This is a genomic window from Thalassoroseus pseudoceratinae, assembly GCF_011634775.1.
GTDB classification, from domain to species: domain Bacteria; phylum Planctomycetota; class Planctomycetia; order Planctomycetales; family Planctomycetaceae; genus Thalassoroseus; species Thalassoroseus pseudoceratinae.
In genome coordinates this window covers 115,344-346,029 of record NZ_JAALXT010000003.1, presented here as the reverse complement: position 1 = coordinate 346,029, position 230,686 = coordinate 115,344, and the positions used below count along the sequence as shown (strand labels likewise).

Sequence of the window (230,686 nt, the reverse complement as noted above, 5' to 3'; positions counted from 1 at the left end):
ATCTCACCGTTAGGCAACTCTCGTTCAGCTTCGGCGACCTGATGTCCGCTATGGCTCCGCCATCGCAAGTGACGGGCATCAACATTCAGGACATGATCGGCAGTGATGATGCTCTCGACGAGATCATTCTCTCCAACCAAGGTGCGATGACGGTTCTGCGACCGGTCATCAATCAAAACGGGGGAGCGATCACCTTGGTGGCCTTCGACGATCAAATCGGAACCGAACCCGATCAACTGACGATTTCCGCAGATGTTCAAATCCAGACCGCAACTGGCGACAGCGTTTCGCAAATTGCGTTGGCAGGCCAGGGTGTGACCGTCACCCCAGGTGCATTTGATCCTGCCCCTGTCGTAAGAACCGAGAATGGGCAAATCACGATTGACGCGGTCCTCACGCCAGTCGATCCGATGTTGCAACCGAACGGTGATCCGTCGGGCCGATTCACAATGGAAGCGGGCACCGCCCTAGAGACTGTGAACCAAAACATCATCATCTCTGCGGACCGTGCCAGTTTGCGAGGACGGATCACGGCCGGTGGTGATGACCGCTTCATTCTTATCGCTCCCGACACGGGCACGGTGAATATCAATTTGGGTGGTGCCGCTGATACGGCAAGCGATGCGAACTCCCTTGAGCTAATTGAAAGCGAACTCAACACGCTTCAAGCCGAGGTCGTTCGCATCGGAAACGCTCCGATCGTACGCAACAGCATGGAAGAAATCCTCGTCAGCCAAACGAGTCCGACCTCGAACGTCGTTGGCATGAATGCGACGCTGGACGGTGCCGCCATGCGTGACATCAACACGCTTCCGCAACCGTTCAACGGGGATACCACGGGAACCATCACATTCGCGGGCAACTTCACCGCAACCAACACGTTTGCAACCGAACTGCTCCAACTGCGAACTCGTGACGTGTCGAACAATGCGGCGTCCATGGACGACGTGCGGATCGAAGCCAACGTGAACCTTGTGGCCAATGGTGGCGGGCACTTCGAGGTCTTTGCGGGACGCGACATCATCCAGATGAACGGCTTAGTGCAGACTGGTTCGATTGCCGATGACCGCGATGTGGCCAACCAAATGGTTCTCGATGGTGACGTCTTCTACTCTGCCGAACGTTCGATTGAACTCACCGGCACGAACTCGGTGTTGATTGAGACGGTTAATGGTGAAATTCGCTTGCTCGCCAACGATCCGGAACAGAGCACAGCGATGGCTGTCCCAACCGGCGGTACGTTCACGGGTATCACGGTGACTGACGGCGAAATTCGAACCGGTGCCGCCAACATTCGTGGTGGAGATATCGTTCTCGACGGTCAAGGTGGCGATACCGGTGACGACAATGATGGGGTCGTGATGACAAACTCCATTGTCCGATCGAATGGAACCATCGCTGATGCGGGAACCATTAGCATCGTTGGAATTGCCGGACGTGCGAATGGACCAACCGCGAACAATGGCAATCAGGGCGTGCGAGTGACCGGAGCCGCCTCCCTCATTTCCTCCGTCAATGGCGATATTAACGTGAACGGCTCGAGTTTCGGGACCGGCGACAACAATGAAGGTGTCGAGATTTCCAGTTCCGCTCGCGTTCAATCGGAAGGCTCCGCGAACGTAACTGTCACCGGCACTGCTGGCCAATCCACCGGTTCGACGCCTACCAACGAGAGCGAAGGCGTGCTGATCACGTCCTCTGCACAGATCGTGACCGAGGCGACTGGGAACGTTTCGATCATTGGGCGGTCGTTCGCCACTGGGGACAATAACCAAGGCGTGGACCTCTCCAATTCCGCCCGGCTAGAATCCCTTGCGTCCGGCACGATCACGGTGCAAGGTTTCGCCGGAGCAGAGACCGGCTCCACACCAACGAACGAAAGTGAGGGCGTTCGCGTCACCTCATCGGCGTCAATCATTTCCACAGGAGCTGGAAACGTTGCCATCGATGGTCGATCGTTTGGCAACGGCGACAACAACGAGGGTGTTGAAATCTCAAACGGTGCCCAATTGATGGGGACGACCACAGCTGCGTTTGCTATCAACGGAACCGCTGGAACGCTCAATCGTCGAGGCGTCAATGACAATGAAGGGATTTTGATCACCGGAGCAGGCACAGCGGTGCAAACCAATTCCGGTAATCTCGCCATTGATGGTGTCAGCTTCGGAAGCGGCGATCGCAACGAGGGTGTTGACGTCGGTGGCACACTTGCCAGCACAGCGATGGCGGCAATCGGGAATGTGCAAATTCGGTCGAACAGTGGAGACCTCACAATTAACGGGACCGCAGGGAACGGCCAACGCGACAACCGAGGTGTACGATTCCAAGGCAGCGGGACTCTGGTAGCGACGGGCAGTGGATCGCTGGCCGTGACCGGGAACGGTGGTTCCAACGGCACCGCTGGTAGTACCGACAACGACGGTGTAGCGATTGATTCCAACGCACAAATCGGCGATGCCACGCAGAACGGCAACATCACGATTACCGGAACTGGCGGGGCGGGGAACGACCGCAACCGTGGTGTTCGAATGGACGACGGTGACATCGTCTCCCAGAACGGGAACGTCCAAATCACCGGCGATGCAAGTTCGAATGGACTCGGGGGCTTGGACAACGAAGGTGTACGGATCGAAAATGCCGCAAGACTTCGGTCATTGGGTTCCGGTTCGGTCACAATAACCGGTCTTGGCACCGGCGGGTCGGACGCCGAAGGCGTTATTGTGACCGGCAACAACACGGAAGTTTCGACACTTACAAGCGACTTGCTCATCCAAGGGAGTAGCAATGCGAACAGCGTCGGTCATAGCGTCGCGAATGGGAATGCTGGTGTCGAGTTGAGTAATTCCGCCCTCGTTTCCGTCGGCAGCATGGGCAAGGTGACGATCATCGGTGAAGACGACGGCGCTGGTGCCGCGGCCACAAACGATGACAACGTCCTCATCGACGGTCCTGGAACGATACTGCAATCCGAAAACGGTCGAATCAACGTGGTCGGGGTCAACACAGACGTCCGACTCGAGAACGCCGAATCCACAAATGCGGTCCCCGACAATGGCGGACAAATCCGCACCGCGAACGGGACCGTTACGATCACGGCAGCCGACGATATTCACTTGGGTGTCATCAACATGAATAGTGATGGCAACACAACAAACGGTGTCGGCTATTTCCTTGCTGATCATGGATTCGCTTCCACAAATGCGGCCCGGATGACTTTTGACGGCAACCCTGATCTGTCCACGATACGGTCGGCGGCGGTTACTCCCGATGGTCTTGGCCAAATCACCGATAATCGTGCCGGCGATGGTGCCGTGAGTGGCCCAAGCCGTGTCAATGTCTTAGGCGGTCCGATCACGATGATCGCGGGCAGTGGAATCGGAATTGGCGACGGCACGATGGCCCGGGCAGGATCGCGAACTGTCGTCGCTGGAAACGAAGCTGACATCGACGTCAATGTACCAAACTTAGAAGCGTTGACCGCAACCGGCGGAATCAGTCTTGATAGCTTTGCCTCAACATTGACGATCGGTGACGTACCGGACAGCAACTTAACCGATGCCCAGGGGCGGAATGTCGGACTTACGGTCGGTAACGGTAATTCGGGAATCAACGACGGTGATATCACGGTCGAAGTGGTTGGTCTCGTTGTCAGCGAAACCGTGTCCAATACAGGTGCTGGAAATGTATCGTTAATCCGTCTACCGGGTACGACGGGCGATATCACGATTAACGCCCTCGTGGACGTGGCCATTGGAACTGCCACGGTTGATGCCGGTGGAGCGTTGCAAACGAATGGCGACGGCTCGATTGTTGCCGGCAACAATGTGGGATTGAATTCTGAAACCAGTAGCTCCGAATTCAATGCCAGCGTGAGCTCACGAAGTGGCTCCATCACGTCGACATCCGCGACCTCCACCACAACCAATGCAGCCTTCCAAGCGGCCAACAACATCGCAGTAACCGCGCAAACTTCGGTTCTCGTCAACGGGACCATGAACGCCGGTGGAAATCTCCAAATCGACGCGGTAACGAGCACGTTAGTCACCACCGCGAGTGGTCAACTAACTGCTGACAATATCACATTGGAGTCGAACGCCGCCTCTTCATTCAGTGGCAACGTGTTCGCACGCGGAAACATTAATTCGGTTTCTCACGTTTCCAACATTCTGGTGGCCGCCGCGTTCGACTCCCTCGGGAACATGCGATTTGAAGCCGCCGTCAACTTTGACAATACCGGCCCCATGAATGCCTTAACGGGCGGCAACATTATCATTGGAGCGGGTGGCAACATCCTTGTCTCTGGCAACATCACGGTTGTTGGAGATGGCCAAGTCAATGGAACGGCGGGCGGAACCTCGGAAATTCGAAACGCGACAGTTGTTCGCTTCCAAGAAGCTGGCAGCGGTGCGGTCGCGGGACGTGTCCGTGAAATCGAACCGAACATTTCCGACATTCGTGTTTCAGACGTCAGCTCGTTGGGTGAAGTCTCGGTCACATTCAACATTGGAACGGGCGACGAACTCAACTTCACCTACATCATCGACTGGGGTGATGGCACGATCAGTATTGAGGGGATTGGTGGCAGTCAACTCAACCAGATTTTTGAGCGGCCTGCAGACGGCATCAACGACGAGATCGTTCGAGCCCGTGAGGTCGGTCCAACGACCCAGGTGAATGCGGGTGAGCAAGTTGCAACGCATACCTACACAACCGCTCCTGATCCGAACAATCCGTCAGCGCCCATTCGAGTGTTGTTGGTGGCCCTCAATGATCCGAACATCAATTTCGTCGGAAACGTTTCTGGGCCGCTCGATCCGACGTCGAACAATTTGGCCGCTGGAGTTGATGCGACCGCAGAAGGCGGACCAGATGCTCTGCCGACATTCAACGAAACGCTGGCGGCGTTGGTCCGCGGTGATCTGTTCAATGAGTTCGCGACGAACGGAAGTGTGCAATTCGCTCCACGCAGCGTCAGCGTCAACACGGTTGTTCCCAGTTTCATCAACCCGGGAACCGGGTTCGGGACGGTGGTCTTCGATTTGTCGGTGACTCCGCCGCCTCTGTTCAGCGAAGACGGCGATGCCAACGATCTCGTCGCGTTGGACAACACAACACCGGTTCAACAGAGTCAAAACCAAAGTTTCACCGGGAATTCGCAGGATCAGTCGGGTTCAGAAGAGAAGAAGTATTTGCTGCGAGTGCTCTCGCCGCGTGGTGAAGTCCTAGCGGAATTCCAATTGACCACCGAAGAGATCAACAACTTAACAGCACTTTGGCAACGCTTCTCCGAAGCGGATGGACGATACCAAGTTGTCGTGGTTGAAGGTGAAAGTGAGATCGTTTATCGGGATGTCACACTCAAGCAAGGGCGAGTGGTTCAAGAACGGGAACGGACCCCAGAAGACACCGGACGCCCACAAGTCGCCGATGAAAACGAGGAGACGCAGGAACCGTCTGTCGGTGAGGGTGCGGAAGACGGTGCCGCCGCTGCAAATGATGATTCCATGCCGACCGACCAACCGACGGATGGTGAATCGGCCGTTCAATTCGAGACAATCGGTTCACCGGATGACTCGTGGGTGGATTGGCGACCGACCTCGACAGGGCGGAAACTAACGCAGAAAATCGGAAATCAATCCAACGACACCTCGAAAGAGATCGCCGCCTCGGCAGGCGTGATGGCATTGGGAGCCGTGGTCAGTCGACGTACCCAGCAGAAAACTCGGGATGAAGCCATCGCCGACTTCGCGCGGAAACCGAAGTCGAGTCGTCGTCAACGGCGACGTCCTCGATAATGATTTATTGACTCCCCTTGATCGACATTCGTCCCAAGCGAATGTCGATCAACACCTCACCATCACGGTAAGATCAAATCATGTAGTCGGTTTCTCGCCCGAGAACTCGATCAATCGTGTCTTGGGGGAGATCAATTGCTGGTGCATTGGGTCCGCCGGCGCGATCGGTGGGATTAATTCCACAATAGACAGCCCATGGCCCGAGATGCCGCCAACGTCCAGCACGTTTGGGTTCGTTGTCTAAGACAGGTGTTGTGCAGCGATTGCAACCGATGGTCGAATACCCTTGGAAGTGGAGCGGGTTGATGATCACCGCGTGCTCTGCGATATACTTTTCGACTTGATGATTGCTGAAATTCACGAGGACATTGACCCGGAGACAGTTCATCTCTGTATCAATCGCCAAGATCGGTGTGCGTTCCCGCTGACCGCCGTCACTCCGCCGCAAACTGCCGACTAGGGCGTCGTATCGTCCCTTGGCTTTCAAAAGCGGTTCGGTCTTCCGCATATGGCAGCACTGAGCTTGCCCTTCGGGAGTGAGGTACAGCACCCCCAATTGATCCGTCTGTTCTTCCATTGTCCGATCTGGCTCGAGCGTCACGACATCCAAGCCATATTCCTTGATGAACCGATCACGGGTTTGCAGTGTTTCTTGGAATAGCACACCTGTATCGACGAACAGAACCGGAATTGGCAGTTGCAACTCCTTAATCATATGACAGACAACACTACCGTTGCGTTGCATCGAAGATAGGGCCGCAAGCCGATCACCAAAGATATCCGCAGCCCAGCGGATCAACTCCTGAGGCGTTCGTTCCTCGAAGGTGGTGTTCAGGTCGTTCAAATCAGCTTGCGTCAGGCGGGCCATGATTCACGCGGTTTCAAAGAGTAAGAAGTGCAGTCGATGCCCGTCATTTTAGTGGCTCGCAAGCGGGAATCAATCATCCCCCTCTGTCGCCACTTTTCCCTGACGGCTTGCGAATCTTGTTAGAAGGCCGTGAAGCTCCCAATTCCCACTGAACCGGACACCGGCAACAAGCCATAGAAACCACGGGTGAAGTACTGTTGAATCAGGTCGCCTGTCCATTGGATGTGCGTCTTGGGAAGAATCACAACGTCCCCATCACGCAACCAGACTTCGCCCGGTGGGCACGGTTGCCGACCGAAGAATGCATCATGAAGATTGAGTCGGGTCGCGAGAATCTTCCAATTTTCATCTCGACGGAGAATGACGACTTCTTCAAGTTTCGCCCCCGGATTCCAACCGCCAGCAAGCGTAATTCCCTGCATGGCTGTGGTTGGGCCGACCAACTCATAGCGACCAGGCGTGCGAACTTCCCCGACCACATACACATAACGCGGAGCCCGTTGAACCAAAATCGGCGTGAGTTCGATTCCCTGGACCAATGCTGCATACCGCTGCTCGATTTCCTGTTTCACTTCTGTGAGATTCAAGCCTTGCACAAAAACGGAACCAATCGCCGGCAGTTGGATCGTGCCTTCGGGAGTGACGGTGACTTGGCGACTTTGGCCGCCGCTACCAGAACGACTGTCAACGGTATTGCGAAGTTCTTCCAGAGTGGTATTCACTTTGGTCGGCGTGACGGTGATACCAGGATTGAGCACACCACCGAGTCGAAACCGTGTATTCAGATCGTTGCGGAGTTCTTCAACCGTACGACCAGCGGCACTAATCTGACCGAATTGTGGAACAGTGATGGTTCCATCGGGTTGGACGATTAACTCTCGATCAAACTCCGACGCCGTCAACGATTCAATCCGCAATAAGTCGCCTCGGTTGAAACGGTATGGCTGTGACATCGTCTCGCCGGTCAAACGATAAACGAATTCCAGGGTGTCATCGACCCGAAGCCGATACTCTGGGACGTGCGCCGTTCTCGCTGGTCCGACGTATTCGCCTGGCCCATAAGTCTCCCACGGGATGAGATGAGCGCGACTCCAATCCATTTGGCAGCAACCATTCTCACATTGCACGCCGCAGCGAAATTGTGTGGGTTCGCAAGCGGCAGCACTTGGAGCAAACTGCGAAGACGATGTCTGTGGCGTGACATTGCCGACAAAATTCGTCGGTGGGTTATGATACGGCGCGTTGTGTAGTTGCCCCCCGGAAACATCTTGCCTGGTTGGGTACGATTGCACGGGTGCAGGTGCTGCAATTGGGGTCTGGACGGGAGTGGGCGAAACCGCGTACGCCGAATCGTACCGATACGAAGTTTGGCCCGCCGCAGCCAAGGCAATCCGACCATTATCATGGTTTCGATCGGAACGGTAGCTCGGTGAAAAATTCGACGCACACCCCACGCAAACCATCATCATTAAACCGATGGTCGGCACTAGTGGCTTCGTCAGTCGAGATGGCTTGATCGCTGTGTTGTTATTCATCGTCGACGCTTCCTCACGAATTCTGATCGACTAACAGACACTGTTTGGCTTGCACGCAGATGGAAAGGGCTAGTCATTGGTCATTCCGTCTGTCTCGGTGCCGTCTGCAGACGAGTCGCATTCTGCACTGTGAGCGGTTGATTCCGTTGGCGGAATGCCGATGGTTCGACCCACCGAATCGCCGATTGAACGGCCATCTCTGTGGGAACCGGCGAGGAAGACATTGTCATATCGCGTCGATTGTGTGGTTGCAGTCGAAGCTGTTGAGTCTTCTGAAGGTTTCGCAAAACCTCTGGCTGAGGCGTGATCGCATAGCTTTGACGGAAAGCTTGCTCCGCGGCATTCAAGTCGCCAAGACGGGCCAGCAAGACCCCGATTTCATTCGCCGCCCGATTGTTTTGCTGCCAAACACGGATTGCAGCCCGATAGTAGGCCAACATTTTTGCATCGAGAATCGGATTCGCCGCGCGATCCTCGGCTCCTAAGAATGGTTGCAAACGACCTAGACCGTAAATGGCATAGGAGGCCACAGGCTCATTCGCCCCAGCAACCGAGAGACGGTCACGTGCATAGAAATAGTATTCCTGCATCGCCGTCAATGGATTGATTGTGCTCAAATCACTTGCTGAAGTGAACACGGGAGTCTGATGCCCGGCGACAATCCGTCTCATCGTTTGAGCGACATTTGCACCGCCACTCAGCATGAGAAACTCATCGGCCTCGCTCAGTGCTTCCAATCCTTCGGTCAAGGCCGTGATATGTCGCTGACTGCGAGTCCGAACATCAGCGGCCGATGCAACAAGGTGAAGTGCTTGACGAAACTCCGACGCAGCTGAATGAACCGCACCGCGGTCTGCCAAATCCATACCGCGATTGAGATGCTGCTCGGCCTGCCGCAATGGGACACGCGCCGTCGCTCCCAACCGATCAAAGCCATGTTCAGCCAAAGTGACTGAAGGCAGACAACTGACCATTATGATGCATGATTGCAAAATCGTACTCTTCATGCGTGTCCGGACTTTCGACGGTTGATTCGTTCGGCAGGGTTCAGAGAAAGATCGCAGCAACCGAACCCCTTGGAATATCCATCCTCATCTGTATCGTCTTCATGCTCCTCGTCTTTGATCGATACGTTGCAACCGTCACGACCAGAGCGGCAATTCCTCCGTTGAAACCGCACAACCGCCTGCATCACCCCATCCACTTCATTTGCCCCAAACCATTTGATCGGTAGACCTTCACAGTATTTGCCCGGTTGGCAGGCGAACTTCTCGCAGTTTCCGGAAGAAAACGGCTGCGCAGACCGCGTAGGCGTTGTTCGTAACCTATGTTCTATACATTGAACCTTTTACGCGGTTCCTGCTCCCTCGAATGAGTCACTACTCACCAAGCGGCACAAACGGATGACAGATCAAGAACGATCGACAAACTTGCGTGATGCCGGGCGAATTCTCTTCCGGCACAAGAAGAAGGTGCTGGCATTCTTCGTGACCGTCGTCACGCTTGTGACGCTCGTAACCCTGCTGACACCGAAGGTGTACCGCTCGCAAGGCAAACTCCTTGTCAAATTGGGACGGGAAAACGTCGGCATCGATCCCACGGTCACGCTCGGTCAGTCAAACACCGTCTCCCCGCCACTCAGCCGTGAAGACGAGATCAACTCACTTGTCGAGATCCTTCGAAGCCGCGCCGTCATTGAAGGTGTGGTCAAGACTCTCACCCCCGAGAAAATTCTCAAGCATGAGACGTCCACAAGTTCACGAAGCCCGCACGAACGCGCAGTGCTCTTACTTCAGGATGATCTCGGAATCGGTTCCGCCAGAAATTCCAATGTGCTTGACGTGACATTCGACCATGAGGATCGGGAATTTTCCCGACTCGTCGTCGACACGGTCATGGATGTTTTCATCCGCGAGCATGTTCGCCTCAACCGAACTCCCAAATCGCAGACGTTTCTCGATGAACAGATGAAGGCCACGCGAGACAAACTTCTTCAAGCCGAGGACAAGCTCCGCCAGTTTGAAAACAACGCCGGCCTCATTTCGCCAGAGATCCGGGAACGGCTTTTGGTCGAGCAAATCGCGACCCTCAAGGCTGACCTGCAACGTGTCAAAACTCAACAGGTGGCTGTCCAAGCAGAAATCGAACAACTCCAAAGTTTGTTTGAACGTGGACCAGACCAGTCGCTGGCCGCAGCATCACAAGGCATCGCAAACGATGCACTCGATGATAGCCGCAAGCAACTCTACAAACTGCAAGCCCGTGAGAAACAACTGCTGACGGTGTACGACGCGGACTATGTTCTCGTTCGGCAAGTTCGAGATCAAATCCGCCAGACGACCGAACTCTTAGAGAACGAGACAAAAAAACAACGCACGAATTTGTGGCCACAACGAACCTATGAAGAAGCTCAAATTGCCTTGACAACCAAACGGCCTCTGTTGGCATCGCTACAGGTTCAGTCAACGGAAATGACTAAACAATTGGCCCAGCTTCAAGCAGAGCAAAAGACGATTCATGATCGCTCAGCCGACATCAAACAACAACGCCGGCAAGTTGCATTACTCGAACAATCCTACCGGAAGTACACGGAAGGGCTCGAACAAGCTCGCGTGGACCAGGCACTTCAAGATGAGCAAATTTCGAATCTCAGTATTGTCCAACCAGCACTCACGCAGATCAAGCATGTGAAGCCGCGAACGTTGATCAACCTCGTTCTTGGTCTGCTGTTCGGGTTTGTTGGAGGAATTGCACTCGCGGTTGCTGCGGAGTATCTCGACCACTCACTCAAAACTAATGATGACGTCGAGAAACATCTTGGGCTTCCCGTACTCACGTCGGTTCCGGAACTCAAGCATCCCGAACGCGACTCGCGACGCATCGCTTGGTAAGAGAAGAACGGCATCGAACTCAAGATGCTATCACTTGCAGGTCGCCTCATAAAACTTGACGGCAATAAATCGCCAGTCAGAAGTACTGAAGAAACAAAACGTGAGTCAGGAGAACGACGATGATCGCCCCAGTGCGGCAAGCATCCAAGCAACGGCAAGTTGATCTTCCACGAGAACCCGGTCGCATCGTTAAAGCCGACCCCCTCGCGGAATCCTGCCGGACACTCCTTCGACGACTGCCTTGGAAAGGGAACGACTCGCAAAACCCAGTGACGACCATTGGGCTAACAAGTTGTCATTTGGGCGAGGGTGTGACCACAATTGCCAACGAACTTGCGTTAAATGCGGCCGCTTCGGGCGAACGCAAAATCCTGCAAGTCGATTTCAATATTGAGAATTCTGGTTCACCTGCCCAAGGAGAACCGGCTTCCGCACTCGGTGTTGCGGATGTGTTAGTCGACGAGACACCGTGGCATGACGCTGTGACCGAAACCAATGTCCAAGGTCTCTCATTCATGCCACCAGGCAGTACACATAACCAATCTAACGATGCAATTGATACACGATATCTCCCCCAATTCATCGGGGAATTGAAATCAAATTATGATCTCGTCATTGCAGATCTGCCACCCGCAGGCGAAGTAAGTTCGGTCTTGCGAATCGGACGTTATCTCGACGGTTTACTTATTGTCGTCGAGTCCGAGCGAACTAGGAGAGAAGTCGTCGGCCGCCTAAAATCGCAGCTCGAATGCACTGGATCGCGTCTTCTTGGAGTGGTCCTCAATCGGCGACATCAACATCTCCCAAATTGGCTCTACGAACTCTTTTAAAACCGCTTTGCTACATACTAATCGCAAATTAAAAACTCGGAACACTCTCATGTTGACTTCCAGTTGGCAACGATTTTTCAATCGTCGGCAAACAGACATCTGTACCGTTCCCGGTATCCTATCAACCACCGAGTTCAAGCAAGCACTCAGCGAAGAACGCGTAAGAACAGAACGCACGAAGATCGGGTTCTGTCTACTAGCATTTAAGTCCAAAACGCATGACTCCCCGTCGAAGTCACTTTTCGATCTGCAAATCAAATCAAAAGAACGTCTAAGAATCCTCGACAAAGTTGGCTGGCTCGACCGAGACACGCTTGGCGTCCTCATGCCAATCACGAAAAGTCATGATGCGATTCGAGTAGCCAAGGAAATCTGTGAAAGTCTTCGCAAGAGTTCAAAACCAGTACCAGACTTCGAGATCTTCTCGTACCCACTCTCTGACACGGAGATGGAAGATCAGGATACTACCAAACCCAATGACTCCGACATTGGACAGAAGATTCTCGCCGACTGCGACGAATTACAGAAGATACTGAGCGAAGAAATCGATAAGTCTTGCCAATCCTCAGAACAAACTAAGGCAATGGTCGCCGACGAAGAGACGGAAGAGCGAGACTGCACAATTCACTCGATGGACCGACTATTTCTCAAACCAATGCCTATCTGGAAGCGGAGCCTGGACATTGTTGGAGCTTCAATCGGATTGGTTCTAACATCGCCAATCTTGTTGGCGTCGATGATTGCTATTCGGGCGACTTCACCGGGACCTGCGATCTTTAGTCAGTACCGGACCGGTTTAGCCGGACGACGTTTCAAGATCTACAAATTGCGGAGTATGGTCACAGACGCCGAAGCACGAAAAAAAGACCTGATGGCGTTGAACGAGCAAGACGGTCCGGCATTCAAAATTGCAAGTGACCCCCGGGTAACAACGGTTGGCCGAATTATACGGGCAACCAGCATCGACGAACTGCCGCAACTTTGGAACGTGCTTAAGGGAGACATGTCGCTGGTTGGTCCTCGTCCGCTTCCCTGTAACGAGACCGAATCATGTCATGGGTGGTTGCGACGCAGGCTTGATGTCACGCCCGGTTTGACATGTGGTTGGCAAACTCAACCGCAACGAAATCAAATTACATTTGACGACTGGACACGAATGGACGTCCAATACATCCAGGAGCGTTCCATTCTCACGGACCTGAAACATGTCTGGCGAACCTTTGGTGTCGTCCTTGGCCGCCGGAGTGTCTAGGATGACAACTGTCTCGGGCTCAACAGCGCAGACACCAAACAAGCTCAGCATCGCATATTTCCGCACAGCCATTCGAAAACTTGTCTCCTCCGAGTCAATTTCGAAGGGGGCCTGTGCGATCATGGATCAAGCGGTTACCAGCGCCGGGCGATTCATTTCCACGATTCTCGTCGGACGTGCCTGCGGAGTCGAGGGCCTTGGTCTCTATTCGCTTGGAATCTCCGTCGCAATGATTACGCTTGCCGCTCAGCATTCGTTAATCACGGCCCCGTATACGGTGTACCTCCACAAACGTAGTAGCCAACGGGAACGATCAAGCTATGCTGGCAGCATGTTGATCGCATGGCTCACTCTAGCCTGCGTCATCGGAACGCTATTTCTAACTACCTCTGCTACGATCCCTCATCTCCACGCAGATAGCACATATACCAAACTATTTGCTGTTTTAGCACTCGGTGTTCCTGCATTGTTGTTGCGTGAATTCGCAAGGCAGCTCACTTTTGCAAACTCGCAGTTCAAAACAGCCTTGCTATTTGACTCGGTAACGGCGTTCCTTCAAGTCATTGCGCTGCTCATTCTGACCACAACGAACCGACTGTCACCAATTGGCGCCTGGTGGGCGATCATTTCGGTGTACTCGCTCACATCCGCAGTGTGGCTATTGCACAGGCGTGGCTCAATTAACCTGCGTTACAGTGAGTTCTGGTCAGACCTAAAGCAGAACTGGTCGATCGGACGATGGGACTTGGCCAGCAACGTTTTCATGACAAGCCAACTGTACCTCATGCATTGGTGCTTGGCATGGTCAGTGGGTGTGCAAGAAACCGGTGTCTACGCCGCGTGTGCGACAGTATTGCTGTTCGCCAATCCTCTCGTCATGGGGATTAGCAACTTCATCATGCCAATGATCTCACGCACACTATGCAACGACGGTCTTCAGGCAATGACGCGTGTCGTCTTGAGAGCGACACTTGTTCTAGGGACCATCATGCTGTCGTTCTCGGCGGTAGCTATTCTCATGGGTCCCATGATCCTTCAAATCCTCTTTCAAATCGATTCCAACAACACGCATCGTATTGTGATTGCGTTGCTAGCTGCCAACGCAACGATCGGAGCATTTGGAATTGCGCCCGAATGGGCATTGCTGGCATTAGAGAAACCGCAAGTCACGTTCCGAGCCGCCTGCATCGGTTTGGCCACTACAGGCCTGGCGGCCGTTACAATGATTCAAGCTTGGGGTGTCGTCGGTGCCGCTCTTGGATTACTACTTGGCACTCTGCTATCCGTGAGCTACATTTGGATGGCATATCGTCTTGTCCTCCAGGACGATAGAGAATCGCGAGGTCATTCCTAGCCGATCACTGAGACCAAATGGATCTCCATAGGGTTGCGTTTAGCATCAAGGTCTGCGTTGCCATCAACTTAGACATCTGTACTAACTTTCGTTTCAGAAAAGCATCGCCGTGGACCAATCAGGATGAAACTGACCAAAGTCTCCCACAGCGAAGAAAAGAGCAGCCGTACGGACCTTTATGTCCTTGCAATCGCGTGCTGGTTGTTGACGACCGCAACGTTCTCGTTGCCTGAACGCGAAGACCACTTGGCTGCTGGTGGCCTTGATAGCATTGGACTGTTGAAACTGGCAATTCGCGGGTTCGTCACCATGATACTAATGTGGCGAATCAAACGGATCGTCGGAGACAGCGGGTTCTCAGACATCCGAGCGCGCCTCCTTCCGCCCATCCTGTTTCTCGTCTGGGCGGTACTATCAGTTGCATGGTCGCCTTTAAGATCGGTTTCATTTGCCCAGGCCTCAAGTCTGGGAACGCTAATGCTAGTGTCGGTACTCGCTGCACATTTGTGTCAACGACAGGGAGTGACCGAATTCCTTTTGAAGCAACTTTCGTTGATACTTTCGGCCGTGACCTGCCTCATCCTGTTTTGTTACTTCTTGACACCGAGTGTCGGAAGTATGACGAGAGAAGGCACCGGACTTTTTCATGCAACAAATACCGCTGCCACGGCGTCGTTGGGTTTGGTTAGCCTAGTATCAATCTGGCTAATATGGGGTTTCAGTTGGACACGGTGGCTGATTTGGATGGTCGTACCGCACACCATGGTGCTAGTCCTTTCTGCCAACCGGCTGTGTTTCCTCGTCAATGCGATCACTTTGTTAACAGTCTTTTACTTCTATGGTAGTCGGCTTCTCACATCAATCTCACTTGCGACGCTGTGTATCCTAGGTACCTCATATCTTCTGATTGATCCATACTTCTCACTCTTTGAATCTCTCGGCAGCAATGTCGTTAGTTATGCAAGCCGGGGCCAGGACGTTTCTCAGCTCTCGGCATTGTCCGGTCGCGAAGAAATGTGGACGGCCCAATGGAAGTCGTTCCTAGAGTCACCAGTCATCGGACACGGGTACTTCGTCACCTCCAAAGAAGGGCAAATGTACGTTTGGTACAACTGGGCCAACTACACTGCACACAACCTCGTCCTACAGGTCGCAGTCACAACCGGCGTAGTTGGATTGACGTTATTCCTCCTTGGACTCGTTCGATCATATTTGAAGGCGACTTATCAACTTCGCCACAAACCAAACTATCGGCGGCTGGGCGACTTCTTAGGACTTATTGGAATGTGGTACCTCGGTTGGTCAACGATGAACGAATCAATCATGGGGCCAGTTCAACCAGAGTCCGTCTTCTTCTTCGTCATGCTCGGTATTGCGATTGGTAATGCGACCTCGTCCGACCGGAATCCCGTCGACTCGAAGACTGATTTGGACCGGCTACACTCACCTACGAGTCGGTTACAACGGAACGCATCGAACACGACAGTTCTTACAGCTTAGGGGAAACGTTATGGTCACGCTAATCGAAGAATCGCCCAGCACTGCCTCGCAAAGTCTCAACTCTGGATCACAGTTTAAAGCCTGTTGGCCAGAAAAACGAACGATCTTCGGGGTCCAGATTTCCGAAACCACCTACGATGACGCTGTGCGAGCCACGATCCATGCAGCCCAACACCATATCCCATCGGTTGTGTCATGTCATGCCGTTCACGCTTTAATGACATTCTCGAACGATCCGGAACTTCGCGAAATTGCGAATTCGTTCGATATGATCACACCGGACGGACAGCCAGTTCGGTGGGCACTAAACCTTCTGCACGGAGCCGGGCTGAAAGATCGTGTCTATGGCCCCGAGCTCACTTTGCGACTTTGCGAAGCGGCTGCCGAACACAAAGTCCTCGTTTACCTATATGGTGGAAGTCCGGACGTGGCCGCTAAGCTTCCTGAGCGATTGAAGGCTTTGTTCCCCGAGCTTGAAATCGCCGGATACGAGTCCCCGCCTTACCGTGAGCTTACCGACGCAGAACTAGAAGACGTTGCCGAGCGTATCAACGCGTCAAAGGCGGGTCTAGTGTTTATCGGACTCGGCTGTCCGAAGCAGGATATTTTCGCACATCGGATTCGCAAGCATCTCAACGCAGTGCAAGTCTGTGTCGGGGCAGCGTTCGACTTTCACGCAGGTGTGAAGGAGACCGCACCGTCTTGGATGCAGAAGCTTGGTCTCGAGTGGTTGTTTCGACTTGTCAAGGAACCTAAGCGGCTTTGGCGACGTTACTTGGTTACGAACACACAATACCTGGCAAAGCTAGCGTTGTCCCTAGCCAACATTCCGAGAGTCCTTCGTCAACGTGCAAGAAAGCAATAAGCCTAAAACACTCGGCATTGCTAGATTGGAATCAAAGCGATGAGCGTTAGCCTCCCCAAAGTTAGCATCGGTTTACCCGTCTACAATGGTGAGCGGTACCTCCGTGAGTGCCTAGATTGCCTCCTCAATCAAACATTTCGCGACTTCGAGATTGTCATTTCCGACAACGCATCGACGGACAAAACTCAGTCGATCTGCCAACACTATGCAAGTCTTGACGAGCGAATCCACTACCATCAACAAAAGGTCAATCGAGGAGCCAATTGGAATTTCAACCAAGTCTTTCACTTGAGTCGTGGGGAATACTTCAAGTGGGCTGCGGTCGATGATCTTTGTTCGCCGACATATTTGGACCGGATGACAGAGACACTTGAGACTCACCCGGATTGCGTCTGGTGTCACTCCCTCACTGTTCACATTGACGAAGCCGGAAACAAGCTGGACGAGGCACACCACTCCAACGAGCCGTACTCTCAAAACGCTCATAGCTTGGTTGCAACGGGTTCACGACTTTCCATCAACGACGTTTGCTCTGCCTCTGCTCCCAGCCGATTCGCGGCGGTACTGTTGGGAACGACGTGGTGTTCAGACTCGTTCGGATTAATCCGAAGTGATGTCCTCGCGGAAACGGCCTTGGAAGGTCCTTTCTACGGGGCAGAAAAGGTCTTAATGTCGGAGTTGGCCATTCGCGGTCAGTTCATCGAAATTCCCGAAGTCATGTTCTTTCAACGCATCCATCCGGACGCTTCGGGCTCGATGGCGTCGGGCAACGACCGCGACGAGTTCACTTTTGGTGTCGATGGCAGTGCTCCTCACTCTACGTCATTTGCGATTCTCCGCGGTTATCACGAGGCGATTCAGAGAGCCGATCTCAGTCGAACGGACCGATTGCGTTGCTATGGTCACCTCATGCGGTACGTCTTCCAACTCCGCAAACTAACGCGGAAAATCGTGAGATCAGCATCGCGTTACACTCCGTCGATGAAGACACCAATCTTCGGCCACAGCCGATAAGCAATTTCGCAACTGCGATCTGCTCCCGCGGAGGTTTGCGTGCTTCGGAACACGTCTAAACACTGGTTCTTTTCGTGACTATCAAAGTTAACTCCACATCAGCCTGTCGCTCAATGAACTCGAGCCACCGCGAGTGTTCCGTAGTCGAAACGCGTTCAATGCCGCAGTGGTTTTTTAGAAATCTCGATGTTTCTCAGAATATACATACAGCTGCCGACCATTCGTAACCTATGTTTTTCTAGTTCCCCTTCGCAACAAACCACGCATTGATTCACTGGGATGAAATCTCATGGAAATGCCATTCGACGGCGTATTCAACGGTCGTAAAGTCTTCGTGACAGGTCACACCGGATTCAAAGGATCATGGCTCTGTCTGTGGTTGAATCGACTCGGGGCCGAAGTTGTTGGATACGCGCTCGCCCCTCCAACGAATCCAAGTCACTACCATGTAGCCAATGTGTATGATGTGCTCGTCAAGAACTACGAAGCCGACATTCGCGATTTTGAAACGCTCAACAATGCGATGCAGGAAACGCAACCAGACATTGTGTTGCATCTTGCGGCTCAAACCGTAGTTCGCGAAAGCTATCGGATTCCACGTGAGACTTTCGATATCAATGCAGTTGGTACCGCAAGTGTTCTCGATGCGGTGCGAGAGCTAAAGCGTCCATGTGTTGCTCTCTGCATTACGAGTGACAAATGCTACGAGAATGTGGAGCAGCTCTGGGGGTATCGTGAGACCGACGCCTTCGGAGACCACGATCCCTACGGTGGCAGCAAAGGAGCCGCTGAAATTGTGGTGCGATCGTATCGTCACTCATTCTTTGCTCCCGAACGCTTGAATCAACACGGCGTCAAGCTCGCTTCCGCTCGTGCCGGCAACGTGATCGGCGGTGGCGATTGGACAAGTGATGCACTAATTGTTGACCTCGTGAAGTCTCTGGAAAACTCACAACCTGTCGAGCTTCGCAATCCGCATGCATATCGCCCCTGGCAACATGTGCTGCAAGCCTTGAGCGGCTATTTGACGCTGGTCCAGCGACTGCTCCAAACAAACGACACAACTCTATGCGACGGCTGGAACATCGGCCCACTTCCTGGAAATGAGTTGAGCGTCCGCGGTGTTGTTGAAACATTTCTGGAAGAATGGGGAACCGGCTCTTGGCGTGACGTGAGTCATCCTGATCAATTGCGAGAGGCGACCTTGCTACACCTTGCAATCGACAAAGCGATGTGGCGTTTGCCGTGGAAACCATGTTGGACCGTCCAGGAAACTTTGCAGAAAACCGCACAGTGGTACAAAGCTTGGTTCGAAGGTCCATCCAGCATGCGAGACGTTAGCCTCGCGCAAATCGAAGAATACGAGCAAGCGTTTGTCGCATCCCAAGGACGGCTGCTCGAAGAACGTGGCATCAAGGCCCGAAAGCAGCACGATAGCACCCCACTCGTAGATGCAAAGGCTACGATTTAAGTTACGAACCATGCGATCAGATGTCGATCCCCTCGGGCATGAGTTTGAAAAGCGCTAGTCGACCTTGAGTACTAGGAACATTGCTGTGTCACAACTTCAAGACCAATCACTTCGAACGAATTTTGAGCTTTCGAAGCAATTGCAACAGAGAAGTCACCAGCTAGTGCCTGGTGGCGCTCACACCTACGCAAAAGGTGACGATCAGTTCCCCACGCTATCACCGGGATTCATCTCGCATGGCCAAGGCTGTCATGTCTTTGACCTCGATGGCAACGAATACATCGAATATGGCATGGGATGTCGAGCGGTCACCTTGGGGCATGCGTTTCCGAAGGTCGTCGATGCTGCACGTGCCGAACTCGAACGCGGGTGCAACTTCAGTCGACCGTCACCTCTCGAATTCGAGGTGGCTGAGGAATTGTTAAGCGTCATCACGGGCGCAGACATGGTGAAGTTCGCGAAGGACGGATCGGATGTCACGTCCGCGGCCCTGAAACTCGCTAGAGCCCACACCGGGCGAAGTCACATCGCCTATTGTTCCGACCATCCGTTCTTTGCGACAAACGATTGGTTCATCGGCCAAACACCGATGGATGCCGGCATCCCCGCAGAGCACCAGGAGTTGTCGTTAAGTTTTCGGTACAACGATCTTGAAAGCGTTCGGCAACTCTTCGCGAACCACCAAGACCAGATCGCTGCTGTTATCCTTGAGCCAGCGAAGTACGAAGATCCCCAGGATGCGTTTCTTCATCAGGTTCAGGAACTCTGTGTGGAAAATGGAACAGTGTTCATTCTTGATGAGATGATCACCGGGTTCCGCTGGAACATCGGCGGTGGTCAGCGAGAGTATCAGATCATTCCTGATCTTAGTTGTTGGGGCAAAGCGTTAGCGAATGGATTCTCAGTATCAGCCTTGACTGGGAAACGCGAGCTCATGGAACTGGGCGGATTGCATCATGATCGAGAGCGAGTTTTCTTGTTGTCGACCACTCATGGAGCGGAAACGCACGCCTTAGCCGCTGCACTAGCAACGATTCAGACCTACCGAACGGAACCTGTTATTGAAACGTTGTACGAACAAGGTCGAAAGCTCAAGGAAGGACTCGACAACGTCATTCGTGACTTTGGTCTATCCAAGTACGTGCAAATTCATGGACGACCATGTGCGTTGGTCTATCACACGCTGGACTCGCAACAACGCCCTAGCCAATGGTTCCGGGCATTATTTATGCAAGAGATCATCAAGCGTGGGATTCTTGGGCCATCGTTCATCATCAGTTACTCGCATTCCGATTCCGACGTTCAGCGAACAATCGATGCCGTCGAGGGGGCTCTCCCAATCTATCGCGAAGCTCTTGAAAACGGCGTTGAAAACTATGTCGATCGCCCGACAGCGTCTGTGTACCGGAAGTATAACTAGCAGTCGTTTATCCACCTATCCCGAACGTCCGTTCCAGCACCACAATTTCAGAAATCCGAATTCGCCACCAACCTGGGTTTGCATACTATGATTCAAGCTGTCTGTAATCTGAACGATGTTAAGAACTCCGCTAGCAACGACGCGGCATGTGCGAACCTACCGGCGGCTCCGGCACATCATTGTCGATTCTGTCGGCACCCGCTGACACAATCTGTTGTCGACCTAGGAATGTCTCCTCTTTGCGAAACGTTTCTGACCGCGGACCAACTTAACGCCGCTGAATCATTCTACCCGTTGCACGCATTCGTCTGTGACAAATGTCTGTTGGTCCAGGTCGAAGCATACGTCAGCGGCGAAGAGATTTTTGGCCAAGAGTATGCCTATTTCTCATCGTATTCGGATTCCTGGCTCAAACATGCCACAGCCTACACGGATATGATTGTCCCCCGACTTGGGTTGACGCGGGATAGTCTCGTGGTCGAACTCGCCAGCAACGATGGTTACCTCTTACGGAACTTCGTCGAACGACACATTCCTTGTCTCGGTATCGAACCCGCTCCGAATGTGGCGGCCGTTGCCGAGGAACGGGGAATTCCAACACGGGTCGAGTATTTCGGTGTTGAAGTCGCTCGCCAGTTTGCGAAGGAGGGAATCCGGCCCGATCTTCTTCTAGGGAACAATGTGCTAGCACATGTCCCGGATATCAACGACTTCGTTGGCGGTATGAAGATTATCCTCAGCGAACGTGGCACGATTACGATGGAGTTTCCGCATCTGGTAAACATCATCGAACAGAATCACTTTGATGGATTCTATCAGGAACACTATTCCTACTTGTCGTTTCATGTCGTCCGCAAGATTTTTGCCCATCACGGACTAGCATTGTACGACGTCGAAGAACTTCCGTCACACGGCGGTTCGATTCGAATCTATGCTCGCCACACCGAGGATAGTACCAAGCCGATCTCACCGGCTGTTGAGCGAATGCTGCAATACGAAGATGAACGAGGTTTTACCGACCTAAAGACGTACACCTCGTACTCGCAACGGGTCGAGAAAACCAAGCATGATCTCTTGGACCTTCTGATTCGCCTGAAACGTGAAGGCAAGCAGATCGCGGGCTACGGTGCGCCAGGTAAAGGCAACACGCTCCTCAACTACTGCGGAATTCGGGAAGACTTCTTGGACTACGTGGTCGATCGCAACCCATACAAGCATGGGCGATTTCTACCAGGGTCGCACATTCCGATCTTTGACATCGATCGAATCGAACAGACACGACCAGATTATATCTTCATTCTGCCTTGGAACCTACGAGCGGAAATCACTTCTCAACTCGATTATACACGAGAGTGGGGAGCGAAGTTCATTGTGGCAATTCCTGAGTTGGAAGTCTTTTAGACTCAGGATTCCGCAGTGTACAGACATCAAAGGTTCGCCGGCTTCAATCAGACCTCGTTTGTAGTCGGCAGAACAGAATCGCTCTGGACTTGGTCTTCAAACTTTCGTTGACCGAGGTGAACCGACCGACTATCCCCTAGTTTCACAACGGAGAGAATATTCATGAAAGTCGTATTGTTTTGCGGCGGATTCGGAATGCGACTTCGCGAGTACTCAGAGTCTGTGCCGAAGCCTATGGTGCCGATCGGTTATCGTCCGATTCTGTGGCACATCATGAAATACTATGCTCATTTCGGCCATAAGGATTTTATCCTTTGCTTGGGTTGGAAAGCGGATGTCATCAAGAAGTACTTCTTGAACTATGACGAGTGCGTTTCCAATGACTTTGTACTCTCCGGTGGTGGCCAAGTTGATCTGCTGGCGAGCGACACGCATGACTGGACAATCACCTTTGTCGATACGGGAACGCAGGCCAACATTGGTGAGCGACTCCGTGCGGTTCGTCCTTATCTTGATGGGGAAGACACGTTCCTAGCCAACTACGCGGATGGCCTTTCCGATGCCCCCCTGCCTGAATTGATTGACTTGCATCACCAACAGAACGCGTTGGCAACATGCCTGGCGATCAAGCCGATGCAGAGCTTTCACACGATTCAATGTCAGCAAGATTCCTGCGTGACTTCGATTGAAAGCATGACGGCTGGAAATTCATGGATCAACGCAGGATTCTTCGTGCTACAACACGAGATCTTCGACTATCTCCATGAAGGTGAGGAACTCGTCTCGGAGCCATTCCAACGGCTGATCGCAGATCGAAAACTATTCGCCAAACAATACGAAGGTTTCTTTGGCTGTATGGATACATTCAAAGAGAAACAGCAATTGGATGATATGTACGCATCCGGCGAAGCTCCTTGGGAAGTCTGGAAGCGGTCCGATCGTGGAGCAAACCCAGGAAACCAAGTGGTGCCGATTGATGTCGAGAGTCGATTGATGTCCGATGTTGAGGGAATCAGCCGGGAAATCATGGGTTCTCAGACGGAGCCTGTGCACAGTTCTAGCAACGATCAAGTTCACACGGGAGAGGACTCATGATTCCGTTGCAGCTTCGGAACCTCAAGACAGTCTTATGTCTCGGGGCACACTCCGACGACATCGAAATCGGTTGCGGTGGCACGCTGCTGAAGTTGATCGCGGAAAACCCGGGTCTCAAAGTCTGTTGGGTGGTGTTTAGCGGCGAACAAACTCGCGTCGACGAAGCGACTGCCTCGGCCAATGATTTCCTGGAAGGGTGTCACGAACGGGAAGTGATCGTGAAGGGCTTTCGCGACAGTTACTTCCCCTACGAAGGCGAAGCAATCAAGGATTTCTTTCACTCGTTGTCGAAAGTAATTCAGCCGGATGTTGTGTTTACCCATCGAAAGGAAGATGCGCACCAAGATCATCGCGTGCTAGCAGACCTTACGTGGTGCACCTTTCGGAACCACGCCATTCTCGAGTACGAAATTCCCAAATTTGAAGGCGACTTGGGGCATCCGAATATGTATGTTCCGTTGGAAGCAGATGTTTGCCAGCGGAAGGTTGATCTTCTGATGCATCATTTCGCGACGCAGCGGAGCAAGAACTGGTTTACGCGGGAAACCTTTGACGCCGTCCATCGACTACGTGGGCTAGAATGTGTCAGCAACTACGCCGAAGCATTCACAGCGCGGAAGCTCACACTCAACTAGCGATCGCAAGTTCGACACGTATCGCAAATCGCGTGTTGTCATCGCGCAGGTGCGAACGCCTTGAGTCGGTAGCAGAGACGGTGCTTAAGACTAAGGAGTTCCCATCGCTTCGAACATCTCGTCGAGTTCGGGCTTGAAGACATTTCCGATCAAAATGTCCACAACCGCCGAGTGATATTCCGGATGCTGTTTCAGGAAGGAACCGAAACTAAATTCGGTTGAGTAGAACGCGTATACCAACTTCCGGAAACGGCTGACTCCCGCACGATACTCAGGGACCCAGCTCCCTAATGTCGTCTCAGAGAAGTCGTTAGTTTTAAACGCTGCAGCGATCGCGTCGGCGGCCATCCACCCCGACTTCAATGCCAGAAAAACGCCCGACGAATATACAGGATCAATAAAACCACCAGCGTCGCCGACAAGCAACCACCCCGATCCCGCGGATTTGCTAGTCGTGTAAGAAAAGTCTTTGGTGGTGAAGTGGTCGGCGACACGTTGAGCGGGTTCCAGTCGACGTTGCAATGCCGGACACCGTTTGAGTTCCCGCTCGTAGACATCGGCAGCAGGAAGTTTGTCGCCAAACATGTAATCCAACGTTCCCGTGCAACCAATGCTCACAATGTTGTCGGGCAGGGGAATATACCAGAACCAAGATTTCTTGCCCGGTGTCTGCAAAATGAGCGTGGCCCCCTCGTCTTTCCCCTTGCCACGGATCGCGTTCTCGTAGTAGGTCCAGATGGTGGCCATTCGCAACTTGGGATCGGGCACTCGCAAGTTCAAACGGGAGGCCAGAAACGCCGACTGCCCCGAAGCGTCAATCACGACTTGGCATGCGATGTCGCGGGTTCCATCCTCGGTTTTCACACGCACACCTTTGGCGCGGTCTTCGGTGAACATGACATCCAAAACCTGGGCGTCGGTCCGGCAACTCGCGCCGAGTTCAACGGCTCTGTCAATCAGCATTTCGTCGAAGATTCCGCGTTCGACCTGCCAAGTCACCGACGACTCATGCGGATTGTGCTCATCGAAATAGAACGGGGCAGATTCCTTGTGACCTTCGCTGACGAACTGAACACTAAACTTCTTGGGGAATGCACTCTCCCGCATTCGATCCAGCAATCCCAACCGTTCCAACGGCCAGTAGGTTTCGGGAATCAGTGACTCACCGACGTGAAATCGCGGCACCGCGGTGCGTTCCAATAGCAGCACTGATCGGCCTTGTTCGGCAACCAACGCGGCCACGGTAGAACCGGCGGGGCCCCCACCGATCACCACGACGTCGTAGGAATTTTCCAAGTTCGGCTGCGGACGAGTCTTCGTCGTGGGTGTGGTTTGAATCATTTTTGTGTCTGGCTGGAGAGTCGGGGGCGGGCGTCTAACGGCAAGATGCTACAACGATGATTTCTAGGCGAGCGGTGCGGAAATTTCCAACAAATCTACGGCTGGCTGCTGATTGCAGAAGATCGTTGCAAGCCGTCCGTAGGTGATTTGATCCGTAGAGGTTGACATCAACCTCGCCAATTCGGGTCCGGGTGTGATCCGGAGAACGGCTCCTAAATCGATATGGCGGAGCACGTTATGATTGATCAACGCTCGTCCGAGCGGTATCTCTCCAGAGAGAATCTCATCTCGCACCGCGTCAGTGACGTATTGGAAATCGAATCGCACGATTCCGAACTGAACGACTTTGTCCGTCCCGGTTTTCAACAACAAAATCTTGCGAACGTAGATGTCTTCGATAAAGCGTTGCTCCAACACCTTCACATCAACTTCCGATTGGTGATGCCGCTCCATGCTGACGGTCATGTGAGAATTGTGCACCAACAACTGCTGATACGGTTCTGGCACCAATGCTCCCGCCACGTGCTCCGCTTTGGCGATCAATGGTTCTTCGCTAGGGAATAGAGCCGTAAGTTGATTGAGTTCATCAAGCGGATTCACCAAGCCACCTCAAGCGAGTCAAAGAGAAAACCAACATATCTGGCGGGGACGGTATTTCGATCAGGTGTAGCGAACCGAACGGTGTTGCGGTTCAAAATACTCGGTCAGGAGGCTGTCAACTTGCAGCAGCCCCTTGCGAGTCAAGGTGACCCGATCATCTTCAACCTTGAGATATCCTGCGGATTGTTGGTTCGAGAGAGCGTCTGAAAACTCCGCGCGAATATCGACTCCAAACTTTTCTTGCAAAGGCGGCAAAGACACTTTGCCTTCTTTCATTTGTAGCACAAATTCCCGGATGAGGCGTTGATGATCCGTCGGGACAAGCGCCCGATTCACTGGCAAGACACCGGTTGCAATCGTGTCCATATACTCATCGATCTTATCCAGGTTCTGGTAATGGACGCCCTGGAAATGGCCGAACGATGAGACACCGGTGGCTAGGATATCCGACCCTCGAAAGAGATTGTCGCGGTAGATGAACCGATCGGTTTCAGGGTTGCGAATCAGTTCGTTTCCGCTCGACGCGTGATACCCATATTCGGCGAGATAGTTCATCGCCTCATCGACCCAGCGTCGTTTCGTTTCCCAATTGGCGATCGGGGACGTCACACCGAGTTCCTTCATCTCTTGCGAGATGATTGTGTTGTGCGGCAGTTCCATCTGATAAATGGTGATGTTGTCCGGCTGCATCTCGGCAGCTTTTTCATAACATTCCCGCCAGTTCTCATCGGTTTCGCCAATCATGCCGGCGATCAGGTCGATATTCACCTGCGGAAAACCGGCATTCTGAATCCAGTCATAGGCTTTGAGAACCTCGGGGGATAAGTGGGCTCGCCCGTTTGCTTCCAGAATGGTGTCGTTGAAATTCTCGACGCCGAGGGAAACTCGCGTGACGCCAATCTCTTTGAGTGTTTTGACCTTGTCCTCATTCAAGGTTCCCGGTTCGCACTCAAAAGTGACTTCTCGTGCGGTTTCCCAGGAGAGGTGTTCCGTTAGCCGGTCCCGTAGGGATCGAAGCTGTTTCGAACTCAAGTACGACGGCGTTCCCCCACCGAAGTAGGCGAAGTCCAAATCACGACCGCGGACACCGGGTTTATCCGCGAGAATTGCAAATTCCCGTTCCAACGACTGCACATACTTTTCGATCGTTTTCGCGTTTTGCTGCGTGTAGACGCGGAAGTAACAGAACTTGCAGCGTTTACGACAAAACGGAATGTGCATATACAAACCAAGAGGAATGCTAGCATCTGGTTCTTGGTTCAATGCTTCCAGAGCACTGGGCACATAGTCGTTTTTCCACTGCGAAAATGGTGGGTAGTTGGAAATGAAGTAGCTACCCACTTCAGTCGTGGCGGAGGTGTCGGTTGTCATAAGTTGGATTTTCTATCTACTGAATCGCGAGTAAAACTCTGTCTCAAGGCTTCATCTTTTTGCCGAGACAGATAATGGGTTCGTTCGATCCTTCCGCAGCAATGATGAGGCAATTCTGCCCAATCGCGGGAGAGGCGGTGACTTCCCGGCCGATTTTGTATCGCTGAAGCTCCTGACCCGTTTTTCGGTTGAGTTCGTACAGAAAACCGTCGCTCGAACCGCAGAAGACTCGATCTCCCGCGACAACCGGCGAACTATCGACGCGTTTCCGTGTGCCGAACGTCCAGATCCCGCGTCCGGTCTTACGATCGATTGCGTGAATCTGTTTGTCACGTCCTCCGATAATCACCATATCATCGGTCACAGCAGCGGACGAGTGATAGGGGAACTCTCTGTCTTCATCCCTGTACGACCACAACGTCTTTTTCGTTTTCCAGTCGATTGCGACCACGCTGCTCGCATAGGTTCCCACATAAAGAATGCCATCACGCAGGGCTGGGGAGGCAATCAGATACGAGCCCAAAGGCATATCGATTTCTTCTTCCCCGGTTTCGAGATTGATGACCCGCAAATGCTCGTCGCATCCGGTCACAAAGGTGTGTTCTGTGGAGATTGCAGGGGAACAGTTGACGTAGCCGTCCGTTTCAAAGGACCACAGCTTCTCTCCAGTCTTGCGATTGAGACAATACAGGCTGTTGTCGTACGAACCAAAGATGACTTTCTCGCCCACGATACTGGCAGAACTGATGATTTCCCCGTTGGTTTTGAACTGCCATTTCCGTTTGCCGGTTTCAGCATCGATGGCGTGAAACATTCCATCTTCGTCACCCAAGTAGATCACGCCTTCCCAGACGGTCGGCGACGATTTGAAACCCGGTGCGAAGGCGGCGGGATCGGGATCGTCGATGGAGCGGGTCTTCCATAGCGTCTTGCCGGTTCGCAATTCAACGCAGAGGACCTCACCTCCGAGTGTGGGCACGTAGACGCGATCGCCAACGATTGCTGCCGTCGAAGTCACCCCAAACTCTGTAGGAATCGTCCAGAGAACTTCCAATTTCTCTGGCAATCTCGCGTTTGTCGTGCCGAGCAGTTGGAACCCGTTGCGATAGCTTTCCCAGTTGTTGGCTTTTTCAGCGTTCTTGTCCTGCGCGAACGCCACTGTCGAAGTGCCCACGCACATCGCCAGAACAACCAGCAGGGTGGTGGCTTTGCAATGAGATCGAGTCGGCTTCAAGTGGGTGCGAGTGCGCATCGGTAAAGCTCCTCGAGGTTGGTGGCATCGACAGGACGCGGATTGAAGTTGCCCGTCCACTGTTGAGCCGCTTCACGGGCCATGACTGGAATCAAATCGGCGGACACTCCACAGGCTTTGAGGTCTGTCGGTTGCCCGGATGAGGCGATAATTTCGGTCAAAAAATCAGCGAGTGATTCGGCGGGATTGCGGTTGTCCAGCCCGGCGTCCTTCGCCAGGTCCGCGTACAAGTTTCCGACAACGACCCCGTTGAACCGCACGACATGCGGTAGCATTACACCGATGGCAACACCGTGGGCCAAGTCGTAATGAGCCGTCAACGGGTTCGCGAGAGCGTGGGTTGCACCGAGCATGGAATTCTCGATCGCCGCTCCTGCGAAGTGGGCTCCGAGTAACATCGCACCACGGGCTTCGAGATCCTGGCCATCGTGGAGAACTCGGGGAAATCCGGTCGAAAGCAACCGCCACGACTTTCGGCTAAAGAGGCTAGAGACACCATTGCGAGGCTTCGTCACGTAGGTCTCGACGGCATGACTGATGGCATCGACACCGGTAGCTGCTGTGATTTTGACCGGCATACTGAGCGTGAGTTCCGGATCGAGAACTGCCACTCGACAGGCGGCTTTTTTATCGCCACACGCCATTTTCATGTGGGATTCCGCTTGCGCGATCAAAGCGAACGATTGAGCCTCGCTACCGGTCCCGGCGGTCGTGGGAACGGCAACCATGGGCAGCATGGGTTTCGTCGCCTTACCGACGCCCCAGTAATCCTCCATCTTCCCGCCGTTGGTCAGCAGAAAGTTCACGCCTTTGGCACAGTCCATACTGCTGCCGCCACCGAGCCCGACAATCACATTGATCTCAGCCTGTTTAGCGACATCCAATGCCGCCGCCACGTCTTTGGTGGTCGGGTTTGGATGAACCTCATCAAAGAATGTCACCGCGAGGCCAGCGTCATCAAGACACTTCTTGGCCCGTTCGACGTGTCCCGCGTCCCGTAACCCTGCATCGGTGACGACCAACACCCGATCACCCAGTGACTTTGTGAACTCCCCCAGCCGGTTCAGCGTGCCGGAACCGAAGACGACCCGTGTGCGTGGGTCGAAATCAAAACTCTCTAACTCGGAAGTCAGGGAATTCGAGATTCGATCCGAAGCAGGAATCGGACGGGAATTCCTGGCGTGTCCGGTCGAATTGACGGCTGCGGTTGAATCTGCAGGCATGAAGGCAAGTCCGGGCGGATCGGCGGGCGGGTCATGGCAGGGCCAAAAAGTCAGCGATCGGGTCTCGCAATGATCGCATTGGCGAACCCCGATCGCTTTAAGTGTAAACAGCTTGAAACAGAAAGGCAATTTGGGATTTAGGAATCTTGCTTCGGATCACGAGCGGTCACCGGGGCAGCTTCCGTCGCTTTTGCATCCTGTCGCCGTTTCGCCAACTTCCATAGCTGCTGAAGTGTCTGCTCGATCTCGCGGTGAATCGGTTTTGATTGGTAGACGATAACCCCGCCAGGAACGGGCTCGATCGCCCCTTTGCTCAACTGAAGTTCACGGGACTTGGTCGCAGCTTGCGTCGGTGATCGGTGATTCGCCACGAAATTGGCCCGCTGGCCCGGCATGTCTGTCGAACCATGGAGTGCCCAAGAGCCGGGAGCGACAGTTTTTCGCAGGACTGATGACATATCGTCAATCGGATACCCCAAGTCGGCAAATGCCTTGAGATCATAAACAACGGTTTCGAATCGAGTTGCCGCGACCTGCTCTGGAACAATTTTTAGGAAGCTGTCTTCGACGATGAAATCAACCGAGACTGTTTTGCAAAGTATTCGAAGAACATCTTCCAGCCTGCCTTCACCCATCTCCAACGTGATCCGCGTTCCGTCAATGTCATTTTCGAACTCATCGAGCGATTCCGGATAGATCTTGATGTCAGAGACATCCGCGAGATATTGCAACAATTCACGGACGTTATTGTCCTGAAAAACTACTGGGCCCGGAAAAATTTCACGGAGTTTGGTTCGGATCTTCTGCTCCGTTTTTGTACTGTCTCGCACACCAAACATGGGTGCAGGCGCGTCCTTCTCGGCTGCCGTCCCCAGTGACGATGTGAGGAACGAAAACACGGACACCATGATCAGCAATCGCAGCAATTTCATAAGGGGACTCCCTGGAAGTTGGTGACCGACAAAGGAGGTCAGTCTGAGGAAAATTCGCTCACAGAGAACTGTTCTTGCTTTCACCATACCAAACCAGATTTTGGGTTCCAGGAAAATTCGATCGACAAATTTTTGACAACCCGATTTCTCGACCTATCTTTCCGTTGTCGCAGCTGACCGGCCGTTGGTGAGCAACATAACCAACACGCTGTGGTCGCTAGACAACTTAGATTCGGTGCGGCAAGGAAAGCTGGGAGCTTTGAGGGGACCTTGCCGCACCGTTTTTCCTTCGCCTCCCAACCAATTTCGCGAATCTCGCATGTTTGGGTGGAGTCTGCTGGCGAAGCGAATCTGTTTTTGCCGATTCTGTCAGGGAAGTCCTTTTTTCCTCATTGCGAGCGTTCGCATGACAATCGGTATGAATCACCAATCTGGCGAAGCCTTCCGGGATCGCGTATTGGATTCACGACGAGTTCGCTGGACGCTGTTGCTGGTGGGAATCGTGCTTTGGATTCCTCCGATTTGGCGTCGCGTTGCTAGCGGGGCGGGTTCTCAAGAGACTTCCGCGGTTCTCGAAATGGCATCCAAGACAGGGGACAATCACTGATGGCGAATTTGCGGATTGCTCAGTATGCCCTCACGCTTGGTCTGTTGATGCTGGGCGTGGCGGCGATGATTCCCAAGCCGAATCCCTCGGCCGCTTGGATCGCCGCGAGAAACGGCTCTCCGGCTCACCCGCTGACTGCCCCAAATCCGGCAGCGGAAACGATGATCGCGGAGCGGACTGACGACGATGCCCGCTATCGCACAAGTCCTGGCGAAGATGATCAACAGCCACCAAGCATGCAAATCGCCATCCGACCGGAACGCGTGGAAGTGGAAAGCCCCAAGGTTCCACTGAACGGGACAGAAGCCGCAGTACCAATGCCAATCGACTTGCCACCGCGCCAACCGTGATCGCGGGCACCGATTCTCACAGCATCGCCCGACCGAACATCACTTGTGGTCGTCGCTGCTTACGAGCACAGCCGAAATTGTTGCCGGAGAATGTTCGTGTGGACCGATTCGATTTCGGTTCGTGGATGCGAAAGAAGCTTGGCGATCTCCTCGAACGTAAGTTCTTCGTAGTGGCGAAGAATCAGAATCAAGCGTTCGATACGGGAGAATCCGCTGTGTGCTGGTTTCATGCTTGGTGTTCGTCTCAAGGCAATGTTGATCCGTCGATCGAATTGCCTCGACCGCGGACACGGAAGATTGCGTTTCGATTTACAGTTTGAAGTGAAATGTCTCTTGAACACTTCGCCAAACCCATTCGGCTGCGGTTTGCTCCGCGATGGTGATGCGAGCGCGGCCCCGCATTCCTGGTCGTGTCGCGAATGGCGGTGTTGGCATGGCGAGTGTGGCTCGATACGCCGAGCGGGTCAGCACTTCGTCATTCTTTTCGTTGGAAATCGTTGCGAGTGGACCACCGAATTTGTTCGATAACGCTGGTGGGACCGTCTTCACATCCGCCGGGGCGAGTTCCGTGATTGCGGTCGAAACAGTTTGACCGGGCATGCCATCGAAAAGGATCTTCACGGCCGCGCCACGAATCACGCGGTTCCGGTCGGATTGATCGATTAACAAAACGGCTTCGGTTTCCTTGGTGGGAGCTAAACTCAGCAAATGTGTTCGGGATGGCAACCAACACCCGCGATTCTCATCTGCCAACGGCGAGCCTCCCCAAGTTGGCAGCGAATCCTCGTTGGCGGAATTCTGCCGAACCGTCGGCGGGGCAATGACGACACCGTCGCACGGCGCGACAATTTCCAACCGAGTGAGCTTCTGCTTCGCCTCGGCCAACCGATCTCGGGTCGTTTGCAAAGTGGCGTCAGCGAGTTCTTTCGACGGATGATCCCGAAGAATCTCGTGCATACGCACTTCGACTTCCTGTGTCTCTAGCGTCATCTCCAAATGCCGGACCCGTTGTTCTTGCTCGAAATTCTGGCATCGCGCGAGGACTTGCCCACTCACGACCCGTTCTCCCGGTTCCACAAGAACTTCGGTGAGTGTTCCCGGTGTCGACGTGTAAACATGGCGAACACGTTCGGGTTCCAAGGTGAGTGGAGCTTCGACGCGAATTGGCAGCGGAACAAACCACGCCGCCGCTCCCACACCTGCGAGCACTGCCAACGTAGCAAACACGCGAAGGGGTTGAATTCGTTGTTTTCGAGGCATGGTTACGATCCGAACGACAGACATCACAAGGCCAACCAAGATTCCGACAATCGATAGCAAGCCAAGCAGCAAACCAAGATTCTGCAAACCATACGGCTTCAGCCATTGGTACAACGTGAAGACAATCGTGAAGGCGATGAACCAGCGATATCCAGCAGCGGCAATCGAATAGGCAATGAATCGGCAGCGGCCGCGATCCGGAAGGAACGGATCACGCGGCAAATGAATTCCGAAGCATGTCCGAGCCAAGGCATTCCGCAACAAACGATCGGCTTTGCCACGCAGGTTGGGAATTTCCAACCAATCGCTGAGGATGTAGTAGCCATCGAATTTCAGTAGCGGATTCGCGTTGAAAATTACGGTGGTGATTGTTGTCACCAGAAAGACATTCAACGCCAGATAATGCAGCAAACCGGGTTCGGTGTGCCACCAAATGATGATCGCAATCGCGGAGACGGCAACCTCGGCAAACATCCCCGCAGCGGCAATTCCAATCCGTTGCCATTTGCTGGGGAGAATCCACGAGTCGGTGACGTCACAGTACAGACACGGGCTAAACACCAGAAACGCGACGCCGATTTCATGACTTTCCCGCCCGGCATGTCGACATGCCAAACCGTGAGCAATTTCGTGGAACAGCTTCGCGAAGCCGATCGTTAACCATAGGTAAGCCAAGTTCGGCCAACTGAAGAACTGTTGGAATTCCGGCAGACGTCGCTCGAACTCGCCGAAGTTGATCAGCAGGAAAACCCAAGTGATCGCCACGCCCAACCCAACTGCGACCAAGCAAACGGGGTGGAACAACCATTTGACGAACGGATAGAGAACCGAAAGCAAACCTTGCGGGTCCCAGCCGGGCACTTTGATGTAGAAGACATTTTTACAAGCCGAGAAAAAGCGGCGTTTGGTTTCCTCGCGTTGCCAATCTCGCAACGTCTGCCCCTGCCCATGCCGCTCGCTAACGACCAATCCTTTTTTGTGGAGGTCGTGAACCAAACGGTGTATGTCGGGCAATGTCGGACGGAGCGTCGGAAACTCTTTTTGCAGCTCACGCCGAATGTCCTCGGGACTTCGCTTGCCATCGAGCAATTCCAGCACGCGAAACTGTTCGCTGCGAAGACGGTAGTACTCCAGCGACACCGGATCCTTGACGACGAAGTCTTCAAAGTCCTGATAGGCGATTGTTTCAATCGACAAGTCCGACCGCATCCGAATCGGAATGGGACGTTTGACCGTATCGATCAAATAGCTGGGTGCTTGGCTCATCCGTGAGCGGAACTGTTGACGGTTTTGAATGGACTGATGGAAGGCGGGATTTACCATTTCCCGCCAATCGTGGCAAGATGTTCCGTCAATCGACCGTTGCAAGCGTCTCAGCATTGACCTTCGCGGGATCATTCGCTTCTCTCGTGAACCACCATCCATATGCGAAGAACAAGACCGCGAACAATCCCCAGCCAATGGCGACACCGAATGCCCGATATACGCGGCCAGCGTCCGGGGTCGGTTGGAAAATGAACAGGAAATCTAAGCTGTTGCCGGAAATCTGGTAGGCGTGCATGAGCCCAAGAACCGTGAACAAACACGCCACGAGCGACCAAACCGCAGCGGTGAAGAATTTTTTGTCGATCAAGTTGGCAGAAATGGCAGCGAGAATCATGCCGGTAAAGATGTAACCCCGTTCCATCACAAGCAATCCATGGGCCAAGAATCCGTTGAGCAAACCTTGCGGATCATTCGCCAAGAATTGCTCCAACGAGATTCCGCCTTCCCCAGCCAATGCCACAGCGATAAACGCTCCCTGGGCAATCGTGGCTCCCCACGCTGCGATCGCAGGGAACAAGCCAATCGCCACCGCTGGTGCGTGCTCTCGGGGTGTTTCCTGAAAACTCTGAGATGTGATGATCACGCCAATCCACAATAAAATCCCGATCCCGGCTTCGAGCGGAATGAGATTGCTGATGGCCGTCACGGTGCCGGTGAGGCAAATGATCGTGACGACCAGTCCGTTCAATGTGGAGTACCCAGCCCGTGCGCCCATTCCTTTCCATCCGGGGTGCCCGATGTAAATCGTCGTCGGAAAGCAACTTCCAAAGAATGCCGCAGCGATCGTGCCCACACCGTTAGCGGCCAATGAACTGCGGGTGTCGAACTCATCCCCAGAAGCCGCCGCCGACTCGATGTTCTGCAAACTTCCGACCAGATTGAACAGCCCCATCGGCACAATCACCGAGAGATACCCCAGCCAAACTTCCGAATCACTCAGAACTTCCCAGATTGCATCTCCGGCAAATTGCGGCAGATAAAACCCCGCGGTTTCCGTCGATTTGGTGAATCCGCTCCAACTCATTGCGGGACCAGTCAGCGATTCTGGCAAGACAAATGGAGCGAACCAACCGACGCCGGCTCCCAGTAAGACCGCGACAAATCCGCCCGGCAGACTCAGTGGAAAGCCGACTCGCGAGAAGTAAGTCAACAAGACGACTGCTAATGCGAGCATGGAAACCAACGGCCGTTGGAACATGTCCAACGTGAACTTCATCGAGATAAAGCCGATCGCGATTCCCGCGAGCGTCGAGAGCAATGCCGCTCTGGGTGTGCGTCGTCGAATATATCCGGCAATAAATGCACCGCCGAATTCAATCACACCGCTCCCTAGGCAGGCGATCAAACCCATCTGCCACGCGAATCGAGCCGGATCTTCTAGCCCCGCTTCCGACGCTTTGCCAAACGCCGGCAACATGACAAAGTAAACGTAAACCAACAGCGACGGCGTGTTGATGCCATAGGGCAAGGCGGTGATGTCGTTTTGGTTTGTGCGTTTGGCCAAACGTCGAGCTTGCCACGCGTAGAAGACATTCCCCAACAGCAAACTGACTGCCACACCGGGAAAAATTGCTTCGAGCAGCAACGGCGAGTCGGCCGGAATGCCGCAAATGTTACAGAGTGCGACAATCAGGAGCAGTTGAACAAGGTTGTCGATAAACAGGCCAAAAAAACCGTCCAAATCGCCTTTAACGAAGAGCGGATATCGGTGGTTGGTCATCGGGTGTCAGTCTGGAAGTGGAGTGTCTCAGGAGCGCAAGCGGTTCAAGGGAGTCTTCACGTCAATACAAGTGTCAATCGTTGGCTTCATCTTCCGAAATCGACTGAATAGCGGCCGCCGCAGCGCGACGAACGAACTTGTTGCGTTCACGCATGGCTGCGGTCAGTTCCGGCAGTGCAGTTGCTGCCGATCTACCCGCGGCTCCCAAACCACGGGCCGCCGCCCGGCGAACTTGCCATTCCTCATCGTTTAGCAAACTGAGTAACACCGGCAACGCACGTTCGGCAAGATCCGCTTTGTGATTGATCAAACGGCCCAGCGCGATGGCAGTTCCTCGACGAAGTTCGCTCGATTCCGCCACGGCGGCTTTCGCGAGTTCCGACAGCGATTCCTGTGGGGCTTTCGTGAGGGTTTCGGAGATTGCAGCCACGACATCGGTGTCCGAAGTTGCCAATGCCGCCACGAGAGCTGGAACGTGAGACGAAACGGTTCCATCGAGCGACCGAAACGCGATCGCGGCGTTCTCACGAACTTGGGAATTCTCGTCCTTCAATGCTTCTGCCAATGCGTCCGCCGTGTCCCGCGACTTCGGTGCCACTCGCGCGACCGAAAGCACGGCCACTTGGCGAACATATTCGTCATCGTCTTGGACGCTTGCAATCAAACTCTCCAGTTGATCGGCTGCCGATGCTCCGATTCGACCAAGTGCGCGAACGGATTGTCGACGGACACGGGGGCTCTCATCACGAGTGGCTTCCGCCAATGCTTTGGCGGCGGGTTCGGCAGATGGCCCCAATTCGGCCAACGCATCCGCTGCGGATGAACGAATCACCGTCTCCGAGTGTGACAGCAACGAAGCAAGCTTCTCGACAGCCGCCTTGGCATCGGGCTTTACTTGGGCTAACCCGAGCGCTGCGGCCAGTTGGACGTCCGGTGTTTTCGCATTCATTGCCTTTGTGAGAACGTCTTCCGAGTCCGCGGCCGCCGGTCCGATCTGGCCGAAAGTCCGAGCAATCACCGCCTGCCGTTCTGCGTCGGATCGCTCGAAGACTCGAATCAATTCCGGGACAGCGGGCTTCGCAGCCGCACCAAACCGACCGAGCGAAACCGCAGCGGTATGCCGAACGAACGCACTTTTGTCGTCGAGTTTCGTGACCAACGCGGGAACAATTTCTTTTTGGATGGGCCCGATCTCCGCAAGAGCCTCCACACATGCAGCCCGAGTCGGTTCATCAGAATCGTCCAAATGCTTGATCAAACTGGGGACCGCAGATTTCGCTTCGGCACCGAGTTGGAACAGAGACCGTGCCGCCGCGTAACGATTGATGGGGTTGGAATCGTTGAGTTGCTCGACAATGGCCTGGACATCCGCTGACGTGGTCGCAGCGTTCTGTGCCAAAAGAGCCCGTGAAGCCAAAACACACACGGTCATCCACAACCAACCAGCTCGCCGAAAGCGGTTTTGAGCAATCATCAAACGCCATCCCTGATGAGAATGAAAGACGAAGCCAACACGGCCCCATCATAACAGCGGCTGGGCGACGTTGCAGCCTACGCATCCCAGTGAAAAAGCCCACCAATCGCAATTGGTGGGCTTTTCGAGTCTGAGTGAAACTGTTTTGGCGTTGATCAAGCTTACTCTTCGTCGCAGAAGCTCAGTGACATCAACGCGTAGGCTGTGGCGAGGTTCGGATCGCCTTCATACCAACGGGGTGCCGTGTTGACCCAACTACCATTCTCTTTTTGCAGTTCGACGAGCATGGTCGTCAAGTCGGCTTTCCAATCGTGGGTTTTCCCATCGGCGTCCTCAAGTTTTGGTTGTCCCAATGTGGAAAGAGTTTTTGCGAACGTGTGGTAATAGTAGTACCGCCCTTGCTGACCGAGTCCGGGATTTTCGTTCAAGGTGTAGTTTTTTTGAATCCACGAGAATGCCGCTTTTACACGCGGATCTTTTTGCGTGAGCCCGGCATAGATCATGCTCTTGAGACCGGCGTAGGTCATGGAACCGTAAGACCGCAGACCACCGTTTTCCGTTTCGCCGGCTTGTGACGTTCCCCCGGCTGCCGGGGTGTAATAGAAACCACCGTCTTCAACCTTCGAGGCAAATTGGGTTGTGTTGTGTTCGGTTTCCAGGTTCTGTGTGCGAGAAACAAAGATCAACGCTTTCTTGATTGCTGGGTCGTCGGGTCCCGCACCGGAGGCTTTCAACGCTTCTAACAAGTACTGAGTGTTGGACAGGTCGGGACGCGAGTGCCCACCATAACCGGCCCCACCGTAGAAGGTGTCGGAACTTTCGATTCCTTCGCCTTCGTCCCACTGCAAACCACGCAGAAACTTCGCACCGTCTTTGATGACATCGTCGTATTTCTTGGCGTCAGTATTGCTGAGTGCCAGCATTGAGATTGCTGTCTCGTAATTCCGATGATTGCTCTTGGGATGATAAATCCCGCCGTCTTTTTGAATGTGCTTTTGCAGATACTTGATCGCGTTCTGAACCGTCTCATCACTCTCCGGAACGCCACTTTGGACCAATGCGTTCAGACAGAGCGCGGTGATGCCGGGGGATTTGTCGGTTGTCCAGTAGCCTTCTTCGTTCTGCGTGACTTTCAGAAACTCGACACCTTTGTCGACTGCCTCTTGCCGAGCCTCCGACAAGTTCGCGGAGTCTGCGGCGGTGGCGACTGAAGTCCACAATGCCAATGTCGTGAGTAGTGCAATTTTCCGAACTGGGTGCATATGCTGCTCCTGCTGAAAGTGCGAATCGATAGCGGAGATTAATAATCGGACGGAACGACTTCGCCGCCACTCCTCGTGCCAAGTCCACGCCAAACGACAAGGTCGATGGACTCGCTGACTGACCGGACCGATCCATCCATCAACACAGCGTTGACGATTCCTGAATGGTAACTTCGCGAGGTGATTGCCGCATAGGTTGGGCTCCCCGCGTTGCCGTTCCGTCCCTCCTGCCAGGAATTGTAATCGGCGTCGATCTCAGTTCCTCCCTGATTATACGGGACGAACGTGTTTGGTGTGAGTGTTGTGGTGATCCCCGTGTGATGAACTCGCCCGTCGGGCCATTCCGTGTGACCGGTGTACTTCTCATCGGGACCGGATGCAACTTGAGTTGCAACGTCCGCTGCGGTAGCCGGAATGGTGGTGCTCGCCGGTCCGCCGTTGCGGGTGTAGAACTGCCAAGCTTTCACCTCGGCTGCGAGAAGCGTGTTGGTGGTGCCGTCAGTGAACGCGGCCAATCGGAGTTTCGCGTTGGGATAAAACGCCCCATTCCCCCCACGATTGGTGGCCGGATCGTACACAAACCAAGGACCGAAGTTGAATCCGTAGTTGGTCGGGTACAGAGTCGGTCGCCCGTCGGTGAAAGTCCGGGCTTCGTCAGAACGGGGATCACTTGGGCACGAGAACGGAGGAATCTTGATGCCATCAATGGCGGACTGCGAATCCCAAGCGGCCACGAGATCGACTTGGTCAAACAGATTGCCTTGTTCAAGATGCGGCAAAATTCGACCGTGTACCCCCCAAGAACCATTGTTGCCCGTCGAGGAAACACTCAAATCGACAATCGCACTCGGTGGGAGCACGTTGCTCGTCGAAATGTAATTGTGAATCGCGATTCCAATTTGCTTCAGATTGTTCTTGCACTGCGTTCGGCGAGCTGCCTCACGAGCTTGCTGAACCGCCGGAAGTAACAACGCGATCAAAATGGCGATGATCGCAATAACCACCAACAACTCGATTAATGTAAACGCTTTTCGCCTGACTCGTTGTAGTGGAATGCTCTTCATGCGAATTCTCATTGGTGAAAAGTGAATGTCACTCTGACTTGGTATTCTGACGGTTCAACTTTCGATTTCTAACCGCCGACATCAGCGGAAAGAATCTGAATCGTGTCTGCTTCGGTGATGGTTTCTTGGGTACCTTGCACGAATCGGTTGCCGTTCACGCTGGCGATGTAGCCAGGCTGCAAAGCGTCGCCCGTCAAACACGCGGCGGCAAATGGAGGGAGTTCCTTCGCAAGCGATTCGTACACGCTGGCGATTGTCGATTCATCGGGAACTTGGACCGTATGCTCAGCAACGCCGGCACGGAGTCGCGGGATGCCAAAGAATTCCACTCGAATTCTCATACCAATCCCTGAAAGCTGGCGACTCCGATTTCTTCGCGGCTGGCAAACGGCTCGGCATACGCGGTTCCAATTGTCCAGCCCCAATACCGAGCCCGATCACGGATGTCATCTAAGGGTGCGGGAAACTCCTGCGATTTCCCCACGAGAAATTGACTTTCGTAGCAACGAATGGCGGCCATTTTCTTTTCGATTTCGTGGCTGATATCGAGGACGAATTTCGGTTGTGGTCGAATCCGCAGATGGATACTCCAAAAATAGTAGATTTTCGGAGGCCAAAACGGCTCGCCAAGCATGTCGCTTTTCGACAGCTTCGCCCAGAATCGCGCATCATCGACAAGTTGACTCGCAGCCACGTGATCGGGATGGGCGTCCTGCCAATAAGGTGCGAGCAGCACGCGCGGTCGGGTCAACCGAAAGACTTGTGCCAGTTGACGTTTCGCTTCGAGCGTGTTCTCCAAACTGCGGTTGGTTAAACCGAGTTCGTATCGCCAAGTGAGGTCGAGAATCTTCGTTGCCGCCGCTGTTTCTCGCCGACGGATTTCCGGTGATCCATGCGGCGTTGGTTCGCCATTTGTCAGTTCGACCACTCCGACACGCAGACCTTCGGACCGGCATTTCGAAATCGTACCGCCAACGCTGATTTCCGCGTCATCGGGATGCGGAGCGACCACTAAAATGTCCAGCGGTTCTTCCAACGGCTTCAAGGGTGTCTCCCAATATGACGGAACACGGCAATTCGAATCGGCACCGGTCTGCAAGAGTTGCCAGCCGTTGGCAACTTTCGTATCGTTTCCTACCGTAAGTTCTCCGAGGCAGCCCACGCAAGTGCGGCAAGAGCCTTCGGTTCACATTATTCTTATGGTGTTCACGCCTGTTGACTGCGTCGGGGGGTGAACGTCGATCGTTCGGCGTGGTCGGTTATTGAAGGGACATCCCGGTGGCAGAAAAAGTAGTGATTATTGGTTCGGGACCGTCGGGATGGGCCTCCGCAATCTACGCTGCCCGCGCGGAATTGGAACCGCTCGTCTTCGAGGGAGCCGAAACCGAGGAAAACCGCGTCCAAGGAACAATGCCTCTCGGTCAGCTCAACCTCACAACGGAAGTCGAGAACTACCCTGGGTTTGCAGCTGGTGACATGGGTGGTTACCTCGATTCCGCGTTGCCCGAAGAACTCGTCCCTTATCGCGATCCTAAAGCCGAATCGCATCGTGCCGTTACCGGTCCTGAGTTGATGGAACTCATGCGGCAACAAGCCAAGAACTTCGGCACACGGATCGTGACCGACGACATTGTCGAAGTTGATTTCTCGCAAAAGCCATTCAAACTCAAGGCAAAATCGGGTGATGTCGTCGAAGCGCACGCGGTGATTATTTCCACTGGCGCTCGTGCAAACTGGCTGAATTTGGAAAGCGAAAACAAGTACAAGAACCAAGGCGTTTCCGCATGTGCCGTTTGTGATGGGGCATTGCCACGGTTCCGGAACAAGCCGCTGGTTGTCATCGGTGGTGGCGACAGTGCGATGGAAGAGGCGACGTACCTCACGAAATTCGCGAGCCAAGTCCATCTCGTTCACCGTCGTGAAGAACTCCGGGCCAGCCCGATCATGGCGGAACGCGCGAAAAACAACCCGAAAATCACGTTCGAATGGAACTCCGAAGTCGATGAAGTTTTCGGCAATGACGAAAACGGCGTCACCGGGGTCCGCCTGAAGAGCACCAAGACTCCCGGCGAAACGAAGGACATCGAAGCCAGCGGAATGTTCGTCGCAATCGGCCATACGCCGAATACGGCATTCCTGAAGGATCAGGTCGAACTCAACGAATCGGGTTACATCGTCTGGAAGACCCCATTCCGCACACACACAAGCGTTGAGGGCGTGTTCGCTGGTGGTGATGTCGCCGACGACCATTATCGCCAAGCCGTCACCGCAGCCGGAACTGGTTGCATGGCCGCTCTTGATGCCCAACATTACTTAGAAGAACACGGTTTAGCCTGAAAGAATCATTGATGTTGACCGAATCTGGATGCCGAAGCCGTCAATCGCGGCTTTGGAACGCGCTCCCTGAAAGTGTGGAATGGGTGTTGATTGCCGACCCTCGGCATGTGCAATACCTCTGCAATTTTTGGGTGAATCCCATTAGTTTCTCGCATGGCGAGCGTGGGCTGCTGTTGCTCGAACGTGAACACGGCTCGACGTTGTTGGCCGACAATTTCTCACTACGCTCCGCCGCATCAACACCGTTTGTTGATCGCGAAGTCGATCAAACTTGGTACGACCATCGGAACTCAGTCGATAACCGCGATCATGCCCTGATCGCGGCGTTGAAATCCGTTTCCGAACGGCTTTACGGATACAACGGTGCCGTCGAGGCTGAATGGTTGCCCGTCGGAGCGTACGAAGTGTTGGGGCTCGATCACGAGCAACATTCCGTTTCGGCAGAACCCAACAAACGCCCGGGTTTGTCGGTCGATCTGGGAACGACATTGCGAGAGCTTCGACGGCAAAAAGAAGCCGATGAAATCGCATTGTTGAAGCAGTGCATGCAAGCCGGTGACGCCGGCCACGCCCGTGCACGTGAATTCATTGAACCGGGCGTTACCGATCTCGATGTGTACCGCGAAGTTCAGTCGGCCGCGATTGCAGCTGCCGGGCGACCGGCGATCGTCTATGGAGATTTCCGCGCAACGAACGCAAAAACGTTCAAAGCCGGTGGTCTACCTGCCAACAAAACATTGGAAGACGGTGACATGTTCATCTTGGATTACTCCGTGATGATCGATGGATACCGCAGCGACTTCACAAACACCTACGCCGTCGGTAAACCTTCCGACGAGCAGGAAATGATCTTCCGTCTTTGCGAAGCGGCATTGGCAGCGGGTGAAGCGTCGCTTCGAGCCGGAGTCGCGGCAAAGGACGTGTTCGCAGCCACGACGAAACCATTTGACGAGGCCGGTTACGGTCCGTTGACCCACCACGCGGGTCACGGTCTTGGTCTCGGCCACCCCGAAGCACCGATCCTTGTTCCGGAAAGCACCGACAGTCTCATTGCAGGAGACGTCGTCACGATCGAACCGGGGTTGTACATCGAAGGCATCGGCGGTGTCCGGATCGAGAATAACTATCTCATCCTCGATGGTGGTGCCGAGAAATTGAACAACCACCTCATTGCCCTCACCTAGTGGACGGGGAATTATGTCCCGTTCGCTTCCATGGCTCGACGCCGAACTCGAGCAACTCCAGGCCGACGGTTTGAAACGCAAACGGTCGACGATAGATTCGTCGATCGTTTCCTTTGCATCGAACGATTATCTCGGGCTGTCACGCCATCCGCGTGTGATCGCTGCCGCACACGACGCAATCAATCGATTGGGCGTCGGTGCCGGAGCGAGCGCACTGGTCACGGGTTACACGGATTGTCATCGCGACTTGGAAACCACCCTCGCCAAATTTGAACGCGAAGAATCGGCGATTCTATTCCCCAGCGGTTACGCGGCGAATGTCGGCACGTTGGCGGCTCTGATCGATTCCGAAGACATCGTTTTCTGCGATCGCCTGAATCACGCGAGTTTGATCGACGGGTGCCGTCTTTCGCGGGCCAGTTTTCAGGTCTATCGGCATGATCAGCTGGATCGCTTAGAGCAGCGATTGAAGCGTGCGACCGGCCATCGACGGCGGTACATTGTCACGGATTCGATTTTCAGCATGGACGGACACGCGGCGGACTTGCGAACTCTTTGCAAGATCGCGGAACGAACCGATGCCGAGGTTATCGTCGATGAAGCCCACGCGACAGGTTTGCTTGGGGAAAATGGTCGCGGAGTGGCTGAGTTGCAAGGCGTTACGGATCGTGTGGCGGTCCGAATTGGCACTTTGAGCAAGGCCATTGGCACTCTCGGCGGATTCGTAACCGGAACCGAATCGCTAACCGATTGGCTCTGGAATTCCGCGCGGTCGCAGATGTTTTCGACCGCGCTACCGCCGTCAGTTTGTGCGGCGGCAACCGAAGCTGTACACATCGTGCAAGCCGAACCGGAACGTCGTCATCGTGTTTTGAGCCTCGCGAATTCGTTGCGGTCTCAACTCACGAATGCTGGCTTCTCAATCCCATCCGGTGGCGTGAGTGCAATCGTGCCCGTCGTGATTGGTGATCCCGACACGACCATGCAATGGGCGGCCGAACTGAAACGTCGTGGTTTCCTCGTCGGTGCGATTCGACCGCCAACCGTGCCTGTTGGAACCTCACGGCTTCGAATTGCCGTTCACGCCGATCACACTGACGAAGACATCAACGGTTTCTGCAATTGCCTGTGTGAAGTCCGGCAGACAGCTCGTACAAATTCACATCGACTCTCTTCGAAATCGGCCAGGGCCGAGCGTGTGTCATGACCGAAACTCTCTCCACCTCTCCTCATCATTCGCGTGTCGGGTTCGCCGAGGAATATCCATTTGAATCACGGTTTTTGGAAATCGATGGCCATCGAATCCATTACATCGACGAAGGTTCCGGCCCCACGCTGCTCATGGTGCATGGGAACCCGACCTGGAGTTTCGCCTGGCGGAACCTCGTCAAAGACTTGTCGCAGGACTACCGTGTGCTCGCCATCGATCATCTAGGTTGTGGGTTCTCCGATAAACCGCAGGACTACGATTACCGGCTCGCGAACCATATTCAGAATTTGACAGCCTTCATCACCGAACTCGGCCTCAGCGAAATCACCTTGTTCGCGCATGATTGGGGTGGAGCGATCGGCATGGGGGCGGCGAGTCGGTTGCCGGATCGGTTTCGCAAATTCGTGCTGTTCAACACGGCGGCATTTCGATCGTTGGAGATTCCGTTGCGGATCGCTGTTTGTCGGACACCAATTCTCGGCAGTGTGATGCTACGCGGACTCAATGGATTTTCGCGGGCCGCATTGCGGATGGCCGTCTCCAAGCCGGAACGAATAACGAAAGCCGTTCGGCGGGGCTATTTGGCTCCGTATGATAATTGGGCGAATCGGATCGCGGTGCATCGATTCGTGGCAGACATCCCGCTCAAGAAATCACATCCGAGCTACGAAACGCTGACGGAAGTTGAGTCCGGTCTGAAGCAGTTTCAATCCCACCCGATGTTGCTCGTTTGGGGGGAACAGGATTTCTGCTTCACAACCAATTTCCTCAAGGAATGGCAGCTACGTTTCCCAAATGCGGAGACGCTTTCATTCCCGGACGCTGGTCACTATGTGTTCGATGACGCTCACGAACGAATCTTGCCCAAGGTTCGTGAATTCCTCGAAGACTCAGACTCTGAGAGCTGATTCAAGAACGCCCGTCGCGAATCATTTCTCGAGCCGCATTGCGTCCGCAAATTCCCATCACCCCACCACCAGGATGAGCAGCGCTGCCGCAAAGATAGAGACCGGCGATCGGAGTCCGATAGTCCCCCCAACCGGCAACCGGTCGCATGCTGTGCAGCTGATGCAACGACATTGCCCCTTGAAAAATGTTGCCACCCGTTAGACCGAAGGTCTGTTCCAAATCGACCGGGGTGAGAATCTGACGATGCAGAATTGAGTCTGGCACATTCGGTGCGAAACGAGCAATTTCGGCGATGCACCGATCGGCGTACTCTTCCCGCACGGTCTCCCAAGATCCTTGGCTTAGCTCGTAGGGTGCGTACTGCGTGAAGAGCGAGAGGATGTGACAGCCCTCAGGGGCAATCGTACGATCCACAGAAGTTGGAATGGTCATCTCCACAATGGGGCGTGACGAGGGCAAACCGTATTTCGCATCGTCGTACGCTCGTTCCAGATGGTTGAGCGTGGCACCGATGTGGATCGTCCCACGATGTTGCGGCCCCGGTGAACCATCCGCTGGCGACGGCAGGCACGTGAAGTTCGGCAACTCGCTGACAGCCAAATTGACCTTCAAACTTGCGCTGCGATAGTCGATTCGAGAAACCGCTTGCGAAAACTCCGGGGGAAGCTCGTTATGCGAAAGCATTTTCTCGAACGTCTGATGACAGTCCACGTTGGAAGCGACACGCCGAGCATGAATCACTTCCCCGGATTGCAAACGCACGCCCATCGTACGTCCGCGGTCGGTCAGGATTCGATCGACGGCGGCATCCGTTCGGATTTCGACTCCTCGTTCCCGAGCCGCTGCGGCGATGGCATTCGAGAGACTTCCCATACCACCTTCAACGTAACCCCACACACCACGGGCACCGCCGGCTGCCCCCATCACGTGATGCAGCAACACATACGCGGTACCCGGAGCGGATATCGGTTCAAAAGTGCCGATGATGGCATCGGTGGCGAGCGTCGCTTTAAGAACATCGGATTCAAACCAGCGATCGAGAATCGTGCGGGCCGACCCCGTGAGAATTTCGATCGCCTCGGGCAAATCGTTGCCCAGTTTCGCCATTGCCGAGTACAAAGATTTGCCCTGACGAAGGTCTTTGAATCGCTGCCAGAGCGAACGTCTACGCCAATCCTCGGGTAGCGGCAGCAAATTCGGCGGCGTCTGGCTGAGTGTTGGTTCCAGACATTCCGCAATTCGTTCCAACAGGCGTTCGTATCGCGGATAGCGTTCGGCGTCCTTTGTTGAGAATTTGGCGATTTCCTGCTGATTCGCGACATGATCGCGACCGAGCATCAAGTAGCGACCGTCTTCGAGTGGCGTGAACGAGGACGGATTTCTAGCGAGCACACGATACCCATGTCGCCGCAAATCCAGATCGTTTTCAATCTCCGACGGCAATAAACTCACGACGTAGGCCGCCGTCGAAACTCGAAAACCGGGCCAAGTTTCTTCGGTGACGCAGGCTCCGCCGAGAACATCACGCCGCTCGAGGACACACACGCTCCAACCGGCTTTCGCCAAATCAGCTGCACACACCAAACCGTTGTGTCCGCCGCCGATGATCACGCAATCGTACATTGATCGAACTCGATTTTTCGCGATCCAGAGCAACGTGATTGGTTCCAGCGCCCACAACTCACACCGAAACCATTGTGCCCCCGCCAAATGGTCTTACGTGATCGGCAGAGGCCAGTCGGCATGGTACTCCCGCGAGAGCAGTGCATTTGCGGATTTGTTCGTGCCGAAATTCATCGCGTTCGAGTCAAATTGCAATTCCGGACCGACTCGATAGGCAATGTTTCCCAGATGCACCAGCATCGAGCTGGCAGCAGTCGCGGAAAGACTCGCGGACGGCGTCTGTCGTGTGCGAACACACTCGATGAAATTTCGCAGGTGCGGCGTGAGACAGTCGCTCGCGGCCGACGACGGTGCGTCCTTCACGCCATAAACTTTCCAACCGCCACGGTCCACAATAAGCGTGCCTTGCTCACCGTAAAATGCGACGGCGGCATTCCGGCCTTCAATGCCATGGTTGGTCCACAACCGATGTTCCCATTCAATCGTGCGAGCGGCATCGGGATAGCGATAACTCACGTGCAGTGTGTCCGGGGTTTGGCGGTCATCGTCGAATGCTTGCTGACTACCAACCGAAACGATTGACGTCGGACTTTCCAAACCTAACCCCCAACGCGCGACGTCAAGCAGATGCACACCGAGATGGCCCAACTCGCCAGCCCCATAGTCCCAAAACCATCGCCAATTCTGATGAGAGCGGTTCGCATAGAACGGACTCGCGGGAGCCGGTCCACGCCACAAATCGAAGTCAAGAGTTTCTGGCGGATCGGACGGTTGATGTCGGCCGACACTTTTTCGCCGATGAACCGTCCAGGCTTTGGCGATCCAGACTTCACCAATCTGCCCGCTACGGACAAAATCGACGGCCGACCGAAAATGGTCTCCACTCCGTTGTTGCAAACCAACTTGAACAACACGCTTCGCCCGCTCCGCTGATCGAACGACTTGCTCAATTTCTTCGACCGTGTGAGCAATTGGCGGTTCGAGGTAGACGTCTTTCCCGGCAGCACAAGCCAGAGTCGTCATGTGGGCATGCCAGTGATCGGGCGTTGCAATGACGACGGCATCGACACGCGAATCATCCAGAACATGACGGAAATCCGATTCCCGCCGCGGATACACTCCTTGGTGCTCACCCAGTGTTCGCGCGACCCGTGAGAGCGCAGTCTCATCGACATCGCATACAGACACGACAACGGAATTCGTATGCCGAAGGAACTCCAGTCCCAATCGTTCGCCGTGGCCACGCAATCCAATGAGGCCGAGGCGGACCGGTTCGCCATCGTTGCCAGCAGCGTTCGCTCCCGCTGTCCCGACCGCCACCATACCGGCAGCGACCCCGGCGGCGTTCTTCGCGCTCGAGCCGAGAAATTGTCGGCGACTGATCCGGTCCAAAAACTGTTTTGTGTCCATAAATGCTGATTGCCGATTATGTTCGATCGAAGATTTGTCTAGTTTAACATGCGTCCGTCCCCGATGAAACGGTTTCTCGGTGTGAAACTGGAACCGCTTGTGTGTCAGGTTCCATGTCATTCGGTTGAAGATGCCTCGGACCTCTTGACACTCGGTGACAGTTAGGGAAGATAGGGGTTATAGGAGTTCGCTTCGGGATTGCATCTCCAAATGTTCAAGGATTGGCCACTTGTGCGCTGGAAAACTTGGATTCGGCGGGTATTGTGGTCGGGGATCGTCCTGAGTTTCGGGGTGATTGTGGCCGCTGCCCTGTGGCAGAGTTTGCGTGCGGTGGGAGACACCGTGGGTTCACGGGTTGCGGGCGGAATCGCGTTGGGGCTACTCAGCTGCTGGATTGTCAATGGAATCGTACTTGTGGTCCTGCTGGCGTTGGAGTTACTGTCGGTGAACGGAAACTCAACCGAGCACGGAGACTCACCGAAGGACAGTGACCGACACGAACCGTAGCGGTTCTCAGACCATGGTTCGGCCCTAGAGACGCAGTCGGTTCTTGTTTTCGGTCGCTGCAGTCAGGTTGATCCGCAATGGTCCGAGTGTGGCGTTCCACTCGTGAGCGTCCTTTGAAGGTCACCGATTCGATGCCAATCCGCTTTCGCTGCCAACACTGCAAACAGAACCTGGGAATCTCCCGGTCAAAAGCTGGCGAAGTTGTGGACTGTCCGACTTGTGGACGGTCCATCGAAGTTCCTCAACGCGATGGCCAAGCTAAAGATGCTCGCCGGCCGCAAATGAACTTTCGAGACCCCGCTGTGGCGAAAGCAATGCGGGAAATCCAATTGCTCGGCGACGATATTGCCAAACCGAAAACCGACTCGAGCCGAGAAAGCTCCTCGGAAATGGAGTCTGCCGTTGAGTCAATGCCAATCATGCTTTCCGAGCCGGAAGTTGCACCGCCTCCAGCGTTGGAGATTGCTCCCGCCCCCACAAACCAACCGACATCGGAACCAACCGGACTCCCGCCGGAACAAACTCCCGAACGCCAGCGAAACGAGTTGGAAGAATTGGCGAGAGAAGCCGACGAGCATGCCGGCCATTCGAGTTCCGTCGGTCAACCTTCGCAGCTGTCGATTCCGCTCATTGGTGGATTGGTGCTGGCGTTCGGTCTCATGATGGGCTTGGGGATGGGCTACTTTTTTTCCGACTCAGATTCCGGCGAATCGAAGGGGGATGGTGAAACTTCAAGTCAAGCGGAGGAGCAACCCAACCAAGCACCTCCGACACCAGTTCCAGACTCTGACGAAACCAATGTCACGGTCGTAAGTGGTGTGATTACGTACGACCCCGAAAATGCAACGACCCGCCCCGACTCTCAATCTCTGGTGATTTTATTGGCAACTTCACGGCTGGGAGAAGTCATGATTCCGGGCGAATCGTTGTGGGAACCGGTCGAAAGTTCGGACTTCCAAGTCGCCGCCGCCGCACTCGAATTGATCGGCGGGCAGGCGGCGTTGACAGACTCGGAAGGCAAGTTCTCGCTCACGGTTCCATCGTCAGAGCCTCATCATTTTCTCGTGGTGTCTCGGCATACGATGCGGGAGGATTCGGCAATTGACGCGGCTTTGAATGACGTTCTGAAAGAGTACTTCGAGCAACCGCGACAACTGCTGGGCAAGCGGGCCTATCATGTGGAGATGCTAACATTGAGCGGCGAAAAGCAACTCTCGATCCGTCACCGCTTTGAGCGATAACGTCCGTCGAGCATGTTCTCACCGAGCAAAAAGCCATTGGCACACGATCCAAGCCGGTGGTGAGATTTGCGGTGCGATCAGCGATACCCAATCGTTGGTTTCCATCACGTGTTGCGGTTTCTGTTCCACCTTCGTGACGGTCGCAATCGCCGCGTGACGTTGCGGGCCGGCTTCGGCAACGGCTGGACCGGTGGGGATTGCGGGAGTCGATACCACAATCTCCACCTCTTCGACCAACTCCAATCGAACCGGTTTTTCGGCGATAGCAGGGCCTGGCTCTGCAACGATTCGCACAGGTTTTTGGGCGATCGCCGGGCCGGGAATCACAACCTCTTCGACAATCTCCACGACAACGTCTTCTTCGACGACGACCTCGATCACCGTGGTTTCTTCGACTGCTTCCGTGTCCTCGACAACGACGGGAGCCTCCACAACTTCGACGATCGTTGGTTCGTCAATCGTTTCCAAGCGGACAGGTTTCTCAGCGATTGCAGGACCGACCGGCACGATCACTTCGACATCTGTTTCGGTCGGAAGAATGATCTCCAATTCGGTGACGATGGTTTCGGTCGAGGTCTCGGCGGTCAAGACATTTTCGATTTCTGGTTTAGCGATTTCTGGCTTCGTTAGTTGCACATCTTCGATCGGTCGAATTGCTTTTTCCGCGACTGCGGGACCGGCAAATTCAGCGGTCGGTGTCTCGTCGGCATGGGCAGCAACTGCCAAGCCGGCGAAGGCGAGCAAAATCCCAAGTGTCAGGCGGAGGCATGTACGGGGAGTCGGCATGGTCGAAATCCTTTCGGTGCGTGGATGCAGGTGGGGGCAGTCGGGCGATGGCGGCGGAGTGGAGCCAATCTCATCGCTGTGGAGTTTGCGGTCCGGCAAGTGAACGCAAACCGACGCGTTGGTGTAGGGTGGCGTGCGACGGAAGTCTGTCTTGGCCTACGAAAGTCGAAGCCAAGGCGGTGATGCGAAGTCAAAGACATCCGCGCGATTTGCGGCCCAGCGAGTTTGAATCGGTGAGGTTTCCGATTGAGTCCGCGGGCGTGGTGGCGAACTCACTTGGGGGGAAACCATCGATCCAAGTTGGATGCGACACTAGATCAAGTCTAGTTGAGAGAGCAACGACCGACGCTGTGTATCCACTGGGAAATACTAGCCTTGGGTCGTCACACATAAGCTTAATGCGACACTAATAGACTTATCGGAGTTTACCAATCAACGACTTCAGGAATTCTTGGGAAGTTGCGAAGCTTGAGCCATCCCGGAGGTTTGAATAGACCTCAACAGGCTAGGCAGAGTTTACCGGCAAACGACGAAGGTCTGGTGACCAAGTCCCCGAATCACTCCCCGATCAAGAGAACTTTTTGCCGGCAGATGACGGAACTTGAGCAAAATCCCCGAGAACTCGAAATTTTCGTGAGTTTTCTCAGACACCCCAATTCCATGAGCTAGGTTTGCAATGACGTACTCTCAACAACAGGCGAAACACGCAACTGCTCTTGCCGGAACCGGGAAGACCTTCGTCGTTCCGCAACACCGACGAAGTTGCACGACGATCGCCATTCAATGGAGTTGAGAACGCGTTCATCCTAACAATCGCGTCAAAACACTCGCATTTTTCAGCAGACACTTAGCGCCAGCCGTCGCATTCGAACATGAGTTGGTCTAGCGGGAAGGACATCGGACGATGAAAGCTCGAGCCGCAATGACAAATCGACAGCTCACCAGCGCACCTCGCACGAACGAACACGAATCCCGGCGAGGGACGGCATTGGTTGAAATGGCATTGGTGCTGCCAATCTTCATGATGGTCACACTCGGGATCGTCGAGTTCGGCCGTGCGATGATGGTCAGTCAATTGGTGACGAATGCCGCTCGTGAGGGGGCCCGGCAAGCCATTATTGATGGTTCCAACAACGCCAATGTCAGAAGCACCATCGAAACGTTCATGCAGCAGTCAGCAAACGTGGCGGCAGGCGACCTGGTCATTACGATCACAGTGACGCCCGCCCCTGGCAACACCGATCCTGCGAATCAGGTCGCCAATACCAGTTCCGGTGATTTGATTCAGATTATGATCGATGTTCCCTTCAACAAGGTCAGCTTTATTCCTGGCAACTACTTGAAGGACAAGCATCTTCGCGGAATGGCCGCCATGCGACGCGAGTAGCAGGCATTCACTGTGCCACTTCTTTCCGAATGCTGTGTTACTCGGAACTGGCTTCCGCTTCGGCTTCTTCCTCGATGAATCGTTTGCGGCTGGCCTCGAGAATCTCATTGAAATCGACATCGCAACGTTTGCAGACGTGGAGAATGTCGGTGAGAAGACAAGTCATCGCAACATCGACCGGCTCGCCACCAAGCCCCTCCGGCAACCATGTGTAGTGCCGAGAGCGGATCACGTCGCGAATGTGGTCGAGCCAATGATCACGAAGTCCATCCAATGCTTCCGGGTCGGGCGTGGTCACGTGGTTTCTCCTGTTGGGAATGAGATCGTCGATTCCGTAGCCGGGATCATCTTGACCTCGATGCGTTTTGCCTCGGTCACTCGAATGGAGAGCCGGTAGCCTCGGTAACGACACTCGACCGCTTGGGTAATTGGAGCGTATCCGGTCACAGCGATTTCTTCACCGCTGGTGAGTCCCATTTCGATCAACCGCGTCGCGATGGCATCGTCGCCATGAATGCTAACGATTAGCCCGCGTTCGCCAGGTCGTAGCGAGTGGAGCCGAGTCATAGAGACCTCCAATCCATGTCCGCCGTCACTCAAAACTGTAGACCCATCGAGCGCCGCGTCAAGCGTAGCGTGAGTGCGAATCTGTTGCAACTCACAATGCACAAACGGGTTACGGGGCAATGCGTTCGCGTCGTCAGACGCATGCGAAACTTCGAGCCGATCGTCCGTTCTTCGTGTACACAGTGGATTCGTTAACGCAATCATGACGTGGTCACAACAAGGCATGACCTGCTACAACCGAAGGTCAATTGCTCTTGGCAACGACTAACCACTCCCTGAGATTCATCGAGATTTCGGTGGAATCCAGAGACCATTCCGAGCGTTTGGACGGTTGGGGCTGAGTTTTGGGGAGGAATCCCGGCGTCTGGTTCCGGTACAATGTTGAGCACGGCTGCGGACGAACGACCAGGGACAATCAAGTTGACGAATATGGGTGATCTCACGAATCCACGCTGGATGTATCTCAAAGCGATTTTGTTCGTGCTCGGTGGCGTCATGTCCGCAGGCCTGATCTTGGCGGAATCACCAGAGTGGAGGACGGCCGCCCTCTTGGCAGTGTGCGTGTGGTGTTTTGCTCGGGCCTACTATTTCGCGTTTTACGTCATTGAGCATTACATCGACGATGACTTTCGCTACGCTGGCCTGTCGTCGGTCCTCAAATATTGGTTTCAACGTCGTAAGAAGTGATGGAACGACGGCATGTTTGTCGCATGGGGAGACGCGAAAGCGAATGTTCCCTTCGCGACGGGAGTGATTTCATCCGCCGATTCGGGAACTGGTTTAATTCGTCAGCCACGCTCGGCGCGTAAAAAAGCTCCGTGCCGCCGGATGAGGGGAAGAACCGGGGGCACGGAGACATTCGACCGCCCCTTGTTGGGGCGGTGAATCGTCGATGTTCGAGAACTGGATTAACGTCGCAGTGCGTAGACGGCAACGTCGTCGATGATCCACGGCGTTGACCAGGTGCGATTGTCGTCTCGGCTCGTAATGTTGAAGAAGCAGGTATTGAACTGCTCGCACTTGTAGCCGTAAGGGTATTTCGACGCGATGCGATCGGAAGGTCGCAACGGATCGACCCCGGGGCTGGCGTAGTAATGGACTCGGCCATCGGGTGTGAACGACATACCGAGCGTCCACCAACCCACTTGTTTGATCTGCGGTCCGACGAAGTCTTCACCGGTTTCGTCACCACGAACGATGATGACAGCAGAGTCGAAGTTGTATTGCGGATCGGTCTTGCTGTTGAACTGGATGAACATGCCTGGCCAATAGAGTTCCGTCTCTTTGACGGTCTTTTTGCGTTTGAAGAACAAGAACTTTTTGACCTTTTGCTCTTCCTTCGTGGTCTGCACATCGCCACGGAAACCAAACGTCGTACCGGTCTTGTTGTCCCATTGATCGAACGGCGGCAGGTAAACGCGAACCACACAACTCGGTGATCGGTAAACCGGAATCGTGCCGACGTGCGAACTGGAATTGAAGACGAAATCGTCCTGGTTCGTTTTGTATGCAGGTCGATTCGGAATGCCAGTATCGCGGGATCGCAACATCAGCGACCCAAGACTCCCAGCCGGACCACCGGGCGGAGTAGTGACACGCTTGATCAAGTCCGGTTGTCCACGTTTGAGTCCTTCGCCGAACTTGCCGTTGGTCGAATAGCCTGCGGGATATCGTTGCTGTCCATCTTGTTCTTCGCTACTTTTCGGGAAGTTGTGAACGAAGCTCCAGTTTTCGTCTTCGAAGTCATCGTAGACCAACCGCAAGCCGGTTCCCGGTGTGACCTGTGCCTGAATCGGACTAATCGAAAACGCTGCTACCGTGAGGAGCAGTCCAAACCGGAACAATGGATATGACATCCGGTAACCCCGCATATTTAGTGTAGACTATGGAAAGTGAGTCGAACGGTGGGGTCACGAGGCACCACGGCCACGGACCACGCCAACGTCGAATCGTGCGTATCTGCGGGGTGTATCGGAACGGTGTATTCCGGCTGTCCACCGGTTTCCGAACCGGAGTTGGCGACATTGATAAAGACGGGACGCCCCAGAGGCCCAACTCGCAGAATCGTTACAACCTGCCGGATTCGACTCGATCAATTCTTCGGGTGAGAGCGGGTTTCCGTGATGTACCGGGTTCAGGAACTAGTCGACTTCAACGCAGACACAGCGTCATTCGCAACCCCCAATCACGATTTTGCTGACCCCATCGAACCGAATTTCCTCAAAGCTTCCGATGCCAAGCAATGATCGAAACGATCGAAAACCTGTTCTCTGCTCTTCAGTCGTCAGGATTTGTGACGAATTTGGAGGTCGAACCACCATTACGCGAGGTTCCCTCACACATCGCCGAGATTCCACTACCGACGCAGTTGATCGAATTCTACCACAATGTCGCTGGACGGATTCACGGACGGTATTGCCGTTCGCTACAGCCGGAAGATCAGGACCGGTTTGGGGCCAGTTTCCTCGGTGATCAACTAATTGGCGGACCGCAACTTTTCTCGCCAGACGAGCTGATTTCCACAAAGATCGAAATGCTTAGGTGGGCGTTGGAGTCGTGGGTGGTCGAGGACGCCGACGAACGGATGTGTTGGACGTTGTCCATTCCATTCGCAGCGATGGCGAACGGAGATTACCTGGCGTTCGATGAGTACGAACAAGTCGTTTACTTAGACAGCGACGGCGAGTCGTTCATACTCGAAGCCGACTTCGGTGAGTTCTGGGAGAAGTGGGAACGGTTGTTCTTCATCGGCCCGGAACTTTGGATGTTCGAGCCGTTCTGGAGTGAATACGGATTGATCATCGGCAATCTCGAGAATGTCGCCCGATTCCGCGAAGTATTTCAATCGCTGCTCGAACCATCACCCATCAGTTGAACCGAATGACGGTCTTCTGTATTCGCAGTGGACGCAAGACGCCGCCACGGCACTCGACTGAATTCCTTACAAGATATCCAAGTCGTCGATGCTCATTTCTTCCAGATCATCAGCCTTTTCGGTTGCTTGAGGCTTTTTCTCTGGTTTCTTCTCGGAAGCAGGAGGCTTTTGCTCTGCCGCTGGCTGCTGCGGCGGTTGTTGTTGGGGTGGCCGTTGTTGCTGTGGATTTTGCGGTTGTGGACCGGGTTGTTGCCCAGGCATCGGTTGTGGTGGCATCCCCTGCGGGGGCATCCCCTGCTGCGGATACGACTGCCCACCGTAACCCGGCGGCATTTGCTGCGGATATTGCGGATATCCCGGCGGCATTTGCTGTGGGTATTGCGGATACTGGGGATAACCTGGCGGCATTTGCTGGGGCGGCGGTCCTTGAGCGGCCGGTTGATTTTGTTGTTTGTTGTCTTTCTTCTTGTTGGTCGGATCCAAAATTTTTGGTTTCGGCTTCGGTTTGGGAGCCTCCGACTTGATGCCGAGTGCCTGTCGCTCCGCGTCCGTTCGGCTATCGAGTCGATTACTCAGACTGGCTAAATTGGCTTTGCGATCTTCCTCGGTTTTTTTGGCAATGGCAGCGGCCATTTCAGCAGGATCTTCCTTAAACGCTTTAACAGAACGAAGTTCTGCGTGAAGTTCGTTCATGTCCGCGTAGCGCTTTTCGGGCTTTTTCGCCAACATCTTCGCGATGACACGATCCATCTCGGGAGTGATATTTGGATTCACAGCCGAAGGTGTGGGAGGCGGAGTCTGCAAGTGCATTCGGAGCATGTCGCCCGGGGTCGTTGCAGCGAACGGAACTCGCCCAGTGAGCACTTCAAATGCAACAATTCCCAAACTGTAGATATCCGTCGCGGCGGTTGGTGGCTTCTTTCGGATCGTTTCCGGCGCAATATACGTCCGCGTTCCCTGGACCACATTTCCACCAAGCGAAAGAAACTTGCCGAGCCCACCCGCCTTCTTCACGGTCAAAGAAAAGTCGATGACGCGTAGTTCTCCGCCACGATTGAAAAGGATGTTATCCGGCTTGATATCCTTGTGAATCCACCCGTTTTCGTGCATGTGGGCGAACGCTTGGCACAACCCGTCAAATAGTTTCCGAAACCGTGATTGCAATCCCGGTAGATCGCTCTTGAGTTGTTGCTTCAAGTTCGGTGCACGGAAATACTCCATAATGATGTAACCGAACTGCTTGGTTACCTTCACTTTATGTGTTTCGATGATGTTCGGGTGTTTCAATCCCAACCCGATCTTCGCCTCGCGTTTGAGTGTGGCTTTGTGCTCGGCATTCTCGAGAGCCTCCGGACGCAACATTTTCATTGCGAAGTGCGTGCCGCTCGCTTCCTCCACGACTTCTTCGATCACCGTCGCACTACCGGCCGCAATCTCGTTGACTGAGCGATATCCATCAATTACGTCTGTGGACTCTTCGGACACGAATGGACCTCATCGAGTGAAGAATGTGACTCTGATTCGTCACTTCGAGTATAACGTTTGATGACCCGGTAGGTAGGGTTTATTCCTGAGCGGAGTCTGCGAAGTTGGGAAAAGACGATACCGATTCCGTGCCGTTCACTAGATTCGGAACGCCTGAGTTTAAAAATCTGGGTTTGTGTCCGTTTCGAATCACCGTATGATGATTCGGAGTCGATGCGTGACAGGTCCACCGAAGATGGGCCGTTTCTTCGCGATTGCATTCCGTCATGGTAAATTTGGGAATCGTCGGTTTGGGGCCGGCTTGGGAAACACGATATCGGCCAGCGCTACGGGCGCTGCGCTCGCGGGTTCGCGTGTGCGCGGTTTATGATTGTGTTCCGAGTCGGGCGGCTGCGGCGGCGAAGTCGGTCGATGCCGACGTCGTTGGCGGAATTCGCGCGATGATGCTGCGGCCGGATATCCGTGGAATTCTTTGGCTGGGTACCGAGTGGCAAGGCGATGCCCCTCTGCAATTTGCGATCGCTGCCCGCAAACCAACGATGATCGCCGCTCCCAATGCGTTCCCGATCGACACACTCGCCCGCTTGCATTTGAGTGGACTCTCGACAGGACTGACACTGATGCCGGAATTTCTCCGGCGATATCTCCCCGCGACGCACCGCGTGCAGGAACTTCTCGCCACCCGAATCGGGCCGGCACGTGTGATCCGAGCAACCTTGCAGACGACGGAGGTCGGGTTGGCGACGTCCCCGGAGCTCACAGCGTTGCTGGATTGGTGTCGGCACATCGCCCGCACCCCACCCGCGACGATCCAGGCCACCCAAAACGGACACGGCGAGCGTTTGGTCGTCGAGTTTCGGCAGCCACGAATCGCCAGCTTCAAGCCGCGAGCCGAAATTCATTTGCAGGCTGGAGAGTCATCCGAGACACCAAAGTTGATCATCGAAGGTGACCAAGGACGGATCGCGATCGAAGAAACTCATCGCATCCGCTGGAACTGCGATAACGAGGAAACGGTCGAGGATCTCAGCAACGAACGTCCGGCTGCGGAGGTATTGATCGATCACTTCTGCCGTCGCGTCGTTGGCGGTCTGATCCCCGTTGCTGACCTGGGCGACTTGTGCAGTCACCTGCAAGTTTTGGAAGAAGCTCGTCGCAGTCTTGCCCAAGGCCGAGCACTCCGAATCAATCCGATTGACGCAGTCTGAGCCAAGACTCAAGACACTTTCTTTGGTTTGGCGAGCGGTGTGTAACCCAGGAATTTCCCTCTGCTTGTATTCGGCAGAAATGTCAAAGTGTCCGGATTACGCGGATTTTGCTGGAGTTCCCGAAGTCTGCTTGCCGATGTCTCTGAGGCGTCGTGTTCTCTGGATGAGATGCGCGCCCGTGTTTGAGGAGACCGTGAAATTCTGATCTATCGCCGAGGGAGTTGGCGTCCCGATGTACGAATCGCTTTACCGGCTGAGCCGTCGTCCGTTCGCGCCCACACCGGCTCTGGCATTCTATGTGCCCAATGCGTCGTCGGAAGCCGCTCTGGATGGCTTGGAACATGCCGTCCGTGAGGACCAGGGCATTGGAATTCTCACGGCGGAAGTTGGTCTGGGCAAAACTCTCGTCTGTCAGCAATTGGCGGAACGGCTGGCGGACGAATACACGGTCGTGTTCCTTTCGAGTTCAAATTACCCGAACTCGCGAGCGTTGTTGCAGGCGATTCTTTACGAAATCGGTCATCCCTACACTCGGTTGGATGAACAAGAACTCCGGTTAGAACTTCAAACCGCTCTCCGGGAATTGCGTGAGGACACACGCGGTTTAGTCCTGATCGTCGATGAAGCCAATTTCCTCAGCGATGAACTGCTGGAGGAAATCCGGACGTTGACGCACTTGGCGATCGACGGTGTGCCGTTGATTCGAGTTGTGCTGTCGGCTCATATGTCCTTTGAGGAGCGACTGATTGACCGGCAAATGGAACCGTTGAACCAACGGATCGGCTGCCATGTCTTCCTTGAACCGTTGTCACACGAGGAATCCATCAGCTACGTCGCTGCGCGACTTCAGTTGGCTGATGGCAACGTTGATGAAATCCTCACAACGGATGCGTTGCTCGCGATTTGTCAGGCGAGTGGCGGTGTGCCACGTTGCTTGAATCAATTGTGCGACCATACGTTGCTCCTCGGTTACGCGTTTCAGGAACAACCGATCACCATCGAGCGGGTACACGAAGCGTTGGAAGACCTCAAACCGCTGCCGTTGCAATGGAACAATCTTCCGTCCGCGCCAATTCCGGAGGAACACGCTCAGTTCTGTGAGGAATCCGCAGAAGACGAAGCAAACGTGGACACCGAGGAACAAGTCCTCGAACCCTCGGACACCGATGTGGCCCCTGTCGACGCTTCCGAGGATGCTGCCGTGTTCGAATTTGGATCCGATGAAGTCGCTGACGGCGTCACCCCGCCCGTCATGACTACAGAAATTTCGGAACCCGTCGAGGCATCCGTATTTGAAGTCGGCGGAGACGAAGACACGGAATTCTCCACCAGCGATGTAGACACAGATCAAATTCCATCAGTCTGGACGAACGAGCCGGTTGGAGAATCCATGGAGTCAAACGTGATCGAGTTTGGTTCACCGGACGAGTCTTCGGTTTCCGACGTTGTTCAAGAACCGGCACCGACCTCTGAAGAACACCATGTAATCGTGCCGCCCACTCCGACTTGGCGGCAAACTCCGGAGACGATCGAAACCGAACGGGTTCGGCAAGCCGTTGGTCCGTATGCGTGGTCATTCGCCGAGGAAGCCGTTACGGATCGATATTCTGCGTTGGACGCAGGACGCTCGATCGATTTCAGCTTGAAATCCATCGCAACGACTTCGGTCTGCCCCACGGTCCAGCTTCGTTGTGAAGAACAAGGCTGGCTTCCCGCAGAACCATCGCCGTTTGCCAAGTCATCCTTGCCAGTCGAGTGGATCGAAGACGAAGTTCCGAGTCCATCGGAAACCCCAGACCAACCGGTCTCGCACTCCAATCCGTTGGACACCATCGACGCGATTCTCCCGCAGGTCGAGAGTGCTTTGAACGACGGAATCGAATCACAGGAGACGGTGGAGCCCGTCGAAAACGCTCCGGCGAACGCGGCCGACGTGTTGCAATCGGTAGAAGAGCAAATCGCAGAATTCCACAACTCGGATTCGGAAGTCGACTTGGAAACCGAGATCGGGGCCTTAGTTCTCGACACCTGCGTGAGCACTCAGGCGGAACTCTACGGCAGCCCACGCAACCGTGAAGTCGACCAGCAACTCGCAGCCGCCTTGGAAGACACACTTGCCGAAAAACTCGGTACGTCCAAAACCGAGGCGTCTGAGTCTGAGGTGCAACCCAAGCAAAAATCGATCGCGGAGCAACTCGCCGAAGCTGCCCACACCGAGCACGAGATACCGCAGCCAAAACAGACTCGCAAATACGGCAGCTTGTTCACCAAGCTCCGACGGAAATTACGATCCTAATCCGAGTCGTTTGGTTGGACTCGTTCGACCGGGTTGGCACCGTCATGCTATAACTGAGTCTGAATCCGTGTTCGTCGGCCATTCTTGGACTCAGGCTTGTTGATGACAGTGTCGAAAACTCCGTCCGATGCATTGCTCGCAGAACTTAATGAAGCTCAACAACAGGCGGTCCGACATGGGGATTCGCCGTTGTTGATTGTGGCTGGTGCCGGAACCGGGAAAACGACGACGCTCGCTCATCGAGTCGCGTGGCAGATTCTTCAAGGGACTTCACCCCGACGAATTTTGCTTCTGACGTTCAGTCGCCGAGCCGCCGCCGAGATGCTGCGACGTGTGGACGACATCCTGCAAGCCGTCGGGAAAACGAGTCGGGAATCCGCGAACGTCTTTGGTGGAACGTTTCATTCGGTCGCCTTGCGATTGCTGCGACGATATGGCGAGGTTCTTGGGCTCGGTGCGGAGTTCACAATCCTCGATCGCGGCGACGCCGAAGACCTCATGAATGTCGTGCGGACCGATTTAAACTTGTCCGACGGCAAACGCCGCTTCCCGCTCAAGGGAACATGTCTCGCGATCTACAGTCGTTGCGTGAATCGCTCGGCACCGTTGAAAACTGTGTTGACCGAAGATTTCCCGACGCACCTTTCCCACGAAGCAAACCTGGGGCGATTGTTCACCGCATACACGGAGCGAAAAGAGTCGCACGTTGTGCTGGATTACGATGATCTGTTGGTGTTCTGGTTGGCGTTACTGGAAAATCCGCAAGGTGCGGAAGTCGTTCGTGGGTTGTTCGATCGGGTGCATGTCGACGAATATCAAGACACCAACGTCCTGCAAAGTCAGATTTTGAAACGACTCGTTCCCGACGGAACCGGTCTCACCGTCGTTGGTGACGATTCGCAGTCAATTTACTCGTTTCGAGCCGCCACCGTTCGCAACATTTTGGATTTCCCGGAAGACTTCCCCGATTCGAGCATCGTGACGCTCGAACAGAATTACCGCAGCACGCAACCAATTCTCGATGCCACCAATCGTGTCATCACGGAATCGACAGAATGGCATGCGAAAAAGCTGTGGTCAGAACGAACACACGGAGTTCGGCCGCAAGTCATCCGATGTGCCGATGAGGAATCGCAAAGCAGTTTTGTGATCGAGCAAGTCCTCAATGCCCGCGAAGAAGGTGTGCGATTACAGGACCAAGCCGTGCTGTTCCGGTCTTCGTATCACAGCGCAGGTTTGGAATTGGAACTCACACGGCGGAACGTTCCCTATCGCAAATACGGTGGATTGAAATTCATCGAATCAGCCCACGTCAAAGATTTGCTCGCCTACTTGCGATTGGCGGAGAACCCACGGGATATCGTGGCCGGCACGCGTGTGCTGTGTTTGTTGCCGGGCATTGGGAATGCGAGGGCAGGGCGGTTGATGGAATCGCTACGGGACGCCAACGGTTCCTTCGCCGCCTGGAGAGAATTTAAAGCCCCCGCCAGCACCCGTGGCCAATGGGAACCGTTTGTCAAACTCTTGGATGAGTTATCATCCGGCCCCTTGTTGGAGTCGTCTGTCGCGACACAGGTGGAACGAGTGCGAACGTTCTACAAACCGCTCTTGGAAGATGCACACGACCATGCCGCAGTCCGAATGCGAGATTTGGAACAACTGGAGATTTTAGCGGCACGGTATGCGGACCGAGCGAGTTTCCTTGCGGAAGTTACGTTGGATCCGCCATCGTCAACTGCCGAACTGGGTGATCCGGCCGCTCCTGATGAAGACGATTGGCTCGTGCTCAGCACGATTCACTCCGCAAAAGGACTGGAGTGGGACAGCGTATTCGTGTTGCAAGCGATCGAAGGCAGCATCCCCTCCGAAATGGCCACCGGTTCACCGGAACAGATCGAGGAAGAACGGCGGTTGTTTTATGTCGCATTGACACGCGGAAAAAATAACCTGTTTGTTTGTCACCCTCAACGAATCATGGGACAACGCAACCAGTTCTTCGCTCCATCATTCAGCCGGCTCACCCCATTTGTGAGTGATGAGGTCCGCTCGACGTTTGATGAGATCGTCTATTCGCCCGAGGGACATACCGACGCTGCTCCCAAACCCGAAAGTTCACAATCTGTGAGGAGTCGTCTGAATTCCCTGTGGGGCGAAAATTAGGCCGATTTCCCATCATTTTCAGCCTCTACGGACTTTCCGTCGTGTAGGGTGGCGAAAATCGATGGAAAACCCAACAATACACTCCGATTGGCCGGACACATTGTGCTAACCGTCCGCCAATCAGCTAGAATCAACATCCACCGAAGACAATTGAATCCGCTGACCCTGAAGGACGAATGTGATGAGCACGGCCAAGGTGATTCTTGATGGCAAAGAATACGAACTCCCCGTCGTGGTCGGGTTGGAAGGCGAAATCGGGATCGATATCACCAGCCTCCGCTCAGATTCGGGCGCCATTACCCTAGACCCCGGCTTCGGCAACACCGGGTCTTGCGAAAGTGCAATTACATTCATCAACGGAGAAGAAGGAATCCTGCGTTATCGCGGGTATCCCATTGAGCAACTCGCTGACCACAGCTCCTTCATTGAGACAAGTTATTTGCTGATCTACGGCAAATTGCCCACTCAGGAAGAACTCGACAACTTCCGGCATGAGTTGACGTATCATAGTATGCTGCATGAGGATATGAAGAAATTCTTCGAAGGATATCCTCCCAATGCGCACCCGATGGCCGTCTTGTCCTCGATGGTGGCTTCCCTGTCGAGCTACTACCCCGTCGTCGACGAAGAGCGTGAACAGAACATCATTCGTCTCATGGCCAAGGTCAAGACGATCACTGCCTATGCGTACAAGAAGTCCGTGGGACAACCGTTTGTCTATCCGCTGAATTACCTGACATTCTGCGAAAACTTCCTGCGAATGATGTTTTCGGTCCCCGCGGAGAGCTACGAAGTTCCCACCGAGCACGTCAAAGCGTTGAATCGCCTACTCATCCTGCATGCCGACCACGAACAAAACTGCAGCACATCAACCGTTCGCATGGTCGCGAGTTCGCAGGCGGACCTATTCGCATCGATCTCCGCCGGGATCAGCGCCCTATCCGGTCCGCTGCACGGCGGAGCGAACCAAGCCGTCTTGGAAATGCTGGAAATGATCCAAAAGGACGGCGGCGACTACAAAAAGTGGGTCAGCAAAGCTAAAGACAAAAACGACGATTTCCGTCTGATGGGCTTCGGTCACCGCGTCTACAAGAACTTTGATCCACGGGCCAACATCCTTCGGGAGTCCGCCGACGCCGTTTTGGAACAGATGGGGCGGACCGATCCGCTCTTGGATATTGCCAAACAGTTGGAAGAAGTCGCGTTGACCGACGAGTACTTCATCTCACGGAAACTCTACCCGAACGTCGATTTCTACAGCGGTATCCTCTACCGAGCGATGGGCATTCCGACCAACATGTTCACAGTCATGTTCGCCCTCGGTCGTCTGCCAGGATGGTTGGCACACTGGAAAGAACTCCGCGACGGCCGCAGCCGAATCTATCGTCCGCGACAAATCTACACCGGCGAAACCGTTCGCGATTACGTGCCGATCGAAGGCCGCAACTAGATCAGTCGGCATTTGATCGCAGTCGGTTTTGTCTCGCGGAGGCCAGGAAACAAAGTGTTTTTTCGTCCTCCGCGGACACAAAAGATGGTAAAACGGTCTCAACCAATGCATCAGTAAATTTCGCTTGCTCGGATTTCCCAGGACTTCAGGTTACGTCATGAGTCGACCTCTCATTCTCATCGGTTGGATGGTCCTGGCCCTGGGAAATTGCAGAGGAGGGCTTTTCGCGTCCAATGAGAGTTTCTACGTCGATATTCTGACGGAAAACGATATTCGAGACGACGAAGTCGCATTGCAGGAATTCTTGGAAAGTCTTCATCCGACCGAGCAAACCATCGCCCATCTCCGCAAATTGACGGAGCAACTCGGGGATGCGGAATTCTTTCAACGCGAAGCGGCCACCCGCGAGTTGCTGACCATTCCCGCATGCTGCCCTGAAGTCTTGATGGAGGCCTGCGAAAGTCCCGACCCGGAAATTCGCTGGCGATCCCGGCAAATTCTGAAACAAAATCGAACGCGAACAGATCGAATTCTGTTCGCTGTTTTTAGTTTGATCAAGAACCGAAAACTCACGGGTTTAGCCAAACCGGTGGCAACTTCGTTGCGGTTGGCGCAGACGGATTCCGTTCGACGTGCGGGACGGCAGGCACTTTCCGCCTCGGCGACTGTGGACGATGCCGATTGGCTCCGCGAATTGCTGGCGAGCGAACATTCCTCGATGGCGATTGCGGCAGTTGGAGCGTTGGACCGAGTCCTTGGCCCGGAAGCCGCAACGGATTTCCTGCCATTGCTGGATCGACCAGACAACGAATTGCGACTCGTAGCCGCTCGGGCATTGCTCAATCACGGTCAACGAGACACGTTGAACACGTTCGTGGAGTTGCTCGATGCCAATGAATTGACGGTCCGTCTTCAAGCCGCTCAAACATTGCGATCGGCAACGGGCCAACGGTTTCAGTTCACTCCCTATGATGAGCCCGCTGCCCGGCAACAAGCCGCGAACGAGTGGCGAACCTGGGTCAGTGAAAACGGCGCCAACTCCCCTTTGAATCTGCCCATTCTTGAGGGTGATGTCGAACTAGGACGAACCCTCATCTGCTACTACGGGCGGAAAGAAGTCGTTGAACTCGATGAGCGTGGCGAACAGACGTGGAAACTCGAAAAGGTGAACGGTCCCTGGGATTGCGACGGGACCCCAGAAGGGCACCGGGTCATCTGTTTCTACACGCAGCAAGCAATTTCCGAATACAACCAAGATGGCGAGGAAATTTGGAGCATCAAGAATATCCCAGGCCGACCGTTCAGTGTGCAACGGCTATCGAACGGCAACACGCTCATTTCTTGCTACAACACAGGCAAGATCATCGAATATCGGCCCGACAAATCCAAGGCGTGGGAAATTACGAAATCCGGCACGCCGATGGATGCTCAACGGCTTCCGAATGGTCACACATTGATCACTCTCTACCAAGCCCAAAAAGTCGTCGAAGTCAATCAAGAAGGCGATCCCGTCTGGGAGTTGAAAGATCTCGGCAAACCGCGATCTGCCCACATGCTGCCCAATCGCCATGTCCTAGTCACCGAAGCGACATCGAAACGGGTCGCCGAATACGACGCCAGCGGCAAAATGGTGTGGTCGCACGAGAATATCAAGAACCCGCTCGATGCCCAACGTCTCTCCAATGGCAACACGCTCATTTCCTCGTCCGATGGCGTGATCGAAGTCACTCCCACCGGCCGAACGGTATGGAGCAAAAACCTCAACGGTGCGAGTCGAATTTGTCGTTACTAGTACGCGTGTTGCTCAGGCGTTGCGTTCGCGGACAACGACATCCGAGTGAATCGGTAGTACCGGCTCTGTCACAAAATCTCGACGTGATCTAGTCTCCTTGAACTCCATCCGTCAGCGAGTTTTCTCACCAAAGGCTTTGCGGTTCCGTGCATATCGACGTCCATTTTCTGCCGATCACACTCACCAACGAGAAACTCCATGGCTGCGTGGCAATCATGGTCGATTTGCTCCGTGCGTCCACGACGATGACCACCGCGTTAGCGGCCGGAGCGGAGACGATCGTTCCGTGTGAATCCGTCGATCATGCTCGAGAAGTCGCGGCGAAGTTGTCTTCGGAAACCGCTGTCATTCTCGGTGGAGAACGGAAGGGCGTGAAAATCGAAGGCTTCGATTTTGGCAACTCACCGTCTGATTACACCGCCAAAAACGTGAGCGGAAAAACGATTGTCTTCACGACAACCAACGGAACCAAAGCCCTCGCGAAATCGAAATCCGCCGACCGAATCGTTGTCGGATCGTTCGTGAATTTAGCGGCGGTCAGTCTGTTTGCGGTGGACTCGGGTCGATCCATTCAAATCGCCTGTGCCGGAACCGACGGGCAGGTCACGCGGGAAGATGTTCTTTGTGCCGGTGCGATTGCGAACGCTTGCACCGAAAGCTACAACACAATCGGTCAGAGCCTCGAGCGAACCGACGCGGCTCGCATCGCAATCGATTGCTACCGCATGGTTGCGGGTCAACTCCACGAGGCCGTCTGCGATAGCATCGGTGGACGAAATTTACAGCGTCTTGGCTTCGAGGCTGACATCGAAACCGTCTGCGAAGTCGATCGAGTGCCCGTCGTACCGGAATATGATCCGAACATGGGCCGTGTGAGTGTTGTCTGACCGACACGTGATCACTCGCAAATTCGTTTAATACCCACAGTTGAATTCAGTAAGAAAGTGCTTCCGATGGCGAAGTCCATGGACGAGATCGTAGCTTTGTGCAAACGCCGGGGTTTTGTCTTTCAATCCTCCGACATTTACGGCGGACTCCAGGGATTTTGGGACTACGGCCCGCTGGGCACGGAACTCAAGCGGAACGTGCGGGAAGCCTGGTATCGGGACATGATCACCAACCACAATGAGTTGGCCACTCCCGAAGGTGCCCCGTCGCCCTTCCAAATGAATGCCGTCGAGTGCAGCCAAATCATGCACCCCCATGTTTGGAAGGTTTCCGGTCACTACGATCTGTTTGTCGACAAAATGGTGGACTGCCGGGAATCGAAGAAACGATACCGCTTTGACCATCTGCAAGGACGCTGGGCGAGTTACCAAGGCAAACGAGTTTTTGTGTCAACGAGCCTTTCATCCGATGAAGGTCTCGCTCAGGTCACGCGAAACGCTCTGAAATTCTTCGGATTGCGAACCAAAGACGTCGAGAGAATCGAATTCGGTACCGGCGAGCATGGTGGTCTGGCGGAATCAATCAGTGCTGGAACATCGCTCGCGACAACACCATCCACGCCTTACCCGGAACTTCGGCCCATTTGGGATGCCGATAGTTTGGCGAATATTCTGGCTCCCGATGCGACGAAAGTTGGCACCCTTACCGAACCACGCGACTTCAAACTGATGTTCGAGACGACCATCGGCGCACTCGGTGGTGATGAAGATAAAGCGTACCTGCGACCGGAAACCGCACAGGGTATGTTCGTCAACTTCAAGAACGTCATGGACACCACCCGGGTTAAAGTGCCTTTCGGTATTGCACAGATCGGCAAGAGTTTCCGCAACGAAATCACCCCGCGAAACTTCACGTTCCGCTCCCGGGAATTCGAACAGATGGAAATGGAATTCTTCTGCCGACCCGATGAGTCGCGGAAATGGTACGAATACTGGCGGGATCGACGGTATCAATGGTATGTCGATTTGGGGCTTTCGAAAGAAAACCTCATCCTCCGTGACCACACCGAAGAAGAGTTGGCTCACTACTCTGTGGGCACAGCCGATGTCGAATATGCGTTTCCGTTCTTGTCACCCGGAGAGTATGGCGAGTTGGAAGGAATTGCGCATCGCGGTGATTTTGATTTGCGGTCGCATATGGAAGGCAAACTCGTCAAGAACGAGGCCGGGGAACTGGTCGTTGAGAAAAACGAGCACGGCCAACCCAAATACCGGGGCAGTGGCAAAGACATGCAGTACTTCGACGATCAAAGCCGCGAGCGGTTCATTCCGCACGTGATCGAACCGGCAGCGGGGGCGGATCGGGCGACGTTGGCGTTCATCTGTGAAGCCTATCGCGAGGACGAGCAACCCAACGACAAAGGCAAAATGGAAAAACGCACGGTGATGCAATTCCATCCACATCTCGCGCCGATCAAAGCCGCCGTCTTTCCGCTCATCAAGAAAAACGGAATGCCAGAGAAGGCGGCGGAGGTCTATCACGAACTCAAGAAAGCCGGCATCGTTTGCCAATACGACCAACAAGGTGCGATCGGTCGTCGATACCGCCGGCAAGACGAAATCGGTACACCGTACTGCATTACAATTGATGGCGACACGTTAGACGATGGCACCGTGACGATCCGAGATCGCGATTCTCTCGAGCAAGAACGCATCCCGGCGGATCGCGTGGTCGAGGAAATCACCGGACGAATGAAATCGGTCTAAGTTAGCCACCGCGACGGTTGCCGACGGAGTTCCCCAGACGAAAATCTGGACAATTTGTCTGTCGGTCGGTCTAATGAACGAGAGTTGGTCCCAAGGGCGTTTGGTGATCAACTCTCGTTTTCCTCGTTAGACATGGATTGATCGCATATGACCGAAACGGTCGAGGCGAAATCGCAAACCCTCGAAGAGAAACGAATTTCCGATCTCACTTTGCGTCTGGAAGACTTCGTCCACGAGGGGGAAGAATTTCTGGTTCGGCGAGCCGATGGTGAATTGGAAATCGATCGTCCGCTGTCGGGAAGTCGTTTGAAGAAGTCTCATGAGGAACTGTACGGGCATCTTTTGGCAATCAATCAACGACTTGAAGAAGCCGGTGGCTTTCTGACGTGGGTCGTTCGTCTGGCGATTCTCGCTGTGATTGTTAGCATCGAGTTGCGATGGTTCACGGATATTGCCGGTGTCCGCGTCGAGAGTTTGCAAAGTTGGTGGTTGTATTTGCTCCTCGCATTGGGTGGCTATGCGATAAATTCGTTAATCCGCGATTGGTTCATCCACCGGGCATACGCTCTAGGACGAAACGAGTTGCTAACGACGGTCGATGAAAGTGATCTCGGCCGCTATCGGATTCTGACCCAAATCGAAGATGATCCGGCGTTGTCGGAAGTCAGCCGGATGCTGAAGAAAGATCAGTCGCCGGTTTGATGCCGATTCAATGAGCCAGAATGAGTGTCTCACGAAAAATTTCGAGAAGCGTTACCAACAAGAACGCCGTCACGCTGTAAACGATTCGGCGAAGCCAACCGACCGACTCCCGAAGTTGCCCGACGTCCTTCTCCAAGGAGTTGATCGAAGTCAGTAACGGTGGCGAGTCCGAACCTTCGACAATGTCGAGGATGCGATCGACTTTATCTTCGAGCAAATGCAGTCGCATCGCGGAATCGTCAAAATCGTCATTTCGCTTGGCGATCAACTGCTCCAAGTTCTTCAGTTGCGTAAGAATGAGGGGGGCCGACTTCGTGTCGAAATTCACGTCTTGACGTTCCGGTCGTCGATTTTCTTCCATGATGCACCTCAAGTTTCGAGTGGGTTTGGCAACCAACTCTGGCGAGGTGCGCGGACTCAGGCCAACAGGTCTTGCACGACATGCCCATGGACATCGGTGAGTCGAAACTGGCGTCCTTGGAAGCGGAACGTCAAACGTTCGTGATTCAATCCAAGTAGATGCAAAATTGTGGCATTGAAGTCATGCACGTTAACCGGGTTATTGGCGACCGAGTAGCCGAGTTCGTCGGTCTGGCCGTAACTCACTCCACCTTTGACACCGCCACCCGCCATCCAAACGGTGTAAGCATCTTTGTGATGATCGCGACCGACGGACGCACGGTCTCCTTGAGCCATCGGAGTGCGACCGAACTCGGCACTCCAGACGATTAAGGTTTCGTCCAGTAGTCCACGCTGTTTGAGATCGGTGATCAGAGCGGCGATCGGTCTGTCGACTTGCTTGCACTTCTTCGGTAGATTGTTGAACACCCCCCCGTGCATGTCCCAACCTTGATCGAATAGTTGGACAAACCGCACGCCACGTTCGACGAGTCGACGAGCCAGCAAACAATTGTTCGCGAAACTCGTTTTCCCAGGCTGAGTCCCGTACATCTCGTGAATATGCTCCGGTTCCCCGTCGATGCTCATCAGCTCTGGAACCGAAGTTTGCATGCGGTATGCCATTTCGTATTGGCTAATCCGAGTGGCAATTTCGGGATCTCCTACGTCTGCGAGCCGGGTTTGATTGAGTTGATTGATCGTATCGACAATTCGCCGCCGACTCGTGGTGTCCACGCCTTTGGGGTTGGAGAGAAACAACACCGGATCACCTTGGCTTCGAAATTCGATGCCCTGATAAACCGTCGGCAGAAAGCCGCTTCCCCACGCACTGTTGCCAGCACCCAGGACGGATCCGGTAATCAACACCACGAACCCTGGCAAGTTCGCGTTCTCGCTGCCAAGACCGTACGTCGCCCATGAGCCGAGACTCGGCCGACCAAAGCGGTTAAAACCGGTCAGTAGAAAAAGTTGAGCTGGGCCGTGGTTGAACTGCTCAGTATGTAAGCTCTTGATGAAGGCAATTTCGTCGGACACACCTTGCAAGTGAGGCAGCAGATTCGAAATTGTGCCCCCGCCGTCACCACATTGTTGGAACCGGAATTCGGGTTTATCCGGCGTCCCGAGCATCTTCGGTCGCGACCGGATGAACGCAAACTGTTGCCCCTCGAAAAACGATTCCGGGCAGAGTTCGCCATCGCGTTTTTGCAGGGTCGGTTTGTGATCGTACAAGTCCAAATGCGACGGAGCCCCGACGAGATGAATATAGATTACGCTTTTTGCTTTGCCAGGACGATGTGCCGGTTTCGGTGCCAGCGGATCAATTGCCCCTGGCTTTGCCGCCGACGCGGTGTCCGCATGCAGTAACGACGCCAATGCCGCCGAACCGAGACCACACCCGGTAGTCTGAAATAGTTGGCGACGGGTCTGCAGTTGGATGGCCGATTTGGGCGTGAGATTAGTCATGGGTATGAGTCTCGCCGTCAGTAAATCAATTGAGCGTGATCGTCTCATCAAGGTTCAGCAACACATTGGCGACGGCAAACCAAGCCGCGAGTTCTTGCAGGTTGTCGTCGTATTGCCGAAGTCGCGACAGCATGTTGGTCATTCGATTGACCGCTAAACCAGGTGTCTGGGCGATTCGCTTTCGTTCTTCGGTATAAAGACGAACGAGCGTATCAACTTCCTCCGGACGAGGCTCACGGGCGGCACATAGCCGAAGCCCGAATTCGGCGACGGCATGGGGTTCTCCGCTCGGGGCTTCGGAAAGCATTCGCTGAGCCAACGCGACTGCCATCTCCGCGTACGCTGGATCGTTGAGCAACGTCAATGCCTGCAGAGGTGTGTTTGTCCGCGGACGTTGCACGGTGCAGGCTGCTCGATCGGGAGCGTCGAAGTTGATAAAACTCGGATACGGAGCCGCTCGACGCCAGACGACATACACACCGCGTCGAAATCGATCTTCATCGGTCGCGGTTTTCCACTTGGGAGCATTCCGACCGACGGCTCGCCAAATCCCGTTCGGTTGATAAGGCATGATTGGCGGACCGTACATTTCTGGCTGCAACAACCCGGACACAGCGAGGGCATTGTCGCGAATGAGTTCCGCTGGCATGCGAAAACGCGGACCACGAGCGTAAAACCGGTTACTCGGGTCACGCTCTCGCAAGCCTGCGGAGAAATGGGACGACTGTCGAAATGTCGCAGACATCGCAATCAGCTTGTGGATGTGCTTCATCGACCAACCGTTTTCCATTAGTTCAACCGCGAGCCAATCAAGCAATTTCGGATGTGTCGGCGGTTCTCCTTGCGTGCCAAAGTCCTCGGGCGTGGTGACCAATCCCGTCCCGAAAAACCCGGCCCACCACCGGTTGACCGTCACACGTGCTAACAGCGGGTTGTCTTCCGACACCAACCACTGAGCCAAGCCGAGTCGATTCGGGGGTAAAGAACCATCAAGATCATGCAGCGTCTCTGGCGTGCCGACCGGAACCTCGTCGCCAGGATCGAGATAGTCCCCCCGATTGAGCATTCGTGTCGTCCGGGGTTCTTCATTTTCGACCATCACCAGCGTGGTCTGCTGGATCGCTTTGGCTTCGCTGCGTAGTCGGCTAATCGCAGACTGAATCCGTTTCTTTTCTTTGTCTGTCTTCTTCTTCTCCTTCTTGTCCTTGGAGAGTGCCTTTTGCTCTTGTTGCAATGATTTGATCTCGGTTTGAATCGCGTCATAGCGAGCTTGAGCGGCCTCCGAAATTGGCAACGGCATGCTCGGGCCTACGAAATCGAAGGTCACGCCAGATGTCTTCTTCACCTCCAGGGGGGTGTTGTTGAAGTACGCGAAAAGCCGGTAGTAATCGGTTTGTGAAAATGGATCGTACTTGTGATCGTGACACTGGCAGCACTCTAAAGTTGTCCCTAGGAACACAGTGCCCGTGGTGTTGACACGATCCAACACCTGATTGACCCGATTCCCTTCTGGGTCGACTCCAGCTTCCACATTGCAAGTTGGCGTCCGGTGAAAACCCGTAGCGATTTTCTGATCGAGCGTGGCATCGGGCAACAAATCTCCGGCGAGTTGCTCAACCACAAAGCGATCAAAAGGCATATCGGCATTGAACGCTCGGATCACGTAATCTCGGTAGGCCCAACTGTCACGAATTTGATCGGCCTGGAACCCGTTCGAGTCAGCATATCGAGCGACATCAAGCCAGCGAACCGCCCACCGCTCACCATATTGTTCCGACGCCAACAGCCGATCGACGAGTTTCTCGTAGGCATCCGGCGAGTCGTCTCCAACAAATCTCTCAACCTCATCGGGGCTCGGTGGCAAACCGATGAGAGCCAATGAGACCCGCCGGATCAATTTTCCTCGGTCCGCTTCGGGGCTTGGAGAAAGGCTCTCTTCATGCAGTTTCGCCGCCACGAATGCATCAATGGCGTTATGACCCCATTGGGGCTCTGAATTGGGCAACGGCGATTTGCCGGGTTTGACATAGGCCCAATGCCGATCATCCGCTGCGGTGTCTGGCCATTCGGCTCCTTGTTCGATCCACTGACGGATGGTCGCGATCTCAGCCCGTGAAAGCGGATCGCCATCCAACGGCATGACATCCCCAAGTGAGGAATCCGTTAGACGTCCAAACAGCAGACTTTCGTTAGGTTGACCGGCTTGAATGGGAGCAACGCCGGAATCACTCTCACTGAAGGCAGAGGTTCGGTTGGAAAGCTGAAACCCGCCTTCGGAATTCTTTCGGCCGTGACAGCGATAACAATGCCGCCGAAAGATTGGTTGCACGTCCCGAGCGAATTGGATCGTCGCCGTTTCGTCTGCCAGCAAGTCCCGTGTGCAATCCAGCGAGACGAAAAACACGATCCCCAGAATTAGCTTGCTCAATCGCATAGCACACCGACAAGAACGATACATCGAAAGGATGAGATGAATTCATTCTGCCGAGAATTTCGACGAATGTCGACTGCTCTTGCCGGAGGCGGCGAGATTCACATGCAAATTTCCACCGACTGAAACTTCCAAGGCGTCTTCTTCCAGGCGACGGAAAGTTCCTTCATTGTCTCCCAACGAGTAAGGTGGTTGGGGCTCTCGAACTCCGGCGGCTCCTCCCCGATGTTTTCCAAGAGCGACTGTTGGACAACCATCGCCCGGACTTTTCTCGTGCGAACCGAACCTGCCGCCTCGGATGTGAGACAAATCAGATACCGGGCACAACAGACATCCGCGTGCAAGTCGCGACGAACCTGTCCTTCCGCGAATCGTTCCGAGACCTCGTTCAGAACTGAGTTCAAATAGAACCAGTAATCATCTTTTGGCAGATCCAACAAACACGATTCCGTCGTTGTCTGCCGGGCCTTGGTGATGACTGTCTCGCTCGCCACTCGATTGAGAAAGACTTCATCACAACGCTTTTCAATGAGCGTTCGAATCCGAAGTTTCCCGTCGTGGATGGAAGTCAACGAGACATTCAATCGGTCATAAAACTCGCGTTTTCTCCACTCCGAAGCCGCACGTCGTCGCCCAAAGAACCAGCCAACCGCCGCTGAGCCCGCGGCCACCAGCAGTTCGATCCAATGCTCCTCCAAGTATTCGAGAACCGTTTCCGAAAAAGCTTCCATACAAGACCTTCAGTATTGGTGATTGGCAGTTTGAATGAGGACTAGTTGACCATACGGATTAGGAAATCTTGTCAAAATATCCCAGAAAAGAGACTTGACCATTGATTTTTGTGAGTAAATTCACTTTCATAATAGGTGAGAGTTTGTTGATCTAACCAAATTCAAAAAAACCATCGTACTCTCAACAATCAACGAATCAGAACCATTCTCGGCTCAAGAGTTTCGGTTGAATTTGAAGGATAAGAAAAAAAACTTCGATACCGGGAAATTTCCCGTAACCATCTAGTCGATGGACACAATACCTACCTGAGGAGCAATTAGTATTTGCTCCCATATCAACGGAATCGTAAGATTCACCTTGATCGATAACCTTCCTAGACTGCGCTCAAAGTTGACTGTTTACTGCTTCAACTTTGCTCCCTCAATTTTGTGCTTTGCCTGCAAAGCAGCCCTCCCAAGGAGATTTTCATGCCGATGACACCATCACGTCGTGACTTCCTACACGTCGGATTTTTGGGCGGTTTGGGTTTGACTTTGCCGCAGTTCTTGCGGATTCGTCAGGCTCAAGCGGAACAAAAGTTCTACGAATCGAAAGAAGGAACTGCGAAAGGGGTAATCTTCATCTACCTGCCTGGTGGATGTGCCCATCAAGAAACTTGGGACCCCAAACCATTTGCTCCACTGGAGTATCGCGGACCGCTCGGTCAAGTGAAGACGAATGTTGATGGCGTCCTATTCAGCGAGAACCTGAAAAAGTCCGCTGGCGTCATGGACAAAATTACCGTCTGCCGTTCGATGACGCACGGTGAAGCCGCTCACGAACGTGGCACGCACAATATGTTCACGGGTTATCGACCGAGCCCTGCGTTGAGCTTCCCGTCGATGGGTAGCGTGGTGACGCACGAATTCGCTCCGCGAAACAACCTTCCTCAGTACGTTTGTATCCCCAACCAACCGAACGAGTTCGCTGGAACGGGTTACCTGAGTTCTTCCTATGCTCCCTTCAGCTTGGGTTCAGACCCGGCGAGTGGTAACTTCACTGTTCGGGACTTGAAACTTCCTGGCGGTGTCGACGACGCTCGGTTTGCTCGTCGTCGTAACGTCCTCGACACTGTTAACGAGCACTTCCGATTGAAAGAGAAATCGGATTCTCTCGATGCGGTCGACACCTTCTACCAACGAGCTTACTCGATGGTGTCCAGCCAACAGGCACGTGAAGCATTCGATCTGAACAAAGAAGACGCGAAGCTTCGTGACGCCTACGGTCGGAACACCGCTGGTGCTCGGATGTTGCTCGCACGTCGTTTGGTCGAAGCCGGTAGTCGCTTTGTGACCCTGACCTACGGAAGTTGGGACATGCACAGCAACATCAAAGCTGGTGTCGATCGTCAAGTTCCTCAGTTCGACCAAGCATTCGCGGCTCTGATCAACGACTTAGAAAGCCGTGGAATGTTGGATGAAACTCTCGTCTGTGTCGCGAGTGAATTCGGCCGAACACCGAAGATCAACGCGACCGCCGGTCGTGATCACTGGCCAAAGGTCTTCTCGGTCGTGATGGCTGGTGGTGGAATCAAACGCGGCACCATCTACGGTTCTTCGAACTCAACTGCAAGTGAACCGGAAGATAACCCGTTGACGGTGACTGACTGGGCAACCACTATGTACCATTGTTTGGGTATTGTGGCCGACAAAGAATTGATGGCCCCCGGCGATCGCCCAATCGAAATCGTCGATGGCGGTAAAGTTCGCCGTGAACTGTTGGCCTAATTAGTTGTATGCAATAGCGGCTTGGATTGGTTCCCAATCCAAGCCGCTTTCTCCAAAGAACACGTCCCATCGACTCCCTGTTCACACAAGTGAACAACACGACTGATGGACCCCTGCCGATTTCTCTCCCCGCTCCTGCCAATGGAGGACGGTGATGCGACGATTCGCGATCGCTTCCCTGCTGACGTTATTTGTTCCCGCTCTGCTTTCAGCTGCATCCCCCAGCCTCTCCATCATCACCCCGCGTGGTGTGCAACGAGGCAGCGAAACCGTCCTGCGATTCAGCGGTCGGCGGTTGGAGGACGCTGCAGAGATCTTCTTCTACCGGCCTGGCTTGACCGTTAAGGAAATCAAACCGGTCAACGCGAATGCCATCGACGTGACGGTCAACGTCGCCCCCGATTGCCGGATGGGTGAACACGTTGCCCAAGTCCGTACGAAGAGCGGGATCTCTGAATATCGCACCTTCTTTGTCGGTCCGTTCCCCCAAGTCGATGAGAAGGAACCCAATAGCGACTTCGATACACCGCAGGCCATCGAGGCCGGTGTTACTGTCGCCGGGATCGTCACGAACGAAGACGTTGACTACTTCGCGATCCAAGCGAAGAAAGGGCAGCGTATCTCCGTCGAAATCGAGGCCATGCGTCTTGGGACCCGCTTTTTTGATCCCTATGTCGCTATTCTGGACTCCAAGCGGTTCGAATTGGCCACCGCCGACGACACACCGCTGCTATACCAGGATGCTGCGGCATCGGCGATCGCCCCAGAAGACGGTCAATACATCATCGAAATCCGTGAAAGTGCCTACGGCGGACGGAATGACTGCCGTTATCGTGCACACATTGGCCATTTCCCACGACCACTCGCGGTTTATCCCGCTGGTGGAAAATTGGGTGAGCAAACTAATGTCACGTTCTTAGGCGATCCTTCCGGGGACTTCCAACAGCAACTCACGCTCCCCGCGGAGTTGCAGGACGATTTCGGTTTATTGCCACAACAGGATAACCAAGTCGCGCCATCCGAAAACCCATTCCGTCTGAGCGAGCACGGTAACGTCCTTGAAGTCGAACCAAATAACGACTTCCAGACGGCCACGACTGGCGAACTACCGTTGGCGTTCAACGGGATCATCCAAGAGAGTGGCGATTACGACTACTTCCGATTCTCGGCGAAGAAGGGTCAGACGTTCGAAGTGGAGTGCTACGCTCGCCGTATTCGTTCGCCGCTCGATCCTGTTATGCACGTGTTCCAGATCGTCAACGATGGCAAGAGCCTGAAAACCATCACCGGTAACGACGATTCGCGTGGACCGGATAGCTATTTCCGATTCAGTGTTCCAGCCGACGGTGAGTATGCCGTTCGAGTCTACGACCATCTTCTGCGTGGTGGACCGAACTTCGTTTACCGTGTGGAATTCCAGAATATCGAGAAGACCGTCAAAGTGACCATCCCGCAGGTGGCTCGCTACTCGCAGTCTCGACAAACGATCTTCGTTCCGCGTGGAAATCGTTTCGCGACTCGCTTTTCTTTCGCACGTCGCAATTTCGGCGGCGAATTGTCGTTTGATCCCAAAGATCTACCAGCAGGGATCAAAATGCATACTCGCAATGTGCCTTCGAGTATGAACTCTTGGCCGGTTGTCTTTGAAGCAACTGCTGATGCACCGGTTGAAGGTGGTTTGGTGGACTTCCAAGTCCATCACGCCGACCCGAAGCAAGGCATCACAGGACGGTTCTCGAACACCGCCGACTTGATCATTGGCAACCCCGGCCAATCACGCTATTGGACCCGCGATGTCGATCGTCTCGCTGTGGCGGTTGTCGACGAAGTGCCGTTCCATTTGGAAATCGTGCAACCCAAAACGCCATTGGTCCAAAATGGGACCATGAATCTCAAGGTGATCGCCCATAAAAAAGAAGGCTGGGACGAAGACATTACGCTTGAGTTCCCCTTCCGTCCGCCAGGTGTCGGCACGAATAGCCGAATGAAGATGCCCAAGGGCAAGAATGAGTTGATTTACCCACTGAATGCGAATGGAAACGCTGCTGTCGGGAAGTGGCCCGTGTATGTGATTGGCCAAGGTGAAAACCAAGGCGCATCTTGGGTGTCATCTCAACTTGCGGAATTAGAAGTTGCCCAGCCGTTCGTGAAATTCGCTTTGCAGCGAACCGCAACCGAGCAGGGCAAACCAACCGAGATCGTTGCCAAGATCGAACATTTGCAACCATTCGAAGGCAGTGCCACAGCAAAGTTGCTCGGTCTGCCGAATAAAGTTGCCACAGAAGATTTGACGTTCACGAAGGACACCGAAGAGTTGGTCTTCAAAGTCACGACCGATCCTGCAAGCCCCGCCGGACGGCACAAGAGCGTGTTTGCTCAGGTAACAGTGCCACAACAAGGCGAGACGGTCTTGCATCGGCATGTCGGTCAGACGGAGTTGCGGATCGATAAACCGCTTCCGCCTCCGAAAGACAAGCCCAAACCAGCACCGAAGAAAGAAGTCGCTAAGAAGCCCGAGCCCAAGAAAGAAGCTCCACCGAAACGGCTGAGCCGGCTTGAACAGCTTCGGTTGGACGCACAGAAACGGGTTGAGGCCGGTCAATAGTATCTCGAACAGTGAACCTCAGCGTGGCCTGTTGTGAGCCCCGTTGACGAAATTGAAATCACCCTGCGTCACCAATGGACTTACGCAAGATTGAGGGTCAGAATACCATGCGTGGAATCCTCCACTTTACTGTTGCCTCCGTGGCTCTGCTGGGGACGGTCTCGTCCGCAGTTGCTGAAAGCAAGCTCGCGAAACTGCACGTGTTTCCACAGGACGTGCACTTGACGAGTCAGCGTGACCGCCAGTCGCTTGTTATCCAGGCCGAATACGCGGATGGCCTGACTAAAGATGTGACGGCTGAAGCCAAGTTTACCTTGGCCGATGCCACGTTCACCCGGTGGGAAGATCAAACCCTGTGGCCGGTTAAAGATGGTTCGACAACCTTGGCTGTCGAATATGCCGGAGCCAAAGTGGAAATCCCCGTCAATGTCAAGAATGCGACGGTCGAGCGTCCGATTAGTTTCCATCTAGACGTAATGCCCGTCTTCATGAAAGCTGGCTGTAACATGGGCTCTTGCCATGGTGCGGCCCGTGGGAAAGATGGTTTCCGACTCTCACTGTTCGGCTTCGATCCCGTCGGAGACCACTTCCGACTAACCCGTGAATACGCCGGTCGCCGGATCAACTTGGCTTTGCCGGAAGAAAGTCTTCTCGTGACAAAGTCGATCGGCATGGTTCCGCATACCGGTGGTAAACGCTTCGATGCGGATAGCGAACTTAACGAGACCTTCTTGCGTTGGCTCCGGGCCGGTGTTCCGCTCGATCAAGGTGAGATTCCCAAAGTTGTTTCCGTCGAGTTGAATCCCCCCTCCGGTGTTTTGGACGGCGAAGGAACCACACAGAAACTGACGGTGCGAGCAAAATACAGTGACGGCACCGACCGTGACGTTACCCATCTGGCGTATTTCAGCTCGAACAACGACAACTCCGCAGAAGTCTCGCAAAAAGGTGTCGTCACGGCACACGCCCGTGGTGAGTCGTTCATCATGGCACGATTCGAGACGCATACTGTCGGGTCTCACTTCATCACACTTCCCAAAGGCCTGGAGTTCACGTGGTCGAACCCGCCAGAAAACAACTACATCGATCAATTGATCAACCAAAAGTTGCGGAAGCTGCGAATTAACCCATCGGAACTTTGCACCGACGAAGAGTTCCTGCGGCGTGCCTACCTGGACATTATCGGTGTGCCACCGACCACGGAAGAATACCACGCATTCCTGAATAACCCAGCTCCCGATCGCCGGGAACAGTTGGTCGACGAGTTGCTCAATCGCAAAGAATTCGTCGAACTCTGGGTGATGAAGTGGGCTGAACTTTTGCAGGTCCGAACTGTTCAGAATCGCGTCGATTACAAGTCGATGTTGCGGTACTACAACTGGTTGAAAGAACGTGTGCAGAACGAAATGCCGATGGACCAAATGGTTCAGGAGCTTCTCGGCGCCAACGGCGGAACCTTCGCGAACGCTGCAACCAACTACTATCAAGCCGAACGTGACACGTTAAAGACCGCGGAAAACGTGGCTCAAGTGTTCATGGGGATGCGAATTCAGTGTGCCCAATGTCATAACCATCCGTTCGATCGCTGGACGATGGATGACTATTTCAGTTTCGCCGCCTTCTTCTCACAAATCGGTCGTAAGCGAGGCGAAGATCCTCGGGAGACGATCGTCTACAACCGTGGAAGTGGTGAGGTGAAGAACCCGGTCACCAACAAAAATATGGCTCCCAAGTTTCTTGGTGGTGCCGTGCCGGACGTCAAAGGCAAAGACCGTCGCGAGGTGCTCGCAAAATGGTTGGCGTCGCCGGAGAATCCATACTTCGCCAAGAACTTGGGGAACATTGTTTGGGCTCACTTCTTTGGTCGTGGAATCATCGATCAGGTTGACGACGTGCGAATCTCTAACCCGGCCGTCAATCAAGAATTGCTCGACGAATTGGGGCAGAAGTTTACGGAGTACAACTACGACTTCAAGAAACTTGTTCGCGACATCTGCACGTCACGCACGTATCAACTCTCGACGGCCACCAATGCTACGAACGCCACCGACACGACGAATTTCTCGCACGCGATGTTACGGCGGCTACGAAGTGAAGTCATGCTAGACTCGATCTCACAGATCACCAATACCAAGAACAAGTTCCAAGGACTTCCGCTCGGAGCCCGTGCAGTGCAAATTGCTAACGGAAACACAAGCACGTACTTCCTCACCACGTTCGGCCGGGCGAAACGGGAGACCGTTTGCTCCTGCGAGGTTTCGATCTCACCGAACTTGTCTCAGGCTCTGCACATGCTGAACGGTGACACGGTTAATAGTAAAATTCAGCAAGGCAAACTCGTTGCAACGCTCCTTGGCGATGGAAAATCACCGCAAGATGTGTTGAAAGAGTTGTATATTCGCACATTGTGTCGTGAACCCAACGAGAAGGAGCGTGCTGCGATCGCTCAGCTCGTTGCGGAAGACCCCAAGAACACTCAGCAAATCCTAGAGGATGTCTTCTGGGCCTTGCTGAATTCACGGGAGTTCTTGTTTAACCACTGATCCGACAAGATGCGGAAATACGGCCAACAACGTCTCGATGGATCACCTCGAGAATTGAAAACACGGGGAGAGGGTTTGATGCGTTTTACATTGTGTTCCTTGATCGTTCTTCTCATCGCGCCGAACGTCTTCGCCGCTGATGATAAGAAGGACGAAAAAGTCACCTTCGATGATCACGTAAAGCCGATTTTTCGGCAGCATTGTTTCAACTGTCACAACACCGACCGAAAGGTCGCTGGTCTCGACCTCACCAGTTACATCAGCATGATGCAGGGTGGGAGTTCAGGCACAGCGGTGGAACCCGGCGATTCGTCGAGCAGCTATTTGTTCATGCTGGTGAATCACGATTCCGAACCAACGATGCCTCCGAATCAGGAGAAGATTGCCGCAGCCAAGATTGACACTCTTCGCAAGTGGATCGACGGCGGCGCGTTGGAGAACAGTGGCAGCAAGCCGATCGCTCGCAAGAAAAAAGCCGAAGTAGCGTTGATGAGTGTGTCCATCGGTAAACCTGATGGTCCGCCACCGATGCCGAAAAAGCTTGTGCTTGACCCGATCGTCCACACCAAGAACACGACAGCCGTGACGGCGTTGGCGACCAACCCGTGGTCAACATTGGTCGCCGTGGGTGGTCCGAAGCAAGTTGTTCTCTACGATGCGAACAGCTTGGGACTTGTCGGTGTCCTTGCATTCCCAGAAGGCGAGCCGAAAGTTCTCAAATTCAGCCGCAACGGTGGTTTGCTGCTCGCCGGTGGTGGAAAAGGTTCCTATAGCGGGAAAGTCGTGGTGTGGAATGTTCGCACCGGTGAACGAGTCATCGAAGTTGGCGATGAGTTGGATTCGGTGCTTGCCGCCGACATCAGTGCTGACCAGTCGATGGTGGCGCTGGGTGGTCCTCAACGAGTCGTTCGCGTCTATTCGACTCAGGACGGTGAACTCAAGTACGAACTCAAGAAACACACCGACTGGGTCACATCACTCGCTTTCAGCCCCGATGGTGTCTTGCTCGCAACCGGTGACCGTAATGGCGGTGTCTTCGCTTGGGAAGCAATGACCGGACGCGAATACCTGAGCTTAACCGGCCACAAGGGTTGTATCACCGGCATTTCTTGGCGACCGGACTCGAACATCGTCGCAAGTGGAAGCGAAGATGGTCAGATTCGCCTTTGGGAGGTGATGGACGGCAAAAACACCAAAACGTGGACGGCTCATGGCGGAGGTGTGCAGTCCGTTGAGTTCTGCCGTGATGGAAAGATTGTGAGTGCAGGTCGTGACAAAGTTGCGAAACTTTGGGACCAGAATGGGAAGCAGTTGCGTGCGTTCCCCGCGTTCAGTGATATTGCGTTGTCTGTGACCTACAGTGATGATGCAAAACGCGTCATCGCCGGCGACTGGACTGGACAAATCAAGGTTTGGACCGCCGAGGACGGAAAAGAAGTTGGCGAGCTGACGGCAAACCCTCCGACGCTCGAACAACGACTCCAGGCGGCTCAATCTGCCCTGGGAAGTCAGAAAACAGAAGCCGAGAAGTTGGAAGCAACGGCGAAAGCTGCGGAAGCGGAACTCGCCAAAGTCAAAGCCGCTCTGGCAGCAGCTCAGAAGACCGCCACCGACAGTCAAGCCAAGATCGATGCCTCGACTAAGACGGCCAAAGATCTCAAGGCAGCCGTCGCAACAATGAAGCAGCAGATTGATGCTGCCAACAAATCCGCGACCGATCTTCAAGCCGTCGCCGGTCCACTGAGTGAGTCTTTTGCAAAGGCTCAGGAAGCGGCGAAGAAGGCGCCGGAAGACAAGGAACTCGCCACCGTCCTCGGATCAGTTAAGGCCCAGTTGGACAAAAAGAATGCAGCAATGGCTGCCGCGAAAAAAGTGGTAACCGAGAAGACGGCTGCTATGCAAAAAGCGACTGCAGATGAAGCAGCCGCAACAAAGACGATCCAGGAAGCAACAGCCGCCCTCGCGAAAGCCAAGCAGAGTGTGGAGCAATTGACAAAGCAAGTTCAGCCGCTGAGCAAGAAAGCTCAAGAGGCACGAAATGCCGCAAATGCTGCGGCGAAGGCGCTTGCTGACGCCAACAGTGAAGTGACGCGATGGCAGACGGAAATCCAATTCCGCGATGAGCAAGTCAAACTCAGTGAAGCGAAGGACAAGGCGGCCGAGGCGATGGCCGTCAGCGATCAAGCAGCGACTGAGCTGAAACAAGTTCAAACGGAACTGGCAACGGCACAGCAGAAAGTCGCAGAGATCCAGAAAGCGATTGCAGCATCGGAATCGAAAGTGGCGGCAGCGAAGAAGGCCGTTGGCGACTCTACGGCAGCAGTTGCGAAAACCAAGGGTGCAGTCGATCAAATGACGGAACTGGTCAAATCGACTCAAACAACGGTTTCAGCGGCCACGGAGTCGCTGAAGAAAGCCCCAGAAGATGCCGGCTTGAAGGATTTGTTGGCGAAAGCCAACGCTGTTCATGAGGCTAAGAAACAAGGGCTCGCAGCAGCGACGAAACAGGCTGCCCAGGCGACAGATGCCTTGAAGAAAGCCCAAGCCCAACTCGCTGCTGTCGAGACTGAGCTCAAGACCCTAATGGCGAATCTTCCTGAAATGGAAAAAGTGGCGAAGGCGATGACCGAAAAAGCCCAAGCCGCTCAAACCAAAGCGGCGACGGCAAAGACCGCTGCGGACCAAGCAGAGACCACCGTTCAAGCTCTGCAAAAGAAGATTGACGAGCTGATCAAGAAGGTCGCACCGCAATCGGAAGTCGCTTCAGCGAAGTAACGAGGCCAACGAACTGGTTGAAAGATGATGCTCTGAACGCACACCCTGGATGGGTTCATCCAGGGTGTTTTTTTATTCCTGGCGATCTTGATCACGGGCGATGTCCTGGCGCACATCCGAAATTCGTGACTCTGGAATCCATCCATGTTCGGCCGCGTGAATGGCCGCTGCTTCGGTGTCAGAAACAAGTTCCATTTCCACACCAGCCGCACGCAACTCATCTCGGATTTCCAGAACCTTGCTTCGATTCTTGTCGGCTACGTCTCGAATGTAGATCGCCAAGACTCGCCCGGGAAAATCACGAACCACGGTGCGATAGAGGTACGGATCTTGTTGACCAGAGTCGCCGATAAGGATGAACGGAAGGTCGGGACAGCTCGCGAAGATTCGTTCGATTTTCTCGAGCTTGTGCTCGTGCCCAGAGCGAATGAAGTTCTGCTTGTTCCCGCCCAAATCTCGCAACAGAATTGGCCCTTTGGGAATCTGGTGAATTTCCATGAATTCGACCAGCATGTCAAACAGGTTCCATGCGGAACTCGAAACGTAAAAAACGGGATTCTGTCGTGTTTCGCAATGGCCACGCTGAAGTGCCCGGTAGAACGCGCTGACCCCTTCGAACGGAACCCTCGTCCGGGCGTTGTGAGTGAACGTCAGCCAGGCCAATCGTATGAGGTCGGTGGCATGCGAGTGCATGATCGTGTCGTCGATATCGCTGATCACCCCAAACTGGCTATCACTACGCGGGATCAGGACAGGAAGCGTGTCGGAGGCCGGTAGAAATCGCTCCGTGGTCTCACCCTCTGCGTGAGCCGGATCCGTTACGACACGCACGTTGGCCGAGTGCCAAAGACGATCCGTGGGCACTGTAGCGGAAGATGGCAACGCACACCGGAAATAGCCAGCCTGATCGGTAGTGGCTGTTCGTTGGCAACCTTCAAACTCCACTTCCACGGTTGCTTCGGGAATCTGAACCCGAGTGAATCGGCGAAACATCGCCCGCATATTCTTCCACCAGGAATCGTCGGCGGTTGACTCCGTATGGGACTTGTGTTCGACAAGCCGCCCCATGATTTGGATTTGCTCAATGTTGCCGAAGCCCCGGTAGCTGATGATCTCTGGCGTCACCGGCTTCTTCGCATTTCTCAAGCGTCGAAAGCAATGAGAGACCTTTTGGCTGAAACGATGGGCGATCCATAACAGCCATCGCGACAGGTGAATGTTTCGTGCCGGCATAGCCGATCGCCTCATGATCCAACGCAAAGACGCCCTGGGGGCAAGCCCGTCGAGTTCTGATCCCGGAAGAATCGGCATCCTACTCGAATCGATCCCTGAAAAACACGCATCCCGGTTGAGAATCAGCTTTCCCTGACCAGAAACTGCGTCAGACGGAATGTACAGCCGCGGAATCCGTCCAGTTAAATTGGGGAATCTTGAGAAAATGGACGGAAACCGTTTGCCAGACCATTCACCTCGCCGGTATAGTCTCACTAAGCTTCGTATTACAGAGTGGCCGTCTAGAATGCCTATCTCATCTATGCAAGCTAAGTTTCGCGATCTGGTTGCCGTGGGGACGGCGACCACCACTTCATTCGAAGTGGATATTCAATCTATGTCAGTTGAGATTTGGGAGGAGTGCATGGGGTGAGAACAAGCTTCCAAGATTTCGGCCCGTTTCCAACATCAATCAACCATCGTTTATTGGGGGGGCGTCTGTCCAGCCTCCAATTCTTCAGAGCGACTGCTAAGAGGAGCGAAAGCGGAATGTTAACAAAATGTCTTTCTACTATGGTTGCAACCTTCGCAATGGTTGCTTCAGCATATGCTGGTCACTGCGGTGGCGGCGATGACGCTTGTGCGTCCAGCTGCTCAACTGCTGCCAGCTGTATGCCAGCCAGCTGTGCCCCGTCCTACTGCACGGTCGAAAAAACCGTGATGGTTCCAGAATGGGGTTACGAAACCCGAACAGTCACCTGCACCGAGTACCAAAAAGAAGCACGGACTCGCACCTACACGGTCTGCAAAAAAGTGCCTGTGACGACTCAAAAAGAAGTCCAGTACACCGTCCACGAAAAAGAGTGGAAAACCAAGGAAGAGACCTACTACGTCAGCGAACCAGTTTGGACCGAAAAAGAAGTTGAGTACACGGTTCACGAAACGGTTCAAGAAGAAAAGACCGGCACCAAAAAGGTCTGCAAACAGGTCTGGGAAGACAAAGAAGTCTCCTACACCGTTCACGAAAAGGTAACGGAAGAAAAAACCGGCACCAAAAAAGTTTGCAAGCCAGTTTGGGAAGACAAAGAAGTTTCCTACACCGTCTATGAAACGGTCAAGGAAGAAAAGACTGGCACCAAAAAGGTCTGCAAGCCAGTCACCAAACAAAAAGACGTGACCTACACCGTCTACAACACGGTGAAGGAAGAAAAGACCGGCACCAAGAAGGTCTGCAACACCGTCGCTGAGCAAAAAGAAGTTTCCTACCAAGTCTGTGTTCCTTACACGGAAACCATGACCGGTACGCGAAAAGTTTCGAAGTGCGTCCCCGTGCAAACGATGAAAGAAGTTTGCGTCCAAGGTGGCCACTACGAAACCGTCTGCAAACCAGTTGCTCCTAGCTGCAACAGCGGATGCAATTCTGGATGCAACAGCGGCTGCACCGCGACCACGACCTGCAAAGTTTGGGTTCCGACCGTCGAACGTAAAATGGTTCCTGTGACCACTTACGAACGAGTTTGCGAAGAAGTTCCTTACACCTACACGGTGTCGAAATCTCGCATGGAAACCCGTACCAAAACTGTTACGGAACACAAAAACGTTTGGACCGAAGAGCCTTACACCTACACGGTCTGCAAACAAGTTCCTGTGACCAAGACCAAGAAAGTTTCTTACACCGAGAACGTCTGGGTGGAAGAGCCTTACACCTACACGGTCTGCAAACAAGTTCCTGTGACCAAGACCAAAACCGTCAAAGTCTGCAAGAACGTTTGGACGGAAGAGCCTTACAGCTACACCGTCTGCAAAATGGTTCCTGTGACCAAGACCAAAACCGTCAAAGTTTGCAAGAACGTCTGGACGGAAGAGCCTTACACGTACACGGTCTGCAAGACTGTTCCTGTGACCAAGACCAAAACCGTCAAAGTTTGCAGCTACGTCAAAACTCCGAAGACCAAGACTGTTAAGTACTGCGTGACCAAGCCAGTGACCAAGACCAAAACTGTCAACGTCACCTCGTACGAAACCGTCCAAGAAGAAAAAACCGAAACCTACTATGTGAGCGTTCCGGTTCAAGTCGAAAAAGAAGTTCAGGTCAAAGTCTGTCACATGGTTCCTAAGACCGTGTCCTGCTCGGTTCCGGCTAGCTCCTGCTCGCCTTGCAACTCTTGCGTCAGCGAAGAACCTGCCTGTGAATCTTGCGAGTCCGCAGAACCTGCTTGTGAGTCCTGCTCGAAGTAGTTCCGACTCGGAAGAATCACGACTTCATCCCGACCCGACCATGATGTGGATTGAAGTATAAAAATCGCGAAACGAAACCTCGTCATCGGCTTTGGCTGATGGCGAGGTTTTTGCGTTGTGGCTAGTCGCTCTCGTTGGGAGTTTGGTCTTGATTGCTTTCATCCCACTCGTGGAATAAAAGGCTCGGTTGGATGTCACGATTGTCTTGGTACTTGCCGCTTCGATATTCCGTGAATTCGCCCTCGATCGTGTGATAGAAGATCTGGCAAATCGGGACGTTCGGATAGATGCGAATTGGTTGAACCGCAAACATTTCGAGTGTCCAATACCCGCAGAAACCGACGTCGCCAAACCCCGCGGTCACGTGCACGAACAGCCCCAGTCGGCCGATTGATGAACGCCCCTCGAGCATGGGCACGAAGTTATGGGTTTCGGTGCGTTCGATCGTCCTGCCCAAATGCAAGACATGGGGTTGCATCACGTAGCCATCTTCGGGAATGGTCAAACGACGATGCCGATTCGGCCGCTTCATATCGAGAACCTCTTCGTCATAGACCATCAGTTCGTTGTGCAATCGCAAGTTGTAGCTATTCGGATTGAGTTGCTCCTCGCGGAACGGATCAATCTGAATGTCGGTTCCCAACCGTTTTCGAATCTCCAGCCCGCTTAAAATCACGTCGAATCCTCACCGCAAGAATTAGATTTTGACCAATGGTTTCGTCACGTTGCTCGACTTCGCTTGCATCCTAACGGAGCGAACTCTGAAGTCCTACCGATTTGAGGACCTTTCGATTCAGTCGACGTGCTACATTCGAGAAATTGGAATGATCCAAACGAGGACGGAATCCGTTCTCCCAGAAAGTGATCACACGTTTGAACCTCATGAGGAGACTTCATGGAATATCAAGACGATTGGCAGGAACATGCCCGCCGGCTTGCCGGGCCGACACTGATCGTGTTCGTTGTGCTATGCCTGGCGTTTTTCGGCTCGCAGTGTTTTTACACCGTACAAGAAAATGAAAAAGCCGTTGTGTTGCGGTTCGGTACGTATCATTCGACGAAAGATCCCGGCTTTCATACCGCCTTGCCGTTCATCGACGAGGTTCTGAAAGTCAATGTCACCGAGGAACGACGGATTCGCCTTCCCATCGGAGGGACTTCGGAACGCATGGCGAATATGTCTGAAGAAGAAACCTTGATGCTCACCGGCGATCTCAACGCGGCGTCAGTTGAGTGGACGGTGCAATGGAAGATCAAAGACCCGGAAAAAGTTCTGTTCCGTTTCGCTCCGCCTCCTGGCATGGACGAAGATGCCTATCTTGAGAGAGTCGTTACGATGGCGTCTCGAACAGTGATGAATCGTTTGGTCGGCGACTATTCCATCGACGAAGTCCTGACGGAAAAGCGTTCAGAAATCCGTGTTGCGGCACGCGAAGCCACGCAAAAGATTCTCAATCGATATGAATGCGGCGTGGCCATTACCGATTTGCAAATGCAGCGGGTTCGGCCTCCCGCGAAGGTTCGTCCGGCATTCGACGCCGTCAACTCCGCCATTCAGGAGCAAGACAAACTGGAGAAGGAAGCCAACCAAGAGCGCAACAAACTCATCCCGGCTGCTCAAGCCGAGCGTGATAAGAAGATGCGGGAAGCCGAGGGTTATGCGTCTCGTCGGCGATCGGAAGTCGAGGGGGAAATCGAAGCCCTCCGAGCCAAATACGCCGCTTATAGTCAAGCTCCCAATGTGACGCGAAAACGCATGTACCTCGATGCGATGGAGGAAGTTCTGGAAGACGTCAACGAAAAGATCATCTTGGATAGCGATCTCAAGCAGGTCGTTCCGCTGTTGCCACTACGTGAAGGAGGTGTCCGATGAGGAGTCCCAAAGTTCTCGTCACCGGTGGCATCGCGGCGTTTGTTGCGTTGATTCTTGTGATGTCCTCGGCCTTTGTGGTCAATGAGCGTGAATTGGCTGTGATTTTGCAGTTCGGGAAACACGTTCGCAGCATCACCGAACCGGGCTTGTACTGGAAAATGCCATTCACGCAGGAAGTTCGACGGTTACCTAGCACGTTACAGTTTTGGCAAAGTGCTGACGACATCGTTGATCTTCCGACTGCTGACGGTAAGAAAATCGAAGTGACGGCTTGGGCTCTTTGGAAAATCACTGATCCGAAGCCGTTTGTCGAAGTCTTGCGAACTGTCGAACAAGGGGAGCTTGCCGTTCGCGACCGTGTTCGGGCAACGATTCGCGATGAGATTACTCGGCATCAACTGTCCGAAGTAGTCCGGAGCACGGATCGCGAACTAACGTATTCTCTGCGGTTTGAACTACCGGACTCTCAGCTTCTGAATGTCGATGAAGCCGACGGCAACGAAGCGGCGATTACAAACCCGGCTCAACCAGGAGCAGACGAGCGTGTTACTATCGGTCGCGAGCAGATCGTTCAGAAGATCAAAGACAACGTCAGTCGTCGATTGCAGGGTGAGGAGGAAGGCGAGATCAACCGCGGAATCGAGTTGGTCGATGTGGGCATCTCCAACATCGGCTTCGTACCGACTGTCCGCGAAATGGCCTTCGAGCGTCTGAAGGCATTCATGGAATCCATTGCAGCCGGTTACTACAACGCCGGGGTTCAACGCAAACAGGAGATTCTCAACGCCACCAACGCCGAGGTAGAGAAAATCCTTGGGGAAGGTGAACGCGAGGCCCAGAAAACTCGCGGGAAGGTCGATGCGGAACTGATTACCAAGTACGCCAACGCAATTGAAGAAACCGGCGACCTCTACAACTTTGAGAAAACTCTCGAAGTCTACAAGAAGGCACTCAACGGCCAAAGCCGGTTGATCCTGACGACTGACAGCGAATTGTTTCGACTGCTGAAATCAGTGCACGATGTCGATCCGCCCCCACCAAGTACACCGGACGTTGCCGAAGACAACGCGGAAGATGCTGCCGATGCTGTGACGGACTAATGGAACGCGAGAAAGTCGCGATTCATGAATGATTCTTGATGGATAAGGCGGTATGATGCGGCGAGCGTATTGTACCGCCTTCCTCAAGAATCAATCTCGTCATGCGTGAAACACCTGTAACTCCCGAATTTCTCGCCAATTCTGTCATCGCGGTTCCGCCATTGGCTCGTGATGCCAATTCCAAGATTTGCTCGTCTGAAAACCAGAAGATTATCCGTCATTTGGAGTCCGGCGGTGTCTCCACATTGCTCTACGGTGGAAACGCGATTCTCTACCATGTTGCGCTCAGCGAATACACGGGTCTTTTGGAAATGCTCCAAGAGAACGCAGGCGAAACGACCATGGTGATTCCTTCCGTCGGGCCCGCATATGGTCTGATGATGGATCAGGCCCGCATCTTGCGAGAGTTTTCGTTCCCGACAGCCATGATTCTCCCGCAACGAGACTTGTGCACTCCCGACGGACTAGCAACTGCCGTTCGAAATTTTGTCGACGTTTTTGGACGACCGGCCGTTCTCTACATCAAACACGACAACTGGATCGATGTGCCAACGGTCGCCAAATTGATGAACGATGGTTGTCTTTCGTGGATCAAATATGCCATCGTCCGCGACGACCCGACCAACGATGATTTCCTAGAGGAATTGTGTCAGGAGGTTACGCCGGCTCAAATCGTGAGTGGAATCGGCGAACAACCTGCGATCGCGCACTTGCAATCATTCGGGTTGGGCAGCTTCACGTCCGGATGTGTTTGTGTCGCACCGCGACTTTCGATGACCATGCTTGAAGCCCTTAAGGCAGGGCGTCTGCCCGAAGCGGAACAAATTCGCGAACAGTTTGCGGAACTCGAAGGGCTACGAAACTCTATCAATCCGATTCGCGTGCTGCACCGAGCGTTGTCATTGGCCGGAATTGCTGAGACTGGCCCGATCACCCCGCTACTCAGTGAATTGCCACCGGAGACCATTTCCGAAGTCGAATCCGCGGCGAGAAAACTCTTGGGACTCGAACAATCATGAGCGCGATGATATTGCGAGCGATGAACGAAGCGGATCAATCGGAAGTTGCCGACCTGATCTACATTTCGATCAACCACTGGTATCAAACACACGGAGCCCCGGCAATTTTTCAAGGGGGTCCCGATGTCGCACGGGTGTTCTACGATGTTTACAACGATTTGACGCCAGGTTGCAATGTGGTCGCGGTTCACCCGAATACCGGGCGGATTATGGGCTCGTGTTTCTATCACCCGCGAGAGCATCACCTCAGCCTCGGCATCATGACGGTTCACCCCAACTACTTTGGGATGGGCGTAGGTGGGAAACTGTTGCGACATATCATCGAGTATGCCGACTCACACAACTACTCCGCGATCCGATTGACGCAGTCGGCATTGAATGTCGATTCTTTTTCGCTCTACAACAAAGCTGGTTTTGTACCCCGGTATAGCTATCAGGATATGTTCCTGAACGTCCCGGAAACCGGTCTCGCTTCGTCCGTGCCGGGAGCGGATCGTGTGCGACCTGCGACGCTGACCGACGTTCCGCAGATGGCTGCTGTCGAGATGGCAGTCAGCGGGATTTCCCGAGAAATGGATTACCGGTACTGCATCGAAAACCAACGTGAAATGTGGGTCTCCTTTGTCATTGAGGCGGACGACGGTACACTCGATGGCTTTCTCATCGCCAGCGATCACCCTGGCAGCAATATGCTCGGCCCGTGTGTCGCGCGAAATGAAGCTGCGGCGGTCGCGTTGATTCACGCGGGTTTCAACGCGTTTCCCGGACGTTGTCCAGTGTGCGTGATCCCGATGGACCAGCAGGTGCTCGTCCGGCAAATGTACGGTTGGGGTGCAAAGAACTGCGAGATGCACTTCTGCCAAGTTCTAGGCGAATTCCAACCGTTTCGCGGGGTCAATATTCCGGCGTTCCTGCCGGAAACGGCTTAAACATCTGGCAAATCAAAAACATTCCGACCAGTCGTGACATTCGGTTGCATCGGTCGTCCTAACCAATGACCATCGAGCGACCGCTTCGAAACACGCTTCCGGTCAATTCACAATCGAACCCTGGCAACTCGACCCTGCACCGGCGGTGCAACCGTAGCAATGTTGTCCGGTTGCAATCACACGGTTTCGGAGTCGATTGAGGTCGAAGTCACGAATGTTCTGTGGTTGCTCGTTGGTCAAACCAAGTTCAAGCATCTGATTGAAATCGCAATCATAAAGTCGGCCTTCCCAATCAACAGACAACGTTGACCGACACATCACGCCATCGACCGCCGCCGGATTGTACGCCTCGACAAGTTTCTCCATGTAGGATTCAAAACGATTCCGTCGAAGCAAGTCCTCCAGGAATCGGCTGATCGGCAAATTCGTGATGGTAAACAGTCGTGTGAATGTGATTCCGAAACGCGTTTTTAACTCGCGACGGTATGCCTCTTCCAACACGTGCTGGTCTGGCGGAAGCGACGCTCCAACCGGATTGTAGACCAGCGAGAGCGTTCGTCCGCCGTCGGGTAAACCGTAGCCGAGTTCGTTCAATCGCCGCAATGCGGCCATCGACTTTTGGAACACACCCGAACCGCGTTGAGCATCGGTGTTTTCTTCCAGGTAGCACGGGAGGGACGCGACGACTTCCACTTCGTGTTCGGCCAGGAACTCTGGAAGATCGGTGTATCCGTTCGCGAGCAGAATTGTCAGGTTGCAGCGGTCGATCACATGCCGATCGAGATTTCGCACCTCGGCAACGAACCACCGAAAATGCGGATTCATTTCCGGTGCGCCGCCGGTAATGTCGACCGTGGGGATGTCCGTCTGTCGAAGGACACGCAAACACTCCTCGAACACCTCCCGCGACATCGCCTCGCGTCGATCAGGACCGGCGTCCACATGACAATGCCGACAGGTTTGATTACACACCCGCCCAACGTTGACCTGCATCACGTCGATGCCCGTCGCACGGAATGGCGTATGCCCGGTGCTGGCGAGAGTCTCGGCGAAAATCGGCTGTCCACTCCGATTCTCCAGAACGTCGCGTTGCACGTCGGTCGAAGCCAATTCATGATCCTGACGAAGCAGGGAAAGTTGCGTCATGGTCGTTTCGTTTTCTATTGCTACGTTTTCAGTCAAAGACAGGACGATCAAGAAGCCGCGGCTTCGGCGATAACTCTTAGCAGCAGTCGCCGCCCGGGTCGCAACAGTCGCCAGCGTCTGTCGTGATTTGAAAATTCTCGCCCTTGGTTTCACGGGGGGAGCGAATCTGTCCGCGTCGACAGTCGAATGGTTGCGCCGATTCGAGGGGAACTTCGATCCGCGGTTCAATGATTTCAAACGATCCCGCGTACGGTTCTTGCCGGAGCAACCGAATCAATTTGTCGCAGACCGCCATTCGTTGACCACGACGGTAAACGTGACCGTCGTCATCCTCGACTTTTTTAAACGGACCGCGATACACCGCGGCCTGTTTCCGCTCCAAACATGGACCATCTTTCCCTTTGTATGCCAGGACGGTGATCGACCGAAACTCGATGCCCTCCACCGTTCGCCATGGCTCGCTTTGTCGTTTGGCGATGTGCATTCCGTGGAATCCGGCGTCCTCGAAGGCGTTGAGAAATTCATCCTCGCGAAACGCTCCGGAAATGCAGCCGGACCATAATTCGGGATTCGCTCGCAGATGAGCGGGAACGGTTTCGTCGGAAACAATATCGCTGATGGCGGCCCGCCCACCGCGTTTCAGGACTCGAAAGACTTCTTGAAACAGTTGCACACGGTCTTGGGGACGCACCAGATTCAACACGCAATTCGAGAGCACGCAGTCCACGCTTTCGTCGGCGATCATCGGACTTGTTTCCCGCAGACGTTGTTCAATCTGCCGCAGTTCCAACCACGCCGACGCATCCTTCACCGGATATTTCGCAAGTTCGACTTCCAATTGATCCAAATCGAGTGCCAAGTCTTGAATCATTCCCCGTCGGAATTCCACGTTGGCATAGCCAATCCGGTCCGCAACGGTCGACTGGTGTTTTCGGGCCAACGCCAACATTTTGGGGTTTAGATCGACACCAATCACGCGTCCGTCCGCACCAGCCAACTGCGACGCCATGAAACAAATCTTGCCACCACCAGCACCGAGATCGAGAACCGTGTCACCCGAACGAACGAACGCCGACGGATCACCACAGCCGTAATCGCGTTCGATAACTTCCTCGGGAATGACTTCCAGCAATAGTGGGTTGTAATCGACCGGACAGCACAGGTCTTCCTCGCGTTGCCCAGCGGCCGCCGCATAGCGAGTGTAAACGGATTGCTCTTCGTTTGGTTTCGACGACTGGGGCAAGGTTGTCACGACGCAAATACTCCTGTATGACTAGCGGTCGGTTGTGTTCGAAGACTCAGTCGGCAGTTGATTCAGCAAGTGAAGTTGATTTCAAATAATAATGTGACCGCCAATCGACTTCTGTATCAAGGGTTACACTCAAACGGCATTTGATTTTCTGAATTCTCAGTGTGTATCGCTCCCCAAGTTTCCATCGTAATTCCCATCGCGTCCAACGAGACACAGTGGCGGAATTTGTTGGCCTGTTTCAAAGATTTCCCGTGGCCATGTGAAATTCTCTTGGTCGGAACGACTCCGCCGCCGAATGAACTCGAAAATTTCGTCAGTCGTCTCGGTCTGGCAGGACGTGTTCGATGGATGGAAAGTTCCCCTGGACGGGCGAAGCAATTGAATACGGGAGCCAACACTGCACTCGGACGTTTTCTTTGGTTTTTGCACGCCGACACCATCGTTTCTACGGCTGCCGTTGCGGCACTTGAGAACGAACTACAGCGACAGCCGACGGCACTGCACTATTTCCGATTGAAGTTTCAGGATGACGGACCACGACAAATGAACTTGAACGCCGCCGGCGTTTGGTTCCGATCCCGCTGGTTAGGAATGCCGTTTGGCGATCAAGGAATCTGCATCGAACGATCCACATTTCAGAAGCTAGGTGGATACGACGAGACGGCCGCGTATGGCGAAGATCATCTGTTCGTCTGGAAAGCGAGGCAGAACGGAATCTGCCTGAACGGCATCCGTGAACCCATCCAAACCAGTGCCCGCAAATACCGCCAACACGGATGGTGGCGGACGACAAGCCGACACGTCATCCTGACATTCCGCCAAGCCATTCCCGAATTCTGGCGATTGATTAGAAAGCGATCCCGTTGATGAATCTCGAACCGACCGCCGTGGCCATTTTCGTCAAGACGCCCGGAATGACACCGCTGAAGACGCGTCTAGCCAGCACAATTGGCGAGGAGTTGGCGGAAGAATTCCATGTGCTTTCGGCGACCGCCGTGGCAGCCGTGGCCGACACGGTCAGCCAAGATGGCAAAATCCAACCATGTTGGGCCGTCGCGGAACAAGCCGGACAAGACAACGTGTTGTGGTCGGGATTGCCGACGGTGTGGCAAGGCGATGGAAACTTAGCCGACCGCTTGGATCGAATCTATTCGACGTTGCGTGACCAGAATCGGCAAGCGGTTTTGATCGGTGCCGACACTCCGCAAATCACCAGCGAGATTCTCACCGAAGCCCACCGAGTTCTCGCCCAAACAGAGAACCCACAGTTCGTAATCGGCCGGGCCGACGACGGTGGATTCTACCTCTTCGGCGGGAACTCCCCGATTCCTCCGAACGTTTGGCGATCCGTTTCCTACAGCGAACCGACGACCGCAGACCAATTGTTGGCCGCAATTAGATCGTTCGGTCCCATTCACGAACTGCCAACGCTTTCCGACGTCGACACTGACGAAGACCTCGAACCAATGGCCTATGCACTCGCGAATCTGCCCGCTCCGCTCGGCGAACAGATTCGACTCCAACAATGGATTTCGCGGCTGCTGATGGAACGAGAATAGGGTCACAATGAAACAGCCCCGGCATTGAACTTAGTGCTCAAAGCCGGGGCATGTCTGAATGTTCGGAACATCCTCAAACGGAAACCTACTTCGGCGGAGCCGGTGGCAGATTCAGCTTAATGTGCAAGTCGCGAAGCTGGTGATCATCAACTTCCGCCGGTGCACCGCTGAGCAAGTCCGACGCTTTCTGCGTTTTCGGGAAGGCGATGACGTCGCGGATGTTGTCGTCGCCGGTGAACATCATCACCCACCGGTCAAGCCCCAACGCAATCCCACCGTGTGGTGGGGCACCGTACCGAAGCGCCTCCAAGAGGAACCCAAACCGGGATTCCGCTTGCTCCGGTGAGATGTTCAAGAGATCGAAGATGGTTTGCTGCACGGCTGGGTCATGGATCCGGATACTCCCGCTAGCCGCTTCGTATCCATTCACGATCAAATCGTAAGACTGAGCCCGCACCATCGCTGGGTCTTCGGTGAGTTTCGGAATGTCTTCCTCGACCACCGAGCAGAACGGATGGTGTTCTGCATCCCAACGGTTTTCGTCTTCGTTCCACATGACGAGCGGAAAGTCGATGACCCAAGCGGCGTTGATCTCGGTGGGATCGAACAGTTCAAGCTCTTTGCCGAGACGGCTTCGCAACGCTGCCAACGCGGGCGAACTGACTTTGTCTTTATCCGCAACGAAGAACAGCAAGTCGCCGTTTTCGGCTCCCATCGCTTCGATGATTGCAGCGTGCTTCTCGGCGGAGAGGAACTTGGCGATTGGCGAATCGAGGGCACCTTCCTTCACGCGGAAGAAGGCCAACCCGCGGGCACCGTAATCGCCAACGAACGCCGTCAGTTCGTCGATATTCTTACGACTATATTTGTCGGCGGCTCCCTTGGCGTTCAGCCCCCGTACCCGACCACCGCCGGAAATGGTGTTCTTGAACACACCAAAATCACTGTCGGCGACCAAACCACTGATATCGACGAGCTTCATTCCATACCGCAGGTCCGGTTTGTCGCTGCCGTAGACTTCCATGACTTCGCGATGACTGAATCGCGGCAGCGGCGTGGTCATCTCCTTGCCTTGAATCTCCTTCACGAACGCTGCGACCAATCCGTCGATGATGCGGAAAATGTCGTCCCGCTCAACGAAGGCCATTTCCAAGTCGATCTGCGTGAACTCCGGTTGCCGATCGGCTCGTAAGTCTTCATCTCGGAAGCAACGGGCGATTTGATAATACCGGTCGTAACCGGCGACCATCAGAATCTGCTTGTAAATTTGCGGAGATTGCGGCAACGCGTAGAACGAACCTTCGTGAACGCGGCTGGGAACCAGGTAATCTCGCGCTCCTTCCGGTGTGCTCCGACCGAGCATTGGCGTTTCGATTTCCAAGAAATCGAGGTCGTTAAAGTAATCACGTGTGATCTTCGCCAACTGATGCCGAATCCGCATGTTTTCTTGCAGTTTCGTGCGACGCAGATCGAGAAAGCGGTACTTCAACCGGAGTTCTTCGTTCGGCAGTTCCGCCTGGTTCGGCTCAAACGGCGGCGGTTGGCTTTTGTTGAAGACGGTCAAATCTTGCGCGACGACTTCGATTTCCCCCGTCGCGAGTTTCGGATTCGTCAGGCTTTTGCCTTCGCCATCGACACCGCGATCCCGCACGACGCCGGTCACGCCGATGACATCTTCCTTCCGCAGATCGTGAGCATCTCCAGAATATGAAGATTCCTCGTCGACCTTAAAAACGATCTGCGTCTTGCCGTATCGGTCGCGTAAGTCGACGAACAGCAAGCCTTTACCGTGATCGCGGTAGCTTTCCACCCAGCCACACAATCTCACTGTTTCGCCGACATCGCCGGCCCGAAGTTCGCCACAAGTCTTGGTGCGGTGCACGAAATTACTTTCCGAAGGGTATCTCAAACCAATTAAAATCAGCCAAAGCGACGCCCATTATAGGAGACGCACCGCCGACCGCAATTGTTCGCATCATTCGTTCCGTATATCGAGATCCGGAAGTGCCGTTTTCAACCGCTGAATGCCGTCCTCGGTGACATCAGTTCCGGCCACATTTAACCAACGAAGATTTTTGAGCGAATGGAGTTTCAGAAGACCAATGTCTGTTATCCCCGTGCTGTTGACATATAATAGCCTGAGTTTGTTCAATTTCGCCAAATGCTGGATGTCTACATCTTCGATGGAACTTCGGGGCAAACTCAGCCAATCCAATTGGGACAGCTCACCAATTTTCTCGATCGCGGCGGACGAGAGCTGGCAGTCAACGAGAATTAACTGGTTCAGATCCGGGAATTCTTTGAGTCGCTCCACGTCGGAACTCGAGACTTGGAATTCTTCAAGGCACAGTTTTTCCAGGTTCTGAAGAGCTTCAATTGATTCCAATGATTCCGTCGCAGATGTATGGCAACCGACAAAGTAAGCGTCTCGATAAGTCGAAAAGCAGAACTTGTACAACGGTCGGATCGGGCGGCTTCTGCAGAATTCCCAAAGCCACTGAGGTTGTTCCGGTAGATTCCAGGAAACGGGGATACGACCACCCAGACTCTCTGCTTCCCTAGCGGCTTGATGTTCCGGATACCGGAGCATTGGCCAAATGCTCAAGGCCAGAAATACGCCAAGCAACTCGACGACAATTAGGCTCCAGCGAAGTCGGCGGCTAGGAGACTGCTTCTCTTCCACACTCATCCGATCGGATTTCTTGGGCATCAATTCGCTCATCAGTCATCCCAAACTTCGAGGCCTGGGATTTCCGCCCGCAATCGTTCGACGCCTTCGTCGGTGACGAGAGTGTTGGACACGTCGAGTTCCCGCAGGTTCTTGAGGGTGCGAAGATGCCATAGGCCTTCGTCGGTGATCTCGGTGCTGGATAGACCGAGAATCTCTAAGTTTTCGAGTTTCGATATATGGGATAGACCTGTATCCGTTATGTGGTCGCGGGAAAGGTTGAGTTGAGTCAGTCGTTGAAGTCGACCGATCTCGGAAAGTGTGTTGTCCGAAACCCAGCAAAGCGACAATCCGAGGGTTCGCAATTCCGGTTGATAGACGGCGATCTGGCGTAGGTTCGATGACGTCATAGCCGTATTGTTGATCATCAAAACATCGAGTCTTCGGAAATCGGATATGATGGGAAGTAGTTCGCGCATCTCGTGCTCGCCTTTGACATAGTAGGCGACTGCGACGTGGGGAACGAGCTGATTAAACCTCTCTGCGAGTCGATTGCTTTCGGGGATACGTGCTAGGCTGTCGTCGTCACTCCACCAAATGCTACCGTCAATTTCGGACCACGCTACGGCGGCTTGGTGATCACGATAGACCGGCAACGCGATGGCGATTGCGGTAATCATGACTGCTAACACCATCGCAGCGAGTAGCCAACGGAAGAGCCGGCGGTTGGTCGGTTTGGTTGTGGGATCGACAGGCGTTTCATTCATCTCGCGGTCCAGCCTCCGTCGACGGTGATGAGGCTGCCGGTCATGTAGCTGGCGGCGTCGGAGGCCAGGAAGATGGCGGCTCCTTGGATTTCTTCCATCTGGCCCCAACGGTTCAGGGCGACCGCTCCCACGATGAACTTTTTCGCTTCTTCGGAGTCGGCGATCGGTTCGTTCATCGGCGTCAGAAACGGACCGGGGCAGATCGCGTTGACGGTGATGCCGAACTCGGCGAGTTCCAAACCGAGGGCCCGCGTCATCTGCACGACGGCTCCCTTGCTGGACGTGTACGGCGTGCGATTCGCCAGCCCGACCACACCGAGCGTGCTCGCCAGATTGATGATGCGACCGTACTTCCGCGACTTCATATGTGGCACAACCGCTCGAGCACACAGCCACGGTCCGTTGACGTTCGTGTCTTGAACCTGCTGGAATTGCTCGAAGCTGAGTTCGTCAATCGCACCTCGAATGTTGATGCCGGCGTTGTTGATCAGAATGTCGATCCGACCAAATTCATCGAGCGCACGCTCGGTCATTTCTTGGACGTCCTCGGGATCAGTCACGTCCGCGACCATGCCGACGGCTTCCTGACCGAAATCTTTCGCGATTTCTTCAGCTGCCGCTTTGGCTTCGTCCTCGTGTCGGCTGGTGAGCAGTACGTTCGCCCCCGCCGACGCCAAACCCGCCGCCATCGCCTGGCCGAGTCCCTTGGACCCGCCGGTAATGATTGCGGATTTGCCGTGCAGGTCGAACAACTTGATTCCCGGTAGCATTTTCGATGATCCTCGTGCGCATGAGTTTTGCGTTCACGATGACCAATGGCTACTGGGAAGTCAAATCGTTGGTTGTCAAGCTATTCGGTCGGCGGTGTCGAATCGTCTTCCGAGTCGCGTTGCAGTGGCGGAATCGGATCGGGCACGGAGAAATTGTAGCCGTCAGCACCGGTCATATCCGGGCCGCGATTCATGCGTTGGAGACGATGGGGCATCAAGTCGTGGCATCCGACGGCGAATGTCGAGGCGCACAGTAAGCACGCACCGCACAAGAGCTTCAACATGGGAAACTCCCGGTTAAGAAATTCGAATTGAGTTCAGAGAAGAGAGAGGGGGGAACGTAGTCCATCCCCCGAAACGGATCAAGACCTTTCTCCGACCAACACTTGACTTCCCAAGCCAGGCAGAGCCTAATCATCAAAACTCTCTCATATGATGTGGAAGATTCCCGGAAATTGGTTTGGAAAGGCGGACGGTCGATGCATCGGATTTTGTTGGCTGCGTTATGTGTGAACTTGCTGGCGGCAATTGGGCAAGCCGATCCGTTGCCGGAGACGCAACCACTCACGATGGAAGGCGATTTGGCCTCGGAAATGGTCGCGGGGATTGATCGGTTCTTGCTTCGGCAGATCGACCAGACACGCGCTGAACGGTTCAACGAATGGAAATCGGCTTTCACGCAGTCCAAATCACGCGAAAAGTTTATCGAGCAGAAACGTACCGCATTGGCGAAAATGCTCGGCGTCGTCGATTCGCGATTGCCGTTCGATGAATTCGAGCGTCTTGGGAACCCGCGACCGAGCCATCAGAAATCGTGGACTGCCACGCCTGTTCGTTGGCCAGTATTGGGGTATCCGGGGCCGAGTTGGCCAGATCAGCCGTCGATTGAAGGTGAGGGACTGTTGCTGTCCCCGATAGATCGCAAACCGCACGGAGCATTCATCGTCATCCCGGACGCTGACCAATCTCCTGAAGAATTGGCGGGCATCGCGGGTGAGCTGCCGGTGGATCGGCAATACGCTCGACAATTGGTCGAGCAGGGCTATTCGGTTCTGGTGCCCACGCTCATCAGTCGTGAGCGGGCCAAACGCAACGGGCGAGCGAATTTGACCAACCGTGAGTTTCTGTATCGGTCGGCATTTGTGCTGGGACGGCATCTTGTTGGCTATGAAGTCCAGACTGTGATTGCCGGTGTCGATTTCCTGAATCGGACCGCTCCAAATTCGGAGGCGGTGCCCATCGGAGTTCTCGGCACGGGCGAAGGCGGAATGATTGCCCTGTATACCGCTGCATTGGATGGGCGAATCGACGCCGTTTGTGTCGGAGGGTATTTCGGGCCACGCGAACGATCTTGGGAGGAACCGATTAGTCGCAACGTCTTCGGACGGCTCAATCATTTCGGGGATGCCGAAATCGCGACGATGATCGCTCCACGAACGCTAATCGTCCTGGATGCGGAGTATCCGGAGGTGGAAATTCCCGGGGAGGGCGGTGCCCCGGCGAAACTTGCCCGCGTCCCCTCGAACGATGTGCAAGCCGAAGTGAATCGTGCTCGGCAAATCCTTCCGAAGAACGACGGGTTAGCGATCAGCATCGTGAAGAAAGCTCCCGTCCATGCGTTGTTGGAAGCATTAAAGTTGCCGACCGAAGAATCAAACGAGAACGAAGCAGCCCCCCGATCAATTGTCGATAGTCCTTCTCGGCAACGACGATTGCTCGCGAACGCGGATCGGCATAATCAGTGGGTGTTGCGGGAGAGTCCCTATGTTCGTGAAGAGTTCTTCAAGGGCCTCAAGACCGATTCACTGGAAGACTACGCTGAAAGTATTGAAGACTACCGCACGGCCTTCCGTGAGGATGTCATTGGGGAATTCGATATCGAACCGCTGCCGTTCAATCCGCGATCTCGGACAACCTGGAACAACGAACATTGGACGGGATACGAAGTTGTGCTGGATGTCTTTCCAGATGTCTTCGCCTATGGCGTGCTGTTGATGCCCAAAGGTATTGAAGACGGCGAAAAACGCCCGGTGGTGGTCTGCCAACATGGGTTGGAAGGCCGGCCGACGGATACCTTTCTCGACGACCATCGAGCCTACCACGACTATGCAGCGAAGTTGGCCGAACGTGGGTTTATCGTGTTCGCACCGCAGAATCCGTACTTATTCAAAGACCGTTTTCGCACACTTCAGCGGAAGGCCAATCCACTGGGTCGATCGCTGTTCTCCATCATCGTGCCGCAACATCAACAAATCGTCGATTGGTTGCAGACGTTACCGCAAGTCGATCCTGACCGCATCGGGTTTTACGGACTTTCGTACGGCGGAAAAAGTGCGATGCGAATTCCCGCGCTCGTGACCGACTATGCGTTGTCGATCTGCTCGGCGGACTTCAACGAATGGGTTTGGAAGAACGCCTCAACAAGAGCCAAGCACAGCTACGTGTGGACCGGAGAATACGAGATCTATGAATTCAATCTCGGTGGAACATTCAACTATTCTGAGATGGCCGCGTTGATTGCTCCCCGGCCATTCATGGTGGAACGCGGGCACTTCGATGGTGTCGCTCCCGATAAAACCGTGGGCGCGGAATTCGCCAAGGTCCGTCGACTGTATAACGCGAAACTTGGGATTGGTGACCGATGCGAAATTGAATGGTTCGTCGGCCCACATACGATCAACGCAAAGGGCACATTCGACTTTCTACACCGTCATCTTCAGTGGCCCAAGCCAAAGAAATAAACGACGCCAACTACTGCGGAATTCGGCAGCAGTTCGGCCGACAGGGCGGTGCGTCGCTGGGGGGACACGCGGAAGAAACCGGCAGCGACGCACTCTTGAACCCATGTGCGGCGGCGGCACTCATCAGCTTTTCCGGCTTCGCATTCTGACATTTCGGGCATTGTACGGACTCTTGCCCGCGGACCAGGTACTCAAACTGATTGTCACAAGCGGGGCAGCGGAACTCAAAAAGCGGCATGATGTTTCTCGAACCAACTCGGCTAGAGTGAGTGCAGATTGTGTCACGGGTTTCGGGGCCGGTTTCTCAGATGAGCACGCTGGCCTCAACATGATCGGAGTCAGCGACGTCATCGAGCGGTGTCAAAATGACGGCCTCGGACCCGTCCGAACGACCATTATGACAGGAGTCGTCAAGAATGTCACGACTCCCAATCTCACGCCTGCTTACTCAGTGACGTAGATCATTTGCGGTCGGGGGAGTGTATTGGAGAAGGAATCCGGCCCTACGTCCAAATCCATCAGCGAATCCCTCGCCGACATCCCACCCTCGGTGTTCGCACCGTTTGATTCCGACCGGAACCAGACTGGTGCCACGTTCAACTCGGAACTCACGCCTTTCCGATTTCCCCAAGTCCAACCGGCATCATCAGTTCGCTGCGGAACCCGACTTACCGCGAACACCATCACCATACAAACAGCCGCCATCGCGAATGCCGGAATCCACCCGTTAAATTCATCGCTGCGGGGTTTGCGTTGCGGTTTGGGAAGCTGAGCAGCCAACGCCGGCCAAAGACTATCGTGAGACAACTCACTCTCCGCCGATGGATCTTGGCTGTCGTCGCTCGCGCCCAACAATTCGAGCATTCTCTGCATTCGCGTTTGGTAAGACTGACAACTGGGACAACGGCGGACATGCTCTTGCACACTTTCCCAGGCGGATGCGTCCAAGTCGTCGCCAACCCACAGAGCAATCTGCGACCGTGCTTGTTGACAGTTCATGCTAAATTCACTCCTCTACGGACAAGGGGTGCCAAATGGCCAGAGTGCCCTCGTGCCCGTCGAGATGATCTTATTCGTTAAAAGGATTCGTCGTCGGCGTCTTCTTCATCGTGGTCGGAAAATGATCCGTCCGGAAAATCCGTGCCGACTCGCTGCTCCCACAGGTCTTTAAATCGGCTCCGTGCCTCCGACAACCGCCAGCGTATCGTGGCTTCTTTACGATTCAATATCGCGGCGATGTCCGAAGTCGAAAAATTCTCCAAATCCCGCAAAACCAAGACGGCTCGGTACTTTTCCGGGAGTTCGTCAATGACTTGACGGACTTCCTGGCTCAGTTCCATGGCGTGCCGAGGATCGGGGGAACTCGGATCGGGAGTTCGCTCCGTATTCGCCTCGCTAAACAACGACCATCGGATTCGGCGTTTTTTCTTGCGGAGATGGTCCAACGCCAAATTGACGCCGGCTCGAAAAAGCCAAGGACCGAATCTCCGTGATGGATCGAATTGATCCAACTTCGTGTATGTCTTCAGGAATGTCTCCTGAGCCAAATCGCGGGCGGTTTCCCAGTCGGACACGAACCGACGAATCACACGAATGAGCCGCCGTTCGTACCGTTGAACCAATTCTCCGAACGCCTCGGCATCTCCGCGACGAGCATCGTCAACAAGACGAGCATCCACGACGGAACGTCGGCGGTCACCGTCTTGTGAAGGAGGTGTCGAAAGATCCAGTTGATTGAGCGTTTGTTGCCTGGACATGAGGAACCTTGGCGGTTTTGACTCCGGGCTGGTGAAATCAGCCTCACTCTCACCTACGCCATTTTGCAGGAGTCTGTTGGACGAAAATTCCAATCGTTTCAGTCGAAATTCCGAAAAAGTGTGTCAATTCGGACCAACTTGGCTGCACCCAACTGAATGTGCAAACCACGTGCCAAAACCGACATTCAAATTTGTAAAATCACAAAACACCTGTTCCCTCATCCAGTGTGATGGTTTACAGGAGGTGTCACAAGCACGATACTCATGCCGTATAGGCTGCAATTGAATTCATTTGCGTTCTGACAGCATGGATCGCAAGACGCCATCCTTTGAAGTTTTCCCCTGCAACAATAGCGGTATGTTACGTTATGGTCTCGTGTGAAATTTCTCGGTCATTCCCGAATACGTTGATCCGCGCGTCTGCCGGCACGGGGAAGACATACCAACTGGCTCACCGGTTTTTGGCCCTGCTTGTTGCAGGCGAGCGACCGGATCACGTGCTGGCCGCCACTTTCGCCCGCAAAGCCGCCGGAGAAATCCTTGACCGTGTGCTGTTGCGACTCGCGGACGCCTCGCTCGACTCAGATGCTTGGGCCGATCTCGAGACGCAGCTTCGACTCCAACTCGACGAGGAGGAATACGAACTCCACAATTGCGTCGGGATGTTGCGACGTGTAATCGACCAACTCCACCGATTGCGAATCGGCACGCTCGATAGTTTCTTCATCCAAATCGCCGGAAGTTTCGGCTTGGATTTGGGGCTGCAACCGGGTTGGTCAATTCTTGAAGAAGTTCAGGATCAAATCCTCCGCGATCTTGCCGTGCAAGAGGTGTTGACTGAAGGAACCGTGGCCGAATCCGTGGCGTTGTTGCGTCTGTTGGGCAAGGGGAATGTCGCGAGTTCCGTCAATAATCAGTTGTTGCGAGCGATCTCGGACGCCTACGAAATCTATCGAGAAACTCGCGGGAGCGATCCGTCATCGGCCGACATACCGGCGACATGGAACCAAATTCCGCGTCGGAAACCGCTGTCGGAAGCGGAACTGCAATCGGCAATAGAAGCGTTGGAAGATGCTGCTTGGCCAGACGACAAGCGTTTTCGCAAAGCCGGTGGCAGCAATTTGGATTCTGCTCGCGAAGAGGATTGGCCTTCGTTTCTCAGCAAGGGATTAGCAAGTAAGTTAGCTGCCGGGGAGTCGCAGTTTTATCGAAAGGATATCCCCGAGAATCTCGTCGAAATCTACAGGCCACTGATCGAACACGCCCAAGCCGTTATTTTGTCGAGACTCGCCAATCAGGCGGAGGCAACTTGGAAACTACTGGACCGTTTCCACACGGCATACTCCCGGCTCAAGTTCGACCGGCGCGGATTGCGATTTGAAGATGTCACCAGACTACTAGCCGACACCGCGACTCGGCTCGACGAAACCGAAATGGCGTACCGGATGGACATGCCGGTCTGTCAGATGCTGTTGGACGAATTTCAGGATACATCGCTGGCTCAATGGGCGGTGGTTCGCCCGTTCGCCGAGAATGCTTCGAGTGATCCACAACGTTCCCTGTTCTGCGTCGGCGACGTGAAGCAAGCAATTTACGGTTGGCGGGGCGGGGTCTCGGAATTGCTGGATCACGTAGGCAGCGACATCGAAGGAATTGAGACGATTCCACTCGACCGCAGCTTCCGTTCGAGTCAAGTTGTCATCGACGCCGTCAACGCAACGTTTGAGACGCTGGCGAAAAACGAGATCATCGGCGGGAAATACCCCGATGTGGCCCACGTGTGGTCGGAGCGATTCCAATCGCATAGCACCGCACGCGATTTCCCCGGTTATGTCACCTTGCAAACCGCATCGGCAGTCGAGGAGGGGGGTGATCAATCCCAGGAGACGTTGCGGTACGCAGCGGCTCAAGTCGCGGAACTTCATCGAGCTCACCCGCAACACACGATCGGGGTCTTGGCTCGCACGAACGCGGCCGTCGGGCGATTGATCTACGAACTCCGTCAGCATCATGAAATTGTTGCCAGTGAAGAAGGTGGGAATCCCCTGGTCGATTCCCCTGCGGTCACTTTAGTGCTTTCACTGCTGACGATTGCCGATCACCCGGGAGATACGATCGCAAGGTTCCACGTTGCCGAATCTCCTTGGGGAAAACTGCTTTCATTCACGGATTGGACAAACGACGAGACCGCCAAAACTCTGTCATTGGAAGTCCGAACGTCGCTGTTGGAACGCGGCTACGGACCCACGATCTACGGTTTCGCCCAGCAACTCGCACCATTTTGCGATGAACGGGATCTTCGCCGCCTGATGCAACTCGTCGAGTTGGCCTACGGTTACGAATCGCAAGCGACAGAGCAAACGGAAGACTTCTTGCGAACAGTGGATGCCACGAAAGTCGAAGACCCGACAGCTGCGAAAGTGCGGGTGATGAACGTGCATCAATCCAAGGGCTTGCAGTTCGACATCGTGGTTTTGCCGGAGTTGGATTCGAAGATTATTCCACAGCGACCGGCAATCATGGTCGGTCGCGAGTCGGCCATTGCGCCGATTGACATCGTGAGCCCGTATCCCGCGACGGAGGTGCAAGCGATCTTGCCACCGCGTTTCGAAACGATGGTGCAGGATTGGGAAACCGCTGCGGTCAATGAATCGCTGTGTCTGTTGTACGTGGCGATGACTCGTGCGGTGCATGCGTTGCACATGATCGTGCGACCCGACGAGAAAGCCCGCAGCTTGCATGCGACCTTCGCCGGTTTGCTTCGGTCCGCGTTGACGGACGGTTCTCCAACGTGCCCGACTGAAACGGTTCTCTGGGAGCACGGCGATCCCGAGTGGGCCGATGATTCGATCGAGGATTCGCCGTCTTCCTCATCACCCCAACCCGAGGACTTTTCGATTCGGTTGCAATCGTCCACGTCTCGTCAGCGTCATCTTCCGCGTGAGCGTCCATCGCAACTCGATGACCATTCCGATCAATTGTTCGATGTGGACTTCAACTCCCCCCAAAGTTCGGGAGCCACACGCGGGCGGCTTTGGCATTTGTGGTTTGAGCAGATCCATTGGCTCACCGGAATGCCGGACCTTGCACGATTGCGTCGCATTGCAATGCGGGTTTCGCGGGAAGACATGGATTGGGAAACCGAGTTGGCAGCATTTCAAACGGCTATCGCGGTTCCGCGAATTGCCCGTCTTCTTTCTCGTGAGGAGTACACGAACGCCGAAGACATCTGGCCAGCCGAAATCGCCACGCGAATCACACCGAACGCTGCAATCGTCCGAACGGAATTCCCACTCGCGGTCCGTTTGGAAGATCGACTGGTGAGCGGTCAGATCGACCGTCTCGTGCTTTTCCGCAATGGAACGGAAGTCGTGGCCGCCGACATCATCGACTTCAAAACGGACCGCCTCGCGAAAGGAAGTGTGGAGAACATAGACAATCTAGTAAAACACTACGAACCACAGCAGCTCGCTTATCGCGATGCGATTTCGAAAATGTACCACTTAAATCCATCTGCAATTGCCAATCGGCTCGTGTTTACGGAGCCTTCGCAAGTCATCTCAATCACGTGATTTAGGCAATTGCACGTAGGCGATTCTGTATTTTCCATGAAGACATTTTGAATCCAGGCTTGAAAAACCGATACAACTGCCCCAGAATCTCGCTCACTCAGCGGGGTGGATTGACTGACCTACCTCTAAATCCCTCCAAAAGGCACAGAAGCGCCACCTGCCTGACTCCCTCAAAAGGAATTTACGAATGACGCGGATGGAGCGTATCGGACTGGTTGCAGTCCTTCTTGGTTGTTTTCACGCGACTTGGCAAATTGATCGTAGCGACGCGGCAGAATATTGGCAGCATGATTTCGAGAAAGCGTTGGCGGAAGCGAAGTCTTCCGGCAAACCCATGTTGCTGCACTTTCATGCGGAATGGTGCCAACCCTGCCAATCGATGGAACGGACGGTTCTGAACACGGAAGAGGTCCGCTCACGACTGCAAAATGCTGTCATTGGTGTCAAAATTGACGTCGATCACCATCGAGCATTCGCGAAAGCCCTTGGTGTGGAGCGTCTGCCCAGTGATTTGTTCCTCACTCCCGGTGGCGACAAACTTTCGTTGCACGAAGGGATGTCTAGCGAATCAACTTACGTGCAGCGAATCGACTCCGTTGCGAAACAGTTTGCTCCCAAGGTCTTGGCGGAGAGCAAGTCCAGCACGAAGAAAAGCAAAAACAAACCGCTGATTCTCACCGTCGATGACAGTCTCGGTTTGGCTGGTTACTGTCCGGTTACGTTGGCCGAAACGCAAGATTGGGTCGAAGGAAGCGAGAAATTCGTTGCCGAACATGCCGGCTTGACCTACCAGTTCCAGACCCAAGCCGCATTACGGAAATTTCGCAAATCGCCAATGGACTTCGTACCGGGTTACTTCGGTTGCGATCCCATTGAGTTGCACGAAAACCGTGAAGCCGTTCAAGGGGATATTCAATTCGGTGCGTTCTACCAAGACCGCTTCTATATGTTGTCTTCCGAAGAGAACCAAACAAAATTCCTCGCCGACCCCGCACGCTACACAGGCAAGGATTTTGAGATTCGGATCGAACGTGTTCGCCAGATGGTCAGCTTGATTGATCACTCCCACATGCTTCCGCAGTAGGTTGCCTGAGAGTTTTCGATCGCCTACGGCTCGTGAGAGCGGTTCACGATGCGTTCGGTCAGCGGAACAATGCGGGCGGTTTCGTCCGAGACCAAGACTAGACCGATCAGGTTGCCGTCCTTCCGTGACAGAACACAGCCTCCGTGCCATTCCGACGTAATTGGCAATGAGGAATCGAGTTTCCAACCTTCGTCTGACTTGCTCATGCGGACGGCCGCCACAAGCAGCTTGTTCGCTTGAGCGTCGGCCACTAGAACGCATTCTTCGGGAGCTGCCGGAACTCTCATTCGGTCAATCGGCCAGAGACGGTCGACCTGCTCCCCTAGAAAATCAGGTTCCGTGCAAACCGCGAGTGAATCTCCCTTGGCAACTTGGAGTGTTCCAACCGGCACCTCGACACCGTTCGCCTCAAGAACGGTGTCGACTTCACTGCCTTCAGCGGGGGCGAGCAAATCTCTCGGACCGAGACAAGTGCCATCGGATAATGGCAACAGCCAACCGGTTCTTCGCTGCGTCCAACTGATGATGATTCCATCGTCCCACCGGAGACTCGCACGTAGCGGTGTGGGAAGAATGGCACCATCGGGCAATAGCGAACCGCCGACCGGAATCCGAGGCTGCCACTGGAGCCATGCTTGCTGCGGTTCGGCTTCCAGTGCAAATCGATGCCCCGTCGCAGCGGGTGGCCCCGGTTGATCCGGTGTGGCCAGAGAGACTCCTCCGGCAGCTATCGTTGAGAGCGTTTCCGCGTTGAATTCGACACCGGTAAAACCGATGTTGAAATTGAATCCGCTGTTGCTCCAAAACCGTGTGTTTGATCGGACGAGTTGCCGATAGTCGGGTTCAATGAATATCCGAACTTCCACGGTGGCCGCATCGACGGCTAGTCCCGAGGAAATGACATGACCAATCTTGCCACCTCGGTAACTCACGGGCGCCCCCGGTTCTAAACCGGCACGCTTTGGGCCTTCCAACACGACTTCCAATCCGCCCGGCGACAGATCCCCCGGCGGCGCAGCATCCAAACCAACGAATTCTGTGCAATGCTCGTTGGTGCCTTTACCGGGACGCACGGCGATGTATTTGCCACGAACGAGTGTGTCCAATCCACGAACTTCGGTGACACTGACCCGCGGCCGTTCGATCCAGAATTGACTGCCCTGACAAGCAATTTCGGTCGCCGACCCCACCAATCTCGCGGTAACTTGCACCCCGTCGAAGTCTTCGACCAGCGAGACAGCCGTCACTTCACCGATGACAATGCCACGATGCTTAACAACATCCCCGACAACCAAACCGTTTCCATCGGGAAACGTAATCGTGACCTCGACCGATCGCCCTACTGGAAGCCGTGGCATCGTCTCTCTGCCGACGAACTCCAACCGTTTTGCACCGTCGTCCGGACCAGGAGCCACTCCGATGTACTTCGCCCCGACCACCGTATCGATCCCGCGGAGACGGGAAAGACTCAGTTCGGGCCGTTCGATCCAAAATTGTGTTCCTTCCCGAGCAATCGCTTCCGCTTCCGGTGTCAGTTGAACATGAACCTCGATGGTTTCGGAATCGTTTGCGAGCGTCATTCCCGTGACTGCCCCCACATCAACGCCCCGAAAACGCACGGCGTCACCAATCACCAAGCCATGACCTTGCTCGAACGAAATCGTGATCTGCGGTCCGCCCGGTTTCAAGGTTATCAACGTGATCCCGATGGCAACCGCCAGACACAGAAACGTCACCCACCACAAACGCGTCCCGACGTTATTCCGAGACCGCACTCGGCGGTCGGCGGTTGGAAGATCGGAGTTCGATGGATTCATGATGCAGAACTCCGCGACTCTTGCGGAGCCCAAATCGAATGCGGATCAAACGACAAAGACGCCACCATGCTCATCATCACACATAAGACAAATGCCACCGACGCTGGTCCAATTTGGAAGTCGACTAAATCGCCAACTTTGACCAACATCACCAATAGAGCCAGAAGCATCACATCGAGCATACTCCACCGTCCAATGTGCTCGACTATCCAATACACAATGCGCCGGTGCCGGGCATGAAGTAGTTCAAGCCAACACAGCTCTAGTAACAACACTAATTTGACCAATGGGAAGACCACGGAAAACAGCAAGATCACACTGCCGACAAACCACTCCCCGTCACGAAGCATTTCCAACGTTCCGGAAAGAATACTTGCTGAGGACTGATGTCCAAATTGTTCGACTTTCAAGATCGGCAGCAAGATCGCGGGCCAAAACAAAAAGAATGATCCGAGCGCGGCGGCGGCGGTGCGACGCACGGACCGTTCCCGATCCTCAGCTGTTGGGAATATGGTTCCACAACAGACGCAGGCTGCGATTTCATTCGTCGAGAGTACAGGCAGGTTCTGTACGGTGCCGCAACGACGGCATGCCCCCAATAAATCGGTCATGATTCCAGCATGTCGCAAGAGGAGGCCGTCTGCAACTGAAGATCATCCGTCCGCCGGATTGGGCCGAATTGCAGAACTCAAGCGATCGCAGGTTGGTCGACCGTGGCAAACCGCTGACATCCAATGCTAAAAAACAGGACAGAGAATAGTCCCAATGCCGACCAACAGATCACGATTTGTTCCAAATTCGGAATCTGGTTCTGAAGGATTTCTTCGAAGGCGATCAAAGCCCAGGCATGCGGAGTAATCAGGCTGGCTTTCTGCATCGCGGTTGGCAGCAACTCGCGAGGCATCAGGCAACCGCTAATTGCCCCCATCGTCAGCAACATGAAGATTGCGTACGCCGAAACTTGCGAATCCGTCCGTACGAGCGTGGCAGTCATCAGTCCCAACGCGGTCGCTGTGAGAGAGGTCATCAAGACCGTTGGCACAAGCAACCAGGGTCGGCCACCGAGTTCCATGCCGAACAACCAATGACCGGCAAAAAACAGCAGTCCGGTTTGCACTAATGACAGCAAAAAGAATGGAAGCGTTTTGCCGATCAAAAGTTGATAAGGACGCAACGGTGCAAGACGCAATCGCCTGAGTGTTCCTTGTTCACGTTCGCTGAGAAACGAACGTGCCATAATCGTGATCAGAAAGAACACAAACAAAACCGTATACGCCGGCACGAGTTGCTGATACGTCAACTTCGCTCCACCGACCGGAGGTGATTCTGCGGCCGTGTCAGCGACTTGTTGCCGATCGTTTTCACGGGCATCTTGGAGCATCTGCTTCGTGAATTGATTCTTCGCCGCCACATGCGGCGCAAGCGTTTGAATCGTTTCCGCATAGATCAGTTGCTCGGCGATCCCGCCCACATTCACCAGCGAATCCTTGTGGACCACTTGCATGTCGAACGCCTGAATCCCGGCTGACAACCGGCCAGACCGAGGATCGAGCACATCCCCCAAATGCAATTGGTCGGACTTCGCTCGAAAGTTGGAACCGATCAGCAACCCAACATCCGACTGCTGGCGTTGCACACGTGTTTCGGCGGTTTTGCGGTCAGCGACCAGATCGATCCGCACGCCGTCACGTTTTGTAAGAGCGGCAATCACCTTCTCGCTGAGTTCATCGCGACATTCATTGACGACGGCGATCTTCAGCCCTTGGGTCTCGCCCTGCCAACCGGCCATCTCACCGACCGAAAACCCAATGATCGCAATAAAGACCAACGGCATTGCCAACATGATCAGCATAGCTTTGCGATCACGGGCTTGCAGTAGCAAGTCTTTACGTGCCAAGTGCCAAGTTCGGCTCAAACCGCCGCCGTTCATCTTGGACCTCATGACATCGGTATTGAAATTGAAAGTTCTGTGGGCGATGCTAGAGCGTGATCGCGTCCAGCGACGCCCCCTGGTGGAATACACCGTTCAGGTTTCCGGAATCTCAGGAAATTCGAACCGATCACAGCCTGTCCAACTTCCATATGCGGGGAATAATACCGACGCCTATTCGGCGTCAAGCGGAATCTGAACGAGACAACCTATTCAAATGTCAACAAAAGGACGCACGCCGCCCATGAAAACCCCGGAAATACTCATCGTTGGTGCCGGTCCCGGCGGTTTGGCGGCAGCGATGCTTTTGGCTAATGCCGGTGCAAAAGTTCGGATCGTGGAGCGGAAAGACCGAGTGGGCGGTCGGACGTCAGCAATTGAAGCTGAAGGGTTCCGCTTCGATCTTGGTCCAACGTTCTTTCTGTACCCGCGTGTGCTCGACGAGATTTTCCAAGCTGTCGGTCGGAATTTATTTTCTGAAGTTCCGATGAAAAAACTCGATCCGCAGTATCGTCTCATTTTTGGTAGTGGCGGTGAATTGAATGCCACGCCGAATTTTGAGCAGATGGAACGGGAAGTGACGCAACTTTCACCGCAAGATGCGGGTGCTTTCCGTCGGTTTATGGACGAAAACCGTACGAAGCTCGAACGGTTCCGCCCCATCTTGGAATCCCCGTTCAACGGCGTTCGCGATCTGCTCAACCCAGAGTTGTTGAAGGCGGCCCGCCATGTGAAACCGTGGCGATCGCTGGGTACGGAGTTGCAGAAGTTCTTCACCGATCCGCGATTGGTCATCGCGTTCAGTTTCCAATCGAAATACCTGGGCATGTCACCGTTTCGATGCCCGAGTTTGTTCTCGATTCTTTCCTATCTCGAATACGAGTTTGGCGTCTTCCATCCGATGGGCGGGTGTAGTGCGGTGACAGAGCGAATGGCCGAAATCTGCCGGGAACTCGGTGTGGAGATTCATCTGGACGAACCTGTCGAACAAGTTCTTTTCGAGGGACGAACAGCCGTCGGTGTTCGGACAACCAAAGCGAACTACCTGGCCGACTCACTGGTCGTGAATGCCGACTTCGCCCACGCCATGCAGAAACTTGTGCCAAATCGTTTGCGTCGACGCTGGACCGATGAAAAGATCGACCGCAAGCAGTTTTCGTGCTCGACTTTTATGATGTACCTCGGTGTGGACGGATTGGACACGGACGTTGCTCACCATTCCATCTACATCGCCAAAGACTACCAACGCAATTTGCGGGAGATTGAGCAAACGCACATGCTGTCCGAAGACCCTTCGATTTACGTGCAAAACGCCGGTGTGACGGACCCGTCGTTGGCTCCTGACGGCCAGAGCACTTTGTATGTGCTCGCTCCGGTGACGAATCGGCATCCGAACGTAGATTGGTCGCGTGAGCGGGAACCGTTCCGACGCCGGGTCCTTCAGCAACTTGAGAAGGTGGGAATCCGCGACATCGAATCACGTATCCGCTACGAACGCGTGATTACACCCGCCGACTGGGAACACGACTTCGCCATCCATCGCGGAGCGACATTCAACCTCGCACACAATCTCGGCCAAATGTTGCATAACCGGCCACGCAATCGCTTCGAAGACTTGCAGAATGTGTACCTCGTCGGTGGTGGAACGCACCCAGGAAGCGGTTTGCCTGTGATCTTCGAATCGGCGCGAATTACCTCGAAACTCATGGGTGATGACCTCGGTTTGGACTTGCCGGAACCCGAGTTGCCCATCACGCCGGAACAACCCGATCAACACATGGAGACCGCACTTGTCTGACCCCGATCCCCTCGAACTTCTGGAGATTGCTCGAACAGCACAAAGGCAGTGGACCGCGGTCCCGATTCGTGAACGCACCGCAATTGTGCGGCGATTTCGTGACCAAATCGTGAATCGTGTGGACGATTTGGTGTCCGCCGTTCAGATTCCGCAGCGTGTAAATCCGCGTGAAACGTTAGCGGCCGAAGTGGTGCCATTGGCAGATGCGTGTCGGTTTTTGAACAAGAACGCGAACCGTTTGCTCGCCCCACGCAAATTGGGCTGGCGAGATCGACCGCTCTGGATGACCGGCGTGCGAACCGAAATTCACCGCGATCCGTTGGGCGTGGTGCTGATCCTCGGAACGTGGAATTACCCGTTACTTCTCACCGGCGTGCAGATGCTACAAGCACTCGTTGCTGGAAATGCCGTGTTCGTCAAACCGGGACGGGATGCGGTCCCGGTCACCAACCTCCTTGCGGAAATGCTATTCGAAGCCGGTCTCGACCGAAACTTGCTTCACGTATTCACCGAAGACCCGACCCCCGCGAAAGTTCTCATCGAAACCGGCGTCGACAAAATCGTGCTCACGGGATCGGCAACCACCGGGAAAGCGGTCTGTCGGAATGCGGTGGAAACAATGACGCCGACCACGATGGAGTTGTCCGGCTGCGACGCGGTGTTTGTGCAACGTTCCGCCGATTGGGATCGGGTGTTCCCGGCGTTGCGGTTTGGACTGAGTTTCAACAGCGGCGCCACTTGCATCGCCCCACGTCGGATTTTCGTTCCTGAAGAAAAACTCGAAGAGTTCGAGGAACGATTGCTCGCGATGACGGAAACGTTGCCGCGAATCGAACCCGATCCTCAAGCCGCAGCGACGGCTCGAAAGTTCGTTCGGGATACTGTCGAGAATGGTGCAACGCTACTCGCCGGGGATCTCGATAGCGAAAACCTCAGCGAAAGTTTTCCACTTATCGTCTCCAATGCCCACCAGGATATGCCGTTGCTGAACGAGGATGTGTTTGCTCCCGTTCTCTCGCTGATTGGCGTTCCGGACGATCAAGCCGCACTCGCCACGAATCGCCGTTGTGCGTATGCGCTTGGGGCGACGGTGTTCGGCGAAGGACGCGAAGCAGAAATCCTGGCGAGTCAAATCGATGCGGGCACGGTCGTTGTCAATGACATGCTCGCGCCGACAGCCGATCCCCGTGCCGGTTTCGGTGGGCGACGATTGAGTGGTCATGGCGTCACTCGCGGTGACGAGGGATTGTTACAGATGACCGCCTACAAAGCGGTGTTCATTCGGAAAGGCCGATTCGCTCCGCATTTGACGCACGAAGCTGATGACATCGAAGACTTGCTTAGAGCGTATTTGCAAACGCGTCACGCTTCGAGTTGGTTTCGTCGCTGCGGCGGCATATTCCAATCGATGCGAGCCGGTTTCGAGGTCTGGAAACGACGCCAGAAACAACCCGACGGACCGCAAGACGCATCCAAAACACCAACCGTTTCGACGACCGAAACTGCATCCTGAGATACATCAAACAATTGATTAGGAATCGAACTATGGAAAGTGAACGCACGGTCGGAGTGATCGGCGGCGGTTTGGCCGGTCTTTCGGCGGCTTGCACATTGGCGGCGCGTGGTCATCGGGTCACGTTGTTTGAACGCAACGAGTGGCTGGGTGGGAAAGCGGCTGTATTGGAGCAGGACGGCTTCCGTTTCGACATGGGACCGACGATTCTGACAATTCCCTCAGTACTCGAACGTGTCTTCCGGGAAGCCGGTCGGGACATGCACGAGGAATTGGAGCTGGTCCGGCTCGATCCACAATGGCGTTGCTTCTTCGAAGACGATTCGGTGTTGGATTTGGTGGAAAACGTCGACGCCATGGCCGACTCGATCCGCCAGTTTTCCGAGCGTCCCGCCGATGGAGACGGTTACCAAAAGTTCCTGACCATTTCCGAACGATTGCACAACATTTCCGATCGCTTCTTCTTCTATCGCAGTGTCGGTGGTATTCGAGACACGTTGAATCTTGGCGAAACGTTCAACTCGAAAACACTTTCCGATCTGCTTCAACTCCGGATGGGACAAACCGTCGCTGGCGTGGTGCGGTCGTGTGTGAAGGATGAACGGGTCGCTCAAATGATCGACCACTTCACTCAATACGTCGGCTCATCACCATTCGGATCACCGGCGGTATTGTGTGGTATTGCCCACATGCAGACCGAGGAGGGAATCTGGTATCCGATCGGCGGAACTCGGGCGGTTCCCGTTGCTCTCGAAAAGTTGGCCCGAGAATTGGGCGTGACGATCCACACCGGAACCGGAGTTCAACGAATCCGAACGGAAACGCGAGGCGGAACCGGACCGAAACACGAGGTCGTCCGGGGCGTGGAGACCGACGACGGAGAATTCTTTCCGTTCGACGCGGTCGTCTCTAACTGCGACAGCGTCCGCACGCATTCGGAGTTACTCGAACCGAGCCCCGCCACGAAGCGATTCGAGAAACGCCGAAAGTACGAACCGGCATGCTCTGGCGTCGTGTTGTATCTTGGTTTGAAAGAACGTTACGAACACCTGCTTCACCATAATTTCGTGTTCTCCCGCGATGCCGACGAAGAGTTTGAATACATCTATGATAAGGGGGAACCTGCGCCCGATCCCAGTTGTTACGTCTGTGCGCCAGCGGTGACTGAACCAGCTGTCGCACCGTCTGGCGGTGAGGCTCTCTACGTCCTTGTGCACACGCCGTATCTGCGGCCGGGTCATGATTGGTCGCGTCTGTTGCCGGACTATCGGCGGACGATCTTGGAGAAACTGTCTCGAACGGCCGGTATGTCCGACCTGCAAGAGCGAATCGTCACCGAAGCGGTGCTCACACCGCAGGACATCCACGACCGCTACCACGTTCTCAACGGTGCCATCTACGGATTGGCCAGTCATGGGCGGTTCCTCGGGGCGTTCAAACCTGCGAATCGCAGTCACGACATTGCCGGTCTCTATCTTGCTGGCGGAGCCGCACACCCAGGACCGGGAATGCCGATGGTGCTGATGTCGGGCTGGATTGCTGCCGACTCACTGGATCAGGACCATCCCGTAAATCAGCCGGCAACCGCTCTCGCATGAAGCGAATGTCATGTGGTAAACTTGAGGAGTCTTGATCAGATTTCGAAAGCAACCTCATGACTCTCGCGGAAATTCGCCAAACAATACGTCGAGCCATCGAAGCGGATCAGATTGGCACTCCGGTCGCGGTACGTTGGCACTTGCGATTGCCGTCGGGAAGCGAACTCGAACCACTGCTTGCGGATTGTCTTCGTGACAGCGAACAAGTTTTGGATTCAGCGATTCGAAGTGTCGGGTTAACTCCCGAATCGCCGAATGTCATGTCCGCATTGGCCACGTGCGCGAATGGACGAACCGTGATGGTATCGGTCTCCAACACCGACGAATCGCCCGCTGCCCACGTCTTGCTCGTCGGGAATCGGGGAACGATTCGTCTCGAAGGTTCGGAACTTTTTGAGCCGTCAGACGTCTCATCGGATGCTCGGTTCGACAATTGGAGCGATTGCCTTCGTGTCGGTCCGTTGCCACAATAATACGCAGAGACCGGCGAATTTTCTTCGGAGTCCTCGATGGCCACACAAAGCTTTGATGGTTGGATCGAACAACACCGTCGTCGCTTGCAAGTTGGCGTGTTTCTCGCCACGGCGGCAGAATGGTTGGCGATCTTCCTGTTTGTCTTCGGTGCCGGCGTACTTGCGGTGAAACTCTTTCTCCCTTCTGGCTGGCCGTACGTGCTCTGGGCGGGAATGGGAGTTGTTCCCGTCGCTCTGGCGGCCTGGTGGAAAGCCGACCGACAAAGCTTTACGCACGCCGAGACCGTTGCGATTCTCGACGAACGTCTGGAAGCCGGTGGATTATTGATGACGCTTAGCGAAGACCACGACCCCTCTTGGCAAGCCGAGTTGGATCGTCGAATTCCGAATTGGCAACGAGGCTTACTTCGTGTTTGGCCGAAACGGTTTGCAAAATACCTGTATATTCCGTTGAGCTTCGTGATCTCCGCTGGTGCCGTGCCGTTGCGGGAAACGTCATCCAAGGAACTCCCGCCAGACACGCTTGCCCAAAACACGTTGCAACGACTTCATGAGGGAGTCGAATGGTTGGACGAAGCCGACGTCTTGACGGAGGAGGAAGTTCAAGAGCTGAATGAAGAAATCGAAAAACTCAGCCAAGAGACCGAAGAGTCGTCGTTGACGCACGAACGTTGGGAAGCGATTGACAGCCTGCGTCGCGAACTTGGTCAGGAATTGGAAGCGGCCGAGCGTTCCGTCGCGAAAGGTTGGCAAGCGACATTAGCGCTATCGCGTGAGGACGGGCCGGGGGGCGAGATGTTGTCGCTTGAACGCAGCGAGCAACTTCAAAAAGACATGCTGGAAACGTTACGCAAACTCGATGAGCGTGGCGCGTTGTCACGATCTCCGGAAGCTCTCCGCGAGCAACTTCAACGGTTGCTCAAGGAGAATCAATTGCCTAAACGCGACGGTCTGGATGGTGGTCAACAACGCGAGCAATTGCTTTCCGAGTTAGACGAGTTTCTCAAAGAACAGGCTCAAAAACTCAACGAATGTCGCGGGCGGTGTGCCGGAGCTAAGCTCTGTAATGGTGACGGCCAATGTGAAGGCATAGGTAATGCCACGAGTGGCCAGAAACCCGGTCGCGGTGGGTCATCTCGCGGACGAGGCGACGCTGAACTCACCTGGGGTGAGGAGTCCGACGAAAGCCGGGCAAAATTCAAAAGCGTATTACTGCCCCCCGGTTTCAATGATGAACAGAATCTGCAAACAGTTGGGGAAACCGCTGCGGAACCGGATGTCGATGTCACGGGTTCCAATGAACGGGGCAATCAACGAAAGTTCGAGACCGCCACAGGACGCGAATCGCGTGGTCAGTCCTTACGTCCACGACATCGGCAAGTTGTGAGAGAGTACTTCTCTGAGAAGTGATTTCGCGATTAGCTCGACCAGTCTTGCCCAGCATTGCCATGCGTTGGCAATTTGCCATCCATCACGCGACGGACGTACCCGTGTGGGGCAACCGGCGTTAGAAGTTTTGATTCACTCTGGCGTCTGACCGAGCACAGTTTGCCATGCCGGACCGATGTAAAGTGGCAGGTCGGAGGCAATCAGCCCCGGTTGTGAGAATTCCTGGACGGCAATGTCAGCCGCCAAACCGTGCAAGTAGACCCCGAGGTGGGCCGCATCGAACGCCGCCATGCCTTGGCCAAGCAGTGCCGCGATCAGACCTGTGAGCACATCGCCCATTCCCCCCGTCGCCATGCCGGGGTTCCCGGTCGGATTGACAGCAATCTGTTCGCCATCGGTAATAATTGTTCCGTGACCTTTGAGCACCACAATGAGTTGATGTTTGGCGGCAAATGCTGCAGCCAACTGCTCACGATTCGCCTGCACCTCGCTGACGGGTACATCCAGCAAACGAGCAAATTCACCGGGGTGAGGTGTGAGTACTCGAGCGGCGGACGCAGACTTCGGATGGGTACTCAAGACAGTTTTTCGATCCGTCAGGTTGTTGAGCCCGTCGGCGTCGACAACAAGCGGCACAGAACAACGTTCAAAAAGACGTGCAGTAAGTTCTTGAGAATCGTCGGTTCGGCATAGACCGGGACCGATGGCCACCACGTCGAATCTTTTGTCTGCATCATGCAAAGCCGACCAAGCCACGAGGGAAATGCAGCCGTGTTTGTCCTCGGGAAGTGGCTTGGTGAGGTATGAAGGTTCAAGTGCCGTGATCGTCGACAAAATTCCCATGGGCACCGCCAGCGTGACGAGCCCGGCACCGCCCCGCAACGCCCCCATCCCGGCCAACGCCATCGCTCCACTCATCCCGCGCGACCCGCCAATCAAAAAAACCGAACCGAAGCTTCCCTTATGGGAATTTTGGCTTCGGTCCGGCAAGGGTGGCAGTTGTTCGATTCGTTTCATGGCTAGTCGGCTCTCTAATCATGGAAACTGGAATACGCGGTACATCATGTAACGCGGCAGTGTTGGACTACGGTGAACCTTGCTCTGCGAGAGATCGCAATAAAGCTTTGAGCAGGCGATACGACTTTTCGACGGATTCGATCTCGACCCGTTCTCCCGGTGCGTGATTGCCGCGAATGTTTGGGCCGAAGCTGATCGAGTCGACATCCCCGCCAATTCGCTCAGCTAGCACGCCGCACTCTAGTCCGGCATGGATCGCGTGAACTTTGGGGCTCTCGCCAAAGAGTTCCTCGTACGCACTCGCGGTCAATTTCACCAACGATGAGTTTACATCGGGTTGCCAACCAGGGTACTGATTGGTCTTCTTGGCGGTGGCATCCGCCAGCCCCGCAGCGGCACAAAGCGTCGCGGATACATCACGTAGAGCTTCGACAGAACTGCTCCGAGAATTGCATGCGATGCGGACCGTATCACCTTCGGTCTGTAAAACCGCCAAGTTGTTGCTGGTTTCGACCAAACCTGGAATTTCGGGAGTCGTCCCCAACACTCCAGCTGGCAACGCCAGGAGCATGTCAATGAGGTGCAGAGTGCACTGTGGTAGAAATGCGGTGTCGGGTAGGGCAACTGCTTTTGGATCGGCAATCGCTTGATTCAGATCGACATCACGCGAGCTAAATTGCTTGGCAAGATGTGTCCGCACATCATCGACTGCAGACCGCAGTTTGTCTTCATCTGCCGGGTCAATCACGACGACAGCCGAGGCAGTCCGCGGAATCGCATTGCGTTTATCACCGCCGACGATTGACGCTAAATGAAGTTCGGTTTGCAGCGCGGCATGTCGCAGGATACGTGCCAACGCCCGATTCGCATTGACGCGACCGGCGTCAATTTCGATCCCCGAATGCCCACCCATTGTCGGGCCAAGTGCGATCTCGAATGCGGCCAAATCCTTCGGAATCGCACGGCGTTCTCGTTGCCAAGTGATCTCCGTGTCCATTCCACCTGCACAACCGATGGTCAATTCATCGTCGTCTTCGGTGTCTAAATTGATCAACGTGCGACCACGAATCTCAAGCGCCTCCGCATCCAATTGGAGCGCTCCGGTCAAGCCCTGTTCCTCGTCGACTGTGAAGATCAATTCGAGGGGAGGATGAACGGCGTCCGGATCATCACAGATAGCCATCGCCATGGCACAACCGATTCCGTTGTCTGCTCCTAGAGTGGTGAACGGTGCTCGTAACCATGCCCCTTGCTGATCGGGATGGAATGCTCCGTCCGGACCCACATTGCCCCGATCGACAGGGATATTTCCGGTTGCCGAGTCGACGCCATCGGGAGCGTCATCAGCGTTCGACACGACAATATCTGTGTGGTTTTGAATGATGACGGGATTCTGGTTTTGCGTCTCTCCACGGGCGGGGACGTGCAGGCAGATATTCCCAGTCTTGTCGCGAGTCACTCGAAAGCCCTGGGATTCCCCCCATTCCGCGATCTGCCCTTGCACCTGGGCTTCTTGCATGGAAGGACGAGCCGTTTGCACGAGCTTCTGAAAGTGAACGAAGACAGGACGATCACTAAGAGTTTCAAATGCTTCAAAGAAGCCAGGCATATTCGTTTTCCGAGATTGAATAGATTTGCGAGACTAAAATCTCGCGAATGATGTGCGTTCACATAGTACACAATACGAAACAGAATCCCAATCAAAAGTGTACAGAATTGCTCACTCGTGGCGGCGACGCGCTTTTTGTTTTGCCTGTGCGTAAATGTCACCTGCAGACGGTTTTGAAGATCGAGATTGTTCACGGTCGGCGTGTGATGAACTAACGGTAGTCGTGGCTTTTCGGGACGGTCGACGTTTTCCGAATGCCCATTCGACCTTCCGCTTCTTCGCTGGTTTCGGTGGCGGCAGTGGCCCTCCACTCGGAAGTGGTTCCGCCGTAGGAATCTTTGTGCGTTTCCAAAGGACTAGGCGACGACCGGCAATTTCCGTTAGCAACATTGTCGCCGCTAGAATCATTAGGTAGGGCAACAATGGCAGCATTCGTGGTGAGGACGGAGGATCTTTGAAAATCGTGACGACATCCGTCCGACGTTCGCCACCGGAGAGGTCTGCTAGTTCCGCGAGCATCGACCGACCGGATTCGTAACTGGGTCTCGGCTCGAACTCGGGAGAGTAGGGAAGTGTCAATGCCGGTCCGCGAGTGAACTGCCGACCGCCGGTCTTCACCAAAGTACGATATGTGCCCAATTCGTTCATAGCGAACTGAGCCTGGAGCGTATGGGAACCAATCCAGGTGAACTCTGGTCGCAAGGGTTCTTCACGTTCCGCGCCCGGCGGTACGACGAATAGTGCTGGGGCGTTCGTCGGTAGTCTTCCAGTTGTTTGCTCAGCGGTGGGATCAAGTTCCACGGTGATCAACGCGGTTTGTCCATCCCGCTGCAAGTCGATAAAAACGTCGTTGGGATTATCGCCTCCTAAGAGCCATCGAACATGCGTAATTAGGAAGTCATCATAGTGTGACCAACTTCCAAACCGCCCGGTGTAGAGTCCGTCAACTTCCATCGTCAACGCCGCCACTCGGCCAAGTCCACGGTACCAAAACGCGGACCATGGCGCGGCGTATTCGTCTCGTGAAAGAGCGGCCGCTGTTGCATCTGGTTTGAGGTAACTTAAGTTGTATCCGCCGACCGTCGGGAAGTTGGGGAAGTCGATTTCTCCCATCAGCCGAGCCGGTTCAGGCAGCAATTCGCCGGGAATGCCGTTTGGGTATTCGTCACCGGCCTCGATGAACGTACTCCGAGCCACGCTCATGGTGTCCTGTGTAAACAAGCGGGGAAGTTCCGCGGCGTCATCAGTGAACATGATATTTCCGCCGCCACGCTTCGCAATGTCTTTCAGCAGTCCCGCATCGACATCGGTATCCGAACCGAGACCGATCACGCTCACGGTCATTCCAGCACGCGAGTAACGATCGAGCAGCGTTTCGTAGGCGCCAGGTTCTTCGCTATCAGTGGCATCCGAGAACAAAATGATATGCCGCGTTTGATAGCCTTCGGCCTGCATTAGTTGCTCGCCGGCCGCGACTAATGCATCGTAAACGAAGATTCCACCGCCCATGCTTTCGATGCGTTTCACACGGCTAACGATTGCCTCCGCATCGTCGACACGAGTGATGTCCTGCACGACATGAGGTGCGGAATCCACTGCAATCACCGAAACCATATCCGCCGATGAAAGCAACCGCACGACTTCCGACGTCCCAATGTTGGCCAAATCCATTTTTGTCTGCCCACCACGGACAGGGGCCGACATACTTCCAGAACGGTCGAGCACCACGGCAATCGCAACCCGCATCTTGCGATGTTCCTCACGAAGTTCCATCGACACCGGAAGCACCGGATCGAGCGGACTCTTATAATATCCGCCCCCGCCGAAACTTTTTCGTCCCCCGGTTATGAGCAGACCGCCGCCGAGATCCTCGACGAACTGAGCCAGTCGTTCCATCTTGAGTCGCCCGAGATCGTCCGCGGGCACGTTCTCTAAAATGACCGTTCGGTAAGGATCCAAATCATCCTGCATGAGCGGATTCGACTTGGCTTCAGAGACATCGACTGGAATACTCGCCGCTTGCAACGCCCGGACCATGTTGCCGGCTTGACCATCCGCATTCAAAACCAGCACCCGCGGACCGGCATCGACACGAACAACCCCCAACCCGCGATTGTTCTCCGGGAGAGGATCGTTTTCGACGATGACTTCGGCCGTGTACTTATAGAACCCGCCGCGTTCGAGCACTTCCCGAAACGGAATCACGTTCATTCCACTGTGAAGGGAAACGGTTCGAGTGGCGAATTCCTGATCATCACGAAGAATGCGGATCTCGGCATCGGAGTCGGTGTCTGCAAAGACGCGAACTGAGAATTGAAACGGCTCTCGTGGACTGACTGTCTCGGGCAATGAAACGGCTTCAATGGCGATGTCGCCGGTTCGGAGTCGGGTATAGTCGCGAAAGTCGATCGGCACGCCCAATTCTCGTGCCCGTCGTGCCGCCGACCGCGGATCAAGCCCGGTCGCTTCGCCATCCGTGAGGGCGAGAATTCTCGCTGGTCTGTTGCGATCGACCAAATTGAGCGCGGTCAACAGAGCTTCATTCAGGTCGCTCCCCTCAGGTGACACATTCTTCTCGAAGCCGGCGAATCGAGCGTCTCCCGATGGTTGGCGTTCAACCGATGGCGTCAGGCCAAACCCTACGATGCCCACGCGGTCACCACTGGCTCGGGTGTTGTCGAGGTTTTGGATCAGCTCGCGAATGCTGTCAATGTCGCCATCCGTCATCGAGGCGGAGCGGTCGGCAACCACGACGACGTCCAACCCTAGGCCTCCCAAGTTCACTTCCGGTCCGGTGAACGCGAGCAGTAGCAACAACAACAATCCGATGCGAACTGCTTCGGTGACTCGATCGCCATCGACCGGACGACACCAACGCCAGTACACCCACGCCAGCGGAATCGCCAACAGAAAGCATTCGGGAAAATGAAATCGCAACATGAAACTCAAAACCATCTGATCGAACGAAGCGAGACCGCCTCATCCTACCATTCCAGTATGCCAATGGGCAGCAGATCGGTGGTGTTAACGAATTATACCTGTGGGCATACTTTGTCCACCTGGCCACTCATATTTTAACGGATGCCGCATCCCTACGGTCAGGGAGACGTGCTCTTCGTATCAATGCCGATTCCGACGTGAACAATGCGATGAAAAACTGTTTTCAGAGCAAAAATTGCAATTTGCAAACAATCCCAAGTTGCAGGTTCTACAAAAACGCCCCAATTAATGAACATTTTATCCAAGTGAATTGATATCGGGTGGGCGTCGTAACTCGTTTCAGAATATCGACCTTTGATCGCGAGCTGGAAAAACTTCGATAAAAACTCATTGGATGGCTCGATTGGACTCAAGTTTGCTACTGGAGGAAGCAGCTGGCACGGATTCGCTAGCTCAGGGTCAGCTCACCTTGTGAGTCGCCCTGTCCCCCGCAGATTCGGACGGTCGTGGAATACGATCATCCTGGACCCGAGAACATGTCATTTCGCATGATCGCGAGATGAATTCTCAGTGGAGACTGCAATGAGCATGGAAGCTCTTGTGATCAGGCTCGGTCTGATTTTAACTGTGATGACAACCGCCGGCGCCACGTATCGGACGCCGAATTTCATTGTGACGGCTCCCACGGCGGAAATCGCCAAGCAGTGTGGTGACGCCGCCGAGCATTTCCGAGAAGAACTCGCGATGAAATGGCTCGGCAAGAAAATGCCTCGTTGGTACAAACCGTGCACGTTGTCTGTGAAAGTCGGACAAATCGGTGCCGGTGGAGCCACCACATTCGCTTTTGATCGCGGCGAAGTCTTTGGGTGGCGGATGAATGTGCAAGGCACACTCGAACGCATCCTCGACAGTGTGATTCCGCACGAAGTGAGTCATACCGTGTTGGCGTGTCACTTCCGTCGCCCGCTGCCTCGATGGGCGGATGAAGGTGCCGCAACGTTAGTCGAACACGAATCGGAACAACGTCGTCAACGGCTGCTCTTGGAACAAGTGTGGGATTCCTCCCGCCGCATCCCGCTGCGACGACTGCTCGCAATCAAAGAGTATCCCAAGGACATGCAAGATGTGTTGACGTTGTATGCCGAAGGGTACTCACTCGCTGACTTCCTCGTTCAAGCCGGTGGACGAACACGATTCTTGGAATTTCTCGATGCCGCTCACCGAATCGGTTGGGATGCAGCCATCAAGCAGTATTACAACCTTGATGATGTCAACAGTCTCGAAAATCGTTGGAACGGCTGGATCATGGCGGGTAGTCCACGATTGAACTTGCCTCCGGACACCAAGTTGGCTTCGAACGAGCAACCCGCCGGTCGTGAAAATCAACCGATCATTCGGGGTCAAAGCCCCGACAATGCGGCTCCAAAGATGACCCCGAATCGCCCGCAACCCACTGGCAACGCCCCAATTATTTCGCTTCCGCCGACCCAACCGAAAACAGCCCCCGCTCGAACGGTGGCCCGTCCGCGTGATGCTGTCACAAAGGATTCCCCAGGTTGGCGACGAGCCGTCAACGAAGGCTGGACACCGGCCGGTCAGCCAAACGAGCCAGCCGCGAATACACCGCCGCCTTTTGAAACTAACAACACACCTAAATTCGACGCAAACGACGCAGAACGAGCGGCCGCAGGTGGTCGTCTTCCGAACTGGTCGGGCTTCCCCCGCAATCCCGGCAGTGAAAAATCGGAACGACTCAGTCAAGCATTCGCCAGTCCATCCTCTCCCTAACGGACTGCACGACCAGGCTTTCTGCCACCCTGTATGTCAATCGTCCTGCCCCGGACGAGTCATCGGCGCCCGCCGGTGACTCGTCTTTTTTTCATTGGTTGCACGTCATCCCTGGGACTTCACCCGCGAATCCCCGATAATCGGTGCCAATCCCATTAGTGAGAGGCAACGATGACAACACCCTACAGTGACATTCTCCAACAACTCCGCGAGGCGTTTCCACAACCGGTTTCGAATCGCGTGCATGATGCGTATTTCGTGTTTTCGTTTCTGCGGAGTTTGGACCAGGTCGATGCGATGAAGTCCGATCGACCGTTGCTCGGCGAATCGGAGGAGCTCGACTATCACGCCGCCATGCAGGCGACGGTCGCGGATTCGCCGCAGAACTTAGAAGCGGTCACGTCGCAGTTGGTCGAATATCTTTCCGGGCTGTTCATTTGGGGGCATCCGCGTTCTCAGATCAACGTGGTGCCATCGCCGACCATTCCCAGCATTATCGGTGGTATGCTGCCGTCGATTTACAATCCGAACTTGGTCAGCGATGAGTCGGCTCGCAAAATTGCGGTCGCGGAAGTCGAAGCGATCGCGATGACGGCGGACCTGCTGGGCTACGATACAAAGCAGGCCGGCGGCGTGTTCACATTCGGCGGTACAGGCACGTTGCTGTATGCCGTCAAAATCGGGTTGGAGAAAGCGTGCCCCGGCACACAGCAAACCGGTGTCTCCGAACGGGCGGTCATCTTGTGTTCCGACCACGCTCACTACGCATGCACCACCGTTGCCAATTGGCTCGGCTTGGGTGAAGACAATGTGATCCGTATCCCTACCACCGATGACAACGCCCTCCGTCCATGCTTACTGGAATCGCATTTGCGTGACGTATTGAAGTCCGGTGGAAAAGTCGCTGCGGTCGTCGCGACGATGGGTACCACGGATGCTTTTGGAATCGACGACTTGGAACAAGTCCGTGAAATTGTCGACCGTTTGGCCGACGAGTTTGCACTCGACTACCGACCGCACATTCACGCCGATGCCGTAATCGGTTGGGCGTGGAGCGTGTTTAACGATTACGATTTCGAGTCCAATCCCCTGAGATTCCGAGCGAGAACCATTCGGGCCCTTGCCCATTCCTCTCGACGCATCCGCCAAATCCCGCTCGCCGACTCGGTGGGAATCGACTATCACAAAACCGGATTCTGTCCCTACATCTCCAGCGCGTTCATTCTTCGAGATCGGGCGGAATTGAAACGGATCAGTCGCCCCGATGAGACGATGCCCTACTTGTTTCAGTCTGGCAAATATCATCCCGGCAAATTCACGCTGGAAACCACACGGAGTGGTTCCGGCCCGATGGCGGCGTTGGCGAATTTGCGGTTGTTTGGTCGGCAGGGTTTACAGAGCCTGCTTGGTCATTTGGTCACGATGGCGGAAACGTTGCGTGAACACCTCGAAAGCCACGCCGCGACAACGGTCCTCAATCGTGAGAACTTCGGCCCTGTGACGCTGTTCCGAGTCTATCCCGAAGGTGTGGACACATTCACCGTTCCCAAACGCGAACGCACCGACCCCGGGTTTCGCGATGAACTACGAAAGCATAACGAGTACAACCGTCGTGTGTTCGCTCGGATTCAAGAGGAAGCACTTCAAGGCCGTGGCGTCGTCATTTCCTTGACCGACTGCTACCGCGAAAGCGAATATGGGGAACCGATTGTGGCGTTGAAGTCGTATATTCTCAGTCCATTTTCGGATGCCGAGTACGTCGATGCAGTGTTGCAGTCACTTTGGGATGCCCGAAAAGCGGTGGCAAACGATATATGATCGTCCAGGCTCTGAAACAAATACGCCCGATGGTTGCAACGGAAGGTCGAACCAAACAACATAGACCACGTTCGCATTCGAAGTTGATTGTCATTCGAAATGCGCAGCCATACGGGCCCACCCTGGAATAGGAGACAGTGTGGCGGTTCCTGTCGAAGGTTTTTCCGTTCTCGTTCGAAACGTTACGCTTGAGCAGATCCACCCCGGCGGACTCTCGGGGTATGCTGAAGCGTGTCCGAATCAAACATTCTGCACCGACGGCCACATCAGCCGCATCGGTTTTATGAACGCGTTGGATCTTGCCAACTTCCTCGACCAACTCCATGAGTACGGGTTGTCGTCCGCCGCTGAGGATCCAAACCGTGATATTACCGTCGTCTGTCAGGAAGACGGTTTGGATTCCCCCTGCGATTGGCTCCAATTAGGACGACATTCCAGCGGCGTTGTGGCGGCTTGGTTGGCTGGGCGGAAACCCGGCGAAATCGTGGGGCCTGAAGGCTGGACACCGGCTCCTTCCATCACGCAGGTCTCCAAGGTCGAAGCTCGGAAACGGCTTAAGTTCCTCCGAATCGACGGACCGATCGACATCTTCTTCGATACGGAAACCGAGAAGGAAGTTTACGTCGGACGCACGAATTTGCTGCCCGACGAAGATTCCCACGATGACTTTCCCGGCCGATCCGCGTCTGATTTGTACGATTGGGGCACCGCACTTGCCAATCCGTATTTGCCTTTTCAGCGTTCGCCCCTTGATCCCACAACAAAGACGGCTCAGCAGGAACTCTGTCGCGCGGTTCGGCTGTTGACCGCGTCAATTCAACTCAATTCCAAAAACTGGGCCGCGTGTTGGATCCTGGGACTGACGTTCCGTATGCGAGGGCAACACGAATCAGAATACAAAGCCCTCGGTCGTGCCTACCGACTGAACCCCGAGCACAAGGACGTTCTCCGAGAATTCTGTCTGAGTTGCATGACGCTCGGCTACGGCGAGGAAGCGGTTCAGGTCGGTTGGCAGGCCACCGAACTCGATCCGCGTGACGCTGGGCTGTTATCGAACTTAGGACTTGCCTTGCTCGTCTCCGGCGAAGTTATCCAAGCGGAACGAGTGGTCCAACGTGCGTTGCACATGCAACCGAACGACGCGATCACCCAGAATCTTCTCGGGTACGTCCAAGACGTTGCCAGCGGAAAGAAGCCGCGTCCGACATGCTTTCCGCCGACTTGATGGGTGAACTAGTTCTCTAAGTCGATATCTAAATCGACCCAAGTTTTCTGGTCATGCGATTTCAACACCGCATCCGCAACGGCTTGGGCGCTCGCACCGTGATCGAATCCGGGAATCGCATCACGCCCCTCGACGATTGCGGAGACAAATTCGTAAACCAAATCGTATCGAAACACCGTGCTTGGCACGCCCTCATGGGGTTTGCGGGGGCTGCCTTCGATGACCAGAAACTCATCCGGTACCGGCATTTTTTCCACCGGATTGCCATTGAGTCCCACAAGGACATTGTTCGGGTCCGTCAACTGATACGCTGCTGATCCTCGGCTACCGTTGACTTCGGCCCATTCGTAACCGAAACCGTCGTTGTGGTACCCCTTCATCAAGGTGCTTCCCTCCCAAACACCGACCGCACCGTTTTCAAATTGACCGATGAGGCTGGACCAGTCATCCACTTCGCTCGGCGGGCAATCTTGACCTTCGGCGGTCTTGTCACGGGGAGCAAATTGAGCAACCGCACCGCAGATGCTCTTGATCGGTCCCAACAAATCTTGAGCAAAGTCGATGCGGTGAATCGTCATGTCGAACAAGTCACCCGCTCCGGCAGTTTTCTTGTACTGCCGCCACCCCCAACTGGTTTCCGGCCAATCCAAGAACCGTTGGCTGCGGAAGTGTCGCAATTCCCCGAGGGCACCGCTTTTGACCAAATGGCGAACGTAACGCATCGACGGAGCAAACCGATACGTGAACGCCGTCATGTGCCGCAAGTTCCGATCACGTGCGGCTTGATACATTTCCTTGGACTCTTCGTAATTGAGCCCGAGTGGCTTTTCGCACATGACGTGTTTGTCACCCGCGAGACACGCGAGTGCGATTTCTCTGTGCGTGAAGTTCGGTGTCGCGATGATGACGGCATCGACGTTCGGATGGTCGGCAATATCCTGATACGAAGTCGTTGCATCGAATTCGCCCCATTCCGATTTTCGTTGTTCCAGCAACGTTTCATTTGGATCGCAGACCGCGACCAACTCGGCTCGCGGATCGATGTTGATACCGGGCACGTGGTGATAGTCGGAAACGGCTCCCGCGCCGATGATGCCAATACGGACGCTTTGTGTCATCGAAATCGCCTATTCATTTTGAGAGACAGTAATCACCGCTGTCTTACCGCGTGCCGTTCCGCGATGCAACCAATTCGTTGATCAGCTTTCCCGAAGTTGCTTGACCATTGCCAACGCCTCGTCTGTATTTTGCACGATCCCGTCGAGTTGGGCATCGCGGATGGCATCTAGCAGCGATTTGAATTCCTTGCCCGGTCGCAGGCCCATTTGGATCAAATCGTGCCCGCCCACTAACGGCGGTGGATTGATCTCGGCGGCGGAGTGAGTCGCGAGGTAGTTCTGACAGAATTCGACCGGAGACAATTCGACCTCGCGTGCGGTTCGTTCGGCTTGGATCAGTGCAAGTAAATCGTCGATCCCCGTGGCCGCGAGAATTCGCTTGAGCTGATGGGCGGGCAATTGGTCCGCATTATCCAGGCTCCGGTGATGCTCCAGCAACCAAGTGATTTGCTGGATATCGTCATTCGACAACCGCAGCCGTTTCCCGAGTCGATGAGCCACCTTTCCCCGAGAACCACCATCCGGCAAACCGTGCCATAGTGCTGCAGCCGCGAGGGCGAAACTCGGGCGATCTAGCTCATCCAGGGTTCGCAACGTCTCGTCCCAACGATGCGGTTCCTCATGCATCAACGGGCCGAACTCGGGGAAAATGACGGTCAGAAGGTTCGTCTCGGCTAGCAATTCCACGGCACGTCGGCGATGCGGATCGACCAACATCCGCCGCAGTTCCTGCGCGATCCGTTCGGCACTGACTACGGTCAACTGAGTCGCCATCTCGCAAACCGCGTTCTGCGTTGTCGATTCCAATTGAAATTCGAGTGTCGCAGCGAAGCGGATTGCTCGGAGCGTTCGGAGTTTGTCCTCGGTCATGCGAGCATGCGGGTCGCCAATCGCGCGAATGACACCAGCATTCAGATCCGCTTCGCCGCCCACGTAGTCACGAACGGCCTCTTCAATCGGATCGTAAAACATCCCGTTGATTGTGAAATCCCGACGTTTGGCGTCTTCCTCAGCAGACGTGAAAACGACCTGCGTGGGTCGACGACCGTCGTGATATCCCCCTTCACTCCGGAATGTGGCGACTTCGACCTGTTCCACTCCCTTCGGTGCCAAGACGACAATAACGCCGAAACTCGCACCAACCGCCAGCGTCCGTTTGCGTCCGAACAAGTCTCGGACCTGATCCGGCGTCGCATTGGTTGCGATATCGTAGTCTTTTGGAGTACGACCGAGCAGAAAATCACGCACACATCCGCCGGCCCACAACGCTTCGAAACCGGCTTCACGGAGTTTGAGAACAAGTGTTTTCGCGTAGTCTCGGTTGGGGTCTGGAACAGTCATTCGTTCAGCGATTCTTGAAGTTCCGGGCAACAAAAAAGCCCCAGCGTATTCACGCCAGGGCTTTCGTGCGTCGACGTATTGATCAGTTTTTGTTTTCGATCACGGCATCGTCAAATCCAGCACCGGCCAATGCAGCGACGGCTTTGGTGGCATCGAATTCATCATTCAGCTTGACGATCACACGGTGATCGTTGATTTCGCCTTCTTTTTCTTGCGGGACGAGATCCACTTTTTCCACTCCGTCGAGCTCGGTGAGAGTTTTCTCGATGGTCGGGTAGCAGCCAAACGGACAATGCATGGAGGGAACTTCCAGCGTCAATTCTTCGCCGGAGTTGTAAATCACAGGAGTCACTGCAGCCGCCGATTCGGTTGCCCCGGTTGCTTCCGCAGCGGGTTCGGTCTTGCTGCAACCAACTGCCAATGCCAACATCAATCCGCAAATCGCCAGTGTCTTCATGTCATTCCTTGAATCGTGAAAAAAGTTGTCTTTGATGGTTCGAGTTCCATCATTGTCGCCGACAAACCCAACTTGTGCAAGGTTCCCAACACATATGAACCAGATTGTCGACGAGCATCCTTCACGATGCTGTGAGGTAGCTCACAAATTTGGAGACGGTTGACGGTTTGAGTGTTCAGCCCGAAAATGGCAAACGGAGAACCACGTCATCCGCGTTTACCGGAAAGGTCTTGATACCATGCGACTTTCACTTCTCACCATGCTCGTCGTCGTTGCGCCCCACTCATCTGCCGGTGCGGCGACCATCGAAGGAGAATACCTGGAAGCTCGATCCTGCAATGTCTACACCGGACCGTGTTTCGCGAACGGCGAAATGGAACTCGCCGGGAAAGAAGCACTACTGGCGTGGAAAGTGGAAAAAGGCACTTGGAACGATGTCGATTTAGCCGGTCGCGGGGTTGCACTGGTTGTCTCGTCCGAAACGACGCTGGGCAGTGACGGTGTATTCCCGATGAAGCCGGGAAAAGTGGAATCCGTGGTCCTCGTCGATGAAAACGCGACCGCGGAACAGAAACAAGCGCTGGTCGCATTCGCCAAAGACTCCGCTGGCAAATTGGCCGCGGATGTGAAGGAGATTCAAAGCGTTCCCTTCACTTTGGAGAATGACCATCTCAGTAGTCGCGGACAATTCCAGGCTGGCGAGATCGCCAAAATTCAGACTCGCAAACTGAAAAAAGGCGATTGCGTCTGCTCGAACGAAATCGTTTTCTATCAGCCGTTGGTCAAGGTCGAGAATGCCCACCCGGCGTTTTCCCTCGATCACACGTTCAAGGGCAAGGGACTGCAAAAATCGTGGAGCGGCGGCGGGGAACGCGGTGCATTCCTGGGCACATTCCGCAAATAAGCGGGCCATCGGACCACGTTTTTTGATCAGAGCCTTGTGATTCGGGTTCGGTAACATCGCATGTTCGGCGGTGGAGTGCTAAAGTGTGGAATCGGAATTCCCACTTTAGTTCTCTCGATCCAACCGCTTTGCATGAGTGATTCTTCTACGACCGTTCCCACAACGCAAACTCCCCCCGAACGTGCTGAAATCGAACCGATGGACCCGCAACTGCGGACCATCCAACCCGGTGGCGGTGTGATTATCCAGCTGGAACAGGCTTGGGGAAAACTCCGTCGTGTTTACCTGCGAACATTCCGCAAAGGCTATGTTTCGCGGATGGAATCGCTCCGTAAAGGAGAAACGAATCCCTGCCCACACCCCGTGCTTGATCCGCGAGACCTGAAGTACTACCAAAATCAACCCGGTTATCACTGGGATCGCACAGATGACCCGTTCACGTGGCGGGACCGTATTCCGTTTGCACGGGTCGGCTTAGCCGAATTGCTTGTGTTTTCGCTCATCTTTTTCGGGTTGGCTGGCGGACTGGCTTGGTGGATAACCGCGACGTCGTTGACCACACTGGAACAAGTTGTCGGGTGGCTTCTCGTAGCCACCTTCACGGTGATCGGCGGTTTGATTGTCTGGTTTTTTCGTGATCCCGATCGGAAAGTTCCTCAGGACCCCGGACTGGTCGTTTCCCCAGCCGACGGTCTAGTTGTGGCGATTGACGAGATCCCGCATGATGACTACATCGGCGGACCGGCTATCATGGTGGGGATCTTCCTCTCGATTTTCAACGTGCACATGAACCGGTCGCCAGTCGATGCCAACGTGATTGCGTTGCGGTATCGTAAAGGAAAATACCTCAACGCGTTGCGTCCCGAGTCAGCTCGGGAAAACGAACAGTTGGCCGTGCGGTTGGAGGAAAAGGCCGCTCCGCATCGGCGGATGATCGTGCGACAAATTACCGGTGCCATTGCCCGCCGCATCGTCTGTTGGCTGAAACCCGGCGATGAGTTGGGACGTGGCGAACGCTTTGGGATGATTAAACTGGGTTCACGGACGGAACTAGTCATTCCTGCGGACTCGAACCTGACGATCCGCACGAAGATCGGCGAAAAGGTCAAAGCCGGTCGTTCCATTCTAGCAGAGTACGGCGATGTCTCCGGAACCGAATGATCAACCTCTCGAAACGAATTCACCGTCCATGAGCAAGAAACAGAAGATGTACGCCGTGTTGCCAACGATGCTCACGTTGTGCAACGCAGCTTGCGGTTTCGGTGCGATCACTTTCGCGGCGAAACTCGGACCGACCCCGACCGGAAACCTCGGTGGCAACGAACTTCTGATCGCCGGGATGCTGGTGTATTTGGCGATGGTCTTCGATGCTTTCGATGGTTCGGCCGCACGGTTGTTCAACCAAACATCCGACTTCGGGGCTCAGTTGGATTCGCTCTGCGACGCCATCAGTTTCGGAGTGGCACCCGCGTACCTGATGCTGCAAATCATGGTGCACTCCTTCGGCGACGATGCCATTGCGGGTCTCAACTATCATCCGCGTTTGCTGTGGGTCATCGCCGTGCTGTATGTGATGTGTGCGATCCTGCGGTTGGCCCGCTTTAACGTGGAGACGGACGAGGACGATTCCCACGACTTCTTCAGTGGCCTGCCATCACCAGCGGCGGCCGGCGTGGTGGCTTCTTTTCCCATCGCGCTCTACGACTTGAGAGACTTGGCCGTCGTTAGCGAAGGAACAGTCGCACACGACGCCGCTCGTTTTCTTCTTCCGACCATCAAACTACTGATTCCCCTAATCACCTTGGGCGTCGCATGTTTGATGGTGACTCGGTTCCGTTACAGCCATGTATTCAATCAGCTGTTTCGCGGGCAACGAAGTCGTCGACACATCATTCAGTTAATGCTGACAGTGATCACGATTTTCCTGGTTCGTGAGTTAGCCGTCCCGGTGTTCTTTCTCTACTTCGCGTTCTCGGCTCCCATCACGTCTGCGTGGCGCGAAGTAATGCAAGGCCGCAACAAATCCGCATTTCGAGCCGGCAACGAGACACCGTCAGTCTAAGCAGTACCACCCGTGAATTCGGATGAACACCGATTCGCTTGTGGACTTTGCGTTGAGATTCCGATACCATCAAAAGCTCTTAATCGGAATATCTTCTTTTCTTTGCATTCCGATTCGCGTATCGCACTCTCACGTCGTCGATCATCGGAAGACTGAACCATGAAAGCGCAAACTCAGGTTCTACCCGTTGCCATCTCTACGGTTTTACACGGTTTAGTTCTTTTCGTCCTCTGGAAAATCGTCGTCGAAACTCCCGCCGATCCAGAACCGCCCGTGCTGGAAACCGTGCTCAACGAAGAGCGAATCCAGGAAGAATTCCAACAAGAACTCGACGAACAACTCGAAGCCGCTGAGACAGTCAACTTCGTTGCTGGCGGTTCCGTGTCGTCTATGGTCGGAGCAACCTCAAGCCCAGTGGCGGCGTCGACGAACATCGAAACCTCCGAATTGCTGGAAGATCCGGAGATCGAAGTTGTTTCCACCGACATTACACGCCCCGGTGATGGAGAAGTCTCACTCGATATCGGTGAAGGCGAAATTAGTGGAGAAGTCGGAGCGGTCGTCGCTGGATACGGTCCGGCGTTGGATCGGTTGGTCCAAGAGTTGATGCGAATGATGCGTAGCGAGAAGGTTCTTGTCGTCTGGATGTTCGATGAATCCGAGAGCATGAAGGACGACCAAGAGCAATTGAAATCGCGTTTACACCGCGTGTACGAAGAACTCGGTTTAGTGGAAACCGACACCCGCGCGCTCGGAGAAAAAAAGAAACTCGAAGATATCCTCCTCACCGCCATCACCAGTTTCGGAAACACTGTCCACGAACAAACGAAGCAACCAACCGGTAAACCGGACGAGTTGCTCAAAGCCATCGAACGTATTCCGATTGACAAGACCGGTGATGAAAACCTCTGTGCTGCGATTTTGCAGGTCATCAACCGTTACCATCCGACTGCCAGCCGACAAAACCGCAAGTTGGTGTTGGTCGTCGTGAGCGATGAATCCGGTGATGACGGTCAACTGGTAGAAGAAGCCGTTTTCGCAGCGAAAAAAGCCAAGTCGCCGATTTACGTTCTCGGACGCGAAGCGGTCTTCGGCTCACTTTACGCTCACGTGAAATGGAAGCAACCGGAGACCGGCCGCACCTACTACTTGCCGATCCGCCGCGGACCGGAGACCCCGTTCGCCGAGCAACTCCAATGGGACGGCTATCGCCGCCGTCGTGATTCCCAAATGAGTGGTTTCGGTCCCTACGAACAAGTCCGTTTGGCTCGTGACACCGGCGGGATTTTCTTCCAACTTCCTGGCGAACAAGAAAACCTCAACGATCTCGACGATCGTAAACTCAACATGCTGAACCTCCGGGAATATCTGCCCAACCTCGATTCCCGCCGCGAGTACGCCGCCGAACGTGATTCCAGTAAATTCCGCAAAGCGATTTGGGATGTGATCGCGTTATTGAACCCCTACAATCCCAATGCTTCGAAGTTTCTGGAAATCCCGGATCCTCAGGTCACTCGCGAACAGTTCCCAGCCAATCCAAATGAGTACGGCCCACGCGTTGCCAAACGACTGCAGCAAGTCGTTTCAATCATCGGCGTGGTCGACCAGGCTCAGCAATACCTCGAAAACGTTCGGCCGCTTCGCGACAAAGAACCATCAGTGCGATGGCGAGCGAATTACGATTTGATCGTAGCTCAATTGTGGTGGTACAAACTACGATTGTTCGCGTACGGTCTGGAGATCGATCAGTTTGTACGGGCCGATTTGCCCAAGCGACTGATCAAGAACCCGAAACACAACCGCTGGAATCTCCGTGAGAAACCAAGCGGCAAAATGATCAAGCCGGACGAACGACAATCCAAGTTGCTCAAGGTGACGGAAGAAGATCTGACGGTCGCTCATGACATGGCGGTCGAGAAACTGAAGCAAGTCATCGAAGACCACCCCGAGTCCCCATGGTCGCGTCGGGCGGAGTTCGAACTCAACCGTCGGTTCGGTGTGTCGTTCAGCACTTGGCAGTACGTTCCACGCAAACCGAGCAACAAGCCACGCCCGAAGCCCACCCCACCTCCGAAGTTGTGATCGCTGGATTTCGTTGACGAGAGACAATCACACTTGTTACACTAACGAATCAACACTGATTGAACTGTTAGTGATGTTGAATCGATTGGTGTCACCCTCGAAACAAAACTGAGTTACAACCTGCGTGCTGTTTATCCCCCCCCACTGAACTAGAACACGTTTAGCCGCCATGTAGTGTCTTCGAACTTGTATTCTCCCGCGAATACGCAGCGTCAGCCGCTACACAAAACTAGACCGGGTCTAGTGCGAATCGAATCGAAAAGGATCTCCCACCATGCTCACGATTCTTGGTCCGAAACATTCATCGCGGTCTCAGTATTGTGACGGTGTCTCCCGTCGATCGTTCTTGAAAATTGGTGGGTTGGCAATGGGAGCCGCGGGTGGGTTGTCGCTTCCGCAAATCTTGCGGGCCGAGTCGGCCACGAAGCAAACCGTCGGAGACATCCAACCTCGGCAGAAGTCGGTCATTAATATCTTTCTCGGCGGTGGACCTCCACACCAAGATATGTGGGATATCAAGACCGACGCCCCGGCAGAGATTCGCGGGGAGTTCATGCCAATCTCGACGAATGTCCCCGGCATTCAAATCGGCGAGTGTTTCCCCAAGATTGCATCGATGTTCGATAAGTTTACGGCGATTCGATCTATTGTCGGATGCGCCGGGGGGCACGATGCTTTTCAATGCATGACCGGGTGGAACCGTCGCGATCTGGAATCACTTGGCGGTCGTCCATGCATTGGCTCGGCCTTGGCACGTTTGCGTGGCCCGATTGATCCCGGCATTCCAGCCGCCGTCGCATTGGCCGAAAAAACCCGGCACGTTCCCTGGTCCTTCGGTGGCGATCCTGGTTTTCTTGGCCCCGCCTATCAACCGTTCAAACCGAACGGTGAGGGGAAAGACGACCTCACACTCAACAACATCACTTTGGATCGGCTGGGTGATCGCAAGAAGTTGTTGCGAGAACTCGATACGCTCAAACGCAATGTCGATGCCAATGGCATGATGACCGGAATGGATGCGTTCTCCGAAGCAGCCTTCGGTGTTTTGACATCCAGCAAACTCGCGGATGCGTTGGACTTGTCTCAGGAACCGGAGGAAGTTCGGGCTCGTTACGGTGACGGCAAACCGTACAAGTTTCAGTACGATGGAGCCCCAACCGTCAACGAACACGTCCTACTTGCACGCCGACTCGTTGAAGCCGGAGTGCGGTGCGTTTCCCTTTCGTATGGTCGATGGGACAGTCACGGTAAGAACTTTGATATGGTCCGAGATCACGGTGGGAAACTCGATCAGTGCGTCTCTGCATTGGTCGAAGACTTGCATGAACGTGGCATGCTCGATGACGTCTCCATTGTCGTTTGGGGCGAATTCGGACGAACTCCGAAAGTCAACACCAAGGCAGGGCGGGACCACTGGCCCCGCGTCAGTTGTGCGTTGCTCGCGGGCGGAGGAATGCAACACGGTCAGGTCATCGGTGCCACAAACCGTTTAGGTGAGTACGCCGTCGATCGACCGGTCGATGTGCAAGAGGTCATTACCACGCTGTATCACAGTTTGGGCATTGACCCGATGTCGACAACCGTCCTAGATCCATCGGGACGGCCTCAGTATCTTGTCGATATTCGTGAACCGATTCGAGAACTCGTTTAGAGTCCAACATGGGCAGAGATCGAATCAGCGAATTGGCGATTCGTGCATCGGAATGAATCGTCGACTGCTGGTTCGATCCACGTCGTTGACTTCGGTTTCAAAAACCTTGGCTGATTCACGATCGGATCGGTTTTGTTGCGTCGTCCGTTTCGGCACCGGGATGCGAAGCTCCATACCAACGGGCAGGTTATCGGGGTGCTTCAATCGGTCTCGGTTCGCTTCATAGAGTTCGTGATAACGCCGACTGCTCCCTAATTCCCGCCAAGCGATTTCCGATAGCGTGTCGCCCGGTCGGATGCGATACGTCCGCGGTTTCGCAGACGGGACGAATCGCTCCGGCTTTACGACCATCGGTTGCTCATCCAGGAACGGCTCCGCTTCTTCAAGCGTTACCGAAACGTCCACCGTTTCGAACGGTTCCTGGACTTCCGATTTCTCAACGGACTCCTGAACTTCCTGTTTTGGAAGAAGCGTCTTGGTTTGAGATGCTTGGGACACTTGCGGAGAGACCGTCACAGCATCGGGCACAAACGGAGGAATGCTTTCCCAATCACCCTCGTTCGAGGTGCTGACGGTCGACTCTCCCAGAACTGAACCGAAGGGCATGCCAACGGTGACTTCGGCTGCAGATGGAAGCGGCTCGCTGTCCTGTTCGATCACATTCACCGGCGCAAGCGTATCGAACGAATCTGCGGTTGCAACGACATCGGAAGTGTCCTTAGGAGCGCTGTCTAAAACAGACGAATCCAACGACGGAACCGGTCCTGAAGTGCGATACCGGTCATCCACGGGCTCCACACCGGTGAGGTACGGACCGCCAGCCTGAGCGGCGATTTTTTCGTCCAATGCCAACGCATCTTCAAGCGGTGGAATATCTTCGAGGGGATCAGATTCGTTTCGAAAAAAGAACGCAGCAACTATGCCGACTAACAAAATCCCCATGGCCAACCCGACTTTTTTGTCGCGGTGCATGCCAGAACCTCATTGCGTTTCCCGCGGTTTGGCATCCATGCGAGAAAGCTCCAAGATCGGCATCGGCTTGTGGGCTCCATGGACTCCACTACCAATACTCGATGAACCAAATCTTAAACAAAATGGTCGATCTAGCGTGCCAGTAGCATGAATTCTCTGGCTTCTGCGGGATGGAGTACGTATGTTGTCTATAACGAATGTAGCCTATCTGTTTCCCATCGCAGTCCACGTGCAATCACTTCAATCGATCAAACCCGATGTTTTTAATTCGAAACATTGCCGGGCCGTTGTATCTATTTGGAATCAATTGGACGCACGTCTCGTCGCGACCTAGATGAAGACAACACACCGAGACAACTCGAAAGATACCGGATTGGAGAGAGTTCAAATGCCGCGCATACTGATCGTCGAGGACTGTCGCGTCCAACAACGCTTGATTCAGCAGTTAATCGCTCGCCAAGCCGGTTGGGAAGGCATCGGTGTGAATCGTGGAGCCGCCGCCTTAGAGATGATGGTCAACGAACCCATCGATTTGGTGGTTTGTGACCTGCGAATGCCCGAGATGGACGGCCTTGAATTCCTTCGTCTTGCTCAAGAAGCGTACCCGCTTGTGCCAGTTATCATTGTGACCGCACAAGGCAGCGAGGAAGTGGCCGTCACGGCATTACGTGAAGGTGCCGCTGACTATGTTCCCAAACGGAACTTGATGACGGACCTCATCGCACGGATCGAACGAGTCCTCAATGCGTCACAGCGGAGTTTGATTGAACACGAACTGCAACAGTGCGTCACGTTTCGTCGAACCGAACTCGTGATTGGCACGGATCGGACCGTTGTGCCATCTGTGGTCGCGATGTTGCAAAGTCAGCTGGACCCGCTGGGCGTTTGCGATGATAAAGACCGCATCCGCATTGGGGTCGCACTCGAAGAAGCTTTGGTCAACGCCGTGATTCACGGGAATCTAGAGATCTCTTCGGAACTTCGCGGCGTCGATGACAACGCGTTCGCGGAACTCGTGCTGTCCCGCTCGGAATCCGCACCGTGGTGTCAACGACAAGTACACTGTATGGCGGAGATCTCGCGGACCAGAGCTCGGTTTGTAATCCGTGATGAAGGACCAGGATTCGATCCAAGTTCCCTTCCGGATCCCACGATTCCAGAGAACCTCGAAAAGGCCAGCGGACGCGGCTTGTTACTCATCCGAACATTCATGGATGACGTGCGCTACAACGACACCGGCAACGAAATCACATTGGAAAAACACTTCGTCAAACCAACGGAGTTAGATGCGATCATGGAAACCGTGAAAGCGCCGGAAATAAAGTCGCCGAAGACGTGTCAGTCACGGCCGGTTATTGATCAAACACTTGTTCCATGCGATTGAGTTCCGCTAACCGAACGACGAGCAACCGCTGAAGATGTTTGCTCTCGCCAGATCCGCGGAAGAAGTTGTCGCCGAGGTCAAACTCCGGTCCCTCGGTCGATGTGAGAATCACCATTTCACCGACATTCAAATCGACTGCGAATTGCTGACGATACAACTTTTCGATTTTCTGAGAAGTATCCCACTGCCACCCTTCTTCCGTCGCAGTTCGGCGATTGGTGAATTCCCCGTGGTGCAACTCCGGCAGAAATTCGATTCGTGCCCATCCGTCTTGAAGTCGATGCGGTTGAATCCGGAAGACGCATCGCGCGTTTTCCAGTGTTTCCGTGCGATCCTCGTTTTCTCCGACGATCAACACATTTCGCAACATCCGAACTTCGCTGGCCGTCACGCGGGATTCGCCACCGGAGGGAACCATCACACACTGACCGGACAGCCGATTCTCACCATCGTCGTGCGTTCCAATCTCTGGTGAATCACCAAGAAGCGTCTGTAACGCTCTCGGTGGATTGGCACCAGAACGTCCGACCCGCAAACCGTTTCGTTTCAGGGTTTGGCGGGTCTCGTAGTCGACAGACGCAATCTCGTCGAGTTCATCCCAGAGTGTTTCTCCGAGTAGCGGATCATGGTTTGGCCGCTCGATGAGCACCACTTCCAAGACGATGACTTCCGGGGGCACAGGCATTTTCTTCAGCAAGGTCGTCTCAGGATGGTTCGCATCCACGGACTCCTCACCGACAAAAAGCTGGCTGATATTCAGCAGCGAACACCCCGGAAACAGACACACCACGACCCAAACCATCCACAATGGGATCTTTCGATCCGTGGATGCCGAGCTTGGAAACGCAGGTCTGCGAAGATACACCACGTACCGCCTCCGTAACGTTGAGCGAAGAACGCTGCGTCCGGAAAAAAGTGAGGAGATCGATTATTGAGAGAGAAGTCGCGGGACTCTAGAGTGAAGTGCCGATTGCGTCAAGTCCGGTTTTCCCCACGTCTTTTTCCGTTCGAAAACTCAATTCAGACCGAGAACATCAGCCATTGAGTAAAGCCCCGGTTTCTGACTTACCAGGAATTTGGCGGCTTCCAATGCACCGTAGGCGTAGCTATCACGGGATTGCCCGCGAACGGTGATGTCGAGCGTTTCGCCAATCAATCCGAAAACGATGGTGTGTTCGCCGACGTTGTCTCCGGTTCTCAGAGCGTGGTAGCCGATTTCGTTTTGCGGCCGTTGTCCGGTCCGACCTTCGCGGCCGTGTTTGTGCTCGGTTTGGCCCATTTCTTGAGCGATGATTTCGCCGAACTTAAGTGCCGTTCCACTGGGGGCATCTTCTTTGAAGCGATGGTGGCGTTCGATCACCTCGACATCCACGCCCTCCGGATGACTCTTCAGAATTTGAGCGGCTTGCTTAGTCAACTGCATGGCCAGATTGACGGCCAAGCTCATGCTGGGAGCCATTACAACCGGTGTCGTTTGTGCGGCGGCCAGTACGGCTTCACGTTGTGAATCCGTCAAGCCAGTGGTGGCAGCGACCAACGGGATCTGCCGGTCTCCACAGATCTCGGCAATGTGAACCAACCCGTCTGGCGTTGAGAAATCAATCACCACATCGGGGCGGTCGTTCAATTCGCTGGTGATCTGAGAGCCAATCGTTCCGACACCGGCCAGTTCACCTGCATCGCGGCCGAGGTGTGGCGAATTCGCGGATTCCAAAGCAGTATGAAGTGCCAAATCCGAGTCGGCGTGAGTCAGAGCGACTAATCGTTGCCCCATTCGTCCAGCGGCTCCGTTGATGGCGACTTGTGTTGGTGTATCCGACATGATGCTGATCTCCGGTAGGTCAATTGAATCGTGAATCGAAAACTCGTTGGACTAAAAACGTTCCAACGCGGCGGTGAGTTCGGCTTGAGTGTCTGCATTATTCTCGACAAGAGTTCGCGTCTGCAATGCCTGCGTCGCGGCTTCCCCGCCGATTTCTCCCAATGCCCATGCGGCGGCCCCTCGAATGAGAGGTTCCGCATCAGAAAGAGCGGCAATCAGCACCGGGACGTATTGCTGATCGTGCGTGTTCCCCAACACAATGGCGGCATTCCGCAGCAAACCCGCACGTTTCGGGCGTGCGAGTGGCGTTTTGCGGAATCGCTGGCGAAATGCTTCGTCATCGAGCGTTAACCATTCCGCGGCGTCGGCGGGCGTCACCGTCGAATTGGGTTGGAACGATGGTTCGTCGCTACGTGGAGCCTTACGATTCCACGGACATACGTCCTGACAGACATCACAACCGAACACCCAGTTCCGCAGGCCAGGCCGTAAATGCCTGGGGATCGGGCCACGCAGTTCAATGGTGAGATACGAGATGCATCGTTTCGCGTCGAGAACGCCCGGTTCGGGGAATGCATCGGTCGGGCACGCATCCAGACACCGCGTGCAGGTTCCACAGTGTGTTGATTCGTGCGGGGCATCGCTATCCAGTTCCAGGTCGGTCAGCAAGGCACCGAGGAAGAAAAAACTGCCCGCGTGTTTGTTGATCAGCATGGTGTTCTTGCCGAACCACCCTAAACCCGCCAGTCTGGCAAAATCGCGTTCCAAGAGCGGGGCGGTATCGACCACAACTCGCGTCGTGCAATCCGGGGCTCCGGCATGGATGAAGTTCGCGAGTTCTCTCAGCCGGCGTTTGACGACATTGTGGTAGTCCTCGGTACCCCACGCATAGCGAGAGACGCGAGCCGTCCCCGTTTCCGACGATGTCGGGTCTTCCGTGCGGTAGTGCATGCCGAGCATAATCACACTGCGAACGCCGTCCAAGACATACTTTGGATGAGAATACGCATCGCGGCGCCGCTCGATGTAGCTCATCTCTCCCGCGAGACCGGCGGCAATCCACTCTGTCAGACGTGAAAAGCCGGTCGGCGTGACCGCCGGGGCAATCCCAACCAGACCGAAGCCCAACCGATTCGCTTCTGTCTTGATGTTGTCGGAGGTCACCGACATTCGAAATTCCATCGCTCTCAGAGTTAGTTCGCGTGCAAACGGCATTCTAGATAAAAACGGAGGGATCGTCAGGTCAGTCGATATGCTGGTGACAACGTTCTTGGAAGCCGATCAACAAGAAAACATATCGAAATTTTCAGTTCAGCAGGAGAACTCACGGTCCCTTGATGGAAGGTCGGACGCTGAAAGAGTAAAACTACGAGCGCGGGCTCAATAAACGTCCGCACTCGAACCAACCGCACTCAGACACCTTCTGGAAAAGGAACCTATCGATGGGACTGGCTATTACAAACGTTCACGCTCGGGAGATTCTCGATAGTCGTGGCAATCCGACTGTGGAAGTCGAAGTGGAATTAGAAGAGGGCGTCGTCGGTCGGGCGGCAGTCCCGAGCGGTGCCAGCACGGGCGAACACGAAGCCGTCGAACTCCGCGATGGCGACAAAGATCGCTATGTGGGCAAGGGCGTTCAGAAAGCCGTTCAGAACGTCAATGATCAGATCGCCGACGCATTGCTCGAAATGGACGCCAGCCAACAAGCCGCAATCGATCGCAAGATGATCGAACTCGACGGCACGGAAAACAAGAAACGTTTGGGCGCCAACGCCATCTTGGCCTGCTCACTCGCCGTTGCCAAAGCCTCCGCCGAAGCCGCCTTCCTACCGTTGTACCGTTACCTCGGCGGCGTGGGAGCGACCTGTTTGCCGGCTCCGATGATGAACATCATCAACGGTGGAGCCCACGCCAACAACGGCATCGACTGTCAAGAATTCATGATCATGCCGCTCGGCTTCGACAAGTTCAGCGACGGTCTGCGTTGCGGCGTGGAAATCTTTCACAGCTTGAAGAAAGTTCTCGGCGAAAAGGGCATGAGCACCGCCGTCGGTGACGAAGGCGGTTTCGCTCCGGACCTCAAGAACAGTCAAGAAGCCATTGACGTCATCATGACCGCCATCGAAAAAGCCGGCTACAAACCTGGTGAGCAGGTCAAGTTGGCTCTCGACTGTGCGTCGAGTGAGTTCTACGACAAGAAAAGCGGCACGTACAAAATGGAAGGCCAAGAAGTCGATTCCGCTGGAATGGTCGACTTGCTCGCAAGTTGGGTCGACAAATACCCGATTTGCTCCATTGAAGACGGCCTCGACGAAAACGACTGGGATGGTTGGAAAATCCTCACCGATCGTGTTGGCGACAAATGCCAACTTGTTGGTGACGACCTGTTCGTGACCAACTCCAAGCGATTGCAAGACGGCATCGACAAAGGCGTCGCAAACAGCATTTTGGTGAAAGTGAACCAAATCGGTACGCTGACCGAAACCATCGAAGCGGTCCGACTTGGCTACCGCAACGGTTACACCGCCGTGATGAGTCACCGTAGCGGCGAAACCGAAGACACCACGATCGCCGACCTCGCTGTCGCCTTGGCGACCGGTCAAATCAAAACCGGCTCTGGCAGCCGAACCGACCGTATCGCCAAGTACAACCAGTTGCTCCGCATCGAAGAACAACTTGGTGACACCGCAACCTACGGCGGAACCATTTCCTAATTGATCTCAGCATGACCAAAACACTCGACATCTCCCTGGATGAGGATTCCACCGAGACGACTTCTTCGACTCGGGCGTGGGGGGTGTCGATTCTGTTTTGGTTGGCGATTGTTCTCGCAGTGACGCTCTATGGTGCCGTGGCGTTGTCGCCAAAGCTCCTGAAGTGGCGGCAACTCAAGGTCGAGAAGTACAACAACCAGGTGAAGCTTGTCACGCTCGAATGGCAAGTGAAGTACCTCAAGCGGGTGGTGCGAGCATTTGAGCACGACCCCAATTTCGCAGCCGAGCAAGCCCGCATCGATTTCGATGCCAGCCAACCTGGGGAAGAACGGATCCCCGTCGATCCCAGTTTGACACTCGATTCCCGTACCTCGAAACCAATCTTCCCCAAAGCCGACGCAAGACTCCCCTGGTATGCAGATACGTTGGACATGCTTTCAACGCACGACGGTCTGCGCCGAGCGTGTCTAATTTCGGCCGCGCTGATTACCGTCGTTTCGTTCACGTTTCTTCAGGAAAGCCAGGTCCAAGGCTTCAAGAATTTCGTGCGAAGTGTCGTCCAAACCATTGACCGCGCGACGGCCCGATATCGAACGACGCGCAAGTAAAAACGCCACCGAGTCTCGACTTCGATGACGTTTTTCTGATCACTGCACGATTAGAATGGCTGCACGATTGGTAATGCGGCCGTGGTTTGATCCATTGGCATCATGATCGCCCCGGACTGCATGTTAGGGTCTGGTTCCGGTGCCGGTTCATCGGGCGTAGGATTCGGAACCGGCTGCGTCGCCGGCGTTGGTTGCGGATCGACGGGAGTCGGTTGCGGGTTGGCCAAGGTCGGTTGAGGATTCACCGGTGTCGGCTGCATGACCGGACGTTCCGCCACCGAGTACGTCGGTCCCGCGGGGTTGGTCGCGTAGTAAGGTGATGGCCCCGCCGGAGTCGGTCCTGTCGGCACTGGCCCGGCGACTTGATATCCGGTCGAAGGCAGCGTTGCCATCTGTGAGCCGTACGGAGCCATTGGCCACGCGGATGCAGATTGCAGCCCCATCATCGACAAATCATTCGACGCAAACTGCGATCCCGTGCGATAGTTGTAATTCGTCACCATTTGGGGTGGCCCCTGTGACTGTTGTTGCTGACGAGCCGCCAGAACTTGCGGTTTCAACGCCGCCACACGAGACATCACCTGTGGTTGGTTCCAATCCGATTGCAGCGACCGTTGATACAACGCGACTGCCTGTTCCGGTCGTCCCAAATCCTGTTGAATTTGACCGAGCTGGGCCAACGCGACAGGGTTATTCGGCGACACCTGCAATGCCGTCTGCAAGGAAGCTGACGCACCGGCAATGTCCCCCTGTTGACGCTGGAGCCAAGCCGTCTCGATGTGCGGAGCGGCCGAGTAAGGTTGGGTATCTTGCCAAGCATGCAAGAGCTGCGTGGCCTCGGCAGTCCGGCCGGTTTCGGTCATCAACTGGGCTAGGCTGTGGTAGCTTGGCTGATGCGACGGGTCGATCGATAATGCTTGACGATATGTCTGCTCGGCTGTGGCGTAGTCACCACTCCGTTGCAGCGTCGATGCAAGATTGTGCATGAACGAGGGATTGTCCGGATCATCCGCCAATGCCCGTTGAAAATCCAAGCTGGCGGCTTGATAGTTCCCCGCGCGGTAGTGTTCCCGACCGATGCGGTTCGCAATGTGACTATTCACCGTCCGGCAACCGGACAGCAGCGGCATGGCCAAGCACCAGCCGAGCAGCAGCATTACAAACCGAGTCGACAAACTCCTGAAGGCGCGCATGGCGAAAGAATTCCATTTCATGGCGGCGTGGAGTGATTTCAATTGAGGAGACGACGCCTGCTTTCCCTCCGTTTCCGTCCCAACGGTCACCGCGAAAGAGAGAGGGCGGTGTCGGATGTCGGGGCTTCAAACTTGAGGAAAATCCGGCTGTGAGTGAAAGAGGGCGGGAGAATATCCAGAATGACTTCACGCTGCAAGTGCATTTTTCACGCACTTGAGAGAACTTCACGTCGCCAACGAAAAATTCGCAAAATTATCCGCGGACAGTCGCAGCTTCCATGATGGCCTGTTCCGTGACATTCTCTCTCGGGAATTCGCCGGTCAATCGGCCTTCGCACAGCACGAGAATTCGATCACACAGCGTAAGCAACTCCGGCAACTCGCTGGAGGTAACGATGATTCCCAGGCCCTCTCGGCAAAGTCCGTCAATGACACGGTACAACTCGGCTTTCGCGCCGACATCGACGCCTCGCGTCGGATCGTCAAGCAGAAGAACCTTGGGCTGCGTTCGCAACCACCGTGCGATCACGCATTTCTGTTGATTTCCGCCACTCAAGCTCATGATGGGTGCATCGACACCATCCGACTTGACGCTCAACATCTCTGCCGACTCACTGGCGAGCCTACGTTCTTCACGTCCGGAAACCAATCCGCCGCGAACAGCATCCGAGAGGGTGCAAATGGTGATGTTGTCGCGCACGGTCAAATGACTGAATAGGCCAAGACGTTTGCGGTCTTCGGTCACCAATGCCAAACCACGTTGCATGGCATCGGCGGGGTGCCGAAAACTGACGTCTTTGCCATCAACACGAATTCGGCCTTGAGGTCGCACCGGACTCGTGCCAAACAAACACTCCATCAATTCCGTACGACCCGCTCCCATTAACCCTGCGATGCCCAAAACTTCGCCGCGTCGCAGCGTGAAACTGATGTCGTCCAGTCGCCAGGGTTTCGCGTGTCCCGGCCACGGCAATCGCAGGTTCTCGACTTGCAACACCACTTCGCCCGCTTCGCGACCGCCACCGAGTTCCACTTCCTCGATTTCTCGGCCAACCATCTGGTGCGCAATGTCACGCGGATTAGTGTCTTCCCGGTCAAAGGTTCCGACGAGTTTCCCATCACGCAACACGGTGATGCGGTCGGCAGCTCGGAAGACTTCCTCCATTTTGTGGGAGATGTAAAGTATCGTCACGCCACGTTCCTGCAAGCGATCAATGACGGCAAACAGCCTCTCGGTTTCCGTTTCCGTCAATGCACTCGTCGGTTCATCCATGATGAGGATATCCGCATCGAGCGAGAGTGCCTTGGCGATTTCGATGAGTTGTTGATCCCCGACCCGCAATTCACCGACCCGCTGGCGAGGATCAATATCGCATCCGAGTTGGTCGAACAACTTCGCGGCGTCGGCTTCCATAGTGCGATTGTCGAGCCACCCGAGTGCGTTGCAACGTTCGCGTCCGAGATAGATGTTCGCCGCTGTGGTGAGTTCCTCAACGAGATTCAGTTCCTGATGGATGATCCCAATACCGATGGCTTCCGCATCCCGTGTCCCACTGAAATTCGCCGGTTCGCCGCGTACCAGGAATTGCCCGTCAAATTCGGGATGCACGCCGGAGAGGATCTTCATCAACGTACTTTTGCCGGCCCCGTTTTCCCCCATGATCGCATGGAACTCACCAGCCTCGATCGAAAACGAAACGTCATCGAGCGCCGTGACACCACCGAAGTGTTTGGAGACGTGTTGAATTTCGATAATCGGTTGAGATTTGGTCATGGATATTGTTCTCGACGTGGCTGTCTATGTCTCACGTAGAGCACGCCGCTCGGCGACGCCTTTCGCTCCGAGAATGATCAGGGTGCCAACAGCCGCGATGACTGCATTACGGAGTTTGTTTTCCGGGGAAGTGACGGAGGTAATCACGCCGGCGAGCAACGTCAGAATGAAGACATTGAGCAAGCCCAACGAACCCGCGAAAAATTGCCGACTCCGTTGGCCATGATTGCGAAGCTCATTGAACGCGACCGCGAGGACGACCAAAATACCGACGATCAAGCCTTCCAAGATATCCGGGTTCTGAGCAAAGACTTTGGCGACGGCGTCGATGACAACTCGTAAAAACAACGCCCCCAAAATCACACCACCAACGGTACCGAAACCACCGGCTAAGCTGCATCCGCCGACCACCGCTGCCGCGATCGCATTCAATTCGTAACCGACGGCGTCGTTAACGGGTTCGGCCATGCCGATGTAACTGGCGTGTAGAATCCCCGCGATGGCGGCCGTCACACTCCCAATGCAATACGCCAGCCACTTCAGTTTGACCGTGCGAATCCCGCAGAGTTCGGCGGCGGCTTCGTTCCCCCCCATCGCGTAGAGATGCCGTCCAATCACCGTTCGACTGAGCAGCAGCCATAACGCCAGTGCCAAAACCGCAAATACAACCATCGAAATCCACCATTCCGAGCCAAGATGGCGGAACGTGTCATCCGGGATGTAAATTTGCGTGCTGCCGGTATCGCGATTCTCTGCAAACTTCGTCACATCCATAATAAGCAGGCGTGCCAGGCTTCTGAGCCCCACCAGTGATGCCAAAGTCGCCACGAACGGCGGCAGTCCAATTGACGTAATCAACCAAGCGTGGAAACTGCCGATCAACACGGCGACCAATAATGTACCCGCAAATGCTACGAGGAAAATCCAGACGGGAATTTCACTTGTCTGTGGTTGCCCGTCGATTTGTGGCACGAGCAGATAAATGATTGACGTGCAAATCGTCGCACTGAACGCGATCACTGAACCGCTGGAAAGATCAATTCCGCCGGAGATAATAACCGTCGCCGCCCCCAACGCGAAAATCCCCAGCAGTGAGGTTTGCCGGAGAATTTCGTGAGCGTTTTGAGCGGGCTTGTCGCGGTACGACGGTGACGCAAACGTGGTGAAGGCGATCACCACAAGTATGGCGAACAGCAATCCGAATTCATTCCGCCCGCGGTTCCAAACTGATCGCAAAAACCCGGTTTTGGCATCGTGGGAAGACATGATAGGTTTCAACGCAGACGAGTTCGGAGAGGAAAATGTGCAACGGGAGGCATCGTTCTCAGAGTTCCCGATTTCGTGAACGGTGCGTCACAACGCACGCAACCACTACGAGTCCTTTAGGTTATATTTCTTCAACCACGCCTTGAACTCTGGCAGCGTGAGGAATTCGGTTTCCGGACGCAGCATGTCCTTTTTCACGGGCGAGTCTGCGTTGGGCACCACAAGTTTCAAACCAGTGTCGTAGATGTCTCCATCGTCCTCACCGTAGTTTGGGTACATTTCGTCGATGACTTTCTGATCGTCCTGCACCAAGGCTTTGAGCAGTTTCACACCTTGATACCCCATGTTGAATGGATTCTGTACGACCATGACGTCGAGCTTGCCTTCTTCCATGGCTTTCACGCTCGCTTCGGCGGCGTCGAAAGTGACGATGGTCAACTCGTCCAGCAACTCGCGTTGCTCCGCAATTTGAACCGCAGCCGGACCGTTGTAGGCCCAAATGCCGACCAACGTGGTGATGTCGCCATCGCGATCCAATGCGTCCTGCACCATTTTCGCGGCCACGGCGGGTTTGCCGCCATCATTCAGAACGGTCGCCTCATCGAATGCGTCACTCACACCGTTACGGAACCCTTCAATTCGGGCTTTCGCGTTCGCGTTGCCTTTGTTGCCGACGAAAACCGCGTACTTTCCGCCTTCCGGACGAGTCGCTGCCGTCGCTTTGCCGAGTTCCTCACCGGCTACAATGTTATCGGTTCCGAGATATGCAAACCGTACGTCGCGATACTTCTCACGATCGACTTCGCCGTCGATCGTCACGACTTTGATGCCCGAGTCCCGTAGCTTTTTCAGTTCCTCGGCGATCGCGGGATTCGTGTTGTCGTAGACGGAAATCCCAAGTGCGACGATGTCCGTTGCCAACCCGTATTGCCGAAGTTTGTCAACTTGGCCTTTCACGGTGAAGTCGGCTCGCTCGAAGGAGAGTTCGAGGTTGTCGTCGGCCAATGCCAATTCCTTGGCGGCTTCCCGGGCCCCGGCTTCGCAGGCGTTCCAGAAGGGGTGGTCCCCATTGGTGAGAATCACAATTCGCTGTTTCTTCGCTTCCGGGGATTCCCCCGCACAACCGATGAAACCACACGCAAAAACCAAAGTGGCTAAACACAGCCAGCGACTCAACATAGGAAAACCTCACGAGCGCAACGAGAAAACGCAATAGATTCAGAATTGATTTTTCACGATACTCCCGCAGTTGTCGCAAGTCAACGAAGACGATTTCATCCATCGTCTACGGAAGTCCGACTGTCACGTTTGGTTTCAGCCGCCTAGAATTCAGGTGTTGCGACGGAAATTCCCTTCTGGAAAAGAACAGCCAATGAGTTCTTCCTATCAAAGCGTATCCCGTTACTTCGAAGACGCGGTCGACCGAATGGGTTTGTCCGCGAATATGCAAAAACTGCTGCTAACGCCGGAGCGTGAAATCAAGGTTCAAGTGGCAGTCGAACGCGATAACGGAGAAATCGCCACGTTCATCGGCTTTCGGATGCAGCACGACAGCGCTCGCGGACCAATGAAGGGTGGACTCCGGTTTCACCACGAAGTGGACGCCGACGAAGTTTTGGCGCTCGCGACACTGATGACCTGGAAAACCGCCATCGTGAACATTCCGTACGGCGGTGCGAAGGGGGGAATTGCCGTCAACGTTCGGGAACTCAGTCACGGAGAATTGGAACGAGTCACGCGAAAATTCGTCGATGAAATTCACGACATGATCGGCCCACACAAAGATATTCCAGCCCCCGACATGGGCACAAACGCCCAGGTCATGGCTTGGATCATGAACCAGTACCAGAAGTTCCACGGTTTCAACCCTGCGTGCGTTACGGGCAAACCTGTCGAATTACACGGTGCGGAAGGCCGTGAAGAAGCCACCGGACGCGGCGTTGCTCAACTCACGATCGCCACGCTCGAGAAACGTCAGTTAGATCCAGTTGGCACAACGGTCGCGTTACAAGGTTTCGGTAACGTCGGTTCGTATGCGGCACGGTTTCTTGCCGAGCGTGGATTGAAGATCGTCGCTGTCACCGATGCGTTTGGTGGAGTCACAACGTCAAACGGTTTGGATATCGACGCATTGTGCGAACACGTCGCACGCACGGGCAAAGTCGTCGATTTTGCGGATGCGGAGTCGATCACCAACGAAGAACTTCTGGCATCGGAAGTTGATGTGCTCATCCCGGCGGCGTTGGGGAATGTCATCACGGCGGAGAATGTGGACGATGTGCGTGCGAACATCATCATTGAAGCGGCCAACAATCCGACCACACCGGAAGCGGATGAGATTCTAGCGCGACGCGAGATCCTCGTGCTGCCCGATGTCCTCGCGAACGCCGGCGGTGTGACGGTGAGTTACTTCGAGTGGGTCCAAAACTGCCAGCACTTCAAATGGGAACTCTCCCGTGTGCGAAAGGAACTCGATAAGATCATGCTCAGCGCATTCGAAAAAGTTTGGGAAATCGCTGAGGCGAAGCACGTTTCGCTCAGAACAGCGGCCTATTTACTTGGGATTGGACGGGTCGGACGCGCGACGGTTCTAGGCGGCTTGTAAAAATTCCGACGACTGATAACTACACGGTTACTGACGGAAAGATTGAATACCATGTCTTCACAGGGTGAACCTTCAAATCTTGTGCATCTCGCTGACATCTCCGAACAACTCCGCCGGTCTTGCGTGCTGTTTCAGGAAATGAGCAACGCCGAATTGAAGCAAGTTGTCACCTTGCTTCATACAGTGGAATTCCCCAAAGACGAAGTCATTCTTCGCGAAGGCAAATCCGTCCAGCAGTTGTGGATCCTGATTCAAGGCCAATGCGAGGTTGTCAAAGCCGTCGACGAAGACGGGCATCAACAACTCGCAGTCCTGGAGACCGGGGCGGTCTTCGGTGAGATGTCGTTTTTCCGTCCCGGGCCGCACTCGGCTTCTGTCAAATCATTGACTCCCGTGAAACTGTTCTCACTGCCCCGTGAGGAATTCGACGAGTTGATTGAGACAGGTTCATCCGCCGCTTATCGCATCGCGGTCAACTTAAACCGCATCCTCTCCGAGCGGCTGGCCCGCATGGACGATTGGATCTGCAAACGCGTTGAAGGCCAAGAGGAAAAACCAGTCCACAAAGATGAATGGAAAGACTTCCGATCGCGACTCTATTCCGAATGGCACTTCTAAGACTACGCGATCAAAGCCTCGATTGTGCCGGTGCTGTCAGCGAATTCTTGAATCGGTAAACCTAACATCTGGGCCTGAGTCAGCCACAGGTTAGCGAGCGGTGTACCTTCTGGCATATTGATGTGTTGACCGGACTTCAGGCGTTTCCCACCACCGGCGACAATGATGGGCAGATCATTGTACTGATGCGTCGAACCATCCCCTAATCCGGACCCATAAGTCACCAACGTGTTATCAAGAAGCGACGTTCCATCAGCCTGGTCAACCTGATCCATCTTCTCTAATAGATAGACGTATTGTTGCATATGAAACTTATCGACTTCCAATAGATCGTCGATCATCTTGGTTTGATTGTGTGACATCTGATGATGACTTCGTGGCTTGTCGAACAACCCCTCAAACATATACGGCGTGTCCCAACGCTCCGGACCGACCATGAATGTCGCGACATTCGTCAGTCCTGTTTGAAGGGCCACCACCATCAAATCTCCCATCAGTCGAATATATTCCCCGCGTGGCAGGTACGCTTCTGGTGGTTCCTCAATAGAGACCTTCGCCAATTCTGACTTCATCTTTTCGAGACGTGACATCTGCGTCTCGATCGTTCGAATCGAATCAAAATACTCAGTGAACTTTTCACGGTCTGCGTACCCAAGGTCTCGCTTCAAATCGTTGGCATCTTGCAAAACGAGATCGGTGATCGCACGTGTTTGTGCGTCCCCACGACTTGAAAACAACCGTTGATAGACTTTCCGTGGATCACGCAATGACGGTGCGACATGCCCAGTCCCATACCACGAAATGTTATCAAAATAGATTGACTCTTTGTTGTCCTTGTGACTATTGCAACTCAGTTCCAGTGTGCGAAACGGCGTTGTTCTGCCGATATGGTCTGCCACGATATGATCGAGTGTACGATCGAGCGGCCAAGCAGACCCCTGAATTGTATAAGGCTTTGCGCTACTCAAAAAACACGATGCACATTGTGCATGCACATCGGTGCCTTGTTGAAACGTTCGATCCATTCCCGTAATCAGCGTGGCTTTGTGCTTGAACTTTTCCAATGGCTCAAGAGTAGGTGTGAGTTCAGTCAGGGGCTTCGTACGGAAAGTTGGGTCCTGCTCGCCTAACGACTTCATGTGATTCCCCAGGTTGCCCTTGGGAATCACATGATTCGCTTCGCCGGGGAAGAACCCACGTCGGACCACACCAATCGGCACGTAAAACTGCACCATCCGCAGTGGGACCTCCGCTGCAGCTTGAGTTGAAGCAAGGCTCTCCAACCAAGGCAACGCGAGTGCTGCCCCGCCGAGTCCGCGAAGAAGATGTCGTCGGGAGATAGATTTCTTCATGACATTTATTCTGGTTGGAGTTTGCTAGTCGCGAGAATTCTTGGATTCGACTTGTTGCGAAACGGTTCACTAAAAATCACTTGCTTGATGAGTGTTTGAATCTTGTAGTCATCAGCTGCAGTTGCTTGCACGATATGATCGAGCGCCGATTGATCTGCTGCTTCAAGCTCCCGAGCCAACGCGAAGGACAGGAGATGCCCTGCAAAGGCTCGTGTAAATCGATCTTTTTCAACCAGAATCGCGTCTTTGAACTCAACGACATCATGGAATTCGTGTCTGCGGAAGAGCGTCCCGGACGGGTCAATCGCACGCTTGTTGTGGTACTGATCACGCCATTTTCCGATCGGGTTGTAATTTTCCAACGCAAAACCCAGGGGATCAATTTTTTCATGACAGCCTTTGCAGTCACGACGCTGCCGATGCAAAGCCAACCGCTCCCGTAGTGTGAGGTGTTGCTCGTCTGCGGGCGGATTCTCTTCGAGCGGTGGTACATCCGCGGGAGGCGGTTTCGGTGGATTGTTGAAGATGACACTCGCAACCCAAGCACCCCGAGTAATCGGTTGCGTTCGATCGGGGCCAGATGTCATTGTCATGACAGCAGCATTCGTGATGACACCTCCCGAACGACGATCCGTGACTGGCATTCTTCGAAACCGAGCCACTGCAACTTCAGGACCACGATTTTGAACTGGCGTACTAGCGAGTTCCCCATAGACACTATTCAAATACTCGGAACGGTACGTAAAATCGGGATCAATCAACTCCGTGATGGGCCGATTTTCCACCAACACGGTTTCGAACAGCAAGAGCGGTTCTAACATCATATGCATGCTGGCCCGATACTTGGAAAAGTAGAACCGTGGAAACTGTTCACGGTCCGGCACTGATGAAATAATGCGTTCCAATTGCAACCATTGCGAAGGGAAACTATCGCAGAAGCGTTTGAGCTTGCGATCCCTGAGCATCCTTTCGACTTGCTCGTTTAATATCGGTGTGTCGCTAAGCCGTCCCTTACTTGCCAACTCTAGCAACGTTGCATCCGGCAGACTTCCCCACAGAAAAAACGATAGCCTCGATGCGAGTTCAAAGTCGCCCAAAGTTTCCGCCGCATCAGTCTCCGTTGATCGATCATAGAGATAAAGAAACTTCGGCGATGCTAGCGTCGCGGCGGCTAGCGACTTCATCACGTCCGTAAACGGAACGCCGTCATCCAGTTGATGGTTCGCGTAGGCGATGTATCGGTCAAGTTGTTCGCTGTCGATCGGTTGGCGAAACGCTCGCCGAAGAAACGGTTCCAATCGTCGCCGAAGTTCGACATCGTGATCGACACCAGCTGCGGAAGACTCAAAAAATGGTTTCCAAATCCCAACAGTTCGCGGGCCGAAGTCCGGACTTTCCGGGATCGACAGACCGAGTTTCAGGAAAGCGTCCATCAGTAATGGGGACAGTGAAAGGTGGTCACCTTGATTATCGAAACCATGTTCGGCTCGCAGATCTTGCGGGAACGCGGCGATTCCACCGAGTCGAGGTTCAATCATCTGCGACTTGCCAAGTGGTCGACTGCCAACCGTGACCACCTCAGCCATCGTCCCCGTCGCTGGCTGGAAATACCCGCCATGATCTCGCATCATTCGTTCAGGTAGCGAGAAGACATCCCGATCCAGATCGAACAGGTCAACGACCGCATTGTTATATTGAAACCGATTCATCCGCCGGATTGGCGCATGTGGTCTCCGCGACTGTTTACTGAGTGCCGCTTCTCGCATTCGCCGGAGTTCTGCGATCAGTTGCTGTCGGAGTTCTGGCTTGAGCGTCGGTCCGTAATCCGGCGGCATCTCCCCCAAATCCAGCACACGCACCAGACGACCAAGCAAGTCGAGATCCGTCGCGAGTTCGTCGGCCTCCACCGACTGCAAAGCAACATCGCTCTCAGCATCCTCCCCATCCCCATGACACTCGACGCAATGGGTTCGCAACGCCGAAACGACGAACTTCGAAGGCGTCTCCGACTCAGCCGCCCGCGTGGATGATGCCAGCAGTAGTGGTAGGACAACGATCAACCATCCGAAAACGGATCGAAGGGAACACTCGATCGAGAGTTCGCAATTGCGTTCGCGTTCTGCATCATTTGCCATTCGTCAGTTACCTCGTCGCAGAGCACATCTAAGGAAGCAACCATTGTACAGGAAATCCCCAGTCATCAACAGAAACGTCCGTTCCCGACAATCGTGGGAATTCGAAGACGAGTCGATTCCGAAAAACAACCCGGTCGTCGAGGGACTTTAACAAATTCCAACGTTCTGTTGGATTTTTTCAACTTTTGCCAGCGCGATACTTCTCCGTGTCCTACGTTCTGAACATACCCATACATTTGTTGGAAATGTCGACCTCACTTGTTGAACCCTCCAAGAACATCAATAGCAGACGAACATCCATGACTCACGATACCCCACTTCGCAAGTTCTTGAATCGTATTCTCCAGCGTCCTGCAACCACTCGCGCAAATCGGCGACTCCGACGTTCCGTTAATACGGTCGAATGCTTGGAGAACCGGGTGCTGCTTTCGGCTCTTTCCGTTGGCGATGTCGAACAGAGCGAAGATTCCGGCACGATCTCGTTTGAAGTCGTCCTGGATGAACCGATCACCGAGGACGTCACATTCGACTACACGACAGTCGCTGACACTGCGACAGCAGGAACAGACTTCGTCAGCGCATCGGGTTCTGGAACAATTGTCGCAGGTCAAACACAGACTGTCATCGCAATTGACATCGTCGCCGATACAGCCGTTGAATTGGACGAGCAGTTCTTCGTCGAACTTTCCAACATCGACGCCAATGGAACACCTATAGAGATTTCAGGCGGTGGAGGTGGCGTCTCGATCAAGTCCCTCGGTTCCTACGACACCGATGGTTCCGGTTATGACGTCAAAGTGATCGGCGATATTGCGTATGTCGCAGACGGTGACCAAGGACTCAAGACACTCGATATTAGTGACCTGGAAAACATCACATTGCTAGGCGCGATCGACACACCTGGCTATGCCTATCATATTGATGTGGTAGACAACGTTGCCTACATCACTGACAACTATTCAGGGCTGCAGATCTTCGACGTCAGCGACCCAGCAAACCCAAGCCAACTTAGCACCTACAATACAAGTGGACGTGCCTTCGGCATCAAAGTTATTAACAATCTCGCATACGTGACAGATTATGCAGATGGCCTGAAGATTCTCGACGTCAGCGACCCATCGGCCCCAACTTTGTTAGGAACCTACGACACTCCTGGTTCCGCCGTTGGTATTCAGATCATCGACGATATCGCTTACCTGACCGACTACCGAGAAGGACTGCAAATCCTTGACGTGAGTGATCCAGCGAATATCACGTCGCTTGGCAGCTTCAAGACGGTCAACAGCGCAACCGAAGTTCAAGTCATCGATGACGTTGCTTACGTCAGTGTTTATCTCGATGGTTTGCAAATCCTTGATGTCAGTGATCCAACAAACATCACTTCATTAGGAACCCGCGACACTCCTGGTTTTGCGTTGGATCTTGTTGTTATTGACGACCTGGCTTACATTGCCGACTATACTTCGGGCTTGCAAGTTCTCAATGTGAGTGACCCGGCAAATATTACTGTCGAAGGATCACACAATACCAATGGTAAGACTCGGAGTATTCAGATCATTGGCAGTACAGCCTACTTCGCGGATGATAGCGAAGGGATCCATATTCTGTCTGTCGGCCCAAGTGGTATCCAGACAACGGGGACGATTGCAAATGATGACCACGCTCCGGTAAACACCGTGCCGGGCACGCAAACAATCAACGAAGATACGCCGCTCGCGTTCTCGTTGAACACCAATAATGGAATTTCGATTGCGGACGCCGATGCTGCTTCTACGGACCTCCAGGTGACTATCGAAGCGACCAATGGTACGGTTACAGTTGGAGAAACAACAGCGACCTCTGTGACCCTGACAGACACACTTCAAAACCTGAATGCAGCATTGGCTCAGCTCGTCTTCACCCCTAACGAAGACTTTTATGGTAGTGCGTCTTTGACGATTACCACCGATGATCTGACTCGCACGTCCATTGAAGGTGCTTTGACAGATGTCGATAGTATCGCAATCGAAGTCACTGCTGTAAATGATTCACCCATCAACCAAATTCCTGGACCGCAATCAACGAAGTACGAAACGGCACTAGTTTTCTCGACCGCTAACAACAACACGATCTCGGTGTCGGACCCCGAGGCGGTTGCTGATAGCACGGACGTGCAAGTTACTGTTCAAGTCGAGAATGGAACGCTATCACTGCCCACAACTGGAGGGCTGGACTTCTTGGTCGGTGACGGCACAGACGACACGACATTCACAATCACCGGCCAAATCAACGATATCAACACGGCTTTAAACGGGCTTACCTACACCCCGGAAGCAGAGTTCTACGGGGACGGCTCGCTAACGATCACGACGGATGATCAACACGCTAACGGTGGACCAGCACTCACCAGTACGGACACGGTGCGAATCACAGTGAAGCCTCCGGTGCTAGAACAACCCTTAGGTAAGATTGTTGACACGCCGGTTGCGGAAACCAATATCAATGGAGAATTCAAGAAGGTTGTGTCTGGCAACTTTGATGGCCAAGCCCAACTTGCGGACGCTCTGGATGACCTGTTCTTCTGGGACCCTGAAACCGGTCGCAATCGAATTGTGTTCGGCGACGGAACCATGCAAGACACGCCGATCGACCCCAAATATATCAACGGTCAAGACTTCTTGGACGTCATTGCAGCCGACCTCGATAGCGGAGACGGAGATGATCTTCTTTTCTGGAATCCGATCAGTGGACGAAATCGGATCGCCCACTTGAGTGGAGACAACGGGAGCAATTATGTGATTGCCAGTGTTGAAACGAATGTAATCGACCCTCAGCAGATTGATCAGCAAGGTGACCAATTCGATCAAGTGGTGGCGGGTGACTTCAACAACGCAGGACCAGAGGACTTGTTCTTCTGGAACACGTACACAGGCAGCAACTTGCTCGTCCATCTCGAGTCTGTAACGCCAGGCACTGACACAAATGTGACGACGATCGAATCAGACATTGTGACGCCAACAATGATCAACGGAGACGACTTCACTGAAGTGCAAGTCGGTCAGTTCCAAGAGGGAGGAGTTGTCGAGTTGTTGTTCGTCAATCTCAGCACCGGAAAGAACCGCCTCATCGAACTATCCGCTGTCACGCCAGGCCAAAACACCGACTTTGCGGCGATGACGGATAGCCTGATCACTGCAGGTTCAATCAACGGCGATGTCTATTCGAAGTGGACAGCCGGTGACTTCAACAACGACGGATTGACCGATGTATTTGTCTGGAATCCGGCGACCGGAGCGAATCGTTTACTACTGACTTCGGAAGAGTCACCAGTTTCAACTGAAATCGTCGACAACACGATTGATCCTACGGAAATCAACCAAAACGGATTCCAGATCGTGACCCCACAGACGATCGACGTTGGTGAGGGAATCTTCGCTGATAGCCTCTTCTTCTGGAATCCCGTCACTGGTCAAAACCGAGTCGGTTTTGGTAGTCGACACAGTGAAGTCTAGTTGAAGTGACGCGGGATTGTTCTTTCAACTTAGAAACTAGTCTATCACTCCGCTAGAGAACTATAGTTGCCCGTTGAGATGTGCCATACGACTCAACGGGCAACTTCATTTCCTGAATCCTCTGCGATATGGTTCCATCCGAGCCTTCAGATGGATCAATCAAGCTAAATGCAGGCGAACATGTCAATAGAGGCAGACCATCACTTCGCTTGCTGAACGAGTTGATTCGGTTTGGCCCAACGGATTCTCGCCATCAATAGGTCACCTTTTGCTCCACGACGAGGCAGCCATTCTCCGACGGTGACGCACGATTCCTGCGGACTCATATTCGTTACATGGAAGTTCCCCATCAGAGCCACGTCGTCGGGGTTTTGAACGCCGTCTCCAATCAAGGGTAGGACAACTTGTTCCGAATCACGGATCAAGCACAGTTTTTCGGGATCGACTTCGGCGATCCACAACGGACTTCGCCATCGGATCACCTTCGCATTACTCGCCGCTTTCCGTGTGTAGACCAAAAACAATCCGTCCGAGTGCGTCAGCCAATGTTGCTGTGTAGTCGACATTTCGATTGGCTCACCGTCATCCCATGCCCACGCGGTCTTCCGCTGATAGTTGAGCCCATCGTCGCTGACAGCCACATATCCATGCCCATCTTCCGCTCGGATCGTTAAGTAAAACTTGTCTTTGAACTGTGCGACAGATGGTTCCAGCAAACCCCGTCCAACTGGGTTTTCCAGTGCTGGACCTACCTCGAGAATTTTGAGTTCCTCGCCGTCGAACGAGCAACGGACTCCCGCGACCATCCGGTTTTTCGCGGTCGGACCAAACGTGAAGGCCATCACAATCTCACCGTTCGGCAGGACAATTCGTTGGCCACAATTGTTGGTATAGATGTTCCCGCCACGCGGATCATCCCACTTCAACCTCTTCCGTTCTGACCAAGTCCCATCCGGTCGCCGGACCGCATAGACAGGGTACCGGGCGAGTTGATCGCCTCGTGCGAAACGTGGGCCACGATAGAACACGACGTGCCCCAAAGCTAACACAGTTCCTGTTTGGGGATGATATTGCGGAACGACATCACAAACTCCGGCTTTCAAACCCGGATGACCCGCCACGGGTTCGCGAGCGAGAGCTGGGATCGGTTTGGGGTCACTCCAGGTCCGCCCCTGATCGCTGGACTCGCTCCATTGCACCGGGCCAAAATAGTCCGAACCGCCGATTTCCTGAAGCGTCATCAAGACGTTCGATCCACCGTCGGAATTCGGCACGATACAACCGCGAGGATGAAACCAAGTGATCCTTTTGCCATCCCGATTGCGACGAAGCGTAACCTTCTCAATAGATTGAACAAGCGATTCCTCACCCGCCGCCGCATTCCTATACTTTGGTGGGCTAGCCGGTTGATCATCGGCAACGCCTAGCCCAGACGCGAAGAATAGACTCATAAATAGACACGAGCGGACTGAAAAAAGTGTACGCAGACTAAACATGGAAATCCAATCACAAGGTGTATCAAGAGTGAAATTCAATATCAGCAGGAAGTGGGAGTTTGCAAGATGCCAAAGTGCAAGACGTATCGCTGACTGATCACAATTCAACGATAACTTCAGAGGAAGTTGAACTGCTAAAACTGCACCTCCCAAAGCAAGTATGGCAGGCGAGCGATTCATAAACGCTTCATGAGGCCATAGGACGAATCTACTTCCCTTCTTTTTCCGTTGACTCAACAGCTACCAACTGCAGAGCATCGAGGATGACAAACCCCTTAGTGCCCGCATTCGTAACTTGAATGATCGTATCTTCGTCTGCCGAAAGTTTAACTGTGCCGATCGGACGAAAGTGTTTCCCTGATGGTAGCGGCTTGCGTTGATCAACTTTCAACGTCACCTGTGTATCACCGGATTTGACGATGACGGGGACCGCTCTTGCCCGAGTTTCGTGAGCGGAGTACGCCATCAGAATTTGATACTGTCCGGATGATGGCAGGCGAAACTGAAAGGTCGCCGAAGTTTGACCGTTCCCGGTTTCCGTAGAGTCTTTCTCCCCGCTATAGATATAGCCATCTTCGATATAGGGTTGGAAATTCGTTGAACGCGACCAACTTCCCTTGAGCTTTGCCTGCGAGTCATCGAGTACAAGGCCGGAAAGTGTTTCAACTGCGATCGAACTCTTTTCGACAGGCAACTCCACAACCTCAGGCAGTTCCAACACCTGCCCTTGTGCGAGAAGTCGTTTTCGGAGCTGTGCGTACTCCAGTTCCTGGACCGACACTTCTCGATCGGCTGCTAACGCCGCTGCAACACCGGCTCCCTGACCAATCACCATCCATGCCCCTTCGATCCGAAGGGACGAAATGCCGACGTGCGTACAGGACAACGCAATGGGCACTAGTAGGTTCTCACACTGATCCGGCTTCGGCAGGATCGATCGATACGGAACATGGTATGCATAACCTTGTTTCGGGTTCTTCCGTCGGACGGGATAGATGGTGCCCTCGTTGATAACACCACCACTTTCAAGGGCGATTCGTTGACAGTCGTGCGAGTCGATCGGAAACGACGAAATCGCAATCGGATCATCTTTCTCGGTTGTTTCTAAAATGTCCCTTTGACTAATGACATACAGTCCCTTCATGCGTCGCGACTCACGGACATAGAGCGCCGGTGAGAAATGGTCATAGCCGGCGAACTCATCTTTGCACAAACCGAGCCGTGAATAGCGATCCCGCATTGACTTTGGGACGGCTTCATCTGTCGTCAGGAAATGATAGAACTCAAGCGTGTATTGTTTGTGGGCTTCCCAAATCTTTTTGCGACCGACCTCGTCCGCAGCATGCCAGTCTTTGCCACCACCAACCAAACCGATCGAAAACTGTCCGCCAATGGAGTTATTGCCATCGAGCTTGTTTCCAGGAAGCGGGTAGAGATCAAAGCCGACGCGTTTCACGCCTGCCCGCAACGCACGACGGACGATTTCAAACCGAGTGGGATCATAGTGTGTCGGCTTGGGCATCGGTACACGATTGCCTGGGTCTTCTGTGAGACAGAGGCGAAAACTGTAAGTCATCACATTGTCATCGCCAGCCGCATCGTCGCCCATTTCTTTCGCAGTGACCAACGGTAATAGTTGCCCTTGCTCATCGAATCCATCGATCGGCATCTTCGACTTGGGGTATTGTTTGCCGGCGAGTGACTCCCCGTATTCGTCCCGCCCTTCACGGCCGATCGTCCAATCGACTCCGGCGGCCGCCATCAGGTCGCCTTCGTAAGTGCCGTCGACAAACACCTTCGCGGCGAACTGGCCATTCGATGTGATCAACGTTTTGATCCAGGCTCCGTCTTTAATGACTGACTTGAGATAGCGTTCTTTCCGTACCGTGACTCCGGCTTCGTCGAGCATCTGCATCGTCACACGCATTGCGACATGGGGCTCGAACGTCCACCGGGACTGATCTTTCTTCGCCGGATCATATGGGGCTTTGAGACCACGATCCGTGTAGTCCTTCACAATCCGAGTATGCCATTCATGAAACAGCCCCATTAATGTACTGCGGACCATTTGGTTGGAGTCACAGTGACTTAACCCTCCGGTGCTCATCGCACCGATATGATCCGTCGGTTCAAGCAGGATAACCGATGCCCCTTCCCGTGCGGCTGCGATTGCTGCACAGAATCCGCCAGGGGTGGAACCGTAGACGATGACATCGGCCGTCTCAACGTTCTTTGAACCTGCTTCCTGTCGCGACGCCGATTGTTGAGCCATTAGCATTGAGCCAGGCATCAACATAGCGGCGGCAAGAACAAGAGCGAGACATCTCGCCCGACGTCTAACAGTCGTTTGATGTTGAGTTTGATAGTCTAGTGTCACGAGCGATTTCCTAGGGTAGGACTAATAATTGATCGATTGATTGACGTATTGCGGGAAAATCGTTCTATCGCCCAGTTGGCAACTTAAGCTGTTCAATTGGGATGATCGCCAATTCAGCACTGTTGAGGTTTCCGCTGCGACCGCCGTTGTTTGAATAGCCAACGTAGAGGTGGCCGTCATGCTCAACAGCATACGGATACGAAAGACTGAGATGATCGGCTGACTCTCCCGGCTGCCCCTCAAGTCGCGATCTGCGAATCACGAACACTTTTTGAAACAGTGAGTTTCCCGGAGCAGTCACTGTGATTGTTAGCGGAGTCCGTTGACCACCGTTGTCTTTGGCGGTCGTGCAGACTAAATAGTGTTGACCATTGCTCAGCGTTCCAGCTGCTGGCTTCGACGTAGCCATTGGCAAATTACTAACGCGAGAGTCCGTCCAAGTTCGGCCGTAATCTTCGCTGATAGCCACCAATGCCTTTGCTTCCTCTCCATACCGTGCGATGTTGACCACGCGTTTTCCGTCGAGGTAGAGAGCCGACTCTCCCCACATACGAGCGATGTGTCTGCTCGCGGGGATCTCAACATAGTCCCATTGGGTAAGGTCGTCGCCGTGACTAATCGCGACAGCAGCCAGAAACACACGGTCATTGGAATACCGTCCTCCCGAAAAGCCCGGCATAATCCAGTTTCCATTTGGCATCCTGACCGGCTGATTCATTGGCCAAAAACCGTTGCGGATCACAACGCCATGCTTGGTCCATTCGCCGGAATCCTCACCGAGCGTGTATGCCCGCGTGTGAATCTGTTCCATCTTATTCGTATACGCTCCGTGGAACGCCCATAGTTTGCCACGATGGGAAAGAAACACACCATGACTGACCGCGAGATTCGGTTCGTCACCGGCATCAATCACTCGTAGTTCACTCCAAGAGCGACCGTTATCGTCACTGACTCGGTATTGAGCTTCTTCAGTCACCGTGTTCTCAGCACCTCTGTTGTGGCCGATAGATGCATAGAGCTTTCCTTGATGCCAGCAAAGTCCGACACCATGGAGGAATCGGTAACCGTCCTTATTCAAATTCCATTCCTTGATGACTTGGAACTCGACGCTTTTCAGATCGGCAATCTCATTGGCTTTTGGCAAGGGGCGTGTAACATCCCAAAGCGGGAACGGCTTCGCGAACTCCGGAAGTATGTGGGTTACCTTCACAGGGTGATAGAGCGTTGCGATCTCACTTGGTGTCAGCTGATGATCGAACAGCAACGCATGATCAATCGCGCCCAGAAAAGTTTGCCGAATGTGACCGTTGTCATCCACACCCCCGAACGTTAGTGGAGCATTCGTTTGTGGAATTGGCCGCTTGAGTGCAATCGAGCCAGCATGTTTTCCGTTCAACCACAGTTGCGCACGGTCGCGACCAATCGTCACGACCACTTGATGCCAATGCCCTGGCTTGAGGGTTTCGCTAGCGTGCGTCGTCTTCCAGCCATCCTGACGGACATAGAGCCGCAACTTTTGATCGCGGTCGATCATTACGCTCCATTCGCGTTCGTTGAGCGAGTAGCGGTTTTTTGTGGCGATCATTTGTTGCCCACGTTCCAGGTGGTAGGGATTGAACCAAACAACCAATGAGAACGGCTTTTGAGAATGCAGAAGCGGCAACGGATCTTTGACAGCTAGCAACAAACGGCCGCTAAGAACGAGGGATTGGCCATGCACACCAGCCGCTTCGACCGCCGCACCACCGATCGACTGAAGTTCCTCGGAATTCGTCGAGTCCATTGGAAACATTCGACTCGGCCTAAGATGTTTTTGCTTCGGCTCCGCCGTGAACGCGGTCGACGTCTGCAACACGAGTGTCAATAGAACGACAATCAGAATCTTCATGAAAGCTCTTTCCAACTCCATGCCCCGTTGTGCTTTTGGCCGCTACCCTTCGATGCCGTGCTGCTTCATCATGCGGTACAGTTTGCGGCGTTCAATCCCAAGTACACGAGCCGCGGCGGACTTGTTGCCGTTCTGCTCTTTCAGCACTTTTAAAATATGCGTCCGTTGAAGTGCCATGAGCGAATGCTCTGGTACGCCGTCATCTGCCTTCTCGGAGGAGGGCAGGGGGGCGAATTCTTCGGGAAGATCCTTAGTTGTGATGACATCATCTGCGAGAATTTTCGCCCGTTTGATCGTATTGATGAGCTGACGAATGTTGCCAGGCCAGTCGTATGTTTCGAGCAATTTGCGAGCATCGTCATCCAGTCGATGGTCATCCCCGACGAAGTGATCTAGCAGCAGACCAACGTCACCCGGACGTTCCCGAAGCGGTGGCAGTTCAATCGTCAAGACATTGAGCCGGTAATACAAGTCCTCGCGGAATCGCCCTTCTTCCACTTCTTGTTTCAGCGTTCGATTGGTCGCGGCGACGATCCGTACATCCACACGCCGTTCCTTCTCGGAACCGACGCGACGCAGCGAACCGTCTTCGAGTACGCGTAGAAGTTTTGGCTGTAGTGCGAGCGGCATCTCGCCAATCTCGTCGATGAACAACGTGCTATGATCGGCCACTTCGAACAGCCCCGGTTTCGCGGCGGTGGCTCCGGTGAACGATCCTTTCTCGTGGCCAAAGAGTTCGCTCTCGACAAGCTGGCCGGGCAGGGCTGCACAGTTAACCGTGACCATCGGGCGATTCGCACGGGAACTGCCAAGATGGACCGCCTGGGCGATCAACTCCTTACCGGTACCGCTCTCACCTTCCACCAAAACGGGATTCTCAGTGGGAGCAACCCGATTGACAAGCCGAAAGACCTTCTTCATCGGCTTAGATTCGCCAATCATTTTAACTTGCGGCTGTTTGTTGCGATCGATCACTTCACGGAGCTGTGTGTTTTCCTTGCGAAGTTTTCGCCGCTCGAGCGCCCCCAAACAACGCCGCTCGAGTTCGGCCATGGGAAATGGCTTTGACAGAAAGTCGAACACCCCACGCCGCATGGATTCCACAGCGTTCTCGATTGTTCCCGCGCCCGTGAGAACAAGAATTTCCGTTTCGGGGTTGATTTCCCGCATCCGCTGGACGAGTTCCAAGCCACTCAGTCCCGGCAGATTCCAATCCAGCACGGCGATATCGAAATCGCGTTTTTCGCACTGGGCTATTCCGTCTTGTCCCCGGCTCGTGTGTGTGACCCGATGCCCGTTTCGCTCGAACCAACGGACGCACCCCGCGGCAAAATCGGGGTCATCGTCGACAAACAGAATCTCGAATGTTTCGTCGGCCATAGAACGTGCTTCGAACTTGCGTCGCGTTCCGGAATTGTTGGAATCGGTTGTCACCACTCCAGCCGCAACTCCAAATTGTGAGGCGAACTCAGCCAAACGCTTGGGATTCGACCATTGTGGAGTAGAATAATGAAATTCTACGAAGTTCGAGTGCGTATCAACAGCCTATCGCCTGACGACGTGAGCAAGTTCTTTGGTCACGGTTTAACGATATCGCCCAGGCAATTCCCAACATTGGCGGAAATCGCCGATCAGTTGAGAGACCATTCATGAAGACGACCCAGGAGCTATTGGAAAGCGACCTACGCGGCCAAACCCGCGTGTTGAAGCAGTTGGCTCAAGGCGCTTCACTTGATGACGTTCTTCAAACATTGATCGAGGTCGCCGAGGAATCGCGACCAAGCATGATCGGTTCGATCTTACTCGTCGATGAGGAAACCGGTTGTCTAAGGACGGGGGCATCGCGGCAGTTGCCGGACTGGTACTGCCGAGCGATTGATGGCGTCGCCCCTGGTCCGTCTGTCGGTTCCTGCGGCACGGCCGTCTACACGGGCAAACGCGTGATCGTCTCGGATATTGCTACCGATCCCCTCTGGAAGAATAGTCGTGACCTCGCATTGAAAGCCGGTTTGCGGGCGTGCTGGTCGGAGCCGATCGTTTCGTCAACCGGAAACGTCATCGGCACATTCGCGATGTATACCCAGCAATCGCGAGAACCGACCGAATGTGAATTGGAGTTTGTCTCGACCAGCGCTAATCTCGCGGCATTGGCGATCGAACGCGTGCGATACCAACGTTCCGTCGAGCGTGAACGAGCCATGCTCAAAACGATTGTCGGGGCGATTCCGGACGCACTCATCGCGAGCGACCTCGATCGTACAATCCAACACTTCAGTTTGAGCGCGTCATCGTTATTCGGGTATCAAGCGGACGAAGTGATTGGAAAAAGCACCGAACTTTTGTATGCAAACCCGAGCGATTTCGCTCGCATGTACGAAGAGCGTTTCAACACGAGCATCGGCGAAACGCTGGATGTTGTGGAGATTCAATGGCGACGAAAGTCCGGCAAAACGTTTCCTGGAGAGATCGTGGGAACGACGATCCGCAATGACAACGGCGAGCCGATCGGTTTTCTCGGGATGATCCGTGATATCTCCGACCGAAAGTGTGCGGAAGCGAAACTCGCCGAGAGTCAGAACAAATTGGTTCAGGCCGAACGGTTGGCGGCGATGGGGCAAATGGTGTCCGCAATCGCTCACGAAAGTCGCAATGCGCTTCAGAGAATCCAGGTCAGTGTGGATGTGCTCCACTACGAAATCGAAGAAGGTTCTGAAGCTCGTGGCGACCTCAACCGGATCAGCCGGGCGAAAGCGGACTTGGAACACCTTCACAATGAACTTCGCAGCTTCGCCGGACCGATTCAACTGCACATCGCGAGCAGCAACCTGGCAACGGTGTGGCGGCAGGCATGGGCGAATCTCAAAGTATCGCGAACGAACCGAGACGCCGAACTGATCGAAGTCATCGACGATATCGACCTCGATTGCGAGTTTGATGAGTTTCGGATCGAGCAGGTGTTTCGAAATCTGTTCGAGAACTCACTGGCTGCTTGTAGCGACCCGGTTCAAATTACTGTGAGGTGTCAGAATATGGACATCGAGGGTGTGCAGCATGTGTGCGTTTCCGTCCGCGATAACGGGCCCGGACTGCCGGAACAAATTCGGAAGCATGTTTTTGAAGCGTTTCAGACAACCAAGGTTAAGGGCACTGGCCTTGGCATGGCAATTGCGAAGAGGTTTCTGGAAGCGCATCGAGGTACCATCGAAGTTGGAAACGATGACATCGGCGGTGCGGAGTTTGTTATGACACTGCCGCGGTCGAGATGATCTATCTTGACCCAAGATTCAATTAGTAGTGGACATCGCCACCAATCTCGCCTGGGCACCAATCGCCGACGCCACTACGGAGTTTCAACACACACTATGACCAAGCGACTCAAAATCGTGATCGCCGATGACGAAGAAGACATTCGGCAAGGATTTCGCCGCCTGTTGTGCAGGCTCGGCTGTGACGTCATCGGCGAAGCTTCAAACGGTTGTGAGTTAGTGAAACTCTGCCAGAATAATCAACCGGACCTCGTCATCACCGATATCCGAATGCCAATGATGTCTGGTCTCGAAGCGGCCCGAAAGATCGCAGAAACTCAATCCATTCCGGTGATTGTCGTCTCATCTTACGATTGCCCCGCCGACGAGGATTGCAATTCGGTCGCGGACTTTTTGCTCAAACCGGTGGGCCTGCCGGACCTGGAAGCCGCGATCGCAAAAGCCTGTCCTCCCGTTTAACCGGTATCACGATTCATTCGGGACATGTGCCCGATCGTCGATTTGCGCATATATGGGCAATTTGGCTTCTGAATTGTGCGTATTTGAGCACCGCTGAAGGAATTCCCGCAGGAAACTCAGTGTTTCCACACCGCTATCCCCTGGCATGACCTTTGCTCTTTCGGCAACGCCTCGCCGATTCGCACTCACCAATTGAGATCAACAATGCGTTATCATTCCCTCCCGCCTATTCTTCTGATGCTCGTAGCCGTCGGTTGTGGAGCGGAGCAGTCAGGCCCGCCCCCGCGTCCCGCTCCCACTATGACAATCGCCAACCCGGTCGTGAAGCAGATCGTCGAATGGGACGCCTACACCGGACGCTTGGAAGCCACAGACTTCGTGGAAGTGCGGGCACGTGTCAGCGGCTACCTCAAGACGATTCATTTCGACGAAGGGCAGATCGTCAACGAAGGCGATCTCCTGTTCGTGATCGATCCACGTCCCTATCAAGCCGAGCTGAACGGTGCGAAAGCCGCATTGCGGCAAGCCGAATCTCAGTTACAGCAAGCCAAAGCCCAGATGGAAGAGGCGCGAGCCAAGAAGCAGCAATCGGATGCGGCGTTGACACTCGCGAATGCTCGAGTGAACCGGGCCCGACAGCTCTTCAGACAGAATGCACTTTCACAAGAAGAACTCGATCAACGCGAAGCCGAAGACCTGCAAGCCCAGGCCGATCTCGCTTCGAGCAATGCGGGAATCAGCTCTGCTGAAGCCGCCATCGCAACTGCGGAAGCCACCATTACCGCTGCGGAAGCCGGCATCGAAACAGCTCGATTGAATCTCGATTACACCCGTGTGCTGGCCCCCGTCACCGGACGCATCAGTCGTGAAGTTGTGACCGAGGGCAACCTCGTCAGTGGCGGAACATCGACCTCCACGCTATTGACGACCATCACATCGGTGGCCCCGATCTACTGCACGTTCGATGCAAACGAGCAAGAGGTTTTGAAGTACACCCGTCTCGCTCTGTCCGGGAAACGTGTGAGTTCCCGAGAAGCGAAGAACCCGGTCTATCTCGGCTTGGTCGACGAGGACGGTTTTCCCCATGAAGGACACATGGACTTCGTTGACAACCGGTTCGATCCGGCGACCGCCAGCATGCGTGCACGCAGCGTGTTTCCGAACAAAGACAAAGTCCTGATTCCAGGGATGTTCGCCCGAATCCGCATTCCCGGCAGTGCTGCATACGATGCCGTCCTGATTCCCGACTCCGCGGTTGGTACCGACCAATCATCGCAATTCGCGTACGTTGTCGTCGACGGAAAGATCGAACGCAGAAGCGTCAAACTCGGTCCGATTGTCGACGGATTGCGTGTTGTTCGGGAAGGATTGACAGGTCAAGAGGCGCTCGTCATCGAAGGTCTGCTCCAGGCGCGACCGGGTATGGAAGTGCAAACGAAAGAGGGCACCATCGAAGTCATCGAAGACGGTCTGCCAGACACCTACGAACCGTTGCCACCTGAGAAGTGGATTTCCCCCGACCCCACCCCGACACCTGATACTCCCAAGCCCGAATCCATGGCAGACGATGAAATGAAACGAAGCACCACGGGAGGCGATTCGGAATGAAATTTCCCCACTTCTTCATTGAACGACCGATTTTCGCCACCGTCTTGTCATTCTTGATTACGCTTGTCGGTGGTATCACGTACTTTTTGCTGCCTGCGTCGCAGTACCCCAATGTGGCACCGCCAACCGTTCTGGTCCGTGCCAGCTACCCGGGTGCGACTCCCCAGGTGATCGCGGATACCGTCGCCACGCCAATTGAACAAGAGATGAACGGCGTCGATGACATGCTCTACATGGAGTCGTCGTCGAGTGCCGACGGTACGATGCAGTTAACGGTGACATTCAAACTCGGGACAAACCTGGATGACGCTCAGGTGTTAGTCCAAAACCGTGTTGCTGTCGCCGAATCACGCCTCCCCCAGACCGTGCGGCAAATCGGCGTGACCACCAAGAAACAGATTCCCGACATGTTGATGGTGGTTCACCTCAACTCGCCGGACGAAAGTCGCGACACGCTCTACATTAGCAATTACGCTTTCTTGCAAGTTCGTGACGCGCTAATGCGTTTGGACGGTGTTGGCGACATTCGTATTGCCGGCGGAAATGAGTACGCTATGCGAGTTTGGCTCGACATCGAAAAAATGATGCACGTCGATATGACTGCCGGCGACGTCATGCAAGCCATTCGCGAGCAGAACGTGCAAGTTGCCGCCGGCGTCATTGGCCAACCGCCCACGACCGACACCGGTGCGTTTCAGTTGAACGTCACAACGCGGGGCCGACTAAAAGATGTCGAAGAGTTCGGCAACATCATCGTCAAACGGGGTGAGCAAGGACGAGTGACCCGACTCAGGGATGTCGCCCGGTTGGAACTCGGTGCTCAGGATTACTCACGCTTGAGCTACCTCGATGGTAAACCTGCAGTGGCGGTGTTGATCTATCAGCGACCAGGGACTAACGCCGTCGATACGGCTGCGGAAGTCAAACGGACCATGGCCGAACTGCGGAAAGACTTTCCCGAGGGCGTGGACTATGAAGTCGCATACAATCCGACGGACTATGTGGAAGAGTCGATCAGCGAAGTGTTTGACACGCTTCTGATCACCACGCTGTTCGTCATCCTGACCGTCTTTATCTTCCTTCACAACTGGCGTCCGACCATCATTCCCGTGGTCGCCATTCCGATTTCGCTTATCGGTACATTTGCTGCCATGCAGGGCTTAGGAGTGACATTAAACACGCTCTCCTTATTCGGTCTGGTATTGGCAATCGGAATCGTCGTGGACGATGCTATTGTCGTCGTTGAAAACGTTGAACGATTGATCGCCGAAGGCCTTTCGCCCCGAGAGGCGTCTCACAAGGCCATGGACGAAGTCGGCTCGGCACTCATCGCCACGACGCTTGTGTTGATCGCGGTGTTCGTGCCAACCGTTTTTGTTCCGGGAATTAGCGGACAGTTCTATCAACAGTTCGCACTCACAATTTCCATATCCACGGCCATCTCAACGTTCGTTTCGTTGACGCTCACACCGTCGCTTTGTGCGTTACTCCTGAAACCCAAAGATGGAAACGCAGAAGGAGATCTAGCGAAAGGCAAGGCAGCTCGACTAACCGGACGCATACGCGGTTTCCTCACCTTTCCCGCTCGACTATTTAACCGAACGTTTGATATTGCTAGTAACATTTATGCGGGAATCGTTGCTCGCGTCGTGCGGACTGCGGCTATCTCCCTATTTATTTACGCGGGTTTGCTTGCCTGCACATGGTACAGCTTCGGCGCGGTTCCAACAGGCTTTATTCCGGAGCAAGATCAAGGGTATCTCATTGTCGCGATTCGGCTCCCCGATGGTGCCGCCCTGTCACGAACCGATGAAGTCACGAAGCGAGTGGCGAAGATCGGTAGTGAGATTGACGGGGTGGCCCACGCCGTTGGGATTGTCGGTCTTTCTGGTTCGACCTTTACTATCAGCCCAAACGCTGCGGTATCGTTCTTGCCATTGGAAGATGCCAAAGAGCGAGCCGCTCGTGGTCGCGGGGCGAATACAATTGCCGCGGAAATGCGTGCAGCCGTCAGCGATATCAACGAAGCCCAGATCTTCATCATTCCGCCGCCGCCCGTTCGCGGTATCGGCCGCGGCGGTGGTTTCAAAATGTATGTCCAAGATCAAAGTGGCGCTGGAATCGACGCACTCAGTGCAGTCACCGAGAAAATGGTGGAGGAAGCCAACCAGCAACCCGGCGTTGTGCAGGTTTTCACGAACTACCGTCTGAGCGTACCGCAGATCTATGCAGACGTGGATCGCGTCAAAGCCCAAATGCTAGACATCCCGATGAACAACGTCTTTGAGGCGTTGCAAGTTTATCTAGGCTCTAGCTACATCAACGACTTTAACATTCTCGGGCGAACGTACCGTGTGACAGCGCAGGCAGAACCGGAATTCCGAGATGAAGCTAGCGACATTCTGCGTCTGCGGACCCGCAGTGCAAACGGTGACAGTGTGTCGCTGGGCAGCCTAGTCGAGGTCAAACAGACCGTCGGGCCCGACCGCCTCGTTCGGTTTAACCTCTATCCATCTGCAGACATCAACGGCAATACTGTCCCTGGTTTCAGTACAGGGCAATCGCTAGACACGATGGAGCAACTCGCAGCGCAAAATTTGCCGCCGGGGTTCGGATATGCATGGACTGAACTCGCTTATCAAGAAAGACAAGCCGGCAACATCATTCTCTTTTTGTTCCCGTTGGCTGTGTTGTTCGTCTTCATGACACTCGCTGCTCAATACGAAAGTTGGCTACTGCCACTTGCAATTATCCTCATCGTCCCGCTCTGCCTACTGTTCGCAATTATTGGCATCTGGTTCCGCGGGATGGACAATAACATTCTGACTCAGATTGGTTTTATTGTGCTCGTCGGGTTGGCATGTAAGAACGCAATTCTCATCGTGGAATTCGCGAAGCAAGAAGAAGACGCGGGAAAAGACCGCTTTCAAGCAGCCATTGACGCATGCCGACTCCGACTGCGGCCGATCTTGATGACAGCGTTGTCGTTCATCTTGGGCGTGATTCCGTTGCTAGTCGCCACCGGTGCTGGTTTTGAAATGCGTCGAGTACTTGGAACCGCAGTGTTCAGCGGAATGCTTGGGGTCACATTCTTCGGACTCTTCCTGACACCTGTCTTTTATGTCGTACTACGACGGTTCGCAAAAAAGACCGACGCACAGGCTCTCACTGAGACTCCCACAGGAGATTCATAAGGCGACTTGGTTGAACCTTGAGAACACCACGTGTGTGGTCTGCGTAGTCGTTACACTTCCTGGTTCGGATGTAGTGTCCCTGGCATTCCAGCGGCACCTTCAAGCTGCTGGTTTGTTCGGACCAGGAAGTATCGCCAACATAGAATCACGCCAACCAACGAAGTACACGCGGCTCCCCAACATAGAGATGTAAAAAGTTCTAAGTAACTCTCTTTGTTTGGATAGAAGTTTCGAGTAATCATCACGAAGACATACCCAAGATAGCCAAAGGCATCTGCGACATACATCAAGAAACCTAAGTTTCCTCGCTCCCGCTGCATCGCAAGCAGACGCTCAAACACAGTCGTATGCATGGCAACATAGGGCAAGTAGAGTCCGAAGCCCATTAGCACCATATAAGGAAATGCGGAAATCGCGTTGGCTTGACGGCCAACCAAAACTGCGATGATCACGAGAAACCCAGTACAGCAAATAGCAAGCGAAGTCCAAAATGCGAGTCGATTGTTCCGAATACAAACGACCGCTCCATTCACCGCGAGCACGCCGAGTGCAACGAGCATTTCCGAGTTCGTGAATGTTGCCGCTGCCGCGGGCTCTCCGAGAAGTCGCCAAAGTTCCGGAGCGAAATCAGCGCGAATGCTACGAACGATTGTAATGAGCAGATAAACAAAGACGAGCAGCGTGAGACCCACCCCATAGCGACTGTAGAGTGACCAACGTTCTGCTCGAGTCATCGCTTGTCTTTCGGTTCGAGCCAGAACATCACTCGCGTCTGGCGGTGGAATTCGACTGAGCATTCCTGCAAAGAGCAGAAGCGGCAGCACGAAAACTAAGCCGGCGGTGAACGGCATCCAGTCCTCGGTAACTCCGGACTCTAGCAACCAAGCGCCGACCGACTTCGTTACTCCGTCAGCCAGAATGAAGCTCGCACACAACCCTGCCACAAGGGCTTCCGTCAGACGTCGTCCCTCGAGAAAACTCAGGACGATGCCAAAGACCATCCCTAGCGACAACCCGTTGAGAAACAGACAAGCCGCATTCCATGGCCGACTCACGACTCCAAAAAGCCCCAAAGCGAGTTCAGCAAGTGCGATCAGTCCTAATAGTGCAGCGACACGTCGATTCGAGGGCATCTCTGCGATCACTTTGATGCCGATAAACTTCGACATCATGTAACCAATGACTTGTGTGGAGACCACCATCGTTTTGAAGTCGACGCCCCAATAGTTCGCCCCCGCAAAATCTGCAGATGTGTACGGTTTGCGAAAACCGTACATGCAGAAGTACGTCCCAAATGCCGCGATCACAGACCACACCGCCCAAAACGTTTGGTTTCGGGAAGCATCTGCCACGGAGTGTTCAGAGTCAGTCATATCGAGCTAGTACCAGACTTGAGGAACAGGATTATTGTTCAGAAGGTTTGGCGCTAATACGTGCGTCACGCATATGAGCTTCGAGCGTATATCAGATCTATTTACCTAACCGCAGAGCGTTCAAGTCCATAGGGTTTGACGGCTAGCGATGATAACTCTGCGAACTAGAGTTTCGTTGAAAACCGAGTCGAGACTTTCACTCCGGCGACATGGTAAACCTGTCGCGATTTACGGTTTTGCATTAGATACTAGTGCGTTGTCGAATCTTTGAAGTAGGTTCGGCAGTTCTGAAATCGAACTGATGGTGGCATGGGCGCCGGCATCTTCATAGACGCTCTTTGCTTGGCTGATTTGTTCGTCACGTTCACTATTCGTGAGTTGCTCGTAGTCTTTTAATGCCAAACCGGTGAGGCTACTACTATCACAGACGCCGACTGTCCAGCATCCGGCGTTTAGTCCGGCTTTGATGTCGGCGACGGTATCCCCGACCTTGACAACGGTAGACGGCGGATAGACACCAAGTTCACTCATGACCCGAAAAATCATCCATGGTGCGGGGCGGCCTTGCGGCACGTCATCCGCACACGTATTCACATCGGGGACAAACCCTTGAGTTTCCGCCGCCTTCGCTACGGCATCGGCTGCCAACCGAAAGTATCCCGTGGTGCCCGCAATTAAAATCCCTTGCGATCTGAGTTGACTTGCAACATCGAGTATCCCTGGCACAAGCGTGCTAGTTTCTTCAATGGCTTTGAGTTGAATGGTTACAAATTGTTCGTACATTGCATCAACATCAGAATCTGACCATGATTGGCCCTTTGCTTCCTGCCATCGACCCGCAATGTCAGGTTCTGAAAGCATCGCCACTAGATGCTCCCGCTTATTCAACCCCATTGGCTTCCGTGCCTCTTCATCGGTGACCTCCACGCCCTCGGACTGGAAGACCTTACGAAAGGCGACAGCAGGTGCTCGCGAACCAAAGTCAATCGTGGTTCCGGCCCAGTCAAAGACAACAAGACGAATACTTAGTGGAGTGGCCGACATGAGATTCCTTCGGATACGCTTGTGAAAACGAGTCTAGAGTGAATAAGAATGGTGAACTAGCACAACACGTTCAGTTATCGTTTGAGTTTAGTGTGCGGTCATAGTTTGCACATTATTGATGTCATGGCATGAATCATTGCCTTAGCAAACGAACAAGTTCTTCATGAGTACCTGATCGAGGATTGTTGGCCAGTCGTTGCGGATTCACCTGCTCGGCAAGCCAATCCAATTCGAATGCGTCGGTGATCCCAATTTCCCGAGGTGATGCGGCATTTCCAGTCGCAGCAATTATGTGACGGATCGCAGAACCAGTCTCTTCGATATCGCTTGCGTCGAAGAGATTTTGAATCCGATCCATTCGTGCCGCAACGTGTGCAACTCCACGAGGGTCGTTGCAATCAGCGTCGCTGATTTCAGAATTAAATTTCAGTGCGGCGGGGAGCGTGAGCGCGACCGCCGCACCGTGCGGAATTTTATATGCGGATGTGATCGCGTACGACAACGCATGTGGTAGTGTCGTCTTGCTAATGTTGATCGCCTTGCCGGCGAGATGCGCCGCCTGACACATTCCCAAGCGAGACTCAATACTCGGGCTATGAATCGCCGGGAGGAGGTGTTTCGAACACAAACGAACGGCAGCCGTCGCATACTCCAGCGATTCATCGTTGGAACCAACCGCCCAAATGGATTCTATCGCTTGGCAAAAGGCGTCGAGCCCCGTGGCCGCGGTGATTTTTGCAGGTAGGTTACTCGTTAATATCGGATCAATAATCGCAAAGTCCGGCAACAACGCTGAATCAGCGAGCGAGTATTTAACACCGTCGATATAGACCACCGCAAAGTGCGTGGCCTCACTACCTGTTCCCGAGGTTGTGGGAATGACTAACAATGGTGTGCTTCGACTGACCACCGACGCAGTCCCCAAGATCACGTCACGAATGTCATCCGAAGAGTCGGCCAGTACAGCGATCATCTTTGCTAGGTCGATTGCCGTTCCACCACCCAACGCGATCACAATATCGGGATCAGCCTCGCGAAACTTCTTGATGCCCGCTTGGACGTCCTCAAGTTTAGGATTGGGTTCAAACTCGCTGAAGACCACATGGTGTGTCGTATTCAACAGTGGACCAAGAATCCGCTCTGCACGCGAATGATGATAGGCATTCTCGTCGACACAAAAGAAGACACGTTTGACGGACAGTTCTTCGAGTATCGAAGGAACTTTCGTAAGTGACTCCTCACCGAGGTGCACGACCTGACGGTGTTCGATAGTCTCCATAAAACTTTTCCTGGTAGTCAATGCGGTTTTCAACCGCCTTGTTTCTTTGAATCTACGGCCACAACTCTACAACTCACTTTCGTACTTCGGCTTCACCGAAAGCTCCGAGTTCCGGCGATATGGTTGTGAACTATGACAACTCGGTCTTTGTGAGTTTGATGTCCCACATTTTGCGTCCGTTCATTTGGACCCATTCTGCGTGCAATGTTGGGAGACTCTGTGTCGTGTCGGCAACCAAACGTAGCCAGACATGCGGGACCGCTTCTCCTCTTACGAGGTGCGGATGAGCAACATTCAATGCCGGGATGGTTCGGTTGTGGATCGGTGAGACGATGAACTGATGGATGGGATAACCCACTTGCTTTTCCGTGGGATAGCGAAGGAGTCTTGAACAGTGAATATCGCCCCCAATGAGAACGACACCGCCGATTTTCTTTTCACCGAGAAACTGAAAGAGTGCCTCACGCTCGTGTGTATACGTGCCCCAATCGTCTGATTCCGTGTTTTCTTTGTCGTCCCAAATCATTCCACAGGCAATGACCTTGAACGGTGCCGTCGATGCGAGCAACGACTCTTGGAGCCATTTCCATTGAACGTGCCCCAACAGAGTTGATTTGTCCGGGTCGACTGGTGAACGTTCCGTTCGCGCGAACCAGCGAGTATCGAGTAGAAAAACCTCGACAGGCCCCGATCGAAACTTTGTATAGATGCCTTCACCTTCGTGGCCGAACTCCTGGTTGGCCCGATATTCGACGAACGCACGCCGTGTGTTCTCTTTGCCCTTGAGTCGTCCATCGGAATCGTTGCGGCCGAAATCGTGGTCATCCCATGTGCCCCAGGTGGGTGTGTGGCGGACCAGGGCCGCGAGCGGCGGTACCGACAGAAACTCGCGGTGTTTCCGTCGGGCGGTGGCGAGATTTGTGGAGTCGATGTAAGGAGTGTCGCCGAGAAGCACCAAACCTTGTGCACCGCGTTTCTCCATTTGGGACCAGATTTGAAGCGGGTTGTTGTCGGCACACGAACCAAATGCGAGACAAACACGGGACGGCGAATTGGTATCGGGGGCGGTCTTGAACCAGCAGTCTGCCCCCTCGACAATCGTCGTCGAACTGCTGCTGATCCGGTATTCGTAGCGGGTGTCCGGTTGGAGGTTCGGAATGTTCCAGGTCAAGCAGAGATCGTTTTCCGCAGAGGCCGTGGAAACGATTTTCTGTATAGATTGACCGTCCGCCCCCTGTAAGACCGACAGCTGGTATGAACCGGGCTCTGTCGGTCGAAACCAAAGTTTCGCAGTCGTCGTGTTGACATGGCCAACCATCGGTCCAACAGGCTGACGCGAATCAGCACCCGCAGCTCGAGCGGTCTTACTGAGCAATGCGGCGGTCGTCATTGCCAACATCGAGCGGCGATTCAATTCGTAAGACATGATCGACCTACAATAGTCAGTGTGGAAAGTTGGAAGTTCAGGCACGGACGCTGTGAACTCATCGCCAACGATTTGCCAATTTACTGATTCGATAGTGCTCGAACCGTTCCTGGCATTGCGCTTCATTTCATCTGGGAAATACCGGGTCCCGCAGCGGTGCTTTCGGAGAAAGTGTGTTCATTCAAGCGAACATCATTATCCGTCCTGTTGAATTAAAATCAACAATGTTGCGGATTAAGTTTGTATGCGTTTTCTGAAAAGATCTTGAGAACCAAGGCGTCACGGCTCATATTGGGACGAAGACTCAGGTGTTGCGTCTTCCGGACTTGTTGATTTATAATCAACACAATGAATCTGTCTGAACTCGCACAACGCATTCACACTCTCCGCGTGGAACGACGTCTCACGTTGGAAGATGTCGCTTCGCAAACCGGTTTGACTCGCAGTTGGCTTTCGAAGGTTGAGAACTTCCGCGTGACTCCGTCATTGCCGGCTTTGGGGAAGATCGCAGTCGCGTTGGGCGTGCCAATCGCTGACCTGGTCGCTGGATTGGATGAGAAACCGAGTCTTGTCATCGTTCGCAAAGACGAGCGGCGAGAAGTCGAGCGGAACCGCAGTGCGACGAATACGACGGTCTACGAGTCCCTAGCCCACAAACGCCCCAACCGTGTGATGGATCCGTTTCTATTGACGATTCCGCCCGGTGTTGCCCGCCAGCGGGCCTTGGCTCACGAAGGGGAAGAGTTCCTGCTCGTGCAATCAGGACCGGTTGACTTCGAATATGTGGATGAAACGTACTCGTTGCAGACCGGCGATTGCTTGTACTTCGATGCCAACGCACCGCACCGACTGATTAACTCCTACGAGGAAACCGCTCGGGTCTTGTGTGTTTTCTCGGTACGAAACGCCGAAACCTAAAACGTCCTGTTTCGCGGACCGCTATTCGAGAACTGCTAATCCCACACTTTCATCCCTGACAGAAAAAGCTGATCCCTGGCCACTAATCAACTCGGAGCGACGTTCCTTCTGGAGTCCGGTCGTGTTTACTCAACGACCATGACGCCGTTCATGACCATCCAATGCCCAGGAAAAGTGCAGAGGTACGGATACCGTCCCGGTTTGCTTGGGGCTTGGAAGTAAATGGTTTGTGATTTTCCCGCTGGAACGATGTCAGTATGAGCGAGAACATCATCACTCTTTGGAACATACTGCCGGGCGTAGGCTTCTGGGTCCGCAATAAGACGGTTGCCGAGTTCTCCGACCTGCCGAAGCCGCCCCGGCTTGACCAACACCCAATTGTGAGGCACAACGTCCGGGTTCGACAGGGTAAACGCCAGTTGTTCATTCACCTTAACATGGAACTCTCGAGTGGCGTAGGTGAGGTTCTTGCCTGTTTCAATTTCGATCGCACGGGCGTTTGGAACCGGCTTTCGCCACGGGTTTGGTTTGCGAGCGGCCTGGAGTGCCAAATCCGTGAGTAACGGATGAGCTGCAATTGTCTTCGAATGCGGATGATAGCCAGGAAAGTCCGTGAAGGGCGGATCGAGTTTGTGAACGGTTAGAAAAAGGTCCTGACCGTTCCCGCTTGGGTTGGTGGAGGTCGTCTCGTCGGCATTCACTCGCAATCGCAAATGGAGTTGGCTGACCGGTTGCAAACCGGGGATTTCGAGAAACAGCGAGCGACCATTCGATAGCACATGAGCGGAAGCGATCACCAACGGATCATGGCCAGCAATCCCCTGATGTGATGGCGAATATTCGGGTGAACCGTATGCGCCGCTGTAGCGATAGTTCCAACACTGAGCAAAATGCTGCGAAATGTCGCCCGCGATCGACTCGTCGATCGGCTCGGAAAACGTGAGATGAACTCCGTTTTCGTGCGTGTGAAAAGCCGTCGGGATTTGCACCGTATCGCCCGTATATCGAACTCGTTGAAAACACCCATCCTGCGGTGTATAGGATCCCCACCCGGCCATTCCAGAGACATAGAGCTGACCGTCGGAGGGGTTTAACCGTCCCCGATGCACGCCCGAAAGAAAATCTCCCGTCATCGGCACGATGCCACCTTGCAATTGGCCGTCGACTTCGTCACGCAGCACGACGAACCACGTTCCGGTTCCGAAGGACAAGTGCAGTAGCTGATCGTCCAGCGGACCGAACTGCTTGCTACGAACGTGAACTTGCCCGCCGCTTGAGTTATCGAGTCCACGCGGCAAATACACGAGCGGAAGTTCCGGCGGGCGATTTTGCTTCGGCCCACCGTAGCCGAAATACAAAGCATCGGCGGGCGATCGGTCGGGGGCATTTCGGACGGCGTTAATGGCTGAGGCCGGTGTCCAACTTCCCTCAGAAACGGGGACCGTCACCGTTCCGTTCGGGAGTAATCCCAGCCCGTCCGGATTTCGAAAACCGGTAGCAATGACATCCGCCTCTTGACCATCGGCGGAAATCCGTACCAATCCCTGATTCCCAGATGCGGTATAGAATTGCCCTTTCGAATCTCGTTGCAATCCACAGATGAAGTCATGACCGGCCGGGGAGGTCACGAACGCATTGCTGAAGCATTCGTAGAAGTCTGCTTCACCATCATGATTGTGATCGGTCAGCCGAGTCAGTTGGTCTCGGCATTGAACATAAACTTCGCCATCGGAAACGACCAACCCGAGAGCATGATGCAACCCCGAAGCGAACCGTTTCCAACGGGCAACGCCTGCCTTATCGCTTGGTGAGTTCAAACCGGAAACGTGCCAAACATCCCCTTGCATCGTGCAGACCAGAGCACTGCCATCGGGCAGAAAATCGTGTCCGCCGCAGAACATCAATGCCTTCCAAGGATTTTCTGTCGGCAAGGAAATCGTGTCGACAGCGTACGGTTGGCCGTCACCCAGCGTAATCGGGGTCTCCAAAACTTCCGGCCACTGAGTTGGTCCTCCTTCGAGAACGTGTTTTAAGGAATGCTGATCAACCGGCGCTCGTTCGCGGACAAACCGACCATCTTCGACCCAAGGCGAATCTAGGTATTCCACCTCGCCAAGTCGGTATGCGAAGACAACTCGATCCCCATGACGATAGAACCCGTGATATCGAAACGGCTCTTGGGGACGTTCGGACTTTGACTTCGATTGCACCTGCCCTTGGATTTTCAACCCACCGACGAAGCCATGACGAACAGCATCGAACCGCACGAAACCGCCATTCCAGATGGCATCGTAGGAAAGCGTATCCGGATTGAAGCAGGCAGAAAGTTCGCCGGCTTCGCCCAACCGCACGCATACCGCTCGCGGAACCGTGATGCCAGGACCGCGAAGCACTCCGCACTGGATGCTGCCCAATTGAGTCTCGTTCCAACGACCGTCGGCCCAGGTTTGCTCGTTCTGATTTCCCCAATGCCCCTGGTTTCCACCATCGAGCCCCGGGAACGGTGCCAAGACCATCGGCACATGCGATTGACGGCGAAAGTATTCCGCCTGTTTTGTATAGAAATCGTAAAGCCGATCGCGATTCACCGCCTCTCCGGCGTTTGGCCATCGTTTCGGATCGAGGGGAGATTTTGTGATTGGAAACTCCACTGGCCCGTGCATTTGGCTATGAGCGATCACCTGCAGTAACTCTTTGGAGAGCGGCTTTCCATCGCGTCCGAGTTCGCTGAGAAACCGAAATAGATCCCACTTCTGTTGCGAGGATAAAGCAGCGGTCAGACCATGTGGCATGACCGTCGTTCCCGCCACTGCCGCGTCAATGTCCGATTTAGCAAGGGTCCACAGTTTGCCGGTTGCAGGTTCCCGAAGCGTGACGGATTGCTCATTGGCAGCGTGTTTGTAGCCCGTCAGTACTTGCCCGTCAGTGGTGAGAATCTGCCAATTAATGTATTCCGGCTTGACGTCTCGTTTCGGCCAGAGCACGGACTCCACCAGGTGCTTCGCCGTGCGTTCTTTGGCGATCATGGAAAGTTCCGGGCCAACGCTTCCGCCATGCATTCCGATCTTATGACACGAAAGGCACGCTTGTTTTGCCGCTGCAAAAACACGCGCCCCACGCAATGCATCGCCCGAGCGATTGAAGTCCCGAACCAACTGTTCGACCAAGTCGGCATCGTATTTCAATTCCGTCGTGGAGGGATTCTCCTGGGTTGGCGAAAGCTGGTTCTTCGGCGATTGTTGATCGAAACTCCAGAAACCGACCGTTGATTCATCACGTAACACTTGAATCTGAGGTTTTGCGGGAAGCTTCCGCGTGCCATGGGAAATTCGAACCCATTCAATTTCACCATCGCAACCGAGTCGCCCTTCCACCAATCGGCCGATACCAAGACCGCCTGGCACGCTTGGCTTGTTCGCCTGGCGTTCAATGGCTTGATTCGCAACCGTTTTGCCATCTACGAACAATCGCACGTGGTCCGGCTCGTAGATCATTGCGAGCGTATGGGGTTTGCCATCGCAGACCATGGCGTTACTACGAACGTGATCGGGCCGCTGTCCCGGCAGATAAGCCGTGAGATGACCGCTCCCTCTCATCGAGAACAATTCCCAATGATCTCCCGACTGTTTCGTATCACTAGCGACAAGAATGTTGTAGCGATCACGCTTCCGCAATGTTGCTCGAACCTCCACGGTGATCGGCGGCTTACGGTAGTCCTCGTTTCCGGGCAGGACACGTCCGATGTCGTCAGCATCCGCATTGACTTTGCTGGAACCGGGCTTTGGACCGCCACTGCCTGGTTTTTGAAGTTCCTGCTGAACCCACTTCAAACCATCTCGGTTTTCTTGAAGTGATTCCCTGGAATCCAGTTCGTTACGATGATCGAGAATCCCAATCGGCCCATCGTAGCCACTATCCGCAACGACACGGATCATCTCCAACTCGTGCTCGCCTTGGCCAATACCTAGGATTTTCGGTTGCCCGCCGTTGTTCATTCCATTGAGGTTCAGACAGAGCAAATACGGCTTCATCATCGCGAAGGATTCCGCCCAGTCGGCAATGTGCCCGTGTCCGTGGTGAAAGTTGTAGACAATCCCAACGTGGTCGTGCCCCATCTCGCGGAGTCGCCGACAGACCGCCACTAAGTTCTTTGGTTCGCCTCCCCATCCGCCGTGGTTGTAGAGCCCCAATGGACACCCCATGGACTTGGTCCGGCGGACGAGGGGCAACAAGTTCTCGGCAGCGAGTTTGACTTTCGCACCGGCGTCCTCACCGCCGGGATCACGGAGGGTCTGCCAAATCTGGGGATGAATTTTGTACTTCTCAAAGAGTTCAAAGGCCTTTGCGTGAGTGCTCCAAAACGCGAAAAATTCGATCCCGTGTTTCTGATACTCGCGAATCTCATCCTCAAACGATGCGATATGTTCAGCCCGCCAATCGTAGGCACATCGCAGAATCCCCAAATCTTTGAGCATCACCGCCCGTTCCGCGGGACTGCGTTTCTTCGCATCGAAGGGCACGATGCACCACGCCACTAAGTTTTCTCGGCGAAGTACATCGTGTTCTTCCGCGCGGACGGCTGACTGTTCCCCAATCACAAGTTCAAGAAGAACACAGACAACAAGGACTGCCCAACTCGGGCACAAACACTTGATTGAACGAAGCCGATACGTCATTCCGAAACCTATGGCGGGGACTCGTGGTGGAGGAACGGCACGAGTATATCACGACATCCCAAAGAATCGATAACGGCCGGCACGGATTGCAGTTGGCTCAACACGAACACCAGCGCAAAAAAAAAACGGCAAGCCGTGAGACTTGCCGTTTCTATCAGACCGTAGAGTGGGTCGGTTCGCTTAGTACCGGTAGTAGTCCGGCTTGAACGGCCCTTCCTTGGGGATGTCGAGATAATCGGCTTGCTCTTGGGTGAGGCTGGTGAGTTTCACACCGAGTTGATCCAAGTGCAGTCGCGCGACTTCTTCGTCGAGTTTCTTTGGAAGAACATGGACGCCGACGGGATACGAATCTGTTTCGTTCCACAATGCCAGTTGGCCGAGAACTTGGTTCGTGAAGCTGTTGCTCATCACGAATGACGGGTGCCCTGTTGCACATCCCAGGTTCACCAATCGACCTTCAGCAAGCACGAGAACCGACTTGCCATCAGGGTAGGTGTATTTGTGGACGGGACCACCGACTTCGTCGTGGCCTTTGACCGTCACCTTTTCAATGTCACTACGATTGTTCAGATAAGCGATTTGGATTTCGCTATCGAAGTGACCAATGTTACAGACGATCGCTTCGTTCTTCATTTGGTCGAGGTGTTCGCCCCGAATGACATCGCAGCAACCAGTCGTTGTGACGAAGATGTCACCCCGGTCGGCAACGTCTTCCATCGTCGTGACTTCGTAGCCTTCCATCGCGGCTTGCAAAGCACAGATCGGATCGATCTCAGTGACGATCACTCGAGCACCAAGGCCTCGCATCGCATCGGCACAGCCTTTACCGACATCACCGTAACCGCAGACCACGACGACTTTCCCAGCAACCATGATGTCGGTTGCTCGTTTGATGCCGTCCGCGAGGCTTTCCCGGCAACCGTAAAGGTTGTCGAACTTGCTCTTGGTGACCGAATCGTTGACGTTGATCGCCGGGCAACCCAGTTTGCCATGACGGTGCAGCGTGTGGAGACGATGAATCCCGGTGGTGGTTTCTTCGGTGAGACCGCGGATGTCGTCCAACAGTTCCGGGAACTTGTTGTGGACCATCATGGTGAGGTCGCCGCCGTCATCGAGAATCATGTTCAAGGCGTCGCCGTTGGGCCAGAACAGCGTTTGCTCGATGCACCAATCGAACTCTTCTTCGGACATCCCTTTCCAGGCGAAAACAGGAATCCCGGCTTTCGCGATCGCCGCTGCGGCGTGGTCTTGGGTGGAGAAGATGTTACAGCTGGACCAGCGAACTTCCGCGCCGAGGGCGGTGAGTGTTTCGATCAGAACGGCAGTTTGCACGGTCATGTGCAGACAGCCTGCGATGCGAGCCCCCTTCAATGGTTGATCGGCACCGTGCTTTTCACGCAGAGCCATCAAGCCGGGCATTTGGTTTTCTGCCAGCTCAATTTCCATCCGGCCCCATTTGGCCAACTTCTCGAACTGCTCTTCGTTGTAATCACGTACCTTGTAGGGCAGTGGCATGACATCTGTCATCGACTTGACTCTCCTGAATGCAAACATTCCATTTCAATAGGGCGAACAGTTCGCTCGCCCGCTTTCCCCTGAAAACATAGGCAATTGGAAGTCAATCGACAATGGCGACCGGGGAAAACCTAGCATTCCTCACAAAAAGATCGATCTTCCTTCGGGAAACTCATCCGCACGCGCTGCCTTGCTGTACGGACTCTGCTAAACTTGGACAGCGGGAATTCGACTGATGCAAGAATTGCGGAGATCGTTCGTTATCGAGTTTATAAACACCAAGGAGAGACAATTGATGCGTGTCGGAGATTTCTACCGCCCTGGCGGCTTCGGTTTATCGATCGAGATTTTCCCCCCGAAAACCGAAAATGGTGAACAGGCTCTCCAGCAGACTTTGGACCGTCTGGCGAAATTTCAACCGGCCTTTATTTCCTGCACCTACGGAGCCGGCGGCACAACCCGCGATCAGACGTTGCGATGGTGCCAAGAAATTCAAGACCGCTGTGGTGTTCCCGCCACTGCTCATTTCACGTGCGTTGGCTCAACCCGTGAGGAGTTGCTGGCTTGGTTGGACCGAGCGAGCAACGCGGGCGTCGGAAACATCATGGCCTTGCGAGGAGACCCGCCCCAGGGTGAAAAGACGTTTCAGGCCGTCGATGGCGGATTGAAGTACGCCAACGAATTGGTCGAACTCATCCGGGCACATCATCCCGACATGGGGATCGGAGTCGCGGGTTATCCTGAGAAACACCTCGAATGTGTCGACGCGGCGACCGACTTGATCAACCTCAAACGGAAAGTCGATGCCGGTGCTGACGCTGTCTTCACGCAGCTTTTCTATGAGAATGAAAACTTCTTCCGTTTTCGGGATGAGTACGAACGCATTGGCATCACGGTGCCGCTCGTTGCGGGAATCATGCCAATCACGTCGTTCGCGCGTATCCAACGCATCACCGCCATGTGTGGGGCCATCTTCCCGAAGGCGTTATCAAAACGTCTGGAGGCTGTCCAAGACGATGCGGATGCGCAATTCGAAATCGGCGTCGGACACGCCATTCAACAGTGTCAGGAATTGATCGATCAGGGCGTACCGGGGATCCACCTCTACGTTCTCAACAAGTCCGACGCATGCGAACGAATTCTTGGAGAACTGAACTGGCAACCCGCGGAAGCGAAGTTCGCTGGTTAACGACAATCAAAACCGCACGCGAAGGCAAGGAGCACGTGAACTCGACCGGTTCTCCAACTTTGGCTGGGCCCGTAGAATCCGGTGACTAAGAACGGAGACTGGTTGGGCTCGCTAAGTAACACCGGGTGCCCCACACGGATTGAAAGCACTTGATGACGAAATGCCAACGACATCATCGCGATCGTCCTTCGCCGTTGGAATCGGCGGACCGAACCCGTGATTCCGTGCCGGCCTCCAACTTGATGTTCTGCGACCAAGCAGAATCCATCGGCCCCGCCGTCTGAATCCCCCGATTGCCTCTTCAGAAGCAAACACGACTTCCCAGTTGGACGAAAAACCATGACCGACTCAACCGCCGATCGCCTGCAAAACCTGATGGCCGACCGCATTCTGTTGCTGGACGGCTCGATGGGTTCACTCATCATGCAGACCGGCCCCACGGAATCCGATTACCGTGGAGAGCGTTTCAAGAATCACAACATCGATCTCAAAAACGCCACCGATGTACTCTGCCTAACGCAGCCGAAATTGATCGAGGACGTCCATCGGACTTATTGCGAAGCCGGTTCGGACATTTTTGAAACCAACACGTTCGGTGCAAATATCCTCACGCTGGAGGAATTCGGGCTTGCCGACCTGACGCATGAGATGAATAAGCAAGCCGCGGAAATCGCTCGGAGAGTCGCCGACGACTTCACCAAGAAGAATCCGGATAAGCCACGGTTTGTCGCCGGAAGTATCGGACCGACCAAAGTCCAACTCTCGTTCAACGCCGACAAACCAGGCTATCGCCCGGTCACGTTCGAGCAAATGGCGGAATCGTATGCCGAGCAAGTTCGGGGACTTTTGGATGGGGGAGTCGACATTCTCCTGCCGGAAACGTCATTCGATACGCTCAACATGAAATCATGTTTGTACGCGATCGACCAAGTCTTCACTGAACGCGGAACGACGGTCCCGGTGATGGTCTCCGGGACGATCTTCAATGGCGGACGGACGCTGACCGGGCAAACGCTGGAAGCATTTCTGATCGCACTTGAGCACTTCCCTATGCTGAGCATTGGTCTCAACTGTGCTCTCGGTCCGAAACAAATTCGACCGTACGTCGACGTGCTCAATCAACACGCTCGGTGCTCGATCAGCCTGTACCCGAACGCGGGAATGCCGGACGGAATGGGCGGTTTCGATTCCACGGCCAGCGAATTCGCCGAGATCGTCCGCGGGTTCGCGGAAGAGGGTTGGGTGAACATCGTCGGTGGTTGCTGCGGCACTACGCCGGAGTACATTGCAGCCATCGGTGACGCTGTCAAGAACTTCAAACCTCGCCAGACGCCGGATCTGCCGCGTTACTCGACCTATAGTGGTTCCGAAGAACTCATTCTTACGCCTGAAAGCAACTTCCTGATGATCGGTGAACGGACTAACGTCACCGGGTCCAAGAAGTTTGCGAGACTGATTCGTGAGGAAAAACACGACGAAGCTTTGAGTGTCGCCGGTGGTCAAGTCGAAGGCGGCGCGAACCTCATTGACGTTAACATGGACGAAGGACTGCTCGACTCCGAAAAGGAAATGGTGCAGTTCTTGAACCTCATCCATGACGATCCGGACGTGAACCGCGTGCCGATCATGGTGGATAGTTCCAAGTTCGAGGTCATCGAAGCCGGGCTGAAATGTCTAGCCGGCAAGGGCGTGGTCAACTCCATCGCCATCAAAGACGATGAAGCCCGATTCCTTGAACAAGCCCGCACCATCCGCAAGTACGGGGCAGCGGTGGTTGTTATGGCGTTCGATGAACAAGGGCAAGCGGCCGAGTGTGATCGCAAAGTCGAAATCTGCAAACGAGCGTACAAACTGCTGACGGAGGAAGTCGGCTTTCCGCCGGAAGATATCATCTTCGACCCAAATATCCTCACCGTCGGGACCGGGATGGAAGAGCACGCGAACTACGCCGTCGAGTTCATTGAAGCGGTCCGGCAAATCAAAAAAGAATGCCCTGGTGCTCGAACGAGTGGCGGTGTCAGCAACGTTTCGTTCTCCTTCCGAGGCAACAATGTGGTCCGGGAAGCGATGAATGCGTGCTTCCTCTACCACGCAATTTCGGCGGGGCTCGACATGGGCATCGTCAACGCGGGGCAACTCGAAGTCTACGAGGAAATCGAACCGGAATTGCGTGAGTACGTGGAAGACGTGCTGCTCAATCGTCGGGAAGACGCGACCGAACGGCTTATCGAGTATTCCGAAACAGTCAAAGAGAAGGCCCAGGGAGCCGAGCAAAAAGAACTCTGGCGTGAAGGTACCGTCGAAGATCGTCTGAAACACGCCTTGCTCAAAGGCATCACCGAATACGTCGAGGCAGACACGGAAGAGGCGCGGCAGAAATACGACAAGCCTTTGGACGTCATTCAAGGACCGTTGATGGACGGCATGAACGTGGTCGGCGAACTCTTCGGTGCTGGCAAGATGTTCTTGCCTCAGGTCGTGAAGAGCGCTCGGGTGATGAAAAAATCCGTCGCGTATCTCATGCCGTTCATGGAAGCGGAAAAGGCCGCCAGTGGCAACCAGCAGGAATCCCGCGGCAAAATTCTGATCGCGACCGTCAAAGGCGACGTGCACGACATTGGCAAGAATATTGTCGCCGTGGTGCTGCGTTGTAACAACTTCGACGTGATCGACATGGGCGTGATGGTGCCCGCCGAGAAGATCCTCGAAACTGCTATCAATGAAAACGTAGATATCATTGGCCTATCGGGGCTGATCACACCGTCGCTCGACGAAATGGTTCATGTTGCCAACGAGATGCAACGGCAGGGATTCGAAGTCCCGTTGTTGATCGGCGGAGCCACTACGTCCGCCAAACACACCGCCGTGAAGATTTCCCCGAAATATAAGCAACCGGCGATCCACGTGCTCGATGCATCCCAGTCGGTCCCCGTGGTGGAAAATCTGCTGGATGGATCACGCCGGGACAGCTTCCTCGAAAAGGTGCGAGCGGAGCAAGAACGCGACCGTAATTTGTACGCCGATCGACAGCCGAAGAATCTTGTGCCATACGCAACGGCGTTCGAGCGACGATTCCAAACCGATTGGGAGAACACCCCGATTGAGAAGCCCAACTTCTTCGGCACAAAAGTGCTGGAGAACTTCCCGTTACGTGAGCTCGAGGAGTACATTGACTGGTCACCGTTCTTCTCGACTTGGGAACTCCGAGGGAAATACCCGAAGATCTTCGATGATCCCAACGTGGGAACCGAAGCCAAGAAACTGTTCGATGAAGCTCAACAGCTGTTGAATGAAATCATCGACAACGACTTGCTCACCGCCCATGGCGTTTACGGTTTCTGGCCTGCCCAGTCGGACGGCGATGACATCATCCTCTACGAACCAGAGTCCGGCGAAGCTATGACTCGCTTCCCGATGCTCCGTCAGCAATGGGAACGCAAAGGTCAATCCGTTTTCCGCTCACTGGCCGACTACATCGCCCCGGTCGAAAGTGGCAAGATGGATTACATCGGTGCGTTCGCCGTGACAGCGGGTCTCGGTTGTGACGAACTTTCGGCGAAGTTCCTCGAAACTCATGATGATTACAACTCCATCATGGCCAAAGCTCTCGCCGACCGGCTCGCTGAAGCGTTCGCGGAGCGGCTTCACAAGCAAGCTCGCTGTGACTGGGGATTCGGCCAGAAAGAGGAACTCTCCAATACTGAGCTAATTGGCGAGAAATACCGAGGAATTCGGCCGGCGTTCGGCTATCCGGCATGTCCCGACCATACGCCGAAAGCGGATTTGTGGAATCTGCTCGACGCGGAAAAAGCCACTGGAATCAAATTGACCGAAAGCTACGCCATGTGGCCTGCCGCATCCGTGAGCGGATTGTATTTCGCACATCCGGAATCACGTTACTTCTCGGTGGACCGGATTACACGGGACCAAGTCGAAGAGTATGCCCAGCGATGCGACAAGTCCGTCGAGGAAATCGAACGTTGGTTAGCCCCGAATCTGGGTTACGATCCCGAGACCGTTGCTGAGACTGCGGAATCGGCCGCATGAGCCTCCAAAGTACGGATCAAGCAGGCTTTCGATGGTCTGCGTACGGCCTGTGCATTCTTGCCGCGACGACGATCGAAGTTTGCGTTCCTGTTTGGGCGGGGACGCAGACACCGGGATACAGCCACGTCCATCAGTACATTTCGGAACTCGGTGAGCGTGGGGCCCCGGTCGGTCAATTCGTCAGCCTCGGCGGATTTGTGCCGGTCGGTCTTTTCACACTCATTGCCCTACGAATCCTTAAACCGTTGTTGCCACAAACCCGACGAACATCCGTCGGAATTCGCGCACTGATGGGCGTGGGATTCGGATATGTCGCCGCTGGTCTGGCTCCTTGCGACCCCGGTTGTCCGACCCGGGGGACATTGCTACAGAACATTCATACGCTCGCTGGGTACTACCACTACGGTGGCTCGGTTCTCGGTTTAGCCCTGTTGCTTCGTGTGTTCCAGACTCGCGAGTTCGGAAGACCGTACCTGCAACTCACGTTCGCGGGGCTTGTTCTCGCCATGCTTGGAGCGTTTGGCATGTTGATCCACCCGGAGTGGAAAGGAGCCTTCCAAAGAATTGCTGAATTCGGGTTCTTCGGTTGGGCCTGCTGTATCGGATTTCTTCGTGGAAGTGGCTCGCCAGTGAGACCGGACGCTGCAGATTTCCAATTGGAATCGCCAATCCGAGAAGAAAATTGAAAATCCGGACTGTTTCTCTGGAAACCTGTCGGCCAGCTGATTAAGATTTTCCGAACATTCGCCGGGTGTGAAGTGTCTCTTCAAATGAGCGTCACAACATCACTCAGTGAACCCTCAAAGCATCGACGCGCAAGTGGCGGAACTGGCAGACGCGCTAGGTTGAGGGCCTAGTGGGGATTAAACCCCGTGGAGGTTCGAGTCCTCTCTTGCGCATTATTTTCAAAGGGTTTACGTCAATTCGGCGTAAACCCTTTTTCTATTGCAGGGATCGCCTGTCGGCGACGATGTTCCCCGATCGCCGCTCTTTCCTGATTCTCATTGGTGCCAACCTCGTTCTCGAACGGGACCGCCTGTTTGATCTCTTCGGTATACGATTCTGACATCATCACCGTCATGGACGTGCCGTGGCCGATCTTGGACTGATGTCGCCAAGTGCTGATTGACGAGGACGGCGTCTCTGACCTCCGGGTTAAAAACCAACCGAACTCGCACGACTTGAGAACCAACCTCGACTTCACTGCCTCTTTCACCGCCGCTGCCCATGCCCCGACAGCCTTGACGGATTGCGAACCGCAATTCATTGTAGGTACTAAGCTTCGGGGGGACTTACCGCCCCTTCGGAGTGTTCGACTGAATCGCAATTGGGAATTCGAGCCGCCTGTTATTGCCCGCATTAGTCTACCTGCCCATTGACGGATCATCCTGGTATGACCGACCTCAGCCTCATCGAGCGAGCCATTCAAGGCGATACGGCCGCCTTTGAAGCCATCGTTGAGGCTCATCAGCAGGCGATCTACGGGTATCTGCGAGCGAGATTGTTTCAGGCTTCGGACGCGGAAGACCTAACTCAAGAGGTGTTTCTGCGGTTCTATTTGGCACGGGCGCGTTTCGATACCGAGAACCTCGTGCGGCCTTGGCTTTTGGGGATTGCCCGAAATCTGCTCAAGGAACACGCCCGCAAAATCAAGAAGCGGAAAGAGGTCGCGTGGACCGAGTTGTGCCTGGAACTCGATGACCTGATGCGAGGAGCGGGTGAGTCGAAAGATGGACCATATGAAGATGTCATTCGACATCTGCCTCAGTGCATCGAATCTCTCGGGCCCAGTGCCCGTGAAGCTGTCAATTTGCGGTACCGATCGAATCTGCGGTTGGCCGCAATCGGCCGAAAGCTGCATCGTAGTGAGGGCGCGATCAAACTGCTGATGTATCGTGCTCGGCAGGCGCTCAAGCATTGTTTGGATCGCCGGATCACGCAAAGCGAAATTCCCGATCCTCCTCCGTCGTGATTCCGCAATTTTCCGGAATCGGATTTGTTTTTCACCGTTTGAAATCGAAGCGTTCCCGATGGCCAATCGATTTTCCGATGCCGAACTGATCGAACTCGTGCAGCAGAAAACTCCGGAGGAGCTTTCGCTCGATGAGATTGAACAACTTCGGACACGCCTCCATGATTCGCCGGAACTGCAGCGAACGCTTATTGAACAACTGCATCTTGAATCGTATTTGAATACGGCACTTGGCGAGACACGGGTCTCCGCCTCGGAGATCGTCCGCCGAGCCAACGCTGTCACCCAGCCGAGGCAGTCTTGGTCACGTTGGCTGCTATGGACGGGTTTGGCGACCCTCGTGTTGGGGGTCGGTTTCTTCATTTGGCGTGACAAAAACACCGATCCACCGCAGATTGCCCAGAACGATCCGACCGAGACCACTCCTCTCGATGCGGAACGCGAGAACAACGGCACCACCAAGAGCGACCTGGCAGCCAACGACGGCCAGATCAGTTCAGACCTGCAACCGATTGACGTCATGCTCGCGGCATCGGAAGCGGTCGAAACGCCCAACGACAATGCAGGCTCCCCGCATGATACCGAGCCGAAAAAGAACACGGATGCCACCATTGAAATCGCCGAGTCTGCACCTTGGTACGATGGATTGAATCCCGCCGCGAAGGTGCAATCGGTGGCGTCTGCAAGTTTGATTCCACCGGCTTGGTTCCGGGGTGAGTCCTATTTCAAAAGCGAAGCCAATCAGTGGTGGAAGCCGGTCCGTGGCCATGGACTGAGAATCGATGAACGGGAAGTTCACGGTATCCGTACGTGCGAAATCCAAGGTCTTGCGAAGTTGCAGGCTCCATGGGTGGAGAACGCTGTGTTACGCGTTGGATTGTACAACATCAATCAACCACGCTTCCATTTTTGGAATGGGTTGGAGGGGGTTTCGATCTGCGGCTACTTCAAATACAACCCAAAGACTTGGCTGGCATATCACGCTACCCGTGACGCTGGAAAACCGCAGCCGAACGATCTCGTGCTCCACGATTGTGATGACGGGATTCATAACCGGACGGAATACGGGCCAGTCGAATTTCGTTGGCAGGCTGGCGAGTTGATTATGTCGCGTGGCGACATTCGGATGGTGACGATTCCCATGCCACAGCCACCCACGGAGGTCTACTTTGAAGGCAACGCTCATTTCTCGGAATGCGCGATGTACCGAGGTGAACCGCTGCCGGACCGAAATTCCCCTCGAAGTTCACGCCTAGTGGAGTTCACACGACCGGCGGATTGGGCATGGCTTTCGGACCAATCCCCCGACGGCCGAAACACGCTGCACGAACTTGGTCAGGGACGCACTGAATGGCAAGAAACGATTGCTGCCGGTGTGACCGTTCAAACCCATGCGGACGGGAATGTGAGTCTTAGCGTCGAAGCAAGTGAGAAACTACAGACGGTTGCTGCCGCTGGTCCAGGCCGAGAATTTCGGGAGATCGTTTGCCGTCTTGGGCAAATCGTACCGGGCACAGGAATCACGCTGGTGACTGACGAGAACGTCGTCGTTCATCGCTTGGCGGTACTCAAAGATCAAAAGACCGGGCGACTCGTGCTCTTGCCTCATCATACGTACCAGAAAGACACGGAAATCAAACTGGATTCCGACACACGCTTTTCCCCTTTCATCGCGGAAGGGCAGTGGTTGCGAATCGTTCCCGGTTTCAAATCGATTGCTGTCGAAACATCTCGTGACGGGGTTCATTGGGGACGAGCCATGCATCACCCGATCCGCTCGATTTCACAGCGACCGACCACGGTTGGTTTGTTCGTCTATCCCACCGAAGAACCGAAGCAGATTTCTCTGAGTCATCTGGAGATGCGGGAACTCAACGCGATTGCGTCTCTGGCATCGACGGAACTCCGTCAGCAAGTGCCGGATTGGGAATGGGATGCGTCCCCGAACGATTCGCAATGGCATCGGCGTGTTCTCATGAGTCGTCCCGCGGGGACATCGCTGCAGGATTGGCGAATGGCGTGTGCGATCGAATTCCTTCAGCGGCATGAATGGTGTGAACTTTCGTCGAACCTGCTGCGGGGCGTGATCGACGCCGGCCTCAGCAGCGAAAAGTCAGCGGAAGAACGCGTGCAACTCTTGAACGAAGTCGCGTTGCTTTATGACCTTTGGGGATCACGAGAGGCGGCGAGCATTGTGCGAATGTACCATCGTCTGGCGGAGATATTGGCCGACGAAGGCCATCCATCGCCGTTTCGTACCACGCTGCAGGCGTTGGTCACGGCCCCCATCTGGACGGAACACGATTGGGATGTCGCCGATGCTGACTTTGTACGACCAAGAATCATTGATAGCGTCTTTCGGGAGCAGTGGCCCGACGTCTGGGCGTCGATTCGGGAGGCACAATTCTGGAAAACTTCCGCAAACCCGAATCGAAACCGGGTCTGGGAATCCTACGACGACCACCTGCTTCAATGGGCGGAAACTTTGGCCGCACGAAACGACGCGTCGCTGGACATCGAAGATCGTTGGAGCGGTCGTCAGCGGCGCCGTCGCCGGGGTGGTTGGTTGCCGCCGTTGGTGACCCAACTGAGCAAAGAGGGCTATAACGTGATGGCCGAATTCGAATCGGCGGTCCGCTCCGAGGCCTGGGAAGATGCATGCCGGATCGTGACGTCCGTCGATCGTGGCGGAATGTTGGGACTACTTCCCGATGCCCGCGATGAACAGCTACTCGTTTCGCTTCCCAGAGCAATCGCTCTCTCGATGCAAGAGTATCCGGAACTCGGTCGAAAAATGAAGGAGGAGTTTGAAGCCGTCGGGCGACTCCGTGTCCGCGAAGCAATCACACAGGATGATGCGGAAACCATCGAGACGGCCACCATCCGATTTTATGGAACAGAGGCCGCCGCGGAGGCTCATCGTTGGCTTGGGGATCAGGCACTCGCCAGCGGGCGGTTTGAACAGGCTGTCGACGCCTTTCAGAGCGGGCTGAAATCCGCGACCGGTGATTTAGAACGCGACCTGACAGATCGGCTCCGTCTGGCGAGTAGTTTTCTCGGGAATGATTTTGAAGAACCAGTTCAGGGGCAAGTCAACCTGAACGAGACCCAACTGCCAGCTAGTGAATTCGAAGCCCTCATTGCGGAAGTGCGTTCCACCCACGCTCGCTCCGTGGAAGGCGGTGTCGACCAATCCGAAGCCACCATTTCCGTGCCACCTCCGAGCCGATACACCGCACGAGTCTTGGCGGAGTTCAGCGGAAATCTCGGCGATGGCAAACCAAGTTCGCATAACCGCATCGCGGATATGATCGGGCGACAATACGCGATCACAGTCGCCGGAGAGCGAATTTATGTGTCCAACCGGTTCCAAGTTACGGCGTACAATCGCACGGACGGCGTCGAAGTTTGGCGTCAAGGAGTTGGCAAGGAACAAACGTCCGTCAACGATTGGCCGGGCATCTCAATGCGACCACTGGTCATCGGCGATCGTTTGTTCGTTCGCCGTCTGACCAAACGTGGAATCGAATTGGCATGCTTGGCGATCGACACTGGCAAGGTCATTTGGACGCAGCGTCCGGATGGGCAAATCGTGACCGATCCGATCTATCAATCGGGGAAGCTGCTTGCAGTCGTCGCGACCGTTCGGCAAGCGGGATTAGTTCGACTCGCTCTCACCAGTTTCCAGCCAGATACTGGCGAAGTGCTGTCGCGACGAACCGTCTTGCGATTGCGGGATGAATGGGATAGCCGCCCGCCGTGTCAGCTGACGTCGATCGACGGAAAACTAGTCATGACAACCAGCGGCACAACGGTGGCATTGGATTCGTTGGGGAATCCTCACTGGCTCTTCCAACAATCGTGGCTGCCGCGTTCTGCGGAAAAAGACCGAGACCGCAAATACGTCCAACCACCGCTGCTGTCCGGAAACGCCCTAATCACGGTTCCACCCGGAGCTCGCGAATTGGTCGCGATTCAGGCGGTCAATGGCCGAAAATTATGGAGCCGTCCGCTGCCCGGAATTGTGAGACTCATCGGTTCGACGGATCAATCCGTAATTGTGCAGACAGAATACGGGTTTGAAGCCTTCAGCAACGACGACGGCCGACCACTTTGGAAGCACGATGCTCAAAACATCCTCTACGGAGTGTTGTGCGACCAATCCCGCTTGATGTTCGCAAAGTTACTTCCGATTGATCAGGGAATGCCCTGTCTCGTGTGGCTCGACTTGGCAACCGGGACGGAAACCGCTCACGCGTCACTGACCGCACTCGCCGGTCAAGCCGATCGAGTCGGTCCGATTGTGACAGACGGCGACCAGTTATTGGCACTGGTCGGCAACGGACATGAGGAAACTTCGCGACGAGTGGTGCAACTTCAACCCGAATCTGGCACGGTCCCCGGTCCGTTGTTCCCGTCTGAGTTGACACAATGGCTGGGGAACGTGGTCCCTCAAACGCAACAGGCAACTGCCCAAGTCTTGCCCGGATGGACCCTGCTCAACGAGCAGAGTCCGAAGGGTCGTGACGAGGAACCATTGTTCCAGTCTGAGGTTCGCGGTGAAACGGATGTGCTTGTCACGCAAATGGTCAAAACGCCTATTTGCTTCGCACGATCCGCACCATCGAACGCGAAGCAATTCGACATTCGCGTGGGGCACCGCTCGGGCGAGGCTTGGACACTCGTTGTTGCGGCTGATGGCAAAGAGTTGCTCCGGGTACCGGTCAACGACGAAACCGCTCCCGACGGTTGGTTGTCCCGTACCGTTGACGTCACTCAACTCGACGACGGTGTTTGGCTAACGCTGACGCAAATGTCCGAAGGCGAACAGGAATCACGCATCGCGTTTTGGAAGCATGCGAAATTCCAGTAGCACGTGATCCAACAGAATCGGTCCCCGATGAAACCATTGTGCCCAGAGTGGTTGTAGCAACCGCGTTCTGGTATATCTGGCTGTCGTCTCAGAACTGCGTCTGATCTCCGCTGCGTCTCATTCGGAAGGTCCTGTGATGGCCAAGAAGAAAGCTGCCTCGAAACGAAAAGCAGACAGCAACCAGGAAAACGGGAGCCATCTGCGGTTGCACGCCGAACAGCAGTTTGCAGCGGAATTGGAGGCCTTGGCCGAGATTGACGAGCGGCAGCGTCCCCCCGGTTGGAAGCTTTCCCCCTGGGCGGTGAAGTTGTACTTACTGGGGGGAACGCTCGAGAACGGTTTCGAGGTGACGCCTAAATACGTGGGTCGACCGCGACTGATGGAAATCGCCATCGCCACCCTCGCGACCGATCGCGCGTTATTGCTCTACGGCGTCCCAGGAACGGCGAAAAGTTGGGTGAGCGAACATCTCGCGGCCGCAATTTCCGGTCAATCGACGCTCCTCATTCAAGGTACAGCCGGGACCGACGAATCGGCCCTGCGGTACGGTTGGAACTATGCCCGATTGCTCGCCGAAGGCCCCGCACGCGATGCATTGGTCGAAAGCCCGATGATGGTCGCAATGGAGTCTGGTTCTATCGCACGAGTCGAAGAACTCACGCGGATTCCCAGTGAAACGCAAGACACACTGATCACGATTCTCTCCGAAAAATCGCTGCCCGTACCGGAACTCAACACCGAAGTGCAAGCGGTCAAGGGATTCAATGTGATTGCGACCGCCAACAACCGTGACAAAGGTGTCAACGAGCTTTCCAGTGCTCTGATGCGGCGATTCAACACGGTCGTGCTGCCGGTGCCGGATCGGTTGGACGACGAGATATCCATCGTCAGTCAGCGAGCCAGCCAACTCGGACGGGCTTTAGAACTCCCCGCCGAGATTCCTGCACTGCAGGAAATTCAACGCGTCGTCACAATCTTTCGGGAACTTCGCAGTGGCATGACCGAAGATGGCAAGACCAAACTCAAATCGCCGTCCGGAACGCTTTCCACCGCCGAAGCGATTTCCGTCGTGTCCAATGGAATGGCCATGAGTGCGTTCTACGGCGACGGGGAATTGAAAGCAGACGATCTGATGTCCAGTCTGATCGGCGCTGTTGTCAAAGACCCCGTTCAAGACCAAATCGTTTGGCAGGAATACCTGCAAACCGTCGTCAAAGAACGGGACGATTGGAAAGACCTCTACCGAGCCAGTCGCGACTTTAGCGGTTAAACGCGAAGAATGTTCCGAGCCACGTCGCTACCGATGGTAGTTTCCCCAATAGCAACAGCGACGAAAATCCGATGCCCCTATTATGGCGTCGATTCTTTGATTGCACCGTCAGACTGACAACCCCGTGAGTGTGCTCGTGCCGCTTGAGAATTGATCGACTTCCAGTCCGAGGTGCTGGAGGAACGAGACGTGCAAGTTAGCCAACGGCGGGCCATCCTTCGGATCAAACGCCAAGTGTTGACCATGTCGAAACTGCCCGCCAGCGACGACGATTGGCAAATTCGTATTGTTGTGGCTCGAAGCGTTCCCCAAGTTCGAGCCAAGCAGAATCGCCGTTTGGTCCAAAACGGATTGGTCCCCCTCGCGAAGTTCCGCCAACCGCTTGAGGAATTCACCGAACAACCGCATTTCCTCTTTCTCGATGATTGCCAACTGCTCAATTTTCTCCGGCGACTTGCCGTGATGGCTCAAGTTGTGCCAACCATCACCCACTCCCTTGAGGTCAATCACTTCGTTTCCGCCAGCACCTTTCAACGTGATGAGACGGGTCGAGTCGGTCTGGAGGGCGAGAATCATCAGATCGAACAGCAACTGCATTCGCCCCGTGAAATTGGCTCGGTCGTCGATGTCAGTTGGCGGTTTTGCATCAACAACGGGCTTCGGAAGCTTGGCCCACTCCTCCGCACGCACCATGCGTTGTTCGAGTTCTCGCACACTCGTGAAATACTGATCGAGCGTCTGTTGATCCTTACGAGTGGTCTTGCGTTGAATCGATTGGGTTTGCGAGCGGACCAGGTCGAGGATGCTTTGGCCGTCTTTGATCCGCCGCAACTGGGCCGCCTTCTCGGTTTCGCTGCCTTCCATGAACAGCTGTTGAAAGACCTTCGACGGACGGCTCTCCGACGGAATCAACACGCCAGAGCGGGTGTACGACAGCCCCCCGTTGCTGCCGGAGAGGGACAAAAACGGGAACCGCGTTCGATGCCCAATCCGTTCCGCCGCGTATTGGTCCAAGGAAATCGTATTCTGAAAGCTCGGCTGGCCAGGATGGGGTGCCCCTGTGAGGAAGCTTTTCTCCGCCGCGTGTCCACCATCCACCATCGGATGCATTAACCCAGAGATCACCGAGAACTTCTCACGAACCTGTTGCAGTGGTTCGAGGTACGGCGTGACTTCGTAGTCTCGACCAGACTTCTTCGGAAATAGCAATGGCGTGTGAATTCCAAGCGGGGCACAAATTGCAACCATTCGCCGAGCCGACGTTTGATCGTTCGCAGCGGACGTCTTCCGAGGCGACATGCTTTCGAGCAATGGTAGCCCCATCGCAATTGCGGATGCTCGCAGGAAGGTTCGGCGTTCGACACGTTGTTTTGACATGAGAGGCACTTTATTCGAATGGAATGTTTGCGGCGTTACGGTTGGTGAAACAATTCACTGTCCACAACTGCATGAATCATGGAACGAAGTCCGAAATCATCCTTCCGTGCAGCGTCCGCCACCGAATCGACGGAGGCTTGGTTGGCTCGCGTGACGGGGCGACCACCCCCGTAAACCAACAGTTTCTTCGCGATCGCACGGGCGATCGTTTCCGGATCGTCCTTCAAATGGGCACGGAACTCGGCGAAATTTTGGAATGTGCGACCATCGTGCAGGGCACCGTCGGACTCAACCGCCGAACCGGCGTAATACCGAGTCTTTCCGACCCGTCTGCCTTTGCCCTCCAGCGACCGATAGGCCTCTCGATGGCCACCGATCACGTCGAACTCTTCCAACGCAAAACCGGGCGGATCAATCCGGACGTGGCAGCGATTACAAGATTCATTCTCGCGATGTTTTTGAAGTTGATCTCGAATCGACACCGCGCCGCGGATATCCGGTTCGACGGCAGGCACACCGGGCGGAGGTGGTGGAGCCGGTTGGCCCAGCAACCGATCGAGCACCCATGATCCCCGCAGAATCGGCGATGTGGTTGTCCCGTTTGCCGTCACTTTCAACACGCTTGCGTGGGTCAAGATTCCGCCACGAACTGAATCGTCCGGCAAGGATACCACCCGAAATTCCTCGTGCCCCCGCACATCGGGAATACCGTAGTGAGTCGCCATCCGCTGGTTGAGAATGGCGAAATCCGAGTCGACAAAATTCATGACGCTAAGGTCATTCTTCAAGATGTGACGGAAGAACCCCTTCGTCTCCGCCAACATCGACCGCAACAATAACTCATCGTATTCGGGGTATAGAATTTTGTCGGGCGTGGTGAACTCGATCTCACGTAGGTCGAGCCATTGCTCGGTGAAATTGTTGACGAACCGTTCGATCTTCGGGTCATCGATCATCCGCTCAACTTGGGCATGGAGCGTTTTGCGGTCGCTCAGTCTCCCTTCACTTGCCAGCTGCATGAGTTCGTCATCTGGCATCGACGACCATAGAAAGTACGACAGCCGTGAGGCGATTGTATAGTCGTCGACTTTGTCTTCCCGATTCAGAAGCAGGAAGTGAGGGGAACACAGAATGGCCGACACACCGGCCCGTGCGGCTTGCTCAAAAGTTCGCCCCTCATCAAGACGAGCCAGAGTCAGGTCGACGAACTGTTTGAGGAGTTCTTCATCGACCGGACGACGAAACGCACGCGGCGCAAAGTCACGAATGATGCGTTCGAGATCCTTTCGAGGCTCCGTCGAATCCACGAAATGCGACTTCACGTTCTTGCGATGTCGCATCCAGACCGGCCAACCTTCCGCCATCGTTAGCGAATCGCTGGAACCGAAAAGCATCGACTGCGATTTGGACGGAAACGATTGATCGAGCGGTCCGTATGTCTCGGCCCAAGCAATTGCAACACCGGGACGAGATTCGTGCTTGTCCCGCCAGGTGACGTGTTCTGGATAGACCCAAGGCAGAATGTGCAGTGTGTGACCGGCTTCGAGATGCGTGGTGAACTCAATGATTCTCGGCTTGTCTGCGGTACCGTTGACGTCGAACATGCCTTGAAATTGACGCGTACCATCACCGAACAGAGGCCCGGTAAACACGGCCACGCTGAGCGTGCGATTCTCTCCAGGTTCGTGCGGCCAAACAGCGACGCGACAGCGGTATGTTCCGTCTTCAATCGGATGCGACGCGTCGACACGAGCTGGTGGCCAACCCGGTGTGAAGTCCACGAATGCCCCTTCCGCCTCGATGACTCCACCTTTCTTCGCCTTGACGGAACTAATATTCTCTTTCTGCTCCATCAGCACCGCTCGCCGAGTTTGCGGCGGTAGCGGTTTGATTCGGCGAATCGTCCCCTCGAACGCGGTGTCGGCAGCTTCGAGGTAGCGTTCCAACAGAATCGACGAAATGCCCAACCCAGTTGCGACGTTATCGAAACCCTGCACTTGCCCGTCTTCCGGGAGCAGCGACGCCAACGGGGTGTCGATGCCAAGCAAATCGTGCACCGTATTCTCGTACTCGAAGCGGTTCATTCGACGCAACGCGGATGCCGGTTGCGTGACCCGACTGAGTTGCGTACCAATCCAACTAACAAAATCTTTCGCAACTTTGGGGTTCGGTCGTGTTTCGTCTTTGGGAGGCATGTCGCCGGTTTCGATGCGGTCGGCGATCAATGCCCAGGTAGCCGCGGTTTTCGTGGTCGGGTGAGCCAGGTTGTCCAAACGCAAATCGGCTTCTTGCAACTCGGGACCGTGGCAAGCGACGCAATGGGAGTCGAAGAACGAGTCCGCCACATCTGCAGACGCGAACCGCCCCCAGAAACCGACCAAGATCACGGTTGTGATTCGAAGAGAATATGTCATATACGGCTTTCCGCTGGCAACCATCGACTCGGGAATAAGTTGCGTCTACGAGTCCTTGGACTCGACTTGGCTCCAATGCAAATCGTGTGGCAAGACACCGATTTCGATGGACCGTGCCGCCGCGAGACCAGACGCTTCGCCCATGGCGACGGAATTGCCCGTCACCCGATAACTGGAATGAGCCACGAAGTCCCCACTGATGCAGCGACCTGCCATCAACAATCCGTCAACGTCCGCCGCCACCAGTGCAGGATAAGGAATATCATACGGTTTCAGACCACCCTTTTTGAAATCTTGATCGATTTCTTTATTTCCAGACGTCGATAGGGCGTGGACATCGATCGGGAAAGTCGCTCGGCAAACTGCTTCCTTGTGCCGCATTCCCTTGGCGAGATCCTCACTGGTGATATGGTAGCGACCACGAATCCGCCGTCCTTCACGGATACCGATTTGCTCCGCGGTTGCGACGACGGCCAGATCTTTCCAGGCTCCACCGAGTTTCCGCATTCCCGAAACGATTTCGTGAATTTCGCGACGGGCGCGAATCGTGGCGACCGAAACGGCTTCGTTGTCGAACGCCGAGACACCGTACTCGTGGTTGGTCATAATCGAGTAAATGCCGCTGTGAAGATGTCGCAACGTCGGTGCCCGATACGACGGATGAATTCCGGAATCCTCCATGAACTTCAGCAACCGACGCTTGGCGGCTGACCCGGATTCGCGGATGTACTCCTGAATTTCGTCGGGATCGACTCCGGTGAGCAAAGCCAGCATGGACATCGGTTGGCAAGTGCAGTCCGCTCCAACACCGACGTCAAATTGGCACCCCGCCTGTGCCGCAAGATCGCCGTCGCCGGTGCAATCAATGAACCGATCCGCCAACCACGCTTGTCGGCCAGATTTGGATTCCGTCAACACCGCTGCCAGCTTGTTGCGATCATTTACGATCGCGCCGACAACTCGTGTGTGGTACAGAATCTTCACACCGGCTTCGACCAGCAGTTCTTCGAGGACGAGTTTCGCCACTTCGGGATCGTACACGGTGCCTTGGGTGTCTCGAGCGACGGAACTACCACGTTCGGCAAACAACCGCAGCAGCTCCCGCATGATGCCGCTCTTGTTGCTGGTGTCCAGAATCTTCGTAAGCAACCCCGCCGTCCAAACGCCGCCAAGACATCCGGCCACTTCGATCAGACGCACATCGGCTCCGGCGCGAGCGGCTGCCAACGCCGCTGCAATTCCCGCTGGTCCACCACCACAGACCATCACCTGCGTATGTCCGGCGATCGGAACCTCACGTTGCGATTCCATAACCACACCTCGCGGTGCATTCACTAAACCCGCCGTTCGCGGAACCTGTCCTTCGACGAGATTCGGCTTGGGCGACGCCGCAGCGGGATCACCAGTTTCTTCGCCTGCCGTCAAGCGACTCGCACCGCCGAGCAAGACCCCAGCTGACAGGGTCTTGATGAATTGCCGTCGTTCGTTGGGCTGGCGTGGGTCGCTCATTTTGACTCTCCGAAGTTTAGTCGTTATTTATTGGGTCACTGCAATCAGGACGATTGCAATTCGTCGGCCATCGCCGCTTGCTGGCCGAGTTGCATCCGGACCATTTCCCGATATCGTCCCGGTCGACTCATTAGATCGGCGTGTGTGCCAATTTCCGAAATCCGACCAGATTCGATGACGACAATCCGATCCGCATGTGTGATGGTGCTCAATCGGTGCGCGATTACAAAACACGTGCGTCCACTCATCAGATCATTCAAGCTCGCCTGAATCAAGCGTTCGCTCTCGGTATCGAGGTTACTTGTCGCTTCATCGAGGATCAAAATTCGAGGATCCGCGAGGATTGCACGGGCAATCGCGATCCGTTGCCGTTGTCCACCGCTGAGTTTCACGCCGCGTTCGCCGATCAATGTGCCCAAGCCGTTTGGCATCCGATCAATAAATTCCGCAGCATTCGCGGCTTCGGCGGCCCGGCGAACTTCCGCTTCACTCGCATGACGATCGCCATAACTAATGTTCTCGGCAATCGTACCATCAAACAAGAATACATCTTGCTCGACGATGCCCAGCAATCCGCGATAGTTTTCGACGTCAATCTCCCGCAAATCGCGGCCGTCCAAAGAAATATGCCCTTCACTTGGATCGTAAAACCGCGCGACCAGATTACACAGCGTCGTTTTACCTGCACCGCTCGGCCCAACCAACGCGATGACCTCCCCCGGTGCAACTTCGAGCGACACATCATGCAACGCTTCTTCATTGCTGCTTGGATATCGAAAACTGACATCGTGAAAACTAATTTCACCAGCGACTTCAGATTTCTCCACAAAAACCGCTTCAACCGTCGGTTGCATTTCCCGAGGTTCGTCGAGCAAATCGAGAATTCGATCGAGAGCCGAAAGCCCGTTCTGAAATTGCGTCGCACTCGATGCAATCACGGCCAGCGGTTCGAGGAGCATCAGAAGATAGACCAGGAACATCATCAAATCGCCCAATGTGAGCGTTCCCTGCATCACCGACCAACCGCCGTACATTAAGAGCGCCGCGCTTCCGAGCGGAACAATGGTTTCCCACACGACTTCCAGAATGCGGGCCCACCACCAGGTGTGAAGTTCCTGCCGACCCATCAGGTGATTGACCCGCATGAATCGGCTTGCTTCCGCACGCTGACCACTGAAGGCACGGACAATCCGCATGCCCCCGAAAATTTCGGTCGCTTGGCTATCGACTTCCGTGCGGCGAGCCCGAATGTCGCGGAATTGCGGGCGGATGCGGTTAATCCACGTGCGATGGGTCATCACGATCAACGGGATCAAAATCAGTGTGCCGAGCAGCAATCGCCAATCAACCCATGCCAGGACGCAGAGACTCCCCAGAAGTTGGATGATTGCCCGCCAGGGGTTGTAGATCATCCCGAAAATCAAATCGCCGACGCTGGACACGTCTTCCCGCAGGATGCTCGCCGCCCCACCGCTCTTGAGGGAATACACCCGATGCAACGGCAACCGCACCGCATGCTGGAAGACTTGCCGGCGGAGTTGCAGTTGAAACCGTTTGTTCGCCCGCGTCGCGTGCCATCGGCCCCAAAGCTGCACGATAATCCGAAACGTCGAAAGCGCAAACACGCCCCCCGTGACTAGCAGCAGCAACGACCACGGATCACTCGGTAACGAGATTCGCGATGTCAACCACGCCGGCATCGGTTTGTCGCCGAGGACGTTGTCGATCAGAAACTTCGTCGCCGCCGGTGGAACCAACGCCAGCAGTGTGCCGATGGTGAGCGTCGCCAGGGCAAACACGATCGGCTTATGAAACCCGGAGAGCAAACCCCAGAACCGCTGCATCAACTCCCACGACGACCGCGTCCGCCCCTTGCGGCTGATATCGCTCGATTTTGTCGGGTCGGATTCGTGCGATCCCGTCTTCGCCGATCCATTTCGGCTCGCCAAACGGTTTTTCAAGTCGGTCTTGTAACGCGCAAAGCGTTGTCGGCTGGTCAGTCGTTGTCGCACGATTGGGGGGACCCGTCACGAGGATGGAATCAGGCAGTGAAGGCGTGTGATCTTGAAATCATTGGTCCCGGACCGGTCCGCGTCAACACCGGACTCGTTTCTCAAACAATCAGATCGTGCAGCACATGGCCATGGACGTCGGTCAGTCGGCGGTCGATGCCGTCATGGCGGACGGTTAGTTTCGTGTGATCGATGCCGAGGAGGTGCAGAATGGTGGCGTGGATGTCATACACTTGCGTCGGGTTGGCCCGGTCAAGCGGTTTGTAGCCCCACTCGTCGGAGGGACCATAGGAAATACCGCCGCGGATTCCGCCGCCGCAGAGCCAATTCGTGAACACGTACGGATTGTGATCGCGACCGACGCTGCCTTGAGTGCTGGGCATGCGACCGAATTCGGTCGTCCACAGAATGATCGTATCGTCGAGCAAACCACGTTGTTTCAGGTCTTGGATCAGTGCCGCTGTCCCGACCGACATGCCGCGGGCGAGCGGTCCATGATCCCGAGCGATGTCCTCGTGAGAATCCCAATTCCGCCGGGGAAAACCGTTGTCGTTGCCGGACCAAATCTGAATGAACCGCACTCCGCGTTCGAGTAATCGTCGGGCGATCAGGCACTTGCGGCCAAAGTATTCAACTTCCTCGGCGGGATTGATTTTTTGGGGATACTCGCGACCGATTTGATCGAGTCCATACATCTTGAGAATGTGTTTCGGTTCCCCAGAAATGTCGAGAGCTTCCGGGGCCGACAGTTGCATCGCGGCGGCGAGTTCGTAGGAGCGGATGCGTGCATCAAGACGCGAATCGTGGGCTCGCTCCGTCTGAAAACGACGGTTCATGCGGTTCAGCATTTCCAGCCCGGCTTGGTCGCCGCGTTCGGTGACGAATTCCGCATCCGGGTGCAGGTCTTCGATTGGGTTCTTGCGTTGCGGGAAGATGGCCGTTCCTTGGGCACTCGCGGGGAGGAATGCCGATCCCCAATTCTTTGGCCCGTTACTGGCAAAACCCCGATGATCGGGCAGCACGACGAACGTGGGCAGATTCTCGTTCAGCGTGCCAAGCGCGTAACTGACCCACGACCCCATGCCAGGAAAACCAGGCCGTTGAAACCCGGTTGCTTGCAAATACGTCGCCTGCGAATGCACGCCGGTCTTGCCGACCATATTGTGGACGAACGCGATGTCATCCACACACGACCCGAGCGGTGCCACCGGTTCGCTGAGCATCTTTCCCGACTCGCCGTAGCTGGCAAACGGAAACGGCGACTTCATCCACGGACCAAGTCCGTTCTGGAACGCTTCGACGTGTTCGCCAAAATCGGATGGTTCGCCGTGATGCTTTTCGAGGGCAGGTTTGTGATCCCATAAATCAATATGGCTCGCCGCCCCTGCCATGAATAGTTGCACGACCCGTTTGGCTTTCGGCGGATGGTGGAGAACCTCCAATTCCCCACCGCCACACCGAGCCTGTTCTTGCAACATCATCGCCAACGCCAGCCCACCGAAACTCGTACCCGCATTCGCCAGGAAGTCTCGACGGTTAAGCATTGGCTCGCTCCATGTCCTTGAACATCAATCTGCGTAGGCTGGGAAAAGTTCCCGCATTGAATCGGTCAATGAAACCGAATCAAGAGCTGGGTTGCGTGGCATCAACCCTGCCTACTTGAACAACACGACTTATGGAAACTAGGTTACGATGGGCGACCGTTTCTGGGCGAGTTCTTCCATGAACTGTTCAGTGCGGTTGACGAGGGTTTCGGTGTCGGGGGCGAGACCCTCGATCAACATTGCGTTGGCATAGAGTTGCTTGGCACAGTCGCGGATGAAATTGTCGTGGTCGGCGTTCGATGACAAATTACTGAGGCGTTCAATTAGCGGGCTGTGCGGGTTCACTTCGAAAATGCGTTTGCCCATCGTGAAATCGCGATTGGCCATCTGCATGACCTTCTGCATTTGCGTGCTCATCGAACCGGTTGGGTTGACGAGACACACTGGCGAATTCGTGAGCCGTTTCGAGCGTTTCACTTCCTGAACTTGGTCGCCAAGTGCGTCGCGGAACAGCGTGAGAACCTTCTCGAAACCGGATGGCACTTCCTCGTCAGACTTTTCGTCCTTCGATTCTGAGTCTTCCGCTTTCTCGTCCTCTGGCAAGTCGACATCCGCGGCATCAATGCTAGTGAGCGTATGGTCTTTGTACGTTGTCAGGTGCGACAACGCCAACTCGTCCATCGGGTCGGTCAGGTAGAGCACCTCGATGTTCTTCTTCTGGAAGACTTCCAAATTGGGATTCTTCTGCAAGCTGGCCAGATCGGGACCACCGAGGAAATAGATTTTCTTTTGGTCGTCGTTGGCCCGTTCGAGGTAGTCATCCAGACTGGTCGTTTCATCCATCCCCGTATGCGAAGAACGGAACCGGAGCAGCCCGCCGATTTTTTCACGGTTATCGAAATCAATTCCTACACCTTCGCGGAGAATCGGGCCAAACTCATTGTAGAACGTGCGGTAGTCGTCCGCGTTGTCCTTGGCCAAACTCGCGAGGTGATCGAGTACCTTCTTTACCAGAACCTTTTTGATACGGCGAAAGATCGTGTTGTCTTGCAGTGATTCCCGCGAGACGTTCAACGGCAAATCGGTGGAATCAACCAACCCGTAGAGGAATCGCAGATATTCCGGCAGCAGATCACGGTTGTTATCCTGCACGAGAATCCGCTTCGCACACAGGTTCAAACCGTGCTCGTTGCGACCGAAGCCGAGTTTCTCGAAACTGTTCCGCGGGCAGTACAGAATCGCGTTGAATTGAATCGGAGAGTCCGCCGACAAGTGCAAATGCCACAGCGGAGTTTCTTCGGTGTGATGCGAGAGGTGTTGATAGAACTTCGTGTAATCGTCGTCGGATAGGTTCGATTTCGGCTCGACCCAAATCGGGCGTTGGTCGTTGAGCGTTTCGTCGCCGAGTTTGATCGGGTGTGGCACGAAGGTGGAATATTTTCGGACGATATATTGCAGCCGCGCGTCCTTGGTGAAGTCGTTGTAGTCGTCGCCTTCTTTCAAATGCAGCCGAATTTGGGTACCGCGATCGAGCCCGTCGACTGGCTCGATGGTGAAACTGCCCGAGCCGTCGGATTCCCAGCGGTACCCTTGTTCGTCTTTGTAGCTCCGCGTGAGCACTTCCACCCGATCGGACAACATGAACGCGGAATAAAATCCAACGCCGAACTGCCCAATCAGAGAAGCATCGGCTTGTTGTCCAGAGGCGGCGAGCTGTTGAAAGAATTCGAGCGTTCCGCTGTGAGCGATCGTCCCAAGGTTCTCGATCAGCTCGTCTTTGGTCATCCCGATACCGTTGTCGCGGATGGTGAGGACTCGATTTTCCTCGTCCGGTTCAAGACGGACCGCAAGCTCATCGTCGTCCCGTTGCGAATCGTCGGTGAGACGGACGTGCCGCATTTTGTCGAGGGCATCGGACGCATTCGAGATCAACTCGCGGAGCGTAATTTCGCGATTCTGGTACAGGGATTCCGACAACAAACTCAGTAGACGACTGATTTCCGCTTGAAATGTGTACTGTTGTTTCTCGGCAGTTTCAGCCATGATGAACACTCCTTGGTGCGTGGGACTTTTTTCTTCTAATTTAGCGAGTGAATTTCGTCTGGCAATGGGCACACGATCAACTCGGCGACGAAGATTGGTTTCGCCAGCGTTGCTCCCAGAGACGAATTCGAGCACGTTGCCATGGTCTGGGTTTGATGCCCGGTCGGACTGCTTTGATCATATCCAAAGCTTCGTCGGTGTTGCTGGCATGGCCTTGGGCGATCAACACGATGGCGGTCAGCATTGCCGCTCGGCCATGACCTTCGGCACAGTGAATGTAGGTACCGCCAGGGTGTTTGACAATCGAGTCCAGCACCGCGAACACGGTTTCGTCGTCATCGGGACACGACGCATCGAGTGTCGGGATCCCGATGTATCTGCGTCCCGAACGCACACATTTCGGCTCGCAAAACTCCGCCGTGAGGTCGACGACGACATCGACATCGGTCGGCAACTCTCGCCCGAAGGCCCGACGCCCGATGTAAACGCCCTCTGCAACTCGATGCCAGGCGGGTTCTGTGTGCCGAGCAATCCGCATGGCTCGCCAGCCCCAGTAATTGACAGCGCAGTACGGAAAGAGCAGTACACGATTGATCCGCCGTCGCGTGCCCTCCGGGGTTTTTCCGAATACTCGTGAACCGATCATAAGGTACCCGCATCCCACGATCAGCAACGCCGTCGCCGGCCACGCCGCCAACCACCACCATCCCCCACGCCATGCGATCAAACCGACCAACAAAACCGCCAGTACGATGAACAACACACCGAAAACGTTGAATTCCTTCCACCGAGGCGGAGTCAGATATGGTTCCATGAGTGTTTCGATGGACTGAAGTGGGATGGAAGCGAGATCAAAAAAGGAATGTCTAATTCGCTTCAGCGATTTTTGCCGGGACGGCTTGGAGTCGTTCGATCGTCGATACAAATTCCGATGGCACGTCTTTGACGATGTTTTCGCGGGGAAGTTGGCGGGCGTCGATGATTTGCTTTGTATTCGAACCCACACGCCAACTGCCGTCAAACACACTGACATGACCGCGAATGCCCCCCGTCACCCAAGGGCGGGACGATGGCTTTCCCCCTTGCAAACGACTTTGAAACGAAACGCCGTCCAACTGCAGATCGTGCGGGATCTCGACACCTGCGATTTCACAGATCGTGGGGAATAAATCCGTCATGTCGATCAGCTCATCGGCCGTTTGCCCCGCCTCGATCGTTCCAGGATGACGCACAATCAGGGGGATATGCGTGCCGGCGTCGTTGAGATCGAATTTCCCCCCTTTCACTGAACCGTCTGTCGTGGACCGTGGTGACTTCGAGTCCGTTCCGTTGTCGCCCATGAAAATGACGACCGTGTTTTCGGAGATTCCAAGCCGATCAACTTCATCAAGAATTCGCCCGCAAATACCATCCATGTACGCGATCATGCCGGCGAGCGAAGCCGACTTCGCGGCGATCTTATCGTCGGGAGTTTCAATAATCGGCCAGTGCGGCAACAGCATGTTGTGATGAATGTAGAACGGCCGTTTGGCCTCGGCCGCCGTTCGCATTTGCTCGATCACATAATCGGCAAGCACATCCGGGCCGAAGCGTTGGGAGATGTCATCCCGGATTTGACCATCATGATTGAAACACGGGTTCCAATATCGAGTGGTTTTGGAACCGTCTCGCCAGATTTGCCAAACGCACCAGGAATCGAAACCCGCATCGCGACAGTGCTCCGGGTGGTATTCCAACGCCGCCAACTGCCATTTTCCGGTCACCGATGTCCGGTAGCCGGCGTCCCGAAGTAGTTGCGGATAAGTTGCCCATTTTGAGCGAAAATCGACCGCCTTCTTCGTTCCCTGGTGCACCGGCAGCACATTGAAATAGCCATGATGGCTGACGTAGTTGCCGGTATAGAGACTCATCCGCGACGGCGTGCAAACGGGGCTCGTGTACGCACGGGTGAATCGCATTCCCTGTGTGGCAAGTCGGTCGAGATTCGGAGTTTGGAAGTCTTTTCCGCCGTAACAACCAAGCGCTTCGTAACCGAAGTCATCCGCAAACAGCAACAGGATGTTCGGGGCGTCCGACGAACTTAAGTTTGTTGGCGGTTCGTCTTCGTCTTGTTTCTCTTCCTCTTTGAGATTTTCGTCGGGGGCGTTTTCCTTCACCGGCAGGAATTGCACGGCATCAGCGATGACGTAACCGTTGGTATCTCGGTTCGAGATTTCAACGACTGCAGTCCGATCAAATTCGAACTTGCCAATCGAATTGAATCCATCCTCACCGGTCTTCTTTTGATTGACCAGGACAGTTTTCGATGCTCCGTCGAAATCGACTTTGATCGGCACGTTCGTCGCCCGATTGGGATTGGATGGCCAACTGACTCGAACTTCGTAGCGGCCGGGTTTCGGTAGTTTCAACGTATACTTGGCAACACATTCGCCTTTGGCCTCGTTGTTGTCATGAACATAACTCGGCCCCACTCGCGGATGAGTGACGTTGTTCGATTGCCACGGACCGATCATCTCAGCTTGATCGTTGTCGACAACGATACCTTTCAACGTTTTCGGATCGATACCGATCCCACCGCCGCCCCGCCGCCGTGGCGGTCCAGTGTAGTTGAGGATTTGACCGTCCTCCAGGAGTCGGTCACGTAACTTGGCGTAGTCAACGTCTTGGACATCGACATTCGATTCGATTGCATGAGATGCTGCCGTCGCCGCACTTTGGCCGAGCAACATGAAGACCGGCTCCATCCGAATCGAACCAAACGCAATGTGGGACGACGAAAGAGCCACCGGAACCAGCAAGTTCGTGCACTCAGATCGCTTCGGCGTGAGTGCTCGATACGAGATCGGGTAGGGTTCGACAGGAATTTCGACGTTGCCTTCATTGCGGACTGCACCGTCGACGACGGTCATTTGGCAATGATGGGAATCCATGTTGTACGATGCCAGCCCAACGCTATCTTCAGGAACTTCTCGACCTTGGCAATTGTGCTGCGTCATCACGTAATCACTGACCATCCGCCGCCCCTCGCGGATGTAGAGTTGATGAGTCCAACCACTTGTGTCCTGGTACAAGTTCTTGGGCAGCCCCCATTTTTGAAACTCTTTTCGGTACTTCTCCGGAACGCGGGGACTATTCGCGAGAAACCACATCACGCCGATTTGGTAATTCGCGTGGTCTTGGAAGATTTGTTCGCGTTCGAGCCAATTCGCATCGGGCCAATCGTAATTGCCCCCGACAAAATCGATGAAGTACGCCCCTTTGAACAAGTGATGGTTGTTCGTGTCCAAGCTCCAACCAATACTCGGATTGGCCCCACTTTCGAATAGGCGAGCCAGCAACTCGTACTGTTCCGGTTCGTAAACCGCTGGTTTGGGAAACGGTCGCGGGTCTTTTTTCGTCAACCACATGCGGAAGCAAAACGCTTGGATACGGTCGTCACCGTCTCCCGGTTGGCCGGGATCGTAATTCACGCGGGGTAGCAAACCGCTTGTGGGATCGCCCGCCACTCGGAACGGGTCCACCCGTGTCGGCCAATTGTGTCCACCGGTTCCCGGTTTCCGGATTCCGTTGTAGGTTTCGTTGTAAACAGAATTCGCTTCCCGACCGGCATGCCACGAAACTCCAGCCCGAGCCAATAGATCACCTTCGTATGTCGCGTCAATGAACTGTTTGGCTCGGACTTCGAGTCCGTCTTCCATTTTGATGGAGACAATTCGCGAGCCGTCTTTCTTGACTTCATCCAGGTGGGCTCGTTTGTGAACGACAACGTTCGTCGGTTCCAGTAGCTTTTCAAAAGCTGCCTCGGCCTCGGACGGGCGGAAGTTTCGCTGGCCGATTTGCTTGTAAAACTCGCGAGCAATCCCCCCGCAGACTCCAGGGTCACCGCCGTCGGTGTGGCTCAATCCACCGGAGCTCAAACCGCCGAGATGTTTTCCGAATTCCAGCAGAACGGCGTCTTGCCCCATGCGATCGGCTTGCACCGCCGCGACGACACCAGCACAGGTTCCGCCGTAAATACACACGTCGGTTTCAATGACACGTGGTTCGATTTTCTCTGGGGGATAGTAATACCGCAGACCAGGAACCGCCGGTTCGGGAAGTTCTGGTTTTTGGGCCCGAAGACTCGTCGGGACACATGCAATCAATATTGCAAAGATGAGTGATTGAGCACTGAGTTTCATCATGTTCTTTCAATTCTCAAGGCTGTTGTTTTTCTTGACCACCGGATGCATCACTAACCATCTGACGCAAGCTCGCGTCCTCACTCACAATTTTTCCGGCTTCGATATCGGCTTCGCGAAATGTCGCCATCAGGATGTGACGCGAACCGACTCGACTGTAGTCGTAGATGATTCGGATCCGGCCATCGGCGGTTTGTTGACCATCGGGATACGAAACGCCGCTGCGTTCATCCAACAATAATCCACCGGTCCATGTGCGGCCGTCATCGTCAGAGACATACGCCGTCAGGTGGGAGCGTCCCGTTCGTTCTTTGATCGGTCCATGCTTGACGAGCAGGAGCTTCCCGGAGTTCAACCGCCGCACAAAAAACCGGGCACTGGGATGGGCAATCGGAGACGGTTTGAGTTCTGGCCAAGTCTTGCCACCATCCGTCGAGAGACTTTCGCCGATCCCGTATGTCGTGCGGGCCAACATCCACAACGATCCGTCTTTGCGTTCTGTAATGATGTGTTCGTCGAACGTGCGGACTTTCTCGGGCACATTGCAGGCTCCACGGAGCGACCAACTACGCCCGAGCGTCGTCGAGACGACCATTCGTGCGCTGTTATCCGTTTTCTTCCATGTCGAAGCCGGTAGCACCCATTCCCCAGTGCTGAGCACCACGGGTTTGCACATCATGATGCCGTCGGTCAGTCGTCTGGGCTGACTCCATTGTGGTTTTTCATCGCCAGGATTGTCCGTATGGATGCACCAAACGCCCGCAACCGATCCCGCGTGTCCCTGCGATTGGGCCCAGAAGACGAACATCCGCCCGGTCGGAGCGACCCACAGTTCAGGATCGAACGTCCGGACCGGACCGGCACCGTCGGGATCGATCACTAACACTTCACGCCATGATTTTCCGTCATCGCCACTGGTCGAAACAGCGACATAGTTGTTCTGGTCTTCACCCGGTGTGACGCCCGCGTACCAGTTGGCCCATAACCGCCCGTTTGGAGCGACCGCCATACTGGGAATCCCTTGGAATGCACGGTTGTCGGTCGCATGGTCCGGCTGTTTCGGCGGACCGACATAGGCCGGCGTTTGCAGAAATCGATCGGCCAAGTTCAAGTCCGAAAGCACACTCCGCAACTTCTTCGCCTCCGTAGGATTCTCCGGCAATTCGTCGTGGAAAGCCGGTAGGAGATGCTCCCAAACGAGATCAAGTTGCTTCTGCATGTTTCCAGTTTTGGCGGTGATGGCGATCACCGCATCTTGTTTTGGCAAGACGATACAGAACTGACCATCCTTGCCATCCCCACGAAAAGCACCGTGACGACACCGCCAAAACTGAAACCCGTATCCCTGACGCCAATCAGGATTGCGAGCATGCCGAGCATTGTTGTTGTCGACCTGCTTGCTTGTCGCCTGTGTGACCCAATTTGCGGGAATCAATTTTTTGCCGTTCCATTGGCCCTTCTGCAAGTAAAGTTGACCAAACTTGGCGATATCTTCGGTTCGTAGATACAAACCGTAGCCGCCAATCGAAATGCCCTGTGGACTTTGGTCCCACGTCGGCTTTTCAATGCCTAGCGGATGAAACAGTCGCGGCGTGAGATAATCAAGTACCGTCTGTCCGGTGACTTTTTGCACAATAGCCGACAGCATATACGTCGCGGGCGTGTTGTACATAAAATGCGAACCGGGTTTATGCGGAACAGGTTGGGCTAGAAACCGCTTCGTCCAAACTTCGTCTCCGCTCCACCACGGTTCGGCGTTGTGTCCGGTTGACATCGTGAGCAAATCACGAACACGCATGGCCTTGAGATTTTCAGAGGGTTCAGCGGGAGCATCCTTCGGGAAAAACTCGATGACTTGATCATCGATGTCCAATTTCCCTTCCGCGACGGCCAGCCCGACGGCCGTTGAGGTGAAACTCTTGCTGAGCGACCACAGGATGTGCGGTTTCTCAGCCGATTCCGGTTCCCACCAACCTTCAGCGATCACGTGCCCGTGTCGAACGAGCATGAAGCTGTGCATCGAATCAATGGTTTCGTCGGCCGCTTTCACGAACTTACGAATCGCCTTGGACGAAACGCCCTGCGACTCGGGCGTGCTGCGTGGCAAATCGGCGTGATCCTCATTTTGGGATTTCAGGTGTTGATCGAGAAACGACACCATTCGCCGACGATTCTCGCCACGAAGAAACTCGTTTCCGCCGTGGCCGGATTCATCAAGCACATGCAACGTGACCGGCAGTTTCGTTCGCTGATAGACATCGACGATGCGTTCCGATTGCCCCAGCAACACAGTGTTATCTTTACGTCCGTGAAAAATCAGCAGTGGCGGATCATCATTTGTGACATGAAACGCCGCCGATGCCAGCCGAGCAAGTTCGACTTTTTCATCCGCGGGGCCACCGAGCAACCGATTGACAACCGAGCCCGCTTTGATCGTCTTATGTGGCTGTGTCTTCGTGCGTTGGAGGAAGTCAGTCGCACCGTAGAAATCGACAATTGCATCGACTCGCGAGGAATAGTCTCGATTGCCGCCGACGGTGCCTTCCAATTCCTCCACATCGGCTGTAGTACCGAGCAAAGCCGCAAGTTGCCCGCCCGCACTAGCACCGGCGACAGCGACCCGATCGGTGCGGTAGCCATACTTCTCGGCGTTTGCCCGCAGCCAACGGACAGCGGCTTTGCAATCGTGAATCTGTGCTGGAAATGTTGCGACGTCCGTCAGCCGATACGAAATGCTGGCAACGGCGTATCCATGTTCCGGCAACCAATTGACGTAACACTTTTCCTTGCTGCCCGCCCGCCAGCCACCACCATGAATCCACACCACGAGCGGCGGGTTCTCCGCATCCGGCAGATACAAGTCGAGTTTCAAGTGATGACCGTCGACAGTCGCAAACTCAAGGTCCTTGTGAATTCGAGGTGCTTCGGCAGCGTGTAATGCGTTGCCCGCACCGCATGCCAACAAAATCAAAAAGACGCGGCTTCGCATTCAGATATACCCTGTTATCTTCGATAGAGATTTTGTCCGAGCCAACGGCCTGTCGCAACTGACGCTCGTTCAAAGTAGGTTCTGTCTTGTGGAGGCCCGAGAGCGATGGGAGTTCCGCGTTGATCGCAGACACGGAACGCCACAATACGGTCTCAGCTGACGCTGGCTATTCAGCAACGTGATTGACTTTCGCGGATACCGCAAAGGCGGTGTCCCAGGACACGTCTTCTCGGGGAGCTTTGAAGACGACTTCCCAAATCTGACCATCTTCGCTCCGCAGGATATCGTAACGACGCCGCTCTACATTGATGAGCGTCCCCGATTCCGCTTCGACAAACCGTCCACCCGGCGTCGATTTTGGCAAGTCAGTCCAGGTTATTCCATCTTTGCTTCTGCGGGCATGGCTGCCCTTTTGAGCCGTGAGCCAGAACTCCCCCTTGACGAAACTCAAACCCCGCCAAGACTTGCCCCAACCTTTCAATCCATGCTCGTGGAGAGTCCAGGTCTTTCCACCGTCGGCCGATCGAGCAACGTGGTCCTTATAGCTCACTAGAAAGACTCCGTTGCCAAACGCGATAACGTCCTGCGATTTGCCCGCGTCTTCCGGAATGCGGCTATGACTCCAGGTTTGGCAATTGTCGTCACTGTAGAACACATGGTGGTTATCGCCCACAACAACGAACCGTCCCCCCTTGTAATCACCGAAGCCGCTGATCATGTGGTGCGTCTTTCTCCCGTCGAGCAACGGCTTGATTTTGTGAGCCGTCCAATCGGAGAACGCCGGTCCGGAACTAGTGACGCCACGCCATTGATCGGCACTCGTGAGGAAAACGCCGTTACCGCCTGCCGCTCCCCAGACACTCCCTAGTTTCGTGGGCGACTTATTGAGATGCGTCCAGTGAACGCCATCGTCCGAACCGATGTAGACGCCAGGCGTGCCCCAACCGGAGAATACGCCGATCACTCCCTGCGTGGCAGCCATTCCGTAGACAGCGAATGTACCGTGCCAACCACCATCTTCGAGCGAATCGGTCCCCAGAAATGTCTGGTCCCAGGTCTTGCCATCATCGCGGGAAACCAGAATCCGCATCCCCTGTTTTGAACAGACAGCAAAGACGGGTTCTTCCATTCGCGGGTTGAGCTGCCCCCCGTACGGGATGTCCTCGCGAATTGCCGCGTGCTTTTTCTGCGCGAAGGCAGAGGGGACACAGACGAGTAGAGTGAAGAAAACTGCAAGAGCCGTTCGGTGCATGGCGGAATCCTGATGATCGAATCGTATCGACCATACCATAAACCAAACGGATGGAATCTGCACCGGTGCCCGCCATATGCGGTCACGGATTCACGCCCAATGGTCGGTTTGTAAGATCATTGGGCGTGACGACGGAACAATAATTTGCGAGTTCAGTTCGCTCGGGTCAGCGTCGAATCCGAGCGAGTGCGATAGAGAAACGCATCCGACGTGAGCAACGAAACGAGTAGGGCATTCATGCTGCCGCCGTTGTCTTTGTAGGCACGGTATGCGTCGCGAAGCACGAGACCGTCGTTGAGCGTTTCGTTTCGGCCCATCCAAAAACGAAATGCATGTCGCACAAACACTTGTTCGACACGTTCACTCTCGGCGAGCTTCTGGATCATTTCGATGGCATTGGAAACTTCACCATCAAGTTCCGGATCGCCGGAATCGATGATTTCACCGGTGGTGTCGACAGGCTTACCGAGTTCCGTCTCCCGATACAGGCCCGCGTGGTTATACATCTCAAATGGGAGACCAAGCGGGTCCATCTTTTGATGGCATGTCCAACAATAGGTGTCTCTCGTGACACGCATGCGTTCGCGAAGTGTGGTATTCGGCTCATCGGGGAGCATTGCATCCACGGTGATTGGCACATCCGGGATTCCACCACCCAGCAGACGTTCTTGGATCCATTTGCCGCGACGGATTGCATGGTTGTCCATTGCATCGGAGTGCGAGACAAGCCAACTGGGGTGAGTGAGAATGCCAAGCCGTTGCCCTTCCGGCACGGTCGCCAATACTCGCTCCGGTTTCATCGATCCCCTACCAAAACTTCGACGACTGACCCGAGCAAAAATTTTCGGCCCGGTCAGTTTCGTCTCGGTCACGTTGTGGTTGACATTGTTTCGCTGTCGTTTATTCGCAACCAGTCTCTTTTTCAATGCGGCCAAGGCTCGCTCTTTGCGGCCGAGTTCCCGCTTCAGATCTCGTTCTGACTTGGGAGCAGCTTGTATCGATTCTTTGAGAGTCTTGATCTCGTTTTCCAACTCCGTCTGCTCGGCCTTCTCCTTGGCTTCAATCGCAGCCGCAGCTTTCCTTGCCGCCAAAACAGACGCTCGTCGCTCCTCCTCGGAGTTCTTTCGGCCGAAATACGTATTGTCTGTTTTCGTGGCCACCACTTTGTCTGTGGTCAGCAACTCTTTGAAAACGTTCTGATCTTCCTTCAAGATCAGCTCGATGAGCCGATCGGTACTTGCAGTCGCATCGAACATGGCCCGGTAGTGGGCTGCTCCACGATTGCTCGCACCGGTTGCAGCTAATGCTCTTGAGTCTTTGCAGATATACCCGCCAAGATCGTAATCGAAGTAGTCCCGGAAGAACTGCAAGATGCGTGGCTTGCGGATACTGTCATCGTTCAGGATGCGTTCGACTTCGCGTTTAACATCCTCGCGTGTCCGCATCTGCCCGCTGACGATGGCTTCACGAAGTTGCTCATCGGGTTTGATGTAGCGAAACGCATGATTGACAGCGAGCCCAAGTTCCCAGTCTTGAAGCATCACTCGTCCGTGCTGATCGGGTTGACCGCTCTCGGCCAACTCTGGTCGGAAGAGGGCATCACGGTCGAGAAAGATCGACGAAAGCCCCAAGACAGCACCACCTTCCTTGCCAAGCTTTTCGATGGACTGCTTCACAATGGCGAGGTAAGCGTCGGCTTCCGTCTGACTTGGCGGGCGAAAGGTGAGCGATTCAAAAAGATAATTGACCGCGGAACGTAAACGCTCGTCGTCCACGCCATCTTCGTGCATGAGTTCATACACGGGCGTCAACGGACGCATAATTTTCGTACTGTAAACAAGACTGGTGGGCAGACCGCGAATGTCGCCTTCCATCTTGTAAGTATTCGGGTCGTCGGTGATCTGCTCCGGATTCGCGATACTTAACGGGCCTTCCGCCATGTAGCGAATAATGTCTTGGGCCACGCTCATGATTTGCGTCGCCTCAGCACTGTTGACGGTGTAGAAATCGGGGTAGTTTTCCAAACCGTGATCGCGAGCCGATGACAGCACCGCTGGCACACTTTTGACGGCGGTGGCGTAGGCAACGGTTCCGCCCTGCCATTTGATAATGCGGTCCGTCCCAAAATAGAGTTTGAGTTCGCCACCGTGGTTCGTCGGCACGGCATCACCATGCGTCCGCAAACCGGGTTTGGCGGGATCGTATGGCGATTCTTTGTTGATCAGCTCGTTGAGGCGTGTGATGTGTTCCTCAGGCGTCACCCGCCAAATCCGGGCTGGCGATGACGTCGGAACAAGTTTGATCCCCTCCGGTAGCGGCCCGAAAAGCAGATCATGATCGACGAAATTGGCTTTGTTCGGATCCCGGTGAGCGTGGAAGCCACCTTTGTCACGCATCACGCGTGAAAGTTCACCGACAATCCAATCCGAAAACCGTAGCCGCTGGATTGTCTCCGGTTGCGGCATTTCCTCCGGCGGCATCTCTTTGAGCGTAACTTGTGCCCAGACGGCCTTCCACGTGGCCGCGTTGATTTCGTCCACGGGTCCCAAGTCATGCAGCGACAGGTTCGCTTCCGGGTCCGTCTCACCGTGACAATCGAGACAATGTTGCTCGATGAACGGACCAGCCAGACTCTTGAAGTCGCCGTCGATCTTCTCTCCAGGAGTATAGGATTCCGCATCGGCCACGTTCAGCAGCAAACCGAAAGCGAGCACCATCCCCATCGCCAATCGAGCCGTGATCATCCCAACAATTCCTTGAGCGGACCGTTGCTGTTGTCGTATTTTCCAGCCATTTTCTCGTCCATGTTGAATCGGTTGCATTGCACACCGGCCGCCCGCAGGAGCGTTGTATACAAAGCATTGATCGGACGACTCCCGTCCAACTGCGTGAAACAGCCGGATTTGAAAGCCCCATCGAGGTTCCCCAGCAACATAACAGGCCAGTTCGCCCCGTTGGTGTGTTGTTTGTCCGCGTTGTTGCTGGTGTAGACGATCAACGTGTGATCCATCATCGTGCCACTGCCTTCAGGCACGCTTTCCAGCTTCTCCATAATGCGGACCAACATCTGGCTGTTGTACTGACGGATCTTGATCCAAATGGGATTGTCCGGTTGTTCCATGTGCCCCAGGTTGTGGCCTTGCTGTTCGATTCCCAGGCCTTTCCATGCTCCGAAGATTTCTCCCCGGCCGGAGCCAATCGTCAGCGTATTGGTAATCCCCGAAGTAAGAGCCGAAATCCCCAGGTCGAGTAGGCAGTCGTGCCAGTCGGTTTCGAATTCGGGTTTGGTGTACCGTTCGTCAACTTTGGGTGCGAATTTGCGGAGATGCCCGGCAACGGTTGCGAGCCGATCCCGTAACCCGTTGACATCCTTAAACCCTTGCACGTATTGGCCATAACGTTGCCGATCCAAGGATGGTAGCGATTGCCCTTTCGCGGCGGCGAGTTGTTCGATCTGGTTCAACACATTCGATTGCGCCTCGTGCTGAAGTCGAATTTCTCCCGCGGAAATGCCACCGTAGAGCATTTGATAGAGGTGATTCGGATTCGAGTGCATGAAAATTGGTTGACCAGCACCGCTCGCGGACAGAGTCGCGATGGTCGGCTTGGTCGTCATGTTCTCGATGGAGTCCATGCCAATGCAAAGGTGCGGTAGCAGCGTTTGTGGCAACACTTTGCTGAGTTCGTAGTCGATGGTTGACGCACTTGGCGGCACACCATCACTCCCACGATAGCCACCAAGTGCCCCGAAGAACGCACTGTGCGATGGGCTGGTGTGGCGACCGTGCAAACCATTGATGATGTGTAGACGCTCTTTGAATGGTTCCAGAGCACTAATGGGTTCGGGCAATTTGGCTTTCGCGAGCGAACCACTGCTCGTCATGCCTTTGGGGACGCAGGTTTCGGGATCAAAACCTTGGTTTTGCATGAAAAACACGATCCGCTTCGGAGTCGTGCTTCCGGTGGACGAGGCCCAAACTCGATCTGATAACAGTGGAAGCCCAAGTGCAGCGCCAGTACCGGCGGCCATTCCTTGCAACATTTTTCTGCGATTGAGCATAGTCAAACCTTCTTGGTGGTTAGTGTGCGAGTGGCCCAACAATCGAAAGTGTCAAATCGGTTGAGCCAGTGGCCAGCACCGCCAGTGAACGCAAACAGTGGGGAATCAACGGGGGTTTGTCGAGGCGGTTTATTTCGGAGAATATTGGGAGGTTCCAGTCGTATTATAAATACGATGCTCGAAACATGGAAATTATTTTATCGTTTTCGAAAAAATATCGGATTCGTGGCAATATGCCCCCTTATTCTCTTCGGAATCGTTGTCGTGCCAATGAGTTAGAGTTCACGACCGATTTTAAGAAGAATTCATTCAGACGCAAAACGACTCCCCAAGCCGCGAAGGTGAACTTGGGGAGTCGAGAATCTTAACTCGTTTCCTAATTGCCAGTTACGTCGACACTAACGCCGTTTTTTTACGGGAAGAGGGACTCCCAGGGTGTCTTTGTTGGGCGTGAAGCCGTTTCCGTCGGTGTCCACGAAGACGGGGTTCGTTAACGCTGCTGGTTTGGCTTTGCCCCAACCGGGCCCCATGATCGGGCCGACCGTGCGGTTTTCCGCCCCGGCGACGGCGATGATGTGGGCATCTCCCGCGACTTCCAACTCCAATTCTTGATCGAATTTCACCACGCCATCTTGGAATTTGTCGGCGTGTGTGCTGCGACGATAATCGTGTAGGGAATGGACTCGGCCGTTAACCATCAGGAACACGCGGTCCACGTCCAACCAGTTCGGGCACTGGACTCGCACATGAGCCACAAGCGTCCGCGACTTGGTTTGGAAGTCGTCACCAGGTCCGTAAGACTTGTCCGAGTCGGGTTCGGAAACGGTGAATTCCAAGAACGGACCATTCGACATCACCAGTTGCCCGGCTTTTGAGTTGCGAACAAGATCCATCGATTCGACTTCGGCAGGGTCGTCGGTTTTCGTGCGGATCCAGTTTCGTAATCCACCGGAACCATGATAGTTGTAGTGGGCGTCAGTGTTGACCACGCCGGGAATACGGTATCCCTGGTTGAGCAACTGCAACCAGTGGAAGATGCGTGTTTGGTGCCAGGAGTTGCCTTCCTTGACTTGTTTCTGGTTGCGTAGCACCACATCGACCGGGTGAATTTCCATCACGTGGATGTGTTCGTGCGAGCGGGAATAACCCCCATCCGGTTTGCCGTCGCCGTTCTTGTCGTAGAAGAGCCAGCCGATATCGGGATGGTTTTGTTGAATCAGTTTCTCGCTACGATTGTCCCAGAGCATGATTCGCTCGATTTGGGTCTCGGGACTGACATCAGTGACTGGTCCGCCACCATCTTGCTCATGCGGATGATGAATCATTGGAAATACGTTCTGGTGATTCAAAGGCAACGGACTGCCCGTCAGTTCCATCCCGGAAACCGTCGCAACTTGATCTTCGATGCCAAGTTTTTTCAGAATCGGTACGTAGGTGTCGATTCGGTTGTGCTCGGTACACGGGGCGTATTCGATGTGCTCGCACAGCAGATTGATCACGCGTCCGGTTTGGCTACTGGTGTTATCACCGGATGGTGAACTGTGACTGTGGAAATCGCTGCTGATCCAACCGGTCGTGTCGACGGTGCGTTTCAACTCGGCGGTGAGCATCGTTTTCTCACCTTCCGCAACGGTCAATTCTTGAGTGGCGGCATCGAACTCCGGACCGTGACTGATGACGACCTCGTATATCCCGGCCGGTACCTTTTGGTCAAATGTCCCATGCGGAGCATATTGCAAGTTGATCACGCCGTACTCCGCGGACTCCGGTCCGAAGTACGGTTTGTGCGTGTCGCCTTGGGGACGGAACTCCACTTTGCATGGAATTGGTTTGCCGTTTTCGCCGGTGATTTTCGCGATCACACGGCCGGGCTTCCAACTGCCGAATTGAATTGACTGATGCACGCCATCATCTTTGACGGCGTCAATTTCGACCTCCGTCGGATTCGCCCTCGACAACGAAACGCCGAACGCGGTCACATTGATCTCGTATTTCCCTGCCGGCAATGATGTTGCCAATTCACCGTTTTCGTTGGTTCGCCCGGTGCCGCGTCGTTTGCCATCTTGTTTGATCTCAACGAGTGCGGCGGGGATCGGTTCGCCGTTTCCATCGGTGAGATCGACCAGAAACGGTTGCAGTTCTGTTCCGTTGAGTGAATCCGCAATGGCCTGCACTTCGAGCAGATTCTTGGCTGGGATTAATCGTCGTGTGATTCGAACGGTCTCGCCTGGTTTAAGTGCGACATCCTTTTTGTCTCCACTGATGTATTCCAGCACGGAGTAACGGGAGTCGCTCCGAGAGCGAATGGCACGCTCATCGTCCACGACTTGAACGCCGACGGCGTGGCCCCAATATTGGTCTTCGATGTAGTACAGATCACTGGTGCCGTTGGGCGATTTGATGGCTTGCTCTTTGCCAGTGTCGAAGCGAATGTCGTCGTCCAGATTGACCGTCAGCGGTTTTTCCCCAGGATTTCGAAACGTCGTTGAGACGAGCAGAAACGGATTGTCGTTTTCGAGACGGTAAGCCACTTTCACTTCAGGACGATCTTTCGTCGCCTGAGTTCGGACCACGACTTCCGCACTCGATGTCTTGCTCGTCTTGCCATTGACGGTGGTCGATGATTGATCTTGCGATTGCGTCATCTGTCGGAACGGATACGCACGCCGCCCGGGATAGAACGAACTGAGTTGGTCGCCTCGACTGCCGTTGCCGGTCAGGTCGATCAAACAACCGCCGACGTTCCGGACAGTCATATTCGCGTTGCGAGTAGGAATCGGTTGAGCGATGACGGCGGTCACATGGGCATTACGAAGGACGGCGTCACCGTAGATGGCGTCGACTTCCTTCCCATGCGGAGCCGTATGATCCCAGTTGTCTTTGTTCAAAATCGTCACAGAAGGCCCGTGATGGTGGTGTCCACCATCACCCGGCGGATGTGCCACTGCGGGCGAGACAATCGCCAGTAAGACGAGCAGAGCGGCAAAGCATTTCATGGCGAAACTTCTTAGTCAGACGGTATCGGCGAGGTATTCTTTGATGCCTAAAACCGTACCGCGTCTTAACCGAAATTGCCACGTTCCGCATCGATCTTCATTTCAAATTCGTACTCCGTACAGATGTTTGCTCAGCAAATCGTGAGTTATTTCATCATGTCGTACTTCTTCATCTTGTTGTACAAGGTGACCCGACTGATACCGAGTTCCTTGGCCGTCTTGGTGCGACTGTAGCTGTTGTGGAACAGGGCCTGCTCGATAATTTCTTTCTCTGTTAATTCGATTTGGTCGTTCAAACTTTCCGGCTCGACCGCCATTCGTTGCGGACCAAGTTTCACAGTGGGATCGTTCGTTGGACCAGCCATTCCGCTGAGAATGTGATCCGGGAGATGGTTGGCGGCGAGCACACCGTCTTGGCAATAGATCACGGCTCGCTGAATCACGTTTTCCAACTCCCGCACATTTCCCGGCCACGGGTACTCGTAAAGAGCATCGAATAATCCCCGTTCGATGCGGTGAATCTCCACGCCGTGCTTCTGTTGCTGGGCCTGAATGAACTTCTTCGCGAGCGGCATGATGTCCGCTTTGCGAGCGCGAAGCGGCGGGATTTCGAACTTCAACATGTTGAGTCGATAGTACAAGTCCGGCCGAAACTTGCCTCCTTCGACCAGCGGTTGCAGATTCAGGTTGCTCGCCACAATCAGTCGGGCTTGCGACTTGAGGGTGATGTTCGACCCGACGGCTTCAAACTCGCCGGTCTCGATCACGCGAAGAAGTTTGACCTGCTGCTCCAAACCGAGCACGTCGATTTCGTCGAGCAACATCGAACCGCCCTTGGCCGCCACAAACTTCCCTTCCTTGTCCGCATGGGCACTCGTAAACGAACCCTTCACGTGACCGAACAGTTCGCTTTCGATCAACTCATTCGGCAACGCACCACAGGCAACGTTCACGAACGGTTCGTTCCGTCTGGGCGAAACTTCGTGAATCAAACGTGAGAGAAACGTTTTCCCCGATCCCGTCTCGCCGATGAGCAGAATTGTCACGTTGTGCTTGGCGGCCACTTCCAAGTCACGCAGCATCGTTTTGAGTTGTGGCGAATTCGTTTCAAACCGCCGGGAAATGCCCGTAAGCACCGTTTCCGCACCAATCTCGTTCCCCGTGGTTTTCTCGGAATCGCTCGAAACCGTATGAGGGGCAACCGCAGTGGTTGGCTGTGATTCGGCGTCGGATTTGACGGACGGTTCCGATGTGAAAAGTTCGATCGCCTTCTCATCGAACGGTTGAACCAGCCGAGTCGCGTTCGTCTGCTTGATGGTTTGTGCAAGTGGCTCGCTGCAAAACTGTGGCGGAATGACCAACAAGCGAGTCTCGTCTTCCCGCGATCGTAGATCATGCAACAACTGCGATTCCGTCGTCCCAGCGCCCTGTGTGCGTGAAAAATCGAGTAGGAACGTTTGGGGGCGGTGGCTCGTCAGGAATTCACGCAACTCTTCTGGAGTTTCGGCGATCAGAAGAAGACATCGTCCGGCCCACTTGAGAGCCAATTCCGAAGTCAACTGCGGATTCCGCGACAAAACGGCTACGATTTGTTGAGACATGAAAAACCTGATTCGTTTCGCAGGGGCATCTCGACGAAAACCGTCCGATTGATGCCCAGCGGCGTTTGGGATGACAGAGTTTCGGATATGTGGTTGCAGAACAAATTAGATGCCAGAACGTCAAGGGACCGAAACGCAATCGACATAATCCATTTCCACCAAACGAATTATGAGTCTCAACACAGTCATCCCGTCCTCAAAAGACGTCGAATGATGTCGTCCGAAGACAACATTGAGCTGAGGAATGTGGAGGTTCGGCAACATCGAAGCGACTGTTTCGCGAAACGAAGTCGATCGGGCATTCAACTTTCGAAACGGTTTCGCATATGATTTGAAGTCGACGTGTTGGAACAGAAGCCAGGGTCCGGAGAGGAACGATGTCCAAATTCGCTGTCATTTTGCCCGCCGCCGGTCGCAGCACACGCTTTCGGATGCAGAATCGCAAGAAAACTTTCGTGGAACTCAAGGGCCGCCCCGTCTG

Annotated in this window: 160 protein-coding genes, 1 tRNA gene and 1 pseudogene (2 of these 162 only partly in view); 79 read left to right on the top strand and 83 right to left on the bottom strand. The window is 54.4% G+C overall.

Going from position 1 to position 230,686, the window contains the following annotated elements; genetic code table 11:
- On the top strand, positions 1 to 5,795 hold the end of the coding sequence (locus tag G6R38_RS11505; protein WP_166824834.1) for an autotransporter-associated beta strand repeat-containing protein. The gene continues 19,678 nt to the left of window position 1, outside the view; 5,795 of the gene's 25,473 nt are visible here — the last part of the coding sequence; its start codon lies off the left edge, out of view; the stop codon is at positions 5,793 to 5,795.
- A 73-nt stretch (positions 5,796 to 5,868) separates the two neighbouring features.
- On the opposite strand, the gene G6R38_RS11500 is transcribed toward G6R38_RS11505, so the two are convergent.
- The 3 genes from G6R38_RS11500 to G6R38_RS11490 form a co-directional block, all read right to left on the bottom strand.
- A complete protein-coding gene (locus tag G6R38_RS11500) occupies positions 5,869 to 6,663 on the bottom strand; it encodes a phosphoadenylyl-sulfate reductase (RefSeq protein WP_166824831.1) in 795 nt (264 codons plus the stop codon).
- 119 nt (positions 6,664 to 6,782) lie between these two features.
- Positions 6,783 to 8,198: a polysaccharide biosynthesis/export family protein gene (locus G6R38_RS11495; protein ID WP_166824828.1), complete on the bottom strand. Its 1,416-nt coding sequence runs from the start codon at positions 8,196 to 8,198 to the stop codon at positions 6,783 to 6,785.
- Between the two features lie 80 nt (positions 8,199 to 8,278).
- Complete coding sequence (locus G6R38_RS11490; RefSeq protein ID WP_166824825.1) at positions 8,279 to 9,205, bottom strand: tetratricopeptide repeat protein; 927 nt, start codon at positions 9,203 to 9,205, stop codon at positions 8,279 to 8,281.
- A 396-nt stretch (positions 9,206 to 9,601) separates the two neighbouring features.
- Between G6R38_RS11490 and G6R38_RS11485 the strand changes: the two genes are divergently transcribed.
- From G6R38_RS11485 to G6R38_RS11430, 12 genes are all read left to right on the top strand, one after another.
- Entirely contained in the window at positions 9,602 to 11,089 is a 1,488-nt protein-coding gene (locus G6R38_RS11485; protein WP_166824822.1) for a GumC family protein, read from the top strand.
- Positions 11,090 to 11,208: 119 nt separating this feature from the next.
- Positions 11,209 to 11,919: a CpsD/CapB family tyrosine-protein kinase gene (locus tag G6R38_RS11480; protein WP_166824819.1), complete on the top strand. Its 711-nt coding sequence runs from the start codon at positions 11,209 to 11,211 to the stop codon at positions 11,917 to 11,919.
- A 49-nt stretch (positions 11,920 to 11,968) separates the two neighbouring features.
- A complete protein-coding gene (locus G6R38_RS11475; RefSeq protein ID WP_166824816.1) occupies positions 11,969 to 13,171 on the top strand; it encodes a sugar transferase in 1,203 nt (400 codons plus the stop codon).
- A gap of 1 nt (position 13,172) precedes the next feature.
- Positions 13,173 to 14,525, top strand: coding sequence for a lipopolysaccharide biosynthesis protein (locus tag G6R38_RS11470; protein ID WP_166824813.1), 1,353 nt, complete (start codon positions 13,173 to 13,175; stop codon positions 14,523 to 14,525).
- 744 nt (positions 14,526 to 15,269) lie between these two features.
- The gene (locus tag G6R38_RS28430; protein ID WP_390881387.1) at positions 15,270 to 16,025 is read left to right on the top strand and encodes an O-antigen ligase family protein; all 756 of its coding nucleotides are present in this window, start codon (positions 15,270 to 15,272) and stop codon (positions 16,023 to 16,025) included.
- A 10-nt stretch (positions 16,026 to 16,035) separates the two neighbouring features.
- Entirely contained in the window at positions 16,036 to 16,890 is an 855-nt protein-coding gene (locus G6R38_RS11460; RefSeq protein WP_166824807.1) for a WecB/TagA/CpsF family glycosyltransferase, read from the top strand.
- Positions 16,891 to 16,929: 39 nt separating this feature from the next.
- Positions 16,930 to 17,904, top strand: coding sequence for a glycosyltransferase family 2 protein (locus G6R38_RS11455; RefSeq protein WP_166824804.1), 975 nt, complete (start codon positions 16,930 to 16,932; stop codon positions 17,902 to 17,904).
- A gap of 289 nt (positions 17,905 to 18,193) precedes the next feature.
- Positions 18,194 to 19,375: a CDP-glucose 4,6-dehydratase gene (gene rfbG, locus G6R38_RS11450; RefSeq protein WP_166824801.1), complete on the top strand. Its 1,182-nt coding sequence runs from the start codon at positions 18,194 to 18,196 to the stop codon at positions 19,373 to 19,375.
- 85 nt (positions 19,376 to 19,460) lie between these two features.
- Entirely contained in the window at positions 19,461 to 20,795 is a 1,335-nt protein-coding gene (locus G6R38_RS11445) for a glutamate-1-semialdehyde 2,1-aminomutase (RefSeq protein ID WP_166824798.1), read from the top strand.
- 87 nt (positions 20,796 to 20,882) lie between these two features.
- On the top strand, positions 20,883 to 22,196 hold the full coding sequence (locus G6R38_RS11440) for a class I SAM-dependent methyltransferase (RefSeq protein ID WP_166824795.1): 1,314 nt from the start codon (positions 20,883 to 20,885) through the stop codon (positions 22,194 to 22,196).
- A 162-nt stretch (positions 22,197 to 22,358) separates the two neighbouring features.
- Positions 22,359 to 23,291, top strand: a complete 933-nt coding sequence (locus G6R38_RS11435; RefSeq protein WP_166824792.1) for a glucose-1-phosphate cytidylyltransferase — start codon at positions 22,359 to 22,361, stop codon at positions 23,289 to 23,291.
- On the top strand, positions 23,288 to 23,926 hold the full coding sequence (locus tag G6R38_RS11430) for a PIG-L deacetylase family protein (protein ID WP_166824789.1): 639 nt from the start codon (positions 23,288 to 23,290) through the stop codon (positions 23,924 to 23,926). Before G6R38_RS11435 ends, G6R38_RS11430 begins: the two co-directional genes overlap by 4 nt.
- A gap of 90 nt (positions 23,927 to 24,016) precedes the next feature.
- Here the strand turns inward: G6R38_RS11430 and G6R38_RS11425 are convergent, their stop codons facing one another.
- The 6 genes from G6R38_RS11425 to G6R38_RS11400 all read right to left on the bottom strand — a co-directional run bounded on the left by G6R38_RS11425 (position 24,017) and on the right by G6R38_RS11400 (position 30,645).
- Positions 24,017 to 25,267, bottom strand: coding sequence for an NAD(P)/FAD-dependent oxidoreductase (locus G6R38_RS11425; protein WP_166824785.1), 1,251 nt, complete (start codon positions 25,265 to 25,267; stop codon positions 24,017 to 24,019).
- A 63-nt stretch (positions 25,268 to 25,330) separates the two neighbouring features.
- Positions 25,331 to 25,867: a hypothetical protein gene (locus G6R38_RS11420; protein WP_166824782.1), complete on the bottom strand. Its 537-nt coding sequence runs from the start codon at positions 25,865 to 25,867 to the stop codon at positions 25,331 to 25,333.
- Positions 25,868 to 25,927: 60 nt separating this feature from the next.
- The gene (locus tag G6R38_RS11415) at positions 25,928 to 27,238 is read right to left on the bottom strand and encodes a coproporphyrinogen-III oxidase family protein (RefSeq protein ID WP_166824779.1); all 1,311 of its coding nucleotides are present in this window, start codon (positions 27,236 to 27,238) and stop codon (positions 25,928 to 25,930) included.
- A 43-nt stretch (positions 27,239 to 27,281) separates the two neighbouring features.
- Complete coding sequence (locus G6R38_RS11410) at positions 27,282 to 28,490, bottom strand: beta-alanine-activating enzyme beta-propeller domain-containing protein (protein ID WP_166824776.1); 1,209 nt, start codon at positions 28,488 to 28,490, stop codon at positions 27,282 to 27,284.
- Positions 28,469 to 29,713, bottom strand: coding sequence for an iron-containing alcohol dehydrogenase (locus G6R38_RS11405; RefSeq protein ID WP_166824773.1), 1,245 nt, complete (start codon positions 29,711 to 29,713; stop codon positions 28,469 to 28,471). The genes G6R38_RS11410 and G6R38_RS11405 overlap by 22 nt, the downstream gene beginning before the upstream one ends.
- Positions 29,714 to 29,850: 137 nt before the next feature.
- The gene (locus G6R38_RS11400; protein ID WP_166824770.1) at positions 29,851 to 30,645 is read right to left on the bottom strand and encodes a DUF4974 domain-containing protein; all 795 of its coding nucleotides are present in this window, start codon (positions 30,643 to 30,645) and stop codon (positions 29,851 to 29,853) included.
- Positions 30,646 to 31,063: 418 nt separating this feature from the next.
- On the opposite strand from G6R38_RS11400, the gene G6R38_RS11395 reads away from it, so the two are divergent.
- Complete coding sequence (locus G6R38_RS11395; RefSeq protein WP_166824767.1) at positions 31,064 to 31,252, top strand: hypothetical protein; 189 nt, start codon at positions 31,064 to 31,066, stop codon at positions 31,250 to 31,252.
- Entirely contained in the window at positions 31,252 to 31,602 is a 351-nt protein-coding gene (locus G6R38_RS11390) for a hypothetical protein (protein WP_166824764.1), read from the top strand. The genes G6R38_RS11395 and G6R38_RS11390 overlap by 1 nt, the downstream gene beginning before the upstream one ends.
- A gap of 59 nt (positions 31,603 to 31,661) precedes the next feature.
- Here G6R38_RS11390 and G6R38_RS11385 read toward each other — a convergent pair whose 3' ends face one another.
- The 8 genes from G6R38_RS11385 to bshB1 all read right to left on the bottom strand — a co-directional run bounded on the left by G6R38_RS11385 (position 31,662) and on the right by bshB1 (position 40,753).
- Positions 31,662 to 31,832 carry a sigma factor-like helix-turn-helix DNA-binding protein gene (locus G6R38_RS11385; protein ID WP_166824761.1) on the bottom strand — a complete coding sequence of 57 codons (171 nt, stop codon included), beginning with the start codon at positions 31,830 to 31,832 and terminating at the stop codon, positions 31,662 to 31,664.
- Positions 31,833 to 31,911: 79 nt separating this feature from the next.
- Complete coding sequence (locus G6R38_RS11380) at positions 31,912 to 34,185, bottom strand: hypothetical protein (RefSeq protein ID WP_166824758.1); 2,274 nt, start codon at positions 34,183 to 34,185, stop codon at positions 31,912 to 31,914.
- Between the two features lie 28 nt (positions 34,186 to 34,213).
- Positions 34,214 to 35,908 carry an NCS2 family permease gene (locus tag G6R38_RS11375; protein WP_206028555.1) on the bottom strand — a complete coding sequence of 565 codons (1,695 nt, stop codon included), beginning with the start codon at positions 35,906 to 35,908 and terminating at the stop codon, positions 34,214 to 34,216.
- Between the two features lie 73 nt (positions 35,909 to 35,981).
- Positions 35,982 to 37,382, bottom strand: coding sequence for a HEAT repeat domain-containing protein (locus G6R38_RS11370; protein WP_166824755.1), 1,401 nt, complete (start codon positions 37,380 to 37,382; stop codon positions 35,982 to 35,984).
- A 161-nt stretch (positions 37,383 to 37,543) separates the two neighbouring features.
- Complete coding sequence (locus G6R38_RS11365; RefSeq protein ID WP_166824752.1) at positions 37,544 to 38,644, bottom strand: prenyltransferase/squalene oxidase repeat-containing protein; 1,101 nt, start codon at positions 38,642 to 38,644, stop codon at positions 37,544 to 37,546.
- 38 nt (positions 38,645 to 38,682) lie between these two features.
- Entirely contained in the window at positions 38,683 to 39,708 is a 1,026-nt protein-coding gene (locus G6R38_RS11360) for a DUF1559 domain-containing protein (protein ID WP_166824748.1), read from the bottom strand.
- Positions 39,709 to 39,776: 68 nt separating this feature from the next.
- Complete coding sequence (locus G6R38_RS11355) at positions 39,777 to 40,049, bottom strand: MoaD/ThiS family protein (protein ID WP_166824745.1); 273 nt, start codon at positions 40,047 to 40,049, stop codon at positions 39,777 to 39,779.
- On the bottom strand, positions 40,046 to 40,753 hold the full coding sequence (bshB1, locus tag G6R38_RS11350; RefSeq protein ID WP_240928165.1) for a bacillithiol biosynthesis deacetylase BshB1: 708 nt from the start codon (positions 40,751 to 40,753) through the stop codon (positions 40,046 to 40,048). Before bshB1 ends, G6R38_RS11355 begins: the two co-directional genes overlap by 4 nt.
- A gap of 233 nt (positions 40,754 to 40,986) precedes the next feature.
- On the opposite strand from bshB1, the gene G6R38_RS11345 reads away from it, so the two are divergent.
- From G6R38_RS11345 to G6R38_RS11330, 4 genes are read left to right on the top strand one after another with little or no spacing between them, the layout of a single operon-like run.
- Positions 40,987 to 42,045, top strand: a complete 1,059-nt coding sequence (locus tag G6R38_RS11345) for a thioredoxin-disulfide reductase (protein WP_166824742.1) — start codon at positions 40,987 to 40,989, stop codon at positions 42,043 to 42,045.
- An 11-nt stretch (positions 42,046 to 42,056) separates the two neighbouring features.
- Positions 42,057 to 43,229, top strand: coding sequence for a M24 family metallopeptidase (locus tag G6R38_RS11340; RefSeq protein ID WP_166824739.1), 1,173 nt, complete (start codon positions 42,057 to 42,059; stop codon positions 43,227 to 43,229).
- 13 nt (positions 43,230 to 43,242) lie between these two features.
- Positions 43,243 to 44,436, top strand: a complete 1,194-nt coding sequence (gene bioF / locus G6R38_RS11335; RefSeq protein WP_166824736.1) for an 8-amino-7-oxononanoate synthase — start codon at positions 43,243 to 43,245, stop codon at positions 44,434 to 44,436.
- The gene (locus tag G6R38_RS11330) at positions 44,433 to 45,347 is read left to right on the top strand and encodes an alpha/beta fold hydrolase (protein ID WP_166824733.1); all 915 of its coding nucleotides are present in this window, start codon (positions 44,433 to 44,435) and stop codon (positions 45,345 to 45,347) included. Before bioF ends, G6R38_RS11330 begins: the two co-directional genes overlap by 4 nt.
- 1 nt (position 45,348) lies before the next feature.
- Here G6R38_RS11330 and G6R38_RS11325 read toward each other — a convergent pair whose 3' ends face one another.
- Together G6R38_RS11325 and G6R38_RS11320 are read right to left on the bottom strand one after the other, a co-directional pair.
- On the bottom strand, positions 45,349 to 46,971 hold the full coding sequence (locus G6R38_RS11325) for a phytoene desaturase family protein (protein ID WP_166824729.1): 1,623 nt from the start codon (positions 46,969 to 46,971) through the stop codon (positions 45,349 to 45,351).
- A gap of 93 nt (positions 46,972 to 47,064) precedes the next feature.
- A complete protein-coding gene (locus tag G6R38_RS11320; RefSeq protein ID WP_240928164.1) occupies positions 47,065 to 48,501 on the bottom strand; it encodes a Gfo/Idh/MocA family protein in 1,437 nt (478 codons plus the stop codon).
- A 111-nt stretch (positions 48,502 to 48,612) separates the two neighbouring features.
- On the opposite strand from G6R38_RS11320, the gene G6R38_RS11315 reads away from it, so the two are divergent.
- Together G6R38_RS11315 and G6R38_RS11310 are read left to right on the top strand one after the other, a co-directional pair.
- Complete coding sequence (locus tag G6R38_RS11315) at positions 48,613 to 48,888, top strand: hypothetical protein (RefSeq protein ID WP_166824726.1); 276 nt, start codon at positions 48,613 to 48,615, stop codon at positions 48,886 to 48,888.
- Between the two features lie 131 nt (positions 48,889 to 49,019).
- A complete protein-coding gene (locus G6R38_RS11310) occupies positions 49,020 to 50,129 on the top strand; it encodes a hypothetical protein (protein WP_166824722.1) in 1,110 nt (369 codons plus the stop codon).
- An 18-nt stretch (positions 50,130 to 50,147) separates the two neighbouring features.
- On the opposite strand, the gene G6R38_RS11305 is transcribed toward G6R38_RS11310, so the two are convergent.
- Positions 50,148 to 50,915: a hypothetical protein gene (locus G6R38_RS11305; protein ID WP_166824719.1), complete on the bottom strand. Its 768-nt coding sequence runs from the start codon at positions 50,913 to 50,915 to the stop codon at positions 50,148 to 50,150.
- A 904-nt stretch (positions 50,916 to 51,819) separates the two neighbouring features.
- On the opposite strand from G6R38_RS11305, the gene G6R38_RS11300 reads away from it, so the two are divergent.
- The gene (locus tag G6R38_RS11300) at positions 51,820 to 52,302 is read left to right on the top strand and encodes a TadE/TadG family type IV pilus assembly protein (protein ID WP_166824716.1); all 483 of its coding nucleotides are present in this window, start codon (positions 51,820 to 51,822) and stop codon (positions 52,300 to 52,302) included.
- 37 nt (positions 52,303 to 52,339) lie between these two features.
- Here the strand turns inward: G6R38_RS11300 and G6R38_RS11295 are convergent, their stop codons facing one another.
- Both G6R38_RS11295 and G6R38_RS11290 read right to left on the bottom strand, forming a co-directional pair.
- Positions 52,340 to 52,600: a hypothetical protein gene (locus G6R38_RS11295; RefSeq protein WP_166824713.1), complete on the bottom strand. Its 261-nt coding sequence runs from the start codon at positions 52,598 to 52,600 to the stop codon at positions 52,340 to 52,342.
- A complete protein-coding gene (locus tag G6R38_RS11290; RefSeq protein WP_166824710.1) occupies positions 52,597 to 52,869 on the bottom strand; it encodes a FeoA family protein in 273 nt (90 codons plus the stop codon). The genes G6R38_RS11295 and G6R38_RS11290 overlap by 4 nt, the downstream gene beginning before the upstream one ends.
- 378 nt (positions 52,870 to 53,247) lie before the next feature.
- On the opposite strand from G6R38_RS11290, the gene G6R38_RS11285 reads away from it, so the two are divergent.
- Positions 53,248 to 53,556, top strand: coding sequence for a hypothetical protein (locus G6R38_RS11285; RefSeq protein WP_240928163.1), 309 nt, complete (start codon positions 53,248 to 53,250; stop codon positions 53,554 to 53,556).
- 221 nt (positions 53,557 to 53,777) lie between these two features.
- On the opposite strand, the gene G6R38_RS11280 is transcribed toward G6R38_RS11285, so the two are convergent.
- Positions 53,778 to 54,725 (bottom strand): hypothetical protein, encoded by a 948-nt coding sequence (locus G6R38_RS11280; RefSeq protein WP_206028554.1) that lies wholly within the window; start codon positions 54,723 to 54,725, stop codon positions 53,778 to 53,780.
- A 386-nt stretch (positions 54,726 to 55,111) separates the two neighbouring features.
- Between G6R38_RS11280 and G6R38_RS11275 the strand changes: the two genes are divergently transcribed.
- Positions 55,112 to 55,744, top strand: a complete 633-nt coding sequence (locus tag G6R38_RS11275; protein WP_166824706.1) for an SMI1/KNR4 family protein — start codon at positions 55,112 to 55,114, stop codon at positions 55,742 to 55,744.
- A 66-nt stretch (positions 55,745 to 55,810) separates the two neighbouring features.
- Here G6R38_RS11275 and G6R38_RS11270 read toward each other — a convergent pair whose 3' ends face one another.
- On the bottom strand, positions 55,811 to 57,229 hold the full coding sequence (locus G6R38_RS11270) for a serine/threonine protein kinase (RefSeq protein ID WP_166824703.1): 1,419 nt from the start codon (positions 57,227 to 57,229) through the stop codon (positions 55,811 to 55,813).
- 266 nt (positions 57,230 to 57,495) lie between these two features.
- On the opposite strand from G6R38_RS11270, the gene G6R38_RS11265 reads away from it, so the two are divergent.
- The 8 genes from G6R38_RS11265 (at position 57,496) to G6R38_RS11230 (ending at position 69,491) form a co-directional block, all read left to right on the top strand.
- Positions 57,496 to 58,437, top strand: coding sequence for a Gfo/Idh/MocA family oxidoreductase (locus G6R38_RS11265; protein ID WP_166824700.1), 942 nt, complete (start codon positions 57,496 to 57,498; stop codon positions 58,435 to 58,437).
- Positions 58,438 to 58,669: 232 nt separating this feature from the next.
- Positions 58,670 to 60,733, top strand: coding sequence for an ExeA family protein (locus G6R38_RS11260; RefSeq protein ID WP_166824697.1), 2,064 nt, complete (start codon positions 58,670 to 58,672; stop codon positions 60,731 to 60,733).
- A 102-nt stretch (positions 60,734 to 60,835) separates the two neighbouring features.
- On the top strand, positions 60,836 to 62,893 hold the full coding sequence (locus G6R38_RS11255) for an ATP-dependent helicase (protein ID WP_166824694.1): 2,058 nt from the start codon (positions 60,836 to 60,838) through the stop codon (positions 62,891 to 62,893).
- 181 nt (positions 62,894 to 63,074) lie between these two features.
- On the top strand, positions 63,075 to 64,343 hold the full coding sequence (locus tag G6R38_RS11250; RefSeq protein WP_166824691.1) for a citrate synthase: 1,269 nt from the start codon (positions 63,075 to 63,077) through the stop codon (positions 64,341 to 64,343).
- Between the two features lie 157 nt (positions 64,344 to 64,500).
- Positions 64,501 to 66,135, top strand: a complete 1,635-nt coding sequence (locus tag G6R38_RS11245; RefSeq protein ID WP_166824687.1) for a HEAT repeat domain-containing protein — start codon at positions 64,501 to 64,503, stop codon at positions 66,133 to 66,135.
- Positions 66,136 to 66,281: 146 nt separating this feature from the next.
- The gene (locus tag G6R38_RS11240; RefSeq protein ID WP_166824684.1) at positions 66,282 to 67,022 is read left to right on the top strand and encodes a 2-phosphosulfolactate phosphatase; all 741 of its coding nucleotides are present in this window, start codon (positions 66,282 to 66,284) and stop codon (positions 67,020 to 67,022) included.
- 66 nt (positions 67,023 to 67,088) lie between these two features.
- The gene (locus G6R38_RS11235) at positions 67,089 to 68,789 is read left to right on the top strand and encodes a glycine--tRNA ligase (protein ID WP_206028553.1); all 1,701 of its coding nucleotides are present in this window, start codon (positions 67,089 to 67,091) and stop codon (positions 68,787 to 68,789) included.
- 147 nt (positions 68,790 to 68,936) lie between these two features.
- On the top strand, positions 68,937 to 69,491 hold the full coding sequence (locus tag G6R38_RS11230) for a hypothetical protein (protein ID WP_166824681.1): 555 nt from the start codon (positions 68,937 to 68,939) through the stop codon (positions 69,489 to 69,491).
- 7 nt (positions 69,492 to 69,498) lie between these two features.
- On the opposite strand, the gene G6R38_RS11225 is transcribed toward G6R38_RS11230, so the two are convergent.
- The 4 genes from G6R38_RS11225 to G6R38_RS11210 form a co-directional block, all read right to left on the bottom strand.
- Positions 69,499 to 69,852, bottom strand: a complete 354-nt coding sequence (locus tag G6R38_RS11225) for a hypothetical protein (protein ID WP_166824678.1) — start codon at positions 69,850 to 69,852, stop codon at positions 69,499 to 69,501.
- 56 nt (positions 69,853 to 69,908) lie between these two features.
- Complete coding sequence (locus G6R38_RS11220; RefSeq protein WP_166824675.1) at positions 69,909 to 71,354, bottom strand: DUF1501 domain-containing protein; 1,446 nt, start codon at positions 71,352 to 71,354, stop codon at positions 69,909 to 69,911.
- Positions 71,355 to 71,379: 25 nt separating this feature from the next.
- Positions 71,380 to 73,788, bottom strand: coding sequence for a PSD1 and planctomycete cytochrome C domain-containing protein (locus tag G6R38_RS11215; protein WP_166824672.1), 2,409 nt, complete (start codon positions 73,786 to 73,788; stop codon positions 71,380 to 71,382).
- Between the two features lie 98 nt (positions 73,789 to 73,886).
- A complete protein-coding gene (locus tag G6R38_RS11210) occupies positions 73,887 to 74,516 on the bottom strand; it encodes a hypothetical protein (protein WP_166824668.1) in 630 nt (209 codons plus the stop codon).
- A gap of 468 nt (positions 74,517 to 74,984) precedes the next feature.
- On the opposite strand from G6R38_RS11210, the gene G6R38_RS11205 reads away from it, so the two are divergent.
- The 4 genes from G6R38_RS11205 (at position 74,985) to G6R38_RS11190 (ending at position 84,206) form a co-directional block, all read left to right on the top strand.
- On the top strand, positions 74,985 to 76,283 hold the full coding sequence (locus tag G6R38_RS11205) for a DUF1501 domain-containing protein (protein WP_166824665.1): 1,299 nt from the start codon (positions 74,985 to 74,987) through the stop codon (positions 76,281 to 76,283).
- A 154-nt stretch (positions 76,284 to 76,437) separates the two neighbouring features.
- On the top strand, positions 76,438 to 78,888 hold the full coding sequence (locus G6R38_RS11200) for a PPC domain-containing protein (RefSeq protein ID WP_166824662.1): 2,451 nt from the start codon (positions 76,438 to 76,440) through the stop codon (positions 78,886 to 78,888).
- A 107-nt stretch (positions 78,889 to 78,995) separates the two neighbouring features.
- Entirely contained in the window at positions 78,996 to 81,431 is a 2,436-nt protein-coding gene (locus tag G6R38_RS11195; RefSeq protein ID WP_166824659.1) for a DUF1549 domain-containing protein, read from the top strand.
- A gap of 78 nt (positions 81,432 to 81,509) precedes the next feature.
- The gene (locus tag G6R38_RS11190; protein WP_166824656.1) at positions 81,510 to 84,206 is read left to right on the top strand and encodes a c-type cytochrome domain-containing protein; all 2,697 of its coding nucleotides are present in this window, start codon (positions 81,510 to 81,512) and stop codon (positions 84,204 to 84,206) included.
- A 72-nt stretch (positions 84,207 to 84,278) separates the two neighbouring features.
- Here G6R38_RS11190 and G6R38_RS11185 read toward each other — a convergent pair whose 3' ends face one another.
- On the bottom strand, positions 84,279 to 85,439 hold the full coding sequence (locus G6R38_RS11185) for an App1 family protein (protein WP_166824653.1): 1,161 nt from the start codon (positions 85,437 to 85,439) through the stop codon (positions 84,279 to 84,281).
- Positions 85,440 to 86,138: 699 nt separating this feature from the next.
- On the opposite strand from G6R38_RS11185, the gene G6R38_RS11180 reads away from it, so the two are divergent.
- Positions 86,139 to 87,656 carry a hypothetical protein gene (locus G6R38_RS11180; protein WP_166824650.1) on the top strand — a complete coding sequence of 506 codons (1,518 nt, stop codon included), beginning with the start codon at positions 86,139 to 86,141 and terminating at the stop codon, positions 87,654 to 87,656.
- A gap of 121 nt (positions 87,657 to 87,777) precedes the next feature.
- Here the strand turns inward: G6R38_RS11180 and dcd are convergent, their stop codons facing one another.
- Positions 87,778 to 88,332 (bottom strand): dCTP deaminase, encoded by a 555-nt coding sequence (gene dcd / locus G6R38_RS11175; RefSeq protein ID WP_166824647.1) that lies wholly within the window; start codon positions 88,330 to 88,332, stop codon positions 87,778 to 87,780.
- Between the two features lie 219 nt (positions 88,333 to 88,551).
- On the opposite strand from dcd, the gene hflK reads away from it, so the two are divergent.
- The 4 genes from hflK to G6R38_RS11155 all read left to right on the top strand — a co-directional run bounded on the left by hflK (position 88,552) and on the right by G6R38_RS11155 (position 92,577).
- Positions 88,552 to 89,529, top strand: a complete 978-nt coding sequence (gene hflK, locus G6R38_RS11170) for an FtsH protease activity modulator HflK (protein ID WP_166824644.1) — start codon at positions 88,552 to 88,554, stop codon at positions 89,527 to 89,529.
- On the top strand, positions 89,526 to 90,629 hold the full coding sequence (hflC, locus tag G6R38_RS11165; RefSeq protein WP_166824641.1) for a protease modulator HflC: 1,104 nt from the start codon (positions 89,526 to 89,528) through the stop codon (positions 90,627 to 90,629). Before hflK ends, hflC begins: the two co-directional genes overlap by 4 nt.
- Before the next feature lie 101 nt (positions 90,630 to 90,730).
- Positions 90,731 to 91,648 carry a dihydrodipicolinate synthase family protein gene (locus G6R38_RS11160; RefSeq protein ID WP_166824639.1) on the top strand — a complete coding sequence of 306 codons (918 nt, stop codon included), beginning with the start codon at positions 90,731 to 90,733 and terminating at the stop codon, positions 91,646 to 91,648.
- Positions 91,645 to 92,577, top strand: coding sequence for a GNAT family N-acetyltransferase (locus G6R38_RS11155; protein ID WP_166824636.1), 933 nt, complete (start codon positions 91,645 to 91,647; stop codon positions 92,575 to 92,577). The genes G6R38_RS11160 and G6R38_RS11155 overlap by 4 nt, the downstream gene beginning before the upstream one ends.
- A gap of 102 nt (positions 92,578 to 92,679) precedes the next feature.
- On the opposite strand, the gene arsS is transcribed toward G6R38_RS11155, so the two are convergent.
- Positions 92,680 to 93,723, bottom strand: coding sequence for an arsenosugar biosynthesis radical SAM (seleno)protein ArsS (gene arsS / locus G6R38_RS11150; RefSeq protein ID WP_166824633.1), 1,044 nt, complete (start codon positions 93,721 to 93,723; stop codon positions 92,680 to 92,682).
- A gap of 76 nt (positions 93,724 to 93,799) precedes the next feature.
- Positions 93,800 to 94,975 (bottom strand): methyltransferase domain-containing protein, encoded by a 1,176-nt coding sequence (locus G6R38_RS11145; protein WP_240928162.1) that lies wholly within the window; start codon positions 94,973 to 94,975, stop codon positions 93,800 to 93,802.
- A 159-nt stretch (positions 94,976 to 95,134) separates the two neighbouring features.
- Between G6R38_RS11145 and G6R38_RS11140 the strand changes: the two genes are divergently transcribed.
- Positions 95,135 to 95,842, top strand: a complete 708-nt coding sequence (locus G6R38_RS11140) for a TIGR04283 family arsenosugar biosynthesis glycosyltransferase (protein ID WP_166824630.1) — start codon at positions 95,135 to 95,137, stop codon at positions 95,840 to 95,842.
- Complete coding sequence (locus G6R38_RS11135) at positions 95,842 to 96,534, top strand: TIGR04282 family arsenosugar biosynthesis glycosyltransferase (protein WP_166824627.1); 693 nt, start codon at positions 95,842 to 95,844, stop codon at positions 96,532 to 96,534. Before G6R38_RS11140 ends, G6R38_RS11135 begins: the two co-directional genes overlap by 1 nt.
- Positions 96,535 to 96,619: 85 nt before the next feature.
- On the opposite strand, the gene aspS is transcribed toward G6R38_RS11135, so the two are convergent.
- The 4 genes from aspS to G6R38_RS11115 form a co-directional block, all read right to left on the bottom strand.
- Positions 96,620 to 98,416: an aspartate--tRNA ligase gene (gene aspS, locus G6R38_RS11130; protein ID WP_166824624.1), complete on the bottom strand. Its 1,797-nt coding sequence runs from the start codon at positions 98,414 to 98,416 to the stop codon at positions 96,620 to 96,622.
- 93 nt (positions 98,417 to 98,509) lie between these two features.
- Entirely contained in the window at positions 98,510 to 99,256 is a 747-nt protein-coding gene (locus tag G6R38_RS11125; protein ID WP_166824622.1) for a leucine-rich repeat domain-containing protein, read from the bottom strand.
- A complete protein-coding gene (locus G6R38_RS11120) occupies positions 99,256 to 99,969 on the bottom strand; it encodes a leucine-rich repeat domain-containing protein (RefSeq protein ID WP_166824620.1) in 714 nt (237 codons plus the stop codon). Before G6R38_RS11120 ends, G6R38_RS11125 begins: the two co-directional genes overlap by 1 nt.
- Entirely contained in the window at positions 99,966 to 100,739 is a 774-nt protein-coding gene (locus G6R38_RS11115; RefSeq protein WP_166824618.1) for an SDR family NAD(P)-dependent oxidoreductase, read from the bottom strand. The genes G6R38_RS11120 and G6R38_RS11115 overlap by 4 nt, the downstream gene beginning before the upstream one ends.
- A gap of 20 nt (positions 100,740 to 100,759) precedes the next feature.
- Between G6R38_RS11115 and G6R38_RS11110 the strand changes: the two genes are divergently transcribed.
- Both G6R38_RS11110 and G6R38_RS11105 read left to right on the top strand, forming a co-directional pair.
- Positions 100,760 to 100,996, top strand: coding sequence for a hypothetical protein (locus G6R38_RS11110; RefSeq protein WP_166824616.1), 237 nt, complete (start codon positions 100,760 to 100,762; stop codon positions 100,994 to 100,996).
- A 222-nt stretch (positions 100,997 to 101,218) separates the two neighbouring features.
- Entirely contained in the window at positions 101,219 to 103,480 is a 2,262-nt protein-coding gene (locus G6R38_RS11105; protein WP_166824614.1) for an alpha/beta hydrolase family protein, read from the top strand.
- Between the two features lie 10 nt (positions 103,481 to 103,490).
- Here G6R38_RS11105 and G6R38_RS11100 read toward each other — a convergent pair whose 3' ends face one another.
- The 3 genes from G6R38_RS11100 to G6R38_RS11090 all read right to left on the bottom strand — a co-directional run bounded on the left by G6R38_RS11100 (position 103,491) and on the right by G6R38_RS11090 (position 105,237).
- Entirely contained in the window at positions 103,491 to 103,718 is a 228-nt protein-coding gene (locus G6R38_RS11100) for an FmdB family zinc ribbon protein (protein WP_166824612.1), read from the bottom strand.
- Between the two features lie 206 nt (positions 103,719 to 103,924).
- Complete coding sequence (locus tag G6R38_RS11095; RefSeq protein WP_166824610.1) at positions 103,925 to 104,479, bottom strand: anti-sigma factor family protein; 555 nt, start codon at positions 104,477 to 104,479, stop codon at positions 103,925 to 103,927.
- A 77-nt stretch (positions 104,480 to 104,556) separates the two neighbouring features.
- Positions 104,557 to 105,237 (bottom strand): RNA polymerase sigma factor, encoded by a 681-nt coding sequence (locus tag G6R38_RS11090; RefSeq protein ID WP_166824608.1) that lies wholly within the window; start codon positions 105,235 to 105,237, stop codon positions 104,557 to 104,559.
- A gap of 368 nt (positions 105,238 to 105,605) precedes the next feature.
- On the opposite strand from G6R38_RS11090, the gene G6R38_RS11085 reads away from it, so the two are divergent.
- Together G6R38_RS11085 and G6R38_RS11080 are read left to right on the top strand one after the other, a co-directional pair.
- On the top strand, positions 105,606 to 108,809 hold the full coding sequence (locus tag G6R38_RS11085; protein WP_166824605.1) for a UvrD-helicase domain-containing protein: 3,204 nt from the start codon (positions 105,606 to 105,608) through the stop codon (positions 108,807 to 108,809).
- A 187-nt stretch (positions 108,810 to 108,996) separates the two neighbouring features.
- Entirely contained in the window at positions 108,997 to 109,893 is an 897-nt protein-coding gene (locus tag G6R38_RS11080) for a thioredoxin family protein (protein WP_166824602.1), read from the top strand.
- Positions 109,894 to 109,916: 23 nt separating this feature from the next.
- Here the strand turns inward: G6R38_RS11080 and G6R38_RS11075 are convergent, their stop codons facing one another.
- From G6R38_RS11075 to G6R38_RS11065, 3 genes are all read right to left on the bottom strand, one after another.
- A complete protein-coding gene (locus G6R38_RS11075) occupies positions 109,917 to 111,710 on the bottom strand; it encodes an MlaD family protein (protein WP_166824599.1) in 1,794 nt (597 codons plus the stop codon).
- Positions 111,707 to 112,189: a paraquat-inducible protein A gene (locus G6R38_RS11070; protein ID WP_206028552.1), complete on the bottom strand. Its 483-nt coding sequence runs from the start codon at positions 112,187 to 112,189 to the stop codon at positions 111,707 to 111,709. Before G6R38_RS11070 ends, G6R38_RS11075 begins: the two co-directional genes overlap by 4 nt.
- A gap of 209 nt (positions 112,190 to 112,398) precedes the next feature.
- Positions 112,399 to 113,652, bottom strand: coding sequence for an ABC transporter permease (locus G6R38_RS11065; RefSeq protein WP_166824593.1), 1,254 nt, complete (start codon positions 113,650 to 113,652; stop codon positions 112,399 to 112,401).
- A 232-nt stretch (positions 113,653 to 113,884) separates the two neighbouring features.
- Here G6R38_RS11065 and crtI point away from each other — a divergent pair, with 232 nt between their 5' ends.
- Genes crtI through G6R38_RS11040 form a run of 5 tightly spaced genes read left to right on the top strand, consistent with a single transcriptional unit; the run spans position 113,885 to position 120,432 of the window.
- Positions 113,885 to 115,438, top strand: coding sequence for a phytoene desaturase family protein (gene crtI, locus G6R38_RS11060; protein WP_166824590.1), 1,554 nt, complete (start codon positions 113,885 to 113,887; stop codon positions 115,436 to 115,438).
- Positions 115,431 to 116,951 (top strand): aldehyde dehydrogenase family protein, encoded by a 1,521-nt coding sequence (locus G6R38_RS11055; protein ID WP_166824587.1) that lies wholly within the window; start codon positions 115,431 to 115,433, stop codon positions 116,949 to 116,951. Before crtI ends, G6R38_RS11055 begins: the two co-directional genes overlap by 8 nt.
- 32 nt (positions 116,952 to 116,983) lie before the next feature.
- Positions 116,984 to 118,549 (top strand): phytoene desaturase family protein, encoded by a 1,566-nt coding sequence (locus G6R38_RS11050; protein WP_166824584.1) that lies wholly within the window; start codon positions 116,984 to 116,986, stop codon positions 118,547 to 118,549.
- A gap of 56 nt (positions 118,550 to 118,605) precedes the next feature.
- Complete coding sequence (locus G6R38_RS11045) at positions 118,606 to 119,022, top strand: hypothetical protein (protein ID WP_166824581.1); 417 nt, start codon at positions 118,606 to 118,608, stop codon at positions 119,020 to 119,022.
- A 36-nt stretch (positions 119,023 to 119,058) separates the two neighbouring features.
- Positions 119,059 to 120,432, top strand: coding sequence for a hypothetical protein (locus tag G6R38_RS11040; protein ID WP_166824578.1), 1,374 nt, complete (start codon positions 119,059 to 119,061; stop codon positions 120,430 to 120,432).
- 111 nt (positions 120,433 to 120,543) lie between these two features.
- On the opposite strand, the gene G6R38_RS11035 is transcribed toward G6R38_RS11040, so the two are convergent.
- The 3 genes from G6R38_RS11035 to G6R38_RS11025 all read right to left on the bottom strand — a co-directional run bounded on the left by G6R38_RS11035 (position 120,544) and on the right by G6R38_RS11025 (position 125,977).
- Positions 120,544 to 121,428, bottom strand: coding sequence for an NAD(P)H-hydrate dehydratase (locus tag G6R38_RS11035; RefSeq protein WP_166824575.1), 885 nt, complete (start codon positions 121,426 to 121,428; stop codon positions 120,544 to 120,546).
- Positions 121,429 to 121,495: 67 nt separating this feature from the next.
- The gene (gene pepD / locus G6R38_RS11030) at positions 121,496 to 123,037 is read right to left on the bottom strand and encodes a beta-Ala-His dipeptidase (protein ID WP_166824572.1); all 1,542 of its coding nucleotides are present in this window, start codon (positions 123,035 to 123,037) and stop codon (positions 121,496 to 121,498) included.
- Between the two features lie 111 nt (positions 123,038 to 123,148).
- Entirely contained in the window at positions 123,149 to 125,977 is a 2,829-nt protein-coding gene (locus tag G6R38_RS11025) for a vWA domain-containing protein (protein WP_166824569.1), read from the bottom strand.
- A 582-nt stretch (positions 125,978 to 126,559) separates the two neighbouring features.
- Here G6R38_RS11025 and G6R38_RS11020 point away from each other — a divergent pair.
- From G6R38_RS11020 to G6R38_RS11010, 3 genes are all read left to right on the top strand, one after another.
- The gene (locus tag G6R38_RS11020) at positions 126,560 to 127,765 is read left to right on the top strand and encodes a hypothetical protein (protein ID WP_166824566.1); all 1,206 of its coding nucleotides are present in this window, start codon (positions 126,560 to 126,562) and stop codon (positions 127,763 to 127,765) included.
- 171 nt (positions 127,766 to 127,936) lie between these two features.
- Positions 127,937 to 129,583 (top strand): pyridoxal phosphate-dependent decarboxylase family protein, encoded by a 1,647-nt coding sequence (locus G6R38_RS11015; RefSeq protein WP_166824563.1) that lies wholly within the window; start codon positions 127,937 to 127,939, stop codon positions 129,581 to 129,583.
- Between the two features lie 139 nt (positions 129,584 to 129,722).
- Positions 129,723 to 130,808, top strand: a complete 1,086-nt coding sequence (locus G6R38_RS11010; protein ID WP_166824560.1) for a tetratricopeptide repeat protein — start codon at positions 129,723 to 129,725, stop codon at positions 130,806 to 130,808.
- A gap of 8 nt (positions 130,809 to 130,816) precedes the next feature.
- On the opposite strand, the gene G6R38_RS11005 is transcribed toward G6R38_RS11010, so the two are convergent.
- The 3 genes from G6R38_RS11005 to G6R38_RS10995 all read right to left on the bottom strand — a co-directional run bounded on the left by G6R38_RS11005 (position 130,817) and on the right by G6R38_RS10995 (position 133,724).
- Positions 130,817 to 131,926: a Gfo/Idh/MocA family protein gene (locus G6R38_RS11005; RefSeq protein ID WP_166824556.1), complete on the bottom strand. Its 1,110-nt coding sequence runs from the start codon at positions 131,924 to 131,926 to the stop codon at positions 130,817 to 130,819.
- A gap of 81 nt (positions 131,927 to 132,007) precedes the next feature.
- A complete protein-coding gene (locus tag G6R38_RS11000; RefSeq protein WP_166824553.1) occupies positions 132,008 to 133,267 on the bottom strand; it encodes a CCA tRNA nucleotidyltransferase in 1,260 nt (419 codons plus the stop codon).
- 82 nt (positions 133,268 to 133,349) lie between these two features.
- Positions 133,350 to 133,724 carry a heavy-metal-associated domain-containing protein gene (locus G6R38_RS10995; RefSeq protein WP_166824551.1) on the bottom strand — a complete coding sequence of 125 codons (375 nt, stop codon included), beginning with the start codon at positions 133,722 to 133,724 and terminating at the stop codon, positions 133,350 to 133,352.
- 238 nt (positions 133,725 to 133,962) lie between these two features.
- On the opposite strand from G6R38_RS10995, the gene G6R38_RS10990 reads away from it, so the two are divergent.
- From G6R38_RS10990 to G6R38_RS10970, 5 genes are all read left to right on the top strand, one after another.
- Positions 133,963 to 134,628, top strand: a complete 666-nt coding sequence (locus tag G6R38_RS10990) for a DUF1326 domain-containing protein (protein WP_166824549.1) — start codon at positions 133,963 to 133,965, stop codon at positions 134,626 to 134,628.
- 132 nt (positions 134,629 to 134,760) lie between these two features.
- Positions 134,761 to 135,789: a phosphatidylserine decarboxylase family protein gene (locus G6R38_RS10985; RefSeq protein WP_240928161.1), complete on the top strand. Its 1,029-nt coding sequence runs from the start codon at positions 134,761 to 134,763 to the stop codon at positions 135,787 to 135,789.
- A 28-nt stretch (positions 135,790 to 135,817) separates the two neighbouring features.
- Complete coding sequence (locus tag G6R38_RS10980; protein ID WP_166824546.1) at positions 135,818 to 136,690, top strand: CDP-alcohol phosphatidyltransferase family protein; 873 nt, start codon at positions 135,818 to 135,820, stop codon at positions 136,688 to 136,690.
- 159 nt (positions 136,691 to 136,849) lie between these two features.
- Positions 136,850 to 138,772, top strand: a complete 1,923-nt coding sequence (locus tag G6R38_RS10975; RefSeq protein WP_166824538.1) for a vWA domain-containing protein — start codon at positions 136,850 to 136,852, stop codon at positions 138,770 to 138,772.
- Positions 138,773 to 139,046: 274 nt separating this feature from the next.
- The gene (locus G6R38_RS10970) at positions 139,047 to 140,423 is read left to right on the top strand and encodes a DUF1501 domain-containing protein (protein WP_166824535.1); all 1,377 of its coding nucleotides are present in this window, start codon (positions 139,047 to 139,049) and stop codon (positions 140,421 to 140,423) included.
- 24 nt (positions 140,424 to 140,447) lie between these two features.
- Here G6R38_RS10970 and G6R38_RS10965 read toward each other — a convergent pair whose 3' ends face one another.
- Entirely contained in the window at positions 140,448 to 141,395 is a 948-nt protein-coding gene (locus G6R38_RS10965; RefSeq protein WP_166824532.1) for a LysM peptidoglycan-binding domain-containing protein, read from the bottom strand.
- A 388-nt stretch (positions 141,396 to 141,783) separates the two neighbouring features.
- Between G6R38_RS10965 and G6R38_RS10960 the strand changes: the two genes are divergently transcribed.
- On the top strand, positions 141,784 to 142,779 hold the full coding sequence (locus G6R38_RS10960) for an ATP-binding response regulator (RefSeq protein ID WP_166824529.1): 996 nt from the start codon (positions 141,784 to 141,786) through the stop codon (positions 142,777 to 142,779).
- Here G6R38_RS10960 and G6R38_RS10955 read toward each other — a convergent pair.
- The 3 genes from G6R38_RS10955 to queG all read right to left on the bottom strand — a co-directional run bounded on the left by G6R38_RS10955 (position 142,748) and on the right by queG (position 145,771).
- On the bottom strand, positions 142,748 to 143,581 hold the full coding sequence (locus tag G6R38_RS10955) for a hypothetical protein (RefSeq protein ID WP_166824526.1): 834 nt from the start codon (positions 143,579 to 143,581) through the stop codon (positions 142,748 to 142,750). The two genes, G6R38_RS10960 and G6R38_RS10955, sit on opposite strands and share 32 nt — an antisense overlap.
- A 213-nt stretch (positions 143,582 to 143,794) precedes the next feature.
- Positions 143,795 to 144,601: a 4-hydroxy-tetrahydrodipicolinate reductase gene (gene dapB / locus G6R38_RS10950; RefSeq protein WP_166824523.1), complete on the bottom strand. Its 807-nt coding sequence runs from the start codon at positions 144,599 to 144,601 to the stop codon at positions 143,795 to 143,797.
- 51 nt (positions 144,602 to 144,652) lie between these two features.
- Positions 144,653 to 145,771 (bottom strand): tRNA epoxyqueuosine(34) reductase QueG, encoded by a 1,119-nt coding sequence (queG, locus tag G6R38_RS10945; RefSeq protein WP_206028551.1) that lies wholly within the window; start codon positions 145,769 to 145,771, stop codon positions 144,653 to 144,655.
- Positions 145,772 to 146,043: 272 nt separating this feature from the next.
- Here queG and eno point away from each other — a divergent pair, with 272 nt between their 5' ends.
- Complete coding sequence (gene eno / locus G6R38_RS10940; RefSeq protein WP_166824518.1) at positions 146,044 to 147,315, top strand: phosphopyruvate hydratase; 1,272 nt, start codon at positions 146,044 to 146,046, stop codon at positions 147,313 to 147,315.
- Between the two features lie 11 nt (positions 147,316 to 147,326).
- A complete protein-coding gene (locus tag G6R38_RS10935; RefSeq protein WP_166824516.1) occupies positions 147,327 to 147,923 on the top strand; it encodes a hypothetical protein in 597 nt (198 codons plus the stop codon).
- A gap of 50 nt (positions 147,924 to 147,973) precedes the next feature.
- On the opposite strand, the gene G6R38_RS10930 is transcribed toward G6R38_RS10935, so the two are convergent.
- The 4 genes from G6R38_RS10930 to G6R38_RS10915 all read right to left on the bottom strand — a co-directional run bounded on the left by G6R38_RS10930 (position 147,974) and on the right by G6R38_RS10915 (position 153,335).
- A complete protein-coding gene (locus tag G6R38_RS10930; RefSeq protein ID WP_166824514.1) occupies positions 147,974 to 149,116 on the bottom strand; it encodes a tetratricopeptide repeat protein in 1,143 nt (380 codons plus the stop codon).
- 253 nt (positions 149,117 to 149,369) lie between these two features.
- Positions 149,370 to 150,890: a sugar ABC transporter ATP-binding protein gene (locus G6R38_RS10925; RefSeq protein WP_166824512.1), complete on the bottom strand. Its 1,521-nt coding sequence runs from the start codon at positions 150,888 to 150,890 to the stop codon at positions 149,370 to 149,372.
- 24 nt (positions 150,891 to 150,914) lie between these two features.
- Entirely contained in the window at positions 150,915 to 152,156 is a 1,242-nt protein-coding gene (locus tag G6R38_RS10920; protein ID WP_166824510.1) for an ABC transporter permease, read from the bottom strand.
- 105 nt (positions 152,157 to 152,261) lie between these two features.
- Entirely contained in the window at positions 152,262 to 153,335 is a 1,074-nt protein-coding gene (locus tag G6R38_RS10915; protein WP_166824508.1) for a substrate-binding domain-containing protein, read from the bottom strand.
- 193 nt (positions 153,336 to 153,528) lie between these two features.
- On the opposite strand from G6R38_RS10915, the gene G6R38_RS10910 reads away from it, so the two are divergent.
- The gene (locus G6R38_RS10910; RefSeq protein WP_166824506.1) at positions 153,529 to 154,761 is read left to right on the top strand and encodes a Glu/Leu/Phe/Val family dehydrogenase; all 1,233 of its coding nucleotides are present in this window, start codon (positions 153,529 to 153,531) and stop codon (positions 154,759 to 154,761) included.
- Between the two features lie 51 nt (positions 154,762 to 154,812).
- Positions 154,813 to 155,379 carry a cyclic nucleotide-binding domain-containing protein gene (locus G6R38_RS10905; protein WP_166824503.1) on the top strand — a complete coding sequence of 189 codons (567 nt, stop codon included), beginning with the start codon at positions 154,813 to 154,815 and terminating at the stop codon, positions 155,377 to 155,379.
- Positions 155,380 to 155,381: 2 nt separating this feature from the next.
- On the opposite strand, the gene G6R38_RS10900 is transcribed toward G6R38_RS10905, so the two are convergent.
- Both G6R38_RS10900 and G6R38_RS10895 read right to left on the bottom strand, forming a co-directional pair.
- Positions 155,382 to 156,731, bottom strand: a complete 1,350-nt coding sequence (locus G6R38_RS10900) for a DUF1552 domain-containing protein (protein ID WP_166824501.1) — start codon at positions 156,729 to 156,731, stop codon at positions 155,382 to 155,384.
- Between the two features lie 5 nt (positions 156,732 to 156,736).
- Complete coding sequence (locus G6R38_RS10895; RefSeq protein WP_166824499.1) at positions 156,737 to 158,866, bottom strand: DUF1592 domain-containing protein; 2,130 nt, start codon at positions 158,864 to 158,866, stop codon at positions 156,737 to 156,739.
- Positions 158,867 to 159,165: 299 nt separating this feature from the next.
- Between G6R38_RS10895 and G6R38_RS10890 the strand changes: the two genes are divergently transcribed.
- A complete protein-coding gene (locus tag G6R38_RS10890; protein WP_166824497.1) occupies positions 159,166 to 162,357 on the top strand; it encodes a Calx-beta domain-containing protein in 3,192 nt (1,063 codons plus the stop codon).
- Between the two features lie 200 nt (positions 162,358 to 162,557).
- On the opposite strand, the gene G6R38_RS10885 is transcribed toward G6R38_RS10890, so the two are convergent.
- From G6R38_RS10885 to G6R38_RS10870, 4 genes are all read right to left on the bottom strand, one after another.
- Entirely contained in the window at positions 162,558 to 163,808 is a 1,251-nt protein-coding gene (locus G6R38_RS10885) for a sialidase family protein (RefSeq protein WP_206028550.1), read from the bottom strand.
- A gap of 253 nt (positions 163,809 to 164,061) precedes the next feature.
- Entirely contained in the window at positions 164,062 to 166,125 is a 2,064-nt protein-coding gene (locus tag G6R38_RS10880; RefSeq protein ID WP_240928160.1) for an FAD-dependent oxidoreductase, read from the bottom strand.
- Positions 166,126 to 166,294: 169 nt separating this feature from the next.
- Complete coding sequence (locus tag G6R38_RS10875; protein WP_240928159.1) at positions 166,295 to 168,118, bottom strand: exo-alpha-sialidase; 1,824 nt, start codon at positions 168,116 to 168,118, stop codon at positions 166,295 to 166,297.
- A gap of 42 nt (positions 168,119 to 168,160) precedes the next feature.
- The gene (locus G6R38_RS10870) at positions 168,161 to 169,498 is read right to left on the bottom strand and encodes a sigma-54-dependent transcriptional regulator (protein WP_166824494.1); all 1,338 of its coding nucleotides are present in this window, start codon (positions 169,496 to 169,498) and stop codon (positions 168,161 to 168,163) included.
- 269 nt (positions 169,499 to 169,767) lie between these two features.
- Here G6R38_RS10870 and G6R38_RS10865 point away from each other — a divergent pair, with 269 nt between their 5' ends.
- From G6R38_RS10865 to G6R38_RS10850, 4 genes are all read left to right on the top strand, one after another.
- Positions 169,768 to 171,384, top strand: coding sequence for a GAF domain-containing protein (locus tag G6R38_RS10865; protein ID WP_166824492.1), 1,617 nt, complete (start codon positions 169,768 to 169,770; stop codon positions 171,382 to 171,384).
- A gap of 96 nt (positions 171,385 to 171,480) precedes the next feature.
- The gene (locus G6R38_RS10860) at positions 171,481 to 171,843 is read left to right on the top strand and encodes a response regulator (protein WP_166824490.1); all 363 of its coding nucleotides are present in this window, start codon (positions 171,481 to 171,483) and stop codon (positions 171,841 to 171,843) included.
- Between the two features lie 204 nt (positions 171,844 to 172,047).
- Complete coding sequence (locus tag G6R38_RS10855; RefSeq protein ID WP_166824488.1) at positions 172,048 to 173,451, top strand: efflux RND transporter periplasmic adaptor subunit; 1,404 nt, start codon at positions 172,048 to 172,050, stop codon at positions 173,449 to 173,451.
- Complete coding sequence (locus G6R38_RS10850) at positions 173,448 to 176,645, top strand: efflux RND transporter permease subunit (protein WP_166824486.1); 3,198 nt, start codon at positions 173,448 to 173,450, stop codon at positions 176,643 to 176,645. The genes G6R38_RS10855 and G6R38_RS10850 overlap by 4 nt, the downstream gene beginning before the upstream one ends.
- 50 nt (positions 176,646 to 176,695) lie before the next feature.
- Here G6R38_RS10850 and G6R38_RS10845 read toward each other — a convergent pair whose 3' ends face one another.
- The 4 genes from G6R38_RS10845 to G6R38_RS10830 all read right to left on the bottom strand — a co-directional run bounded on the left by G6R38_RS10845 (position 176,696) and on the right by G6R38_RS10830 (position 181,767).
- Complete coding sequence (locus G6R38_RS10845) at positions 176,696 to 178,018, bottom strand: DUF5690 family protein (protein WP_166824483.1); 1,323 nt, start codon at positions 178,016 to 178,018, stop codon at positions 176,696 to 176,698.
- Between the two features lie 228 nt (positions 178,019 to 178,246).
- Positions 178,247 to 179,062 carry a phosphonoacetaldehyde hydrolase gene (gene phnX, locus G6R38_RS10840; protein WP_166824480.1) on the bottom strand — a complete coding sequence of 272 codons (816 nt, stop codon included), beginning with the start codon at positions 179,060 to 179,062 and terminating at the stop codon, positions 178,247 to 178,249.
- A gap of 133 nt (positions 179,063 to 179,195) precedes the next feature.
- On the bottom strand, positions 179,196 to 180,341 hold the full coding sequence (locus G6R38_RS10835) for a phosphonoacetaldehyde reductase (protein WP_166824477.1): 1,146 nt from the start codon (positions 180,339 to 180,341) through the stop codon (positions 179,196 to 179,198).
- 130 nt (positions 180,342 to 180,471) lie between these two features.
- Positions 180,472 to 181,767 (bottom strand): alkaline phosphatase D family protein, encoded by a 1,296-nt coding sequence (locus G6R38_RS10830; protein WP_166824474.1) that lies wholly within the window; start codon positions 181,765 to 181,767, stop codon positions 180,472 to 180,474.
- Between the two features lie 348 nt (positions 181,768 to 182,115).
- Here G6R38_RS10830 and G6R38_RS10825 point away from each other — a divergent pair, with 348 nt between their 5' ends.
- On the top strand, positions 182,116 to 182,685 hold the full coding sequence (locus G6R38_RS10825) for a helix-turn-helix domain-containing protein (protein ID WP_166824471.1): 570 nt from the start codon (positions 182,116 to 182,118) through the stop codon (positions 182,683 to 182,685).
- 125 nt (positions 182,686 to 182,810) lie between these two features.
- Here the strand turns inward: G6R38_RS10825 and G6R38_RS10820 are convergent, their stop codons facing one another.
- The 3 genes and pseudogenes from G6R38_RS10820 to ahcY form a co-directional block, all read right to left on the bottom strand.
- A complete protein-coding gene (locus tag G6R38_RS10820; protein ID WP_390881396.1) occupies positions 182,811 to 186,377 on the bottom strand; it encodes a DUF6797 domain-containing protein in 3,567 nt (1,188 codons plus the stop codon).
- Between the two features lie 84 nt (positions 186,378 to 186,461).
- Positions 186,462 to 187,283, bottom strand: a pseudogene (locus tag G6R38_RS28425) (sugar phosphate isomerase/epimerase family protein); the annotation flags it as partial.
- A 258-nt stretch (positions 187,284 to 187,541) separates the two neighbouring features.
- Complete coding sequence (gene ahcY / locus G6R38_RS10815) at positions 187,542 to 188,888, bottom strand: adenosylhomocysteinase (RefSeq protein WP_166824465.1); 1,347 nt, start codon at positions 188,886 to 188,888, stop codon at positions 187,542 to 187,544.
- 283 nt (positions 188,889 to 189,171) lie between these two features.
- Here ahcY and metF point away from each other — a divergent pair, with 283 nt between their 5' ends.
- The 7 genes from metF to G6R38_RS10780 all read left to right on the top strand — a co-directional run bounded on the left by metF (position 189,172) and on the right by G6R38_RS10780 (position 202,227).
- Positions 189,172 to 190,065: a methylenetetrahydrofolate reductase [NAD(P)H] gene (metF, locus tag G6R38_RS10810; protein WP_166824462.1), complete on the top strand. Its 894-nt coding sequence runs from the start codon at positions 189,172 to 189,174 to the stop codon at positions 190,063 to 190,065.
- A 339-nt stretch (positions 190,066 to 190,404) separates the two neighbouring features.
- Positions 190,405 to 194,112, top strand: a complete 3,708-nt coding sequence (metH, locus tag G6R38_RS10805; RefSeq protein WP_166824459.1) for a methionine synthase — start codon at positions 190,405 to 190,407, stop codon at positions 194,110 to 194,112.
- Entirely contained in the window at positions 194,109 to 194,798 is a 690-nt protein-coding gene (locus G6R38_RS10800) for a DUF998 domain-containing protein (protein WP_166824456.1), read from the top strand. The genes metH and G6R38_RS10800 overlap by 4 nt, the downstream gene beginning before the upstream one ends.
- Before the next feature lie 127 nt (positions 194,799 to 194,925).
- Positions 194,926 to 195,011 (top strand) — tRNA-Leu (locus G6R38_RS10795).
- Between the two features lie 494 nt (positions 195,012 to 195,505).
- The gene (locus tag G6R38_RS10790; protein ID WP_166824453.1) at positions 195,506 to 196,084 is read left to right on the top strand and encodes an RNA polymerase sigma factor; all 579 of its coding nucleotides are present in this window, start codon (positions 195,506 to 195,508) and stop codon (positions 196,082 to 196,084) included.
- Between the two features lie 58 nt (positions 196,085 to 196,142).
- Positions 196,143 to 200,957, top strand: coding sequence for an outer membrane protein assembly factor BamB family protein (locus tag G6R38_RS10785; RefSeq protein ID WP_166824450.1), 4,815 nt, complete (start codon positions 196,143 to 196,145; stop codon positions 200,955 to 200,957).
- A gap of 136 nt (positions 200,958 to 201,093) precedes the next feature.
- Entirely contained in the window at positions 201,094 to 202,227 is a 1,134-nt protein-coding gene (locus G6R38_RS10780; protein WP_166824448.1) for an ATP-binding protein, read from the top strand.
- Between the two features lie 108 nt (positions 202,228 to 202,335).
- On the opposite strand, the gene G6R38_RS10775 is transcribed toward G6R38_RS10780, so the two are convergent.
- The 14 genes from G6R38_RS10775 to G6R38_RS10705 form a co-directional block, all read right to left on the bottom strand.
- Positions 202,336 to 203,604: a DUF1552 domain-containing protein gene (locus G6R38_RS10775; protein ID WP_166824446.1), complete on the bottom strand. Its 1,269-nt coding sequence runs from the start codon at positions 203,602 to 203,604 to the stop codon at positions 202,336 to 202,338.
- A 35-nt stretch (positions 203,605 to 203,639) separates the two neighbouring features.
- Positions 203,640 to 206,018 (bottom strand): DUF1592 domain-containing protein, encoded by a 2,379-nt coding sequence (locus G6R38_RS10770; RefSeq protein WP_166824444.1) that lies wholly within the window; start codon positions 206,016 to 206,018, stop codon positions 203,640 to 203,642.
- A 45-nt stretch (positions 206,019 to 206,063) separates the two neighbouring features.
- Positions 206,064 to 207,527 (bottom strand): FAD-dependent oxidoreductase, encoded by a 1,464-nt coding sequence (locus tag G6R38_RS10765; RefSeq protein ID WP_166824442.1) that lies wholly within the window; start codon positions 207,525 to 207,527, stop codon positions 206,064 to 206,066.
- A 44-nt stretch (positions 207,528 to 207,571) separates the two neighbouring features.
- Positions 207,572 to 209,539: an ABC transporter ATP-binding protein gene (locus G6R38_RS10760; RefSeq protein WP_240928158.1), complete on the bottom strand. Its 1,968-nt coding sequence runs from the start codon at positions 209,537 to 209,539 to the stop codon at positions 207,572 to 207,574.
- 101 nt (positions 209,540 to 209,640) lie between these two features.
- Positions 209,641 to 211,083 carry a DUF1501 domain-containing protein gene (locus tag G6R38_RS10755; protein ID WP_166824440.1) on the bottom strand — a complete coding sequence of 481 codons (1,443 nt, stop codon included), beginning with the start codon at positions 211,081 to 211,083 and terminating at the stop codon, positions 209,641 to 209,643.
- 138 nt (positions 211,084 to 211,221) lie between these two features.
- Complete coding sequence (gene htpG, locus G6R38_RS10750; RefSeq protein WP_166824438.1) at positions 211,222 to 213,126, bottom strand: molecular chaperone HtpG; 1,905 nt, start codon at positions 213,124 to 213,126, stop codon at positions 211,222 to 211,224.
- 76 nt (positions 213,127 to 213,202) lie between these two features.
- Positions 213,203 to 213,940 carry a dual specificity protein phosphatase family protein gene (locus tag G6R38_RS10745; RefSeq protein WP_166824436.1) on the bottom strand — a complete coding sequence of 246 codons (738 nt, stop codon included), beginning with the start codon at positions 213,938 to 213,940 and terminating at the stop codon, positions 213,203 to 213,205.
- Between the two features lie 52 nt (positions 213,941 to 213,992).
- Positions 213,993 to 217,310 (bottom strand): FAD-dependent oxidoreductase, encoded by a 3,318-nt coding sequence (locus tag G6R38_RS27845; protein ID WP_206028549.1) that lies wholly within the window; start codon positions 217,308 to 217,310, stop codon positions 213,993 to 213,995.
- 13 nt (positions 217,311 to 217,323) lie between these two features.
- Positions 217,324 to 220,296, bottom strand: a complete 2,973-nt coding sequence (locus tag G6R38_RS27840; protein WP_206028548.1) for a serine hydrolase — start codon at positions 220,294 to 220,296, stop codon at positions 217,324 to 217,326.
- Positions 220,297 to 220,462: 166 nt separating this feature from the next.
- Positions 220,463 to 221,548 carry a beta propeller repeat protein gene (locus G6R38_RS10725; RefSeq protein ID WP_166824434.1) on the bottom strand — a complete coding sequence of 362 codons (1,086 nt, stop codon included), beginning with the start codon at positions 221,546 to 221,548 and terminating at the stop codon, positions 220,463 to 220,465.
- Positions 221,549 to 221,700: 152 nt separating this feature from the next.
- Positions 221,701 to 224,292, bottom strand: a complete 2,592-nt coding sequence (locus tag G6R38_RS10720; RefSeq protein ID WP_206028547.1) for a DUF1588 domain-containing protein — start codon at positions 224,290 to 224,292, stop codon at positions 221,701 to 221,703.
- A complete protein-coding gene (locus G6R38_RS10715; RefSeq protein ID WP_166824431.1) occupies positions 224,289 to 225,608 on the bottom strand; it encodes a DUF1552 domain-containing protein in 1,320 nt (439 codons plus the stop codon). The genes G6R38_RS10720 and G6R38_RS10715 overlap by 4 nt, the downstream gene beginning before the upstream one ends.
- A gap of 398 nt (positions 225,609 to 226,006) precedes the next feature.
- Entirely contained in the window at positions 226,007 to 228,604 is a 2,598-nt protein-coding gene (locus G6R38_RS10710) for a CehA/McbA family metallohydrolase (RefSeq protein ID WP_166824428.1), read from the bottom strand.
- A 146-nt stretch (positions 228,605 to 228,750) separates the two neighbouring features.
- Positions 228,751 to 230,205, bottom strand: coding sequence for a sigma-54 interaction domain-containing protein (locus G6R38_RS10705; protein WP_166824425.1), 1,455 nt, complete (start codon positions 230,203 to 230,205; stop codon positions 228,751 to 228,753).
- Positions 230,206 to 230,582: 377 nt separating this feature from the next.
- Between G6R38_RS10705 and ispD the strand changes: the two genes are divergently transcribed.
- Positions 230,583 to 230,686: the 5' end (the start) of a 2-C-methyl-D-erythritol 4-phosphate cytidylyltransferase gene (ispD, locus tag G6R38_RS10700; RefSeq protein ID WP_166824422.1), read on the top strand. Its footprint extends 652 nt past the window's final position; 104 of the gene's 756 nt are visible here — the first part of the coding sequence; the start codon lies at positions 230,583 to 230,585; the stop codon falls past the right edge of the window.

Excerpts from the sequence above, each read along its gene's own strand:
- G6R38_RS11500 (WP_166824831.1), bottom strand. The coding sequence starts at position 6,663 with ATGGCCCGCCTGACGCAAGCTGATTTGAACGACCTGAACACCACCTTC.
- G6R38_RS11495 (WP_166824828.1), bottom strand. The coding sequence starts at position 8,198 with ATGAATAACAACACAGCGATCAAGCCATCTCGACTGACGAAGCCACTA.
- G6R38_RS11490 (WP_166824825.1), bottom strand. The coding sequence starts at position 9,205 with ATGAAGAGTACGATTTTGCAATCATGCATCATAATGGTCAGTTGTCTG.
- G6R38_RS11485 (WP_166824822.1), top strand. The coding sequence starts at position 9,602 with ATGACAGATCAAGAACGATCGACAAACTTGCGTGATGCCGGGCGAATT.
- G6R38_RS11480 (WP_166824819.1), top strand. The coding sequence starts at position 11,209 with ATGATCGCCCCAGTGCGGCAAGCATCCAAGCAACGGCAAGTTGATCTT.
- G6R38_RS11475 (WP_166824816.1), top strand. The coding sequence starts at position 11,969 with ATGTTGACTTCCAGTTGGCAACGATTTTTCAATCGTCGGCAAACAGAC.
- G6R38_RS11470 (WP_166824813.1), top strand. The coding sequence starts at position 13,173 with ATGACAACTGTCTCGGGCTCAACAGCGCAGACACCAAACAAGCTCAGC.
- G6R38_RS28430 (WP_390881387.1), top strand. The coding sequence starts at position 15,270 with ATGGTCGTACCGCACACCATGGTGCTAGTCCTTTCTGCCAACCGGCTG.
- G6R38_RS11460 (WP_166824807.1), top strand. The coding sequence starts at position 16,036 with ATGGTCACGCTAATCGAAGAATCGCCCAGCACTGCCTCGCAAAGTCTC.
- G6R38_RS11455 (WP_166824804.1), top strand. The coding sequence starts at position 16,930 with ATGAGCGTTAGCCTCCCCAAAGTTAGCATCGGTTTACCCGTCTACAAT.
- rfbG (WP_166824801.1), top strand. The coding sequence starts at position 18,194 with ATGGAAATGCCATTCGACGGCGTATTCAACGGTCGTAAAGTCTTCGTG.
- G6R38_RS11440 (WP_166824795.1), top strand. The coding sequence starts at position 20,883 with ATGATTCAAGCTGTCTGTAATCTGAACGATGTTAAGAACTCCGCTAGC.
- G6R38_RS11435 (WP_166824792.1), top strand. The coding sequence starts at position 22,359 with ATGAAAGTCGTATTGTTTTGCGGCGGATTCGGAATGCGACTTCGCGAG.
- G6R38_RS11430 (WP_166824789.1), top strand. The coding sequence starts at position 23,288 with ATGATTCCGTTGCAGCTTCGGAACCTCAAGACAGTCTTATGTCTCGGG.
- G6R38_RS11425 (WP_166824785.1), bottom strand. The coding sequence starts at position 25,267 with ATGATTCAAACCACACCCACGACGAAGACTCGTCCGCAGCCGAACTTG.
- G6R38_RS11415 (WP_166824779.1), bottom strand. The coding sequence starts at position 27,238 with ATGACAACCGACACCTCCGCCACGACTGAAGTGGGTAGCTACTTCATT.
- G6R38_RS11410 (WP_166824776.1), bottom strand. The coding sequence starts at position 28,490 with ATGCGCACTCGCACCCACTTGAAGCCGACTCGATCTCATTGCAAAGCC.
- G6R38_RS11405 (WP_166824773.1), bottom strand. The coding sequence starts at position 29,713 with ATGCCTGCAGATTCAACCGCAGCCGTCAATTCGACCGGACACGCCAGG.
- G6R38_RS11400 (WP_166824770.1), bottom strand. The coding sequence starts at position 30,645 with ATGAAATTGCTGCGATTGCTGATCATGGTGTCCGTGTTTTCGTTCCTC.
- G6R38_RS11395 (WP_166824767.1), top strand. The coding sequence starts at position 31,064 with ATGAATCACCAATCTGGCGAAGCCTTCCGGGATCGCGTATTGGATTCA.
- G6R38_RS11390 (WP_166824764.1), top strand. The coding sequence starts at position 31,252 with ATGGCGAATTTGCGGATTGCTCAGTATGCCCTCACGCTTGGTCTGTTG.
- G6R38_RS11385 (WP_166824761.1), bottom strand. The coding sequence starts at position 31,832 with ATGAAACCAGCACACAGCGGATTCTCCCGTATCGAACGCTTGATTCTG.
- G6R38_RS11380 (WP_166824758.1), bottom strand. The coding sequence starts at position 34,185 with ATGGTAAATCCCGCCTTCCATCAGTCCATTCAAAACCGTCAACAGTTC.
- G6R38_RS11375 (WP_206028555.1), bottom strand. The coding sequence starts at position 35,908 with ATGACCAACCACCGATATCCGCTCTTCGTTAAAGGCGATTTGGACGGT.
- G6R38_RS11370 (WP_166824755.1), bottom strand. The coding sequence starts at position 37,382 with ATGATTGCTCAAAACCGCTTTCGGCGAGCTGGTTGGTTGTGGATGACC.
- G6R38_RS11365 (WP_166824752.1), bottom strand. The coding sequence starts at position 38,644 with ATGCACCCAGTTCGGAAAATTGCACTACTCACGACATTGGCATTGTGG.
- G6R38_RS11360 (WP_166824748.1), bottom strand. The coding sequence starts at position 39,708 with ATGAAGAGCATTCCACTACAACGAGTCAGGCGAAAAGCGTTTACATTA.
- G6R38_RS11355 (WP_166824745.1), bottom strand. The coding sequence starts at position 40,049 with ATGAGAATTCGAGTGGAATTCTTTGGCATCCCGCGACTCCGTGCCGGC.
- G6R38_RS11340 (WP_166824739.1), top strand. The coding sequence starts at position 42,057 with ATGTTGACCGAATCTGGATGCCGAAGCCGTCAATCGCGGCTTTGGAAC.
- bioF (WP_166824736.1), top strand. The coding sequence starts at position 43,243 with ATGTCCCGTTCGCTTCCATGGCTCGACGCCGAACTCGAGCAACTCCAG.
- G6R38_RS11330 (WP_166824733.1), top strand. The coding sequence starts at position 44,433 with ATGACCGAAACTCTCTCCACCTCTCCTCATCATTCGCGTGTCGGGTTC.
- G6R38_RS11325 (WP_166824729.1), bottom strand. The coding sequence starts at position 46,971 with ATGTACGATTGCGTGATCATCGGCGGCGGACACAACGGTTTGGTGTGT.
- G6R38_RS11320 (WP_240928164.1), bottom strand. The coding sequence starts at position 48,501 with ATGACATGGAACCTGACACACAAGCGGTTCCAGTTTCACACCGAGAAA.
- G6R38_RS11310 (WP_166824722.1), top strand. The coding sequence starts at position 49,020 with ATGCCAATCCGCTTTCGCTGCCAACACTGCAAACAGAACCTGGGAATC.
- G6R38_RS11305 (WP_166824719.1), bottom strand. The coding sequence starts at position 50,915 with ATGCCGACTCCCCGTACATGCCTCCGCCTGACACTTGGGATTTTGCTC.
- G6R38_RS11300 (WP_166824716.1), top strand. The coding sequence starts at position 51,820 with ATGAAAGCTCGAGCCGCAATGACAAATCGACAGCTCACCAGCGCACCT.
- G6R38_RS11290 (WP_166824710.1), bottom strand. The coding sequence starts at position 52,869 with ATGACTCGGCTCCACTCGCTACGACCTGGCGAACGCGGGCTAATCGTT.
- G6R38_RS11285 (WP_240928163.1), top strand. The coding sequence starts at position 53,248 with ATGTTGAGCACGGCTGCGGACGAACGACCAGGGACAATCAAGTTGACG.
- G6R38_RS11280 (WP_206028554.1), bottom strand. The coding sequence starts at position 54,725 with ATGTCATATCCATTGTTCCGGTTTGGACTGCTCCTCACGGTAGCAGCG.
- G6R38_RS11275 (WP_166824706.1), top strand. The coding sequence starts at position 55,112 with ATGATCGAAACGATCGAAAACCTGTTCTCTGCTCTTCAGTCGTCAGGA.
- G6R38_RS11265 (WP_166824700.1), top strand. The coding sequence starts at position 57,496 with ATGGTAAATTTGGGAATCGTCGGTTTGGGGCCGGCTTGGGAAACACGA.
- G6R38_RS11260 (WP_166824697.1), top strand. The coding sequence starts at position 58,670 with ATGTACGAATCGCTTTACCGGCTGAGCCGTCGTCCGTTCGCGCCCACA.
- G6R38_RS11255 (WP_166824694.1), top strand. The coding sequence starts at position 60,836 with ATGACAGTGTCGAAAACTCCGTCCGATGCATTGCTCGCAGAACTTAAT.
- G6R38_RS11250 (WP_166824691.1), top strand. The coding sequence starts at position 63,075 with ATGAGCACGGCCAAGGTGATTCTTGATGGCAAAGAATACGAACTCCCC.
- G6R38_RS11245 (WP_166824687.1), top strand. The coding sequence starts at position 64,501 with ATGAGTCGACCTCTCATTCTCATCGGTTGGATGGTCCTGGCCCTGGGA.
- G6R38_RS11235 (WP_206028553.1), top strand. The coding sequence starts at position 67,089 with ATGGCGAAGTCCATGGACGAGATCGTAGCTTTGTGCAAACGCCGGGGT.
- G6R38_RS11230 (WP_166824681.1), top strand. The coding sequence starts at position 68,937 with ATGACCGAAACGGTCGAGGCGAAATCGCAAACCCTCGAAGAGAAACGA.
- G6R38_RS11225 (WP_166824678.1), bottom strand. The coding sequence starts at position 69,852 with ATGGAAGAAAATCGACGACCGGAACGTCAAGACGTGAATTTCGACACG.
- G6R38_RS11220 (WP_166824675.1), bottom strand. The coding sequence starts at position 71,354 with ATGACTAATCTCACGCCCAAATCGGCCATCCAACTGCAGACCCGTCGC.
- G6R38_RS11215 (WP_166824672.1), bottom strand. The coding sequence starts at position 73,788 with ATGCGATTGAGCAAGCTAATTCTGGGGATCGTGTTTTTCGTCTCGCTG.
- G6R38_RS11210 (WP_166824668.1), bottom strand. The coding sequence starts at position 74,516 with ATGGAAGCTTTTTCGGAAACGGTTCTCGAATACTTGGAGGAGCATTGG.
- G6R38_RS11205 (WP_166824665.1), top strand. The coding sequence starts at position 74,985 with ATGCCGATGACACCATCACGTCGTGACTTCCTACACGTCGGATTTTTG.
- G6R38_RS11200 (WP_166824662.1), top strand. The coding sequence starts at position 76,438 with ATGCGACGATTCGCGATCGCTTCCCTGCTGACGTTATTTGTTCCCGCT.
- G6R38_RS11195 (WP_166824659.1), top strand. The coding sequence starts at position 78,996 with ATGCGTGGAATCCTCCACTTTACTGTTGCCTCCGTGGCTCTGCTGGGG.
- G6R38_RS11190 (WP_166824656.1), top strand. The coding sequence starts at position 81,510 with ATGCGTTTTACATTGTGTTCCTTGATCGTTCTTCTCATCGCGCCGAAC.
- G6R38_RS11185 (WP_166824653.1), bottom strand. The coding sequence starts at position 85,439 with ATGCCGGCACGAAACATTCACCTGTCGCGATGGCTGTTATGGATCGCC.
- G6R38_RS11180 (WP_166824650.1), top strand. The coding sequence starts at position 86,139 with ATGGTTCCAGAATGGGGTTACGAAACCCGAACAGTCACCTGCACCGAG.
- hflK (WP_166824644.1), top strand. The coding sequence starts at position 88,552 with ATGGAATATCAAGACGATTGGCAGGAACATGCCCGCCGGCTTGCCGGG.
- hflC (WP_166824641.1), top strand. The coding sequence starts at position 89,526 with ATGAGGAGTCCCAAAGTTCTCGTCACCGGTGGCATCGCGGCGTTTGTT.
- G6R38_RS11160 (WP_166824639.1), top strand. The coding sequence starts at position 90,731 with ATGCGTGAAACACCTGTAACTCCCGAATTTCTCGCCAATTCTGTCATC.
- G6R38_RS11155 (WP_166824636.1), top strand. The coding sequence starts at position 91,645 with ATGAGCGCGATGATATTGCGAGCGATGAACGAAGCGGATCAATCGGAA.
- arsS (WP_166824633.1), bottom strand. The coding sequence starts at position 93,723 with ATGACGCAACTTTCCCTGCTTCGTCAGGATCATGAATTGGCTTCGACC.
- G6R38_RS11135 (WP_166824627.1), top strand. The coding sequence starts at position 95,842 with ATGAATCTCGAACCGACCGCCGTGGCCATTTTCGTCAAGACGCCCGGA.
- G6R38_RS11125 (WP_166824622.1), bottom strand. The coding sequence starts at position 99,256 with ATGAGCGAATTGATGCCCAAGAAATCCGATCGGATGAGTGTGGAAGAG.
- G6R38_RS11120 (WP_166824620.1), bottom strand. The coding sequence starts at position 99,969 with ATGAATGAAACGCCTGTCGATCCCACAACCAAACCGACCAACCGCCGG.
- G6R38_RS11115 (WP_166824618.1), bottom strand. The coding sequence starts at position 100,739 with ATGCTACCGGGAATCAAGTTGTTCGACCTGCACGGCAAATCCGCAATC.
- G6R38_RS11110 (WP_166824616.1), top strand. The coding sequence starts at position 100,760 with ATGAGTTTTGCGTTCACGATGACCAATGGCTACTGGGAAGTCAAATCG.
- G6R38_RS11105 (WP_166824614.1), top strand. The coding sequence starts at position 101,219 with ATGCATCGGATTTTGTTGGCTGCGTTATGTGTGAACTTGCTGGCGGCA.
- G6R38_RS11100 (WP_166824612.1), bottom strand. The coding sequence starts at position 103,718 with ATGCCGCTTTTTGAGTTCCGCTGCCCCGCTTGTGACAATCAGTTTGAG.
- G6R38_RS11095 (WP_166824610.1), bottom strand. The coding sequence starts at position 104,479 with ATGAACTGTCAACAAGCACGGTCGCAGATTGCTCTGTGGGTTGGCGAC.
- G6R38_RS11090 (WP_166824608.1), bottom strand. The coding sequence starts at position 105,237 with ATGTCCAGGCAACAAACGCTCAATCAACTGGATCTTTCGACACCTCCT.
- G6R38_RS11085 (WP_166824605.1), top strand. The coding sequence starts at position 105,606 with ATGGTCTCGTGTGAAATTTCTCGGTCATTCCCGAATACGTTGATCCGC.
- G6R38_RS11080 (WP_166824602.1), top strand. The coding sequence starts at position 108,997 with ATGACGCGGATGGAGCGTATCGGACTGGTTGCAGTCCTTCTTGGTTGT.
- G6R38_RS11075 (WP_166824599.1), bottom strand. The coding sequence starts at position 111,710 with ATGAATCCATCGAACTCCGATCTTCCAACCGCCGACCGCCGAGTGCGG.
- G6R38_RS11065 (WP_166824593.1), bottom strand. The coding sequence starts at position 113,652 with ATGAGGTCCAAGATGAACGGCGGCGGTTTGAGCCGAACTTGGCACTTG.
- crtI (WP_166824590.1), top strand. The coding sequence starts at position 113,885 with ATGAAAACCCCGGAAATACTCATCGTTGGTGCCGGTCCCGGCGGTTTG.
- G6R38_RS11050 (WP_166824584.1), top strand. The coding sequence starts at position 116,984 with ATGGAAAGTGAACGCACGGTCGGAGTGATCGGCGGCGGTTTGGCCGGT.
- G6R38_RS11045 (WP_166824581.1), top strand. The coding sequence starts at position 118,606 with ATGACTCTCGCGGAAATTCGCCAAACAATACGTCGAGCCATCGAAGCG.
- G6R38_RS11040 (WP_166824578.1), top strand. The coding sequence starts at position 119,059 with ATGGCCACACAAAGCTTTGATGGTTGGATCGAACAACACCGTCGTCGC.
- G6R38_RS11035 (WP_166824575.1), bottom strand. The coding sequence starts at position 121,428 with ATGAAACGAATCGAACAACTGCCACCCTTGCCGGACCGAAGCCAAAAT.
- pepD (WP_166824572.1), bottom strand. The coding sequence starts at position 123,037 with ATGCCTGGCTTCTTTGAAGCATTTGAAACTCTTAGTGATCGTCCTGTC.
- G6R38_RS11025 (WP_166824569.1), bottom strand. The coding sequence starts at position 125,977 with ATGTTGCGATTTCATTTTCCCGAATGCTTTCTGTTGGCGATTCCGCTG.
- G6R38_RS11020 (WP_166824566.1), top strand. The coding sequence starts at position 126,560 with ATGAGCATGGAAGCTCTTGTGATCAGGCTCGGTCTGATTTTAACTGTG.
- G6R38_RS11015 (WP_166824563.1), top strand. The coding sequence starts at position 127,937 with ATGACAACACCCTACAGTGACATTCTCCAACAACTCCGCGAGGCGTTT.
- G6R38_RS11005 (WP_166824556.1), bottom strand. The coding sequence starts at position 131,926 with ATGACACAAAGCGTCCGTATTGGCATCATCGGCGCGGGAGCCGTTTCC.
- G6R38_RS11000 (WP_166824553.1), bottom strand. The coding sequence starts at position 133,267 with ATGACTGTTCCAGACCCCAACCGAGACTACGCGAAAACACTTGTTCTC.
- G6R38_RS10995 (WP_166824551.1), bottom strand. The coding sequence starts at position 133,724 with ATGAAGACACTGGCGATTTGCGGATTGATGTTGGCATTGGCAGTTGGT.
- G6R38_RS10990 (WP_166824549.1), top strand. The coding sequence starts at position 133,963 with ATGCGACTTTCACTTCTCACCATGCTCGTCGTCGTTGCGCCCCACTCA.
- G6R38_RS10985 (WP_240928161.1), top strand. The coding sequence starts at position 134,761 with ATGAGTGATTCTTCTACGACCGTTCCCACAACGCAAACTCCCCCCGAA.
- G6R38_RS10980 (WP_166824546.1), top strand. The coding sequence starts at position 135,818 with ATGAGCAAGAAACAGAAGATGTACGCCGTGTTGCCAACGATGCTCACG.
- G6R38_RS10975 (WP_166824538.1), top strand. The coding sequence starts at position 136,850 with ATGAAAGCGCAAACTCAGGTTCTACCCGTTGCCATCTCTACGGTTTTA.
- G6R38_RS10970 (WP_166824535.1), top strand. The coding sequence starts at position 139,047 with ATGCTCACGATTCTTGGTCCGAAACATTCATCGCGGTCTCAGTATTGT.
- G6R38_RS10965 (WP_166824532.1), bottom strand. The coding sequence starts at position 141,395 with ATGCACCGCGACAAAAAAGTCGGGTTGGCCATGGGGATTTTGTTAGTC.
- G6R38_RS10960 (WP_166824529.1), top strand. The coding sequence starts at position 141,784 with ATGCCGCGCATACTGATCGTCGAGGACTGTCGCGTCCAACAACGCTTG.
- G6R38_RS10955 (WP_166824526.1), bottom strand. The coding sequence starts at position 143,581 with ATGGTTTGGGTCGTGGTGTGTCTGTTTCCGGGGTGTTCGCTGCTGAAT.
- dapB (WP_166824523.1), bottom strand. The coding sequence starts at position 144,601 with ATGTCGGATACACCAACACAAGTCGCCATCAACGGAGCCGCTGGACGA.
- queG (WP_206028551.1), bottom strand. The coding sequence starts at position 145,771 with ATGTCGGTGACCTCCGACAACATCAAGACAGAAGCGAATCGGTTGGGC.
- eno (WP_166824518.1), top strand. The coding sequence starts at position 146,044 with ATGGGACTGGCTATTACAAACGTTCACGCTCGGGAGATTCTCGATAGT.
- G6R38_RS10935 (WP_166824516.1), top strand. The coding sequence starts at position 147,327 with ATGACCAAAACACTCGACATCTCCCTGGATGAGGATTCCACCGAGACG.
- G6R38_RS10930 (WP_166824514.1), bottom strand. The coding sequence starts at position 149,116 with ATGCGCGCCTTCAGGAGTTTGTCGACTCGGTTTGTAATGCTGCTGCTC.
- G6R38_RS10925 (WP_166824512.1), bottom strand. The coding sequence starts at position 150,890 with ATGACCAAATCTCAACCGATTATCGAAATTCAACACGTCTCCAAACAC.
- G6R38_RS10920 (WP_166824510.1), bottom strand. The coding sequence starts at position 152,156 with ATGTCTTCCCACGATGCCAAAACCGGGTTTTTGCGATCAGTTTGGAAC.
- G6R38_RS10915 (WP_166824508.1), bottom strand. The coding sequence starts at position 153,335 with ATGTTGAGTCGCTGGCTGTGTTTAGCCACTTTGGTTTTTGCGTGTGGT.
- G6R38_RS10910 (WP_166824506.1), top strand. The coding sequence starts at position 153,529 with ATGAGTTCTTCCTATCAAAGCGTATCCCGTTACTTCGAAGACGCGGTC.
- G6R38_RS10905 (WP_166824503.1), top strand. The coding sequence starts at position 154,813 with ATGTCTTCACAGGGTGAACCTTCAAATCTTGTGCATCTCGCTGACATC.
- G6R38_RS10900 (WP_166824501.1), bottom strand. The coding sequence starts at position 156,731 with ATGAAGAAATCTATCTCCCGACGACATCTTCTTCGCGGACTCGGCGGG.
- G6R38_RS10895 (WP_166824499.1), bottom strand. The coding sequence starts at position 158,866 with ATGGCAAATGATGCAGAACGCGAACGCAATTGCGAACTCTCGATCGAG.
- G6R38_RS10890 (WP_166824497.1), top strand. The coding sequence starts at position 159,166 with ATGACTCACGATACCCCACTTCGCAAGTTCTTGAATCGTATTCTCCAG.
- G6R38_RS10885 (WP_206028550.1), bottom strand. The coding sequence starts at position 163,808 with ATGAGTCTATTCTTCGCGTCTGGGCTAGGCGTTGCCGATGATCAACCG.
- G6R38_RS10880 (WP_240928160.1), bottom strand. The coding sequence starts at position 166,125 with ATGGCTCAACAATCGGCGTCGCGACAGGAAGCAGGTTCAAAGAACGTT.
- G6R38_RS10875 (WP_240928159.1), bottom strand. The coding sequence starts at position 168,118 with ATGAAGATTCTGATTGTCGTTCTATTGACACTCGTGTTGCAGACGTCG.
- G6R38_RS10870 (WP_166824494.1), bottom strand. The coding sequence starts at position 169,498 with ATGGCCGACGAAACATTCGAGATTCTGTTTGTCGACGATGACCCCGAT.
- G6R38_RS10865 (WP_166824492.1), top strand. The coding sequence starts at position 169,768 with ATGAAGACGACCCAGGAGCTATTGGAAAGCGACCTACGCGGCCAAACC.
- G6R38_RS10860 (WP_166824490.1), top strand. The coding sequence starts at position 171,481 with ATGACCAAGCGACTCAAAATCGTGATCGCCGATGACGAAGAAGACATT.
- G6R38_RS10855 (WP_166824488.1), top strand. The coding sequence starts at position 172,048 with ATGCGTTATCATTCCCTCCCGCCTATTCTTCTGATGCTCGTAGCCGTC.
- G6R38_RS10850 (WP_166824486.1), top strand. The coding sequence starts at position 173,448 with ATGAAATTTCCCCACTTCTTCATTGAACGACCGATTTTCGCCACCGTC.
- G6R38_RS10845 (WP_166824483.1), bottom strand. The coding sequence starts at position 178,018 with ATGACTGACTCTGAACACTCCGTGGCAGATGCTTCCCGAAACCAAACG.
- phnX (WP_166824480.1), bottom strand. The coding sequence starts at position 179,062 with ATGTCGGCCACTCCACTAAGTATTCGTCTTGTTGTCTTTGACTGGGCC.
- G6R38_RS10835 (WP_166824477.1), bottom strand. The coding sequence starts at position 180,341 with ATGGAGACTATCGAACACCGTCAGGTCGTGCACCTCGGTGAGGAGTCA.
- G6R38_RS10830 (WP_166824474.1), bottom strand. The coding sequence starts at position 181,767 with ATGTCTTACGAATTGAATCGCCGCTCGATGTTGGCAATGACGACCGCC.
- G6R38_RS10825 (WP_166824471.1), top strand. The coding sequence starts at position 182,116 with ATGAATCTGTCTGAACTCGCACAACGCATTCACACTCTCCGCGTGGAA.
- ahcY (WP_166824465.1), bottom strand. The coding sequence starts at position 188,888 with ATGACAGATGTCATGCCACTGCCCTACAAGGTACGTGATTACAACGAA.
- metF (WP_166824462.1), top strand. The coding sequence starts at position 189,172 with ATGCGTGTCGGAGATTTCTACCGCCCTGGCGGCTTCGGTTTATCGATC.
- metH (WP_166824459.1), top strand. The coding sequence starts at position 190,405 with ATGACCGACTCAACCGCCGATCGCCTGCAAAACCTGATGGCCGACCGC.
- G6R38_RS10800 (WP_166824456.1), top strand. The coding sequence starts at position 194,109 with ATGAGCCTCCAAAGTACGGATCAAGCAGGCTTTCGATGGTCTGCGTAC.
- G6R38_RS10790 (WP_166824453.1), top strand. The coding sequence starts at position 195,506 with ATGACCGACCTCAGCCTCATCGAGCGAGCCATTCAAGGCGATACGGCC.
- G6R38_RS10785 (WP_166824450.1), top strand. The coding sequence starts at position 196,143 with ATGGCCAATCGATTTTCCGATGCCGAACTGATCGAACTCGTGCAGCAG.
- G6R38_RS10780 (WP_166824448.1), top strand. The coding sequence starts at position 201,094 with ATGGCCAAGAAGAAAGCTGCCTCGAAACGAAAAGCAGACAGCAACCAG.
- G6R38_RS10775 (WP_166824446.1), bottom strand. The coding sequence starts at position 203,604 with ATGTCAAAACAACGTGTCGAACGCCGAACCTTCCTGCGAGCATCCGCA.
- G6R38_RS10770 (WP_166824444.1), bottom strand. The coding sequence starts at position 206,018 with ATGACATATTCTCTTCGAATCACAACCGTGATCTTGGTCGGTTTCTGG.
- G6R38_RS10765 (WP_166824442.1), bottom strand. The coding sequence starts at position 207,527 with ATGAGCGACCCACGCCAGCCCAACGAACGACGGCAATTCATCAAGACC.
- G6R38_RS10755 (WP_166824440.1), bottom strand. The coding sequence starts at position 211,083 with ATGCTTAACCGTCGAGACTTCCTGGCGAATGCGGGTACGAGTTTCGGT.
- htpG (WP_166824438.1), bottom strand. The coding sequence starts at position 213,126 with ATGGCTGAAACTGCCGAGAAACAACAGTACACATTTCAAGCGGAAATC.
- G6R38_RS10745 (WP_166824436.1), bottom strand. The coding sequence starts at position 213,940 with ATGGAACCATATCTGACTCCGCCTCGGTGGAAGGAATTCAACGTTTTC.
- G6R38_RS27845 (WP_206028549.1), bottom strand. The coding sequence starts at position 217,310 with ATGATGAAACTCAGTGCTCAATCACTCATCTTTGCAATATTGATTGCA.
- G6R38_RS27840 (WP_206028548.1), bottom strand. The coding sequence starts at position 220,296 with ATGCGAAGCCGCGTCTTTTTGATTTTGTTGGCATGCGGTGCGGGCAAC.
- G6R38_RS10725 (WP_166824434.1), bottom strand. The coding sequence starts at position 221,548 with ATGCACCGAACGGCTCTTGCAGTTTTCTTCACTCTACTCGTCTGTGTC.
- G6R38_RS10720 (WP_206028547.1), bottom strand. The coding sequence starts at position 224,292 with ATGATCACGGCTCGATTGGCGATGGGGATGGTGCTCGCTTTCGGTTTG.
- G6R38_RS10715 (WP_166824431.1), bottom strand. The coding sequence starts at position 225,608 with ATGCTCAATCGCAGAAAAATGTTGCAAGGAATGGCCGCCGGTACTGGC.
- G6R38_RS10710 (WP_166824428.1), bottom strand. The coding sequence starts at position 228,604 with ATGAAATGCTTTGCCGCTCTGCTCGTCTTACTGGCGATTGTCTCGCCC.
- G6R38_RS10705 (WP_166824425.1), bottom strand. The coding sequence starts at position 230,205 with ATGTCTCAACAAATCGTAGCCGTTTTGTCGCGGAATCCGCAGTTGACT.